This is a genomic window from Bradyrhizobium liaoningense, assembly GCF_018130825.1.
Lineage (GTDB): Bacteria > Pseudomonadota > Alphaproteobacteria > Rhizobiales > Xanthobacteraceae > Bradyrhizobium > Bradyrhizobium liaoningense_B.
Map to the genome: position 1 here is coordinate 761,561 of NZ_JAFCJS010000003.1, position 224,200 is coordinate 985,760.

A 224,200-nucleotide genomic window follows, 5' to 3' on the forward strand; every position below is an offset into this window, starting at 1 on the left:
CGACCTCGACCAGGTCTATCACTTCGGGGCCCTCTTGAAGATGCAGATGGAGGCCGCCGGCGGCACGACCGGCTTCATGCCCTGGACCTATCCGCCGCAATACGGTCTCCTGCTCGCGCCGTTCGCGTTGCTGCCGGTCGGCGTCGCCTATCTCCTGTTCACGACCGCAACACTCGCGCTCTATCTCGCAGTGTTGCGCACGATCTCCGGCGCGAATTTCGCGCTAGCGCTGGTGATCCTGTTTCCGGCACTGGTGATCACCATCGGCTCCGGGCAGAACGGCTTTCTCACCGGCGCGCTGATCGCGCTCGTCTGCCTCAACCTCGAACGGCGGCCGCTTCTTGCGGGCCTTGCGCTCGGCGCCATGGTGATCAAGCCTCACCTTGCCATTGTCGTCGGCGTCTATTTGCTGGCGACGCGGCGCTGGGTCGCGCTTGCGACCGCAGCAGTCGTCGTGCTGGCGAGCTCGCTGCTCTGCACGCTCCTGTTCGGCTGGCAGATCTGGGCGGCCTGGCTGGGCGCGATCAGGGAATCGGCGAGCTATCTCGAGCAGGGCTCCTATCCGCTCTATCGCATGATCTCGGCCTATGCGGCGCTCTGCAAAGCCGGTCTTCCGGCAAGTATCGCCTTCTGGGGACAGGTGACCGTTGCGGGGTTGGCCTTGCTCGCCGTCCTCGTCGGCACGGCACGTGGTACGTCGTCCAGATTCGCACTTGGCATCACGGTGATGCTGTCGGTGATGATCAGCCCTTACGCCTATGATTACGACCTGCCGATGCTGGGGATCGGTCTTGCCTTGATCCTGCCCGATCTCGCCGGGCTGGCGAGCCCGCGCGAGCGCAGCTGGATGTACGGGTTGATCCTGCTCGCCGGCGCCTATGGATTGCTACAATCGGCCCGGCTAGCCGCACAAGTCGATCCCAGTCAGCATTTCACACCCGCCATTGGCGGTTTCGCGTTGATGGCACTGCTGCTTCTCCTGCTAAAACTGTTGTGGAGCCGGGCACAACCTGCGCCGGCCCGGCCGCAGGCCGCACAACACCACGTCTAGGTGCGCTGCAATGCCAGCGTCACGCCGCCGAGCGTGAGCGCCATCGCCGTCCATTCGCGCAGACCCAGCGGCTCGCCGAGGATGATTGCGGCCGAAATCACGCCGATCACGGGCACGATCAGCATGCCGGTCGACGCCGCGGTCGGCGGCAGGCGGCGCAGCGTCTCGAACCAGGCGACGTAGCAGAGGCCCATCGGCACCAGCGTCATGTAGACGAAGCAGCCGAGACCCAGCGGGGTGATCGCCGAGACATCCGGATGCTCGAAGAGCACGCCGAGAAGCAGCATGGTGGCGCAGCCGAGCCCCACCTGCCAGGCGACGACGACCAGCGGCGGCATCGGCAGCGGCTTGCGGTTGAGCACATTGCCGAGCGCGAATAGGATGGCGCAGAGCACCGCCAGGACGATGCCCAGCAGCTTGTCGGCGCCGAACGCGAAGCCATTGCCGCTCAGCAGCAGCGCAACGCCGGCGACGCCGAGGACGAGCCCGAAGACATCCCGCAACGTGGGCCGCGTGTGCAGCACCGGCCAGGCGAACAGCATGGCCCAGATCGGCATGGTGTAGGCGAGCAACGCCCCCTCGCTCACGGTCACGTATTTCATCGCGACCGTGCCGAGCCCCATCCAGGCAAAGACGTTGGTGAGGGTCGCAAACAGCAGCCGCGGGATCGCCTCGCGCGGTACGGCAAACGCCTCCTTCCGGCTCAGTGCCAGGGCCCCGAGAATGACCGCGGCGCAGACACCGGCGAGCCCGCGGGCAAACAAGGGCGGCCATTGCTGGAGCAGCAGCTTCATCAGCGGCCAGTTCAGCGCCCAGCCGATCGCGGCCACGCAGAGGCAGAGAGCACCGATCGTCCTGTCGTGCCGGGCCGAATCCATGGCTAGCGCTTAGCAGGCGGGTGCTGGCCGCTCCACCTCGGCTGGTGCATGCTGGCCATCGCCGGGCACGGAACCCGACGCGCGGGTGCCCGTTCACAGGGGAGGCCCGACGCTCCAAACCGCGGGAGCGGTATCCGGGCCCGCCACAGCACAAGGGGAGACGTCTCATGCCCACAGCCGAGAAGGACCACGTCTACAAGATCCTGGAACTGGTCGGATCATCCGAGACCTCGATCGAGGATGCGATCAAGAACGCGATCGGCCGCGCCGCCAAGACCGTCCGCGAGATGAAATGGTTCGAGGTGGTGCAGACGCGCGGCCATATCGAGAACAATGCCGTGCGCCACTACCAGGTGACGTTGCGCGTTGGCTTCACGCTGGAGGGATGACGCGGCCGATGCCGGGCAAGACCGTCACACCGCGGCGGCGTGGTTAACATCTGCCGACGAGAGTCGATCAAGATCTATCGACCCTCGCCCGGTTGAATACGGACCGCGCACAATCATCGCGGATATTGCAACAGGCCGTTAAGTCCAAAGTGAGAGGTTTGCGCCGATCTGGAGCAAGCCTCATGGTCACGAGCCGCGAACTCGGCAAGACGCGCCTTCCGCTCTGGGCGGCGGGTTTCGTCGCGCTGATTTGCGTCGCAATCCTCGGCTTGAGCGCCTGGCGCGAATGGGAGGCGCGGAATGCCGATCTCAGGAACGCCGAGATCGACGTCGCCAACCTGGCGCATTCGCTGGTCCAGCACGCGGACGATACGTTCGAGCTCGCCGACACGATCCTGGTCGGGCTGGTCCACCGTCTCGAACTCGACGGCATGGGTCCCGATACGATCGCGAAGCTCCAGACCTATCTGCCGACCCGCAAGTCATCGGACCGCATCCGCGGCATCTTCGTCTATGACGATACCGGCCGCTGGCTCGCCACGACCGAGCAAATCGATTTCTCCAGACTCAACAACAGCGACCGCGAATATTTCCGGCAGCACCGCAGCTCGCCGGAAAAGGGCACGCTGATCGGACGGCCGATCAAGAGCCGCTCCGGCGGCCAGTGGATCATCACCGCGTCGCGCCGGATCGACCATCCCGACGGCAGCTTCGCCGGCGTCGCCCTGCTCACGATCGACGTCGCCTATTTCGTCAAATTCTACGAGCGCTTCGACGTCGGGCCGAACGGCTCGGCGTCGCTGCTGAACAATGACGGCATCATGCTGGCGCGCAGCCGCGACGAGAGCGGCGCCTTCGTCGGACGCGACTTGTCCAATGCGCCCTTGTTCAAAACCTGGAAAAGCCGCCCCGCCGCGGCGGTCTACTATTTCAAGTCGCCGCTCGATGGCGTACAGCGGCTGAGTTACTATCAGCGCAGCAGCCGCTATCCCCTGATGGTGCTGGCGAGCAAGTCCCAGGACGACGTGCTTGCCCCCTGGCGCCGCGCGGCAGTCGCGCGCATGACCTTCGTCCTCGGTCTCGTCCTGCTGATCGCGCTGATCGGCTCCTACCTGGTCCGTCAGTTGGTGCAGCGCCAGCGCATGGCGCAGGCCCTGGTCGCCAAGGAAGCGAATTTCCGCCTGCTGGCCGAGCAGTCCAGCGACATGGTGACCAGGATCGGCCTGGACAACCGGCTGCTCTACGTCTCTCCCGCATGCGCGCGCATCACCGGCTGGTCCGCCGACGAATTGCTGGCGACCTCGGCCCTCGCAGGCATTCACCCGGAGGACCTGGAACGCGTCGAGCAAGCCATTGCCGCGCTGAAGAATGGCGAGGCCGAGGAAGCGCGGTTCGTCTATCGCCAGCGTCATCGGGACAAGGGCGAGATCTGGGCGGAGGCGGCGCTGCACGTGACCCTGGCCTCCGACAGCGGCGAGATCGACGGCGTCGTCGCAGTCGTGCGCGACATGACCGAGCAGAAGGACCTTCAGGACAAGCTCGCCTCGCTGGCAACGACCGATGGCCTCACCGGCCTTGCCAACCGGCGCGCGTTCGACGAACGCCTTACTGATGAATGGGCGCGTGCGCGGCGCGACGGCACGCAGCTTTCGCTCCTGCTGATCGATGTCGATCACTTCAAGAAGTTCAACGACCATTACGGGCATCTGGCGGGCGACGGGTGCCTTCGCGCGCTGAGCCGGATTCTGTCCGCTCACGCCAGGCGCCCCGCCGATCTTGCCGCCCGCTACGGCGGCGAGGAGTTTGCCCTGTTGTTGCCGAACACCGGCCCGGACGGCTGCGCCGAGGTCGCCGAAGCGATTCGCCGGGCGCTGCTCGACCTCGCCATGCTGCATGCGCAAAACCCGCCCTCTCGCCTGGTGACCGTCAGCGTGGGCGCCGCGGCAAGCCTCCCATCGGAAACCACGGCGGACTCCAGCACGCTGGTGGCGGCTGCTGATCGCGCGCTCTACGCTGCCAAGGACAGCGGCCGTGACCGCTTGGTGATGTCGGGACAGGTCGTGCCCTGGCCCGCGAGGACCGCATGACGGGATCGACCTCTCACCAGATGCGGCGGACGCCGCGCCGCCCACCACAACCGTAGAGACATCCCGGGTTTGTCCTCAGTATTCGGGCAGGATATGACTGCAGTCGCGGCCGGATGTTCGGCCGATCCGAGAGTGTTGCCGTGACTAACCCTATCAAGCTCGTCCTGTTCGACATGGACAATGTGCTCTGCGACTACGACAGGGCAAAGCGCGTCGCCTGCCTGGCAGAGCTGGCGGGGACGACCAGCGCGTTCATCCACGAGGCGATCTGGGACAGCGGCTTCGAGCTGCTCGGCGATTCCGGCGCACTCGATGCTGCGGACTATCTGCGAGGCTTCGGCGAACGCATGGACTACCCGCTGTCGCTCGACGAGTGGGTGGAGGCGCGGCGCCGTTCGATGCAGGCGAATGCCGCGATGCTGGGGATTGTCCGCCGCCTGCGCGAGACCGTCGATGTTGCCGTCCTGACCAACAATACCACGCTGGTCGCCGACCATATCGATACGCTGCTGCCCGATCTGCGTCCGCTGTTCGGCTCGAAGATCTACGCTTCCGCCCGGTTCAAGACGGCGAAACCGGACCCGCGCTGCTATCATCGCTGCCTGTCCGAGCTCAACGTGATGCCGCAGGCCGTCCTGTTCGTCGACGATCTCATGGCCAATGTTGCCGGCGCGCGCGAGGCGGGGCTGTTCGCGCATCACCATACGTCGGTGGAGACTTTCAGGCAGGCCCTCTCGGAATATGGCCTGCTGCATGGATGAATATGCGTAACATCGTAACGCCGGTGAAGGCGTCCAGGCAGGCTCGGCCCCGGCGCGATCACCTGTCGTGATTGGGGACCCATTCCTCTGCGGTCGCGTCCCAATGATGGGTATCGTCGAAGTGCCGCCATGGGGGCCGCTGTGGTTTGGGCTCGGCGGGCTTTTGCCGCGGTTGGGGCAGGAGCGCGCCAAGCCTCATCGTCCAGTCACGGGCGCTCTGTTCCCAGTACGGCCTGTTGAAGGGTGTCAGCATCGGGGCCTCCTTCAAGCAAGTAGCGTGGCCATTCTAGCACCATCGGAGCCATGTGGTGTAAGATGCTTCACAGTCCGAAATGAATTTTTCCGCCGACTCCTTCGCCCAAGAAGCGGCCGGGAGATGCATGCCGCCCACGGATTCCAGGCCGGCGAAGCCCTGAGACGTTCGATGCTCAGCCTCCGTACAGATAGTTCGGCAGCCACAGCGTCAGGCCGGGCCAGATGTACATGAACACCATGCAGACGATCACGATCAGCATGTAGGGCATCATGCCGGAGAAGATCTGGTTGAGCGTGACGTGCTTTGGCGCCACGCCCTTCAGATAGAACGCCGACATCGCCACGGGCGGCGACAGGAATGCGGCCTGGAGGTTGACGAAGACCAGCACGCCCCACAGGACCGGATCGATGTTGAAATGCTTCAGCATCGGCAGGAAGATCGGCACGAAGATCACGATGATCTCGGTCCATTCCAGCGGCCAGCCGAGCAGGAAGATGATCGCCTGCGACAGGATCATGAACTGCACCGGCGACATGTTGAGCGAGAGCACCCAGCTTTCGAGCAGCGCCTGGCCGCCGAGGATCGCGAACACCGCCGAGAACAGCGCCGAGCCCACGAAAAGCCAGCACACCATCGAGGTGGTCTTGGCGGTCAGGAACACCGCCTCCTTGGTGCGCTTCCAGTCCAGCGTCCTGGCCTGGAACGCGAGCAGGAAGGCGCCGGCCGCCCCCACTGCCGCCGATTCCGTCGCGGTGGTGATGCCGAACAGGATCACGGCGAGCACGACCACCGTCAGGATGCCGAGCGGCATCACGGACATGACCAGAAGCCGCAACACCTCGAACTGCTCGGCCTCCATGGTCCAGTAATAATAGAGCAGCATGAGCGCGCAGATGCCGACGACGACGGCAAAGTAAGTATAGAACTCAGGCGGCGGTCCGGACTCCACGGGCGCGGCCGTGGTCTTGCCCCGCAGCTCGGCACTGCCCATCTGCTGGAGCACCTCGGGCCCGTTGGTCGTGGCCCTCTCCGACCGGCTGGCGGCGCCGCCGAGCTCCTCGAGCTTTTCTTCGGCGCTCTCCTGCTGCTGGGCGCCCGCGCCGAGCGGCTGGAGCGTCTCCTCCGCGCGCGGCTGTTGCTGCGTCGCGGCCGCGACCGGCGTTTGAATGTCGGCCTGCTGGTGGATCACGACGTACCACCAGGCGGCCCAGAGCGTTGCGAGCGTGAGCACCAGCGGCACCAGCGCGTAGCCGAGGCTCTGCACCAGCGTCGAATAGGTGACGCGGGCGCCATCGACGCCGGCATTGACGATCCTGCGGGGCGCCAGCAGCGCCGCAACGAGTGCCGGCAGCACCTTGCGTGAATAGGCTTGCTGCAGCGTGACGATCCATGGACGGACCGGAACCCTGATTTCGCTTTCGGGAAGCTTCGGCGCAATCTTCGGATTGAGTAGCGCCCAGCCGACGATGTAGACGAGATAGAGGAAGGCCAGGAAGAAGCCCGGAAACATCGCCGCCGCGTAGAGCTTCACCACCGACTGTCCGGCCACGGCCGCGTAGACGATGATCATCACAGAGGGCGGAATCAGGATGCCCAGCGTGCCTCCGGCGGTGATGACGCCGGAGGCGAGCTTGACGTCATAGCCGGCCTTCAGCATCGGATTGAAGGCGATGACGCCCATCAACACCACGACCGCGCCGACGAGCCCGCTTGCGATGCCCCAGAACGTGCAGACGATCAGCGTCGCCACCGCGAGCGAGGCAGGCACGCGGCGGAAGGCGAGCTGGATCGAGTAGAACATCTTGTCGACCAGCGCGCCGCGCTCCATGACGTAGCCCATCAGCACGAACAGAGGGATCGAGATCAGGACGTCGTTGGTCATCGCACCATAGGTGCGCTGAACCATCAGGTCGAAGATGTGGTTGTCGCCCCATGCTTCGCCCGCCCGGTGATAGGCGAAGAAGCCGAAGAACATGCCGAGCCCCATCAGGGTGAAGGCGGTCGGAAAGCCCATCATGATCACGACCACGATGAGGAAGAGCATCAAGAGTCCGAGTGCCGGATCGCTGATCATCCCTGCAGGTCCCCGCCCATGCCGCGCTGCCGCGCGCTTTCCTCGATGTCCTGCGCGCGTGCGATCGCGGCCTTCCGCGCCTCTTCGTCGACATGTTCGCTGTGCGCAAGCTGCTCCTCGATGACGTCGATTTCGGAGACATCGGCGAGCCGGCTCGGCCAGGTGCCCGTCTTGAGACAGATCACGCAGCGGGCGATTTCGGCCGCCCCCTGCAGCAGCACCAGAGCGCCCGCGAGCGGAATCATGAACTTGAAGTGGTAGACCGGCGGCCCCTCGGCGGTGACGTTGGAATGCTCGTTGATGCGCCAGGAATCCAGCGCATAGTCCCATCCCGCATAGACCAGCGCGGCAATTCCGGGCAGGAAGAATGCGAGGTACAGCACGAGGTCGAGGCTCGCCTGGGTGCGCGGCCGCATCGAGGAGTAGAGGAAGTCGCCGCGAACATGCGCGTTCTGGGCCAGCGTATAGGCGCCCGCGATCATGAACAGGGTGCCATACAGCATGTTCGAGGCGTCGAAGATCCAGGCGGTCGGCATGTTGAGGATGTAACGCTTGAAGACCTCGGCGCAGACCAGCGCCATCAGGCCCACGACCAGCCAGGCCGCGACCTTGCCGGTCCACGTGCTGATCCCGTCAATGGTGTACAGAAGGCGCTGCGGACTCATGTGCGTTGCCACCGCCAATCCTGCGTTACTGCTGCCTAGAGACAAGACAAGCGCCATCCGGGTTGTGGTCCCGGATGACGCTTCGATCGTGCGATGAGCCTGCTAGCTCTTCTTCTTGGCGTTGGGACCAAAATAGTGGGCGTAGGCCATGCGGCGGCTGACCACCGTATCCTGCTCCCACTGCGTCGCCCGCTTGGCGAAGGCCAGTTGCGATTCGACGATCTCCTTGAACAGCGGGTTCTCTGCCGACTTCTTCTCGGCCACTTGGTCGAACACCTCCAACTGCTTCTGGAGGATCGAGTCCGGCGTCTTGTAGAACTTGACCTTGTCCTTGGTCTGCAGCTCCTCGTAGTCCCTGGAGTAGCGGTCGATCGCCTTCCAGGCCATGTCCTGGCCGGCCGCGTCGACGGCATTGGCGATGATCGCCCTCATCTTCTCCGGCAGTGCGTCGAACTTGGTCTTGTTGAACATGATCTCGAACTGCTCGGCGTTCTGGTGGTAGCTCTGGAGCATGCAGATCTTGGAAACATCCGGGAAGCCGAGGACGCGATCGGATGTAGCGTTATTGAATTCGGCCGCATCCAGGAGGCCACGGTCCATCGCCGAAACGATTTCACCACCCGGCAACGCGTTGACCGCTGCGCCGAGGCCAGTGAACACGTCGATGGAGATGCCGACGGTGCGGAATTTCAGGCCCTGGAAATCCTCCACCTTGGTCATCGGCTTCTTGTACCAGCCAAGCGGCTGGGTCGGCATCGGTCCGTATGGGAACGAGACGACGTTGGCGCCGATCGAGGCGTAGAGCTTCTCGAGGAGCTCCTTGCCGCCGCCATAGCGGTGCCAGGCGAGCAGCATGTTGGCATCCATGGCATAGCCCGGACCCGAGCCCCACAGCGCCAGCGCGTTCTGCTTGCCATAGTGATAGGCGAGCACGCCGTGCCCGCCGTCGAGCGTGCCCTTCGACACCGCATCCAGCAGGCCGAAGGCCGGCACCACGGCGCCGGCGGGAAGCACCTCGATTTTGAGGTCGCCGCCGGTCATGTCGTTGACCTTCTTGGCGTAGTCGAGCGCATATTCGTGGAAGATGTCCTTGGCCGGCCAGGTGCTCTGCCAACGCATGCTGATCGGCCCCTGCGCCAGGGCGATGGTTGGCGCGGCGACGGTGGCGGCCGCTCCGGCTGCGGCCGTCCTGAGAAAACGGCGGCGCGTCGACGCGCCGTCCTTGCTCGTCTTCGTCATGATGTCCTCCCTCAGCGCGATCCGTGACGGATCGCCCTTTTTTTTGTAAGGAGAAGACAAGGACTTGCGCCGGACTTTGGCAAGAAAGTTCCTGACGATGCGACGCTACGACGCGGAGGGCGTGCAGGACGCCGCCAACTCGCCCGTTCGAATTATTCCCCGCCTGTCGGATCAAATTAAGCGGCAGCGTAAAGGCGCCTGCTGCGCATGGCGCGCTGCACCATTACGCCAGATGACACGCCACGAAGTGCCCGCCCGCCCCTTCCTTCAGCTCAGGAGCGCTTTCGGCGCAGCGCGGCTGGGCGATCGGACAGCGGGTGTGGAAGTGGCAGCCCGACGGCGGCTTCATCGGGCTCGGCACATCGCCCTTGAGGCGGATGCGCTCGCGCTTGAGCTTTGGATCGGGCACCGGCACCGCTGACAGCAGCGCCTTGGTGTAGGGATGCTGCGGATTGCGGTAGAGGTCGCTGGCCTTGGCGAGCTCGACGATGCGGCCGAGATACATCACGGCGACGCGATCGGAGATGTGCTCGACCACCGAGAGATCGTGCGCGACGAAGAGATAGGTGAGGTTCAGCTCGGCCTGGAGGTCTTCCAGGAGGTTGATGACCTGGGCCTGGATCGACACGTCGAGCGCCGAGACCGGCTCGTCGCAGACGATCAGCTTCGGCTCGACCGCAAGCGCGCGCGCGATCACGATGCGCTGGCGCTGGCCGCCGGAGAATTCGTGCGGATAGCGGCGCATGTGCTCGGCCTTCAGCCCGACCTTGACCAAGAGGCCCGCGACGCGCTCCTCGCGCTCCTTGGCGGAGGACGCGAGATTGTGGATGGTGAAGGCCTCGCCGAGGATGGCGCCGACCGTCATGCGCGGATTGAGCGAGGCGAACGGATCCTGGAACACCAGCTGCATGTTCCGCCGCATCGCGCGCAGATCGTTGCCGCCGAGCTTGCGCACGTCCTGGCCGTCGAAGGTGACCTCGCCGTCGGTCGGTTCGATCAAGCGCAGCACGCAGCGGCCCGTGGTGGACTTGCCGCAGCCGGATTCGCCGACGAGGCCGAGCGTCTCGCCGCGATTGACCGAGAACGACACGCCGTCGACCGCATAGACGCTGCCGACCTGGCGCGACAACAGGCCGCCGAGCACGGGGAAATGTTTCTTCAGGCCGCTGACGCGGAGCAAGGGTTCGCTCATGACGCGGCTCCCAACTGTGTATCGCCGAGGTGACAGGCCATGCGATGGCCGGGCGAGACCTCGCGCAGCAGCGGCTCCTTCTCGATGCAGACGTTCATGGCGAACTTGCAGCGCGGCGCGAAGCGGCAGCCGACCGGCGGATTGATCAGGATCGGCACCGAGCCGCCGATCGCCTCCAGCCGGGTCTTGTGCTCGCTGTCGAGGTCGATGCGCGGGATCGAGCGGATCAGGCCTTGCGTATAGGGGTGATGGGGATCGCCGAAGAGATCGTCGACGGGCGCCTCCTCCACCACCTTGCCGGCATACATCACGACGACGCGCTGCGCGGTCTCGGCGACGACGCCCATGGCATGGGTGATCAGCATCACCGCCATGCCGAAGCGCTCCTTCATGTCCTGCAGGAGGTCGAGGATCTGCGCCTGGATGGTGACGTCGAGCGCCGTGGTGGGCTCGTCGGCGATGATCAGCTTCGGCTTGCAGGCGAGCGCCATCGCGATCATCACGCGCTGGCGCATGCCGCCGGAGAACTGATGCGGATAATTGTGCACGCGGCCTTCGGCGTTGGGGATCTGCACCAGCTTCAGCATCTCGATGGTGCGCTCGAGCGCCTGCTTCTTCGTCACCGCTTCATGCCGGCGCAGGCTCTCGGCGATCTGCTCGCCGATCGTGAGCACCGGATTGAGCGAGGTCATCGGCTCCTGGAAGATGAAGCCGATCTCCTTGGCCCTGATCTCGTCGAGCTGATTGCTGGTCAGCGGCACGAGATCGCGGCCCTCGAAGATGATCTGGCCGGCCGCGATGCGGCCCGGCGGCATCGCGATCAGCTTCAGGATCGACATCGCGGTCACGGTCTTGCCGCAACCGGACTCGCCGACGACGCAGAGCGTCTCGCCCTTGTTGATGGAGATGTCGACGCCGTCGACGGCCTGCAGGATGCCGTCATCGGTGGAGAAGTGGGTTTTCAGGCCCTTGATCTCGAGCAGCGGCGCCATCAGATCACCCGCCGCGCATCGAGCGCGTCACGCAGACCGTCGCCGATGAAGTTGATGGCGACCACAGCGATGAAGATCGCGCCGCCCGGGAACAGCGCCCAGTGCGGACCGATGTCGAGAAAGTCCTTGGCGTCATACAGCAGTCGTCCCCAGGTCGGAGTGTCGGGTGGAAAGCCGAGACCGAGGAAGGACAGCGTCGATTCCGCGATGATGGCGGCGGCGACGTCGATGGTGCCGGCAATGATCACCGGGCCGACCGCATTGGGCAGGATATGCCGCACCACCTGCCGCACCGGGCTGGCGCCGAGCGCGCGGGCCGCCTCGACGAACTCCTTCTCGCGGATCGACAGGAACTGCGCGCGCACGAGCCGCGCCACCGGCATCCAGCGCAACCCCCCGATCACGAGCACGATCAGGATGAAGATGCCGCCTTCGGGTCCGAACACCTGCTTCAGCCCGTCGCGGAAGAGATAGATCAGCAGGAGCAGCAGCGGCAGTTGCGGCAGCGACAGGAAAAGGTCGGTGAGCCACATCAATCCGTGCCCGAGCGCGCCGCGCGACATGCCGGCGAGCGCGCCGATCAGCGTGCCGATGAAGACCGAGACCAGCATCGCGGCGAGCCCCACCGCGAGCGAGATGCGGCCGCCATAGATCATGCGCGCCAGAATGTCCTGGCCGAGATCGTCGGTGCCGAAGGGATGGGCGAGCGAGGGGCCCTGCATGCCCGCGACGATGTCGATCTCGTTGATCTTCACGCGCCACACGAAGGGCCCGACCACGACGGCGAGCACCAGGACGAGGAGCAGGAAGGCGCTGACGACGGCGAGCTTGTGGCGGCTGTAGCGCCGCCACGTCTCGCGCCAGGGCGAGTAGACGCCCCGCTCAGCGGAGGGAGATGCGAGGGTCAAGCCAGCCATAAAGGACGTCCGCGATGAGGTTGAACAGCACCACGAGGCACGCGAAGACGAAGGTGACGGCCATCACCACCGGCGTGTCGTTGGAAAGGATGGAGGAGATCAGCAGCGAGCCGATGCCGGGGATGCGGAAGATCTGCTCGGTGACGATGGCGCCGCCGAACACCGCAGGCATCTGCAACGCGATCAGCGTGACCACGGGAATCATGGCGTTGCGCATCACGTGCTTGACGATCACCGTGGCCTGGCCGAGGCCCTTGGCCCGCGCCGTGGTGACGTAGTCGAGCCTGATGACGTCGAGCATCGCCGAGCGCACGAAGCGCGTCATCGACGCCGCCTGGAACAGGCCGAGCACAGCCACCGGCATGATGGCCTGACGGATCATCTCCAGCACCCAGTGGATGCCGGTGGCCTTGATGTCGGTGGTGTAGACGAAGGGCAGCCAGTCCAGCGTGACCGAGAAGATCAGGATGAAAAGGATGCCGGTGAAGAAGGTCGGCAGCGAGAAGCCGACGAAGGCGAGCGTGTTGGCGATCTGGTCGAACAGCGAATAGGGCTTGGTCGCGGCATAGACGCCGACCGGAATCGCGATCAGCAGCGCCAGGATCTGCGCCGACCCGATCACGTAGAGCGTGGCCGGCAGGCGCTGGAGGATCAGCGTGTCGACGTCCATCCGGCTGACGAAGGAAAAGCCCCAGTCGCCGTGCAGCATGGCGTTGAGCCAGTGCAGGTAACGAAGGTGGATCGGATCATCGAGACCGAACTTGGCCCGCAGTGCAGCTTGCACTTCGGGCGGCACGTTCGGGTTCGTCGCCAGTTCAGAGAACGGGTCGCCGGGGGCGAGCGCAAGCACGACGAACAGCACGACCGAGATTCCGAGCAGGCTCGGAATCGCGATCAGGAGGCGACGCAGGACGTATTGACTCATGAGGGAAGGCCCCGTCTAGAGCTGGGGGATCATTCCTCGCGGTACCAGTCGAACAGATTGTCGGTCTCGTTGGCCCAGCCCGAGATCACCGGGCGCAGCGTGTTGGAGGCCGCCTCCACCTTGAGCCGGTGCTGTGCCGGAACGAACACGGTCTCCTGGAACAGGATGTCGTTGGCCTTGATGTAGAGCGCCGCACGCTTGACCGGATCCATCTCGCCATCGGCGGCATCGATCGCGGCGTCATAGTCCTTGTTGACGAAGCGCGGGAAGTTGGTGCCCTGCCACTTGTTCTCCTTCGTCGCCACGTTGCTCGAATGATAGCGGCGCATGTGCTGGGCCGGATCCGGCTGGCTCATCGGGATCTGGAACATCTCGATGTCGGCGTAGAATTTCGCGTAGGTGTCGGGATTGGCGACGTCCGACGAGAAGAACACCGAGGCCACGACCGACTTCAGCTCGACGTCGATACCCGCCTTCTGGCAGGCCTGCTTGACGATCGCCTGCGTCTTCTGGCGCGGGCCGTTGATCGAGGTCTGGTACAGCAGTTTCAGCTTCTTGCCGTCCTTCTCGCGGATGCCGTCCGCGCCGGGCTTCCAGCCGGCATCGTCCAGAATCTTCGAGGCCTTCTCGATGCTGAACTCCCAGGAGGTGTTCTTGGAGACGAACTTTTCCGGACCGTTGAGGAAGTTCGCGGTGGTGCGGCCGGCGCGGCCGTAGATCGCCTTCTTGATGGAATCACGATCGACCAGCAGCGACAGCGCCTTGCGCACGGCAGGGTCCGAGAACAGCGGATGCTTGGTCTTCATCGACGACTTCTCGCCGTCGACCTCGGTGTTGGGATCGGTGAAGTTGAGCGCGATGAATTCGGTGTCGCCGCCGACGGCGTAGATGGTCTTGCCCTTGCCGCCCTTCTCCAGGCGCAGCAGCACGTCGTCCTCGACCTGGATGTTCCAGCCGAAATCATACTCGCCGGTCTGGATCACCGCGCGCGCGGCCGAGACGGCATCGCCGCCGCCCTTCATCTCGAGCGTGTCGAAATAGGGCCGGTTCGGCATGTGATAGTCTTTGTTGATCTCGCCGCGGATGAGATCGCCGGGCTTGAACTCGATGAATTTGTAGGGGCCGGTGCCGACGGGCGCGAGGTTGTTCGGCGCCTCGCGCGACTTGGAGCCCTTGTACTCGGCGAACAGGTGCTTGGGCAGAACCTGTCCGGTTGCGCCGACGAAGGCATCCGCCCAGAACGGCGTCGGCTTCTTGAAGGTGAGACGCACCGTCAGATCGTCCACCTTCTCGACCGTGATGTCGCGATAGGTCGCCACGGTGACGGCGGCGGTCGCGGGATCGATGATGTATTCCCAGGTGAAGACGACATCGTCGGCGGAGAACGGCTTGCCGTCATGCCACTTCACGCCGGGCTTCAGCTTCCACGTCACCGACTTGCCGTCGGCGGCGAGCAGGCCGTTCTGGGTCGAGGGAATTTCGGACGCCAGCACCAGCTTCATGTTGCCGTCCGGATCCCAACAGGCCAGCGGCTCATAGAACAGGCGCGAGCCGTCCTGGTCCTTGGTGCCGGTGGCGAAGTGCGGATTGAGCAGGGTCGGGCCCTGCCACCACAGCAGCTTCAGCGCACCGCCGCCGCCGCGCTTGGTCGGCTTGTAGGTGGAAGCACCCTCGGCCATGGCGACGCCGCCAAGCGCGAGGATCTGGTTGGCCAGGGGAGCCGTGAGACCGACCGCGGCGAGGCGCTTGATGAAGCCGCGGCGATCCATCCGCCCGTCCTTCACCTGACCGATCATCGAACGCAGTTCTTTATCCAGCATGGTTGTCCCCCGTCTGGTTCCCGTATGGATGCAGGCGGCCGCAAAACGCGGCCGCCGAGTTTGGCTGGCGGTAGATGGCACACCGATTAGGGGGCACGTCAACTGGGACTGTGTGTATGCAAACGGTCTTCTGGCTGTCCGTTGGGCAAAACCGTGTTCCGCAGCCCAAGCGTTCGGCAATCCGGCGCCGAAACACGCCGGAAACCGCGCTGCACTGCGGAAAATTTGTTCGCCGGATCAGACGAAGTATCGAGACGGAATTCTACGCCACGGACATAGTCAGCGGCGGCGCGACGTGGTCGGGCAGCGGGCAGACATAAGGTGTCTTGGTCGTCCGCCTCACCAGGTCCGCCTTCGCGGCCTCGATCAGCTTCGGCTCAGTGAGGGCCTTGATGCCGAGCCCGGCCATCGCCTTGGCCGCCTGCACCATGGCCTTGTGCGCGTGCGGGCTCTTGCCCTGCGCCACCACCTGCCAGGTGTGGAAGGGCGTTCCGATTGCAACCGTGGGTGCGTGAACCTGCACGGTCGGCACCACCCAGCTGACGTCGCCGACGTCGGTCGAGCCGACAAGCGGGTTGCGCTTGGCATCGAGCGGCACCAGGAAGTCGGCCAGCGGCCGATCGGTCGGCTCCATGCCGATCGCGTAGTAGACCGAGGAGATGTCCTTGTCGCTCAGCGTCGCGCGGATCTCTGTGGCAAAGCTCTTGTCGGCGTCATCGAAATGCGGCGGCCCGAGCTCTTCCATGACCCGGTGCAGCGCCTGCTCCAGCGGCGCGTTCGGCAGGATGTTGGAGACCGCGGAGATGATCTTCATCTCGACCTTGGTCTCGGTCATCAGCGCAGCACCCTGCGCGATCTTGGACACGCGTTCGACCAGTTCGTTCATGCCGGGCAGATCGCGGGCACGGATCGAGTAGCGCACGCGCGCATGCGCCTGCACCACGTTGGGCGCGATGCCGCCGGTGTCGAGCAGCGCGTAGTGCACGCGCGCATCGCTCGGCATGTGCTCGCGCATGTAGTTCACGCCGACATTCATCAGTTCCACGGCGTCGAGCGCGGAACGGCCGAGATGCGGCGAGGCCGCCGCATGCGAGGTGCGGCCGGTGAAGATGAAGTCGGCGCGCGTGTTCGCGAGCGACGGCGTCACCGCCACTTCCCAGAAACTGTGCGGATGCCAGGTGATGGCGATGTCGGCGTCCTCGAACGCGCCGGAGCGCACCATGAAGGCCTTTGCCGCGCCGCCTTCTTCGGCCGGGCAGCCGTAATAGCGCACGCGGCCCGGCACCTTGTTCTCGGCGAGCCAGTCCTTCACTGCGGTCGCAGCGAGCAGCGCGGCGGAGCCGAGCAGGTTGTGACCGCAGCCATGTCCATGGCCGCCGGTCTCAACCGGACGGTGTTCCGCAACGCCCGCCTCCTGGCTGAGGCCCGGCAGCGCATCATATTCACCCATGAAGGCGATGACCGGTCCGCCCTCGCCCCACTCCCCCATCAGCGCGGTCGGGATGCCGGCGACGTTCTCGGTGATGCGGAAGCCCTGATGACGCAACTCGGCGAGATGTTCGGCGGCGGACCGCGCCTCGGTGTAGCACACCTCGGGCATGCCCCAGACCTTGTCGCTGAGGTCGATGAAACGCGCCTTGATCGTGTCGACGCCACGCCAGATGTCGCTGCGGTTATCCATGCTTCGGTCCGTGATCCCTTGGTCAAACGAAGCGGCAATGGTTAGCAGCTTCATTGCAGCCCGCCTAGCACCTCGCCGGACAGCAGCCATGCGGCCGGTGCCGGATCGTGCGGTTGCCCGCCCCCTGTGCACGAGGCGTTTCCGAGCGTTTCGAAGATTTCCTGCGGCGTTCGCCGGAATTGTTGAGGAGCGAGGCTTTCAAGACGGCCCTCTCCGGCCTAAATTGTGCGTGCTTCGCGCGTCGTCCCGCGCCAATGGCGGCGCGATGCACTCAGCAGGAGAACTCCATGCCCGCCCTGACCGAATGGAGAGTGCCGCCGGCCAATCAGCCGCGTGCGAGCGATTACGCTTTCGATCTCGACCGCGCGCTCGCGTCCGTCGTCGGCCTGCACGCCATCGTCCCGCCGGACGCATTCAGCGCCGAGACGCTGGGCACCGAACGCGCCGGCAACGGCGTCGTGATCGACGACGGGCTGGTGCTGACCATCGGCTATCTCATCACCGAGGCGGAATCGGTGTGGCTGCACCTCGCAGACGGACGCGTCGTCGAGGGGCATGCTCTCGGTTTCGATTCCGTCACCGGCTTCGGCCTCGTGCAAGCCCTCGGTCATCTCGACGTCGAACCCTTGCCGCTCGGCAATTCGGCGGATACCCGCATCGGCGACCGCGTCGTGGTCGGCGGCGCCGGCGGCCGCACGCGATCGGTTGCAAGCCAGATCGTGGCCAAGCAGGAGTTCGCCGGCTACTGGGAATATCTGCTGGATGAGGCCGTCTTCACCTATCCGGCGCACCCGAACTGGGGCGGCACTGGCTTGCTCAACGAGCGCGGCGAGTTGATCGGCATCGGCTCGCTCCAGCTCGAGCGTGAACGCGACGGCAAGGCCGAGCACGTCAACATGATCGTGCCGATCGACCTGCTGAAGCCGATCCTGGAGGACTTGCGCAAATACGGTCGCGTCAACAAGCCGGCGCGCCCCTGGCTCGGGCTCTACTCGACCGAAATCGACAACCGCGTGGTGGTGATCGGCATCTCCGCCAACGGCCCGGCCGCACTCGCCGAACTCAAGACCGGCGACGTCATCCTCGCCGTCAACGGCGACAAGGTCACGAGCCAGACTGCCTTCTACAGGAAGATGTGGGCTCTCGGCGCCGCCGGCGTCGACGTGCCGCTGACCGTGCACCATGAGGGCGTCACCTTCGACGTCACGGTGACCTCGACCGACCGCTTCAGGCTTTTGAAGGCACCGAAGCTGCATTGACCCCAAGCCAGGGACGCCGCGATGAGCGAGGCCGTGATCGACGACATCGTGGCCGTGCTGCCGCCGCTGCTCAATGCACTTGAAGCGCTCGGCTTCTTCCAGCGGCACCTGCACCCGCCGGCCTTCGCCTCGGTGATGAATGCGATCGGCACACCCGACGAGGCGCTGCAGGCATCCCACACGGCGATCGGAGAATGGCCGGAGCAATTCGCCGGCCTGCGCGAACGGCTCGACCGCGCCTGCAACGAGGCACTCGCCGCCTTTGCCGGCATCCGCGAGGTCGAGCGCGGCAATGGCGATCTCGTCGCCGTGTTTCGCGCACTGCGCCCCGCGCCCCGCGCGCTGGAGGCACTCTACCCGCTGGCGGTGCAGTTTCCGCCGGTGAGCAGCTTCTTTCTCAACGCCGCCAATCGCGAGAATGGCGATCTGCTCTCACGGCTGGAAATGGGGGCGAGCGAGCACACCGGCATCTTCCACGACCACAACGAGCCCGGCAGCCGCGGCGGCTTCTCGGTCTATGTCCCAGAATATTACAGGCTCGACCGCGCCATGCCGCTGGTGATGGCGCTGCATGGCGGCAGCGGCAACGGCCGCGGCTTTCTGTGGAGCTGGCTGCGCGACGCGCGCAGTCTCGGCGCGATCCTGGTGGCGCCAACCGCGACCGGTCCGACCTGGGCGCTGATGGGCGACGACGCCGACACGCCCAATCTCATGCGCATCCTCGAGACCGTCCGCGACCGCTGGAATATCGACGCCTCGCGCATGCTACTGACCGGCATGAGCGACGGTGGCACCTTCTGCTACGTCACCGGTCTCGAGAGTGCTTCGCCTTTCACCCATCTTGCGCCGGTCTCGGCCACCTTCCACCCGCTGATGGCGGAGATGGCGGACGCCGAGCGCATGCGGGGCCTGCCGGTTTTCATCACCCACGGCAAGCTCGACTGGATGTTTCCGGTGCAAACCGCGCGACAGACCCAGGCCGCGCTTTCAGCGGCCGGCGTCAATGTCACTTATCGCGAGATCGACGACCTCAGCCACACCTATCCGCGCGAGATCAATGCGGAGCTGCTGGCATGGCTGAACGGAGAATGAACAACCTCTCCTTAGATGCGCCGCATGGCCGCGGAACCATCGCGCGGTGCCGACGTTATCGGCGCGACACCGGAGGCTTGCTATGAGAACCTTTGTTGGAATGATCTTGGGCGCGCTGCTGCTTGCGGGCGGCGTCTACGTCTACGACTCCATGCAGACCTCGTCGGTCGCCAATGGCGAGGTCGCGACCACCAATCGCACCATCGTGAACTGGGATGTCGCCAAGGCCGATTGGGAAGCGCTGCGCGATCGCGCGCACAAGGACTGGGTCCGGATCTCGTCCAAATAATTTCGTTCGAGCGACATGAACAAGGCGCCGTCGCGGGTTCGCGGCGGCGCCTTTGTGTTGGCTGCGATCAACGATGCGCGTCAGTTCATCTTGGCCTTGCGGGCGTCGGCGATGACCTGCTCGAATTCGGTCATGCTGAGCACGCCGGGCACGCGGTACTTGCCGACGATGAAGGACGGGGTGCCGCGAAAACCAAAAGCCTCTGCCTGCTCGTTGTTGCGCTTGAGGATGGCGTCGATGTCCTTGGCATGGCCGGTGAGATCGCGCTTCAGCCGGTCCATGTCGACGCCGGCGGCCGCGAGCAGCTCGTTGATGCGCGGCTCGGTCAGACGCGAAGAGACGCCCATCATGGCGTCATGGGCCTGGTGGTACTTGTCCTGGAATTTGGCCGCGAGCGCGGTCCGCGCTGCGGTGACCGAGACCGGCCCGAGGATCGGCCAGTCCTTCATCACCAGCCTCACCTTGCCGTCGTCCTGAACGACCTGGCGCAGCTCGGGCTCGAGCTTGCGGCAATAAGGGCAATTGTAGTCGGACCATTCGACGATCGTGATGTTGCCGTCGGCATTGCCGGCGACCGGCGTGTCGGGATCGCGCAGCACCTTGGTTTCGGTCAGCACCTCGTCATCGCCGGCGGCTGCCAGCGCAGAAGTGATGCCGCCCGCCGCAAGCGCGCCCGCCCCGATCAGCGTCAGCGCCGCACGCCTGGTCGGCACCCTATTCCCAAATCCAGTCATATCTCGCCCCGTTTCGGTCCCATCTTCGGCAAATACGGCTGAGGACCGGGAATTGTTACCGAACATATAGAGTGTCGCGGCGGCGATGTCATCGCACCAGCAGTGTAATCGCCAGCGGTACCAGGAATGAGGTCACCAAGACGTTCAGGTAAGCAGCGCAAAGCGGGCGCACGCCGGCAACAGGATCAGGAGCAGTCCGGAGCGGCCAGGCTCGTCAATCGCCGCTATGCGCGCGACGCGCGCGGTTCATGCGAAGCGGCAAGGCGAGGCAGCATCGCCATCAGCGTCCCGGTCATCGTGGCGATCAGCGTGGTCTTGCCGTCATGCTCGGCGAAGGCCTTTGCCTCGCAGAAAGTGAGGGTGCGGCCGGGCTTGACCACTTCGGCCTTGAAGACGAAGCGCTCGCCGCGGGCGGGTGCCAGCAGCGTGGTCTTGAACTCGACCGTGAGGATGTCGGCCCCCTGCGGCATCAGGGTGAAGGCGGCAACGCCGCAGGCGTTGTCGAGCCCAGCCGTGATGATGCCGGCATGGATGAAACCGTTCTGCTGTGTGAGAGCCGGCGCGTGCAGCATCGCCAGCTCGACCTCGCCCGGCGCGAGACGGACGATCACGATGCCGAGCGTGCGCATCGCCGGCTGGGCGTCGAACATGGCGACAGTCGCCGCGCGATAGCCCGGATTTTTCGGCTCGAAGGCGGCCATGGTTCAGGCCTCGGCTGGTTCGGCAAGATGCTTCGAGGCCGCTTCGCGAATCGCATCGGCGAACGACGCGGACTTGCGGAGCTGACGGTCCATATGCACGCCCGTGATCTCGCACGTCGCGGCAATCTCCCCGGTCTCGGCATTCCTCATGTCGTGCCGGAAACGGATCGACTTGTCGCGGAGCTCGAGCAGGTGGCTGTGGATCTCGACGATGTCGCCGGCGAGCAGCTCGCGCTTATAGGCGATGTTCTGCTGGACCGCGGCCATGCCGCGCCCTGAGTTGCGCAGGTAACTCGGCGTCAGGCCGAGGCGGGCGAACAGATTCCAGTTGGCCTCGTCGAATTTGCCGACATACCACATGATGTTCATGTGGCCGACATGGTCGCACTGCCACGGATAGACCGTGCCGCGATAGGTCGCCTCCCGCTCCATCGCCAATCCTCCTGCCCTTTGATTTTTGATACGGTAGCGTATCAGGGCCGTCCTGCGTTAGCAATACGGCACCGTATCAAGAACCGGTGAGGCTTCCTTCATGAGCGACGGCAAGGGCGATGTCTGGGTCGAGGCGGGGTTCGCCGAGCTCGCCCGCTCTGGGGTCGAGGGTGTCAGGGTCGAGGTGCTCGCCAAGAATCTCGGCGTCACCAAGGGTGGCTTCTACCGCCGCTTCGCCGACCGCGCCGCGCTGCTCCAGGTCATGCTGGAACGCTGGCGCGAGGGGCGCGCGGCGTCCATCGCGCAGCAGACGAGCCTCGATGGCGAGGCGCCCCGCGAACGGCTGAAGGCGGTGATCCAGCTCTATTCCGAGCGGCTCAATCCGGAAGGCATGGCGATCGAGCTTGCGATCCGGCAATGGGCCCGCTCGGACGAGAACGCAGCAGCAGCAGTGGCGAGCGTGGATGCAGCGCGGCTCAAGCACGTCGCCGAACTCTATCGCGCGACCGGCTTAGAGGCCGAAGCGGCCGAGGCGCAGGCCTTCCTGTTCTACTGCTTCATCTTCGGCCAGAGCCTGCTGTTCGTCGAGCGCGGCCCGCGCAAGCGTTCGCAGCTCGTGGCGAAGTCGGCCGAGAAGCTCCTGGACTAGGACCAAACGAAAATGGCCGGAGCTGTGCTCCGGCCATCGTACCCCGTTGTCGAAGCTTAGGCGGCACCCTTCAGCTTCTTGGTGCATTCGCTGTAATAGCCGCCGCCCTTCTGGATCCACTTCAGGCCGCCATTGCCATTGGTGGTCTTGTTGGCATTGTACTGGTCGACGCAGGTGTGCAGGCGCGCCTTGCCGGCGGGCTCCTTGGCGTATTTCGGATCGACCGCGTTCGGATAGATCGCCGGTCCGGCCGGCAGCGTCGGCGCGGCAGCAGGAGCCGCCTCTTTCTTCGCCTGCTTCGGCTCGGCGGGAGCGGCAGGCGCAGCCGGAGCAGCCGCGCTCGGCGCAGCGGCGGGCGTCGCATCGGCACCGCACTGGGCCTTGCGGAAGTCGTTCCACTTCATCGTGCCCAGCGAGCCGTCCTTCTTGGCGGCCTGATATTTCGCGCTGCACTCCTGCGAGGTCAGCGCCTGCGCCGGTGCGGCGGCCATCAATGCCACGATACCTGACGCCACAATCGCACACAGCAATTTTGTCTGATTGGTCATCCCTGATCTCCTCCTTGGTCTTCCCTTGCGCTTCCCTTGGGGGAAGTGAAACGAGGATTGCTATCCTAGCGTGCCACCGGCTCGCGACAAGGAAACGATGGCTCTCGCCGCAAAAATATAGTGATCGCGCCGTTCAAATCATTCATGTCGCGTTCAGCATCGCAAGCCGACGTTCCAGCCCTTCGCAATTCTCGCAAGATAGAGTGCAACATCATGACCCTCGCCTCTCGCCTCGCCGCCGCCGCCCTCGTCTCCCTGCTCGCCTCCGGCGCTGCCTTCGCGCAGGCCACAGCGCCGGCTGCCAAGACCGATGCCGCTGCCACCACCGACAAGAAGGCAGCGCCGAAGGAGCGCTCGGCCGAGTCGCTCGAATGCTCCAAGCAGGCGGACGCCAAGGGACTGAAGGGCAAGGAGCGCAAGAAGTTTCGCCGCGAGTGCATGAAGGAAGCGAAGGCCGGCACCGCCGCCCCCGCCGCCGACAAGAAGTAAATCCGGCACAATACGGTTCGCCGGCATCCGTGAGAGGCGTGCGCATTGCGCGCATGACCTGGCCGCAATTGTGCGCCTCTCGCTGATTTGCGATAAGGCGGCGTGAAGCAAATCACCGCCTCCCTGCCGTTCGAATGGCCGAGCCGTGCCAAGATCCTGAGCACGGTGGAAACGCTCGTCATCGGCACAGCCGGTGGTCTGGTGTTTCTCCTCGCCAATCTTCCCGGCGGCCTGATCTCGGGCTCGATGATCGCGGTCGGCGTCGCCGCGATTGCCGGCCGCCAGCTGACGCTGCCGCCGATCCTGACCCAGACCGTGCTCGTGCTGCTCGGCATCTCGCTGGGCTCGGTCGTCTCGCGCCATCTGATCCAGCAGGTCAGCGCCTATCCCCTCACGATCGGCCTGCTCGCGCTCGCCACGTTCTGCTCGACCTTCGGCTCGAGCTATTACCTCCAGCGCATCCATGGCTGGGACCGCACCTCGGCCTTCCTCGCCGGCAGCCCCGGCGCACTGTCGCAGATCACGATCTTGGCAGTCGAGCGGGGCGCCGACCTGCCGGGCATCGCGGTGGTGCAGACCATGCGCGTCATCATCCTCACCGCCGCGCTGCCGATGGTGCTGGCACTCGCGGGCGTGGCCCCTTCGGCCGCGCCGTCGCTGACGACGACGATTGCCTCGCCGCTCGGCCTCGTGGAGCTGGTCGCAGCCTCCCTGGCCGCGGCGCTCTTCCTGCGGCTGGTCAAGTTTCCGGCAAGCTGGATGTTCGGCGCGATGATCGCCTCCAGCGTGCTCCATGGCACGGGCTGGGTCGAGGGCGGCCTGCCGGACTGGGTGCGCGGCGTGGCGCTGGTCGGCATCGGCGCGCTGATCGGCAGCCGTTTCGCGCGGATGCGGATCAAGACGCTCGCCGGCCACATCAACGCGGCGCTGGGCTCGTTCACCGTAGCCATCGCCGTCTCCGCGATCTTCGTCGGCATCGTCGCACTCACCACGCAGGTGAAGTTCTCCGACGTGGTCGTCGCCTTCGCGCCGGGGGCCATGGACGCGATGCTGGCGCTGGCGCTGACGCTGCACATCGACCCGATCTTCGTCGGGGCCCATCATCTGTCGCGTTTCGTGTTCGTCACGATCGCAACGCCGGGCATCGTGCACCTGTTCGGGCGCACGCAAGACGATGTGGATGATTGACGAGATGCAGCTCCTGCGGCGAGCTCCGCTCTCGTAGGGTGGGCAAAGGCGCGCAGCGCCGTGCCCACGTTTTCTGACGGGATCCTCGCCATGAGGAGATGGTGGGCACGCTTCGCTTTGCCCACCCTACGGCAGCTAGGTACTACGGCAGCTACGCGCGCTTCGCCGTCCGCACAAATCCCCACGCGGCGATCGCGGCCATCAGGAGCGAGATCAGCACGTTGTAGCCGGCGAGCGAGAGGCCGAGGAAGCGCCACTGCACCTCGTCGCAGCGGACCACCTTCACCGTGTCGAGCTTTGACAGCAGATCAGCGGCGCTGCCGAGATTGACGACGGGGCCGGAGCAATCGGTCGGGCCCTTCCAGAAACCCCATTCGACGCCGGAGTGGTAGGTGCCGAGGCCGGCATTGGCGAGGGTCGCCAGCGCGAGGATCGCGAGCCCCGCGAGCAACAGCGGCCGCGGTGCGCCGGCGCGTGCCGCGAGCGCCGTCAGCGCACCGAGCGGGATCGCGAGGTAATAGGCGTAGCGCTGCTCCAGACACAGCGGGCAGGGCAGGATTTCCAGCACGAGCTGGAAGAACCAGGCGCCTGCGATCGTGGCGGCCGCGATCAGGGTGACCGCCAGCGAGGCGGCCAGCGCAGGGTTTGCCGCCGCCGGCTTGAACGCAGGTATTGCGGCACTCTGGGTGGTCACGGCGGCCTCGTAGCATGTCTCGCGCTTCTCAAGCCTCTAACTCCAGCCCATGCGGCTGTCGAGAACGGCCGGGATCACTTTGGCGCGGGTTGACCCCGCCTTGTCCATGGCTATAGTCCGCCGGCTTCGCGACGCCTCCTGGGCCGACCGAGGGCCCCTGTGGCGGAACTGGTAGACGCGCTCGACTCAAAATCGAGTTCCGCAAGGAGTGCTGGTTCGATTCCGGCCAGGGGCACCAGCCTTCGCTGCTTCGCAGCTACGGCTGGGCGAGCCAAGCTCTGCAGCATCGCTGTCCCGCCGAAGTCTTGGCGAAGGCGGACTGTCTCGGCAAAGCTGATCTCCCCCTCCACTAGCAATCGTCACATCCCCACTGTATAAACCGGTAGCTTCTTCCGTAATTCGAAGGAGCTCACATGAACGACCTGCACGCGTGGCTTTCCGAACAGCACCACGGCCTGCGCACCTTCCGGACATTCCAGCAGAAGCTCGAGACGCTCGGCCGGGACGATCCCGCCCAGCGCGGCCTGTGCCGTCTGCTGAGCAGCCTCGTCGGCAGCTATGTCGAGGCCTATGACGAGACCCCGCTGCCGGTCGAGGTCGCCGACAGCGCCTATCACCGCCTGCTGACGCTGGTCGCGAGCATCGATCTGAATGCCGATGCCGACCGCAGGCTCGCCGACATCAACCGCGTGGCCGAGAGCCAGCTCTGGCAGTGAGGCGAGGCTGCCGCGCGCTTGATCACGACAGGCGGGTGTAGGTCGTGTTTATCGTGTAGTCCTTGCTTGGACCCGATGCCACATGACGAACGACGAACGTTCCATCCGGCAGGAACATGTAGGCCGACCGATACTCGTCGCGCCTGCAGAGATGGCGCGCATGTCCGCTCAACTCTCCCCCGGGGGACGCGGACAGTGAAATTTCGTGAAACAGCCGCGGTGGATCTTCCCGAAAGAAGACCTTGAATCCTCCGTCGCTGTTGCTGAAGACGTATTCGCGTTCGGCCTGCACCGCGGTGCCGTTCGCGAGCTTCAGTTGTCCCCGCTCGCGATAGGCCAACCGCTCCCCGTCGAGTGGCGTGAAGGTCGCGATACCCTGCATCGTGGCCTGGCCTTCGATGACCCGATTGAAGGACCACGAGCCGACCAGCTTTTTCGTGACTTTAGAGGCCTCACCCCAGCGACCGATCGTGGCTTCGTTCATATCTTCAGGCCCGCGCGTTAACCAACCGGTCTAGACTTGCAAGAGCCTCAGCCGGGAGTTCGACTTCAGCGAACCGATACCTATATCCTATCGCAACGGATGGTGATGCAGCGAGCAGCTTTGATGGCCAGAAGACGCACGACGGAAGCGGAGGCCGACGACCTCCCCCGCTATTTCGTCTGGGTCCGGGGCCTCGAAGGCCCCGAGCCGCAGAAATGGATGACGATGGATTTCGGCATCGGCGACTGGAAGCGGCCGCAGGTGCTGGCGTATCTGGAGTTGCCGGAAGGCGAACGGCACCTGCCGCTGTCGACCCTGGCGCGGCGTTATCCGCCGCCGCGGGTGGACGTTCTGTAGAGCAGGTTGGGCCCGGCGGTGCCCACCGCTTCCCTGTTCGCTGAAACTGAAGAGCTGGCCGCGACGACATTCCGTGAGCCCGACCGCGGCGCGTCGAAACCTCCCCGCTTGCTACCTCAGCGGGATTGTGTGCAGAATACATCTGATTTCATGACGCAACCATTGATTGAATCAAGGGAATGCAACCCGGCCCGGGCCTGAGGTGCTTTCCCACGAAATCGCCGGAGAAGCCCCATGTCACATGGCGCGCCGAACATTGATACTGCCCGACCGGAACACCCACATCGCGACATCAATGCCGGCGGGACGGCCGACGCTGCCCCGGCAAAGCGCAAGCTGGTGCTGTTCGCCGACGGTACGGGCAACGCGTTCACGACCCAGGAATCCAGTGTCTGGCGTCTCTACGAGGCGCTCGATCACACCCAGCCGGACCAGATCTCCCACTACATCAAGGGCGTAGGCACCGCCGGCTGGGCGCCGCTCGCAGCCCTCGACGGCGCCACCGGCTTCGGCGTGCCCTCCAACGTCCGCAAGCTCTATCGCTTCCTGTGCTGGAATTGGCGCGAGGGCGACGAGATCTACATATTCGGCTTCAGCCGCGGCGCCTTCACCGCGCGCACGCTGGCGTCACTGATTGCAAGCCAAGGCCTGGTGCCGGCGGAGATCAAAGGCGAGCCGGTCTCGCATGCCGAGATGGAGCGCAACGCCATGTCCGCATGGCGGGAATACCGCAAGGAATCGGTGGGCTATTGGAGCCTGCCGACGATCTGGATCACGCGCTGGATTCGCGACTTGCTGCTCATCATCTACCATTTCGTCTGTCGGCACCGCTCCTATCGCACGGTCCGCAACGCCATGGCCGGTCGCAAGAACGTCACGATCGAATTTCTTGGCCTGTTCGACACGGTCGAGGCTTTCGGCGTCCCGATCGAGGAGCTGCGCGTCGCGATCGACTGGGCAATCTGGCCGATTTCGTTCCGCAATCACCGGCCCTCCCATAAGGCGAAGCACATCTGTCACGCGCTCGCGCTCGACGACGAGCGCACCACCTTTCATCCGCTGCGGATCGACCAGAGCCGTCTCGCGACTGACCAGACCGTCAAGGAGGTGTGGTTCGCGGGCGTCCATTCCGACATTGGCGGCGGTTATCCAGAATCCACCCTCTCCTTCGTTCCGCTGGTCTGGATGACCGAGCAGCTCGGTGGCCAATTGCGCTTCCAGGAGGGCACGATCGAGCGTTTCCGCGAGTATCAATCGGCGATCGGGCCAAAGCACGATTCACGCAGCGGCGCCGCCGTGCTTTACCGCTATGGTCCGCGGCCGATCCTCGAAGGCGATGTGAACGGCGGCACACCGGTGGTTCACTTCGCCGTGGTCGAACGAATGCTGTTCGGATGCGACGATTATGCGCCGATCATGCTACCCGCAAACGCGCGGGTGCTGATGCCCGACGGAAGCATCAGGGAGCTCACCAATGGCGGCTCGCATCAGGCCATGCATGACGCCTATGTGAAGAAGGCGAAGGGCCCGATAAGCAAGGAGGAATCCGACGCCTTCACCGGGATGAAAGCACCAGACGCGGACATGGCGAATCTCGCGCGCGGCGCGGTGTGGTGGCGACGCGTGGCCTATTTCGCGCTCCTGATCATGACGGGCGTCATCGCCGTCTGGCCGTGGATCGCCCACATGATCATAGATACATTCAGCAAGAGCCTGCGCGATTCCGTCAGCGACATCGACTGGGGTTTCAGCGCTGTGCTCGGCTCCGTCGCGAACCTGCTCAAGAACGTGTTGCCCTCTTATGCAGGGCCATGGCTCAATATCGCACTCTATTATCCTCTCGCGACCTCACTCGTCGTGCTCGTCACGTGGTGGGTCTGGAAGATCAACGCCTCGCTGCGTGACGGCATCCAGGAGCGCGCGCGGCTCGCCTGGTACCGGCCCGAGCGCAAGGCGAGCGCAAAAAACCTCAGCCGGATGAGTCCGTTGTTCAGGTTCGGCGGCTTGATGCAGCGAAATGCACAATGGATGAGCTTTCCGTTCACCAAGATCATCTTTCCCATCGTCTCCATCGTCGCCATCTACGGCGCGGCCCTGCTGATCGCCTCGAGCAGCTTCTTCACCTGGCGCGTCGCGACCGGGCAGGTTTGCGAGAGCCCGGAAACAAAAGCCGCAGAGGCGAAGAAAAAGGGAGTGAACGTCGCGACGAACATTCCGCCGGCGAGGCCGGTGGGCGACGACGCGCTTCCCGCGACCGAGCTGTTCAACGTCAACCAGTTCTGCTGGGCAAGCAGGCTCGCCGTGGAGAAGGGCCGCAAATACCGGGTCTGGATCGATATCGACCAACGCTGGTTCGACCGCACGATCACGACCGGGGTCAACGGATTCCAGACCTACGAAAACCACCACTACGTCGCCCTCCCGGCCCGGCGACTGCTCGGCGCGGACTGGTTCCGGCCGGTCGTACGCGTCGGCGAGAAGGGCCTGAACGATCAGCCGCTGCAGGCCGTGAACGTGATGTCGGCAGATGAGCTGCCGCGCCGCATTGACCCGACCCTTCCCGCGGAAAAGGCGGAGGATGAGCCGAAGAACAGATATCCCGTCCGCCTCGAAAACGCTGAGGAATCGAGCACGGACGATGCGACGAAGCTGACGAAACTCAAGGCCGATATCGCCAAGATGGGCACATTCGATGCGCTTCCCCCAGACGAGACGGCGCGCAAGGTCTGGGACACGCAGAAACTTGCAGACCGGATGGTGGCCGAATTCACCGCACCTGATTCCGGCGAGCTGTTCTTCTACGTCAACGACGCCGTGCAGATCGTCCCGGGCTTCCTGAGATGGCTGGCTCCGTCAAAATATGCCGACTATTTCGGGCCGGACGAACAATACTACAAGAACAACAGCGGCACGGCGCGGATCACGGTACAGCGCCTGCCCGCGCCGCCGACACCATCGACTGCGGCAAAGCAGTAGGCGCCGTCCACGACGGAGCGGAAGGAAGACATCGCGCCCCCATGATTATGGGTGTCGCGCCCCCCACGCTGCGGCTAAGCTTGGCCTCGCGCCGCGGGGGACACGTGGTGCGGGACCATGAACATGAGCGAACAGGGCGAGACGGGTGCAGCCATCACCATCCTCCTCGTCGAGGACGATGCGCCGACCTGCTGGCGGCTCCAGGACGCGCTGGTCAAGGCCGGCTACGAGGTGCGCAGCGCCGGCACGCTGGCGGAGGCGCGCTCGGCGCTGGCCGAAGCGGCCCCGCGAGTGCTGCTCACCGATCTCAGGCTTCCCGACGGCCATGGGGTCGAACTGATCCGCGAGATCCGGCGGCGCTTTCCCGACACCGAGATCATGGTGATCTCGGCGCTCGGCGACGAGGAGAGCGTGATCTCGGCGATCACGGTCGGCGCCACCGGCTACCTGCTCAAGGACGCCTTCCCCACTGATATCGCCACCACCGTGCGCGATCTGGTCGCCGGCCATTCCCCGATCTCGGCCTCGATCGCCCGTTTCATCGTGCGCCGGACGCAAGGCGCCGCGCAGAGCTCGGCCGAACCGTCGCCGGGTCCCGTGCTCAACACGGCAAAGCTGACCCCGCGCGAGATCGACATCCTCTGGGGCATCGCAAAAGGCTTCAGCTACGCCGAGATCGCGAGCCATCTCGGCCTGTCCAGGCAGACCGTGCCCGGGCACATCAAGAACATCTATCGCAAGCTCGAGGTGCACACGCGGAGCGAAGCGGTGTTCGAGGCGGTGCAGCAGGGCCTGATCAAGCTGTGAGCGAGATCGCGGCGAAGGCACCGACACGCCCGCGGCGCCGGCTGATCGTGTCGCGTCTCGTGCCCTATCTGCTGCTCCAGGCGCTGATCGTGATCGCCACCATCCTCGGGCTGCGGCTGCTCCAGCCCAGCGACCCCGATGATTTCGCGATCAGCGGGTTTTCGCTGCGCGAGGACGGCGCGAGCCGCCCGGTCATCTTGCCGCATTTCACATCGTCGCGCTATTCGCTGGCCGATCCGCCGCTCTATACCGGTGCCTTCACGTTCCGACGTGACGACGCCGCGGCGGGATGGTCGGTGTTCCTGCCACGCTTCAGCAACGCGGTGGAGGTCGCCGTCAACGGCGTCGTCGTGCTCGACTCCCGCCGCGACGCCAACGCCAACCGGCCGGACCGCAACACGCCGCAGATCGCGCTGATCCCGGCTTCCTTGCTGCGCGACGGCAGCAATGAGATCACGGTGCGGCTGTTCGTATGGGGTCCGTTGAAGGGTTTCCTCGACACCGTCTATGTCGGGCCCGACGCGGCCCTGCGCCCGGCCTTTGAAACCCGCACGCTGCTGTTCGTGACGTTGCAGGTGGTGTTCTCCGCGTGGCAGTCGATCCTCGCCGTTATCCTCGCGATCATGTGGCTGATGCGGCGGCACGAGCCGGTTTACGGCGTGCTGGCCGTGGCGATGGTGCTCGGCGTCGTGCAGGCCTTCGTGCCGCCGCCGGTCCCTCCGGCGCTCACGCCACGCCTGGCCGCGGTCCTGCTGGCATCGGCGCCGACCGAGAGCGCGCTGATCGTCATGTTCGGCGTGCTGTTCTTCGGCTGGCGCTGGCCGCGTTACGGCACGTTGCTGTTCGCGCCGGGCCTCATCATCTTCGTGGTCGGGCTGATCGCCGGCCCGCCGCTGCCGCGCATTCTCTTTCTCGTGCTCGGCATCCCCACCGTGGGGATCTCGCTATTCCTCATGGCCTGCGTGACCGCGACCGCGGTGGTGCGGCGGCAGGACGCGGCGAGCTTCACGATCGGCTGCGCGGTGACCATCGTGCTGACCTGCTGGGTCCACGACATGCTGTCGGTGTTCGAGATCGTGACCAACGAGCGCATCTTCGTCTCGCGCCTGTCCTATTCGGCGATGCTGGTCGCGATCGGCGCCGGGCTAACCTGGCGCTTCGCCCGCGCGCTGAACCAGGTCGACAGCTTTGCCGGGCAGCTCGTGACGCGCGTGCGCGAGGCCGAGGAGCGGCTGAAGGCGAGCTTTGCCCGCGAGGAGGAGCGCGCCCGCGCGGCCGCGCTCGCCAACGAGCGCACAAGGCTGATGCGCGACCTCCATGACGGCCTCGGCGGCCAGCTCGTCAGCATCGTCGCGCTCTCCGAGCGCGGCCAGGAGGGCGCGACCATCACGGACGCCGCGCGCGCAGCGCTGAAGGATCTGCGCCTCGTCATCGACTCCATGGACGACATCGGCGGCGATCTCATGCTTGCGCTCGGCTCCTGGCGCGAGCGCGCGACGGCGCAGTTGCGGCCGCACGACATTGCGCTCGACTGGCGCGTGGCGACGCCACAGGGGCTGCCGCTGCATCCGGAACTGCGGCCATGGCACGTGATCCAGATCGTGCGCATCCTCGACGAGGCCGTGACCAATGCCGTCAAACATGCTCACGCCCGCAACATCGCGGTGACCATCGAGACGCTCGACGGCAGCCAGGGACCGTATGGCGTGATCAGCGTGACCGACGACGGTTGTGGATTTGCGCAGACCGGCGGCGAGACCGCCGGCGCGAGCCAGACCGCACGGGGCTTACGCAACATGAGAAGCCGCGCCGCGCGCTGTGGCGCGGTGCTCGATCTCGGCTCGGACGCCTCGGGCACACGGGTGCGGCTGCAATTGCCGCAAATCTTTCCCGACAGCGACGCCGCCGGTGGCTGAAAAGCCCCCTCCCCGAACGTGTGGGACGCGCGGAGAGAGGGAACGGGCCGGAGTTTTTTGCCTGCGGAGGACGGGGGGTTCGTCCGCTGGGCTCCTTTGCCCGAAACTCTTCTCCCTCTCCCCGCTTGCGGGGAGAGGGTTGGGGTGAGGGGGAGTCTCCACAAAGACGGTGACAGTTTGACTCGTGGAGAGTCCCCCTCACCCGAATTCGAGCGACGCTCGAATTCGACCTCTCCCCGCAAGCGGGGCGAGGTGAAGAAAAGCTCAGCGGACGCCGACGCGATTGACCGGACCGCCGCGATTCATCGGCGTGCCGGCACGGACACCAACGCCGGGCGCACCGACGCCGGGTGTCGCGACCGCAGCCGCCGCAACCGGGGCGACCGGTGCAACCACAACCGCCGCCGTCGGCCGCACCACGCAGCCCTTGGGCACGCCGACGGTCTTGCAATAGACCACGGCCTGCGCCGGGCTCGTGCCCAGCGACACCATCGCCGCACCCGCCAGCACCATGACCGTCAGCCCGGCGCTCAGCGCTCCCGCTCTTTTCGACATCTTGCTCTCCTGCTTCCCGTTCGGCGCCCGATGCAATTCACCGGGTCTCGCAGCCGACGTGCAGCCTGAATGGCAAAAGACGGCGCGCCGATACATGCCATGAAGATGGGGGTGCGGCGGCGGAGGCGACGCGCCGATGCCATGAACATGGCATGGACCGCGACCCGCCCTTCGCGAGATGGTCCGGCCCGCTTGATCCCGAACGGGACCACCGACAATCCCAAAGAGGTGCTTTATGAAGATTTCAGCTCTTGCCGCGCTGCTGCTCGCCGCCACCGCCTTGCCCGCCGCAGCGCAATCCGGCCCGACGCCACAGGAGCAGATGGCCTGCCGTAGCGATGCCAGCAAGTTCTGCGCCGAGCACATCGGCAAGCCGCCGCAGATGAACGCCTGCCTGCGCGAGAACAAGTCGAAGCTTTCCGACGGCTGCCGCAAGGTCGTCGAGTCGCACGGAGGCTAGACGCGGCGTTTCTTACCCTCCCCTGGAGGGGAGGGTCGGCTCACATGGAGCGCAGCGCAATGTGAGACGGGGTGGGGTGATCCATCCACTCGGGCACTGTTCGCTGCGGAGAGACCGTCACCCCACCCCGCTCGCGCTGCGCGCGGTCGACCCTCCCCCTCCAGGGGAGGGTGAGCAAACTACGACCTCTCCCAAAGCACAAATCTTGCAAGCACTCCGCGACGTGAATGTCTTCGGAGTGCGCTTCAATGTACGACACCATCATCGTAGGCGCCGGCTCGGCCGGCTGTGTGCTGGCCAACCGGCTGTCGGCCGATCCGCATCGCAAGGTTCTGGTGCTGGAAGCCGGCCGGGCGGCGCCGCTCGCTTCCGACATTCCCTCGGACTGGCCGACGATGTTCAATACATCGGTCGACTGGGGCTATTACACCGAGCCGCAAGCGGGCTGCCGCGGACGGCGCATCTTCTGGCCGCGCGGCAAGATGATCGGCGGCTCCGGCGCGATGAATGCGATGATCTATATCCGTGGCCTGCCGTCCGACTACGACGGCTGGGAAAAGGCGGGCTGCGCAGGCTGGGCCTGGCGCCACGTGCTGCCGAAATTCATCGCCTTCGAGAGCAATGCGCGCTTCGCCGACAATCCCTTCCACGGCACGCGCGGCCCGCTGCACGTCGCCGACGTTCCCCATGTCGACCCGAACGAGCTGAAATGGCTGGAGGCAGCGCTAGGTGCGGGGCTTCCGCACAATCCCGACTTCAACGGCGCCACCCAGGAAGGGGCAGGCTTCTTCCAGTTCGTCATCAAGGACGGCGAACGTTTCGGCACCGGCAAGGCCTATTTGCGCCCGGCGCTGGGGCGCGCCAATCTCACGCTGAAGACAGGCGTGCGGGTCACCCGCATCATCATCGAGCGCTCCCGCGCGATCGGCGTCGAATATCTCGAGAATGGACAGCCCAAGAGCGCCTTCGCCACCAGCGAAGTGGTGCTCGCCTCCGGCGCCATCGGGTCGGCGCAGCAACTGCTGCTCTCGGGCGTCGGCCCGGCCGACGAATTGAAGGCGGCCGGCGTGAACGTGCTGCATGATCTGCCCGGCGTCGGCCGTGATCTCCAGGATCACATCAACATTCCCATCACCTTCTATGCGAAAGAGAAGATCGGCGTCGGCGCCTGGAGAGGAGAGTCTCGCCGCAAGCCTTGCCGAGTGGGAAACCCGCCGCAGCGGCCCGCGCACGTCGCCCTGGGTCGCCGCCGGCGCGCATGTGCGAAGCCGCCCCGACGTCGAGCCCGACCTGCAGCTTTATGGTGCGATCAGCCCGCACCGCGACTATGTCCGCTTCCTGTCGTCGAAATCCGGCATCACCCTGCATGCGACGTTGCAGCGGCCGAATAGCCGCGGCCGGATCACGCTGCGCTCGGCCGATCCGATCGAACATCCCGCGATCGACCCCGGCTATTTCGCATCGGATGCGAGCGGCAGCGACATCGCGACCATGATCGAAGGCGTGCGCATCAACCGCCGCATCGCGGCGCAATCGCCGCTGAAGGAGATGATCGAGGGGGAGATCACGCCGAGCGCGGAAGCGGTCAGCGACGCCGAAATCGCAGACTACATCCGCGGCCATTGCACGACGCTCTATCATGCCGCCTCGACCTGCCGCATGGGCACGGACGATCTGGCCGTCGTCGATCCGAAACGGTTGCAGGTGCGCGGTCTCGACGGCCTGCATGTGGCCGATGCCTCGGTGATCCCGATCATGATCTCAGGCAACATCCAGACGCCGACGATCCTGATTGCCGAATGCGCGGCGGCCGCGATCCTCGGCTAAAGCATGATCCGGAAAAGTGCGAAGCGGTTTTCCGGAAAGATCATGCGCAAACAGCAACCTAAAGCGCGATGACGCTTCATCCAAATCTCATCGCGCTTTAGGCGCTAATCGTCGTCAGGCCCGAACAGCCTGATCTGCGGAACACCGCTGCGCGGCCGGCTTGCATAGTCGTGCGCATCGGAATCTTCGCGGATGTTGCGTGCCACGTCGTCCCAATCGGTGCGGTCGCGCATGCCGCGCGGATCGCGAGAGTCGTAGCGGTGACGTTCGGCCCAGCGCTCGCGACGTTCGGCTCGGCGCCGTTCGGACGCGGCGCGCCTCAGGTCGGAATCCCTGGCCTTGGCATAGGCATTGTCAGGTGAGGAGGATTGGTTCGTCGAAGCCTGCTGCTCGGCAGGCTTCGCAGACGTCGCCGGTGCCGGCTTCGGCGGCTCAACGACGGCCGCTTGCGAAGGCTGCGGCGCTGCTGGTTCAGCGTTCGCCTGAGTGGTCTGCGTGTCGGGCCTTACGGTTTCAGGCTTTGCTTCGGCCCGCACCGGCGCAGCGATGATCGTGCCGAAGGCCTGCGATCCCGTGAGATATTGCACGCGCTCCGACGGCGCATTGGTCTGGGCTGAGGCGCTGGCGGTTTCCGAGCGCTGCGCCATCTTGCTGGTATCCGGCCCTTGCTTGGGCGCGATCGGATTCATGATGTTGCCGGCGACGATGCCGCCGCCGAGGCCTATGGCAATAGCGACAACAATTGTTCCGGCACCGACGAAATAGGCTGTCGAGGCGCGCATTGATCCACTCCCTCTTTGGGGCGGGCAACGCGTGGGGATTGCCAGATGTTCCTGATGGCTACGGTTCCCCAAAGAGGAAACCGCGCGTATCAGATCTGCTGCGCGACCTTCTCGAGCCCGATGAGGCGGGCGAGCTTGCGCACTTCTTCCTTTTGGTCGTCGCGCAACTGGAACAGCAGCGGCATCGCGGCCGACTTCAACTGCTGCACCTCGTCGCAATTCGGATCGATCTGCGCGCTGGGCGGCGCATTCGGATTCGACAGCTTGTTCGCCTGGATCCTGCGCGCGACGTTGCGCAGCGCGGTCTCGACCGAAGGCCAGTAATATTCCTGCGACGACGACAGCTTCAGGCGATCCTTGATGCCCGAAATCTGAACGTCGGAGAGCAGCGAATAGGATTTCTGCGGCTGCGGCTTGGCGACGACTTTCGGCTTGGCCGGAACCTCGACGGCGGGAACGTCCGCCGCAGCAGGCGCCTCATGCGCATTTGCTTTCGGCATCGGGAAATCGGACGGCGTCGCGGCGGCAAAGGCCTGGCGCAGCGGCTCGGTGAGAACAGGCGCCTGCGCGAGCTTGTCGGCGGGCACCTGAACCGGCTCGATCGCGGCCGAGGCCAAAGCGAGCATCGGAACCAGTCGATCGGCCTTGGCGGCGCGGTTGGTCGTGAGCGGCTTCGCGGGCGGGGCTTCGGTGATCATCTCGGCACTGACGCTGGGCACGCTGTCCCGGCCGAGGATGGCGGTGGTGGCGGCGCCAAGGACCAGGAAACAGGTCAGCACAACGATGGTGATGGCTTTGGACAAACGTCCCTCCGCGCCCACAACTTCAAGTCCACGTGATCACTGCCCGAAAACTGGGCGATAATTAAGGCCTAACCGTGCCATCGCGGCGGCAATCGCGCGGACTGCGGCGACATCGCCGAAAAACCCAAGAAAATCAGGCAGCTGCCGCCAGATCATAGGCGTCCTGGATGTCGGCGACGATCTCGGAGGCCTCCCACACGGCGCGCGGCTCGACCGATTGCAGCGTGACCGTCCAGTTGCCGCCACGGCGGGTGCGGGGGACGCTGACGATGTCGAAGCGCACGTTGCGGCACAGCGGGTGACGGGCCAGCGCATGGGCGACGCGGACGCGGATCTCGTCCAGCGATGCCGCCGTCTTGGTGTTGAGATAATCGAAGTCCATCGCCTGTCCCTCTCGGTCCTGATTGGCGGCCTTGAGAGGGATTCTTGGCGGGGCTTGGTTAATCCGCAGTTAAGTGGGCCGGCCCGGAGGTATGCGGGATTAACTGTGACCGATGCGTCTCTGTTCTTGCGGGGAGAGAGAGGATCGCCTACCGCCCGCCTGCCTCGCGATATTCCGCGATGGTCCGCGCGACAAGATCATCGACGGCGAGCACGTCAGTCACGCCCGACGTCGAGTGCCCGCCGCTCCATATGTCGCGCCAGCGCTTGGGCCGGTTCTCGCGCGCAGTGACGTCGATATCCTCAGCGATGTCGATTGCGCCGCGCGCCGGCAGGTCGTGAGGATCGAGACCCGCGGCGACGATCGACGGCTTCAGCATGCTGGTCTGAAGCCCCGTGAACGCGGTGGTGAGCAGGACGTCGTCGGCACTGCTCTCGACCAGCATTCGCTTGTAACGATCATCCGCCATGCTCTCGCGCGTCGCGATGAACTTCGTGCCCATATAGCCGAGATCACAGCCGAGCACCTCGGCGGCACGCAGCGCGCGCCCATCGCTGATGCCACCCGCCAGCACGATGATGCCGTCATAGAATGCGCGCACCGCGCGGACGAAGGCGAACGGGTTGAGCCAGCCGGTCTGTCCGCCCGCGCCCGCGGTGAGCAGCACGAGCCCATCGGCGCCCGCTTCCGCTGCGCGCTCGGCGTGGCGGATCGAGGCAACGTCCGCGAACACCAGCGCGCCGGCGTCGTGCAGCGGCCTCAACACCGGCGACGGCGAGCCGACCGAGGTGATGACGATCTCAGGCTTGTGCCGCAGCAGCACCGCGAGATCCTGCTCCAGCCGAACATTGGAGCGGTGCACGATCAGGTTCGGGCACAGCGGCGCTGCCTTGCGGCCGGTCTGTTGTTCATGCTGCAGCAGCCGCGCTTCGATCTCAGTAAGCCATGCGTCGAGCTGTTCCGTGCTGCGGCAATTCGCAGTCGGGAAGCTGCCGATCACGCCGCTCCGGCAGGCCGCGACCATGAGCTCGACGCCCGACACCAGAAACATCGGCGCCGCGATCAGCGGCAGGGCGAGACGATCGCCGAAACGTTGCAGTCGATCTGACGTCACGCATGCCTCCCTCACGCGGGCTTTGTCGTTTCCTCCCGCATTCCCTGTGCTAGCGTTGCGGCCAACATTGGCACGCTAGAGGCCGATGACAAAGCAACGAGGAAACATATGCCCGATCCGCTCCACGCATCGTCCCCGACTTGTGCGCAGACGCTACGGGCACTGTCACGCTATCCCGACCGCACTGCTTTCGCCTGGCCCGGCGGATCGCTGAGCTACCGTGGCACGATCGACCTGATCGGACGCATCCAGGGCGTGTTCATGCGGCTTGGCTTGCAGCCCGGCGCGCGCGTCGCCTTCCTCACCGCGAACCGCGCCGACACCTGGTGCGCCGGCGTCGCCGCGCAATTGTCGCGGCTCTGCATCACCTGGCTGCATCCTTTGGGATCGCGAGGAGACCAGCTGTTCCAGCTGGAGGATTCCGAGGCCGAGGTGCTCGTGGTCGATGCGGCCGCCTTCCGCGATCGCGGCGGCGAGCTCGCCGCGAGCGCGGGCCGGCTCAAGGCGGTCTTCACCATGGGGCCGGCCGACTATGGCGTCGACCTGTTGCAGGCGATCGAGATCGAAGGCCACAGCAGCGCGCATTGCCTCGCCGGCCCCGACGACCTTTCCACGCTGAACTACACCGGCGGCACGACCGGTAAATCCAAGGGCGCGCTGCGCTACCACCGCGAAAATGCCGGAGCGGCCGCCGCGATCCTCGCCGACTTCGAAATTCCGGAGGGTGCGCGCTATCTGACGGTCGCGCCGATCAGCCATGTCGCCGGCACGAAGGTGCTGCCGACCCTGATGCGCGGCGGCACCGTGCACATGCTGAAAGGTTTCGATCCCGAGGCCGTGCTGGCGACGATCGCGCGCGAGCGCATCAACTTCACGCTGTTCGTGCCCACCATGATCTATGTGCTGCTCGACCATCCTGCGCTGGGCAGGACCGATTTGTCCTCGCTCGAGCTCGTGCTGTACGGCGCCTCGGCGATGTCGCCGAGCCGGCTGGTCGAAGGCATCGAGCGCATCGGCCCGGTATTCTCGCAGCTCTACGGGCAGACCGAATGCTATCCGATCTCGGTGCTGCGTAAGGCCGATCACGATCCGAGGACGCCCGAGCTGTTCCTGTCCTGCGGCTTCCCGATCGCGGCCTGCGAGGTCAAGCTCCTCGACGACGACGACCAGGAGGTGGCGACGGGCGACGCCGGCGAAATCTGCGTGCGCGCCCCGCATGCGATGGCGGAATACTGGAAGCGCCCCGACATCACCGCCGAGACGCTGAAGAACGGCTGGGTCCACACCGGCGACATCGCGCGCAAGGATGAGCGCGGCTACATGTTCATCCTCGACCGCAAGAAGGACATGATCGTGTCCGGCGGCTTCAACATCTTCCCGCGCGAGGTCGAGGATGTGCTGTCGCAGCATGCCGACGTCGCGATGGTCGCGGTCGTCGGTATCCCCGACGAGAAATGGGGCGAAGCCGTTACCGCCGTCGTCGTGCCGCGCGAGGGCGCAAAGCCCGATCCGGACGAGCTGATCAACCTCGTGAAGACGCGAAAAGGCTCGGCGCATGCGCCCAAGCAGATTCAGTTCGTCAAGCAGCTGCCGATGACCGGCGTCGGCAAGGTCGACAAGAAGGTATTGCGTGCGGGGTTCTGGAGCGGACGGGACCGTATGGTGGGGTAAATACCCCGGACTTCTACGGTGTCGTTGTGGCCCCGGCACCACAGCGCGCAACGGAATATGCGGCGGCGATGCCCGCACAATTGCCGACGAATCAGGGAATCACCTAGACCGCTGATGGGGCTGGGAAGCGGAGAGTAGAATGAGAGTCGCTTCCCTGGAAAGTGCAGTCGCCGCGGTCACGTTGATCACGGCTATCATCGTGGTGCTGTGGGAGATCAAGATCTTCTACGGTTTGTGAACTGGCAGGATGCCGAGCATCCCTTCCGCGGCGGCGGAAGTCTGCCGTTCAATCGGCTCCTGGCGTGGCCATGTCGCCTGCCATCACCCTCACCGCTTCTCGATCACAAGGCTCTGCACAGCGCGGCCGAAATAACCCTGCCGGTCGGCAAGACGCGACATCGCAAGGCCCGCGCCATCAGGACCGATCCAGGAGTCGCCGTCGAGCAAAATCCATTCGCCGACCGGCTGGCGCGCAAGGCTCACGGTGAGATCGGCGTTGATGTAGGTCCACGCGCGGAAATCGAGCGTCGAGGCAGTGCCGTTGGAGAAGTCGGCGGCGACCACGGCGCGCATGGCCTGCGAGATCGCTTGGCCCTCGATCAGCGGATGGTCGACGCGAAACCAGATCGCACCGGCACCGGCCTGGCCGAAGCGGCCGCGCGCGGCCCGCATCGAGACCGACCGCACGAACGGGCTGGTGGCGGCATGACCGTCCTCCACCAGCGAGTCCTCCGGCGAGGGTAGTGTGACCGGCAGCTCCTTGACCTCATCCGGCAGCGGCTGCGCCTGGCGCCTGATCTTGAGCACGGTGGCGCCGACCACCTGCACGCCGTCGGCGAGCAGCTTGATCTCGCAGAGCTGGATCTTGCGGCCCTCGCGCAGCACTTCGGTCGCAATCGTGAGCGGCGCCACCGGGACCGGCCGCATCAGATCGATGGTGACGCGCGCGATGTCCATCGCAACAGGCGTCGGGATGCGCTCGGCCGCCCATGTCACCAGCGATGCCGGCGCCGAACCGTGCTGCATGCGCCGGTCCCACGGACCGGCGGCGTCCGGGCTGGTGACGACGCTGTTGCCGTCGACGCGGTAGATGGGGGGCATGCTTTCACCGTGGCGCACAGTCGCGGTTCAGAAGACGGTGTCGTCCCGGCGAAGGCCGGGACGACAAAGAAGATCACAGCGGCGGATCGATCGCTTCGTCGTATTCCTTCTTGAAGCGCGCGATCAGCTCGGCGGCGGGCACGATGCCCTCGACGCTGCCGATGCCCTGGCCCGAGCCCCAGATCTCCTTCCAGGCCTTCGGCTTGGCGCGCTCGCCGGAAGCGTCGGTGCCGAAATTCATCTTGGAGGGATCGGATGTCGGCAGATTCTCCGGATCCATGCCGGCGGCGAGGATCGAGGGCTTCAGATAATTGCCGTGCACGCCGGTGAAGAGGTTGGAGTAGACGATGTCGTCAGCCGTCGAGCCCGCGATCATCTCCTTGTACTTCTCGACCGCGTTGGCTTCCTTGGTCGCGATGAAGGCCGAGCCGATATAGGCGAAGTCGGCGCCCAGGATACGCGCGGCGCGGATCGCCTTGCCGTTGCCGATGGCGCCCGACAGCGCGATCGGGCCGTCGAACCACTTGCGCGTCTCGGCGACGAAGGCCAGCGGCGAGATCGTGCCGGCATGACCGCCGGCGCCGGCCGCGACCAGGATCAGGCCGTCCGCGCCCTTCTCGATCGCCTTGTGGGCGAATTTCTGGTTGATCACGTCGTGGAAGACGATGCCGCCCCAGCCGTGCACGGCCTGGTTCAGTTCCTCGCGCGCGCCGAGCGAAGAGATGATCATCGGCACCTTGTACTTGGCGCAGAGCTGCATGTCGTGATCGAGCCGGTTGTTCGACTTGTGCACGATCTGGTTGACCGCGAACGGCGCCGACGGCTTGTCGGGATGCGCGCGGTCATAGGCCGCGAGCTCTTCGGTGATCCGCGCCAGCCATTCGTCGAGCAGCTCCGGCGGCCGCGCGTTCAGCGCCGGAAAGGAGCCGACCACACCCGCCTTGCACTGCGCGATCACGAGATCGGGCACCGAGATGATGAAGAGCGGCGAGCCGATCACGGGGATCGACAGGCGTCCCTTGAACAAGGCAGGCATGGACATTGCGGAACGATCCTCTTCTAGCGGTCAAACGAAGGTTGGGAGCCATACCAACAAGGCAATCTTTCCACTGTCAAGTATTGCGTTTTGACGCCGCAGCGGATGCCGTTACCGCAATTCCAAGCAGCGGAATTCCTCTTTCGTCATTCCGGGGCGCGCGAAAGCGCGAGCCCGGAATCCATTTCGCTATTTGCGCCGAGGCCCGATGGGATTCCGGGCTCGACGCTGCGCGGCGCCCCGGAATGACGAGGGAGAGACCGGCGTCTACCCAATCAAATCCGGGTTGATCAGCCGCTCGAACGAGAACATCTCGTCCCACTTCTCCTGTGTCAGCAGCTTGCGCTCGGTGACGACGATCTGGTGCAGCGACTTGCCGCTCTTGTAGCCCTCGCGCGCGATCTCGGCACATTGCTTGTAGCCGAGTAGCGGCTTCAGCACCGTGACGATGCCGAGCGAGTTCAGCACCATGTTGCGGGTGTGGTCCTCGTTGGCGGTGATGCCGACAACGCAGTTCTCGCGCAGGCTGTTGACCGCGCGCTCCATGGTGCGGATCGAGAAGAACAGCGCGAACGAGATCACCGGCTCCATCACGTTGAGCTGGAGCTGGCCGGCGCTCGCGGCCAGCGTCACCGTGGTGTCGAGGCCGATGACGAGGAAGCTGGTCTGGTTGACGACTTCAGGAATGACCGGATTGACCTTGCCCGGCATGATCGAGGAGCCGGGCTGCAGCTGCGGCAGGTTGATCTCGTTGAAGCCGGCGCGCGGGCCGGAGGCGAGCAGGCGGATGTCGTTGCAGATTTTGGTCAGCTTGCTCGCGGTGCGCTTCAGCACGCCCGAGAGCTGCACATAGGCGCCGGTGTCCGAGGTCGCCTCGACGAGGTCGCCGGCAAGGATGAAGTCGACGCCGGTGAGCGCGCTCAGGTGCCGGACTGCGAGCTTGGGATAGCCGACCGCTGCGGTCACGGAGGTGCCGATCGCGGTGGCGCCGAGATTGATCTCGCGCAGCAGCGCGCGTGCTTCCGAGATGCGATCGACTTCCTCGCCGATCGTGGTGCCCCAACCGCGGAATTCGGCGCCGAGCGACATCGGCACCGCGTCCTGGAGGTGCGTGCGGCCCATCTTCAGCACGCGGTCGAACTCGCGGCCCTTGGCGAAGAAGGCCTCCTGGAGCTGCCGCAGCGCCGTCATGTAGCTCTCGAGCCGCAGGATCAGCGCGAGGCGAAAGGCGGTCGGATAGGTGTCGTTGGTCGACTGGCCGTAATTGACGTGGTCGTTGGGGCTGACGTGCTGATAGTCGCCCTTGCTGAAACCGAGCGATTCCAGCGCGAGGTTGGCGATCACCTCGTTGGCGTTCATGTTGGTCGATGTGCCGGCGCCGCCCTGGATGAAGTCGGTGACGAACTGGTCCATCATGTCGCCGGCGATGACGCGGTCGCAGCCGAGGATAATCGCATCCGCCACCTTGGCGTCGATCGCGCCGAGGTCGCGGTTGGCCATCGCGGCGGCCTTCTTCACGTAACCAAGCGCCTTCACGAAGTAAGGCTCCTGGTTCATGGGAATGCCGGTGATGTGGAAGTTCTCCTTCCCGCGGATGGTCTGGACGCCGTAGTAGATGTCGTCGGCGATCTCACGCTGTCCGAGGAAATCCTGCTCCGTACGACTCATAGGCGCTCCTTGTTGCATGCGCGCGGGGCCATCACGTCAGTTCTGGCACAGCGCGCTGGTCACGAAAGTGTCGGTGCGGCAGTCGTCCGGCTTGCGTTGCCTGCCCGGGATGAGAACCTTGGCCGAGCATTTCTCGGCGGAGTCGGCGTTGAGGCTCTTGCCTTCCCTGTAACCCTTGCCCTGGCAGAGCTGGTCGGCGGCCTGCTTGCAGTCGGGCGCGCCGTTCGACGAGACCGGGCAGACCACGCGCCCCGACACCATGGTCGAGGGCTGGGCCAGCCGCGACAGGTCATTCATGGTTTCGCCGGGGCTTTTGATCGGCGGCAGGATCGAGGGCAGCTTGTCGAACAGCTTGCCCATTTCGTTGATCAGCCCGGGATTCTCCTCGCCCGCCGGCGGCGCCGATGGAGCCGGTGTCGACGGCGGCGGCCCGGCCTGCGGCCCCTGCTCCTGGAGGCCGAGCGAGGGCGGCCGAGATTGCGGCCATCCCGCCCCGCCGGCACCAAGCAGGATCAACACCATTGTTGCCATCAGCGTCCCGAACCGCACGGCCGGATTGCCGGATCGAACCATCATGACGGCAACCGTAGCCGAAGCCGGCACGGCGGCAAAGGTTAGATCAGCTTGACCGCCACCACGAAGCCGAGCACCAGCACGACGGCGCCGATCGTCACCCACAATCCGAGATGCTCCTCGAGCTTGTGCCGGATCCAGTCGCCGTAGCGGTTGAGCAGGATCGCCACGATGAAGAAGCGTCCGCCGCGCGCGACGATCGAGCACAGGGTGAAGAGAATGAGATTATAGCCGGCAAAGCCCGAGGTGATGGTGACGAGCTTGTAGGGGATCGGCGTCAGCCCCTTGAGCAGGATGATCACCGCGCCCCATTCCGCATAGGAGGCGCGGAAGGCATCGACCTTGTCGCCGAGGCCGTAGACCTGGATCAGCCAGTGGCCGACGGAGTCGAACAGCAGCGCCCCGATGGCGTAGCCAAGGAGGCCGCCGAGCACCGATGTGATCGTACAGACCATGGCATAGAGCCAGGCGCGCTGCGGGCGCGCCAGCGACATCGGGATCAGCATCACATCCGGCGGGACCGGAAAGAAGGAGCTTTCTGCAAAACTCACGGCTCCCATGATCCAGAGCGCGTAGGGCTTGTGGGCGGCGTCGATGCACCAGTCGTAGATACGTTTCAGCATGGCGCCGCGATGAAGCACCATGGGACGGATTTGTCCATCGCGAGTTTTGTGAAGCTTTTAATGGCGCTTGCGCGCGCTGCGGCCTTCGAGCGCGGCAATTGGCCGCCGTGCAGAGATGCGCGGTGACGCAACTTTGGGCAGCTTCATTGTCGATTTCGGCAATTTCTCGGCGATGCCGAGCATGTCTTCCCGCCGCGTCATCTCGCGCCAGACATCCTCGGGGCGCACGCCGGCCGAGGCCCACAGCACGGTCAGATTGTAGAGCAGGTCGGCGCTTTCCCGGATCACGGCGTCGGTGTCGCCATTGACGGCATCGATGACGACTTCGATGGCCTCCTCGGCCAGTTTCTTCGCCATTTTGGAGGGGCCGCGCTGAAACAACCGGGCCGTACGCGATGTTGCCGGATCGAGATCCTTGGCCGCGAGCACAGCCAGATATAGCCGCTCAAGCGAATCACTCATGGTACTCAAAACTACTCTAAACCAATGGCGAGCGCGTTAACGCCCGACAATAAAAGCAAAAAACAGGCCGGCGCGACAAGCGCGACGGCCTGTTTTGGTCAACCTTTGGTAGCCAACGGGGCCGGCAAGCCTAGTAGCAATTCGTGAAGTAGCCCTGGCCGCAGAGCTCCGAGGGCGCGGTGCCGCCGTAGCGCTGATACTGGTAGTTCGGGCCCGGGCCGTAATAGGGGCCGTAGGCCGGGGCACTGTAATAGACGGGACCGCCGTAATAGCCGTAGCCCGGACCGTAGTCATAGGCGTACGCATCGCGGGTCGCGGCGATGGCGAGACCGGTGCCAATGGCTGCGAAAGCCGCGGCGGCCGCAGCACCGCCACCACCGCCATGCCAGTGGCGGCCGCCTGCGTAAGAGGCCGTCGGAGCGACCGCGGTCAGCGCCAGCACCGCAGCTGTCGCGAGGACGGCTTTGCGGCCGGTAAGGCTCGAAAATCTGTCAAACATGTGCTGGACCCTCCTTGGGACCTTGAATGGTGCCTTGAGACTGGCTCATGTCTCTCAAACACCCGCATCCCATGTTGGGTTCCCCAGCCCCAACACAAGCTGAACGGGGTTGCGTGATCGTGACGCAACCGCCGCTCATCCGCCGTTCATGTTGGCGCGCGCACGGTCGTCGCCGGCCGGCGCTGCGAGCGTCACAAACCACAACAATGCGGGACCGGCGCAATTGATGTCAGGATTCAAGACGATCGTCCTTCGCGGCCTGCTGGCCCTTGCTATCTCGCTCGCCGCGTTGACGGCACGCGATGCCACGGCGGCCGAGAGTGCCGCTCCCTCCACAGCGATCCACTTCACCTTCGACCGTCCCGTCGATGCCAGCATGGCGCCATTCTTCCTCGCCGCGAAAGACGGCAAGTTCGGCGCCGAGCATCTCAACGTGTCCTTCAACACCGCATCCGGATCGCCGGAAGCGCTCACGCGCGTCGCCAAGGGCGACAGCGAGCTCGCGCTGGTCGACATCAACGAGCTGATCCGCTTTCGCGACAAGGAGGATGCGGCGCCGATCAAGGCGGTGTTCGTTCTGTTCAACCGCGCACCCTACGCGATCGTCGCGCGCAGGAGCCGCGGCATCCACCTCCTGCCCGACCTCGACGGCAAGACCGTCGGCGTCGCCGACGGCGACCTGTCGATGCGGCTGTGGCCGGCGCTGGCGCAGCAGAACAACATCAACGCTTCGCGCGTGAAATTCCACAAGATCAGCGCCGCGGTGCGCGAGCCGATCCTGTCCGCGGGACAGGTCGATGCCGTCGCCGGCTTCAGCCATCTGTCGGCGGTGAACCTGCGCGACCGCGGCGTACCCGGCGGCGATCTCGTCGTGCTGCGTTATGCCGACTATGGCTGCGAAGCCTATGGTTTTGCCGTGGTGGCCAATCCCGCCTTCGCCGCGGCGAAACCCGACGCCGTGAAGGGTTTCGTCCGCGCGCTGATCGGCGGCATCAACGCAATGGTCAAGGAGCCGGCGCGCGCGGCGGACGAGGCAGCAAGCCGCATCGACGATGGCGACCACGAGCTCGAGCTGGAGCGCCTGCGCACCGTGCTCGTCGACAACATCCTGACCGAAGAGGTCAGGCGCAACGGCCTCGGCGGCATCGATCCGGCGCGGCTGGAGCGCTCGATCGACCAGATCGCCAAGGATTTCAAATTCCGCAAACGGCCGACGGCAGGCGATATCTTCGATGACCGGTTCCTGCCGCCCGTCGAGAGCCGCCTCATCAATTGAGCAAAACCGAAAGCTTCCGCTGTATCTCGCGGGTGATCCCGGCTTAGAATACGGGCTCCATCAGCTGCCCGAGTTGCCAGTCCGCATGTCCATGCTCCGCCTCTACTCCCGCGTTCTCGAGCTGCTCGGCAAGGAGGCGCGGCTCGGCTGGCTGCTGGCGGTCGCCAATCTCCTGCTCGCCGCCTCGCAATTCGCCGAGCCCGTGCTGTTCGGCCGGATCGTCGACGTGCTCTCGGGCAAGACCGTGGCCGGGTCGAGCTCGGCCTGGCCGTTCCTCGCCGCGTGGGTGGCATTCGGGCTCTTCACCATCGCATGCAGCGCGCTCGTGGCCTTGCAGGCCGACCGGCTCTCGCACCGCCAGCGCCAGGCGGTGCTGACCGACTATTTCGAGCACATCCTGCAGCTGCCGCTGACCTTCCACTCCGGCACCCATTCGGGCCGGCTGATGAAGGTGATGCTCAACGGAACGGACGCGCTGTGGCGGCTGTGGCTCGGCTTCTTCCGCGAGCACTTCGCCGCGATCCTCTCGGTCGTGGTGCTGCTGCCGCTGTCGCTGTACCTGAACTGGCGGCTCGCGATCCTGCTGTTCGTGCTCTGCGTCGTCTTCACCGCGCTGACGACCTTCGTGGTGCGCAAGACCTTCGGCATGCAGATGGAGGTCGAGGAGCACTACAGCGAGCTCTCCGCGCGCGCCTCCGACGCGCTCGGCAACGTCGCGCTGGTGCAGAGCTTCGTCCGCGTCGAATCCGAGGTGAAGGGGCTGCGCTCCGTCGCCGACGATCTGCTGGCCGCGCAGATGCCGGTGCTGTCCTGGTGGGCGCTCGTCACCGTCATCACGCGGGCCTCGACCACCATCACGGTGCTCGCGATCTTCACCCTCGGTATCGCGCTGCACGACCAGGGGCTGACCTCGGTCGGCGAAATCGTGATGTTCGTGAGCTTTGCGACGATGCTGATCCAGAAGCTCGAGCAGGTCGTGAGCTTCATCAACAACGTCTTCATGGAAGCCCCGCGCCTGCGCGAGTTCTTCAACGTGCTCGATGCCGTGCCCGCGGTGCACGACCGACCCGACGCGATCGATGCCGGCAGGCTCTCCGGCCTCGTCGAGTTCCACGACGTCACCTTCTCCTATGACGGCAAGCGCCCGGCGATCGACGACCTCACCTTCACCGCGCTGCCCGGCGAGACCATCGCGCTGGTCGGTCCGACCGGCGCCGGCAAATCCACCGCGATCGCGCTGCTGCATCGCGCCTTCGATCCGCAATCCGGCTTCATCAAGATCGACGGCATGGACGTCCGCGGCGTGACGCTGACCTCGCTGCGGCGGAACATCGGCGTCGTGTTCCAGGAGGCGCTGCTGTTCAACCGCTCGATCGAGGAAAACTTGCGCGTCGGCAAGCCGGATGCGACCGAAGCCGAGATGCGCAAGGCTGCCGAGCGCGCGCAGGCGCTCGACTTCATCGAGCGCAGCGGCGGTTTCGAGACCAATGCCGGCGAGCGCGGCCGCATGCTCTCCGGCGGCGAGCGGCAGCGGCTCTCGATCGCCCGCGCCCTGCTGAAGGACCCGCCGATCCTGATCCTGGATGAGGCGACCTCCGCCCTCGACGCCGTCACCGAGGTCAAGGTGAACGCCGCTCTCGACGAAGTGATGAAGGGCCGCACCACCTTCGTGATTGCCCATCGCCTCTCCACCATTCGCAACGCCACGCGGATCCTGGTGTTCGAGAATGGACGCGTGATCGAAACCGGAACTTTCGATGAACTCGTGGCCAAAGGCGGCCATTTTGCCGAGATGGCCAAGGCCCAGTTCATGGTCCAGGAGAACGCACGGGCCAGCGTGACGGCCGCCGAGGCTGCCGCGACAGCTGCCAAATCCCCCTAGCAAGTCCCGAGAGGACCGTCGAAATTCGGCCTACTTCGTTGCGGAATACCCGCGGGAGGCCCCTATTCTCGACGCACGAGCCGGTATAGGTTTGCGACGCCGCAAGCGGCGGCGCCGGATTTCAGAACCCGAAACTCAGATCACGAGGACCGCCCGTATCAGGCGGATCTCCAAGGACCGGAATCGGATAGTGCACGCTTTTCGCCCGCTGCTTCGCAAATCCCTGTTCAACCTGTTCGCTGCGGCCTTCGCATGCGCCGCGCTGCTCGCGCCGCGCACGGCAAGTGCCGAGGCGCTGCTGCTGATCGAAGCGGACAGCGGCAAGGTGCTGCAGGCTGATAACGCGACCATTCCCTGGTATCCGGCCTCCGTCACCAAGATTATGACAGCCTATGTGACGCTGAAGGCGGTGAAGGACGGCAGGCTCACGCTCGACACGCTGCTCACGGTGTCGCTGACGGCCGCCTCGCAATCGCCGTCGAAGATGGGGTTCCGTCCGGGAACGCAGCTCACCGTCGACAACGCGCTGAAGATGATGATGGTGAAGTCGGCCAACGACATGGCCGTCGTGCTCGCCGAAGGCGTCGGCGGTTCGATCGACGGCTTCTCGGCGATGATGAACGACACCGCGCAGAAGCTCGGCATGACGCAGACGAGCTACGTCAATCCGAACGGCCTGCCCGCTGACGGCCAGATCACCTCGGCCCGCGACCTCGGCATCCTCGCGCGCTCGTTCCTGCGCGATCTGCCCGAATACGAATACTTCGTGCACATCCCGGCGATCCGCTTCGGCAAGCGCGTTACCGGCAATTTCAACAAGCTGATCGGCCGCTATCCCGGCGCCGACGGTTTCAAGACCGGCTTCATCTGCGCCTCCGGCTATAATCTCGTGGCCTCGGCAACGCGCAACGGCCGCCGCCTGATCGCGGTGGTGCTGGGTGCGAACTCCGGCACCGCGCGCGCGGTGAAGGCCGCGCAGCTGCTCGAGCGCGGCTTCAGCCAGGACGGTCTCACCTGGCTCCGCCCCTCGCTCGGCACCGTCGACAAGCTGATGCCGGTCGACGCCTCGCCGCCGAACCTGCGCGACGAGATGTGCGGCGGTCATCGCAAGCGGCCGGCGAGCGACGACGATGACGCGTTGATCGCAGCCAATGGCGGTACATCGGGATCGGCGTCCGCGACCGGCGGCGAAGCCCAGGTGACCTTCTTCACCGCCGGCCTCCAGCCGCCTTTGATGAAGGCCTCCGAGCTGATGGCCTCGGCGCCGGCGGCGACCGAGCCCGTGCTGGTCTATACCGGGCCGACCCGTACCGGCACCGCCCTGATCGCGGCGGTCGCGGCCGATGCCGATCAGCAGGCGACGCCAAAGCCGCGTGGCAAGAAGTCGCGCGTCGCCAAGAAGCCTGACGCAGCCGACAAGCCCGCCGATAAGCCGAAGGATGCCAAGACGGCAGCGGCAAAGCCGGCTGACGCCAAGAAAGACGCCAAGAGCGACGGCAAGACCGCAGCCAAGTCGGCTGGGGCCAAGCATGCCGCAGCCAAGTCCGATGCGGCGGCAAAGCCCGCGGCAAGCGGCGACCAGACCGCAAAGCCCGCCAAGCCCAAGGCCGCGACCAAGCCTCCCGCCAAGCCGGCCAATAACAGTTAACACCCCTCGGAAATGATCCGCCGCCCGCGCTTCGCACCTGCGGCAAGCGCGGTTTGCGACGATTCCAGTAGCCACTCTCCGACCTTTGCCCTAAGCCTCGACGGCTTGCCACCCGTTCCGGCAGGCTCGATACTGGCGGCAATGAGGCAAGCCCGAGACACAACGGGCTCCGGTAAATTGAGGGGAGTTTTCCATGGAGCGCATCTGGCTCAAGCAATATCCGCCCGGCGTGCCCGCCGACATCGAGCCGACGCAATACGCATCGCTGGTTGACCTGCTGGAGGAGAGCTTCACCAAGTTCGCCGACCGCAAGGCGTTCATCTGCATGGACAAGTCGATCAGCTATCGCGACCTCGACCAGATGTCGGTCGCGCTCGCCGCTTACTTGCAGGGCCGCGGGCTCCAGCGCGGTGCGCGCGTCGCGATCATGATGCCGAACGTGCTGCAATATCCGGTGGCGACCGCCGCGGTGCTGCGCGCCGGCTTCGCCGTCGTCAACGTCAACCCGCTCTACACCCCGCGCGAGCTCGAGCATCAGCTCAAGGATTCCGGCGCCGAAGCCATCATCGTGCTGGAGAACTTTGCCCACACCGTCGAGCAGGTGATCGCCAGGACGGGCGTGAAGCACGTCATCGTCGGCAGCATGGGCGATTTGCTCGGCTTCAAGGGCGTGATCGTCAATCTCGTCGTCCGCCGCGTCAAGAAGATGGTGCCGGCCTGGTCATTGCCGGGCGCGGTGTCCTTTAACGACGCGATCTCGGCCGGTCGCTCTCTGACCTTCAACAAGCCAAAGCTGTCGCCGGGCGACGTCGCGTTCCTGCAATATACGGGCGGCACAACCGGCGTCTCCAAGGGCGCGACCCTGCTCCACCGCAACATCGTCGCCAACGTGCTGCAGAACGACGCCTGGCTCCAGCCGGCGCTGGCGCAGCCGCCGCATGTCGAGCAGCTGATGATCGTCTGCGCGCTGCCGCTCTACCACATCTTCGCGCTGACGGCCTGCTACCTGCTCGCGGTGCGCGCCGGCGGCTGCAATCTGCTGATCCCGAATCCGCGCGACATCGCCGGCTTCGTCAAGGAGCTTGCAAAATACCAAGTCAACAGCTTCCCGGCCGTCAACACGCTCTACAACGGCCTGATGCATCATCCCGACTTCAAGAAGCTCGACTTCTCCAAGCTGAAGATCTCCAACGGCGGCGGCATGGCGGTGCAGCGCCCGGTGGCCGAGCAGTGGAAGGCGGTGACAGGCTGCTTCATCGCCGAAGGCTACGGCCTGTCCGAGACCTCGCCGACGCTCACCTGCAACCCCGCGACCACGACCGAGTTCTCGGGATCGATCGGCATTCCCGTGCCCTCGACCTGGATCTCGATCCGCGATGACGACGGCAACGAAGTGCCGCTCGGCCAGGCGGGCGAGATCTGCGCCAAGGGCCCGCAGGTGATGTCGGGCTACTGGAACAGGCCGGAAGAGACCGCCAAGGTGATGACCGCAGACGGCTATTTCCGCACCGGCGACATCGGCGTCATGGACGAGAAGGGCTACACCAAGATCGTCGACCGCAAGAAGGACATGATCCTGGTGTCCGGCTTCAACGTCTATCCCAACGAGATCGAGGAAGTGATCGCGAGCCATCCGGGCGTGCTCGAATGCGCCGTGATCGGCATCCCCGATTCCAAGTCCGGCGAGGCGGTGAAGGCGTTCGTCGTGAAGAAGGATCCGAACCTCACGGCGGAAGCCGTGATCAAGTTCTGTCACGAGCAGCTCACCGGCTACAAGGTGCCCAAGCACATCGAATTCCGCACCGACCTGCCGAAGACCAATGTCGGCAAGATCCTGCGCCGGCAGCTTCGCGACGAGAAGAAGGCGGAGGCGGCGTAACGCGCGCTTCCTGTTCATGACTGACGCCCGCGACATGACGCCATCAGGCGTTCTCGCCTTCTGGCGCGAGGCCGGCGGCGAGCGCTGGTACGAGCGCGATGATGCGTTTGACGCCGAGATCGAGCGCCGCTTTCTCCCGTTGTGGCAGAAGGCGGCCGCGGGCACGCTCGCGTCTTGGGAAGACAATGACGAGGGCGCGCTCGCGCTGGTCATCGTGTTCGACCAGTTTCCCCGCAACATGTTTCGCGGCACTCGGCAAGCCTTTGCCAGCGACGCCTTGGCGCGCGACGTCGCCCGCCGCGCCATCGAGCGGGGCGTCGACCGCAGGATCGATCCCATCCTGCTCGAATTCCTCTATTTGCCGTTCATGCATTCCGAGCATCTGCCCGACCAGTTGCACTGCATCGCGCTGTTTGCGAACACCGATAATACCGAGAACCAGAAATACGCGCGGGTGCACGCCGACATCATCCAGCGGTTCGGCCGCTTCCCCCACCGCAACCGCATCCTCGGCCGCGATACCACCGAGGAAGAGCAGGCCTTTCTCGACGGCGGCGGTTTTGCCGGCTGATGACATCACGGTGAAGGGCCATCGGCCCTGTCACTTCCCCTCCCGGCAATATTGTGCAGGCCTGCGCCACGGTCTAAAAAGCCCTACCGATTTTCAGGGAGACTGACGATGGCGATCCAGACTGGCGACAAGCTGCCCGAGGCGAAATTCCGCGTGATGACCGCGGAAGGCCCGCAGGTGAAGACCACCGACGATATCTTCAAGGGCAAGAAGGTGGCGCTGTTCGCCGTCCCCGGCGCCTACACCGGCACCTGCCACAAGATGCATCTGCCGAGCATCTTCCTCAACGCCTATGCCATGAAGGACAAGGGCGTCGACACCATCGCGATCGTCTCCGTCAACGACGCCTTCGTCATGAACGCCTGGAAGCGCGACACCGACCAGCGCGACGAGGCGATCTTCCTCGCCGACGGCAATGCCGAGTTCGCCAAGGCGATCGGCATGGAGCTCGATGCCTCCGCCAACGGCCTCGGCATCCGCTCCAAGCGCTATTCGATGCTGGTCGAGGACGGCGTGGTCAAGAAGCTGAACCTCGAGGCCATGCCCGGCAAGGTCGAGGTCTCCGGCGGCGATACGCTGCTCGGGCAGCTGTAAGGCTTAGGCCTGGGCTCCTTCCAAGCGGGAGGTGCCGTAGGGTGGGCAAAGGCGCGTCAGCGCCGTGCCCACCATCTTTCCCAGATTGAAAAAAGTCGTGGGCACGCTTCGCTTTGCCCACCCTACGAAACCGGGCGACGCGGGCAGCGCGTCGCCTACTCCCCCACCCGCTGCTGCAACCGCGCCTTCGCGATCCCGTCGCGCGCGAGCTGATCGGCGCGCTCGTTCTCGGGATGGCCGGCGTGGCCCTTGACCCAATGCCAGCGGACCTCGTGCTGCTTCAAGGCGGCGTCGAGGCGCTGCCATAGCTCGACATTCTTCACCGGCTTCTTGTCGGCGGTGCGCCAGCCGTTGCGCTTCCAGCCGAAGATCCAGCCCGTGATGCCCTGCCGGACATACTGGCTGTCGGTGTAGAGATCGACGGTGCACGGCTTCTTCAGCGCCTCGAGCGCGGAGATCGCCGCCATCAATTCCATCTGGTTGTTGGTGGTGTGACGCTCGCCGCCGTTCAGCTCCTTCTCCTTGTCGCCGAACTTCAGGATCGCGCCCCAGCCGCCGGGCCCGGGATTTCCCGAGCAGGCGCCGTCGGTATAGATCGTCACATTGGGGAGCTCGCTCACGCCACCAGCCCCGACGGCATCAGCCCGTAGTCACGCACGCTCGATACACTCTGGTGGAAGCGCAGCTTGCGAACATATTCCATGGGATCCTTCGGCTTGACCAGCGCGCCGGGCGGCACGTTGAGCCAGTCCACCAGCCGCGTCAGCAGGAAGCGGATTGCGGCGCCGCGCGCCAGCAGCGGCAGTGCGGCCTCTTCCGCCTCGGACAGCTTGCGCACCCGGCCATAGGCATTGAGGAAGGCGCGCGCCTTGGTGACGTTGAAGGAGTGATCCGGCTCGAAGCACCAGGCGTTGAGGCAGATCGCGACGTCATAGGCCAGCATGTCGTTGCAGGCGAAGGTGAAGTCGATGATGCCCGACAGCTTGTCGCCGAGGAAGAAGACGTTGTCGTTGAAGAGGTCGGCGTGGATCACGCCCTCGGGCAGGCTGGTCGGCCAGATCCCACTCGAGAGATGATCGAGCTCGGCGGCGAGAAACGCGCGCAGGCCCGGCTGTACCTCGTCGGCACGGTTCGCAGCCGCGTCGAACAGCGGCCGCCAGCCCGCAACCGACAGCGCATTGGCGCGCTTGATCGCGAAGTTCGCACCGGCCAGATGCATCCTGGCCAGCCCCTCGCCGACTCCGGCGCAATGGGCCGCGTTCGGCTTGCGCGGCCAGACGCCTTCGAGAAAGGTGATGATCGCGGCCGGCCGCCCCGCCAACTCGCGCAGCGCCTCGCCGTCGCGTCCCTTCACTGGCAGCGGGCAATTGACGCCGTGCTCGGCCAGATGCGTCATCAGTGCGAGGAAGAACGGCAGATCGTTCTTCGCCACGCGCTTCTCATAGAGCGTGAGGATGAACGACCCCTGGCTGGTGTGCAGCAGGAAGTTGGAGTTTTCGACGCCCTCGGCGATGCCCTTGTAGGAGAGCAGTTCGCCGAGATCGTATTGCTTCAGGAAATCCGCAAGTTCGTCGGCGGCAACGTCGGTGTAGACCGCCATAAAGGTCTACTCGGCGGCAGCTTCGGGGCGCACCTGACGCGGCAGCGGGAAGAACTCGTTCTCCTCCGCGGCCGAGACCGTCTCCACGTGCAGCGTATAGCGCTCGGCGAAGGCGTCCATGATCTCCTCGACGATCACTTCCGGCGCGGAGGCGCCCGCGGTGATGCCGAGGCTGCTGATGTTGCCGAACTTGCTCCAGTCGATGTCGGTGGCGCGCTGCGCCAGCACCGCGATCCTGCAGCCCTCGCGTTCGGCGACCTCGCGCAGGCGCTGCGAGTTCGACGAGTTCGGCGCGCCGACCACGATGAGCGCGTCGACCACCGGCGCCACCTTCTTCACCGCGAGCTGGCGGTTGGTGGTGGCGTAGCAGATGTCTTCCTTGTGCGGGCCGTTGATGTTGGGGAAGCGCTCCTTGAGCAGCGCAACGATCTCCGCGGTGTCGTCGATCGACAGCGTGGTCTGGGTCACGAAGGCGAGGTTGTTAGGGTCCTTCGGATTGATGGTCTTGGCGTCCTCGGCGGTCTCGATCAGGGTCACGGCGCCGGTCGGAAGCTGGCCGAGCGTGCCGACCACCTCGGGGTGATGGGAATGGCCGATCAGGAAGATCTCGCGGCCGCGCTTGAAGTGGATCGCGGCCTCGCGGTGCACCTTGGTCACCAGCGGGCAGGTGGCGTCCAGCGAGAACAGATTGCGGGACTGGGCGTCGGCCGGAACCGATTTCGGCACGCCATGGGCCGAGAACACCACCGGAGCGGTGGTATTTTCCGGGATTTCGGCCAGTTCCTCGACGAAAATGGCGCCCTTCTTCTTCAACCCATCGACGACGTACTTATTGTGCACAATCTCGTGGCGAACATAGACGGGGGCGCCGTACTTATCGAGCGCCCGTTCCACGGTGTCGATCGCCCGGACCACCCCGGCACAGAAGCCGCGGGGAGAACAAAGCACGATCTTGAGGTCTGGTTTGGCTGACATTGAGCGATCTCGGGACCGAATCACCTCGCCAAATGGGGCGGGAAGCGGTCGGATGGATGAATAGGGCTTAGGTACGGGCTTACGGGACTGCAGAGGGAATTGGGCCCCCTTTCGGGCGCTGTCAAGGCACTATCTATAGCAGAACCATTGCGTGGCTAGCCCCTCCGGGCTTATATAGCGCGAATTCCCTGTCATCGCTGATGACCACCGGTTTCGCCTCCAGAGGGGTGGGCGAAGCACAAAGGAGATTTGCCATGAGCAACGCACCTCTGATGCCCAAGGCGACCGCCGTCTGGCTGCTCGACAACACCGCGCTGACCTTCGACCAGGTCGCCGATTTCACCAAGATGCACCCCCTCGAGGTGCGCGCCATCGCCGACGGCGACGCCGCCCAGGGCATCAAGGGCATGGACCCCCTCTCCAACGGCCAGCTCACCCGCGAGGAGATCGAGAAGGGCGAGAAGAACCCGGATTACCGCCTCCGCCTGCAGGAGAGCAAGGTGGTGCTGCCGCCGCAGCCCAAGCGCAAGGGCCCGCGCTACACCCCGGTCTCGCGCCGCCATGAGCGCCCGAGCGCCATCCTCTGGCTGCTGCGCAACCATGCCGAGCTCAAGGACGCACAGATCATGCGCCTCGTCGGCACCACCAAGAGCACGATCGCCAGCGTGCGCGACCGCACCCATTGGAACACCTCGTCGCTGACCCCAATCGACCCGGTCACCCTCGGCCTCTGCTCGCAGATCGAGCTGGATTTCGAGGTCCAGCGCGCGGCCAAGGAAAAGCCGATCGACGCGGCCTATGGCGGCGCCACCCTGCTGCCGGCCTCCGAGACCACCAAGAAGGACGAGTTCGAGCCGGCCGAGCGATCGAGCGACGACCTCAACGTCGACGCCGTGTTCGCCAAGCTGAAGACGCTCGGCGGCAAGAAGCAGGACGAGGAGGAGTAAGGCTCCGCTCTTCGTTCGCGATCGAATCCAAAGCAAAACGCGGCAGGAAAACCTGCCGCGTTTTTGTTTTGTGCGTACACAGTGATTGCCCGCGCACGTCGCCACGCGCACGCTGCGTTCCCTCCCCCCTTGCGGGCGAGGGTTAGGGAGAGGGGTACCACACGGGGACGCCCTCCATCGCCTCAAAGCGACTCGCGACTCACCCACACCGTTTCCTGGGCCACCCCTCTCCCCCGCCCTCCCCCGCAAGGGGGGAGGGAGCGCAGGGGCGTTCGCGGCAACAGCGCGCAAGCAAGCAACGTCCTCAAAACTTGTACGTCACACCGGCGCCGACCAGCCATGGATCGATATGCGCAGTGCCCGTGACGGGGAGGCCGCTGACGGTCGCGCTATAGTCCGGCCGCAGCCAGAGCTTCTTGACGTCGACGTTGAGACCCCAGTGCCGGTCGAGCATGTAGTCGAAGCCGAATTGCACGGCACCGCCCCATGCGTTGCTGACGTGCAGGTTCGTGGTGGTGGCGACGATCGCGGGCGGTCCGACGATGGCGGCCGGCACGTTGGCGGCGGAATTGTTGAAGAACACGGTGTAGTTCACGCCGGCACCGACATACGGCTTGAACGCGCCGAAATTGTCGAAGTGATATTGCAGCGTCAGCGTCGGCGGCAGCAGCGTGGATTTGCCGATCGGCAGGCTTGCGAGCGAGCCGGTGCCGCTGATCGAGTGTCTGGTGACGCCGAGGATCAATTCGGCCGCGATGTTCTTCGTGAAGAAATAGCTGATGTCGAGCTCGGGCACGACCTGGTCGCTGATCGAGAGGCCGGAATTCGGCGACGACAGCGAGGGAACGCCCGCGACATTGACGGTGGAACCGCCGGCATCCGGCAACACGCCAAGCACCCGCAGACGCACCATCCAGGGATTGAACGCTTCCACGGGCGGCGGCGCCTTCTTGTAAACCGGCAGATCCGCGGCCTGCGCCGCGACAAAAGTCCCCGCGAGCATCACGCCAATCGTCGCGAGCCGCGCCAGGTTTCTTATCGTTCCGTCCATTTCAATCCCCTTCAGCCATGTCCGCGCCTCGTTGCGCGACATGAGCCTCAGAGCAGAAAGGGGACGGTAAAGGATTTGACGCCGATCAAATCAGGATAAACGCGACACGATTTGGCCGCAGCGTTGCCGATGTGTCACGAGATATGCGAGTGCGAGCGAATGGCGCGGCAGGATAGTTCCTGCGCTCCGCACTTACGGCCGCACGGGATTGTTCAACATGTACTCGCCGAGATCGCGCTGGCGGCGATCGGCGCGCGCGGTGGCGGCGTTGCGCTGGACGTCGCGGTCCTTGCGGCAGGCTACGTATTCCGGCGAGCCCTGGGCGTAGCCGCGGCTCTGGCACACCGCGTCGTCATCGTCGCCGCCCACGGCCACCGGCGTCTGGTAGCGCGCCGAGCAGGCGGAGAGAGCGATGGCGAGAGTTACGGCTGCGAGCAGGCGCGGCGCGGTGGAGAGTGGCATCGAGGGTCCCTTGTTGGCCGGCCCCTGTTTAGCGCGGAATGAGGAGATTGTAAGTCGGTGACACCGTCATTCCGGGATGGTGCGTCAGCACCAGACCCGGAATCTCGAGATCCTCAGGTGCGCAATTGCGCACCATAGTTCGGTCCGGCGGACCGCCCCGGGATGACGCTTCGCGTCACACCCTTCCCTTCAGCGCCTCGCCAATCTCATCCAGCACCTTGGGATCCTCGATCGTGGCCGGCATGGTCCAGGATTCGCCGTCGGCGATCTTCTTGATGGTGCCGCGCAGGATCTTGCCGGAACGCGTCTTGGGCAGCCGGCCGACGGTGATGGCGAGCTTGAAGGCGGCGACCGGGCCGAGCTTGTCGCGCACCAGCGCGACGATCTCCTTCTCGATCTCGGCGGGCGGGCGCTTGACGCCGGCCTTGAGCACCAGGAAGCCGCAGGGTACCTCGCCCTTGATCGCGTCCTTGACGCCGAGCACGGCGCATTCGGCGACATCGGGATGCGAGGCCAGGATCTCCTCCATGCCGCCGGTCGACAGGCGATGGCCGGCGACATTGATGATGTCGTCAGTGCGGCCCATGACGAAGACGTAGCCGTCCTCGTCCTTGTAGCCGGCGTCCGAGGTTTTGTAATAGCCGGGGAATTCGCTGAGGTAAGCTTCCCTGAAGCGCGCGTCCTGGTTCCACAGCGTCGGCAGGCAGCCAGGCGGCATCGGCAGCTTGATGACGATCGAGCCCATGGTGTTGGGGCCGACGGGCTTGGCCGCTTCATCCACCACGTCGACCTGATAGCCCGGCATCGGCACCGTCGGCGAGCCGTGCTTCACCGGAAGTGCGCCGAGACCAACCGGATTGCCGGCGATGCACCAGCCGGTCTCGGTCTGCCACCAATGGTCGATGACAGGCACCTTGAGCTGCTGCTCCGCCCATTCCACCGTCGGCGGATCGGCGCGTTCGCCGGCGAGGAACAGCGTGCGGAATGTCGACAGGTCGTATTGCCGGATGAACTTCCCATCCGGATCCTCTTTCCGGATCGCGCGGAACGCGGTCGGCGCGGTGAACAAGGCGACCGCCTTGTGCTCCGAGATGACGCGCCAGAACGCGCCGGCGTCAGGCGTGCCGACCGGCTTGCCTTCGTACATGATCGAGGTCGCGCCATGCAGCAGCGGGCCGTAGATGATGTAGCTGTGGCCGACCACCCAGCCGATGTCGGAGCCGCACCACCAGACCTCGCCCGGCTTGACGCCATAGAGGTTGAACATCGACCATTTCACCGCGACCAGATGGCCGCCATTGTCGCGCACGACGCCCTTGGGAATGCCTGTCGTGCCCGAGGTGTAGAGGATGTAGAGCGGATCGGTGGCGGCGACGGGAACGCAAGGTGCCTTCTTGCCGTCGTTGATCGCCTTGCGGCGCAGGCTCGCCCAATCGTAATCGCGGCCCGGCGTGAGGTCACAGGTGAGCTGCGGACGCTGCAGCACGATACAGGCCTTCGGCTTGCTGCCGGCAAGCCTGATCGCCTCGTCGAGCAGCGGCTTGTACTGCACGATCCGGCCGGGCTCGATGCCGCAGCTCGCCGACAAGATGAGCTTCGGCTGCGCATCGTCGATCCGGGTGGCGAGTTCCTTTGCGGCAAAGCCGCCGAACACCACCGAATGCACCGCGCCGATGCGCGCGCAGGCGAGCATCGCGACCACCGCCTCCGTCACCATCGGCATGTAGAGGATGACTCGGTCGCCCTTGGCGACGCCGAAATCCTGCATGATGGCGCCAAGCGCCTGCACCTCGCTCAGGAGCTCGGCATAGGTGAGCTTGGTGATCGAGTTCGTGAGCGGCGAATCGTGGATCAGCGCGACCTGGTCGGCGCGGCCGCGTTCGACATGGCGGTCGAGCGCGTTGTAGCAGGTGTTGACCACGCCGCCGGTGAACCAGCGGCCATAGGGTCCCTGCGAGGGGTCGAAGATCTTTTTGGGCGGTTCGATCCAGTCGATCTCCCTGGCCGCCTCGGCCCAGAAGCCCTCGGGATCGGCCAGCGAGCGCGCATGGACCTCGTGATAGAGACTCTTCCCTTCGGCGTTTCCCCGGACATTCATTCCCGCGCTCCCGTTCCCTTTATGGCCTGGCCCCGAACCCTTGTGGCAGGACAGGTGTCCCGCCATGACCAGGATCAATTGCCGGCCTTGTTTGAGGGCTATTTTCCCGGGAACGGGCCGCGGTTCAAGCCGAAAAGGATGATGTCCTTCCCCCTCTCCCCGCTTGCGGGGAGAGGGGCGGGGAGAATAGCGCCTAGCTCTCCATCGCGTTCAGCTTCTGCAACCGCTCCTGCATGACCTTTTTCAGATCGTAGCCGGGGCGACGGAAGCTTGCATCGCGCGTGACGAGGAAATCGCGCTGGGACCTGCGCAGGCCGTCCGCCGAGCGCTTGCTCGCGGATTTCAACACGCGCTCGTAAGCCTCGGCGATCTGGCGGTCGAGCACGCCGAGCTGCGGATCGGCGCAGATCACCTTCTCGACCTCGCGCTTGGCGGAGGCGCAGTCGAACGACGGATCGCTGGCGGCGGCGTTCAGCACACGGGCCGGCTCGCCGCCAAATTTTGCGATCTCGGCGATCATCGCGCGGCGGCCGTTGAGCGCGTTCTCATTGGCGGGATCGAGCCGCAACGTCGCCTCGTAGTCGGCTAGCGCCTTCTTGCGATCGCCCATCTTCTTGTAGAGCACGGCACGGTTGTTGTAGGTCTTGGCAAAATTCGGATCGAGCTTCAGCGCGTCATTGTAGTCGGAGAGCGCGGCACCGAGTTCGCCCTTGAACTGGTAGGAGTCGCCGCGGTTGGTCAGGAAGTTCACCCGCTGCTCGAGACGGATCGCCTGATCGTAATCGGCGATCGCCTTGTCGTACTCCTTCATGGCGGCATAGGTGAGACCGCGGTTATCGAAATACTCCGGCACCTTTGGATCGAGCCGGATCGCCTCGCTGTCGTCTGCGATCGCCTTGTCGAGCTCGCCGAGCTTCTTGTAGGCGGCGCCGCGGTTGGTGTAGCTGCGCGCCCGGTTCGGATCGAGCCGCAGCGCCTCGCTGAGGTCAGCGACGGCCTTGTCGTAGTCGCCGCGCAGATAGAAGGTCGCCCCGCGGTCGGACCAGGCCTGGGCGGAATCCGCCTTCAGCTTGATGGCTTGGTCGTAGTCTGCAATGGCGCGGTCGAAGCGATGCTGGTTGGTGTAGACGACGCCGCGCAGCTCGTAAGCTTCCGCATCCTGTGGATCGAGCTCGATCGCCTTGGTCAGATCCGCCGCGGCCCGATTGAGGTCGCCGCCGGCCTCGCGCAAGAGGTCGCCGCGCAGGCGCCAGGCTTTTGCGTTCTTGCCGTCGAGTGCGATGGCGCGGTCGATATCGCGCAGGGCCTGGGTGAGGCCGCCCGAGGTGTGCGCATTGGCATTGGCACGGACCAGCAGCGCCGCGGCGCGATCGGAACTCGAATTGGCGGTTTGGTCGACGATGGCGCTGCACGACGTGATCAGCTCGGCGGGAGCCGCCTTGCTGCCGGCGACACAATCGGCTGCAGCCGAGGCCGGGACGACGAGTGCGAGGCTCATTGCCGTGCCGAGGAGGAGCGCGCATAGCGACGTTTTGGTGAACGAGGACGTTTGCGCGGAAAGATGCATGCCGCACATGACTTTGGGCTCCGTGACATCGGGTTCTTACCGTTGTCGCGGCGGGCTGGGACCGGGTTCAAACCGGACCCGTCAGCAGCGCACCGGCGTCCGCGCCCGCTCGCCCCGCACGCGGGGAGAGGCGAAGACGCTCAATACCCGTCCACCCCGTTGATCTGTTGCAGCCTGTCCTGCATCGCCTTCTTCAGATCATAGCCCGGCCGGCCGTATCCGGCGTTCCTGCGCGCGATGAAATCGTCCTGCTCGCGCTGGATCTTGCGAGCCTCCGCCGGGCTCCGGGCCTCGCGGACGGCGCGCAGATGGGACCCATAGATCTCCCGGTCGAGATCGGCGAGCTCGCGATTGCCGCAGATCGCCTTCTCCACGGCCCGGGCCGCGCGGGCGCAGTTGAAGCTGGGCTTGCCGGCGACCGCCATCTGCGCGCCGATGCGCTCGATCTCGCGCGCCATCGCCTTGTGATTGGCCTTGGCCTTCTCGTGATTCGGATCGATCTTGAGCGCGGCACCGAAATCCTGCACCGCCTTGGGCTTGTCGCCCTTCTTCAGCCAGAGCTCGCCGCGGGCGTTGAAGATGTCGGCGAGCGTGGGATCGAGCAAAAGAGCGCGGCTGTCGTCAGCAATCGCGCGGTCCACCTGGTCGTGTCGCGCGAAAAGCGCGCCACGCGCAATCAGCGCCTTGACCAGGTCCGCCTTCGCCGTCTTCTCGTTGTCGATCACGGCCGCGCAGGCGGAATTCGCCTTGTCCATGTCGTCGGCCGCGGCGGCCGCAAGGCACGGCGCGATATCGACCTGCGTGACGGCCACCGGCTCGCCCCCGGTCGCAGCATGGGCCGCGCCGATCGGAAGCGCCGAGAGCGCTGCGGCAGCTGACCATTGGATGAGCTTTTGAAAACGCATGCTTGTTGCAGTCGGAAGGTCTTGCTTCACTCTTGCCTTGAGGCCGCATTATCCATCATACGGCCGGATTGGTGCTAGCTTGTGGCACCGCTCAAATCGGTCTCGGGGACTATCGTGTCGACATTCGAATGGATCATCGTGCTGCTGCTCGGCGCCGTTGCCTTATCGGCGCTGGCGCGGCGGATCAAGGTCCCCTACCCGACCTTTCTCGCCATCGGCGGCGCCCTGATCGCCTTCGTGCCCTCGAGCCCGACCTGGACGCTCGAGCCGGACCTGGCATTGGCGCTTTTTGTCGCACCGGTCCTGCTCGATGCCGCCTTCGACACCTCGCTGCGCGATCTGCGCAACAACTGGGTTCCGGTCTCCACCCTGGTCGTCGCCGCGGTCGGCCTGACCACGGCCGGCGTCGCCTTCGTCGCGCACCGGTTGATGCCCGACATGCCCTGGGCCGCTGCGGTTGCGCTCGGCGCTATCGTGGCACCGCCGGATGCAGCCGCCGCGGTCGCCATCCTGAGCCAGGTGAAGCTGCCCCACCGCATGGTGAAGGTGCTGGAGGGCGAAAGCCTGCTCAACGACGCGAGCGCACTGCTGATCTATCGCATCGCTGTCGGCGCGGTTGCCACCGAGCATCTGACCTGGAGCCAGGTCGCGCCGACCATGGCGCTGGCGCTGGTCGGCAGCGTCATCGCCGGCCTCGTCGCAGCACGCATCATCGCGCCCATGATGGAGCGCGTGACGGAAGCCCCGAGCGCGATCATCGTTCAGTTCGCCACCACCTTCATGATCTGGATCGGTGCCGAGCATCTCGGCCTGTCCGGCATCCTCACCATCGTGATCTACGCCATCGCCCTCGCGCGCACCGCGCCGGCGCGCATGCCGGCACGGCTGCGGGTGCCGTCCTATGCGGTGTGGGAGACGACCGTGTTCGTGCTCAACGTGCTCGCCTTCATGCTGATCGGCATGCAGATGCGGCCGATCTGGACGCGGCTCGACGCCGACGTGCGCTGGGAATATTGCGTGGCCGCCGCCTGGATCCTGCTCACAGTGGTCCTGGTGCGCCTGTTCTGGGTGACGTTCTACCGGACGACGTTGCGCGTGCTGATCGCGCATAACCTCTACCATCCCAAGGATCCGAAACAGGTGGCCTCGCCGAAAGGCGGGCTCATCATCTCCTGGTGCGGCATGCGCGGCCTCGTCACGCTCGCCACCGCCTTTGCGCTGCCGGAGAATTTTCCCTATCGCGACTTCATCGTCTTCATCGCCTTTGCCGTGGTGCTGGGATCGCTCATCATCCAGGGTCTGACGCTGCGGCCGCTGATCCTCGCCTTCGACCTCAAGGACGACGACCCCGTCGGCATCGAGGTCGCGCGCGGCCGCGCCGTCGCCTATCGCGCGGCGCTCGATGCGATCGAAAGCGATCCGTCGGAGGAGGCGGAAATCCTGCGGCTAGAATATCGCGCCATCCTGATGCAGACCGAGACCGATCCGAACGGCGGCATCGCCAACGGCGAACTGCCCGCCGATCCGCTGCGCCGTCGCGCCATCGAGGCCGCGCGCAAATCCATCTTCGACCTGCGTGCCACCGAGGTGATCGGCGACGACGCGTTTCACCGGCTCGAGGAAGAGCTCGATCGCGCAGAATTGAGCGCGGGCGGTTAACCTCCGCTGTCAAGCGCGCGCCGATCCGAGACCCATCACCACGACATTGTGTTTGGCGAAGATTCGGAGTTGCCAGCGAGCGATACCACTACGTCTTGTGGTTATGGGTCCCGGATCTGCGCTTACGCTTGTCCGGGACAACGGCGAGTTTGAACCAAACCCTGCCCCTCCAGACTCATTCTTGATGACAACCCTGATCGACGACCGTCGTGTACGCGCGCGTGATGCGTCGCCTGCACGATATTTTTATTTCCACATGGCCCTAGCCTGCGCGGCGACGGCCTTTCTCGGTTTCGCGCCGACCTATTGGGTGCCGCTCGCCCACCGGACATTCTCCGCAAGCCCGGTGATCCACTTTCACGGACTGTTGTTCTTCACCTGGTCGCTCTATTTCGTGATCCAGACCTGGCTCGCGGCCTCGGGCCGCGTGGTCAATCACCGCTCGTTCGGCATTGTCGGCGTGTCGCTTGCGACGGCAATGACGATCTTCGGCTTCCTCGCCTCAGTGCACGTGATGAAGCATTCGGCCGCGCTCGGGCAGACCGAGGCGGGCATCTCGTTCTCGATCGTTCCGATGAGCGGGATTGCGTTCTTCGCAATTGTCTTCGTGCTTGCCATCATGAACACGCGCAGGCCCGAGATTCACAAGCGCCTGATGCTGCTCGCCGCGGTCTCGATCCTCGACGCCGCGATCGCGCGCTGGTTCCTGACCTTTCTCGCACCTCCTGGACCACCCGGCCCGCCGCCGGTGCCCGTAACGATCGCGCCGGCCGTGGTCGCCGCACTGCTGCTCGTCGTCGCCATGGTGCGCGACTGGCGCGCCGAGGGCAGGGTTCATCCGGTCTACATCACCGGCACACTCGCGCTGCTGGCGGTGAAGGTGTTGAACTGGCCGATCAGCGAGACGGCGGTGTGGCACGCGTTTGCCGGCGGGATCCTGGCGATGGCGCAGTAGCTCTCGGTGCCATCGCGAAGCACCAATGCCAATCCGTCACCCTGAGGTGGCCGCTTCTTCAGCGGCCCGCGAAGGGCGACGGCCCGGCTGCGGGGGGCCGTCCATCCTTCGAGGCTCCCGGCGCGATGCAACGCATCGCGCCACTCGCGCCTCAGGATGACGGGTTTAACAGCTGCGTATCAAGCCCCCGCCTTGCAGGTGATCCCGCCGTCCACCACCAGCTCGATTCCCGTCACATATTTCGACTCGTCCGATGCCAGGAACAGCGCGGCATTGGCGACATCCCAAGCCTCGCCCATGTGCCCCATCGGCACCTGCGCATCGCGGGCGCGCCACATCGCTTCGACATCGCCCTTGGCATAGCTGTTCGCGAGACCCGCGGAATGCTCGACCATCGGCGTCTTCATCAGGCCGGGCAGGATTGCATTCACCCGCACATGGTTCTTCGCGAACTCGATCGCGGTGGAGCGGGTGAGCTGGTTCATCGCCGCTTTGCTGGCGTTGTAGCTGACATAGGAGATCCCGACATGGCGGATCGAGGCGATCGAGGAGATGTTGATGATCGAGCCGCCGCCCTGCTTCACCATCACGGGGATGACGTGCTTCATGGCGAAATAGGCGCTCTTGAGGTTGACGCTGAAGACGCGGTCCCAGCTCTCCTCGGTCACCTCGACCACGCTGCCCATCTCGGCGATGCCGACATTGTTGTCGAGCACGTCGATGCGGCCATAGGCCTTCAGGCACGCCGCGACCATCGCTTCGATCTCGGCGGAACGCGAGACGTCGGCCGTGAACGCCGTCGCCTTGCCGCCTTCGCCGGTGATGATCTTGGCGGTCTCCTCGGCCGCGGCACCGTTGCGGTCGACGCAAAACACCTGCGCGCCCCCGCGCGCAAAGGTCACCGCGGTCGCCTTGCCGTTGCCCCAGCCCGGTCCGATCGAGCCGGCCCCCACCACCATCGCAACCTTGCCCTTGAGCCGATCCATCATGATCTCCCTTACTTCTCTTGTTGTTCACAGATGCTCATTTTGGTGACGTTAGCACCAATGGGATGCCCGACAATCTCCGACAACGTCTGGCAGCTTCCGTCGTGGCACAGCCGCCATTCCCCAGCCGCACCGGAATTGCCCAGCACCACCTCCGGCATCGGCGCACGCTGCGGCCGCCATTGAAACCAGCCATCGACGAGGCGCGCCTCGGGCGGCGGCTCCATGCCGGGGCCGGTGCCCTTGACGCGGGCCTGTACCAGTTCGAGGCCGGCAGGCGTCACGCGCCAGTCCTCCTGCCACTCGACCTTCGCGATCGAATGCGTCCATGCGAGCGTGAACGCGGACAGCGCCAGCGCCTTCACGCCGCCGGCTGTTGCGAAGCAGAGGCTCACACCGCCTCGACCGGCGCCGGCGGCCGCTGCCGCCATTGCCACAGCAGAAGCGCAGCGGAGAGCGTGAAGCCGGCGGTGTCGCTGAACAGGAAGTCGCCGAGCAGGCAGAACGCGGCGCCGAGCGCCACCAGGCGCTCGACGATCGTCAGCCGCGTGAACAGGAAGCCGATCGCGACCATGCCGAACAGGCCGATTGCCACCAGCGCCTTGACGGTCGCGAGCGCCACCGCGCCGTAGAAACCGAGCTTGGCCGCCATGGGATCGCCGGCTTGCAGCATCAACGCGGGCGAATAGACGAAAATGAAGGGAATGACGTAACCGGCGAGCGCGATGCGCATCGCCTCCCAGCCGATCTTGTCCGGATTCTCCTTGGCGATCGGCGCCGCCGCGAGCGCTGCCAGCGCCACCGGCGGCGAGAGGTCGGCCATGATGCCGTAGTAGAACGCGAACATGTGGCTCGCGATCAAGGGCACGCCGAGCTTCGCCAACGCCGGCGCGGCGAGTGCAGCGGTGATGATGTAGGTCGGGATGGTCGGGATGCCGGTGCCGAGCAGGATCGACAGCAGCATGGTCATGACCAGCGCCAGAAACAGGCTCTTCTCGCCGAGCCCGATCACCCAGCTACCGAAGATGGTGCCGACACCGGTCTGCGACATCATGCCGATGATGACGCCGACGATCGCGCAGGCCATGCCCACGGTGATGGCGGACTTTGCGCTCTCGGCGAGCGCATCGCGGCACTCGCGCAAGGCCTTGAACCCGCCACGCACGAACGCCGTGATCACGACGAGCCCGACCACGACGGTCGCGACCGGCACGATCTGGAGACCGTCGCGCGACAGCGCCGCGACGACCAGCGCGAGCCCGACCCAGAAGATGGTGCGGATCACCATCGAGGAGGCGCCCGTCGTGATGGCGGTGCCGAGGATCAGCGTCACGGTGAGCGCGAGGCCCATGCTGCCGGCATAGAGCGGCGTAAAGCCTTCGAACAGCATGTAGACGAGGGCAGCGAGCGGCAGCACGAGATACCAGCGCGTCACCAGCGCCTTCCAGGCGCTCGGGATCTCCGAGCGCTTCATGCCGACGAGACCGTGCTTGCCGGCTTCGAGGTGCACCATCCAGAACGCGGAGGCGAAATAGAGAATCGCAGGGATCGCGGCCGCCTTGACGATCTCCGAATATTGGACGCCGAGCGTCTCAGCCATGATGAAGGCGACCGCGCCCATCACCGGCGGCATGATCTGGCCGCCCATCGAGGCCGTGGCCTCGACGCCGGCGGCGAAGGCGCGGCGGTAGCCGAACTTGATCATCAGGGGAATCGTGAACTGCCCGACGGTGACGACATTGGCGACGCCCGAGCCGGAGATCGTGCCCATCATGCCCGAGGCGAACACCGCGACCTTGGCCGGTCCGCCGCGGGTCCTGCCGAATAACCCGAGAGAAACGTCGGTGAACAGCTGGATCATGCCGGCGCGCTCCAGGAACGAGCCGAACAGGATGAACAGGAAGATGTAGGTCGCCGAGACGTAGATCGGCACGCCGTAAAAGCCTTCGGTGCCGAACGACAGATGCGTGACGATCTGGTCGAAGTCGTAGCCACGATGGTTGAGCGGCGACGGCAGATACTGGCCGAAGAACCAGTAGAGCAGGCAGGCGCCGCACATCAGCGGCAGCGCCGCGCCCATCAGGCGCCGCGTGCCCTCGAAGATCAGCACAGCGAGCACCGTGCCGACGGCGAGGTCGAGCCTGGTCGGATCGCCGTCGCGCGCGATCAGATCGGCATAGAAGATCCACTGATAGAGGCCGCAGAAGAATCCGGCGGCGCCGATCACCCAGCCGAGCGCGCGGCCAGCATTGCTCTTCGCGGTGAAGTTGGCGATGAGGCCGAAGGTGAGCAGGACGAGGAAGCCGACATGGACGCCGCGGACCACCTGGCTCGGCAGATAGTTGAAGGCGGCGACATAGAGCTGGAAGGTCGCAAACGCGATGCCGATCCAGTAGGCGAGCTGGCCCCACCAGCCCGGACCAAAACCTTCCGGAAAACCATGCTCGAAATTGTCGAACTCGACCTTGATCGGCTCTGCCGTGCCCTCAGCCTTTTCCAGCATTTAACTCGTCCCCAGCCTGTCCATGCCGCTGAGCGTTGGCACAGCGCTCTAAAAACGTCATGCCCGGGATTGTCCCGGGCATTTGCACTCCTCTCCGTCATTCCGGGGCGATGCAAAGCATCGAACCTGGAATCTCGAGATTCCGGGTTCGGCTCTAACGAGCCGCCCCGGAATGACAAGGAAGAGAGTATTACTTGATCAGCCCTTTTTCCTTGTAATAGCGGATCGCGCCGGGGTGCAGCGGAACCGGGCTGCCGGTCGCTGCCGTCTCGAGCTTGATCTCCTTGCCGGCCGCGTGCGCATTCTGCAATTCCGGCAGCGACTCGTAGACCAGTTTTGTCATCTGATAGGCGAGATCCTCCGACACCGCCGAGCTGGTCACGAGATAGTTGACCACGGCCGCGGTCGGCACGTCCTTGTCCTGGCCGGTATAGGTGTTGGCCGGAATGGTCGCCGAGATGAAGGGCGGGCCGATCTTGTCGACGGTCTCCTTCGGCACCGACACCACCGTGATCGGGCTCGAGGTCGAGAGATCCTTCAGCGAGGCAACGCCGAGGCCGGCCGATTGCAGCGTCGCACCCAGCTGGCGGTTCTTCATGAGGTCGACGGATTCGGCGAACGGCAGATATTCGACCTTGCCGAGATCCTTGTAGCTCATGCCGGCGGCGCTAAGGATCGCGCGGGAGTTCAGCTCGGTGCCCGACTTCGGCGCACCGACCGACAGGCTCTTGCCCTTGAGGTCCGCCAGCGTCTTGATGCCGCTCTCGGCGGTCGCGACGATCTGGATGTAGTTCGGATAGATCGCGCCGATGGTCCGGAGCTTGTCGAGCTTGCTCTTGAAGCCCGCCTCCTCCTCGCCATCCCAGGCCGCTTTCAGCGAGTCACCCAGCGTGAACGCCAGCTCGCCGCGGCCCTGCTGCAGCAGGATCAAATTCTCGACCGACGCCTTGGTGGCCTGCACCTGCGTCTTCACGTTCGGAATCTTGTCGCCGTAGATCTTCCCGATCGCGACCCCGAGCGGATAGTAGACCCCGGAGGTGCCGCCGGTCAGCACGTTGATGAAGGATTGCGCATGCGCGCAAGGTGTCGACGCCGCCAGAGCCAGAGCCGCGGCCACGCCGAAGAACGTCCGTTTCATGATTTTTGTACTCCCCAAACCGGCGGCGAAATTGGCCGGACAGGGGATGCGGGTCAACCCATCCAAAAGGCAAAACAGGACTGCAGTAAACAGCCGTTCCGGCTCGGCTTTTGGGAACCCGGCGGGTGCGGCGAGGTGGCGCAGGAGCGCACCTCGCCATAGCTGGCAAGTCCTATTGGAACGTCATGTCCAGGCACTTGGAGATGTCGGAGCCGAGGCCGGAGGAGATGATGATGCAGCCGCGCACCTTCTGCGTGGTGACGTCGGCGGCCCAGACCGAGTAGCCGCCGGGACCGAAGAACGAGTTGGTGTTCGGCGGCTCGGTCTCGGTCGCATCGAAGTCATACTTGCCGTCGGTCTCGAAGATGCGCGGCTTCTTGGTGCAGCCGCCGTCGGTCTGGACGTTGATGACCTCCTTGTTGTCCCGCGTCAGCGCCAGAGAGACCTGGCAGCGGAAATATTCCGAGGTCTTGGTGTTGAAGAGGTAGGTGTAGGACTTGCAGGTCGCCGTGTTCAGCTTGCCCGGGGCAAGGCCGCGGCTGCAGGAAATCCGCTGGTTGTGGCTGAGCTGGTAATCGTCCGCCCGGGCGGCCGGCGCCAGCGCCGTGAGCAGCAGCGCGGCAGCCGAGCAGGCTTTAATGACATGGTTCATTCGAATCATCCCCACCAATATTTTTGTCGAATTGCGTTCTAGACGGAAAGCGGAACATAGTCGCGAGGGGACGAAGGGAAAATCACAAACTGCTGGGCGAGACGTGATGCGCCGCGGCGCTCTCGCGAATTGACCTGACAATACCGTTCGTGATTTGTTCAAGCCGGGCACCCCGAGGATGGGGAGGATGGAAACATGGCATTTTCAACGAAGACATTTGCAATCGCAGCCGCGCTCGCGGCATTGGCCGCACCCGCATTGGCGCAAACCGGGGCGACGCCCTGGGAGCTCAAGCCCGACACGGGCTATGCCTATGACAAGGACGGCAAGACCTATTCCTACAAGATGGGGACCAGCAATGCGGGCGAGCTCTTGAAGGGCGCCAAGAAGGTGCCGAAGGGCACGCTGTTCTTCATCGGCCACAACGGCCAGCTCTACATGCGCAGCGGCCCGTATCTGGAAGGCGACGGCAAGTTCAAGTTCGGGCCGGACCAGTAGGGGGCGGCTCTCGCCACAAAGGAAGCTGTCGTAGGGTGGGCAAAGGCGCGTCAGCGCCGTGCCCACCATCTGTCAGCAAACTCTGGTCGAAAGCGGTGGGCACGCTTCGCTTTGCCCACCCTACGGCAGCTTCGCCGGGACGACGCCGTTCAAAACGCCGCCGCCAGCTCCCTTGCGCCGGGTTTGCCGCTGTTCGAGTCCATCCGCTCGTCCGTCACCGCGAGCAGCTTCGCCACCGTGTTGTGGCGGATCGCGACCGGGTTGCGCTCGTAGCCGCCGCGCTGGAAGAAGTTCGAGGTCGGCACCTGCTCGCGCATCGCCTGCGGCATCGTCACCATGTCGAGGCCGGTGCCGTCGCCGGTGAGGTTCATCATTTCGAGCTCGGCCGCGGTGAGCGGACGCGTGTAGCCCTTGGCGCGGGCGAACAGCACTGACGTCAGCAGCTTGTGGGTCTGCAGCATCGGCCCGATGTCGATGTCCAGCACCATCGCATGCATGGCCCAGCCCTGCGCGGTGTTGCCGATCTTCTCATGCTCCGACCAGGTGTCGGGCACCGATTTCGCATGCGCCACCATCTTCTTGAGAATGGCGAGCTTGTGCTCGAGCGCCTGGCGCCCCGGACCTGAGGCCCGCGCCACCTTGTCGGAGAGCGCGCGGATGAATTCATGGCCCTGCTCGGCGAGCAGCTCGACGCTGTTGGTGGTGAGCAGCTGGTTGTAGCCCATCGCGGTCGAGATCGCACGCCTGCCGCCATGCTCGATGCCCGCCTGCACGTCGTAGCTACCGGTGCCCCCGGTCTCGAACGAGTAGACCCGCACCGCCTGCTCGCGCGTCAGCCCCGAAGCAACCGCGTAGCGCGCATAGGCGCGCTTGAACTCGACCTCGCTGGAGGGGCGCTGCGGCGTGAACTGGTAGAGCTCCTGCGCCGCGCGCAGCAGATCGGCGACCACGGGAATCGGCTTCTTGGCGGGGCGTTCCGGCGTTTCCTCCGGCTCCGGATTCACCGGACGCTTCGGTCCGGTATAGACCGGCGGATGCTCCAGCACGTAATCGTCGAGCGCGATCTGCTGCCCGCTGCGCCGCTTGGCGTTGCGGCCTTTCCGCTTCTCGGAGATCTGGCTCCAATAGGCGCCCGCTTCCTCGTCGAAGGCTCCGCGCGCCGCCTGATATTCCTGCAGCTTGCGGCGATATTCGAGCACGGCGGGCGAGGCACCACCTTGCGCGAAGAACTGCGACAGTAGCTGAGCCCTGGCATTGGCGACGGACGGCGGCAGCGCGTCGGCCTCGCCGCCACGCGCAGCGGGCACGAGCAGGAGAAACGCGAGTGGAACCGCAACCAGACTTTTTCGAATCGATTGATGCATGCTGCCCTCTTAGCAGGCATCCGGTAACCGTCACGTTAACGTGCCGTTTACCATCGTCACTTCCAGGCGAACACCGGCTGTTCCAGCTCGGCCACGCGGGTCTGCCGCCCCGCCAGCACCTCACGGAACTGATAGATCAAGGCCGCCGTCGGCGCATGGATCAGGCTCATCTGGTGATGGAAGCGGATCACACGGCGGCTGCTTTCGGGGATGACGGTGAAATCGAAGGCGTCCTCGCGCTCGATCGTCGTGAGCGCGATGCGATGGACCGAGGCGACCTCATCTGGGTTCGGATGGATCGCAGCGCTGTCCGCGGCCCAGACCACGACCGGGGTGATCAGATAGCCGGAGCGGGTCGGATAATCATCGAGCGTGCCGAGCACGTCAGTGCCGGTGAGGCGAAGGCCGAGCTCCTCGTCGAGCTCGCGCAGCGCGGCCTCGACCGGCGTCTCGCCGGCATCGCAGCGTCCACCCGGCAGCGCCCATTGGCCGCGATGGGCGCGCAAATGCGATGCGCGCAGCGTGAGCAGGAATGCGGTGTCGTCGCCCTCGCCCGCGTCAGTCAGTGCGACCGCCACCGCGGCGCGCTTCAGCGCCGGCGCCGCATCGTCTTCCGGCAGCCGCGTGAAGGCCGCGCAGGCAGCCGCGATATTCCGCCGTGTGGCATCGTCGAACGGTCTCATCATGCTTGACTACACCACGTCCGGCCCCGATGAAATGAGATCGAAGGCCCGCAAAGGAATGGACGACGAGATGACCAACAAGGCCGCCGCAAGGCTCAAATCAGAGGGCTGGAGCATCCTGGAGACCACGGGCTTCATGCACCTGATCGGCCCGTTGTGGGAGCGCGAGGTCGACGGGCAATATGAATTCGCACTCGCGACCGAAGACAAGCACCACAACCGCCGCGGCATGGTCCAGGGCGGCGTGATGATGACCTTCGCCGACCGCACCTGCGGCATGACCGCCCGCTACACCTCCGGCAAGGAATTCATGGCGACGGTGCAGCTCGACACCCATTTCGTCGAGGCCGGCCAGATCGGCGACATCCTGATCTCCCGCCCCCGCGTGGTGCGCTCGACCCGCAGCCTGATCTTCATGAGCACCGAGGTCACGGTGGATGATCGCTGCATCGTGATGGCCAATGGCGTGTTCAAGATCCTGAAGGGGCCGGCGTAGGGACACGTTAGGCAGCCCCGCTGCCAACCACACCCACCACTGTCGTCGCCCGGCTTGACCGGGCGACCCAGTACGCTGCGGCCTCTCGGCTCAATCACAGCCGTCTCTGGAATACTGGATCGCCCGATCAAGTCGGGCGATGACACCGAATATTCGGCATGAGTGCATGGCCACCCGTCATTGCGAGCGCAGCGAGACAATCCAGAACTCTCCCCGCAGGCGCATCTCTGGATTGCTTCGCTGCGCTCGCAATGACGGGGCTGGATAGCTATGCTGTCGCCTCCGAAAGCTTCGAGGACCACTCATGCAATACCGCCAGCTCGGCCGCACCGGCCTGAAAGTCTCGCCGATCTGTCTCGGCACCATGATGTTCGGCGGGCCGACCGATGAAGCCGCATCGAAACGGATCATCGAGAAGGCGCACGGCGCGGGCATCAACTTCATCGACACCGCTGACGCCTATTCGAAAGGCGCTTCCGAAGAGGTCGTGGGCCGCGCCATCGCCGGCAACCGCCACGCCTGGGTGCTCGCGACGAAACTCGCCAATCCCATGGGTGATGATCCCAACCGCGTCGGCCTGTCGCGGCGCTGGGTCATGCAGGCCGCCGACGAAAGCCTGAAGCGGCTCGGCACCGACCACATCGACATCTACTATCTGCACAAGGAAGACCATGCGACGCCGCTGGAGGAGACGGTGCGCGCGATGGGCGATCTGATCCGATCAGGCAAGGTGCGCTATTTCGGCGTCTCCAACTATCGCGCCTGGCGCGTCGCCGAGATCTGCAACATCTGCGACCGGCTCGGCATCGACCGACCGGCGGTGAGCCAGCCCTATTACAACGCGATGAACCGCATGCCCGAGGTCGAGCATTTTCCGGCCTGCGCCTATTACGGCCTCGGCATCGTGCCCTACAGCCCCTTGGCGCGCGGCGTGCTCACGGGCAAGTACAAGCCGGATGCCGCCCCGGACAAGGAGACGCGCGCCGGCCGCAACGACACCCGCATGATGCAGACGGAGTGGCGACCGGAGTCGCTCCAGCTCGCGCAGGAGATCAAGACTCACGCCGAGAAGAAGGGCATCACCGCCGGCCAGTTCGCGGTCGCCTGGGTGCTGAACTCGGCGTTCGTGACCTCCATCATCGCCGGCCCCCGCACCGAACAACAATGGGACGACTACATCCGCGCACTCGACTATCGCTTCACCGCGGAGGACGAAGCGCTGATCGATCGACTGGTCGTGCCGGGCCATCCCTCGACGCCGGGCTACAACGACCCGGCCTATCCGATCGAAGGCCGCCGCGCGCGGACGAGTTAGCAGCGGGAGACGACGATGCCGCATGAGGACCGCTACGGCCTGCCGCTTTCAACCGCATCCGATGCGGCGGCATCCGCCTATCGTGAGGGTGTCGACCTCATGCTCGCAGGCTGGACCGGCACGGCGGAGGCGCTGGAGCGCGCGATTGCGACCGATCCGGATTTCGCACTTGCCCATATCGCCCGCGGCCGCGTGCACGCCTTCTATCAACAGGGCGATCTCGCGCGGCAGAAGGCGGCGGCCGCGCGCGAGCTCGTTGCCAGACGCGGCACGGAGCGCGAGCGCTCGCATGTCGAGACGCTGGCGCTCGCGATCGAGGGCCGGCTGCCGGAAGCGATCGCAGCGATGCTGCAGCATGTCGAGAGCTGGCCCCGCGATGCCGTCGTGCTGTCGCTGCCGCTCGGTGCCTTCGGCCTGTTCGCCTTCTCCGGCATGGCCGATCACGACCGCGCCCGGCATGAGCTGTGCGAGCGCGTCGCACAGCATTATGGCGAGGACTGGTGGTTCCTCACGCTGTATGGCTGGGCGATGACGGAGAACGGCGACGTCGCGCGCGGCCGGCCCGTCACCGAGCGTGGCTTCAACCTCCGCCGCGCCAACGCCCACGCCGCGCATGCCGTGCTGCATGCGATGTTCGAGGACGGCTCCATCGAGGAGGCCGATCGTCTCGTCGACGACTGGATTCCCTCCTACGACCGCGCCGGTATTTTGCACGGCCACATCCGCTGGCACCAGGCGCTCGGCGCGCTCGAGCATGGCGATGCCGCACGGGCGCTCAAGATCTATGCCGACGTGCTCCAGCCCTCGGCCACGCAGGCGCCGCCGCTCAACATCATCACCGACGGCGCCTCGCTGCTCTGGCGCCTGTCGACGTACGGCCATGCGGTGCCGAAGGCATTGTGGGTGGAGGCCGACGCGACCGCGCAAAAACTGTTTCCGAAATCGGGCCTGCCGTTCGCCGACGTCCACATGGCGCTGTTCGCCGCCGCAACGCAAAATCAGGAGTCGCTCGTCGCCCGCCTTGCCGTGATCGAGCAGCGTCTGGCCGACGGCAAGCTGGCGGCCGGCCCCGTGGTGCCGGCGATCTGCCGCGCACTGGCGGCCTTTGCTGACGAGAATCATGAAGCTTGCGTACGCTTGCTCGCGCCTGTGCTGAGCGAGGTCGTGCGCATCGGCGGCAGCCATGCCCAGCGCGAGTTGATCGAGGACACCTTCATCGTCGCCCTCATGCGCAGCGGCGAGCTCTCTCGCGCGCGCACCCTGCTCGACGCCCGCCTGCACCGCCGCCCCTCCTTCCGCGATACGCGCTGGCAGGCGACGATGGGTTAGCTCTGCCACGAAAAAAACACCGGCCTGACGGCTAGTGCCCGCCGGGACGGTGGGGCGATTTGGACGAATCGCCAGGGATGGTGCGGTGGTATTCCAGACGGACTCGGCAATGCGAACGGGACGCAACCAATTGGCGATTCGACGGTTATGAAGCGGACCCTCGCCGCGTCCCGTTTTCCATGGTCCCGATGTCCAGCGTCCCCCGGCATGCGAGCCTGACGATGCGCCTCCGCCGACCGGTCCTCGCAGCAACCTTCGTCGCCTCCCTCGCCACCTCCCTTGCAGCTTCGGCAAGCCCTTGTTTCGCCGAAGATTCCAAGCCCATTCCGGTCAACAACCCGCCGGCGCAGCAGAACGCCCTGATCGACCTGCTGGCGCTGATGTCCGGCCAGTGCAAGACGCTGAAGGTCGCGGGCCGCACCTTCGCCTGCAAGACGGTCGCCTATGCCCATGGCGACACGGGCCGGGTCAATTTCGCGGTCGCCGTCGACGATCCCACCGATGCGAACCACGTCGTGTCGTTCTCCGGCGAGAACGGCAAGCGCGCCGACGACAATTCCTACGAGCTGCCGATCGACCGCATGCTGCTCAACTCCAAGGACCGGCCCAAGGTCGACGGACTGCCGGTACCCGCCGAGCAGGCCTCCACCGGCGTTTGCCGCCAGACCGGTAACTTCGCTGCCAGGAAGGTGAACGACGTGACCTGCTCGGCGACCGACAGCGAGGGACGTCGATATGAACTGCTGTTCGTCTCCGACGGTACGCCGGTGAGCGTGCGCCGCATCCGGCAATCGTCGCCGTCGATCCAGGACCCGTTCAAGTAGCGGCACTTCGTCTCGTCCCGCTCGTCAGCGGAGCGGATGCGCATCCTTCCATTTGAAACTCCCGGTCAGGCGGGTATGCTCGCGCGCGCGTCCTCATCGAGGAGGTCCGATTGCAACTGGAGCCGGGGGGCCGAGAGTCCAGCAATGCTTGTGATCACCGGGCTCGTGCGCATCCTGATCGTCTGCCTGCTCGCCAGCCTGTCGCGTGAATGCATCGCAGCCGACGGCCCACGGCAGCGTTCGATCCTCGTGCTGGAAGAAGCCGATTTTCGCTCGCCCTTCTATTCCGAGATCTTTGCCGGCATCCGCGCCGCCGCAAAGCAGAACGGCAAGGGACACACAGTGATCTTCGGCGAGAGCCTCGATCTCGCCCGCTTCCCGGGACCGGACTACGAAGAGAGTCTGGTCGGTCATCTCAAGACCAAATATGCGCATCGGCCGATCGACGTCATCGTCTCGATCGGCGTGACATCGGCGAAATTCCTTCAGGCGCGCAAGCAGGACATCTGGCCCGCCGCGCCCGTCGTGTACGGCTTCGTGCCGGACATGCCCGAGACGCGCGCGCTGTTCCTGCCCAACACGACGGCCGTCTTCGCAAGGGTCAGACCGGCGCAGCTGCTGATCGCGGCGCGCGCCGTCGTCCCCGACCTGACCCATGTCGTCCTCGTGGGCGAAGCCTGGAAGAATCCACTGACATACGGACACTGGAAGCAGGACTTCGCGGCCGCCATGCCCGATCTCGAAGTCACCGATCTGTCCAGCACCGTGCTGCGTGAGGTGCGCAGTCACGTCGCCTCCCTGCCCGCCCGCTCTGCGATCCTGACCTCGGCGATGTATTCCGACGGCGAAGGCACCTATTATTCCCCCGCCGCGGCGCTCGCACGCGTCGCCGAGAATGCGAACCGCCCGATCATCATCACGTCGGATACGTTCCTCGGACGGTCGGGCGTGGGCGGCTTCCTGCTGCTGCCCGAGATCATCGGCCGGGAAGCCGGCGAGGTCGCGATGCGCATCCTCGACGGCGAAGCGCCGTCGAGCATCGCACCCGTCAGCGGGAACAACGTGAAGCCGATCTTCGACTGGCGGCAGCTGAAACGCTGGAATGTGGACGAAGCCAATCTGCCCCCCGGCAGCGAGGTGCGTTTCCGCCAACCGAGCTTCTGGGAGCAGTATTACTGGCACTCCATCATGATCGCGGGCGTGGTGCTGGTGCAGGCGCTGATGATCACCATTCTGCTGCGCGAGCGCCGGCTGCGCTTCGTGGCCGAGGTCGAGGCGCGCCAGCGCATGTCGGAGCTCGCCCACATGAACCGCCGCGCGACCGCCGGAGAGATGTCCGTCTCGCTCGCACACGAGCTGAACCAGCCGCTCGCCGCCATTCTGATCAATGCCGAGACCGCCCAGCAGATTTTGCGGAATCCGGCGCCCGACCTCGGCGAAGTCAGGGACATACTGGACCACATCCGGCGCGACGATCAGCGGGCGGCCGAAGTCATCGGCCGGCTGCGCTCGTTTCTGAGGCGAGACCCGACCGAACGGCGCGAGCTCGACCTCAATGCCACGGTCGGCGAGGTGTTTCGATTCCTCTCCGTGCAGGCCCTGACCCACGATGTCGAGCTCGTGACTCAGCCGTCCCCCGCGGACATCCGCGTGAAAGGCGACAAGGTGCAGCTGCAGCAGGCCATCCTGAACATCGTCGTGAACGGCATGGAGGCCGTGGCCCATCTTCCGAACGAGCGGCGCCGCGTCGTCGGACGAACCAGTCTCGCTGAGGGCAACCTCGCCCTTGTCTCCATCGCCGACGCAGGTCACGGCATCCTCGCGGAGAAAGTGACCGAGATCTTCAAGCCGTTCTTCACGACCAAGACGCAAGGCATGGGCATAGGCCTCTCGATCGCGTACACCATCGTCGAGGCGCATGGCGGCCGCATCTGGGCCGAAAACGCCCCGTCAGGCGGCGCCGTCTTTCACGTCAGCCTGCCGCTGGCCGCGCCACGGTAGCGACCAATCTCCGGAGCGACCCATGACGCGCGACCGCCTGTTCCTGCTGCGCCCCGGTTTCGAGGACCCCGCCTATCCGGGCCAACGCTTCTACTGCTGGCATTGCGCGCTGATGGAGGGCGTGCTCGCCTCGTTTCCAGCATTGGCCGCAAAGCTCGACGTCGAGCGCATCGCCTGGCCGCGGCCGCGGCAATCCGTGATCGCGCTGGTCGGCGAACAGAATCAGTCGCTGCCGCTGCTCGTGCTGGCGGATGGCGCGACGTCGCGGCACCAGACCGGCAGCCATCAGGGCCGCGCCTTCATCGCCGACAAGGACGCCATCCTCGCCGCGCTGTCAGAGCGGCACGGCTTTCCCGATCCGCATCCGTGAGGACCGTGCGTAGGGTGGGTTAGCGCAGCGTAACCCACCTCTTTGGGTCGCCGCAGAGATAGCAGTGGTGGGTTACGCCTTCGACTAACCCACCCTACGAGACTGTCCGTCGCGAAACGAGGGAAGATTGGCATTGCACCCTCCCGATCGCTGCGCATAGTCGGCGCAACAAACCAGCCGAGCCCGCCCCGCCATGCCCACTCCCCTCCCCGCCCTCATCGTCGTCGACGTCCAGCGCGCCTTCGACGAATGGGAGGCGGCGGGCAAGCGGCGCAACAATCCCGAGGCCGTGGCGCGCATCGCCGACCTGCTCGCGGTGTTCCGGACCAATCGCGCATCGATCTTCCACATCCGCCACGAGGGCACGAGGCCGAACTCGTCGTTTCTGCCGTCGCGCTCGGGCTATGCGGTCAAGGACGAGGCGCGCGAGCAGGACGGCGAGCCCGTGATCGTCAAGCGCGTCAACAGCGCCTTCATCGGTACGGACCTCGAGACGCGCCTGCGCGAAGCCGGTATCACCACACTCGTCATCTGCGGCGCCACCACCAATCACTGCGTCGAAACGACGACGCGGATGGCCGGCAATCTCGGCTTCGATGCGCGCCTGGTGCGCGATGCGACCTGGACGTTCGACCGGGTCGGCCCCGACGGCGATGCGCATTCGGCCGAGGACATCCACGCGATGACGTTGTCGAATCTCAACGGCGAATTCGCACGCATCGTCACGGCGAGCGACGTGGTCGCGTCATTCGCGGCGAAGTGATGGCACCGATGCGGCACGCGTGGTGATGCGACAATAAATCCCACGACATGCGATGATTCGCTGACCTCGAACATCGCGCGCTGCGTCGTTTCGACGCCCGCACTGGCCGGAACGCAGCGAGCACCCATGTGTTGTCACACGACATTCAACTGGAGTGACGACATGAAGTATCTCATTGCCGTGATGGCCATCGGTGCCGCGGCGCTTGCCGGCGGATCGGCGGCGAACGCGGCCAACACCACGAGCGCGAAGCAGAACGCGCCGACCGACATCAGCGCGCAGCACCGGCACCATTATCACGGCCATCGCCATCATCACTGGCGCCATCACAACCACGGCTATTATCGTCCGCACTACCGGAACTACGGCTACTACCCGCGGCACCACGGCTATTATGGCGGCGGACCGTACGGTTATTACGGCGGCGGCCCCAGCGTAAGCTTCGGCTTTGGCGGCAGCCGCTGGTAAACTGGCCGGCACGGACGAACGAAAGGCCCGCGCATGCGCGGGCCTTTTTCATCCCCGCAACATCGTCTCCGCCGTCGCCAGCCCGCTCGACAGCGCGGCCTCGACCGTGCCCATGTCGCGCCCCCGGTAGAGCGCTTCGCCGGAGAACAGCACGGCACCGTCGGCGCGCGCGAGGACCGCCTGCGCATCGCGTGTGCGCGGCGTCGCCCAGGAATAGGCGCCGCGGGCGAACGGGTCATGCGTCCAATTGGTCGCCGCGGCCGCGACGAGCTCACGCGCGACAGCCTCGCGGGGCAAGCCGAAGATCGTGGCGAGCGAGTCCAGTCCGGTGTCGACCAGTCCTTGCGAATCGAGATGCGACAGCTCCGCCGTCCGCGGGCCGCCGAACCAGCCGGTCAGCACCGGACGCTCGTCCGGATAGCGCGTCCACCACACCGGAATGGCCTGGTCCGACAGCAGGAAGGTCATGTCGGCAAGGTCAGGCTTGTGCTCGCGCCACCATGGCCGCGTAAAGTGCAGCAGGATTTTGATCACGCTGCCGAAGCCGATATCGTCGGCGGCAGCAGCCTTCGTCCGCGCAGCCACGGGCAGAGCGATGTCTGGCAATAACGGCAGCGGAACGGTGACGATCACGCGATCGCAGCCGTGCACGTCGCCATTGGCGCAACGGACGACGAGCGCGCCGCCCGCCTCTTCGATGGCCGATACCACGCAGCCGAAGCGGATCGCGGCGCCATGCCCGCGACACTCGGCCGCCAGGAATTCGATCAGCGCGCCATAGCCGCCGACGATGCGCGCCTGAGCGTGGTGCCCGCCGTCCATCCATTCCTCGCGCAGCGCCAGGATCGAGGCGCGCGCCGGATCGGCCGCGTCGTAGCCCTCGACCATGCGCTCGATGGAATAGCGCAGCCGCTCGTATTTTGGTCCGGAAAAATGGCGGTGCAGGAAATCGGTGACGGTGAGATCATCCTTCAACTCCGCGAGCACGGCTTGCAGCTCCGCCTCATGCGGATCGTGGCGCTCTTCGCGCGAGAGCCCTGTGCCGTCAAAGCTCCATTGCGTGCCCTCGATCTCCTGAAGCGACAACCCCGCCTCGCGCAGCAAAGCGCGCGTGACCGGCGCCTCGCCATGGATGAATTCGGCGCCGCCATCGGCGGGATAGCCGAACTCCGATGCCGGCAGCGGATGGATGCGGCCGCCGCAGCGCTCGCGTGCTTCGAGAATGGTCACCCTCTTGCCGCCGCGCGCGAGCGCACGCGCCGCCATCAGGCCGGCCGCCCCCGCGCCGACGATGACAATGTGCTCTGGCATATCAGGCATGGCGGCGCTTTACCCGGCCACGCCTTGCGGATCGTTCTTGATCAGATAGCGCAGCAGCAGCACACCGCCGCCAAGCTCCCGCACGCTCTCCAGCGTCATCGCGGTGAGGGGCGCGCGCTTGTTGCTGTCCGCTGCGATGGAATCGAACACGAAGGGCGCGCCGCTGGCCCCATCGATCGCCGGACTGAGGATCAAATTGAATTCGTCGATCAGACCGGCGCGCAAGAAGGCGCCATTGGCGACGCCGCCGCCCTCCACCAGCAGCCGCTTCACCCCCAACTCATGATTGAGGATGTCGAGCGCCAGCGCCAGGTCGATCTCGGAGTCGATCTCGGACTTGCCGGCGAAGATGTAGGACACGCCTTCGCCGCGCAGCCCCGCCAGATGCGAATCCGGCACGCTCTCGGTAAGCACCACCACGATCGGATCACCGCCGATGTCGGAACGGCCCCAGCCGATCTTGCCCTGCGCGTCGAGCACGACGCCGTAGGTCTTTGCATCGCGCCGCGCGAACCAATTTTCGCGCGGAAGCTTTTCGCCCGGCCGTGCGGGATAGGGCTTGCCCTTGGCGAACTCCGAGCCGGTGACCCGGCCTATCACCCAGGCATCACCGCCGAGCTCCTCGTGGATCTTCTCGAACCAGTCCGTGCCCGCACCCTTCGGACGCCAGCGGCTGGGATGCGTCCGGCCGTCCAGGCTCGAATGCATCAGACAGATGACATAGGGCTTCATGCAAATCTCCGGATGACGCTCAAGCCGGCGTTCCGCTGCCGCCGTCGGCTTTGGCGCGATCGTTGACGATCACCGCGAGCGGATTGAGCTTTGGCGGTGCGACGAGCTGGAGCGTGTTGGTGTCGTGATGATTGAACGGCGCGCCGCGGACGAACAACTCGGTCTGGATCAGATAGGTCCAGCTGCCGTCGTCGTTGAAGGTGATGTCGCAGCGGTAGGAATCAGTGCGGAAGGCCTGTTCCAGGAAATCGGTCGAGCAGATCCCGTAAGCGGTGTCGCCACGCTTCGCGGTGACCGAGATATTCCGGTCATCCGGCCCGGCCTTGCCCGAGGCCAGCAGCACCTGCCCGCGCGGGATCGCCAGCGTCTGCATGATCAGCCCGGTCGCGGGCTCCCACAGCCAGTAGCCGACCTGGTCATGGAAGGTGATGTCTTCTTCCGGCGTGTTGATGTGGATGTGATAGCGCAAGCCATAGAACAGCTGCGGGCCGTTGGCCTGCGGATCGATCGGGTCCATCCTGATACGCTCGATGAAGGTGCGCCGCTCCGGACCATCCGCCTTCGGATTGATGTCGATGCCCTTGTCCGCCTGCCACGTGCCGGCAAGTCGGCGAAGCGGGCCGAGATTGGCGAGGGCGTCGGGCGAGACGTCCTCAGGCTCGGTGAAGATGTCGGCGGGAATGGGCAGCATGGGAACCTCGCGTCGTTGCGGGAGGCAGCAATAGCACAAGGCCGGCGCAAAACTACTGCGACGGAACCAGAAGCCGTGCCGGACGTTGTCGGCCGTCGAGTCCTTGAAATCCGGGCCTCGGTTGGGCAAGGACGCCCATGTCACGCGTCGCGGGGAGTCCGGTGCTGTCTGAGAAAGCCGCTCGGCAGTCGACTGATGTATCCTTCCTCGCCGATGGCGGCGAGCTGGGCGCGATGATGCGCGCCTTCGACTGGTCGGACTCGCCGCTCGGCCCTCCCTATCATTGGTCCCAGGCCCTCAAGACGACAGTCGGCATGCTGCTGGCGGCGCAGGCCCAGATCGTTCTGTTCTGGGGCCCCGATTTTGTCGCGCTCTACAATGACGCCTATGCGCCGGGCATCGGCGCCAATCATCCCCGCGCCCTCGGTCGCCCGGCGATCGAGAATTGGGGCGAGCTGTGGGACGATCTCGAACCGTTGCTGGCCGGCGTTCGCCGCACGAGGACAACATTCGCCGCAAAGGACCGGCCCTTCTACGTCGAGCGTCACGGCTACGGCGAGACGAGTTACTGGGACGTCTCCTATTCGGCCATACCCGATGACGACGGCTCGGTCGGCGGCGTCCTCTGCATCGTCTCCGAGACGTCCGAGCGTGTTCGCGGCGAGACCCAGCTGCGGGCCAGCGAAGCGCGCTACAGGGAGCTGAATGCCACGCTCGAACAGCGCGTGGCCGAACGCACCGCCGAGCGACACCTGCTTGCCACGATCGTGGAGACCACCGACGGGCAGATTCAGGCCCTCGATCTCGACTATCGCTGGCTCGCCATCAACGCGTCCTGCGCCGATGCCTATGGGCGCATCTTCGGCAAGTGGCCGAAGGTCGGCGATTCCCTGCACGAATTCCTGGCCGACCGGCCGGAGCATCTCGCTGCGGCCACGGCGATCTGGAGCCGCGCGCTGGGCGGCGAAGCCTTCACCACGATCGAGGAATTCGGCGATCCCCGCTTCGACCGCCGCGTCTACGAGATGAGGTTCGAGGCGCTGCGCGCGCCGGATGGCACGCGGATCGGTGCGTTCCTGACCGGGACGGACGTGACCGATCGCCTGGAGGAGCAGGCGCGTCTCGCACAGGCGGAGGAGGCGCTGCGTCACGCCCAGAAGATGGAGGCCATGGGCCAGCTCACCGGCGGCGTCGCGCACGACTTCAACAATCTTCTCACGCCGATCGTCGGCCTGCTCGACATGTTCCAGCGCAAGGGCATCGGCGGCGAGCGCGAGCACCGCCTGATCGCCGGCGCAGCGCAGGCGGCCGAGCGGGCCAAGACGCTGGTGCAGCGTCTTCTCGCCTTTGCGCGCCGGCAACCGCTTCAGGCCGTTCCGGTCAATATCAGCCGGCTCGTCGCCGAGATGGGCGACCTGATCTCGAGCACGACCGGACCGCAGATCCAGGTGACGGTGGACACGCCGGAAGGGCTTCCCGAGGCGATGGCCGATCCCAACCAGGTCGAGATGGCGATCCTGAACCTCAGCGTGAATGCAAGGGATGCCATGCCCGACGGCGGCAAGTTGTGCATCTCGGCCAAGGCCCGCAGGGTTGAGCGCGCACACGAATCGGGACTGATGCCGGGCACCTATGTCTGCATCTCGGTCGCCGATACCGGCATCGGCATGGACGAGGACACGCTGGCTCACGCCGTCGAGCCGTTCTTCTCGACCAAGGGTGTCGGACAAGGCACCGGTCTCGGCCTTTCGATGGTCCACGGCCTGGCGTCCCAACTCGGCGGCGCACTCACGATCAGGAGTGCCGTGGGGGCCGGGACGACGGTGGAGCTATGGCTGCCGGTGAGCCAGGTGACCGCGGGCGCGATCGCCACCGTCTCTCAGCCGAAACTGCAGCCGCTTCCCGCCGGCACGGCGCTGCTGGTGGACGACGAACCGCTGGTGCGCATGAGCACCGCCGAAATGCTGAGCGAGCTCGGCTACAGGGTCGTCGAGGCGGCGTCGGCGGAAGACGCCCTTCAGCGCGTCAGGGAAGGCCTTCGGCCGAACCTGCTCATCACCGACCATCTCATGCCGGGCATGAGCGGCACGGACCTCGGCCGCATCCTGCGCAATCAATATCCCGAACTCCAGATCCTCGTGGTCTCAGGCTACGCCAACAGCGAAGGCATCACGCCGGATTTGTCGCGGCTGACAAAGCCATTCCGGAGCGATGAGCTGGCGGCGAGCTTGGCGAACCTCACCAAGGTGACGCATTAGGCCGCCAAGCACCATTCACGCGCCGCTTCAGCCAGCCTTCGTCCCCGTGATGGCCGCAAGCGCGTCGACGAGGCGGTCGAGATCGGCCTCATCGGTGTAGAGCGCCGGCGTCACGCGGATGCACTGGCCCTTGGCGACGCCCGCCCGGCGAACCGTCAGGACCTTATGCGTGTCCCTGAGCTTCGCCACGATGGCGTCGTTGTCGGCCTTGCTCGTCTTGCCGGCGAGGCGGAACGACGTGATCGCACCATAGAGGCCCGCCTCATCCGGCGTCAGGATCTCGATGTCCCTGAAGCCCCGGCTACGACTGACCCAGTAGTCGCGCAAGTAACGCAGGCGCGCCTGTTTCGCCGCAGCACCGATCTGCTGATGGAGCTCGACGGCCGTGGGCACCGTCAGCACCGTCGCGAAGTTGACCGTGCCGGTGTGCACGCGCGAGCGGATGTCGGTTTCCGGAAAGTCCTCGTCACCGAGGTCGCGATCGATGGCGGCGAGGCGGTCCTTCTTGATGTAGAGGAAGCCCACGCCGACCGGCGCGCCGATCCATTTGTGCAGGTTGAAGCCGACGAAATCGACCTCGAGCTCGCCCACCCTGAAGTCCATCTGTCCCCAGGAATGAGCGGCGTCGAGGATGACGTCGACGCCCTTCGCCCTGGCCATGCGCGCGATCTCGGCGACCGGCATGACGAGGCCGGTGCGATGGCTGACATGGGTGAGGAGCAGAAGCCTGGTCTTCGGATTCGCTTCGAGCGCACGGGCATAGGCGTCGAGCACGCCCTGACGCGTGGCCGGCTCCGGCACATCGAACTTGACCACGTCGACACCGCGGCGCGCCTTCAGCGCGTTCATCGCATACTGCATCGAATCATAGTCGAGGTCGGCGTAGAGCACGCTGTCGCCGGGCTTCAGCCTGTTGTAGCCGCTGATGAGCAGCTGCAGCGCTTCGGTCGCGCCGCGGGTGAGCGCGATCTCCTCGGGCGCAGCTCCAACCGCCGCCGCCACCTTGGCCCGCACGGCCTCGAAATCCGCGCCCGCGCGCTGCCGCGCGTAATAGGTGTTCTGATAGTTGACCATGTCGGACAGGCGGATGAACTCGCGCCGCACCGGCTCGGCCATGATGCCCCAGAAGCCGTTTTCCAGATTGACGACGTCAGGCGTCACGGCATAGAGCCGCTTCACGGCCGTCCAATAGGCCTTGTCGGTGGCGATTGCGGCCGCAGATCCGGTCGGCTGCGCCGGCAGTCCCTCGGCGGCAAGCGCCGGCGCCGAAAGCGGCGCGACGGCTGCGGCCGCGAGGCCCTTCAGGATCGACCGACGGTCGGAAGAAATTGTCTTGATCAGATGCATGTCCACTCTCCGCGAAGCGCGGCGAAAGGAGCAGCATTCATTGACCGGGCGATGACAATCCGATGATGCCGGCGACCCGGCCGCAGGGAATGTGCGTGCATCGCGCGGGCGGTCGCGGGAATGAGGGCCGCTGATCGCCGCCCTCAACCGAAGACCGCTCTCAAGCCGCTTCCGACATCGATTTCGCACGCTGCTCGAGCACGCCGATCGTCGACACCAGATTGTCGCGTCGCGCGCGAAGATTGGCCGCGAGCAGCGGATAGGTCGGCTGATTCACGTCGAACACCCCGGTTTTCGCTTCTTCCTCGATAATGTCGGTGTTCAGCAGCCGAACACGCCACCACAAATCGGCGATCAACGCATCGAGCTGGAGTTCACCAGTCGCACCAGAACGGGACACTTCCTGCATGACTTGCCTCAACCTGAAACGGCCACCTCTGCTGGGGCCTGGATTGGTCCTGACTGAGCAAGCAGGGTGCCAGGAATGGGCAAGCGGGATGGGGTTCAGGAGCGAGCAGCGCGGCGCTTCGGTTGAACACAGCGGAGCTCGCGGCCGTCGTTCAGCTTCTATGAGGATCGGAGAAGTTCAGCGAATAAGCTGGATGGTGCCCAGGGGCGGAATCGAACCACCGACACTGCGATTTTCAGTCGCATGCTCTACCAACTGAGCTACCTGGGCGTGCTCCTAGAGAGGGGCCAAAGCCCATCGAGCGGGCGGTTTATAGTGGGCCGAGAGCTGCCTGTCCACCCGGCTTTGCCAAGTGGCTTCGCCGGGCACGGCCCGGCTGTGCACAAGGTGGGGCGGGCTTGCCGCGGCTGGCGCGCGGCGCGTCGATGAAGCATCTAAGCTATTGATATAACTTACTATTCGACATCATCCACTTCATCGTCGCGGCCGGGGATGACGTAGGAACCCTTCAGCCAGCGGTTCAGGTCGACGTCGCGGCAGCGCGAGGAGCAGAACGGGCGGGTGGCCTGCGCCTGCGGCTTGCCGCAGATCGGGCAGGTTTTGAGCGGCCCGGCGGGCTTTTTGACCTGGTCGTCCATGAGGTGCGCAGCTTAACTGGGGTGAGGGAGTTCAAGCGCCTGTCGGCGAAGGGGTTCCTGGCGCGGCGGCACATGCACCGCAGCCCGGATCCGGCCGAGCCATTCTACTGTGCATGGGGTTGTTTTCGAGGTTTTTGTCGGCGCGGCCTTTTTGTCAGCGTGGCCTTGGCGCTCACACCGCGGTGGAGTTGAGCCAGCCGAAGCGGATCGGAAAGCCCTCGCCGCCGAGCAGCGTCGTGGTCTCGTAGAGCGGCAGGCCGACGACGTTGCTGTAGGACCCCACCATCTTCACCACGAACGAGCCGGCGATGCCCTGCACGGCGTAGCCGCCGGCTTTGCCGCGCCATTCGCCGGAGCCGATATAGGCCTGGATGTCGTCCTCCGAGAGGCGCTTGAAGCGGACGCGGGTCTCGACCAGGCGCTGGCGGAAGGCCTCGCGCGGGGTCACCAGGCAGATCGCGGTGTAGACGCGATGGTTGCGGCCCGACAGCAGCCGCAGGCATTGCGCGGCCTCGTCGACGAGGTTGGCCTTGGGCAGGATGCGGCGGCCGACCGCCACCACGGTGTCGGCGGAGAGGATGAAGGAGCCGCGCAGCTCGTCGTCGAGCTGCACCGATTTGAGTGCCGCATCAGCCTTGGCGCGCGCGAGCCGATTGGCGCAGGCGCGCGGCAGCTCGCCCCGCTTCGGCGTCTCGTCGACGTCGGCCGGCCGGAGCGCATCCGGCTCGATGCCGGCCTGGTTGAGCAGCGACAGGCGTCGCGGCGAACCGGAGGCAAGTACGAATTTGGGGCGGCCGAGCATCAGGTGATTTGGGGGATGAGGCAGGGGTGAATTGCGCGCGGAACCTATCGGAAGGGGGCTGATTTCACAACCCGGGAACCCGGACTTTGCTGATTCGAGGTGTCCGACATCGCTGTGCCCTCAGTCTGTGACGCAGGTGTTACGCCCGCCCAATGCTACCCGCTCGCGGCGCCGACCTTGGCGAACCGCCGGCGGATGCGCAGCAGGAGCTGGTCGCAGACCTCGCGATAGGCGGCGAGCTTCTGATCGCGGCTGCCCTCGATGGTGGTGGGATCCTGGGTCGGCCAGTATTCGACATCGGCGGCGAGCGTGCGGGTCAGCTCCAGCGCCTTGTGGTGCGCTTCCGGCGAGAGCGTGATGATGAGGTCGAAATTCAGCCCCTCCCAATCCTCGAGCTCCTCGAAGGTCTGCGGCTTGTGGGTGGAGATATCCTGGCCGAGCTCGGCCATCACGGCGATCGCGAACGGATCGAGCTCGCCCTTCCTGGCGCCGGCCGACTTCACGTAGAGGCCTTGCGGAAACATGTGCTGCAGCAGGCTCTCGGCCATCGGCGAGCGCACGCTGTTCATCGCGCAGGCGAACAGCACCGATTGCGGATCGCGTGCGCGTGGGGGCGCAGCCATCCGCGTTTAGCCTCTTTTGATAGAGGGCATGGCCTTGTCGGAAAACCGCTGCACACTTTTCCGGGCCATGCCCTAGCCCTTCCAATGCAGGACGGTAATGAGCGTGAACAACCGGCGCGAGGTCTCGAAATCGACCCGCACCTTGCCCTTCAGCCGCTCCTGCAGCGTGCGCGATCCCTCGTCATGGATGCCGCGGCGGCCCATGTCGATGGCCTCGATCTTGTCCGGCGTCGCGGTGCGGATCGCCTGGTAGTAGCTGTCGCAGATCATGAAATAGTCCTTCACGATCCGCCGGAACGGCGTCAGCGACAGCAGATGCGCGACCACGGGCGATCCGTCCCCGCGGCGGATGTCGAACATCAGGCGGTTGCCGGTGATGCCGATATGCAGCGTGAACGGGCCCTGCCCGTCGGCGCCGTCGGGCGCGAACAGGTTCTGCTCGATCAGATCGTAGATCGCGATCGCGCGCTCGTGCTCGATGTCCGGCCCGGAGCGGCCGATCGAGTCCTCGTCGAGGGTGACCGCGACGATGCGATTGTTGGAGTCGTCCTGTTCGGGCGGCTTTGTCATGACAGATTGAGGCGCAATCCAATCGAGCGCGAATGAGCGTCCAGCCCCTCCGCCTTGCCGAGCGTCATCGCGGCAGGTCCCAGCGCGCGGAGCTGATCCGGGCCGCATTTCAGGATCGAGGTGCGCTTCATGAAATCGTGCACCGACAGGCCCGAGGAGAATCGCGCCGAGCGCGCCGTCGGCAGCACGTGGTTGGAGCCGCCGACATAGTCGCCGATCGCCTCCGGCGTATGGGCCCCAAGGAACACCGCGCCGGCGTTGCGGATCTTGGCGGCGAGCCCGTCGGGATCGGTGGTCATGATCTCGAGATGCTCGGCTGCGATCGCGTCCGCAAGCGGAATGGCATCGTTGAGGTTCTTCACCATGATGATGGCGCCGAAATCGGCCCAGGAGGCGCTGGCGATCGCAGTGCGTGGCAGCGTCTTCAGTTGCGCTTCGACGGCCTTCTCGACATCGGCAGCAAGCCGCGCGGAATCGGTGATCAGGATCGACTGCGCGCTGGCATCGTGCTCGGCCTGCGCCAGGAGGTCGGCGGCGATCCAGTCGGCATTGCCGGTGTCGTCGGCAATGACAAGCACCTCGGAAGGACCGGCGATCATGTCGATGCCGACCTTGCCGAACACCAGCCGCTTGGCGGCGGCGACATAGGCGTTTCCGGGGCCAACGATCTTTGCGACCGGCGCGATGGTCGCCGTTCCGTGCGCGAGCGCGGCCACGGCCTGCGCGCCGCCGACGCGGTAGATCTCGGTGACGCCGCCAAGATGCGCGGCTGCCAGCACCAGCGGATTGAGCCTCCCGTCGGGCGAGGGCACCACCATCACGAGGCGGGACACGCCGGCGACCTTTGCGGGTACAGCGTTCATCAGCACCGAGGACGGATAGGCCGCAGTGCCGCCTGGGACATAGAGGCCGGCGGATTCGATTGCGGTGTAGCGCCAGCCAAGCTCGACGCCGAGTGGATCGGTGAAGCGCTCATCCTTCGGCAGCTGGCGGCTGTGGTAGGTCTCGATGCGGTCGCGCGCGAGCTTGAGCGCATCCAGTGTCGCTGCATCGCAGGCCTTCACGGCCGTCTCGATCTCGGCAGCAGTGACGCGCAGGCCGGATGCATCCAGCTTCAACCGATCGAATTTTGCGGTGGCCTCGAGCAGGGCCGCATCGCCCCGCCTTGCCACGTCGTCGACGATGGCGCGCGCGGCGGCCTCGACGTCGGCCGAGACCTCGCGCTTGGCGGCGAGGAAGGCCGCGAATCGCTGGTCAAAATCGGCGCTGCTGCGGTCGAGACGAACGGGCATTTTTGGCTTGGCTTCCGGCTGGTCTTTGGGGCGGATTGGCTCACCCGGGCCCCTGCTCAATGGCGCGGCGGCCCCCCGCCGTCAACCCTTGGAAGGTGTCGTCGTCATCGGTCGTCATCCCGCTTCGATGTCGTCCTGGCGAAAGCCAGGACCCATTACCACCGGTGGTCGTGAGAGAGTGGGTTGGGGCCACATCCTGCTTCAATTACAACAAGTTGGGGTAATGGGTCCTGGCTTTCGCCAGGACGACGGCCGGGGTGGGGTACGACATTCCATCCCTCACCCCTCCCCCTCGACCTCCACGCCCGTCCCCAGGTCGTCCGTACCCAGATCCGTCAGCTCGCATTCCAGGCATTCGACGTCGAGGCGGATGGCGCCACCCTGGGCGAACAGCAGGAGGGCGCTGCCGCCGGGCTCCTCGGCGCGGCCGTCCTGGGGGTGAAACTCGATGCCGACGAGGTCCAGCACCTTGTCCAGCGCGCCCAGGTCGATATTGCGCGATTTGCAGGCGAGCACGCGGTCGAAGCGGAGCGCGGCGACCAGCCGGCGCGGCTCGGTCGCGCCGTCCAGGGTCTGCTCCCAGTCCAGCCGGCTCATGCCGACCACCAGGCGCTTCTCGCTCTGCCGCCAGATGATGTCCGAGGCCTGCACGCGGGCGTCCTGGACATGTGTCGAGATCACGGCGAGGTCGTCGGCATCGAGCGCGATCATCTTGAGCTGGGGAGACATCGCCGGCGCTTCTCCTTCAGGGCGGACGGGGCTCAACGCGCGCAGGCGCCGAAATTTCCTCACAACTAACCGGCTGGCCGGCTAGAGGCTATTGATATCCTCCATTTCCAGCACCTTCCGCGGATACCCTTCCCGGGCGACATGGATCATGGCGCGGCCTATCTGCTCGGTCGAGGTGACGAGCGAAGGCGAGATCCGGCGCAGCACCGACCAGAGCGGCCAGGTTGCGGTATAGGTGGCCTGCACCCAGGCGGTCTTGGAACGGGCGCCGTGCAGCGGCTGGATTGCGCCGGGCCGGAACATGTAGGCGCCCTTGAACGGCAGCTTGAGCAGATCGTTCTCGGTCTTGCCCTTGACCCGGGCCCACATCCGCGAGCCCTGCTCGGTGGAATCGGTGCCGGCGCCGGTGACATAGGTGAAAGTCATCTGCGGATTGAGCCGCGCCAGCGTCGTAGCAGCCGCGAGCGTGAGGTCGTAGGTGAGATGGCGGTAGCGCTCCTCGCTCATGCCGATCGAGGAGACGCCGAGGCAGAAAAAGCAGGCCTCGTAGCCGGTGAGCTGGGCTTCGATCGCCGAATAATTCAGGAAATCATCGTGGATGATCTCGGCGAGCTTGGCGTGGTGCACGCCGGTCGGGCTGCGCCCGACCACGAGCACGCGCGCGATGCCGGGGTCGATCAGGCACTCGCGCAAGACGCCCTGCCCGACCATGCCGGTCGCGCCGAAGATGATCACTCGCATCGGGGCGCCCCCAATTGCGATGCGGCTCATGCAGCGACCGCGATATCGTCGAACGACACACCGGTCAGCGTTGCCGAGGCATCCCACAGCATGGCCGCCGCAGCAAAATCCTTCGCCTGGTTCAGGATCCTCGCAGGCGCCGGCGCTCCCTTCAACTCGTAAAATCCGTTCGGGCCGTAATAGCCGCCGGGCTCGACGGAGGGAGATGTCGCCGCGAACAGCGTCGGCAACGCGCCTGCGGCGGCGGACTGGCTGATGAAGGGCTGCAGCAAGCCGCCGATCTGCCACGACAGGTTGTTGGTGCCCGGTCCGTTCGGAATGAGATCGGTCCGCGCGTAACCGGGATGGGCGGCAAGGCTCATCACACCCCAGCCTGCGGCGAGGCTGCGGCGCTGCAACTCCAGCGCAAACATCAGCATCGCCAGCTTGGACTGGCAATAGGCGCGCCAGGGACGATAGGAATGCTTGGCTTGCAGATCGTCGAAGTTGATCGCGCCGGAGCGGTGCGCAAGGCTGGAGAGATTGACGACACGCGGTGCCTTGGCACGGCGAAGCTGCGGCAGCAGGCGCGCCGTCAGCGCATAATGGCCGAAATAGTTGGTGCCGAGCTGCATCTCGAAACCGTCCTCGGTCTGCTGCCGCTTCGGCAGCGCCATCACGCCGGCATTGTTGATGAGGAGATCGAGCTGCTCGTTGCCGGCGGCAAAGCGCCTGGCGAAATCGGCGACCGACGACAGGCTGGCGAGATCGAGATGCTCATAGGCGATCAACGCATTGGGAAACCGCTCGCAAATGCCCTCGATGGCCCGCAGGCCCTTTGCGTCGTTGCGCCCGGTGAGTATGACAATGGCACCGGCGCCCGCCAGCGCCATCGCCGTCTCGTAACCGAGCCCGCCGGTGGCACCGGTCACGACCGCGGTCTTGCCGCTGAGGGAGGGAATGTCTGCCGTGGTCCAGTCGGCCATGCCGTAACTCCGGGGCTGTCAGGGGTGGAAAAGGCCTGCGACCGGTCTAAATGTGCACTAAGTGCAATTTTGCAAGAGGTGAAATAATTTGAAGGTTTCGAAGTCTGCCAGGAAAGGCGCCAAGCCATTGTCAGCGGCCGCAAAATCGCCGCCGGCCGCCGGCCTGCGCCAGCGCAAGCAGCAAGAGACTCGCGAGCGGCTGACCCGCGCGGCGATGGCGCTGTTCCTGGAGCGCGGCTTCGAGGCCACGACCATCGACGACATCGCGGCGGCGGCCGATGTCTCGCGCCGCAGCTTCTTCCACTACTTCGCCTCGAAAGAGGACGTCGTCGCCGCCTGGCAGGAGGATGCCGCGGCCGCGCTGGTCACCGAGATCCTGGCACGGCCTGCGGACGAATCGATGCTGACGGCGGCGGAGAACGCGATCGCAGCGGCGGTCAAGCGGATCGATCCCGCGGAAGCGGCGGCCATGTCGCGGCTCAAGCGCGATAATCCTGCGCTACAGGCGCGCGACCAGCTCAAATACGAGAAACTCGAGCGCGCGCTCGCCGAGGGGCTGGCACGGCGCGCGAGAAACAAATCGGACCAGTTGAAGGCGCGCCTCGTCGCCATGATCGCCACCGGCGCGATGCGCGTCGGCGGCGAGAGCTGGATCGGCGAGGGTGTGCGCGAAAAGCCGGAAGCTTTCGTGAAGCGCACGTTCGATGCGATCCGGGCGATATTGAAGTGAGTGTTCTCTTCCTTCTCCCCTTGTGAGAGGGGGGGCGATCCGCGAATTCAATCGCGAGTGTCGTAGGGTGGGCAAAGCGAAGCGTGCCCACCGCCTCTGTTGCAGGGCTGGATCGATGGTGAGCACGGCGCAAGTGCGCCTTTGCCCACCCTACGATTCCGGGCTCGCGGAGAGAGCCGCTCACCTGTCTCGCCGCTTCACTCCTTGAAAAACGCCAGCAGGTCGGCGTTGATCGTTTCGGCGTGGGTGGTCGGCATGCCGTGTGGAAAACCCTTGTAGGTTTTCAGGATGCCCTTCTTGAGCAGCTTGGCCGAGAGTGGGGCAGAATCGGCGTAAGGAACGATCTGGTCGTCGTCGCCGTGCATCACCAGCACCGGGACGTTGATCTTCGTCAGGTCCTCGGTGAAATCGGTCTGCGAGAACGCGACGATGCCGTCGTAATGCGCTTTCGCGCCGCCCATCATGCCCTGGCGCCACCAGTTCTCGATCACCGCTTCCAACGGCTTCGCGCCGGGACGGTTGTACCCGTAGAACGGACCCGCCGCGATGTCGCGATAAAATGCCGAGCGGCCTGCGGCGAGCTGGGCCTGGAAATCGTCGAACACGCTTCTGGGCAGGCCGCCGGGATTGGCCGCGGTCTGCACCATCAGCGGCGGCACCGCCGACAGGATCGCAGCCTTCGCGACGCGGCTCTCGCCGTGACGGGCGATGTAGTGCACGACCTCGCCGCCGCCGGTGGAGTGGCCGACATGGATGGCGTTCTTGAGGTCGAGATGCGCGGTGAGCGCAGCGAGATCGTCGGCATAATGATCCATGTCGTGACCGTCGGCGACCTGCGCCGAGCGGCCGTGACCGCGGCGGTCATGGGCGATGACGCGATAGCCGCGCGTGACGAAGTACATCATCTGCGCGTCCCAGTCGTCGGACGACAGCGGCCAACCGTGGCTGAACACGATCGGCTGCCCCGCGCCCCAGTCCTTGTAAAAGATCTCGACGCCGTCCTTGGTGGTGATGGTGGGCATGAATGGCTCCTTCAGTGAGAATCAATCCGGGGCTCGCAAAAATGCGAGCCGGCAAACCGGAGATGGTTGTGCGATATCACGAGGTCGATGCCGCGCACCGACCGGGACCGTGCGTTCAAGCAAACGTCATCGGCTTGTAGCGCCGCCAGGCACCGATCGTGAGCACGACGAAAAACACCAGCACGATGCCCTGCACCACGGCGAACACGGGGCCGGACGGCGGCGCCGGCGGCACGGCGGGAGCGAGCGCGGCGAGCGCCGGCACCTTCAGGAACGACTGGATCACCAGCACGAAGACGTTGAAATAGAGCGAGATCATCGCGGTCACGATGTAGACCGGACGCCAGACGCCTGCGAGCTTCATGCCGTAGAGCGCGAAGCAGGCGATCGCGAGCAGCACCAGCGAGATGATGCCGATGATGTGCGAGGGCAGCAGCTCCTTGAACGGAAACAGGAAGCCGGTGGCGCTGGTGAGAATGGTGAACAGCAGAAAGATCGCGGTGAGGCCCGGCATCGGCTTCGAGCCGAGCAGCCCGAACATCACGACGAAGCCGGCAGCGATGGCGATCAGGCTGATGATGACATGGATCAGCGTAATGGCGGACAGGCTCAACCCGAGAACCATGACATCTCTCCTACTCTCTGCATCGAGACAACCAGAGTAGTATTACGGTCCTCATGGGATTGCCACATGCGTTGTCGTCACATGCGTGAACGCAGCCATGCGTCATCGTGCGAATCGACAAACGCATGGCTGAATTTTTGGCGGCGCTGTCACAAACGACAGCAGGCTTTCGACGAAAGTTGAATCGATCCCTCACACGTCCTTGGTGTCGAAGATCAGGAGATCGGCGCCGCCGCTGGCGAATTTCGGCACGTCGGCGCCGGTCGCCTTCCCTTCCGGACTGGCGAATGCCGCCTGGATGTCGGCCACGCTGTCGAAGGTGAGAATGGCGACGAGATGGATTCCGGAAGGACCTGCGGGAGATGCGACCGGTCCCTTGCTGACGGCGTATTTCTTCAGGCCGGGAAGTTTTTTTGCGAGCGGAATGTGCGTCTCGGCATAGTACTTGTCGAAGGCCGCAGCATCCTTGGGTGTTTTGTACAGCACGACGATTTCAGCCATTGAGTCCTCCCTTGGGAATCCTTGTTTTTCCACGCGCGATTGGGCCTCGCGACGAGGGGATAGTCTGTAGTTGTCGGCAAGATGGCAAGCCGGATTCGGCTTGCCATTCCCTTGCCTTCTCCTTGACTAAAGCGCCGGTTTTGCGGCGTCGCCGAGATAGCCGTGCAGGGAAGCGACGACCTGGGCGCCCTCGCCGATGGCTCCGCCGACGCGCTTGACGGAGCCGGAGCGGACGTCGCCGACGGCGTAGACGCCGGGCACGGACGTTTCGAGCGGCGCCACCAGCTTGCCCTGGTTCAGCTCGGACTGCGCGCCTGTTACGACGAAGCCGCCGCGATCGAGCGTGACGCCGCAGCCGGCGAGCCAGCTCGTGGCGGGATCGGCGCCGACGAACAAAAAGAGATTGCGGATGTCGGCTTCATCCTCATCCGCCGACAGGCGGCTCTTCCAGCGGACGCGCCGCAGCAGCGAGGCCTCGTCGCCTTCGAGCGCGGTGATCTCGGTGTTGAACATCAGTTCGATGTTCGGCGTCGCTTCGATGCGCTCGATGAGATAGCGCGACATGCTGGCGCCGAGGCCGCCGCCGCGGATGATCATCAGCACGCGCTTGGCGTGACCCGACAGGAACACCGCGGCCTGGCCTGCCGAATTGCCGGCACCGACGAGGGCCACCTCCTCGCCGGCGCAGAGCCGCGCCTCCACGGGCGATGCCCAATACCAGACGCCGCGGCCCTCGAACTTGTCGAGATTCGCGATCTCGGGGCGGCGATAGCGCGCGCCGCTGGCCACCACCACCGCGCGCGAGCGCAAGGTATCGCCGCAATCCAGCGCCAGTGCGAAGGTGCCGTTGGCGCGCGAGCAATCCAGCGAGCTCACCGACATCGGAATCATGATGTCGGCGCCGAACTTCTGCGCCTGGGTGAAGGCGCGGCCCGCCAGCGCCTGACCGGAGATGCCGGTCGGGAAGCCCAGATAATTCTCGATGCGCGCACTGGCGCCGGCCTGGCCGCCGAAGGCGCGGGTGTCGACGACCGCGACCGAAAGGCCCTCGGAGGCCGCGTAGACCGCGGTTGCCAGCCCTGCCGGTCCGCAGCCGACGATCGCGACGTCGTAGATGCGGTTGTCCTTGGCGCCGCCGATCATGCCGATGGCGCGGCCGAGCTCGGTCTCGCTGGGATTGCGCAGCACCGTGCCGCCGGCGGTGACGACGAGCGGCCAATCCTCCGGCTTCGGCGAATAGCGCGCGATCAGCTCGGCGGCGTCGTGCTCGCTGTCGGGATCGAGCAGATGATGCGGCTGGCCGTTGCGGGTGAGAAAGCCCTGCAGGCGCACCACGCCGGCGGAGTTCGAGGGTCCGATGAGCACGGGGCCGCCGATGCCGCCCTGGATCAGATTGACCCGGCGCAGGATCAGCGCGCGCATGATGCGCTCGCCAAGCTCGGCTTCGGCCACCAGCAGCGCGCGCAGCCGGTCCGGCGGGACCAGGAGCACCTCGACATCGCCCTCGGCGCGGCCGTCGACCAGCGCCGGCCTGCCCGAGAGCTGGCCGAGCTCGGCCAGAAACTGCCCCGGCCCCTGATCGATCACCGGGGTGACGTGGCCGAGACCGTCGCGCTGGGTGATGGCGACGTGGCCCGCCAGCACCACGAACATGCCTGGCCCGGGCTTGCCGGTCTCGAACAGGAGCTCGCCGTCCTCATAGTGCCGGAGCTCGCCGAAATGGCGCAGGCGCTCGATCTCGACTTGTGTCAGCGTCGGAAAGGTCTGCTCGGGACGCGTGAACTGCGCCATCTGCGCCTCCCGGTCGGTTCGTTGCACCTCGTCCTGCGCCATCGTCATTCCCGCTCATTCCAAAAATCTAGCTGCCGGTCTTCACTCGCCGGTCTTGCCGGCGGTCCCCTCATTTAGGGAGCCATCGTCGTTCTGCGAGGGCTCGGTGATTGCCGCGCGCTCGCGCGCCTGCACCTTCCGCCGCTTCAGGTTTTCGCGCAGCGCCGATTTCAGGCGGTCGTCCCGGGACGCCCGGTCCGGTCTCGAGTTCTTGTCGTTTGGGTCGGTCATCAAAGGTCCATCGCAGCGATCGGCCATAACATGCCCAACGAACATGGCAGCTCAAGAGGCGAGCCCGATCCGATCGTGCGAAACTCGAAATGGATCGAATCCGGGCCCTGGGCCAACTGGCCAGTTGGGCGGGGATATCGGAGGCCGAATCGGCGGAAAGTCGATGGTTTCGAGCGAAAACGGGCATTTTGACCCCGATATCGGCCCGATTTTCTCGTTTTGGCGTGGCTTGCAAGCTTGCACAGGAGGGGGGCTTGTGGCAGATATCGGCCCGCTTGGTAGGCCCCCGTGGCGGCCGATTCTGATCCCAGCACATGCTGCCGTAGCTCAGTGGTAGAGCACTCCATTGGTAATGGAGAGGTCGACAGTTCAATCCTGTCTGGCAGCACCATTCTCTTCCTTCAATCAGACATGAATCAGCGTTCTCGCGGCACCTGACGCCCGAGCTTTGCTCGTTTCCTTGACCCTCCTCTGGGAAGAGGGCGCAGGGAAGACCGGGTGCCGGCTGGCACCCATGATCCGCTTGCGCGAAGATTTGCACACGCAAATGCGCAGGCGGGACGACAGGTGGGCCGGAAAACACCCGGCCTTCCCGGCGCGATGGTTTGACGGCTTATGCCTGCTCTCCCCGGAGCCGAGTTCCTTCTGGCCTCCGTCACCTCGCGAATTGGCGATGTCTCCAGGCCCGGTTGAGCCCCGATCCACCTCCGCAAGGCTTGACCGTAGCAACGACGGTCAGGACCACACGGTTTTGCCGTACGCAGCTGCGCCGTCCGTCCGCACCGAGCAAGACCTCACGAGGTTCATCTCGCCCTGGTCCCGCCTTCACGTGCCCGACGCAGCCGCGTCCACCGCACCCCGATCCACGTTCGTTACGACGTACGATCGCCCCTCTCCGGGGACCGAGATGGCGGGATAGTGCCGCAAATCCGAATTTCGGTAAAGTGGAATATTTTTGCGGCGGGGGATTGACGGTTTTGCGCGGGAGGCGGGTGTTTTGCCCGACGGGCAAATTTGAGGCTCCGATAGAGTTTGCGTTTTGCCTGATCGGGACTGGGACTGTGCTGTCCGGCTTGGTTGCCTTCGGCCTTCATAGAAACTCGCTGCACTCAATACTCAATGGCGTTGCTCTAGCCGTACCGGCCTTTGTAGAGCGAAGCGAAACCCATCCTAGGGGGCTTGGCGGGGGATGGGTGTCGTACCCCGACGGATCGAACGGGCGTGGCAGCGAGTAGTCACCTCGCGCCGTTTTCCACAACACCGGGGTGTTAACAGACCACGACGGATTGACCGGGCAGCGTCCGCTGCCGACAATTCCCGACCGATAAGCTGGGAGGAAAAATGAGACTTTGTTTTGCAATTTGGGCCGGCACCATTCTCGCTACGCTTCTGGTGGCAGCACCAGCCTCTGCAGATAGTTGCAGCCAATGGAGGAACACCTGCATTTCCAGCGGTCCGGCCGCAGACGGTGACAAGAACTTAAAGAAGTGTACCGCGGCAGCCGACGAATGCCGCGTGCAATGCAAGAAGGGACAGAAGGTGTTCGTCGGCCCCTTCAATGGCCAACATCACCCGGTGACGTCTTGCAACTAGACGCGATGGATGCAGTGGCCTAGCCCGCAAGCTGGGCAAAGCGAAGCGAAACCCATCAAGACTTTGCTCGATGGCGAACTGATGGGTTTCGCAAGTGCTCCACCCATCCTACGCGGGCACAATAGACGTTGCGCTTTTGCGAGTGACGCAATCATTCCGTGCGGGACGCCAACAAGGCCGGAAGATCGCTCATTCGATGAAAGACGCGGTCGCAGATGGCTGCCAGCTCCGGCTCAACTTCCGGATCACCTCCGGTAAAACCCAAGACTTTCATTCCCGCGGCCTTTGCCGCGCGAGTTCCGGACAACGAATCCTCAACAACGACGCAACGCGAGGGGGGCACGCCCAACGTTTGCGCAGCATGCAGAAATAGACCGGGCTCAGGCTTCCACGAACCGACCTCGTACGCACTGAAGATGCGTCCTTCGAAGCGCGCCAGCAGTTTCGTCAGTCCGAGTGCGTGCGTGAGCTTCGACATGGGCCCGTTAGACGCTACGCAAACCGGGACGGTAATTTCGGCAAGTGCCGCATGGATTCCTTCGACCGGCTTCAGTTCTGCATCGAAGGCCAGCGCGGTTGCGCGTCGGATGTCTGCGACGAAAGTATCGCGAACGCTGCGGCCTAACCGGCGCTCGATTTCGCGCACGCAATCCGCCATCTTGACCCCTCGAAAGGAACGTACGGCGTCTTCCACGCTGATCGTCACGCCTTCCTCGGCTGCGGTTCGCGCGAACACGGTCAGCTGGATGATCTCACTGTCGACCAGAACGCCGTCCGAATCGAAGATAACGAGCTCGGGATTTGCAGACGTCATCCTTGCGATGCTCCAGCCGCGCAGTTGTTCGGAGCTTCGCTATATCCGGGACCGTGGACGGGCACCATACCGGGCCGCCTAATTGTCCCGGATTGCGCTTCGCTCCATCCGGGCTACGAGCTCTCGCCGCGCAGCTTCCTTCTTTCCAGTCGAGACGAATGGCGCAGCAGGTTGCAATAGCGGCGTCCAGCGCACCCCGATCCACGTTCGTTACGACGGACGATCGCCCCTCCGGTGACCGGGATGGCGGGACAGTGTCGTAAATCCGAATTTCGGTAACGTCGAATGTTTTCGCGGGAGGGGGTTGACGGATTTTGGGGCGGCGGGGCGTTTTGCCCGACGGGCAAATTGGCATGCATGAAGAACACAAGCGCGAAGACCTGATTGCCGAGGTTTCTGCCTGCTGGACCACGCAGGTAAGGTTAATTCTTCCTTTCGATTGTCGGTAAAATTTTATCTATTATCGTCTTCTCATTCATGACGAACCAGAGGCTCCGATAGTGTTTGCGTTTTGCCTGATCGTGACTGGGACTGTGCTGCTTCTGTCCGGCTTGGTTGCCTTCGGCTTTCACAGAAACTCGCTGCACTCGATGGCATTGCTGTAGCCGTACCAGCGTTACCCTGAACGTCCGGATCTCTCTGGCCAAGACCTGAGCATACGCGGCAGGATTACGAGAGATCACGCCCAGCTTCAGCGGACTCGCAGACCTTTTGTAAAGAGTGCGCCAAAGGCCAGCGTGCAGGATGGGTAGAGCGAAGCGAAACCCATCAGAGCCTTGATGGGTGACGAAACACGATGGGTTTCGCAAGTGCTCTACCCATACGCGCTACGAACCTTGATCATCCGCTAAGGTAAGCCACGGCCACGCGCAAGCAAGACCAACATCACAAACAGCGGAACGAACAGCACGATTGTAAGCGGGAGCAGCAACGCCAAGGCTTCAAAGCCGCGAATGAAGAAACGAATGATGCCATATGCTCCCGTCGCGGCCAGCGCAAAGGCGACTATCGCTGCGACCGAATAGCGGACCAGTCGCTCCATCCGGGCTACGAATCCTGATGTCCCGCAAACCGATCGTCCGATCGGCGCAGCCGTCGGCAGAGCTCGCGATTGATGTTCTGCAGGACGATCACGTAGGCGTGGATATCGGACTTGTAGCAGGCGTAGAGCTTTCGGGCCGTCAGCTCGTACAGCACGGTCGGGCTTTCCGTGACCACTGTGGCCGAGCGATTTTGCATTTCGATCAGCGTCATCTCGCCGAAGAAGTCACCAGGCTCCAGACGGGAAATCGGGACGATGCTCCCCGCATTCGTCCGCTTGCTCACCGCCAGCCGGCCGGACTTGACGATGAACATCGAACGTCCCGGCTCGCCTTCGGCCACGACGGTTGCTCCGGCATCGAAGCGGCACTCGACCAGCATCGAGATCAGGAGGTCGAGGCTTGGATCCGGGAGACCGCCGAAGAACGGCGTCGCCAGCAGGAACGCTTTCAAATCGGGGGCCGTGACGGTCATCGCGCAAGGATACGCCCCACCGCTACTTGCGGCAAGCAGAGCACGTATCGGCGCCGACGGCGGCTACACTTGCGCTCCTGCTTTCGTATCCGGCCCGCTTCGACCGAGGCGCGGCTCCGTTCCCGTCAGCAGCCGCTGAATGTTGGCGCGATGGCGAAAGATCACGTAGATGCCGCCCCCGATCACCAGCAACCGATAGGGCAGCGGTTGCGCGAAGGCGCAGACCAGAACGATTGCGGTCAATGAAGCGAGCATCGAGCTCAGGGAGACGATCCTGGCAATCGCCAGCACGAGGCCGAAGACCGCGGCAGTTCCCAATCCCACGGGCCACGACATCGCCAGCAACACGCCGAGCCCGGTCGCCGCGGACTTGCCGCCTGTGAAGCTCAACCAGATCGAGCGGCTATGCCCGAGCAGCACGGCAATTCCGGCCAGGCAAACGGTCCATGGCACCCAGGTTTGCAGGTCGGACGCCGTCGGCGGCATCGGGGACAGTGCGGCATAGAGCCAGGGACAGAACGCGCGGGCAACGATGATCGCCGCCACGCCCTTCAGCACGTCGGCGACCAGCACCACCAGTGCGGGCCATGTTCCAAGGGTCCGCAAGACATTCGTGGCGCCGGTGGATCTGGAGCCATGCTGACGAATATCGATGCCTCGAAGGAGTTTCCCCGCCAGATAGCCCGTGGGGATCGAACCCAGGAGATAGGCGATCACCAATGCGAACGAGCCTGCTGTCCAGAAAGCCATGGGGATGAGTTGCCTTCGAAGAATGTCGAGGGCAACACCTTAGCGCGTGGGATGGGTCGAGCGAAGCGAAACCCGTCAGACTCGCGCGGTGGCGAGGATGATGGGTTTCGCAAGTGCCCGGCCCATCCTCCGTGCTGCAAGCTATTTGGGCCGGCGTCCCCTGATCGCATGCGCGCGCGCACTGCAGGTGATGCGACCATCGGCATCCGCCGGCAGGCGCGCACGCGCCCGCGCGATGAGCGTCTCGACGTCTGCGGGTTTCATCGCTGCAATGGCAGGCCGAAGCGAAGGAGACTTCAGATTGATGGCCCAGAACTCGTCGAAACTTGAATAAGTCCGTTGCACCGTAATCTCGCGCGTTTGCACGTCCTCGAGGCCTGCTCCGGCCCACAGCTCGCGCAACGCTTCCATGCGAGATGCGTCCAGCCGTGGCGGGCGGGTTGCCGCAAGGCCCATTGCCTTCATCTCGTCGTAGATTGGATCGAGCGGAAAGCCGCCGAACATGTCCCACATATACGTCACGACCGCACCGCCGGGGACAACGACCCGCACCATTTCGCTGACGCCCTTGGCGGGATCCGGAACGAACACGAGAACCAACGCCATCACGGCCGCATCGAAGCTGCCGTCGGCGAAAGGCAGTGCCATGGCATCACCCTGACGAAACTTTGCCACGCGCGCTGCAGGTCGCGTGCGCGCAAAAGCGAGCTGCTCGGCCGAGGGATCAATGCCCTGGACCTCGAGGGGGCTGCAGCGCTCGACCAGGAGTTCAGTGAAGGCCCCGTTGCCGCAGCCGATGTCGATCCACCGCAAGCCGGCAGGAGGTGCCAGCCAATCAAGGAATATCTCGCCGGCGAACCGGCTCCAGATTCCCATCATCTGCTCGTAGGCGGCACCGTCGTCGAAGTGAATTGTTTGCTCTGCCATTCCGAGATCCTCCCGGCCCGATGACGCTCCTTCGCGCGCCATTCTGCGCACAAAGGAGGGAAGTGGGAAAGTCTCGGACGTGACCCGGTCGGCGCGGCTCACTGCCGCGCAATGCTCTCGCCGCGCAGCGCCCGTCGTTTCCGCCACACCTGCAGGTCAATCATGACTTTCACGGTTGCCGCGAGGACGAGCGCGCACAGCGCCGCCTTCGAGATCGTCTCCATCGTCCCCTCGATCAGCAGGCAATGGACCACGCTTGCTGCGACGATGACGATCGCGAGCGGCATATGAACGAAGCGCCAGGTTCGCGGTCGCAGTCCCAATCGCCGGCGCAGTGCCGCCAGAAGCGCGACGATGAAGATGGCCCACATGGCAATGACGCCAAAGGGGGAGAACGGCGTCGGCGACGAGAAGGTCAGCGCGTCGATCATGTCGGGCGGGCTGGTGATCCAGAGGCCGGCGACATGGATCACGATCGCCAACGCGAGCGCGCCGCCGATCCAGTGATGGGCGCGCCGTCCGCGATAGGCCGTCAGCGGCGGCAAGTAACCGCCGATCAGCAGCGGCTGAACCAGCACGAGGCCCAGCGCAATGATGCCGGCAAATCCGGCGAGGATGTAGACCGGACCGCGCCATGCCAGCTGCTCGCTTGCCGCAGCAAGCGCGATCGGCACGCCGATGGCAACGGCAAGGGCGGCCCAGATCAGGATCATCCGGGTCGATTTCCACCCCGTCATTCGTACGTCCGATCAGGCCGGCTGCAGGACGAAGTGCGCCTCGAGGCTAGTCTCCTTTGCGCTGCGCATCACCGGGCGCAGGAAGACGGTCTTGAATTCACCGCTGTCATAGGCGAGGTGACCATGCGGCTGGCCGAAGATCGGAACGATCTGCGGCATCTCGAGCCGGAACTTGCCGTCCTTGTCGGTGAGCGTGGCGCCGTGGCTCTGCGGCTCGTGCTCCTGCCCTTCGACCGTGTGCGCCCAGATCTGGATGCGCTGTCCGGCCAGCGGCGCCCCGTCGCCGGCACGGCGCACGGTGCCGCTCATCCAGAAGCCGCCCTTGCCGATCCGCTCCACGATCGCCGCGCCCTTGCGGTAATTGTTCGCTCCGCCCGACATCGACTCGGTCGGCGCGAGGCCGTCCGCGCGGGCGGGCAACAGGAGCCCGGGTAGGCCGGCGGCCAACATTCCGGTCGCGAGAACGGAGCCGCCAGCGGCGAGGAGGTTGCGGCGATTGAGTACGACAACGGTCATGTCAGTTCCTCCTGGCGACCGTGCAATGGCTTCGCCAAGGGTACAACAACAGGCGCAAAACGCCCAGTTGGGACAAAGGGCGCAACAGGTCGCAATAACAGTGTTGTGAACGGAGGTGCGGGCCGCTCGGACAGCCTCGTAGGATGGGTTGAGCGAAGCGAAACCCATCGAGGCCTTGTTCGATGACGAAACATGATGGGTTTCGCAAGAGCTCTACCCATCCTACGCGCTATTCAGCCGCGCTTGCCCTGCTGTCGTTCAAGGCGGAGCCTTTGTGCCCTCATACGTTTTATCTCTTCATTGAGAGCGTCGGTCTTTTCATCGAGGCGCGAATTCTCTGATTTCGGCTCGTCGCGCTGACGGATCTTTTCGAGCGCTTTCTCAACCGAGAGCTTGGTCGGATCGGCCATCATGTCTCTCCAGGAAGGAAATCGAAGCAAACCAATGCTGCAAGTGAAAATGAAGCCGGGTTCCGGATGTTGACGTAGGTCAAGCCTGCGCTGAAAGTCCGCTCAGCCAAAGACGTTGTCCGGGCAGCTCGCCGGCCACCCACGACAATTCCGAATGGCATCGTTGCGCCCGTGTCCAATCGACACTGCAACGCTAACATTCAGACCGGACGGTATTACATATGGAGCCCCGGCGCGTTGCGCCCCTCACCGGTACTCTCGCATGATCCCCTTCTCCGTGCTCGACCTGGCTCCCATCCGTCAGGGCGGCGATGCGTCGCAGGCGTTTCGCAATTCGCTCGATCTTGCCCAGCATGCGGAGAAATGGGGCTACAAGCGCTTCTGGCTGGCCGAGCATCACAACATGACGGGCATCGCGAGCGCGGCGACGTCGGTGGTAATCGGACATGTCGCAGGGGGCACCAAGACGATCCGCGTCGGGTCCGGCGGCATCATGCTGCCGAACCATTCGCCGCTGGTCATCGCCGAGCAGTTCGGCACGCTGGAGTCGCTCTATCCCGGGCGGATCGATCTCGGGCTCGGGCGGGCGCCGGGCACCGACCAGTTCACGGCGCGGGCGCTGCGGCGCGACCTTGCCACCACGTCCGAGAATTTTCCGCATGACGTGCTGGAGCTGCAGGCGCTGCTCGGCGATTTGCAGCCGAACCAGGCGATCCGCGCCGTGCCCGGCATGGGGACGAAGGTGCCGCTCTGGATCCTGGGCTCGAGCACGTTTGGCGCGCAGCTTGCGGCCATGCTCGGCATGCCCTTCGCGTTTGCCTCGCATTTCGCGCCGCAGATGATGATGCCGGCGCTGCGCGAATATCGCGCGCGCTTCGAACCCTCGGCCCAGCTCGACAAGCCCTATGCGATGGTCGGCGTCAACGTGTTCGCCGCCGACAGCGATGCGGAGGCGCAGCGCATGTTCTCCTCGCTGCAGCAGCAGTTCATCAATCTGCGCCGCGGCACGCCAGGGCCCCTCCCGCCGCCGGTGAACGACATGGACGCACTGTGGTCGCCGGCCGAGAAGGCGGGCGTCGGCCAGTCGCTGTCCTGCTCCGCGGTCGGCTCGCCTGAAGTGGTCGAAGAGAAGCTGAAGGCACTGATCCTTGAGACCGGCGCAGACGAATTGATGACGACGGGGCAGATCTACGACCACGCCGCGCGGCTGCGCTCGTTCGAGATCGCGGCCGCGGTGCGCGACCGGCTGGCGACGCGGCCGGTGGGGTGAGCGCGGGGACCACGCCCGTCATTGCGAGCGATGCGAAGCAATCCAGAATCTTTCCGCGACGGCAGTCTGGATTGCTTCGTCGCTTCGCTCCTCGCAATGACGCCGGACCATTTTGCTAGTCCGCGAATCCAAACAGCTTCGCCGGATTGCTCACCAAAATCCTCTCCAGCTCGGTCTGGTCCGCGACATAGCGGTACATCAGCTCGAGCAGGTCGGCATCGTTCGGCGGCTGCTTGACGGAGACCGGGTGCGGCCAATCGCTGGCCCAGACGCAGCGGTCGGGGGCCGCTTCGATATAGGCACGGGCGATCGGGATCACGTCGTCATAGGGCGGGCCGGCCTTCGAGGTCTTCTCGCCGAGCGACAGCATGACCCAGAAATTGCCCTTGGCCAGCAGCTCCAACATCTTGACCAGATTCGGATCGTTCTTGCCGGCTTGCGGATCGGGACGCGCCATGTGATCGATCAGCACGGGGACGTCGAGGTTCTCGTACTTGGCGACGCTGGAGACGATGCCGTCCTTCTCCGGCTGGATTTTCACGTACCAGCCAAGCTCGCGGATGCGGGCGATGGCGCGGGCGAAATCGGCATCCGACAGCACGGCACCCAGCTCCTGGCGGAAGCTGAAGCGCGCGCCGCGGACGCCGGCATCATGCAGCTTGGAGAGATAGGAGTCGCTCGCTTCCGCGAACACCAGCGCGTTGGCGCAGCCGCGATAGTTCGGGCCCATCGCGGCGAGACCGTCGAGCACGACGGCATGATCGGCGCCGTAGGTTGTGGTCTGCACGATGATGCCGCGCTCGATGCCGAGCGTCTTGTGCATGCGCAGCGCCGCTTCCCAGGTCGCGGTCGGCATCCGATAGGCCGCGCCGGGACGCTCCGGATATTTGTCGATCGGCCCCAGCACGTGGAACTGGCTGTCGATGGTCTTGGGCGGCGGCGCCTTGACCGGGCGGCGCGGATTGGGATCGAACGGCAGATAGGTCGGCATGCGCAAAGCTCCTTCAGTCGATCACGGCGGTGAAGTCGCACTGCACCAGCGCGCCGCCATCCATGTTGTCCATCGGCAGCGCGTGGCGGGCCGGGCGCGAATGCTCGTCCGGAAACATCTTGAGCCATTCGACATTGACCGGGCCGCGCTGCGAGCGGTCCTTCAGCCACACCGTCATCTTGATGATGTCGTCGGTGGTGCCGCCGGCAGCCTCCACCGTCGCCTTCATATGCGCGAACATGTTGGCGCATTGGGCGTCGAGGCTTTCGGGCATCGCATTGGTCGCGGGATCGCGGCCGAGGATGACGCCGGACATCACGAGATTGCCGATGCGGCAGGCGTTCGGAATCGGATTGACGTGCTTGAAGCCGCCGATATGGATGCTCTTGCGCCGCGATTGACCCGTCATGATGCGCTCCCTGTTTGTTGTTGCTTTAGACGAACTGGCACGACACCGAGCCGAAGGGGCCATAGTCCGCGTGGAAGGTGTCGCCGCGGCGGATGTCGACCGGACGCGTGAACGATCCCGCCAGCACCACCTCGCCGGCGGCAAGATATTCGTCATGCGGCGCGAGGCGGTTGGCGAGCCAGGCGATGCCGTTGGCGGGGTGATTGAGCACCCCGGCGGCAAGGCCGGTCTCCTCGACCTCGCCGTTGCGGAACAGGAGCGCGCCGATCCAGCGCAGATCCGCATCCATCGGGCGGATCGGCCGGCCGCCGAGCACCAGCGCGGCATTGGCCGCGTTGTCCGAGATCGTGTCCATCACCTTGCGCGTCTTGCCCGTCCCGGGGTCGACGCGATGCATGCGCGTCTCCAGAATCTCCAGCGCGGGCATGACGTAGTCGGTGGCGTTGAGCACGTCGAAGATGGTGCAGTCGGGCCCGCGCAGCGGCGCTTTCAGCACGAAGGCGAGCTCGACTTCGATCCGCGGCGCGTGGAAGCGATCGAACGGGATCGGCGTGGCGTCGGCATAGAACATGTCGGCGAACAGCACGCCGTAATCGGGCTCGTTGATGCCGACCGCGTTCTGCATCGCCTTCGAGGTTAGCCCGATCTTGTGCCCCTTGATGACGCGGCCGCGGCCGAGCTGAAGCTTTGTCCAGGTGCGCTGGACCGCGTAGGCATCCTCGATGCTGAAGTCCGGATACTCTTTCGAGAACATCGGGATTAACGTCTTGGTGCGCTCGGCCTCGTCCAGCCGCGCGGCAAGGCGTTCGATCGTGGCACTATCCAGCATGATTTATCGCTCCGCGGCGACGGTGTTGCGCAGCACGCCGATGCGGCTGGACTCGACCTCGACGACGTCGCCGACCTTCAGCCAGCGCGGCGGATCGAAGCGCGCGCCCGCGCCGGTCGGCGTGCCCGTGACGATCATGTCGCCGGGCTTCAGCGTGGCGAAGGTCGAGAGATAGGAGATGATGAAATCGAACGGGAACATCAGCCGCTCGGTCGTGTCCTGCTGCCGCACCTCGCCATTGACGCGCGTGACGATGTCATGCGGCCCGCGCGGGTCGAGCTCGTCCGCCGTGACGATCCACGGACCGATGCTACCGGACCGATCGAAGTTCTTTCCTTGCGTGACGTTGAACTTGCCGTGGCGCAGCCAGTCGCGGATCGTGCCCTCGTTGCACAAGGTCATACCGAAGATGTGCGACCAAGCCTGTTCGCGCGGGATGTGGCGGCCGCCCTGCCCGATCACGATGACGAGCTCGCCTTCATAGTCGAGCTGCTCCGAAACCTTCGGCTTCTCCAGCGACTGGCCGGAGCCGGTCATCGACGACATGCTGCGCACGAACAGGCTGGGATACTTGGGCAGGTCCGAATTGTCTTTATATTCCGCGTTCCGCTCGGCGTAGTTGACGCCGATGCACCAGAGCTTTTCAGGCGCCAGCACCGGCGGCAGCAGGACGAGCTTGTCCAGCGCATGGTCCGGCTTTTGTCCGGCGACAGCTTCCTTCGCATCGGCAAGCGCATTCGCCGCGATCAGCGCCTTCACGTCCGAATAGTCGCGGCCGATCCGGCTGGTCAGATCGACCACGCCGCCTTCCACGGCCGCGCCATAGCGCGGCGCTCCATCCAGGAGATAGCTCAGGAGTCGCATCGTCAATTCCTCCAATGATCTTGAGGCGGCTGGGCGGGATGACCGGCCCGCGCACTCAGTCTTTCGATTTGGGAGTCTGGAAAACGGTGTTGAGCGTCACGATCTCGCCGAGGGTGGCGTAGCGCGGCCCGCCGATGCGGGCGATCGGGTCGAGCGCCTTGGTCTCGACCTTGCCGTCGTTGACGAGACCGTCGCGCAAGTGGAACATCACGACCTCGCCGACGATGAGCCGGCTCTTGGCGTCGCCGAATTCGAGGCACTGCCGAAAGCGGCACTCCATCGCGACCGGCGCCGCGCTAAGCCGCGGCACCTTGATGCGCTCACTTGCGATCGTCTCCAAGCCCAGCTCTGCGACCTCGCTGACTTCAGGCGGATGCTCAATCGAGCTGTAATGCACCGCCTTCATCAGCGGGGTATCAGCGATGTGGATCACATATTCCTCGGTGTCGAGGATGTTGTGCGCGGTGTCCTTATAGTCGGCGCCCTTGCGGCCGACGCTGATGGCGAGCATCGGCGGCTTCTGCGAGACGAAGGTGAAAGCGCTGAACGGGGCGAGATTGAGCACGCCCTTGCTCGACAGGCTCGTGACCCACGCGATCGGGCGCGGCACCACGATGCCGGTCATCAGGCGGTAGATGCGCTCGGCGCCGAGCTCAGTGGGGTCGATCCGCATCGATCATTCAGCCCTGATGTTGGCCTTGCGCACGACCGGAATCCACTTGGCGTCCTCGCGCTCGAGATAGGCCCTGAACTCGTCCGGCGTCATCACTGTTGCTTCGCCGCCGAGTTTTTCGAACTTGTCGACCACGCCGGGGTCCTTCAGGATCGCGACCAGCGTTTCGTGCAGCTTGTCCACGACCGGCGCCGGCGTGCCAGCGGGGGTGAACAGGCCGGTAAAGGTCTGGCCATCAAAGTCCTTGTAACCGAGCTCGACGAAGGTCGGCACGTCAGGCAGCGACTTCAGGCGATGCGGTGAGGTGACGGCCAGCGCGCGGAACAGGCCGGCCTTGATGTGCTGGAGGCTGACCGTGAGCTGGTCGAACGCGAACTGCACCTGGCCGCCGAGCAGATCGTTGACCGCCGGCGCATTGCCGCGGTAGTGCGCGGTAACCCATTGCAGCTCGAGGTTCGACTGCATCAGCTCGCTGAGCAGATGGTTGGTGGTGCCCGGGCCGGGCGAGGCCATGGTCAGCTTGCCGGGCTCGCGCTTGGCGAGGTCGATGAATTCCTTGAAGTTGCTGGCCTGCACCGACGGATGCACCTCGAGCACCAGCGGCGTCATCGAGATGGTCGAGATCGGCAGGAAGTCCTTCTTCCAGTTGTAGGCGTCGCGCTTGTTGATCTCGGTCGCAAACAGCACCGGGCCGTTGGCACCGACGAACAGCGTGTAGCCGTCGGGCGCCGACTTCGCGAAGGCTTCGCCCGCGATCATGCCGCCGGCGCCGGCCTTGTTCTCGATGATGAAGGGCTGGCCGAGCTTTTCCTGGAGCTTGTCGGCGATGATGCGCGCGGCGCTGTCGACATTGCCGCCGGCCGGATAGGGCACGATGAGCTTGACGCTGCGGGCGGGCCATTGCTGACCTGAGGCGGGTCCTGCCAGCATCGCGGCCACAGCAGCGATGGCAATCCAGATTAATCTCATGTTAACCTCCCAGCAGCGCTTCCAATTCCAGTATCGAGTGCCGATGACGTCGCGCACGGCATCCCGATCGCGGCGCAATCTCCAGATGCGCACTTTACCTGTCGAGTGAATTGTGGCGTTCTTGTCCATATTATGGACAGAACCAGAATAGCCCGCAACGCCATGGAACCGCGGCAGGGCGCGCAGGCGATCCGGCGCGCGCTCGCGGTGCTGCGCATTCTTGCCGCAGGCCGCGAGGACGGTGTGCCATTGGCCGAGGTGGTGCGGACCACCGGTCTCACCCGTCCGACCGTGCACCGCATCATTCACGTGCTGATCGAGGAAGGCATCGTCGAGCGGCACGAGCGCACCAGCCGCTACGCGATCGGCAACCAGGTGCCGGAGCTCGCGCTGGCGCGTCCCCGGCCGTCGCGGCTGCTGATCGCCGCCAATCCCTCGCTGCAACGCGCATCCGCCGCGATCGGCGACACGCTGTTCCTGACGGTGCGCACCGGCAACGACACGCTGTGCGTCGACCGCCGGATCGGAATCTATCCGATCCAGGTGCTGTCGATCGAGGTCGGCGCGCGCCGGCCGCTCGGCGTCTCCAGCGCGGGCGTCGCCATCCTCGCCGCGATGCCGGCGCAGGAGGCGCGAAAAATCGTCGCGGCCAACGAGAAGCGGTTCGAGGCCTACCGGACCGATGTCGCAACGGTGCTCGGCGAGGTCACCGCCGCGCGACGGCTGGGATACGGCATGAGAGAGATCGGCCTCGTGCAGGGCACCAAATCGATCTCGACCTGGATCAAGACCCCGGACGGGCAGCCCGCCGCGGCGATGACCGTCTCCGCCGTTCGCACGAGGCTCGGGCCAAGGCGCGAGCAGGAGGTTGCGGAGATTTTGCTGCGAGAGGCGCGGATCATCGAGCAGGCGATCGGGGGTTAGCTTCACCTCTCCCGCGTGCAGCGCGAGCCCGCATACGGCCATCCTTCGAGACGCCCGCTTTGCGGGCTCCTCAGGATGAGGACTGAGTGCGTGGCAGCAATTTTCACAGGCAAAGCTGCCGCTCAGCCTCATCCTGAGGAGACCGCGGAGCGGTCGTCTCGAAGGACGAGGCGCTCGCTCAGGCCCCGCCAAGCTCACATGCGATAGCTCTGCCGCAAGCAAGCAGCGCACTGTCATCGCACTGTCAATGGCTGACTTCGCACACGTTTTTATGGCACAACGGCCACCCTTACCGACCGACCAACGAGGCCACGCATGCCCGCGCCAAAACCGCCTGCCTTCGAGACCCTGAGCCTGCATGCGGGCCAGCATCCGGATCCCACGACCGGCGCCCGGGCGGTGCCGATCTACCAGACCACGTCCTACGTGTTCCAGGATTCCGACCACGCCGCCGCGCTGTTCAACCTGGAGCGCGCCGGCCACATCTATACGCGCATCTCCAATCCGACCACCGGCGTGCTGGAGGAGCGGCTCGCGGCGCTGGAGGGCGGCGTCGGCGCGATCTGCACGGCGAGCGGCCAGGCCGCAATGCATCTGGCCATCGCAACGCTGCTCAGTGCCGGCGACCATATCGTGGCGTCGAGCTCGCTCTACGGCGGCACCATCAACCTCTTGGCACACACGCTGCCGCGCTTCGGCATCACCACGACGTTCGTCAAGCCGCGCGACCTCGACGCGTTCCGCGCCGCGATCAAGCCGAACACGAAACTGGTGATCGGCGAGACCATCGGCAATCCCGGCCTCGAGGTGCTCGACATTCCCAAGGTCGCGGCGATCGCGCATAAGGCAAAGATTCCGCTGCTGATCGACAACACTTTTGCCACGCCCTATCTCAGCCGCCCGATCGAGCTGGGCGCCGACATCGTGATGCATTCGGCGACCAAATGGATTGGCGGCCATGGCATCGCGATTGGCGGCGCCATCGTCGACGGCGGGCGGTTCGACTGGCGCGCCTCCGGCAAATTCGGCGTGCTGACCGAGCCCTATGGCGGCTATCACGGCATCGTCTTCGACGAGCAGTTCGGCACCGCCGCCTTCATCATGCGCGCACGCACCGAGGGCTTGCGCGATTTCGGCGCCTGCCTGTCGCCGACCAATGCGTTCCAGCTTCTGCAAGGCGTCGAGACGCTGGGCGTGCGCATGGACCGCCACATGCAGAACACGTACGCCGTGCTGGAGGCGCTGAAGGCCAACAAGGCCGTCGACTGGGTGCTGCATCCCTCGCTCGAGGACCACACGGACTATCAGCTCGTCAAGACGCTGCTGCCGCGTGGTGCGGGCTCGATCATCTCCTTTGGCATCAAGGGCGGCAGGCCCGCCGGGCGCAAGTTCATCGAGACGCTGCGCATGATCAGCCATCTCGCCAATGTCGGCGATGCCAAGACGCTGGTGATCCACCCTGCCTCGACCACGCATCAGCAGATGGACGCCGAACAGCTCAAGGCGGCCGGCATCGGCGAGGAGCTGGTGCGGCTCTCGGTCGGCATCGAGACGGCCACCGACATCATCGACGACCTCAACCAAGCGCTGCGCATCTCGCAAAAGGCCTGACACCATGAAGCTTTCCGTCAACGGCACCGATGTGTTTGTCGCAACCGGCGGCCGCGACTTCGACAAGTCGCTGCCCGCGGTGGTCTTCATCCACGGCGCCGGCTTCGATCATTCGACCTGGGCGCTGCATACGCGCTGGTTCGCCCATCACGGCTTTTCCGTGCTCGCGCCCGACCTGCCCGGCCACGGCCGCTCGGCAGGCCCCTCGCTTGGCAGCATTGCAGAGATGGCCGACTGGACCGCGGCGCTGCTCGATGCGGCCGGAGCTGCGAAGGCGCATCTGATCGGCCACTCCATGGGATCGTTGATCTCGCTGGAGACCGCCGCGCGGCACCCCGACAAGGTGTCCGCGCTCAGCCTGATCGGCACTGCCGCGACCATGACGGTCGGCCCGGATCTGTTGAAGGCTGCCGAGGCCAACTCGCAGGATGCCAACGACATGGTCGCGATCTGGGGCCTCGGCTTCAATGCCGAGCTCGGCGGCAGCCTCGCGCCGGGTCTGTGGATGCATGGCGGCGCGCAGGCGGTGCTGAAGGCCTGCGAGCCTGGCGTGCTGTTTAGGGATCTGTCGGCCTGCAATGCCTACGCGAACGCGCTTGCCGCCGCGGCGAGCGTGAAGGTACCGACGACGCTCATTCTCGGCGAGCGGGACATGATGACACCGGCGAAGGCCGGCAAGGCGCTTGCGGCCGCGATCCCGCATGCGAAGACCGTCGTGGTGCCCGGCGCCGGCCACATGATCATGGCCGAGCGCCCCGACGAGTTGCTGGCGGCGCTGAGGAACTAAGCGGATCGATCTCCTGCCTTGCGCGTTGCGGTCAGACATCCCTCTGTCTCAAGAAGGGGAACTCGACCCATGCCAAGACAGGAAGTCATTCGTAAAGCGAAGCAGGACAAGCGCGCCGGCAAGTCGGCCAGCACGCAGGCCGGCGAATTCGTCAAAGACGAGATCGACAGGATCCGGAAAGGAAAGCACGGCGCGCGCTCGACCAAGCAGGCGATCGCCATCGGTCTCTCCGAGGCGCGTCGCGCCGGCGTCGATCTTCCGCCACCGCGCAAGGGACGCACCAAGAAGGCGACGCGCCGCAGCGCCAAATACGCTTACGAGGTCGGCCAGGGCAAACGCACGCCAAAGCGTCGGCCGAAAGTGTCGCGCGCCGTCGAAGGCGTGTTGAAGAAGGAGCCGCGGTCGACCGCATCGCGCGGCGCGCTGTCGAAGCAGGCCAAGCGGGCCGCACGCCGCCGAACCGCAGCGTCCCGCTCGGCCGCCGCGCGGAAAGCGAGCCAAACCAAGGGATCGAAGGTCCGCTCCGCCGCCGCAACGAAGGCGGCACGCACCCGGGCGCGCCGCCGGAGTTGATCAGTCGCACAGGCTTCAGGAGCCCGGCGTCCACTTCCAGACGATGTCGGAGACATTGACCGGCTTCGGGATCAGACCGAGCTTTGCGAAACGATCGGCGACCGCCTGCTGGCTTGCGATAATTTCTGAATCCAGCGGCACGACGCGGAAATTCGAGCGATCCACGAAACGCCTGACGGCCTCGATGTCGACGCCGGTCGCGTCTGCCTGCGCTTTGGCGACGTCCTCGTGGTGCTGGTTGGCCCAGACGCCTTCGGACGCGAAGGTCGTGTTGAGCTTCGCGACCAGCGCCGGATATTTTTCCACGAAGTCCGTGTTGGCGATGTAGAACGCGTTCGGCTTGTGCACGTCCTTGTCGAAGGCGATGACGCGGGCGCTCTCCTTCAACTCGGCGAGCGCCAGATACGGATCCCAGATCGACCAGGCATCGACCGAGCCCTTGACGAAGGCGGCCGTCGCATCCGCAGGCGCAAGCGGCGCCGGCGTGATGTCGGACCAGGACAGGGCGGCCTTTTCGAGCGCCGCGACCAGGAGATTATGCGCGCTCGATCCCTTGCCGAAGGCGACGCGCTTGCCCTTGAGATCAGCCAGCGTCTTGATGGCTGAGTCCTTCGGCACGATGATCGCCTGGGTGTTGCCGTCGGATTTCACCGCGGCGACGTAGCGGATCTTGGCGTCGCCGGCCTGCGCGAAGATCGGCGGGGAGTCGCCGACATAGCCGAAATCGACGCTGCCGACATTGATGGCCTCCAGCAGCGGCGGACCGAACTGGAAATCGACCCACTTGATCTCGATGCCCAGTGGCTTGAAGGCGTTCTCGAGCGTCTGGCGCTGACGCACCGCCGGGAAGAAACCGCCCTTCTGCGTGCCGATGCGGATTTCCGCCGGCTTGTCCTCGGCGTGCGCGGGTGCAGCCAGGGCCGTAGCGAGCAGGAGCGTCGTTGCAAGGATGTGTCGTCGGCTAATCATATCGCGGTCCTTTCACTGGGGTCAGTTGGCGAAGAGTTGCGAGCTCGCGCGGCGGCTACGCTCGGAGAACACGGCACGGGCGGCGCGCTCGGCCTCGCGGGCCGAACGGAACTGGCGGCCTTCGAGGCTGTCGAACAGGCGCTCGGAGGAGAAGAAGCGGAAGCCGCGCTCATCCCTCGTGATGATGCCGGCGGCGCGATCGTGGATCTCGATGATGTAGGCGTTGGACTGGGTATGGGACATGACTGCTCGTTCGCCGGAATTCGGCGTTCCTGTCTTTGGATTTTCGGTGTGAGATGCTGCTAGGAGACCGTCAGCAACAACAACAGGCGCCCGTTGCCGCCGAGAAACAGCGCCGCGTCATGCATGCCTGCATGTCGTTCTGACTGCGCTGGTGGTCGGTTCTCATGGTGCGGCTTGGGCTCAAGGAGCAGTTTCGATGCTGCGAATATCGAGCGGTTGGCCCGATTGGTCAATGAAATGGCTATCCATATTTGCGACCGCTGCGCTTGGGCGCTTCTCCCGCCGCAAGCACTGACAGACGGATTCATCTCGCGATGAGTTCAACGCGCGCGAGCCGCGGAGCCGTAGGGTGGGCAAAGCGAAGCGTGCCCACCATTTGCGTGTGATTGGTGAGACTTCGTGGGCACGGCGCAAGTGCGCCTTTGCCCACCCTACGATTCCGGACTCGCGCAGATCCCTCACCCGTCTCGCCGCTTTGCGGCGAGCCCTCCCACAAGGAGAGAGGGTAAGAAAGATCACCACATCGTCGCGGCAGCCCGCTCCGGCCAGATGCGGTCGTACTCCGCGCCGCCGACCTTGTTCTGGCTCATCTCGGCGAGGATCTGACCGGGCGTCGGCAGCGTCTTGGGATCGACGCGCTTGTCGGGATTCCAGAGATCGGAGCGGACGATGGCGCGGGCGCACTGGAAATAGATTTCCTCGACGTTCATCACCATCACGCTGCGCGGCGCCTTGCCCTCGACCTTGAACGAGGCCAGCAGTTCCGGATCGACCGAGAGATGCGCGCGGCCGTTGGCGCGGACGGCGTTGCCGGAGCCGGGGATCAGGAACATCAGCGAGACCCTGGGGTCGCGCACGATGTTGCGCAGGGAATCGACCCGGTTGTTGCCGCGGCGGTCCGGCAGCATCAGCGTCTTGGGATCGTGGATACGGACGAAGCCGGGCAGATCGCCGCGCGGCGAGCAGTCGATGCCCTCCGGCCCGATGGTGGCGAGCGCGGCGAACGGCGCCTTCTCGATGAAGATGCGGTAGAGCGGGGTGACGTGGTCGGCGACTTTCACGGTCGAGGCGTCACCAACGGTACCGTAGATGGCTTCGAGCTGTTCGACCGTTTCGATCACCGTCATTCCACTCTCTCCTGGTTGCGCCGGCTATTCGTGCCAGCCTTCATTCCTGATCACGCGCACGAGCTGGCGGCTGTGATAGTCCGCGCTGCCGGCATTGAGGATGGTGACATCGGCCTGCGCCGACGCGTTATCGACACTGCGCGACAGCCGCTCCGCGATATTGCCGTCGCTGTGCCGGGCGCGCGCGGCGAGCCGCTGCGCCAGCACGTCCGGCGGTGCCGTGATCGCAACCACCACGACATTGGCATAGGCCTGGCGCAGCGCGGCAATCACGGTGCGCGAGACATTCGCGACGACCGCACGACCCGCGCGGATGTCATCGTTGATCTCGAGCGGCAACGCATAGGCGTGTCCATGTGCCTCCCAGTGCACGGCGAAATCGCCGTGCTCACGTGCGCGGTGGAAGTCGTCGGGGCTCACCGCGATATTGTCCTCATCGGCGGAGGAGGCGCGCGTCACGATACGGCGCGGGAAGACGATGTCGGAATCGTCGCTGCAGGCCGCCTGCGCCAGCCGCAACAGCGTGTCCTTGCCGGCGCCGCTGGGACCGACCACGAGCACGAGCCGGCCGGGGCCGATCGCACCCGCCTCGCCTTCGGCCGTGGTCACGGTCTCGCTCATGCGACGCGCTGTCCCTCGCGCCAGACGCTGCGGACCACGGGAACGTGGCCGGCAACATGCACGCGGATCAGGTCGGCGCGCTTGCCGGTCGCGACCTCGCCGCGGTCGGTGAGGCCGACCGCCTCGGCGGGCGCCTTCGTGACGGTGCGAACCGCAGCCGGAAGGCTGATCGCCGGCACATGCTCGGGCAATTGCAGTGCCGCCATGAGCAGGCTGGACGGAATGTAGTCCGACGACAGGATGTCGAGCAGGCCTTCGCGGGCGAGGTCGACCGCGGCGATGTTGCCGGAGTGCGAGCCGCCACGCACGACGTTCGGCGCGCCCATCAGGATGTCGATGCCGGCCTGGTGCAGGCCGCGCGCGGCTTCCAGTGTGGTCGGAAACTCAGCGACCGAGACGCGATCGCGTACGGCATCCGCGACGTTCTCCTCGGTGGTGTCGTCGTGGCTCGCCAGCGGGATCTTGTACTCATGCGCCAGCGCCACGATCTCGCGCATGTTGGCCGCTGCATAGAGTCTCTGATATTCGAAGCGCTTTGCGAACAGCTCGTCGAGCTCGGCATCAGTCTTGCCGCCGCCCTTGCCGCGATAATAGTCGCGCAGCTTGACCTCGTCGCGGAACTGGCGCTGGCCGGGCGTGTGGTCCATCAGCGACATCAGCTTGACGTCGGGACGGTCGATCAACTCCTTGGCCTCCTCGACCACGCTCGGCATCGGGATCTCGCAGCGCAGATGCAGGAAGTGGTCGGCGCGCAGCAGGCTGGCCTCGCGCGCGGTGGTGATGGCGGCGGCGAGCACGCCGGCGCGGCCATCGACCTCCTCCGCGCCGTCCTCGCGCCAGACCCGGAGCGAATCGAACACGGTGGTGATGCCTGATGTGGCGAGCTGGCCATCGTAGGAAATGACGGCGGCGACCGGATTCCAGAACACTTTTGGCCGCGGCACGTAATGCGCTTCGAGATGGTCGGTGTGGAGCTCGATCAGGCCGGGCATGATCAAATCGCCGCCGGCATCCTCGGCGCCCGCCGGCGCAGTCCCGTCACCGATCTCGGCGATGCGTCCGTCGGCAAGAGCGAGCCAGCCCTGCTCGATCACCCGGTCAGCCAGCACGATCCTGGCGTTGGCGATCACTGTGTCCTTCGGCTTCATTTCCATGTCCTTCAGGCGGCGGCAAAGCTGGTGACGTCGACGATGCGGTCGGCAATCAGATGACGGATTTCGTCGTCATGGACAATGGCCACCATGGCAACGCCCTGGCGCTTTTTCTCGGCGACCAGGTCGACCACGACGGCGCGGTTGGCTGCATCGAGCGAGGCGGTCGGCTCGTCGAGCAGGAGGATCGGCAGGTCCGAGATGAAGCCGCGCGCGATGTTCACGCGCTGCTGCTCGCCGCCGGAGAAGGTGGCGGGCGGAAGCTGCCAGAGCCGCTCGGGGATGTTGAGACGGTGCAACAGGCTGCCTGCACGCTGCTGCGCATCGGCCCGGCTCATGCCATTGACGATCAGCGGCTCGGCGACGACATCGATGGTCGCAACGCGCGGCACCGCGCGCAGGAACTGGCTGACATAGCCAATGGTGGAACGGCGGATGTTAAGCACCTGCCGCGGCTCGGCGGTGGCGAGATCGACCACCGCGCCGCGATGGCGGATGCCGATGCGGCCGCTATCACAGCGATAATTGCCGAAGATCATCTTCAGGATCGACGATTTGCCGGCACCTGATGGGCCGGAGAGCACGACGCATTCGCCGGGGTTGACGTGGAAGGTCACCCCGCTGACGACGGGCAATTCGATGCCGCCTTGCAGGTGCATCGTAAAGGTCTTTTGCGCATCGGCGACGTCGATCATGGCGGTCATCGGAAAACTCATGGCGGCAGAATCGAGGAGACGAGGAGCTGGGTATAGGGCTCGCGGGGATCGTCGAGCACCTGGTCGGTGAGGCCGGTCTCGATGACGCGGCCGCCTTTCATCACCATGACGCGGTGTGACAACAGGCGCGCGACCGCGAGATCGTGGGTGACGATGATGACGGCGAGGTTCAGCTCGGCGACGAGGCTGCGCAAGAGGTCGAGCAGGCGCGCCTGAACCGATACGTCAAGTCCGCCGGTCGGCTCGTCCATGAACACCAGCCGCGGCTCGGTGACGAGGTTGCGGGCGATCTGAAGACGCTGGCGCATGCCGCCGGAATAGGTGCGCGGCGCATCGTCGATGCGCGCTGTGTCGATCTCGACGCGGGTGAGCCAGTCGGACGCGGTGTCGCGGATGCGGCCGTAGTGATTCCACCCGACCGCCATCAGCCGCTCGCCGACATTGGCGCCGGCGGAGACCGCCATGCGCAGGCCCTGCGCGGGATCCTGATGCACAAAGCCCCAGTCGGTGCGGAACAGGAAGCGTCGCTCGGCCTCGCCCAGCGTCGCGAGATCGCGGGTGACGCCGTCGCGCATCCGGTAGGACACACGCCCCGCGCTCGGCGCGAGCTGGCCCGACAGCATCTGCAGCAGCGTCGACTTGCCCGAGCCGGATTCGCCGACGATCGCCAGCACCTCGCCGGGATAGAGCGAGAACGACACGTCGCGGCAGGCGGCGATGCGGCCGAAAGACTTGCTGAGGGATTTTGCGACCAGCAGCGGCTCGTCGTTGTCGAGCATGTCGGGATCAGCCATTCGAGGCCTCCGCCTTCTCCTTGTAGGGAGCAGCACTGAGGCTGCCGTGATGACCGGCGGCCTGGCGGCCCTCGCAATAGTCGGTGTCCGAGCAGACGAACATGCGCCCGGCCTTGTCGTCGGTGACGATCTCGTCGAGGTAGGAGTTTTCCGCGCCGCACAGCGCGCAGGGCGCGTTGAAGCGGTAGGGTTCGAAGGGGTGATCCTCGAAATCGAGCGACACCACCTGGGTGTAAGGCGGAATCGCATAGATGCGCTTCTCGCGGCCGGCGCCGAACAATTGCAGCGCCGGGCAATTGTCCATCTTGGGATTGTCGAATTTCGGCGTCGGCGACGGATCCATCACGTAGCGCGCGTTGACCTTCACAGGATAGGCGTAGGCTGTGGCGATGTGGCCGAAGCGGGCGATGTCCTCATAGAGCTTCACATGCATCAGGCCGTATTCGGCGAGCGCATGCATGCGCCGCGTCTCGGTCTCGCGCGGCTCCAGGAAGCGCAGCGGCTCCGGGATCGGCACCTGATAGACCAGCACCTGATTCGCGTGCAGCGCCGTCTCCGGGATGCGGTGACGGGTCTGGATCACCGTTGCCTCGTCCGTCGCGGTCGTCGTGGCGACGCCGGCGGTTTTGGCGAAGAATTTGCGGATCGAGATTGCGTTGGTGGTGTCGTCAGAACCCTGGTCGATCACCTTCAGCACGTCCTGGGGCCCCAGGATCGCAGCGGTGACCTGCACGCCGCCGGTGCCCCAGCCATAGGGCATCGGCATCTCGCGGCTGGCGAACGGCACCTGATAGCCGGGGATCGCGATGGCTTTCAGGATCGCTCGGCGGATCATCCGCTTGGTCTGCTCGTCGAGATAGGCAAAGTTGTAGGCGGGCGCGTTCATTCCGCGGCCTCCTTCATGGCATCAGGCGCATTGGCATCGGCGAATTCCTTGCGCAGCTTGCGCAAGAGGCCGAGCTCGGACTGGAAGTCGACATAATGCGGCAACTTCAGGTGCTCGACGAAGCCGGTGGCCTGAACGTTGTCCGAATGCGACATCACGAATTCTTCATCTTGCGCCGGGGCCAGCGCCTCCTCGCCAAGCTCACGGGCGCGCAGCGCGCGATCGACCAGTGCCATCGACATGGTCTTGCGTTCGCTCTGGCCGAAGGCGAGGCCATAGCCGCGGGTGAAGCACGGCGCTTCGGTCGCCGAGCCCTTGAACTGGTTGACCATCTGGCATTCGGTCAGCTCGATCGCGCCGAGCGGCACGGCAAAGCCGACGTCCTCCGCGGAGAACTCGACCTCGACCTCGCCGAAGCGGATCTCTCCGACAAAGGGATGATTGCGACCATAGCCGCGCTGGGTGGAATAGCCCATCGCGAGGAGAAAACCTTCGTCACCGCGCGCAAGGTTTTGCAGGCGCAGGTCGCGGTCGGCCGGAAAATTCAGCGGCTCGCGCGTGAGATCGCCGACGCTGGCACCCTCTTCGGCTTCCGGAGAGGATTCAATCAGCCCGTCACGCCCCAGAATGTCGGTGACGCGCGGGGTCGGCGCGGTCGAGGCTTCGGCCGTCGACGGCGTCTCCGGCACAAAACCTTCCGCGAGCGAGGGATCGAACAGGCGATGGGTGTAGTCGAAGGTCGGCCCAAGGATCTGGCCGCCGGGAATGTCCTTGAAGGTCGCCGACACTCGCCGCTGCACCCGCATAGCGCCGGTGTCGACCGGCTCGCTGGTGCCGAAGCGCGGCAGGGTGGCACGGAAGGCGCGGACCAGGAAAATCGCCTCGATCAAATCGCCGCGCGCCTGCTTGATCGCGAGCGCCGCAAGCTCTCGGTCATAGAGCGAGCCTTCGCTCATGACGCGGTCGACGGCAAGCCCGAGCTGCTCCGAGATCTGGTCGAGCGTAACTTCCGCAACGCTCTGGTCACCGCGCCGCGCATTGGCAAGCAGGCGATGGGCGTTCTCGATGGCGCGTTCGCCGCCTTTGACTGCGACATACATGCTTCTAGCTTCCCTTGCTCACGACGCACGTGGTGCGCGGGATCGCGACCACGGCGTCATCGGCGACCAGCACCACATCGATGCCGCGCGGAAACAGTGCCTCGTTCATACGCAGGCGCTCGGACAGATCGAAAGGCTTGATCGACGCCTGCAGCGTCGCGACGCCGTCGATGCCGGGGCCGCGCAGCTCGAAGCCAGGCCCCGCGTCCAGGCTTTCGACCTGAATGATCACCGTGGTCGAACGGTCCGGATACTCGCTGGTACCGAGCGCGAAGCGCTCGAGCGAAGGCAGTGCACTACCGTCGCTGATGAGCGCGAATGACGCGATCGAGGAGTCCTGCACAACCGGCGCGCCGGTGTGGAACTTCAGCCACTTGGTCACGTCAGAGCTTTCCGCCATCCGCGCATCGAGCCAGAGCGGCGTGTCATGGTCGAACAGCGTCAGTGCGATCGCCGCGGTGCCGCGCATCATCATTCCGGGCGCTCCCGCCATCGGCACGATGCGCTGGACCGAGCCCGGCCGCGCCATCGCGTCCATCACCGAGCGAAAGGTCGATTGCGCCGACAGCACCTTGTCGGCGAAACCCGGCGGCAATTCCGCAATCGTGGTCATGATCTCACCCCTCACCGCGCACCATGGTGTAGAAATCAACCTTCGTCGCGGCGGTCTCTTCCGCCGCCCGCTTCCGCCTGACCATAAGCTGCTCGCGCAACGGCGCGATAACGCTGCGCTCGACCAGCCCGCCGAAATCGCGGGACTGCACCAGCGCATCGCACAGCGCGATCAGCCGCGCCTTCTCGCCGTTGCGCCCGAGCGTGTAGCCGAAACCGACCTCGCCGCTCGCGAGCCTCACCGCCGCACGCGACACCGTGGCTTCGCCGAGATTGAAGGGCGCGCCGTCTCCGCCGACCCGGCCGCGCAGCATCACGAGCCCGTTCTCCGGCGAACGCAGATCCTGATGAGCCGGCAGGGCGAGATCGCGGAGGCGAGCGGCGATCTCGCCCGCCTCCGCGTGCGCCAGCACGGCCATCGCGGCCTTGCGCTGGGCTTGCTGGGTATCGTGCTGGGTCACCTAATCCACCGAGCTTTTGACAGAACTTGTCGAATCCAAGTTGTCTATGATAATAGACAACTTCATACGGACGCGCCATGACTGTTTCGTGACAATGATGTGATTTTCGGGCTAGGCTGACCGACGACATGAGCATGCAGGACACAGCCTCTTCGGGCGTCGCTTTGTGGCGCCTCGTCGCCGACGGCATCGAGCGCGGCATCGCCGACGGCCGCTTTGCCGCCGGCGACAAGCTGCCGGGCGAGATGGAGATCGCCGAAACCTATCGCGTGAACCGCCACACCGTGCGGCGCGCGCTGGCAGCCCTTGCCGAGCGCGGCATCGTGCGCGCCGAACGCGGCAGCGGAACCTATGTCGAGGCGCAGAAGCTCGCTTATCCCTTGCGCTCGCGCACGCGCTTCTCCGAGATCGTCGGCGCCGAGGGTCGCGAGCCGCATGGCCGGTTGATCGAGGCGACCGACGACGTCGCGACGCGCGAGCTCGCCCGCGAGCTGGGATTGAAGACCGGCGCGCCCCTGGCGCGGATCGAGGCGATTCGGCTTGCCGACCGCACGCCGATCTGCGTTTCCACCACGTGGCTGTCGGCGGAACTGTTTCCGGGCGCAGGCGAGGTGTTCGCCGCAACGCGCTCGATGACGAAACTGCTCGAACATTACGGCGTGCGCGACTATCGCCGCGGCGCGACCCGCATCACCGCCGGCATCGTCGATGCCACCGATGCCGCGCGGCTGGATCTTCCGCTCGGACGGCCGATCCTGGTGGTCGATGCCACCGACCACGATCTCGCCGGCAAGCCGCTGGTGACGAAGCATTCGCGGTTTGCCGCGGAGCGGGTGGAGTTTTTGGTGGAGTCGTAGGGGCCTTCTCTCTCCACGAAACCGGAGCCGTAGGATGGGCAAAGGCGCACTTCGCGCCGTGCCCACGATTTTTTTCGATCGTTAAGAGTGGTGGGCACGCTTTCGCTTTGCCCACCCTACCGCACCTGTGATCAGGCCACAGCCCTACGCCCGATAATCGCAAAGCGCAGCTTGCCCGAGATGAAATCGATCGCGGCCACCGCGACCAGGATCATCAGGATCAGGAACGAGACCCTCTGCCATTCCAGCACGCGGATCTGCTCGGCGAGCTGGAGGCCGATGCCGCCGGCGCCGACGATGCCGATGATGGTGGCCGAGCGGGTGTTGGACTCGATGAAATAGAGCACCTGGCCGGCGATAACGGGCAGGACCTGCGGCAACAGGCCGAAGCGGATCTCGTGCAGCGCGCTGCCGCCGGAGGCGCGGATGCCTTCGACCTGCTTCTGGTCGGCGCCCTCGATCGCCTCCGAGAACAGCTTGCCGAAGGCGCCGAAGTCCGACACGGCGATGGCGAGCACGCCGGCGAACGGGCCGAGGCCGACCACGTTGATCCATACCAGCGCCCAAATCAGCGTGTCGACGCCGCGGATCGAATCGAGGAATCGTCGCACGGGAAAGCGCACGATCTGCGAGGGGATGACGTTGCGTGCGGCCAGCAGGCTCACCGGGAGTGCGAACACCGCCGCCAGCGTGGTGCCGAGCAGCGCGATCGAGAGCGTTTCGCCGAGCGCCTTCAGATAGACCGGCAGCGAGGAGCCGGGATCCGGCGGGATCATCATCAGGCTGATCCAACCGAGCTGGCTGAGGCCGGCGAAGAACCGCGACGGCGAGAAGTCGAGATCGACGAGGCCGTAAGTGAGGATCGCGAACGCCGCGACGATCATCGCCGGGGTCGCGAGCCGCGCCGAGGCGGGCCCGTCGAACACGTCGGGGTAGCGCGCGCGCATCTCGCGCGGATCGACCTCCCGTGGCGTCACGTCCGCGCCTCCTTGCCGAACAGGCGGCCACGCAGCCAGCCCGTCGTGATGTCGATGATGAAGACCGTGACGACGATGGTGAGCAGGATGGCGCTGACGTCGGAGTAGTAGAACTTGCGGATGGCGACGACGAGCTCCTGGCCGATGCCGCCGGCGCCGACAAAACCCATGACGGACGCTTCGCGGACATTGATCTCGAAGCGCAACAGGGCGTAGCTGGCATAACCGGCGGTGACCTGCGGCACGATGGCAAAGCGCATGCAGGACAGCCAGCTCGCGCCGGTCGAACGGATGCCTTCGACCGGCTTCATGTCGGCATTCTCGACGATCTCCGAGAACAGCTTGCCAAGCGCGCCGGTGGAGTGGATCGCGATTGCGAGCACGCCGGCCATCGGCCCGAGCCCGAACGCGATCACGAAGATCAGCGCGAAGACGATGCCGGGAACGGTGCGGGCGAATTCGAGCAGGCGCCGTACCGTGAAGCGCAGCCAGGGTGACGGCGAGGTGTTTTCAGCCGCGAAGAAGTTGAGGGCGAAGGCGAAGGTCGCGCCGATCAACGTGCCGACATAGCTGATGAGCAGGGTCTCGCCCAGCATCTTCAGCCATTTCTTCCAGCCCCACAGCCACTCGCCGACATCGGTCCAGACCCGCTGGCCGCTGTCGAGCGTGAGGATGCGGTCGAAATAGCTGATGAAGTTGCCGAAATAGGTGAACAGCGTGCGCAGGTTCACTTCCGCGCCGACGGCCGCGAGCGCCAGCGCTGCGGCAAAGACCGCCATACCCAACAGGAGACGGAGGCGCCTGCGCGCCACCGCCTCGCGATAGGCAGCATTGAGCACGGCGAGCTGCTGCTCGGGGAGGATCGAAACCGCTGTCGTCATCGGTCGAGGAGGGTCCGGTCAAAGAAAGAGCCGGGTCCAGGGACCCGGCTCCAGTGCATCGTCCCTAAAACTCAGGACGCCTTCTTCTTACGCAATGCATCGACGAACTTGATCAGCTCGATCGTGCCATCCCAGTCCTTGGTGGTGGCGGGATGGAAGCCCTTCTTCTGGCCGTCGGAGAGACGGTCGAACGCGGCCTTGTCCTTGGCCGGCGCGTCGAAGAACGCCTTGGCGATGGCGGCCTTGGCGTCTTCCGGCAGGTCCGCGTTGTAGGCATAGGGGCCGTTGATGATCGGCGCCGACTTGTGGATGATCCGGAAATCGTCCTTCTTCATCGCCGAGCCGTCGGCGTTCTTCAACATGCCCTTGGTCAGCATCTGCGCCAGCGTGGAATCGTCGTCGCTGGTCCACTGGTTGGCGGCGACATCGACCGTGCCCTGCGCCAGGGCGAGCATCGCGTTCTCGTGGCTGCCGGTGAACACGACCTTGCTGAAATAGCCGTCGGCATCCGGGATGCCCATCTTGTCGAGCTCGAAGCGCGGCACGTTGTTGCCGGAGGTCGAGTTCGGGTCGACGAGGCCGAGGTTCTTGCCCTTGAGGTCGTCGATCTTCTTGTAGGCGCTGCTCGCCTTGACGAAGAACACCGAGTAGTAGCCGGTCGAGCCGTCGGCGTTGATGTCGTTGGCGAAGGCGTCGGTCTTGACACCGGTCAGGCGGGCGCGGGCGAACGAGGCGGAGCCATAGCTGGCGATCTGGATGTTGCCGGCGCGCTGGCCCTCGATGACGGCGGCATAGTCGTTGGCGATGCGCAGCGTGACCTTCACGCCGAGCTCCTTGGAAAGATAGCTCACGAACGGCGCCCAGCGCTCAGTGACACCCGAGGCGTTTTCGGCCGGAACGACCGCTAAGGTCAGTTCGGGATACTTTGCCTTCCAGTCCTCGGCGGAAGCCGAAGCGGTGAAGGCGAGCGCGGCAGCGCCGGCAAGGATTAATCTGCGAGTGATCATGATACCCTCTTCATCGGTTGGGGTCGGTTGACGCAAAACTGGCAACTGGTGCGACGCGGCTCAGGCGGCCGCGGCGGTTCCGAGCGCCGGCACGCCCTCGGGCGCCGAGACAGGCACGCCACCCATGACGTCGGCGGCTTCGAGGTCGTAGAGCTCACGCGCGACATGATCGGTCAGTGCGGACGGTGCGCCGTCGAACACCACCCGGCCGGCGGCCATGCCGATCAGGCGGTCGCAATAGCTGCGGGCGAGATCGAGCGAGTGCAGGTTGCAGAGCACGGTGATGCCGAAGTGCTTGTTGATGCGCAAAAGCGCATCCATCACGATCTTGGTGTTGCGCGGGTCGAGCGAGGCGATCGGCTCGTCGGCGAGGATGATGTCGGGCTGCTGCACCAGCGCGCGGGCGATCGCGACGCGCTGCTGCTGGCCGCCGGAGAGCTGGTCGGCGCGCTGGGCAGCGAGCGCGGCAATGTCGAACTGCTCGAGCGCGGACATTGCCAGCGCCTTGTCCTGCTCTGGCCATATCTGCGACAGCGAGCGCCAGGCCGGCATGGTGGCAAGGCGCCCCATCAGGACGTTAGTGAGAACGTCGAGCCGGCCGACCAGATTGAACTGCTGGAAGATCATCGCCGAGCGGGCGCGCCACTGCCGCAATTCCTTGCCGCGCAGCGCGGTGACGTCGGTGCCGTCGAACAGGATGCGTCCCTCAGTCGGCGTCACCAGGCGGTTGATGGTCCGGAGCAGCGTCGACTTGCCGGCACCGGATCGTCCGATCACACCGACGAATCCGCCGGGGGAGATTTGAAACGAAGCGTCGTCCACCGCGGCTTTTGCGCCAAAGCGGCACGTCAGACCTTCAACCACCAGCATGCAGGGCTCCAGAGTAGCTGGGACCCACCGCTAACGCCGGCGCTTAACACTTGTGTGACATGCGCATTGCGGTGCGGCGATCCTACACACCTCATCCCCTGTCATCGCCGCGTCATGACATTGTCATCGAGCCGCTCGAAGAGGATTGCCCGCCCTCGAACGTTCGGACGCAACATGGCCGGCAAGGTGCTTTCGGTCCAACCGACCATCGACGCTTCCTCGAAGCTCCATGAGACGAGGCTCGGTGCCTACACCGAGGTCGGCGCGCGCACCATCCTGCACGAGGTCACGATGGGCGATTACTCCTATGTCGTGAACGATTCGCAGATCACCTACACCACGATCGGAAAGTTCTGCTCGATCGCGGCGATGACGCGCATCAACCCCGGCAATCACCCGATGCACCGCGCGACGCAGGCGCATTTCACCTATCGCTCGAACGCCTACTTCCCAGGCGAGAGCGACGACGCCGAGTTCTTCGACTGGCGGCGCCGGCATCATGTTCATATCGGCCACGATGTCTGGATCGGCCATGGTGCGATGGTGCTGCCGGGCCGCAACATCGGCACTGGCGCGGTGATCGCGGCCGGCGCCATCGTCACCAAGGACGTGCCGGCCTACACCATCGTCGCCGGCAATCCGGCGCGGATCGTGCGGCGGCGGTTCTCGGAGGAGATCGCGGGACGGCTTGCAATGCTCGCCTGGTGGGACTGGGATCACGACAAATTGCGTGAAGCCCTGCCCCATTTCCGCAAGCTCGGGATTGAAGATTTCCTCGCCACGTATGAAGCACGGGCAGGCTCCCCTCGCAGCAGCAAGAAAAGCGCAATCGCGTGACAGACATTTTCCTTGAAGGCGGCCGGGCCCTGATCGGCACCGAGATCGTCGAAACTTCGCTTGTTGTCTCTGGTATCGATATTGCCGAGGTTGACGCCTCCCGCGGCTGCGCGCGGCTCGCGATCGATGCGCGCGATCTCCTGGTGCTGCCCGGCATCGTCGACCTGCACGGCGATGCCTTCGAGCGGCAGATGATGCCGCGCGCCGGCGTCGACTTCCCGATCGACGTCGCGCTCGCCGACAGCGACCGTCAGGCGATCGCCAACGGCATCACCACCGTGTTTCACGCCACGACCTGCTCGTGGGAGCCGGGCCTGCGCAGCGCCGACAACGCACGCGGCCTGATGGAGGCGATCGAGCGGCAGCGCCCGCAATTCACCGCCGACACCCGCTTCCATCTGCGCCACGAGACCTACAATCTCGACGCGGAGGCAGAGATCGCACAATGGCTCGGCGAAGGCCGCGTCGACCTGTTCGCCTTCAACGACCACATGGACGGCGTCGTGGCCGACATCTCCAATCCGCGCAAGCGCAACCGCATGGTGGAACGCACGGGACTATCGAGCGAGACGTTCGACCGGCTGGTCGAGCGCGTGGTCGCACGGGCCGCCGAGGTGCCGGCTTCGGTTTCGAGGCTCGCCGCCGCAGCCCGCGGAGCCGAAGTGCGCATGCTCTCGCATGACGATGCGACGCCGGCGATGCGCCAGGAGTTTCGCGAGCTCGGCGCTGACATCGCGGAGTTTCCGATCAACGAGGAAACGGCGCGCGCCGCGGCAAGCCATGGCGACGCCATCGTCTACGGCGCGCCGAACGTCGTGCGCGGCGGCAGCCACACCGGCTGGACCAGGGCGTCCGACATGATCGCAAAAGGGCTCTGCTCGGTGCTGGCGTCGGATTACTACTATCCCGCACAGCTGCTCGCCGCATTCCGCCTCGCCGCCGACGGCGTGCTGCCGCTGACCAAGGCCTGGGATCTGGTCTCGGCCGGCCCCGCACGCGCGACCGGCCTCTCCGATCGCGGCCAACTCGCGCAAGGACGCCGCGCCGACATTCTGCTGGTCGACGACAGCGTGCCGTTGCGGCCGCGAATCATCGCGGTGATCTCGGGCGGAAAGCTCGTGCATCTCACCGATGCGACGCGGCTGCTCGCAGCAATGGCTGCGCCGCGCGAGGCTGTCGCTGCGGCCTAAATTGGTTATGCTGAGGCGATGACAGGTTTTCCCCGCTACGCGATCTATTTTGCCGCAGGCGCCGACAGCGCCCTCTCCCGCTTCGGCGCCGCGCTGCTCGGCTACGACGCCTATACCGGCGACGAGTTGCCGTTTCCGCGAGAGGCGCTGCAAATTGCGTCGGACTGGCGCGAGGTCAGCGCCGATCCCCGCAAATACGGCTTTCACGCCACGCTGAAGGCACCGATGGCGCTGGCGTCTGGCAAGACCGAAGCCGAGCTGATGGCCGCCTGCGCGGCCTTCGCCGGCAAGGCGCGGCCCGTTCCGGTGATCCGCCCCGTCGTCGATGCCATCAGCGGCTTCATCGCCGTCATTCCGGCCGAGCCGATCGAAGCGCTGCAACAGCTCGCCGCCGATAGCGTCCGCGATTTCGACGCCTTCCGTGCGCCGCTCACGGCGGAAGACCGCGCGCGGCGCAAGCCGGAGAAGCTGAGCGAGCGACAGCGCGACTATCTCGACCGCTGGGGCTATCCTTACGTGATGGAAGAATTCCGCTTCCACATGACGCTGACAGGGCGATTGGAAGTGGAGCGGCGCGGGCCGATTCTGCAGATGCTGCGAGAGCGGTTTGCGGGGCTTCAGCTCGATGCGCTGACGGTCGACCGCATCGCGCTGTTCAGGCAGGATGATGCCAGGGCGCGCTTTCGCAGCATCGGCGAGTGGGCTTTGGCGCGGTAGATTTCAGCGCCAGCTCGCAAGATTGAAGGCGAGCGCCACCGCACCGACCAGAACGAGGCTGGCCGCCCAGACTGCATCGAGATTGAACCAGCTTCGCGAGACGAACTTCAATCCCAGATGGCGGTAAACCAGCCACGCCAGACCCCCGCCGGCGCCGACCATGGCGGTCACGTGCACCAGGGCCACCAGCACCGCCATCCCAAGACTTGCCTTCATCAGCGCGCCCGCGGCCTGATGGCCGGCATCGAGCTCGAAGGCCTGGCAGAGCCCGAGATAGATCGGCACGAGCATCAGGGCGGCGCCGTGAGCAATGGCGACGGCAAACGACCAGAGCGCCAATTGCGTCGGCGGAATTCGCGCCAGCGCGCGCGGATGGCGCCGGTCGATCAGCCGATAGACACCAAAGCCGATGACGAGAAGGCTCGCGACGATCTGGATCGGACGCTGCCACTCGGCCAGCACGAGCAGGAAAGCGAATGGCAGCAGCACGAGAAGCGTTGCCAGGAGATGCCCGGCCGCCAGAGCCCACAACGCGCGGAAGAGCGCGTGCGGGCTCTTGTCCAGAAGCCCGGCGGAAACGGCGAGCGGCCATCCCATTCCCGGATTGACGCCGTGATAGAGACCGCTCGCAACAAGCGCGAGCCAGAGCCAGCCAAGCGCCGGGCTCGCATGCGTCCCATCTAGACCGACGGGTAGCAAAAGGAGTCCGTCGAACAGTCGCCGCCCTCGAGCCTGATCTGGTGCGCACGATATCCGTCGGGGAAGCTCACGAAATAGTTCTTGTCGAGCTCGAGGCCGCCGTTGCGACCGACATTGGCCATGACTTCCACGCCCGGAACCCCGTCGGGATAGAACTGGTCGTCCCAGGTGGAATAGAGCGAATTGGTCCAGTACACGCGCCTGCCGTCGCGGCTGATCTCGACCATCTGCGGACCCGCCGCAAAGGCCTTGCCGTTCGGATGGGGCGTGCGGCGCGCGATGCCGCCGATATGGACGGAGCCCGCAAGCTTAGGCTTTCTGGGATCACTGACGTCGTACTGGCGCATTTCACCCGTGCCCCAGCACGAGACATAGAGAAACCGGTCATCCATCGACAGGTCGATGTCCGTCACCAGCGGCGGCACGGCGCCAAATCCCTGCAGCAGCGGCGGCAGCTTCTCCTTGGGCGCGGGTTCGGGAGGGATCGTCGCCGTCTTCTCGGCATGGAATTTTCCACCCTCGCGCCACCAGGTCCAGATCGATGCTTCGAGGTTGGTGGTGTCGACCACGACGCCGACGAAGCCGTACTCGCGAACCGGATCGTGCGCCGGCCGTACCTCCAGCGCCATCTGATGATTGGCGCCGAGGTCGATGGTCTGGACGTTGCGACGGGCGCGAAGGTCCCAGAAGTGGAGACGATGGCCATATTTGTTCGACAGCAGATCTTCCGGGACGATCCCGTTCTCGAACTGCGGCGGCAACGCCCATTCGCTGGTCACCATGTAGTCGCGCGGCAGATTCCACCAGAAATCATAATGCAGTGTCTGCGGGCCACGGTCGATCTCCCATCGTCCAAGGACCTCGAACGTCTCGCAATCCATGATGAAGACGCCCGGAGGTCCATTGGTGCCGTCCTTGCCGGCGCCGCCCAGCGTGCTCACATAGATGCCGTCCGGCCCACAATGGATGGTATGCGGCCGCGAGTAACCGGTCTTCTTGAAGACCTCCTCCGGTTCGATGATCTTGTGGATCTTGGCCTTGGTCGGATCCGGCTTGGTATCGATGATGTAGATCCGCGACGAGCGCAGCCCGGGGATGATGAGATAGCGCCGCTCGATGAAGGCGTGTCCGGCGAGCGGCGACAGGGCGGAGGAGCAGGCATTCCAGCCGAAATGATGAAACTCGTCGCCCTTGTTGGGCATCGTCACGGTGTGAACGATCTGGCTATAGGTCGGCGATCCCGGCTTGACGTCGATGACCGCGAGAGCATCCGGCTTCGAGAAATCCGGACTGAGCAGCAACGTGTAGGCGAAGTTCTCCGCAGGTGCTTCCATCGCAAGCTTGGGCGATGCGTGAAAGGTGGGATCCGGCCTCATCGTCATGGCACTGCCTCCCTGTTCTGTCGGTTCGCGCCAACCTGGCTCGGGATAACGGCATAATGAAGAGGTGTTACGCGATGTCTTGAAATGCTCCGTGGGCCTGGTCGGCAAGCGTACAATATGCCATCGCGGAGCTGCGGGAAACGGCCCGGGCCGCGCTAATTCGACGCCTTCAGCCGATATGGGCTGATGAGATGAGGCGAGCGCGCACCTCCTCCACAGTGTCGTCCCGGCCTGGTGCGCAATTGCTCACAGGGGGACGGGACGGCAGTAGCGCATTAGCCGAGGCGGGGCATCGCATTCAGCATTCGTAGGGTGGGCAAAGGCGCGGAGCGCTGTGCCCACCACTTTTCGCGATGACAACAGGTGGTGGGCACGCTTCGCTTTGCCCACCCTACGGCTGCGGGGTATGTGGCTCTACTTCCCCCACCTCAACGCCAGTGCATCGCGCTCCTTGGCGAGCTCCAACAGCCCGGCGCGTGTCGCCGGATGCAACGGCTGCAGCGGATGCCGCACCGCGTCCGACTTGATCACGCCGCCGGCCTGCATCATCACCTTGCAGGCGATCAGGCCGCATTGGCGGTTCTCGTAGTTGATCAGCGGCAGCCAGCGCTCATAGGCCGCCTTCGCCTCCTCGCGCTTGCCGGCGAAATAGGGATCGATGATCTGGCGGATGCCGTCGGGATAGCCGCCGCCGGTCATGGCGCCGGTGGCGCCGGCGTCGAGATCGGCCAGCAGCGTGATCGCCTCCTCGCCGTCCCAGGGGCCCTCGATGTCCTTGCCACCCGCTTCGATCAGGCTGCGGAGCTTTGAAGCGGCGCCGGGAACCTCGATCTTGAAGTAGCGGATGTTGGAGAATTCGCGCGACAGCCGCGCCAGCAGCTCGACCGACAGCGGCGTGCCGGCGACCGGCGCATCCTGGATCATGATGGGAATGTTGATCGCGCCCGAGAGCACCTTGAAGAACTCGACGATGCCCTTCTCCGGGACGCGGAAGGTCGCGCCATGATAGGGCGGCATCACCATCACCATGGCGGCGCCGGCGGCTTCGGCCTGCTTGCTGCGCGCGGCGCAGACGGCGGAGCTGAAATGGGTGGTGGTGACGATGACGGGAACCCGGCCCGCAACTTGTTCCAGCACCGCATGCATCACGGTTTCGCGCTCGGCATCGGTGAGCACGAACTGCTCGGAGAAGTTGGCGAGGATGCAGAGGCCGTTCGAGCCGGCGTCGATCATGAAGTCGATGCAGCGACGCTGGCCCTCGAGGTCGAGCTCGCCGCGCTCGTCGAAGATGGTGGGCGCGACCGGGAACACGCCGCGATAGGGGCGCTGGGCCTTGTGTGGGTTGACCGGCATCGAACTCTCCATCCCTGATGTGTCTTGCGTCTGTCGCCGCATACGGGCGCGGCGGCACAGATGTACCCGCCGCGCGGACCGGCGGCAATGCCCGCGCGACGTCAGGATGGAGGATGAACGAAGTTACGCGGTCTTCACCGCGCCGAGGAAGCCTTCGACCGCGACGCGGAGACGATCGGCATCGGCCGACATCTTCTTCACGGATTCCGACAGCACCGTGCCGGCGTTGCCGGTCTCCTGGTTGAGCCTGGCGACACTGCCGATGGTGTCGGTGACCTCGCGGGTGCCTTGCGCGGCCTGCTGGAAGTTGCGCGAGATCTCGGTGGTGGCCGCGCGCTGCTGCTCGACGGCGGCGGCGATCGCCGTCATCTTCTCGTCGATGCCGCTGATGGCGCCGCCGATCGAGCGGATCGCGGTCACCGCTTGGCCGGTCGCGCCCTGGATCTCCTCGACCTGGCGGGAGATCTCTTCGGTCGCCGTCGCCGTCTGCGCGGCGAGGCTCTTGACCTCGCCGGCAACCACGGCGAAGCCGCGGCCGGCCTCGCCCGCGCGCGCGGCCTCGATGGTGGCGTTCAGGGCCAACAGGTTGGTCTGGCCGGCGATGGCGTGGATCATCTTCACGACTTCGCTGATGCGGCTCGCGGTCTGGTCGAGGATCTCGACCGTCGCATTGGTCTGCTCGGCCTGCGCCACGGCCTCGCGGGCCTCGCGCGCGCTCGACTGTACCTGCGCGGAAATCTCGCCGACGGACGCCGAGAGCTCCTCGGTCGCGGCGGCGATGGTCTCGAGATTGTTGGTGGCCTGCTCGGCGGCGGAGGACACCGCCGCGGTCTGGCTGCTCGATTCCGCAACCAGCGAGCGCACGCCGGTTGCCGTCGTATCAAGCTCCTTGGCCGAGGCCGCAACGCTGTGAATGACGGCCTGCACGGTGTCGTCGAAGCTGCGGCACGCTGCATCCACCGAGCCGGAGCGGGCGAGTTGCAGCGTCTGCTGCGATTCGCGTTCCTGGCCGAGACGCTCGGCGGTCGCCGCGCTTTCGCGCAGGCTTTCGAGCGCGGCCGCCATGGTGCCGAACTCGTCGGGATAGCGGGATTGCGGAACCGGCGTCGCATAGTCGCGCGCACCGATCCGTGCGATGGCATCGAGGATGGCACGCACCGGCCGCATCAGGCGGCTGCGCACCACATAGACGCCGGCCAGGGTCACCACGAGCGCCAGCAGGAACGCGAGCGATTGCACCACGAGATTGGTGAGGGCCTTGGCCTGGATCGTCTCCGCGCGCGCGATCGACTGGTCCAGGGCCTTGTTCGCGATGGCGACGATGGAGGCGAACGGAGACTGGCACAGCGCATTCCATTCCGAGGCAGGCATCGCGGGCTTGCCGCTGCCGTCGAAATTCCTGGTGAGCTCACCGATCTGCTTGAGCACACCATCGGTCTTGGCCTTCGCGTCCGATGCTGCCGTCACCAGCTCCGCCGTGACATCGGGCGCAGCGAGCAACTCGGCCATGCCTGCCCAGCCGGAGGTGATCGTGCCATCCCATTGCGCCACCGACCGCTTCTGGGCGTCGTCGAGCGGCTTGCTGCTGTTGACGTTGGAGCGAAGCGACGAGCAGTGAATTCCATAGCGGTCGCGCACCTGCCAGGCGAAGCGGCGGACCTGGATCATGCGGGCGATGTAGGGATCGTTCATCCAGGCGCGGTTCGACACCGCGGTGGAGGCGAGGTTCGCGGCGTCGATGACCTTGGTGACCGCATCGTACCAGGAATTGGTCCGCTCGATCTTGCGCTCGGCGCGCGGACGCTTGGCTTCGTCGTAGAACAGCTGGAACTGTGGCGCGGCGTCGTTCCAGCGCTGCTTCAGCGTGCTGGCAAGCTCATCGCGGCGCGCGAAATCGACGGTCGCAAGCGCGGCGCTGATGCCGTCATAGCCGGCCTGCTCGGCCTTCTCGGCCTCGGCGAGTTTTGCCTTGGGATCGTCCTCGCCAAGGATGGCGCTCTGGGCATCGCCGCGATTGTTGCGCAATGCGAGCACGCCATGGAAGATCGCCTTGTCGGCGGCGGCAAGGCGGGCCGTCTCCAGGCTGTCGCTGTAGCGGCCGAAAGCGCCGACCATCTGGATCGCGGTGCTGGTCAGCGCACCGGCAGCCAAGAGCGCCATCAGCACCAGGAGCAGCGTGCTTACCGATTTCTTAAAAATTGCCATGAGCCAGGGGCCTATTCTTCAATAGCGGCCACCTTGCATCGCGAATGCCAATGTTTCGTTAAGGTTGTAGTCAAATGCCGGCTTTCCGGCCTGCCGCCCCCGCGCCAGGCCGGGGGCTCGTCATGCGACTTTCGTGAAGTCCGGCGGACGGCGCTCGGCGAACGCCGTGAACGCCTCGCGCGCCTCGGCGGTACGCAGGCGCAGCGCAAACTGCTCGCCTTCGGCCTGCATCTGCGCGACCAGCGCTTCGCCGTTGCGCATCAGCTTCTTGGTGGCGGTGAGCGCGCCGGCGGGCTGGCGGGCGAGCCGCTGCGCCAGTGCCAGCGCCTCCGCATCGAGCCTGTCGAGCGGCACGACGCGGTTGGCGAGCCCCCATTCCAGCGCGGCCTTGGCCGGCACGGTCTCGCCGAGCGCGAACATCTCATAGGCGCGTGCATAGCCGATGCGCGCAGGCATCAGCAGGCTGGAGGCGGCTTCCGGCACCAGCGCGAGACTGACGAAGGGCGTCGACAATTGCGCGTTGTCGGCGAGCACCACGAGGTCGCAATGCAGCAGCATCGTGGTGCCGACGCCGACGGCGCGGCCCTGCACGGCGGCGACCAGCGGCCGGGTGCAGCGCGCCAGCGACTGGATGAAGCGGATGACGTTGCGGCTGCCTTCCGACTTGCCGGATGCGACGGCCGCGAATTCGCCGACGTCGTTGCCGGCGGTGAACATGTCACCCTCACCGCGGATCAGGATCACGCGCGCGGACGGATCGAACTCGGCGGATTCGATGGTGTCGGCGAGCGTGCCGTACATCGCATCGGTCAGCGCGTTCTTCTTGTCGGGACGCGACAGCGTGAGGGTGAGAATTCCGCCGTTGTTCTCGATCCGGACATGCTCGGTCATTGCACTCTCCTTATTCCTCTTGGTCTCTTGGAAACTTGTCCTGAACGCTGGTCAGCCAGCGCGCGACGATGCCGATCTCCGCAGCTGTAAATCCGTCCGTCAGCGCCGCGTTGATCCTGGCCGCATCGGTCTTCGCCTGCGTCAGCACGGTCCGTCCCTTCGGCGTCAGCCAGACGCGAAAAGCGCGCCCGTCCTCGCGGTCGGTCCGGCGCTCGACCAGCCTCGCCGCGGCGCTGCGATCGACCAGCCCGGAAATGCCGGCCGGCCCCATGTCGAGCGCCGCGCCGGCCTCGCCCATGAGGATGCCGTCCTGCTTGCCGAGGATGAACAATAGCCCCGCCTGCGCCGGCGTCACCTCGCTCGAGGGCTGCGCTGCCATCCAGCGTTGCAACCGGCGTTGCGCGACGTTCAGCAGGTAGATCAGCCGATGGTGCCTCGCCTCGGGCGATTTATTTCGCATGCGAAACATATAGCCGGACGCCGGCCGATTGTCAAAACCTGCCGAAGCTAACTGCCCAACGGCCCGCGACAGCCGTCGAGCAGAATTGCGGCGCATACTTTCGCCCGCCTCTCGATCTCCTTGCGCGAGGGCAGTGTCACGCTGGCGTAGATCGCCGCGCGCTGCGGCGCTGACACCATCATGCCGATCATCATCCCGGCGGCTTCATCGACGTTATCGAGTGCGATGCGCTTCTTCTTGACTTGATCGCGGAGCCAGCCCGCGAGCGCCGCCGCGGTACGCGAGATGCCATCCCTGTAAAAGTTCGCGGCAAGATCGGGAAACGTGGCCGACTGCTGCAGCACCATACGCTGCAACGCCACGACCTCTGGATCGAGCGCGAGATCGGCACAGGCGACAAGCACGGCAGCCAGGCTCGTTTCGATGTCGGCCTGATTGTTGGCCTGAAGATTGACGTCGGAGAGCAACCGGTCGAGCCGGTCCGCGCACATCGCTTCGAACAGTGCCGCCTTGCCCGGAAACAGCCGATAGAGAGTCTTGGTTGAGATGCCGGCGCCGCGCGCCAGCTCTTCGGTGCTGGTTGCTGCGTAGCCATCGACGGCGAAGGCGTGCCGCGCCGCCTCGATGACGATCCGCTTCGTCTCGTCGTCGCTGCGCACCGGCGGCCGCCCGCGCGGGCGGCCTTCTGATGACGGTTTTGCCTGAGCCATGTTTTTAGATGATGCCTGTCATTCCATTGACTCTCCCCAAGCTAGTCCTATTTTGGAAATCGTCAAGTTTCCTAATTCAGGGAGCCGGCCATGACCGTGCACACCAACCCGCCCAAGAGTGAAACCATAGCGGTGCCGACGAGCGCGCCCGAAGGCATCCTGCCCGCCGCGCCGGTCCCCGCCCCGCGCCGAAAGCTGAACCTTCGCAAGCTGTTGCTGGCGGGCGTCGCCGCCCTCGCGCTCGCCGGCGCGAGCTGGTACGGCTACGATTACTGGACCGTCGGCCGCTTCCTCGTCTCCACCGATGACGCCTATGTGAAGGCCGACAACACCACCATCGCGCCGAAGGTCAGCGGCTATCTCGACCGCGTCCTGGTCGCCGATAACGAGCATGTGAAGGCCGGCCAGATGCTGGCGCGGATCGACGACCGCGACTTCCGCGTCGCGCTCGACCAGGCCAAGGCCGACGTCGCCGCCGCGAACGCGACGGTGACGAGCAAGCAAGCCCAGCTCGAGGTTCAGGAGGCGGTGATCGCCGCGGCGAAAGCCACCATCGATGTCGACACCGCCGCGAAGACCTTCGCGCAGCAGGAGAACAAGCGCTACACCGATCTCGCCAGGACCGGCTATGGCAGCGTGCAGAACGCGCAACAGGCGCAGGCGCGTGATGCCGGCGCCGACGCCGCGATCGCGCGCGACAACGCCAACCTCATCTCCGCACAGAAGCAGGTCGATCTCCTCAGGGCCGAGATCGTGCAAGCCAGGGCCGCCGCCGCGCGCGCAGCCGCGGTCCAGCAGCAGGCGGAGCTCAATCTCGGCTACACCACGATCGTCTCGCCGATCGACGGCGTCGTCGGCAACCGCACCTTGCGCGTCGGCCAGTACGTGCAGGCGGGCACGCAGTTGATGGCGATCGTGCCGGCTCAGGGTGCCTACGTGGTCGCCAATTTCAAGGAGACCCAGCTCACCCATGTCCGTGCCGGACAGAGCGTCGAGATCGAGATCGACACGTTCCCGGGCCAGCTCGTGCACGGTCACGTCGATTCCATCGCGCCGGCCAGCGGCCAGGAATTCGCGCTGCTGCCGCCCGACAACGCCACCGGCAATTTCACCAAGATCGTGCAGCGGATTCCCGTGAAGATCGCGCTGGACGCCGAGACCGCGCCTGCGATCGCGCTGCGGCCCGGCATGTCCGTGATCCCGACGATCGCAACACGCTCAGCGCCGACCGCCCAGGCCGCAGCGACGCCCAAAGCAAAACCCGTTTCCGGAGGGTCGTGCCATGTCAAACAGCCTCTCAATATCGACGCCAGCACCCGCAATACCGGCCGCGACGCCTGAGCGCATCGCTGCCGACCCCAATCGGGCCAGCGCCACGATCTGGATCGCCGTGTTCGCGGCGATGATCGGCGCCTTCATGGCGATCCTGAACATCCAGATCACCAACGCCTCGCTGCTCAACATAGAAGGCGGCATCGGCACCGGCGCCGACAACGGCTCCTGGATCTCGACGTCCTACCTGATCGGCGAGATCATCGTGATTCCGCTGACCGACTATCTGTCGCGGGTGTTCTCGTTCCGCAACATCATCCTGAGCTTCGCGAGCCTGTTCGCGGCCTTCTCGGTCGCCTGCGCCTTCACTCACGACCTGCCGTCGATGATCGCGATGCGCGGCTTGCAGGGCTTCTTCGGCGGCGTGCTGATCCCGATGGCTTTCACGCTGGTCTTCACCAGGCTGCCGAAGGGCCAGCAGCCGATCGGCCTTGCCATGTTCTCGCTCGCCGTGACGTTCGCGCCGGCGATCGGGCCGACCATCGGCGGCTATCTCACCGAGAATTACGGCTGGCAGACCATCTTCTTCGTCAACGTGCTGCCGACCGCGGTGATGGTGACCACGCTGTTCTTCACGCTGGAGCGCCAACCGATGAACCTCGCTTTGCTGCGCGAGGGTGACTGGTTCGGCATCGCGACCATGGCCGTCGGCCTCGCCTCGCTGCAAGCCGTGCTGGAGGAAGGCAACAAGGACGACTGGTTCGGCTCGCCCTTCATCGTTCGCCTCGCGGTCATCGCCGCGGTCAGCCTGTCGCTGTTCATCGCCAACGAGCTCGTGGCGGAGAAGCCGCTGCTGCGCCTGCGCCTGTTGACGCAATGGAATTTCGGCATCGGCACGATCGCGGCGGTCTTCCTCGGCTTCGCGCTGTTCGGCTCGGTCTATCTCCTGCCCGCCTATCTCGGCCAGGTGCAGGGCTACAATGCCGAGCAGATCGGCAACGTGCTGGCCTGGACCGGGCTGCCGCAGCTTTTGCTGATTCCGCTGGTGCCGAAGCTGATGCAGCGGTTCGACGGCCGCTATGTCGCAACCGTCGGCCTGCTCCTGTTCGCCGCGAGCTCCTTCATGAATATCCAGATGTCGCTCGACTATTCCGGCGATCAGTTCCTGATGCCCAACATCGTGCGCGCAGTCGGCCAGGCCCTGACGCTCGCGCCGCTCTCGGCACTCAGCCTCGGCAGCGTCGCACCGCAGGATGCGGCGGCAGCCTCCGGCATCTCCAACATGATGCGCAATCTCGGCGGCGCCATCGGCACCGCGGTGCTCGCCACCATCGTCACCAAGCGCGAGCAGTTCCACTCCAACATCATCGGCCATTCCGTCACCCTCGGCCGTGAGGAGGTCCGCAGCCGCATCGCCCAGATGACGGACTATTTCATGGCCCACGGCGTGCCCGACCCCAACGCCGCGCGCGAGCAGGCCATCATCGCGCTCGGCAAGACGGTGAAGCGCCAGGCGCTGGTGATGGGCTATTCCGACACCTTCGCCGTGATCGGCGTGGTGCTGGTGCTCGCCGCGATCGCCGTGCTGCTGACGCGGCGGGTGAAGGCGGCGGGCGGAGGTGGTGCGCACTAGGCGCGCTTCTTCACCTCTCCCCGCAAGCGGGGAGAGGCGAAGGCCAGATCTCACTGAGCGCAAAAATAGCTCGACGCCTCCGTCACCGACCCCGCCTTGTAGTGTGGCCAGGCCGGCCAGCGGCACAGTGGCAGCGCGCGGACGACAGGGAACGCGGGCGCTTCGACCTTCTGCTCGGTGACCTCGAGGTCGCCGGGCGCCTTGTCCTTCTCGACCCAGTCGACCAGCACGCTGAGCATGTCGACATTGGCGGGCGCCCCCGAACCGACATGATCGACGCCGGGCGCAGTGTAGAGCCGCGCGAACTGCGCCGTCGTCGCCGTTCCCATCAGGCGCTCGACGTTCTCGAAATAGCGGATGCCGGCGTAGGGGCTCTGGGCATAGTCGGCCATGTGCTCGAGGATGATCAGCTTGCCCTTGCGCTCCCGAAAGCGGCTGAGATCGGGATTTGTCGAATCCATCAGGCTGGAGACCTCGAGCAGCCGCGCCTTGTGGTCCTCCACCTTGTAGGTGGTGACGTCGAGCTTGGGATCGCGCGCGAATACATATTGGATGCCGCCGGCGCCGTAGATCCAGGCGATGCCGTTGTTCGGCGCGGGCGGCTGCGCCGGCGGCGCGGTGCCGAGCCACCACGCCACCCAGCCGCCGGTCGGACCGATTGCCGGCGTGTCCTCGCCCGACACGCCCCAGCCCGGATAATCGTCGAGGCCGTTGGCGAGCACGAACGGGAATTTGTAGGTCGCATGCAGCGTGTTGATCGCCTTGATCTGCGGATCGGTCAGGCACTGATCGCCGCTCTTGCCGGCCGCGCAGCGCAGCGTCTCGACCTTGAATGCCGCCTTGCAGGTGACGGGGTCCTGCACCAGCGCATCGTCGGAGCCGTCAGCCTTGTCACACGCCGCGCGCACGGCCTCGCCGACGAGCTTGACCTGCGCCGGATTGATCCAGCCCTCGCCCATGGTCGCGAGACCCGAGCGCGTGCCGGCATGCTGCAGACCGACCCAGTTGATGACAGGCACGCGTGAAAAGATGCCGTCGAAATCGTCGGGATAACGCTGCGCCATGGTGAGACCTTCGCGGCCGCCCTCGGACGAGCCCATGAAGTACATCTTCTCGGGCTTCCTGCCATAGGCGCGCTCCATCAGCGCGACGGCCGCATCGCGCACCTTCTTGTAGGCGCGGTGGGCAAAGTTCTCGAACGCCTCGTCGTTGAGCGCAAACACTTGCGGCGGCTCGCCTGGTTTGGTCTCGTGGCCGGAATCGGTGCCATAGGTAACAAAGCCGCGCGCGAGCGGCGACGGCTTGTCGAAAGGATAGGCCGGCGGCAGCGCAAGGCCGGTGATCAGCACGCCGTTGAAGCCGCCGCCACCATATTGCACCGAGCGCCCGTTCCATTCGATCGGAAGGTTGACCTGGAATTTGATCGGTGGGGCCTTGGGATCGACCGGGTCGATATGGCCGAGCACCTTGCAGAATCCGGGATTGGCGGGCGTGATCCGCCCCGATGGCGTCGGGCCGCGCTCGGCAACGGCGAGAGGCGAAGGCGACTGAAACGTCGCTGCGTCGATCTTCACGGCATCGGTGCCGCCGACCAACCCCTTGCAGACCGTCTCGGCATCCTCCGCCAGCGTCAGCGCCGACGCGCCGCTCGCGCTCATTGCGGCCGCGGTGCCCACGAGCCATCCACACAGCTTCGCTCTGTTTCGCTTCATCGTTTCCACCCGGCTTGTTCTGTTGCGTTCGGAAGTTGGCCGCATTCAATGCAACCTTGGTCCGTCCGTCAATCGCCGACGCCGGCTTTCCGTCAGAACGATCCCAGCACGCTACCCAGGGCAATCACAACCACCAGCGCCAGGAGCGAGGTCACGATGCCCACCATGACGATGTCGAAATAGCTGTCGCGGTGCGTCAGGCCGCAGATCGCGAGCAGGCTGACCACGGCACCGTTGTGCGGCAGGATGTCCAGGGTCCCCGAGCCGATCACCGCCACGCGATGCATTAGCGCAAGGTCGATACCGGTCCGCGCCGCAAGCTCGACATAGGTCGGGCCGAGCGCATCGAGGGCGATGGTCAGGCCGCCCGAGGCCGACCCGGTCAGCGCGGCCAGGATGTTGGTCGCAACCGCAAGCGAGACCAGCGGTCCGCCTTCGATCGCCAGCACCCAGTCGCGCACGATCGTGAACGCCGGCAGCGAGGCGACGACGGCGCCGAATCCGACGAGGCTGGCGACGCTGAACGCAGGCAGGACCGACGCATTGGCCCCGGCGTCCATGGTCCGGCGGAGCGCCGGCAGGCGCGCCCAGTTCAGCACGATGGTCGTGACGATGGCCGCCGCCAGCGCCACCGCGACCGACCACACGCCCGCGACGGCCGCGAGCGACGTTTCGCCAAAACGCTGCTCGGCGAGATAGCTGACATCGAGCCGCGGCAGCAGCACGAGCGACATCACCAGATTCACGGCCACCACGACGACCAGCGGCACGATGGCGTTCAGCACCGGCGATGGCCGCTCGCTGCGATGACCGTGCTGCAGCTCAGCCGGATCGAACTCGCGGGCGGTCGTCGCGCGCTCGCGCACGAGCTCGTCAGCAGCCGCCTGCTCGGCCGAATCCTCGACATCGTCGCCATAGCCCTCTCCTGCGCGGCGCGACGCAGCTTCAGCACGGTGCAGCCACCACAATCCTGTGCCGAGCATGATGAGGGAGGCGATGATGCCGAGGCCCGGCGCGGCAAACGGCGTCGTGCCGAAGAACGGCATCGGGATCGCATTCTGGATCGACGGCGTGCCCGGCAGCGCCGACATCGTGAAGGTCGACGTTCCCAGCACGATCGCCGCCGGGATCAGGCGGCGCGGGATCGAAGCGGCGCGAAACAGCGAACGGGCCATGGGAACGATGACGAAGAACGCAACAAACAGGCTGACGCCGCCATAGGTGACCAGCGCGCCGGCGAGCACGACCGCCAGGATCACGCGCCGCTCGCCGAGGCGCTCCGCCATGAAACCGGCGACCGACGTCACCGCGCCACTGTCATCCATCAACTTGCCGAAGACGGCGCCAAGCAGAAAGATCGGGAAGAACTGCGCCAGAAATCCTGCTGCGTTCACCATGAACACCTGGGTCAGGTTCGCGAGCAGCGGCTCGCCGCCGAACAAGGCAGCAACGAGTGCGGCGAATGGCGCGAGCAGCAGGACGCTCCAGCCGCGGAAGGCGAACAGGACGAGCAGACCGAGCCCGACGAGGAGGCCGAGCAGACCCATGCCTCAGCACTCCGACAGGAGGACGTCGAGATCGGCGGTCGAACGACGGCCGATATCCGCGCCGTGCTCGGTGAGGAAGTCGTCCGCGGCCATGCGTCCCTCCGCGCGCAGCATCGAGACGAACTCCCACTCCGCGTTGAGCTTCGAGGACGCTCCGAATTTCGCCAGCATGTCGCTCTTGACCCGGTGTGTCCGCATCTTCGCCCAGCGCGCACCTTCGCCGCTGCCGGGGTCGGCCGCCTGGCGCAGCAGCGCGATCATGCGCAGCTCCTTCATCAGCGGCGAGTTGAAGGAGATTTCGTTGAGCCGATTGAGGATCTCTGCGGCCGTCCGCGGCTCCTCCAGCCGCTCGGTCGGATTGATCTGGACGAGGATGGTGTCGTGCGCGTCGCTTTCGCGGACCAGCGGCGTGATCGTCGGGTTGCCGGCGAAGCCGCCGTCCCAATAGGGCTCGCCGTCGATCTCGATGGCGCGGAACATGGTCGGCAGGCAGGCCGATGCCAGCAGCACGTCGGCCGTGATCTCCGCATTGCGGAAGATCCGGCCACGCCCGGTGCGCACCCGCGTTGCGGTGATGAACAGCTGGATCGGCGAGCGCACGAGGCGTTCGAAATCGATGCTCTCCGCCAGCACCGCGCGCAGCGGATTGTAACCGGTCGGATTGAGATCGTAGGGCGACAGCACGCGCGACATCAGGTCGGTGAGGACGTAGAAGGGCGACGTATCGAGGGTCCAGCGCCCCATCAAGCGGTCGAGCGGGGAGCGCTGGAGCAGACTGAAGGCCGCGGCCTTCGAAACACGGCGCCAGTATCGGTCGAGCGCCTCACGCGCGCCCTCGGCGCCGCCGGCCGTCCAGCCGTCCGCCAGGACCGCCGCATTCATCGCGCCTGCGGAGGTTCCGGAGATTGCGGCGATCGTCAGCCATCTCTCTTCCAGGAGGCGGTCGAGCACGCCCCAGGAGAAGGCGCCGTGCGAACCGCCGCCCTGAAGTGCGAGATCAATCAGTACGGCGTCGCGTTCCATGGCGGACACTCACGCAACTGAAGCTCAAATTCGACGTGATTTTTGACCACGTCGAATTCGACCGCAGTGTGAGAGCAGTTGCCGCAAGATGCAACCGGAACGTGGAGCGTTTAGTGCTCGAATACCAGCCTTGCGCCGACCGTGCCTTCGAGGGCGCGGATCTGCTGGAGCAGCTCGCCCGAATCCTGGCCGCCGAGGTCGGCATCGAGCACGACGTAGCCGAGGTCGCCGGCGGTCTCCAGGTATTGCGCGGCGATGTTGATGTCGCGCTGCAGGAAGACCTCGTTCAGCCGCCGCAGCATGCCCGGCACGTTGCGATGGACGTGGCTGAAGCGGGCGCCGGAGGGGCGCAGGTGCAGCTGCACTTCCGGAAAGTTCACCGCACCCATGGTCGATCCCGTGATGAAATAGTCGACCAGTTTTCGCGCGACCTCGCCGCCGATGCGCTCCTGCGCCTCCTCGGTCGAGCCGCCGACATGCGGGGTGAGGATGACGTTGCCGAGGCCCTGCACCGGGCTCTTGAATCGCTCCGAATTCGAGGACGGCTCGATCGGAAACACGTCGATCGCAGCGCCGGCGATGTGGCCGTCGCGCAAGGCGCCGGCCAGCGCATCGAGATCGACCACGGTGCCGCGGCTGTTGTTGATCAGGAACGAGCCCGGCTTCATCGCCCGCAGCTCCTTCTCGCCGATCATACCGGCGGTCTCCGGCGTCTCCGGCACGTGCAGGCTGACGACGTCGCTCTGCGCCAGCAGCTCTTCGAGCTTCTCGACCGGCTCGGTGTTGCCGTGGCGCAGCTTGTCGGTGCGGTCGTAGAAGATCACGCGCATGCCCATGGCTTCGGCGAGCGTCGAGAGCTGCGAGCCGATATTGCCGTAGCCGACGATGCCGAGGGTGCGGCCGCGCACCTCGCGGCTGCCGGCCGCCGACTTATCCCAGCCGCCTTCGTGGGCGGAGACCGAGCGCGGAAAGATCTGCCGCAGCAGCATCACGATCTCGCCGATCACGAGCTCGGCGACGCTGCGGGTGTTCGAGAACGGCGCATTGAACACGGGAATACCGCGCTTGCGCGCGGCCAAGAGATCGACCTGGTTGGTGCCGACGCTGAAGCAGCCGACCGCGAGCAGCTGATCGGCGGCCGCGAGCACCTCGTCGGTGATCTGGGTGCGCGAGCGGATGCCGAGCAGCGACACACCTTTGAGCGCCCGGCGCAGCGCCTCGCCGTCCAGCGCCTTGGTGAGCCGCTCGACATTGGTGAAACCCGCGCTCCTGAACAGGTCCACGGCGCTGTCATTGACGCCTTCGAGCAGAAGCGCCTTCGCGCTCCGCTCAGGGCTTTGGCCTGGGGCTGGCATAGTATCTCCTGAAATGGCGGCTTTGCCGCAGCTCATAGACCGCGGACGGTGCACAGCACAATAGGGTTCGGATACGGGGAGAAGATGGCGGGGCGGGAGGTGTGCTGGTGTACCAGACCCGTTATCCGCGCGCCCGCAACGCTGCCCGTCATCCCTGCGCAGCGGCGAAGCCGCTGTCGCTGGAGGTGCGAGTGGCGCGATGCCTAGCATCGCGCCGGGAGCCTCGAAGGATGAACGGCCCCGATGCAGCCGGGCCGTCGCCCTTCGAGGGCCGCGGAAGAAGCGGCCACCTCAGGGTGACGGTCATGGAGTATTGACGCGGAGCGCGCGGACCACGCGCGTCAAATCACATAGAACCCGTGCGTCCCATCGAGCCGCAGCTGCTCGACGAGGCCGTACTCCCAATCGAGATAGGCCTGCATCGCGGCTTGCGCGACGTCGGTCCCCTCATAGGGTCTGCGGTAGCGATGGGCCGGATCGGGCTTCGGCAGCACCAGCGGCGGACCGACTTCCAGCGCGCCGTCATAGCCGCCCTCGAGTACATAGACCTCCCAGCCCATCTGCGCGAGCCAGGACGCCGTCATGTCGGCGCGCATGCCTTTGTCGTCGGTCAGCACGATGCGCGCGCCGCGCACCGGCGCGGCCATGTCGGTTTCCTGGACGAGCTGGCCGCCTGGATAATGACGGAAGCCCGGGAGATGGCCGGCCGCATATTCCTCGGCGTCGCGCACGTCGAAACGATAGAGCGTGCGATTGGTCTCTGCGAGCAGCGCCGACATCTCGCCCGCTCCAATGTGGCGGACACCGGCTCGATAGGCGACGTCGCGGGCGTTGGCGGGCCCGCCTTCGAACGATCCGATCGCGCCGCGCCTGTCAGCACCGTGATTGAGTGCATGCCGCGCCAGCGTCCAGCCGATCGTGCCGTTGCGCAACGCCCGCACCTTGTTCGGCACGCCGGCATTGATCAGCGACTGCGTGCCGATGATCGAGCGGGTGCGGCCGGCGCAATTGACGATGATGGTGGTTTCAGGGTCGGGCGCGGCCTGGCCTGCCCGCAGCACCAGCTCCGCGCCGGGCACGCTGACCGAGCCCGGAATGTTCATGGTCGCATATTCGTCGAAGCGGCGAACGTCGAGGATGGCGATATTGGCCTTGTCGGCGATGAGCTTTGCCACCTCGTCGGCGCTGAGCGAGGGCGTATGGCGGCGCGCCTCGACCAGCTCGCCGAACGCCTTGGAATAGGAGTTGACGTCCTCGAACACCTGATAGCCCGCATCGCGCCAGGCCTTCAGCCCGCCCTCGAGCGCACGGATGTTGGTGTAGCCGAGCGCGGCAAGGCGTTCGGCGCCGGTCGCAACCAGCCCCTCGCCGTCATCATAGAGCACGATCGCCACGTCCTTGCGTGGCAGCCGCACCTCGGCTTCGACCGCGATCCGATCCGCGGCCATGTTGGCGGCGAACAGCGGATGGCCGGTGGCAAAGCCGGCCTCATATCTGAGATCGAGCAGCGCGATTTCCTCGCGCAACAGCAGCGCGCGGCGGATATCGGCGGGGGTGACGATCGGAAGCGTCATCGGACAGGCAGCCTTCGAAGTTTGAACAGGGCGCTTTTGGCCGATTGCGGACCGCTTGACCAGCCCGACGAGGACATGCCCTCCCGCCCTGCGGCGTCCAATCCCGCCGAGCCGCGCAAAGAAGGATGTTGTCCGCGGGCGCAGGGCGGGTAAAGTTCCGACTCGTGCGTGGGGGGGCAGCATGCGAATCATAAAATTCCTGGTGGTGTTTCTGGTGCTTCCGGGTGCGGCCATGGCCGCGCTGACCAATGCGGAGCGCAAGTCCCAATTCGAGCGGGCGATGGCGTCGATCGTAGCCGCGACGACGCCGACCGTGTTCGGCTTTGTCCGCGACACGCTGATCAAGGACTACGTCGCCTGCAAGCCCAACAAGGGGCAGGCCGTGGAGCTCGTCAGCGCGAGCTATTTTCGGTCCTGTGAGCACGAGGACGCGTCGGTGACAGGTGACCGCTCGCTGGAATCGTGCCAGCTGCGCTACGGCAAACCGTGCGCTCTGCTGGCGGTGAACGAAGAGATCGTCGTGGAAGGCGAGCTGACAGCACGGGACATGCCGCGTCTGCATTATGCGGGCAAGTATGACCTGTCCCAGATCCCGATCATCCGACGGGTGACCAGGCAGCGACCCGACGTGCAGAATTACGACAAGGCCATGGAGCCAAAGGCCATGGCGATACACCCCTGGGGCAAGTTGTTCATTTCGGCCGGGGATCCAAGTCTGCAGGACGCACAGACCTCCGCACTGGCAAAATGCAACAGCGATCCCACGCGGAATGGCAGGGACGGCGGCTGCTTCGTCTACGCCGTCAACAACGACGTCGTCATTGGTGAACGTCGCATGCAGCCGAAGTGACGTGTCGCGCAAATATCGCGACGCGATCCAGGCGGATCTGAACTGCGGCTTGTCGGATCACTCGCCCGGAACGAGCCGTCCGAGCGGCGGCTGCGCGGGGCGCCGCAGCTTGCGGCGCGACAGATAGAGCAGGATGCCGGTGACCGAGAACAGCGGCATCAAGGCCGCGGCAATCATGAACGCGAGCTTGCCGGGCCAGCCCAGGACCGCGCCGCGATGGATGTCGAGCACATTCGCAATGATCTTCTCGCCGAACGTCTTGTCGGCGTAACGCTCTGCCGAGACCAGCTGGCCGGTCGCGGCATCGATGCGGAATTCATCGCGCGTGGTGTCGAGCGTCGAATTCTTGCCCCACGACCGAATCCTTATCACCGTGCCGGGACTGGGCGGCAGCGTCAGCAGAGCCTTGGCGAAGCGGTCGGCCTCCTCACGCCGGAACGTCGCCCATGCCTGGTCGAACCCGATCGGCTGGGCCGGCTCGGAGCGGGCGGAGGCGCGCGGAGTCTTCGCGGACATCTTGGGCTGCATCTTCGCAGCACTGACCTCCGGACGCGCCAGCAGCCAGACGACGCCGTCCTTGTACCAGTCGAACGAGTACCACAGGCCGGTGAGCGTCATCACCAGATAGACTGGAAGAACCCAGGTACCGATGACCGCATGCAGCGAGCGATGCAGCCCGCGCCCGCTGAGACCGAGATTGGGCCTGAGCCACATCTTCACGCTGCGCGCGCGGCGTGGCCAGCGCAGCACGAGACCGGAGATCAGCATGACGATCAGGCCGAGCGCGGCGACGCCCGTAACCTGACGTCCCCAGCCCTTGGCATCGCCGGGCACCAGCAGCCAGCGATGCAGCCTGCGAACGGTCGCGAAGAATTCTTCGCCGCGCGGTGGCCCCAACACGCGCGCGTCATAGGGATCGACATAGAGCGACGCCGGTCGCGCGCCCTGCTCGTCGCGCGCAAAGCGGACACGCACGGCGGCGGCCGGATCGCTCGACAGCATCACGGCCGAGACCTGGCCGAAATCCTGCCCCGCCTTCAGCCGGGCGACCAACTCGTCGGGCATCAGCGCCGGCATATCGCGCGGCGAGACTCGCATGATGCCGGCGTTGAGATGATCGACGATCTCGTCCTCAAAACTCATGACCGCGCCGGTCAGCGCGATCAGGGCAAGCAGCAGCGCGAGCACCAGGCCCGCGATGGAATGGACCTGGAGCAGAGCAGCCTTGATGGTGTGCCCCAACCGCGCAGCCATCGCTAGAACTTCACCGTCGCCGACAGCGAGAAGCGTCGGGCATCACCCATGGCGACACCCAGATTGTTCTGTGCGGACGTGTAGTAGACGGTGTCGAACAGGTTCTTGACATTGAGCTGGTAGGTCACCGGCAAGGTCTGGTACTTCGTTTCGTAGGTCGCGAAGACGTCCGCAACCACGTAGGACGGAAGCATGAACGTATTGAGCGCATCGCCCGGCCGGTCGCCGACATAGCGGGCGCCGCCCCCGACCCTGAGCTGGCCGGGAAGCACCGTGCCGAAGTCGTAGACGAGATAGAGCGATGCCGTGTTCATGGCGGCGTTCTGCAGCCGTTTGCCGGCGTAGGTCGGGTCTTCCGTCACCCGCGCATCGGTGTAGCCATAGCTGCCGATCATGCTCCAATTGTCGGAGAGCCGGCCGGTGACGTCGACCTCGACGCCGCGCGAGCGAACCTTGCCGGCCGCCGTGTAGACATTGAAGCCTGTTGCGGTGTTGAGCTGGCTGACCAGCACGTTCTGCTTCTCGATATCATAGATCGCGACAGTTCCCGACAGCCGCTTGTTGAGATCGAATTTGACGCCGGTCTCGTACTGCGTGCCTTCCTCGGGGGCGATGTTCGACCCCAGCACGACGCCGCCGCCATTGCTCAGCGGGGCAATCGTCGAGTTCGGCTTCAGCGACTGCGAGTAGCTCGCATAGAGCGAGATCTGGTCGGTGAGCTTGAAGATCGCGCCACCGAGCGGGAGCACCGCGTCTGCCGACACGTTGGTGTTGGTGATGAACGGCTTGCCGCGCCCGGCGATCTGGTCGTAGTCCATGTAGCGCACGCCGCCGACCAGCGCGAACCGCTCGGTCAGATGCAGCGTATCCTGGAAGAACAGCGACCATTGGCCGAGCTTATCGGTCTGGGCACTATCGCTCTTCGACACCGTCGTACCCGGCCCGATCAGACCGTAGACCGGATTGTAGACATTGAAGGACGCCGTCGTTTGCCGGATCAGATTGTCGCGGTAGATGGTGCGGTACTGACCGTCGCCGCCGAACAGCACCTCGTTGCGCATGTCGCCGAGCCAGAACCCGCCCGAGATGTAGGACGTGCCGTAGCTCGAATTGCTGAGCGAGCCCTGCGTGCCGTCATTGCTGCGCGTCTCGACGCCGGTGGTGGCGTTGACGCCGGTGATGCGGAGCTGGTTGGCGCTGAAAGTCTCGGTGTTGTAGCTATAAGCAGCCGTGACCTTCCAGTCCTGGTTGAGGCGATGCTCGACAGAGGCCTGGATCAGGTCGGACGTCCCCCACATATCGTTGTAGGGCTCGTCGAGACGGCGTGTTGCCGGGATCGCCAGCGGTGCACCGTTGATGAACGCCGTGCCGCGATCGAACGGATAGATGAACTCGCGGTGCTCGTAGTTGAGCTGCACCGTGGTGTCCTGACCGTACCAGGCCAGTGACGGCGCAACGAGCATTTCCCTGTGGCGGCCGAAGTTGCGCCAATAGTCCTCGCTCACACCATAGCCGATGAAGCGGTAGGCAAGGCCCTGGTCACCGATCGGACCGGTGATGTCGAGCAGGCCGTCGGCGCCGGTCTTGGAGGCGCTGAAGGCCGAGCCGAGCAGCGTGACCGAACCGTGCTGGTAGAGCTCGGGACGCTTGCTGATGGTGTTGACGATGCCGCCAGGGTCCATGATGCCGTAGAGCAGCGAAGCCGGCCCTTTCAGCACCTCGACACTTTCGACCGCGGGATTGAGGCTGCGGCCCTGCACCAGCGGCATGCCGTTGCGCATGATCGAGCCGTCGCGATTGTCGCCGAAGCCGCGGCGAATGACGGCGTCCTGGGTGCCGGCGAGCGTATTGGTCTGGGTGATGCCGCTGATGTTGATCAACGCATCGTCGATGTTGCGCGGGAGCTGGTCCTTCAACACCTGCTCTGGCACGATGTTGACGGACTGCGAGGTGTCGAGCGGCGAGGAGCCGCTGCGCAGCGTGGTCGAACTCGGCATCGCGCGGTAACCGAGCTTTGCGGCCTGTTGCGCGGCGGCTTCCGCGGCGGCGCGCTCCGAAAGCGTCGGCGCCGCGGGTGCGGGATTGCGACTGGACTGGCGGCGAGCGGCGGCTTGCGTGCGGCGTGGAGACCCTTCCGATGCACGTGCCGGTTTCGGCCGCGGCGCCGGGGCTTCCACCGTCACCGGCGGCAGTGCCGATTGCGCCTGCGCGCTCGTCGTGTTGGAGGGAGTTTCGATGAGCAGCACGGCCGCTCCGATGAGAAGACCTGCACGGCTCTTGCCGGCACGAGTTCGATGGCCGCTGTCGCGTTGGCCATCCACGAAGGCACGCACTTTCATTCCACTTCAAGTCAGGAGCATTGAAGTGTGCGCGTGTAACAGCCGTCGAGATCGAGGAGAACCGTAGACGAGCTTGAATCGCTCTAGTGTTGAATCGTTCTAAGCGTAGGCGACGCCGGACATCAATCAGCGATTGATCCCGCGTGGAACGCAACACGCCGCACGCGAATTCGCGGCGGCGTGTTCCGATATTTCACGATCACGCGATGGCAGGCGCCATCAACTCGTCGAGCTTGCGCTTGAACGCCGAGCCGTCGGACAAGGCGCGAAGCGGCGGGCGCACGCGCAGCCAGGCTGCATCGCCCGTCTGCGCCGCGAGGATCGCCTTCAATGTCGCGGTGAACGAGGGTGTCTTCAGCACGATGTCGATCGCGGCCTGCATGCGCGCTTCGACGTCCTTGCCGTCAACCATGCCTTTGACCAGCTCGGGCACCACATTGGCCATGCCGCAGATGGTGCCAGCGCCGCCGGCCGCGATGGCGCGGGTGATGTCGGCTTCGTTGCCGACGGTGATGGCGAGCTCGGGCGCGGCGGCACGGAACGCCTGGAACTGCTTGAAGTCGCCGCTGGAGTCTTTCAGGCCCGCAACAACCTTGCCGTAGCGCTTGCGCAGGCTTGCGGCGACCGTCGTCGGGATCGCGACGCCCGAGGCCTGCGGGATATGATAGAGATAGGCGCGCAGGCGGTCGTCGGCGACACCGTCGAAGATCGCAGCGAACGCATCTTCAATGCCCTCGGGCGAGACGCCGCGATCGAAATACGGCGGCAGCATCAGCACGTGGCGCAGACCGAGGCCGAGCACGGCACGCGTCAGGGCAATGCTGTCGGTGATGGCGGGAAAGCCGCCGCCGATGCCGATGCGCTCTGCAGCAACGCCATTCTTGAGCAGGGCTTCGATGGTCGCAATGCGCTCGGCGGCATTGAACGAGGTGCCCTCGCCGGTGGTGCCGAACAGCACGACGCCGTCGACGCCCTTGCTGAACAGCTGCTTGGCGTGAGCGGCGAGCTTGGCTGAGTCCACGCTGCCGTCCGCTGCCAGCGGCGTCGCCGACGCCACCCAGAACCCGCGAATCGCCTCCGTCATTCCACCACCCTTTGCTACGGCCGTCGACTAAGCCACTGATCCCTAACGATCTTCTCTGCCGGTCGGCGCCTTGTTTTTACTTTACTTTTCATGTTGTACCTTACATACAAGAGGCGCGCAAACCCTTTCCACCGTCAAGGCGCGCATGAGGCGCAGCCGAATCCTAAAGGAGGTCTCGCATGAACATGGTGACCCCCGTTGAACGACCCGATCAGTTGCTCGGCGCGTTGCGCGACAGGCTCGGCTCGGCCGCCGTGCTTGTTGGCACCGATGTGCCGGCGCGCAATTGCAATGACTGGAGCGCGAGCCTGCCGCAGACGCCGCTGGCGGTGATCCGTCCGACCGATGCGCAAGGCGTTGCCGATGCGATTGCCACCTGCCGGCAGGCGCGCCTGCCCTTCGTGCCGCAGGGCGGATTGACCGGGCTGTGCCGCGGCGCATCGCCCGAAGCGGGCTGGGTCGCGATCTCGCTCGAGCGCATGACCGGCATCGAGGAGATCGATCGCGCCTCGATGACGATGACGGTGAAAGCGGGCACACCGCTGGAGACGATCCAGAAGGCCGCCGACGAAGCCGGCTTCTTCTTTCCGCTCGATCTCGGCTCGCGCGGCTCCTGCGCCATCGGCGGCAATCTCTCGACCAATGCAGGCGGCAACCGCGTGATCCGCTACGGCATGACGCGCGAGCTGGTGCTCGGTCTCGAAGTGGTGCTGCCCGACGGCACCATCATCACCAATCTCAACAAGCTGATGAAGAACAATGCCGGCTACGATCTGAAGCATCTCTTCATCGGCTCGGAAGGCACGCTCGGCATCATCACCCGCGTGGTGCTGAAGCTGTTCCCGAAGCCGCGCTCGACCATGGCCGCGCTCTGCGCGCTGAAGGATTATGCGGCGGTGATCGCGCTGCTCGGCGCGGCGCGCAGCGGGCTCGGCCCGTTGCTATCGGCGTTCGAAGTGATGTGGCCGGACTATTGGGACGTCATCACGAATCGCGCCGGCGTGAAGCCGCCGGTCGCCGCAGGCCACGGTCTCTACGTGCTGGTGGAGGCGCAAGGCACCGACGAGAGCATCGATGCGCCGCGCTTCCAGAGCTGGCTCGAGGAACTGATGGAGGGCGGACTGCTCGCCGACGCCGCCGTGGCGCAGTCGCTGGCGCAGACGCAAGCGTTCTGGCGCGTGCGCGACATCTGTGCCGAGTTCGGCCAGGTGCTGGGCCCGCACATCTCCTACGACATCGGCCTTGCCGTGGCACGGATGGACGAGTTCGCCACCCGCTGCAAGGCGGCGCTGGCTTCCGGCATCAAGGGCTGCGAGAGCGTCTATTACGGCCATATCGGCGACGGCAACCTGCATCTCGTCTCCTGGGTCACCGGCCTCACGGTCGAGCAGCAGCCCAAGGAAGAGATGGACGCGATCATCTATGGTCTCGTCCGCGAGATGGGCGGCAGCGTCTCGGCCGAGCACGGCATCGGCACGCTGAAGAAGAAGTGGCTGGGTCACGCCAGGAGCGAGGCCGAGATCGCGCTGATGCGGACGCTGAAGGCCGCGCTCGATCCCGATCATCTGCTCAACCCCGGCAAGGTGATCTGAGCGGGAGCGCGCATGCGATCGCTCAAGCTCGATACGCCGAAATCGCTGTCGCAGCGCGTGATGCAGCGGCTGCGCCAGGCGATCATCGACGGCGAGTTCGCGCTGGGCGCCGCCATCTCCGAGGAGATGGTGGCGAATTCCTTCGGCGTCAGCCGCACGCCGGTGCGCGAGGCCATGGGCCAGTTGCAGGCGCAGGGCCTCGTGGTGATCCGGCCGCAGGTCGGCAGCTTCGTGTTCACCCCGAGCGCGGACGACATCACCGCGCTCTGCACCTTCCGCATCGCGCTCGAGCCCAAGGCGGCCGAGCTCGCCTTCCGCCAGGATCGCGACAGTGCGATCGCCGCGATGAGCGATGCGATCGCGGCGATGGAGCCTGCCGTCGCGGCCAGGGACAATATCGCCTATGGCCGCGCGGACGCCGCATTCCACGAGGCGCTGTTCGCCCATTGCGGCAACCGCTATCTCCTCGAATCCTACCAGCTCGTCTCCGGCCGCGTCGCCGCGCTCCGCACCAACTTGACCTCGCCGATCGACGTCAGGACCCGCACCTCCTTCGACGAGCACCGCAAGCTGCTCGACCTGTTCGCACGCGGCGAGCTTGCCGCGTTCGAACGGCTGATGACGATGCACATCACCAATTCGGGCGTGGTCTATGCCAAGGCGTTGAAGGTGGAAGCAGCGCAGGCGGAGTGAGCAGGCCTACCGCGCGTCCCTGGATCCGGGCCTGTCGAGAAAATCCAGTGCGGTGTTGATCTGCTCGAGCTGATGCTCGATCCTGTCCCGGTCCTCGACGGCTCGCGCCTTCTCGAGTTCCTCCACGAGCTTCTGCTTTCGCGCCAGCAAGTTCTCTATGACCGTACTCACAAGTCCCCCATCGCCCCGAAGCGAGCATCGGGGCAGAAATCCGACCAGCGGCGCTGGCGCCAGGATTGTCGAGGCGCGCGCGAGCGGGGGCTCGCGCGGATGCCTAGGTCAGAATGTTCGCGAAGGCGGTTGGTTCCTGCGAATGAACCATAACACGGGACACATGTGATGAGGCCGGCCCTCACCGCGCCGTGACGATGCCTGCGAGCTGCACCGGCGCAACATTGGTGCTGATGACCGAGACCGAGAGCAGCGCCAATAGCGCGCACAGCGCGCCGAGCCTCATCCGCACGGTCCTGCAATCGGAGATCGGCAGAAACAGGAAAAACAGCATCACCGGGATCATCGGCGCATTGACCAGGACCATGGTTAATCTCCCTCGAAACGGCAGGGAGGGTGACGCGACGTCGCCCGGCGGTATGTGGACGATGTCACAGTCGCGGACCGCATGCCCGGCCGACCTGCCCAATTGCGCGTCACCCGGGGGAACCGCAACCGGCGATGACGGCAGGGATCCGGTTGTATTCGCGGGCCCGGAGTCCTATGCGTAGGCGCCATGGACACCCAGATCATCACCGCCGAAAAGCCCCTGATGGCCCAGGCCCGGCCGCGCAAGCCCGCGCCGTTCCTCCCGATGAGCCGCGCCGAGATGGATGCGCTCGGCTGGGATGAATGCGACATCGTGCTGGTGACGGGCGATGCCTATGTCGACCATCCCAGCTTCGGCATGGCGATCATCGGCCGGCTCCTGGAGGCGCAAGGTTTCCGGGTCGGCATCATCGCCCAGCCCGACTGGCATTCGGCCGAGCCGTTCAAGGCACTCGGCAAGCCGAAGGTGTTCTTCGGCGTCACCGGCGGCAACATGGACTCCATGGTGAACCGCTACACCGCGGACCGCCGCATCCGTAGCGACGACGCCTACACCGCCGGCGGCGAAGGCGGCAAGCGGCCGGACCGCTGCACCATCGTCTACGCCCAGCGCTGCCGCGAAGCATTCAAGGATGTGCCGATCGTGCTCGGCGGCATCGAGGCCTCGCTGCGCCGGATCGCGCATTACGATTACTGGTCCGACAAGGTGCGCCGCTCGGTGCTGGCCGATGCCAAGGCCGACCTCTTGCTCTACGGCAACGCCGAGCGCGCCGTGGTCGAGGTGGCGCAGCGGCTCGCGGCCGGCGAAGCGCCGCGCGAGCTCGACGACATCAGGGGCGTCGCGCTGTTCCGGCGCGTGCCCGAAGATTACACCGAGCTGCACGCCGACGATCTCGATTCCGCCGACGAGGGCGCAACGCGCCAGAAGGGCGCCACCGTGATCCGGCTGCCGGCACTGGAGCAGGTCGAGCAGGACAAGGAAGCCTATGCCCGCGCCTCACGCGTGCTGCACCGGGAGAGCAATCCCGGCAATGCGCGGCCGCTGGTGCAGCGTCACGGCGATCGCGATCTCTGGCTCAACCCGCCGCCGATCCCGCTGACCTCCGACGAGATGGACGCGGTCTACGATCTTCCTTACGCGCGCGCGCCGCATCCGTCCTACGGCGATGCCAAGATCCCCGCCTGGGACATGATCAAGTTCTCGGTGACGATCATGCGCGGCTGCTTTGGCGGCTGCACCTTCTGCTCGATCACCGAGCATGAGGGGCGCATCATCCAGAACCGTTCGGAAGGCTCGATCCTGCGCGAGATCGAACGCATCCGCGACAAGACACCGGGCTTCACCGGCGTGATCTCCGACATCGGTGGCCCCACCGCCAACATGTACCGGATGGCGTGCAAGGACCCGAAGGTCGAGGCCGCGTGCCGCAGGCCGTCCTGCGTCTTCCCGGAGATCTGCCCGAACCTCAACACCTCGCATGACGATCTGATCCGGCTCTATCGCAAGGTGCGCGAGACGAAGGGCATCAAGAAGGTGATGGTCGCCTCGGGCGTGCGCTACGACCTTGCGGTCGAGAGCCCGGAATACATCAGGGAGCTCGTCACCCATCACGTCGGCGGGTATCTGAAGATCGCGCCCGAGCATACCGAGCGCGGGCCGCTCGACAAGATGATGAAGCCGGGCATCGGCGCCTACAACAAGTTCAAGCGGATGTTCGATGAAGCGGCCGAGCGGGCCGGCAAGAAATATTACCTGATCCCCTATTTCATCGCGGCGCATCCGGGCACGACCGACGAGGACATGATGAACCTCGCGCTGTGGCTGAAGAAGAACCGCTATCGCGCCGACCAAGTGCAGACCTTCCTGCCCTCGCCGATGGCGACCGCGACCGCGATGTACCACACCGGCGTCAATCCCTTGCGCGGCGTGCGCCACGGCGGCAGCGACAAGGTCGACGCGATCAAGGGCCTGCGCCAGCGCCGCCTGCACAAGGCGTTCCTGCGCTACCACGACCCCGACAATTGGCCTGTGCTGCGCGAAGCGCTGATCGAGATGGGCCGCCGCGACCTGATCGGCTCGCAGCCCCATCAGCTCGTGCCGGCACACCAGCCGCCCGGCACCGGCAAGGCGGCCGGCACCAAGCGTCCCGTCCGCCCCGGCGGCAAGACGCAGCGGTTCACGACCAAGGGCCTGCGGGTGATGAAGTAGCGCGCGCATCTGCGTGGCGCTTTCGCACCTCCAAAACAAGAATGTCGAAAACAACCCCATGCACAGTAGCCGGGGGCAGTAAAATCAACGGCTTGAAGCGCAACGCGATGGGATGGATCGTCACCGCGCATGAGTTCGTTGATCGAGCATGATCTTTTCAAAGAACCACTGCGCAGTTTGCTGATTTTACGAAATCGTTGACCCGTCGGGCAAAACAGGGGCAGGATGGTAGTGTCGCAAGACGTGGGAGAGGGCGAGGCCCTCCGCTCCGGATGCAACGTGGCCGTCAGCCGTCTTCCGCGGGATCGACGCTCGTCACCCAGAACGGATATCCAAGCTGACATCGGCCCAGCTCAAGCCACCATGGCTTCCACAACGCTTGCAGCTGAATTCGTCGGCACCACCTGAGTCAAGCGAAAGCCGGCCTTGCCGAGAAGAAGCCCGTATTCGGCGCCCGTACGTTCCTGGCCACCCAATTGCACGAGCATCGCCATATCGAGCATTTTTCCCGGATGCGGCGTGTCACCGGGCGGTATCAACATTTCGACGATCAGCAGACGGCCCACCGTGTTCATGGCCTGGCGTACATGGCCCAGGATCGAAAGGCATCGATCGTCGTTCCAGTCGTGGAGGACGTGCGAAAGGATATAGGCGTCCGCTCCGGCTGGAACGCTTTCGAAGAAATTGCCGGGCTCAATCGTGACCCGATGGCTCACGCCTCTTGCGTCGAGCAACGCCGGCGCGTCTCGCACGACATGCGGCCTGTCGAACAATATACCGCGCGGCCCGGGATGATTGGCGAGGATGGTTGCGAGCATATTTCCGGTCGCCCCGCCAACGTCCACAATGGTCTCGAAGGCAGAGAAGTCGTAGGCGGCGGCGACGGCCGACGGCTCCTGACTATGGAAGCCGATCATCGTCTCACTGAATAGCGACGCGTCATCCGGATGTTGCGCGAGGTAGTCGAAGAACGACACGCCGTGCACCTTTTCAAAGCCGGTTTTACCGGTCTGAACAGCGTAAACCAGGTTATCCCAACCCCTCTGAGACCAGGGGCTGCCGGAAATCAGCAGACTCGATCTCGCCAAACCGGGGGCGCCGGTCCTCAGCGCCTCGCCCAGATCGGTCAGTGCAAAACGCTGCTCCGGTCGCTCGGTCAGGATGCCGAGGCTCGCCAGCGTGCGCATCAGCCTGTGCAACGAAGGCGCATGCACCTGCATCGGGCCGGCGAGCTCCTCAGCGCTCTTCGGTCCGGAGGCGAGTTGATCGGCCAGCCCGAGCTTGGCCGCTGCGTACACTGTCCTCGAAACCACGAAGGCGCGCCCCATCTGGATCAACTGGATGTGTGGCGCAGGCGAAGTTGACGCTGCGGGCTGATTGTCTGGCATGACCCATCCTCCAGCGAGGTCGGAGGTATACCAAAAGTCCGAACATCCAGCCACTTCCGCTGCTGGCCCAAGCTGAACACCACGAAAGCCGTCGCGACGTCTGCTGTCTGAGGGAAGCCGGACGCCGCCCGACCGATGGGCTGAGCCCGCTTTTGTCCCGTAGCGGTCATAGGCGGGTGGCTGAAGTCACGCCATGAGAACGCTGCACTCGTGCAGCTGTTGATCTACGTCAATGTTGAACAACTGCTGGCATTCAGGTTGGCTTCAGCCGCACTGTGAGGCGGCTCCAGTCACGAGGATCACCATGCATCGGCGAAAGGGTCTTTCGACCAAATCGGTGACAGTTACGGGAATTGCTGCCAGCATTAGATGAGCGCTCAAGGCGGCAGTTTGAATGATGACGCACAGCAGAACGCGCGTTGGCGGAGTCGTCCAAGCGCCGGGTCCGGACAACCACACTATCGCGTTCTGATCGCGGGGCGTGGGATGCGGCGACGGGATTTCCTCGGGTTGATCGGCGGCGCGGCGTGGTCGTGCGCGGCTCGCGCGCAACAGCCAATGCTCCCTCGGCTGGGTGCAATCAAGTTGACCGAACCCAGCGGAAAATCGGTTTATATCAACGTCGCGCTAATCACCTTCGTTAAGCCCGACTCACACGTTTCCGGCGCCAGCGTTGAGCTTGGTCTGGCGAGCGGGAGGGTTCAGGGAGTACAGGAGAACATCGAAGAGATCATACAATTGGTTAGGGCGTCACACCGTGGTGAGATGACTTGGATCAAATTGACCGAACCCAACGCTAAGCCAATCTACGTCAACGTATCACAAGTGACCTCACTCAGGGCGGACAGCCAAATTCCCGGCGCGAACGCTGAACTCGGATTTGCGAGCGGAAAACTTCAAGGTGTTCGAGAGAATGCCGATGATGTCATGCAGCTGATCGCAGCTATTGCAGGGCAACAAGGAAGGCCGCCATGAGAATTGCCGCACTTAGCGGACTTGCCGATATCGAACCCCAATTGTGCGACTTCCGCTCCTGGCCCATCGGTTGCGAAGATGAACCTTGAAACGACAATTCCGGCGGCGACTGACCCGACCATTACCGCTATCGCCTCGGATGGCGTCCGGAGCGTGGCGACCGAGTTTGATCTGCGTGCGTTAGTCGGTGGTGGCAAATTCCTCTGGTAGACATGGTCGGAGGCAGCGAAGTCGGCCGCGCGAAGTTTCTTGGCGAACTTGGATTCGATCCTGCAGATGTCGTATGGGGGCAGCGCTTCGGACAAGCTGGAAGCTTGGTGATCGATCGGCAACGGCTGCTTGCGGTGTCATGGCTGGCCGAGCGCTCCGGCAGAAACTTCATAGAAATCCACATCATGGGTTCGAAAAAGTGCATTTTGACCCTATGGAATGGCGACCCTTCGGCGCTCGACGAAATTCACAAACATTTTGCCGAGCGCGCAGCGAAACTGGAAAAGAGTCCTCTAGCTGCGGCGGCAATTCTGCTCCAATTCTTATTAGGCACGCTTGATGCTGCGATCAGTGAGATCGACGGCCGAATCGAGGAGCTGCGGACGCAAATTCAGCACGAACCCCAGTCGATCGAGTTTTCAGGTCTTGCAGAAAGATTGCAGCGCCTTCAGACAGTTTGGTTGGACGTTGATCGCTACAGCAGCGCTGTCCGTACGGGTATTATCGGCATAGAGGCACTGCCAGGTATTGACCAGCACGCGGCGACCGAGCTGAACGATTATGCTGAGCAGGTCGAACATCTGGAACAGCGGCTTCAGGAACGTACGCGCTGGGGCGCTGATATTGTGAATGGTTATGCGACCGCGATCGTCCAGCGACAGGCCGAGCAGATCAACCGCCTCACTGTTGTCTCTATAATTTTCTTGCCTATTACCTTTTTGACTGGCTTTTTTGGAATGAACTTTGGATGGCTAGTCGGATCGGAAGGAAGCAAGACAGCATTTGTTGGGTTGGGGCTTGTGCTCCCGATCCTGAGCGTGGTGGGCACGGTACTATGGCTGAAGCGCCGGAGGTTGATGTGAGTTGACCTCTGCGTGGAACGAGCTTCCTCGTTTGACAGACGCGGAACCCGAGCGGCTTGGTGCTGGAACCGATCTTCGCTGATCTTCCCACCCGAGCAGCGCTCCTACCGCCTCAAGGCGCAATTCTCGTGATGCCGACCACTCGCCGACGAGGGTCATCGAGTAAATACTGGCTGTTTTGCTGCCTTGCCGTGATGAACGCTCTTGGTGCTAGCGCGGACCCAGCGTGCACAGATGAGCCCGATGACTTCCGCCTTCAGCGGCATATCGGACTGGCCGGAGGTGCGACTGACTCGACCCAGTTGCGAATGACCCAGAGCGCTCATTTGGTCTCGCCTGCGACGGGCGATCGTGCATTGACAGGTCAAGCAATTTGAAGCGCTTGATCTGGATCAAGCGCGAAGATCTGGAAGTCTCGCATACAGAGTCCGCAACTATCAACTATTGGCCGAGGACAATCTCATGAAAAAGATGAGCATGCTTGGAGCAATATTGGTGGGAGCCACCATTTTGTGTGCCGCCCCGATTTCGGTTCAGTGGTCGCAAGAGAAGGGCTTGTCCGTATCGTCGGACAAGGCTTATGCCCGAGTAGGAAGACCGGCAACTGCAACGAGCGTCGCTGGCGTTGCGCGGAGAGCGGATCGCCGGGCGGTGCGCCGCTGCGCAGCGGGAGTTACCTGCTAGGGTTCAGACCCTCGTGGATGTCGAGCAAGCGATTCGGGCGAAGCCCGGCTTTGCATTCGCAGGGCGCTACAATAACCCTGCGGCTTTTCGCGTTGGCCGGTTGCGATGTCGGCTTGGCCCTTAGCGGACGAGCCTAGCCGCGACTCCCGATGCCTGCTTCCAACCCGGACCTCTAACGAGGTCCGCTGTTGTGCCGCCGTTGGGGTGAGGTGGCCCAGGGGGCCGCCTCTACCCAGCGGAAGGGAGGATCAGAATGATCAGGTCAATCGCTGCTGCTGCGTTAGCGTTGTCCGTCGCAACGTTTGCACATGCCATGACGCCCGCGCCGATCTCTCAGCCGGACGGCATGATTTCGCAGATTGCCGCCGGCTGCGGACCGGGCAGGACGATGGTGAACGGTGTGTGCGTGGCACGAACCACCATTCGCCAGACCCGCCGCGAGGTCCGCAGGTGTTTGCGATGGCAGGGAGGCGCTTGCGCCCTGTACCAGTGAACGCCATCGGACTCGTTTGATCCATGGCAGATAGGCTCGGCTGCACCTATCATCGTTTGGGACGATACCACTCAAACGCCCGAGCGCAGCGACCCGCCGACCCTGGCGCTCGCCTTCTCGCCCCTTGCATTCCCGACCATTGTGACCCCGTACGGCATCGCCGCGGTTATCATCCTCATGGCGTTTGCGCCCGATACCAAGACCAACCTGTTGGTGGCCTGCGTCGCCTACTTCATTCTGTTCCTTGATTGGCTCGCCATGCTGGCGGCGCATGTCCTTGTTCGTTGGCTCGGCCCACTGCTGCTCCTTCTCGGCGTGATCCTCGGCGTCACGCAGGTAGCGCTCGGGCTGGAGCTCATGATCGCCGGTATCTCGGGCCCGATCGCGCAGGGCGCCTTCACTGGTTCGGGAAATTGATCGAGCCTTTTGTGCGCCAGGCTTGATCTGCATCAAGCGAGGCCCGTAATTGGTGCGCCAATCTGCAGCGTCCCGGGCGCCGCCCGCAGGTGTCGCGATGCCTCATTGCATCGGGCGGCAAGGAGGACTGCAAAGGCCAGGAAGCGCAAACATGACGTGCGCAAGCGCATGTACTAAGCGCAGGCTTGATGCGTCGATGATTCCTGATCTTCAAACCGTTGATGACGTTGTCGATGCTCAAGGCACGTGATTCTCAGGCTGGATGAGGACGTGCATGGAAGATCCGTTCCTGAACTACTTCGCACTTGGCTTGCTGTTTTTCGTGGTGATCGTTCTGGTGTACGGCATGATCGCGATCCACGACATTCCGGCTCGGATCGCGCACGCGCGCCATCATCCGCACGCGGACGCGATCCACGCCGCCGGTTGGATCAGCCTCTTCTTGCTGCATGTGCTGTGGCCGTTCCTTTGGATTTGGGCAATGATGTATCAGCCGGATCGAGGCTGGGGTTTCGCTCACGAGCCGGGCGAGCCGACCTCGCCGGAGGAGGCGATGGCTGAGTTGCAGGAACTTAGGCATCGCATGGCAGCGATAGAAGCCAAGCTCGAGATCGGAGATCGAGCAGCTCAATTCAGCAAAGGGAAGCCACGGGCTGCAGTCGAGTCGCCTGGACCATCGGGTTCAGCGGCCGGGGCGAGCACTCCTGCGACGGAAGAGGCAGATGCAAAGAGCCGAGGTGCTCGGCGATAGCTGAACGCACGCTCAAAGCCTCGGAGTGGGAGGTCGCAGATGGAACTGTTGCTCGTATTGACCTACGCCGCACTCTGCTATGCCATCTTCAAGATCTTCAGGATTCCGGTCAATCAATGGACGCTGGTGACAGCAGTACTCGGCGGCGCCGTTGGCCTTTCGCTGCTGTTCATAACGATGGCCTACAATCACCCGTTTTCAACCAACGCACGCATCTATTTCGCGGTCACCCCGGTGCTCCCCGCGGTGAAGGGGCGCGTGATCGAGGTGCCGGTTGAGGACCGCACCAACCAGCACCTCGAAGCCGGAGAAGTTCTCTTCAAGATCGATCCCAAGCCTTACGAATATATCGTCGCGGAAAAGCGGGCGGGGCTGGCAGACGCCGAGGCCAACGTCGCCCAGCTCAAGGCGTCAGTTGATCAGGCCTCGGCGACGACCGCAAAGGCGAAGGCCCAACTGCTGCTCGCGCAGGAAAACTACGACAGCCAGTCGACGCTGTTCCAGAAAAACGTTGTGGCGAAGGCAACACTCGACACCGCAACGCGCAATCTAGATACGTCAAAACAGACGGTCGCCGAAGCCGTCGCTGCCGAAGATCGTACCCGGCAAGCATATGGCGCGATGGTTGATGGTGAACACTCGGCCATCGTGCGTCTGCGCAACGAGCTTGCGGATGCTCAATACGATCTGGACCAGACTATTGTTCGAGCTCCCACAGGTGGCTTTGTCACCGAACTGGCCCTGCGGCCGGGCGTGTATGTGGTCCCGGCGCCCTTCCGTCCAGCCATGGTTTTCGTCAACGACAGCCAAAGGGACCGGGCTTTGGTAGCGGCGTTCCAGCAGAACGCCCTGCAGCGCGTTCGGCCCGGCAATGAAGCCGAAGTTCTATTCAAGGGCATACCGGGTCGCGTCTTCAAGGCCAAGGTTCGCCTCTTGATTGATGCGATTGCTTCAGGCCAGCTTCAAACCACGGGCACGCTGGTGAATGTCGAGGGGCCGCCGACCGGAGACCGGGCTCTGGCCGTCCTTGACCTCGTCGATGACGTGTCTGGTTATCAGGTGCCGCTCGGTTCGGAAGGCGAAGCCGCCATTTACACCGAGCATTTTCACGAGCTTTCGTTGCTGCGGAAAATTCTCCTGCGCATGCGGAGCTGGCAAAACTATGTCTTCCTCGAGGGCCACCATGGGGGCGGGGGTGGCCACCACTAACGAGGAGATCAAGCCTTAGGTTCGCGCCCAGCAATGAAGCGTTTCCAGCGCAGCCGCGGCCCTAGCCTCGCAGTGATTGTGACGAGTTCGGGATTCACCCCTATGAGGATCGAATAAGAGACTCTTCGCTGCGGCGCATGAGTCTGCAATTGGACCCAAAGGCGACAAACCCCGATTGCGGCCTGCTCGTGTACAGCTCGCCATTTGTGGGTTAGGTTCCGAAGCTGTCATGTGCCGCATCGTAGCTGATCCGTCAGCCGGTCTGGAGCTGGTCATGCAGCCGATGAACGAGGTCCCATTCGAGACGACCCTGGCTGAATATGTCGAAGAAATGCTCGACGCCTGTACGCGATGCGGGAAATGCGTCGAGGCTTGTCCGAGTGTCGAGCCGGCCGGCATCTTGGGGACAAAGTCCGAAGACATCATCGGCGGCATCCTCGAACTGGTACGTACCGGCAACGGCCCGGAAGCGTCGCGCAAATGGGCGCAGTCCTGCATGCGGAGCGGGGCATGCATCAAGGCGTGTGACCATGGCGTCAATCCGCGTTTCTTGCTGAGCATGGCGCGGCTTGGCATCGCGAAGTCGGACAATGAGCTTGCCGAAAGACGCCGGCGGGGTGTGGAGAAGTACCGCGACGGCAGTCGTGGAGTGAGCGTGCTTTCGCGCCTGCAACTCGATACGGACGTGCTCGAACGACTGGGGCAGAAATCAGCATCGGTCTCCACGCCCGTTGAGGCGCCGGATTTCGTGTTTTACACCGGCTGCAATGTGCTCAAGACGCCGCACATCGCCTTGCTTGCCCTCGATATCATGGATGCGCTCGGCGTCACTTACCAGGTGATGGGCGGACCAAGCCATTGTTGCGGCATCCTCCAACTCAAGTCTGGGGACGCAGAGATGGCCGGTCGTATGGGCTCGAGCACCATGGAAAAGCTGTCGCACTCCAACTCGGGGCAGGTGATCTCCTGGTGTCCGTCGTGCTACGTCCAGTACACGGAAACCATCCTGCCAACGGTGGAGCGGCAGCGCGGCTCCCGCCCGTTCGAGATGAGCCCGTTCATGCGCTTTCTCGGTGACCGGCTGGCGCAGCTAAAGCCGCACCTTCAGCGCAGGGTCGAAATGCGGGTCGCGCTGCACAAGCATCCCGGCGTGGCCGGCGTCGTGGAAGCCGCCGCTGAAATCCTGACGACGGTCCCCGGTATCGAACTCGTCGATCTGAACCAGCCGGCGGTGGGTTTGCAGAGCGTGGATGTCGGCGTCCTTCCAAAGTTCAAGCGCGAATTGCAACTTATGGAACTTGAGGCGGCGCGCGATGCAGGTGTCGATGCACTGGTCGCGATCTATCATTCCGATCATCGCGAACTGTGCGCGCACGAGCGCGACTGGCCATTCCGCATCATAAATATCCTTGAAGTGGTTGGCGAAAGCATGGGCCTGCATCGGCACGATCGCTACAAAGAGCTCAAGATCATGCAGGACGCCAACCAGATCGTCACCGACTGTAGCGACCTGATCGCAAAGCACTCGCTTGATCCTAACACTGCGCGTGACGTCGTGGTGAAGGTGCTGCTTGGCGATCAGCCGCTTCCCCTGAGGGGCGCGCTCCCAGAGTCGCGCGCGGGGGGTGTGGCGCCGTCGTAGCAGCTTGACGTCGCCTATTGGCTCATCAGCGAAGTGACGGGACACTCATTGAGGTCCGCGTCCGCCCAAGAGTTTCACTAACTCGGCGGGTTGCTGGTAGCAGCGCTGACGAGGGTCTTTGTTCCATTGGATGGAACCATCGCACTCTTCGAAGGTGCGCGAAACATTTCCCATCCCTGTAACTTAAGTTAATCGTGGGGCCCAATCGAAAAGGTCGCGATATGGAACCGACCAATCGAATATCGGACCACATCGACCATAAGACTGCCCGGTCGATCTGTGACGAGGTGGGTGAGAGATTGCAACAGAACTTATCTCGCGAAGTCTCGCCTCTGCCGCCCTACCTCGAACGTCTAGTCGATGAATTGCGCAAACAGGAGCGTCATCCAATTGATGGCGTCTCAGCGCCCGCTAACCGTTTCCTTCATGCGACGCGGCGGGTAGTCGCGGCCGTCTGAGCGCATAAAGAAGAAAGCTCGCCGTTCCAAACCGAGCGGCGGCTTTTCCGCTAATCTTGTCGCTGAGGCATTCCAGGCTTGAGCCGCGCCGGACGCCACGAGGGCGTGCCCGCTCGCCGGGGCTGACCGGAAGTCATGGCGGGAGGACTGAACCGACGCGATTGACCCAAAGCGGTCCTCATCCACGGCGGTGCATCACCGCGCGCGGATGCAGACCAATAGACTGTTTCCGCACTCGGCTGATCCGATTGCGATAAGCGCTCACTCGAAATGGACGGCGAGCCAGACCGTTGGCTGTTGCGGCTCCGTCCACTCGACGCGATGGCGTTTCCTTGCAGGGATGAAGACGTAATCCCCCACGCCCAGCGATCGCGCGGCAAGCTCATCTTCGAACTGCAATGTGGCGCGCCCGCTGTTTGGCAGCGTCGGTAACGGGAGTATACAAGCTAACCAGCGTGCCCTCGGGGTCACGGAATTGAACTGCTCGATTGCCCCACGGCAAATTCTTCGGTTCGTGAACGACTTCGACCTGGCCCTTCAATCGTGCAAACTCGGCATCAACGTCCGTCACTTGAAATTCGATGATTGCCGTACGGTTGGCGGCGGGTTCGGCGCTTCCTTCCTTGAAGAGGACGACAGTCTCCGCGCTTCCGACGGCGACGGCGGCTGTCGGAGTCACGATCTCAGCGAAGACCGGCGCGAGCCAATCGGCCCTCTTGCCTGTTACCTCTTCGTAGAAGCCCACCACGGCTTTGATGTCGCGAGCGATCAGACGTATTGAGGCGAACTTCATAAACCCAGCTCCTTCTGAATGTTTCAGTGCTTCCGTGGAGCAGTATCGCCCCACTGCTGACAGCATGCTGTCAGCAGCCTCCTGCTTCACGGCAGTGGCGTTTTTGCCCCCGGCCTTTGGAGGGGCCTTTCGTCCGGAAGCGCGGTCGCTGTGCTGTTGCCACAGGTCGCGCCTGCGGCTTCGAGACCTATTTCTTCGCGAGAATGCGTAGCCGCGCAGTCGCGTCGGCGACGGTCACCTCGGCGGCATCGACGAGGTCGGCTTGCACGACGATGTCTCGATCGGTTCGCTCGATGACACGTGCCCGTGCGGTGATCGGCCCGACCGCCGCGGGTTTCAGGAAACGAGTGTCGAGGCTCTTGGTGACCACGGTCTGATCGGGACCTAGCGCAGCCAGCGCGCAAATCCCGGTGGCGGAGTCCAGCATCGCCGCCAGAAATCCGCCCTGGATCGTGCCATGCCTGTTGGTGAACGCGGGCTGCGCCTGGAAGCGGATCAGCGCATGACCGCTCTCGTCAAAGCCAAGCCATTCGCGCCCCAACAGTTGGGCGCCAGGTGGAAGATTTTCCGCCGCATCTGTCACGTCGGTCACCGCGCTTGATGTGTCGGCGACGAGCCTATCAGCCGGTCCATGTCGTGCAAGCGAGACGGCGCGTCAAAAGCAAGGTCACAGACCGCTCACCGTCTTCGTGACGCGCTCAATTGCCTTTTGACCATCCGGATCGGATGGGGCCAATTCGGAGAACCGTTTGAGATCCGCCAACGCGCGTTGCAGATCGTTCTTCCGTTCCCATGATATGCCGCGGTTATAGAATGCGATTGCGTAGTTTGGATTGAGCCGGATCACCTGGTTCAAATCCTCGATGGCGCGGTCGAATTCGCCTTTGGCGTTATAGGCGGCGCCGCGGTTGTTGAACGATTCGAAGTGGTCCGGATCAAGCCGGATCGCCTGGTTGAAATCTTCGATGGCGCGGTCGAATTCGCATTTGGCGCCATAGGCGTTGCCGCGGTTGTTGAACGCGTTTACGTAATTCGGATTAAGGCGGATCGCCTGGCTGTAATCCTCGATGGCGTGGTCGTATTGGCCTTTGCTTTTGTAGGCGATGCCGCGGTTATAGAACACATTAGCGCGGTTCGGATTGAGCCGGATCGCCTGGTCGAAATCCTCGATGGCGCGGTCGTGTTCGCCTGCGGCGTCATAGACGGTGCCGCGGTTGTAGAACGCGTCTGCCTGTTTCGGATTGAGCCGGATCGCCTGGCTGTAGTCCTCGATGGCGTGATCCCGTTGGCCTATGTTGTCATAGGTGTTGCCGCGGTTGTTGAACGCGTGTGCGTAGTTCGGATTGAGCCGGATCGATTGGTCATAATCCTCGATGGCGCGGTCGTATTGGCCCCTATTAAAATAGGCGTTGCCGTGGTTGAAGAACGCCAATGCGTAGTTCGGGTCGAGCCCGATGGCCTGGTTGCAATCTGCAATGGCCCTGTCGCTTTGGTGCTTTCCGTTCCACTCGGAGCAACGATTGTTGTATAGGGCAGCAAGCCGGTGATCGCTATATTGACCGGAATCGATCGCTCGCGTGCACGCGGCGATGGCCTCGTCGCCAGATGCCTTCCCACATGTGTAGACATCGTCGGCTGCGGCGGGCGTCGTCGCCAACCAAAAGGCGAGAGCTGCCAGCGCGGACAAGGCGACAGCCAGAGTCAGCAGCAACACCCTCAATTTCGACATCGGGAACTCCGGACAATTTGCCTGTTTGTCGCCATTCCCGAGTATGAGGTTCAGGCCGGCTGACGCCCCCGCTCACCCCTTCGGTCCGCGCAGCTGCGTCGTAGGTGGATTGATCCGACCCGATCGCCCCGATGATGCCATCATGCCCCTGTTTTGCCCGACGGGTCAAGTTGACTTCGAAAAATACGAAATCGTGTCAGGCCCCTGGCTACTGTGCATGGGGTTGTTTTCGACTTTTTTGTCGCGGACCTCCAGTCCATCCCCGCAAGCCGATCTCGCGGTGGTGGCAAAGTGGCCGCGCTCAGCCCTTCGGCCCGCGCAATTGCGCCGTCAGCTTCTCCATCGCCTCCGCCACCTCGCGCCATTGCGACAGCCAACTGCGTGGAAAGCGGAAGGTGAGGTCGGCGCCGCCGACGCGGCGCTCGGAGAGGCACATGCCGGGGGTCGCCGCATCGCGCGTGCAGCGCGCGGTCAGCGCGGGGCTTGCGGCGGAATAGAGGTCCTCGCTGCCGTAGGGCGTGTCGGCGCGGAACATCCGCATCGTCAGCCCGTCCTCGGGCTGGGTCGCGGCCTGCTCGAGATAGCGCGGATAGATCGTGGTCGTTCGCTGCTCGGGCGAGAGCGCATCGTGATGGGCGGCGATCGACAGGAAGATGCGGTCGATCGATTGCACCGCCGTCTCCACCGTGTCGGCGGTGACGTGCCTGGGTGCGCCGGGCACCTCCAGCGAGGGATAGAGGAAATCGAGATCGATGCGCTCTTGCGGCCCGGTGTGCCGCTGGATCTTCATCCGGATCGCAGTCGTCGGCAGGTTGAACAGCGTGCCGCCGATGCTCACCGGCAGCTTGTCCGGGGCGTTGGCGCCGCCGGCTCCCCAGGTCGGCCACAGCAGATAGGCGACCAGCGCCACCGCGCCCAGCGCGGCAGCGCCGCCGAGCACGATCGGAACGACATGCGCCCGGGTGCGCGTCCTGGAGGACCTGAGGGGAACTGCCGAAAACATCGTCATGAGATGAGCGCGCGTAAAGACCCGAAGTCGGCCGGTGGCCGACGAATCAGCGGCGAATATGCCATGCGGCGGCGAATTCGCTTAGGCCTTGCCGGCCGCGGGGAAGGGGGAGGGCTCTGCGCGGGCTGGCCGGCGCCGTTAACCTTCTCTTAAGGATAATGTAGCGTTAACCAGCACGATTTGTCACAGGAAGGCTCCGGCGTTGCGTAAGTGCGGACAGTTTCCGATGACACCTGAAGCTCTCAATTCCTTCTTCTCGATCTGCATCGGTTTCGCGCTCGCCGGCGCCCTCGTGAACGGATACCAGGCGGTCGCGCATCGGCCGGCCGGCTTCGGCCTGCTGCAGGACGGCGTGGCGCCGAAGACCTTCGCGGCGGTGCCGTTCCTGGTGTTCGCTGCGCCCTTCATCATCATGCGCAACACGCTGCGCGGCATGCGGATGGAAAGCCGCCGCGTCGAATTCGTGATGATGGCGACCGTCATCGCCGGCTTCTGGAGCATGATGAGCGGCACCTTCTTCCTGATGACGCTGCGCGCGACCGGCGTGCTGGGCTGACGCTCGCCTTGTAGGTCCCCGCGGGGCCCTTTGCGTCGGGGCCGCCGTTTCGCTATGGCTGGGTCAACCCGACAGGAGACCTTGATGGCGATCTACGAGCTCGATGGGCAGGCGCCCGAACTTCCCGCCGACGGCAATTACTTCATCGCGGAGACCGCGACCGTGATCGGCCGGGTGCGCCTGAAGCCGGGCGCGAGCGTCTGGTTCGGCGCGGTGCTTCGCGGCGACAATGAGTGGATCGAGATCGGGGAGGGCGCCAACGTGCAGGACGGCTCGACCTGCCACACCGATCTCGGCTTTCCGCTCGTCATCGGCAGGAACTGCACCGTCGGCCACAACGTCATCCTGCACGGCTGCACCATCGAGGAGGGCGCGCTGATCGGCATGGGCTCGATCGTGATGAACGGCGCGAAGATCGGCCGCAACAGCATCGTCGGCGCCGGTTCCGTCATCACCGAGGGCAAGGAGTTTGCCGAACGCTCGCTGATCATCGGATCGCCCGCGCGCGTGATCCGCACGCTCGACGACGCGCAGGTGCAGAGAATGGGAAGCGCGGCGAAGTTCTACGTCGCCAACGGCCCGCGCTTCAAGAAGGGCTTGAAGCGGATCGGCTGAGCTCAGCCTCCCTCGGATTCGCGCGCTTCGATCGCGCCTGCAACACGCTCGTGACCAGCGGCCCAGAGCGCATGCTCGTCGCTGCCGTCTGAATATGGATTGGCTTCGGCTGGGATGCGTTCGCGCGCGGCGCGCTCGCCTTCTGCAAAGGGATCGCGATCGGTCATCGTGATTTGGCCTCCTCGTTTCTCAAGCCGATGTGACGGCATTGGTTCCGGAACGGCTCCTGGTCGGGACCGTTGACGGATAAAGGAGCATTCCAATGGCCCCACCGTGCGCAAACGCTTCAATGAAGACGTTGGTCCTGATCTTCGCCCTCGCGGCGATGCCGGCCGTATCCTTTGCGCAAGCGACCGGCGGCACTGCCGGATCGACCGGCAGTTCGTCGGGGCCGACCGGAGGTGTCGCCAACGCGCCGGCGCCGCCGCCCGGCACCAACAGCCTGGGTACGGCGCAATCCTCGGGCCCGGGCTCCGGAGTGACCACCGGCTCCGGCGCCGGTGCAGCCGCCGACGCCACCGTCAACAGCGAGAACCGGCAGCTCGACAAGAAGATGAAGAGCATCTGTCGCGGCTGCTGATGCTCGCGCGGAAGTGAGACAGTGTGGCTGTCCGGATTGCCCCGACGCGGCTAGCTTGATCCCGCTTTGAAGCGTGGAGCGTGTCCACGCGGAGGATCGAGTGATGTTACGTAAGACGATGATGGCGGCGCTGGCCGTCGCGGCGGTCGGGCTGTCGGCGCCGCAGGCCGCCCAGGCGGGTGGTCATGGCGGTCACGGTGGTGGCGGTTGGGGCCACGGCGGCGGTGGCTGGGGCCATGGCGGCCATTGGCATGGCGGCGGCTTCTGGCCAGGCGTCGCGATCGGGGCAGGTCTCGCCGGCGCCGGCTATTACGGCGCCTATTACGGCTATGGCTCCCCCTATTACGGCAATCCCTACTATTATGGTACCGGCTATGACGATGGTGGTTACGGCGGCTGCTACGTCGTCCGCAAGCGCGTGATGACACCTTCGGGATGGCGATACCGTCGCGTCGACGTTTGTGAATAGGCGGGAAGACGAATGAGGCGGGAAGACCTGCCGGCCCGCTAAAAAACAAGGCCGTTGACGCAGTATACCGTCAACGACCTTGCCAGCCCCGGATATTGAAATCGGCTCACGCCATCCGGTGACGGCCAGCATCGCGCGGAATCATACGGGCGAATGTGATCCAGTTCACAAGTCGAGAAATTAAAGCCGCCGGCGAAAGGCCAGCTCAGCCGCGCGAGCGCTTGCGCGAGCTGGCATGGACGCGGTAGCGAGCCGGTTTCCTGCGGGTAACCGAGGGCGTCTCGGCCTCGGTGGCGCGGGCGCTGGCGAAGGACTGGCGCAAGCCGTCGATGGATTCATTCAGGCCCGCCACCTGCTCCGACAGGCGCTTGGTATCGGCCTGTTGGGCTGCGAGCAGCCGCTTCACGGTCTGGAGCTGGTCCTGCACGACCTGGAGCTGGTCGATCGATTCCTGCTGGGTCGCCTCCAGCCCCTTGGTCTTCTCGACCAGCTGCTCGGAGGCCTGGGCAGTGCGGGCCTGCAGCTGCCGCGACGCCGCCACCCGGTCGGTCTCCGGCGCAGAGCCGTTATAGGCGCGCCAGATCGCGATCGAAGTGACGCCGGCGATCAGCAAGAAAAGGACGGCGGCGGTCAGCGCGATGGGCTGGGCGCCGAGGCGAAACAGGGGGGTGGACCGTGTGTCCTCCACGAGATCGATCATCGCTGACAAAACCCAAATTGAAACTTGGTGAGTGGCGAAGACCGGCAGCCTGAGGCGGCGACCGGGATGTCCCGAAAGTGTTACTATTCGGCAACAATTGGGACCAAAAAGAGGCTGGCGGCCAAAAAAGCAGCCGGCGCTTGGCTTTACCCCCTGGAGGCAGGGCCAGATGGCCAGCTTCAGGGCTGAAACGGCGAAAGCGGCCCGGAATAGGTCTTTGGCCGCGGTGCCGCATAGGGGCCGAGCCGCGACGTCTTCAGCCCCAGCCGCACCAGCGACTCCGCCAAGGTCACCGCGGCGGCGACGCCGTCGACCACGGGCAGGCCGTGGATGGCGGCAAGTTCAGTGGCGAGATCGGCCATGCCGGCGCAGCCGAGCACGATGGCCTCGGCGCGATCGTCGCGGATGGCGGCGGTGATCTCCGCCGAGATCTTGCCGAGCGCATCAGTGTTGCGCTCCTCGAGCGCGAGCACCGGGACCTCGGCGGCGCGCACGCGGGCGCAGCGCTCGGCGAGGCCGTACTTCTTCAGATTGTGCTCGATCGGCACGATGGAGACACCGAGCGTCGTCACCACGGCAAAGCGCGCGGCGATCAGGCTCGCCATGTGGAAGCCGGCCTCACCGATGCCGATCACCGGCGCTTTCGCAGCGGCGCGCGCGGCATCCAAGCCGGTGTCGTCGAAGCAGGCGATGATGTGCGCATCGGCGCCGTCGCGGTCGGCCTCGCGGATGCAGCCGAGCATGCCGGGGACCGCAAAAGCCTCGTCGTAAAAACCCTCGATCGAGACCGGGCCCATCGCGGGCTGGCGCGCATCGATCACGGTGTCGGGCAGGGCAGCGCTGCGCGCAGCGGCGGCGATCTTCGCCGTCATGGACGCCGTGGTGTTGGGATTGACGACGTGAAGCCGCATCGCGATCAGACAAGCCCTTTGCCGGCGTCCGAGCCTTTGGCCGCCTGCCGCTTGTTGAGCACGTGGATGGTGCCGAGCGCAAGCGCGATCACCGTGAACGAGACCGCCGAGATCACGGTGCCGAGCGCGTAGATGTCGGGGTTGGTTACGGTGGTGGTGAGGCCCTGGAGATCCAGCGGCAACGTGTTCACCGCACCGATCGCCTGGCTGGAGCGGGCCAGTTCGTCCCAGGACAGCGTGAAGCCGAACAGGCCGATACCAATCACTGAGGGCAGGATGATCGGCAGCACGACGTGACGGAAGGTCTGCCACGGCGTCGCGCCGAGATCGCGCGCGGCTTCTTCCAGCCGCGGGTCGAAGCGGTTGAAGATCGCGAACATGATCAAGAGTCCGAACGGCAGCGTCCAGGTCAGGTGCGCGCCGAGCCCGGAGGTGAGCAGGCCCATCGAGGTCTCGAAATTCTCGTTCCAGTGCGCCTTGATCAGATCGTCGATGATACGGAATTCCAGGGAGATGCCGAGCGAGGTGATGATCGAGGGCACGATCAGGCTCGCGATCGCCGAATAGAACAGGATGCTCTGCGCCTTGAATTTTCGGCGGAAGGCCATGCCGGCGGCGACCGACAGCACGACCGTGACGATCATCACGATGATGCCGAGCAGCAGCGAGCGGCGGAAGGCTGCGCCGAGATCGACGATGCCGGTGCCCTGGAACAGTTTTGCGATCCAGAAGGTCGACACGCCGTTCATCGGGAAGGTGAGGCCGCCTTGCGGGCCCTGGAACGACAACACGTAGATCGCGATCATCGGGCCGTAGAGGAACAGCGTGTAGGCCGCGAAGAAGACCGCGAGCACGTAGAAAGAGCGCGGGCGTCCTTCCTTCATGCTCAGAGCTCCTTCTTGATGTCGACGATGCGCGACATCATGGTGATGATCAGGAAGGTGATGACGAGCAGGATCACGGCGTTCGCTGCCGCTGCCGGGAATTGCAGCGCGTTGACCCGCGTCTCGATGATCTTGCCGGCAGCTGCGATCTGCTGGCCGCCCATCACGCCGATGGTGATGAAGTCGCCCATCACGATGGTGATGACGAAGATCGAGCCGATCACGATGCCGGGTTTGGCCAGCGGAATGATGACGTTGACGAGGGTCTGGAAGCCCGTGGCGCCCGCGTCATAGGCGGCCTCGATCAGCGACTTGTCGATGCGCACCATCGAGTTGAAGATCGGCACCACCATGAAGAAGGTGAAGAGGTGGACCAGCGCCAGCACCACGGAGAATTCGGAGAACAGCAGCCATTCCAGAGGATGGTTGATCAGCCCTGTCTTGACCAGGCCGGAATTGACGAGGCCGTTGCGCCCGAGCAGGGGGATCCAGGCGATCATGCGGATCACGTTGGAGGTCCAGAACGGGATCGTGCAGAGCAGCGACAGTCCCATCTGCCAGGTCTTGGACTTGACGTGGAAGGCGAGGAAGTAGGCGACCCAGAAGCCGATGAACAGCGTGATGACCCAGACCAGGAAGCACAGCTTCAGCGTCTTCAGATAGGTCTTGGCGATGGTGCAGAGGTCGGGGAGCTGCGCTATGCAGCCTTCGAACGTGTCGGTGTAGCCGCGGCCGGAGAAGGCCGGCAGCAGCTGGTATTCGTTGTAGTCCCAGAAGGACACGATGACGACGAAGACGAGCGGGATCAGGAAGAAGGCGAGAAACACCAGCATCATCGGCCCGGCCTGGAGCCAGGAGATGAAGGAGGGCGACAGGCGCGCCGCTTTCGCGGCGCGCTTCGTCTCCGATCCCTGGACAAGGTCCGGGGATGCCTGATGCAGGATGTCCTCTGACGCGTCCATCAACTTACGCCGCGATGAACTCGTTCCACTTGCGGACCATGTAGTCGTTCTCGTCCATCACGGCGTTCCAGCAGGCGACGCCGCCCATGCGGTCCTCGTAGGAGCCGCCGTCGCGCACTGCGCCGGCCTTCTCCAGCAGCGAGCCGTCGGGCGCCTTGATGTCCTTCTCGGCCGGCTTGCCTTCCATCCAGTAGGCCCACTCATAGGGCTCCATGTGCGCCTTCGCGGTGGAGAGCACGGCGGAGTAGTAGCCCTGGCGGTTGAGATAGGCGCCGGCATAGCCGGACAGGAACCAGTTCACGAACTCATAGGCCCATTCGAGCTTGGCACCCGACACGCCCTTGGAGACGCAGAAGCCCGACGCCCAGGAGCGGTAGCCTTCCTTGAGCGGCTGGAAGGTGCAGGGGATGCCCATCGAGCGCACCTTCGTCACCGCAGGCGACCACATCGACTGGATCACGGTTTCACCCGAGGCCATCAGGTTGACGCTCTCGTTGAAGTCTTTCCAGAAGGCGCGGAACTGGCCGGCCTTCTTGGCTTCCGTCATCACCTTCATGGTGAGATCGATCTCTTCCTTGGTCATGTTGCCCTTGTCGGCATATTTGTACTTGCCGGTGGCTTCCACGACCATCGCGGCATCCATGATGCCGATCGAGGGGATGTTGAGGATCGAGGCCTTGCCCTTGAATTCGGGGTTGAGCAGCTCCGCCCAGGAGCTGATCGGGCGCTTGATGATGTCGGGGCGGATGCCGAGCGTGTCGGCGTTGTAGACGGTCGGGATCAGCGTGACGAATTCGGTCGCCGAGGTCGCGAACTTCTTGGAGTCCTTGCCTTCGAGATAGAGCACCTTCCAGGGGGCGGTGCCCTGGTTGCCGATCTTCTTGCCGCCGGGCGTCTCGCCCTTGGTGAAGACCGGCGTGATGTTGTCGAATTCCTTGATCTTCTTGGCGTCGAGGGCAAGGATGTTGCCCGACGGCACCAGCTTCTTCAGCGAGAAATATTCGGTGTCCAGCACGTCGAAGGAGTTCGGCTGGGTCATCACGCGCTTGGTGACGTCGTCGGTGGTCGCGGTGATGTATTCGATCTTGATGCCGGTGTCCTTCAGGCACTGCTTGGAGATGTCGTCGCCCTCGTTCACGGCGGTGCCGAGATAGCGCAGCACCTTCGCATCGGCCGACTTCACATAGGGAAAGCCGGTGATGGCGCCGGAGCCGGCGGCAAGGCCGGTAAGACCCGCGGTGCCCTTGAGCAGCGTGCGGCGGCTGACGCCTTTCGTCCTGGTGGTCTCGGTCATATCAGTCACTCCTCTGTTGCGCATTCCAGTGATCGATCGGCGCTATTGCAGGCGCTGCGCCTTGGCGGGATCCCAGGTCGCCAGCACGCGGTCGCCCGGACGGAACGGGTGAACGTCGAAGGTGGCTTCCGGAACATGGGAGAAAAGGGCGGTGCCGTCGTCGAGCGTGAGCGAGACGGCGATGTAGGAGCCCTGGTACTCGGTCTGGGTCAGCAGCGCCGGCGCGCCGAACGCGCCGTCGGCGAACGGCACGATGCCGAGCTGATCGGCGCGCACGGCGATGAGGTTGCCGGCGTCGCTGAGGACGTTGTGGCCGCCGATGAAGCGCGCCACGAATTCGGTGCGGGGATGATGGAAGATGTCGCGGGCCGAGCCCTGCTGCTCGATCTTGCCGTGGTTCATCACCACGATGTGGTCGGCGAGCGCCATCGCCTCTTCCTGGCCGTGGGTGACCTGGATGAAGCTGATGCCGAGCTCGCGCTGCAGCCGCTTCAATTCGCCGCGCATCTTCACTCGCAGGAACGGATCGAGCGCCGAGAGCGGCTCGTCGAGCAGCAGGATCTGCGGCTCGGTGATCAGCGCGCGTGCCAGCGCGACGCGCTGCTGCTGGCCGCCCGAGAGCTGCGCCGGCAGGCGGCTCGCATACGGGCTCATGGCGACGAGCTCGAGCAGTTCGCCGGCGCGCTTGTGGCGGGTCGGCTTGTCGATGCCGCGCATCTTCAGGGCAAAGGCGACATTGTCGATCACGCTGAGATGCGGAAACAGGGCGTAGGACTGGAACATCATCGCGGTGCCGCGCTCGGCCGGCGGCAGATCGGTGACGTTCTGCGCGCCGAGGACGATGTCACCCTCGCTGACAGCCTCGTGGCCGGCGATCATGCGCAGGGTCGAGGTCTTGCCGCAGCCGGAGGGGCCGAGCAGGCAGCAATAGGTCCCGGCCGGGATCTTCAGGTTGACGGTGTCGACCGCCAACGTCGTGTCGTAGCGCTTGGTGACGGCGACCAGTTCGAGAGCGGCGGGAGTGGCCATGGCGTGTCCGAGGAGGGGCGATGCTTCCGCCTCTCTCCGCAAGGTCCGTGCCAACAGCCGTCGCTCGGCAAAATCTCAAAACTGTGCAGCGGAGTCAGATCGTTAGATCGAATCCGGCGTATTCGGGCTGTCCGCCGCCTGTGCAGTCACCTGCACACAAAACGGGCGAAGATTGTATAAAGTTTCGCCTGTGATTGGATACAGCTCGTCGACTAACATTCGAGGCCGAACGTTCGCCGATCGAGCCTCACACCCATGGCCGCCAAGACCCGCCAAAAACCCGATGCGCCAGACGCGAGCGATCGCGTCAGCCGTATCAGGGAGGGCGTGACAGCTGCGATCCTCGAGCATCGTCTGCTGCCGGGCACCAAGCTCGGCGAGGACGAGATCGGCGAGATCTATGGTGCGAGCCGTACGCTGGTGCGTACCGCGCTGCAGCAGCTCGCGCATGAGGGCATCGTCAATATCGAGAAGAATCGCGGCGCCTTCGTCGCGCGCCCGACGCCCGCCGATGCTCGCGAGGTGTTCGAGGCGCGCCGCCTGATCGAGCCCACCATCGTCGACCATGCGATCGACGCGGTCTCACCGACCTGGCTCGATCGCCTCGGCCAGCATCTTGCCGAGGAGCGCGAAGCGGAATTGCGCGGCGACGCGCGCGCCTCGGTCCGGCTCTCCGGCGAGTTTCATCGGCTCGTTGCCGAGATGAGCGGCCACAGCATCTATCTCGGTTTCCTCAAGGAGCTGATTGCGCGCTCCTCTCTCATCATCCTGCTCTATCGCCGCCACGACACGCCGGCCTGCGGCACCGACCACCACGCCGGCATCGTCACCGCGATCCGCAAGCGCGACAGAGAGGTCGCCCGTGCGCAGATGCTGTCGCATCTGAACGAGATCGAGGCTGAGCTGTTCCTGAAGGACCCCGCCGCCGACGAGTTGCGGCTGGCGGACGTGCTGGGCGCCTGAGCGCCCGCGGCCTGACGTCACGGCGACCTCCTTGATTTCATTTGCTTTGATACAATTGCCGTCGGACGAGCCGATCCCTCATCAAGGGAGATGGCAGAGCTGCATATTGCCGCCATGGTTGTAAGTTGACGGGAGCTAAACGTCGGCGTCAACTGGGGCCCGACGTTGCGTGCCTGCCATCACCCCTCGCGTAGCCTGAACCGTACGGAAGGCTGATATGTCGGGTTTGAGGATGTCGGCCAAAGTCTTCGCGGTCGCTGCATTGCTTGGCGGCATTGCAATGGTGCTCGCAAGCCTGTCATCCGCGCGGGCCCAGGAGGCCGCGGTCCTGTTCCGCAATGTGCGGATCTTCGACGGCAAGGGCAGCGCGCTCTCGGCGCCATCCAGCGTCCTCGTCAGAAACGGCGTCATCGAGAAGATTTCAACGGCAGACGTCACGGCCACCGCCGAGGTTATCGACGGCGGCGGGCGCGTGCTGATGCCGGGGCTGATCGATGCGCATTGGCACGCGATGCTGGTCCGTCCTACGCCGGCCGCAGCTCTTGGCGACGTCGGCTACAACAATCTGCTCGCCGGCAGTGAGGCGACGGCGACGCTGATGCGCGGCTTCACCACGGTGCGGGACATGGGCGGGCCCAGTTTCGGCCTCAAGCGGGCCATTGACGAGGACCTCGTCGCCGGTCCGCGCATCTATCCCTCCGGTGCCATCATCACCATCACCAGCGGCCATGGCGACTTCCGGCAGCTCACCGATCTGCCGCGAACGATCGGCGGCATGCTCAGCCGCATGGAACTGGTCGGAGGCAGCATGGTCGCCGACAGTCCGGACGAGGTGCGCGTTCGCGCGCGCGAGCAGCTCATGCAGGGTGCCTCGCAGGTCAAGCTCACGGCGGGCGGCGGCGTCGCCTCGCCCTTCAGCCCGCTCGATGTCTCCACCTTCACCGAGCCCGAGCTGCGCGCGGCAGTCGAAGCCGCCGACAATTGGGGGACTTACGTTGTCACGCACGCCTATACGCCGGTGGCAATCCAGCGGTCGATCGCGGCCGGTGTGAGGTGCATCGAGCATGGCCACCTCATGGACGAGGCGAGTGCGAAGCTGATCGCGGAGAAGGGCGTCTGGCTCAGCACACAGCCGTTCCTCGATCTCTCAGGTGCCGCTGCTCTGGGACCGTCGGAGCAGGACAAGATGCGGCAGGTGGTTGCCGGTACGGATCGCGTCTACGCGCTGGCGAAGAAGTACAAGATCAAGACTGCGTTCGGAACCGACGTGCTGTTCTCGAAGGCGCTGGCGGACAGGCAAGGCTCGATGCTGGCCGCGCTGACGCGCTGGTACACGCCGGCCGAAGCGCTGGCGATGGCAACGTCGGCGAATGCCGAGTTGCTGAGCCTGTCGGGCCTGCGCAATCCCTATCCCGGCAAGCTCGGCGTGGTGGAGGAGGGCGCGCTGGCCGATCTCTTGCTCGTCGACGGTAATCCGCTTGAGAACATCGCCCTCGTCGAAGATCCCGCGAAGAATTTCGTCGTGATCATGAAGGCCGGCAAGATCTACAAGAACAGGTTCGCGCGCTGACGCGCATTGGTCCGATCTGCGAAATTGGACCGCTTCTAGTCCCGATCGTCGGGAACCAGCCCTTTGCGCAGCGTATCCTTTGCGATTTCCTGGACGGTGGAAGACCGCGCAGGGCTTGTCGCAACAGGGCTTGTCACAATCCCGGGGCCGTCATCGGCGGCGTGACTTCTAAGCGTCTCCAGAACCAGAAAGAATTTCTCGGCTAGCATGAGTCAATCTCGCTGACGCGTTCATCTCGCTTTCGAGAGCCGAAAGATTCGCTATCAATTCGATCACTCACTACGCGTCGCGGCAATTTAATTCGTCGCGCTCGGCGAATTATGACAATCCTCGTCGATATCTGCCGTGCGGCATGTGCATGTGGATCATGATGGGCCGCGACGTAACGTGACTATTCCTCGCGAGCCGCACCGGTTATATGCTGGCGCTCTGTCATAGAACTGTCATGTCACCGGAAATGTTAAAATCAGACGCTACGCCGGCTCGCAAAACCATGAGCGTGCCGGACGGGAATCCTGTCCCAAAGGACGGTAAGCGAACGCAAGTCATCGCTGGCTTCCTCAGGCAACGTGACGCAGCCGAGTCCGGCGCGGAACCTGCGATTGTCGAGGGCGCTGTGATTGATCAGACGCCATCGCAAGACGCAACGCCTGCACCGGAGCCGACCCAGTCGAACGTTGCGGCGCGTCCGGCCGGCGAAATCGAGCTCAAGCTTCTCGTCGATGCCGATCGCATGGCGCATTTCAGCGCTGCGCCCGTCATCGCGGCGAACGCACGCAACAAGGGCGCGCGCAAACGTCTCAAGTCCGTCTATTACGACACGCCCGAGTGGGGACTTCGGCGCGCCGGGCTGAGCTTGCGCATACGCCAGAGCGGCGCGCGCTTCGTCCAGACCGTGAAGACCGATGCCGCCGACGATCCGCTGCGACGCGGCGAATGGGAGGCGAGCGTGCCATCGCTTGCGCCCGATCCCGCTCTGGCGATGCCCTTCATTCCGGAGAAGCTTCGCGAGCAGCTCGAAACGCAGCCGCTCGAAGCGGTCTTCACGGCCGATATCCATCGGCACACGCGCATCGTCGAGCTGCCATCCGGCACGATCGAGATCGCCTTCGACCAGGGCGAGCTGACGGCCGGCGACCGGTCGCTGCCGGTGAGCGAGATTGAACTGGAGCTCAAGAGCGGCAGCGCGAGCGCGATCTACGAGATCGCGCTGCGGCTTGCGGAGCATGGCGCGGTGAAGCCGTCGATCCGCAGCAAGTCCGCGTGCGGCTTCGACCTTGCCGCCGACAAGGCGCCGTCGGCGCGCCGGCCGGGCAAGCTTCGGCTCGATCCCTCCGTCACGCTCGACGAGGCCTTCGCGACGATCCTGCGTTCCTGCTTCCTCCATCTGTTGCAATCGCTGCCGGCGGCGGAAGACGGCCGCAATCCCGAAGGCGTGCATCAGCTGCGCGTCTCGCTGCGCCGGCTGCGATCGGCGCTCGACCTGATGCGATCGGCCGGCGCGCTCAGCAATCTCGACGCGCTGCGGTCGGAAGCCAAATGGCTGGCGCAAGGACTGTCCGCCGCGCGCGACTGGGACGTGTTCCAGCTCGACACCTTGCCGGCGATCGCAAAGGCCTGTCCTTCGGTCGCGGGCTTCGATGCGCTCGGGCGGGTCGCAGCGCAGCGTCAGTCGGAGGCCTATCGCAAGGCGCACCTTGCGCTCGATGATCGCCGCTGCGCCGTCTTCCTGATCGGTCTCGGCGGCTGGATCGAGACGCGCGGCTGGCGCAACGACGTCGCGCCCGAAGATCTCGGCCGGCTCGCCGAGCCCGCGGTCAGTTTCGCCCAGCACGTCCTGTCGGAGCAGCACGCCAAGCTGCTCAAGCGCGGCCGCCGCTTCAAGTCGCTCGGGGTCGACGAGGTGCATCGGGTGCGGCTCGCGGCCAAGCGTCTGCGCTATCTCGGCGAGTTTCTGTTGCCGCTGTTCTCCGATCGCAAGTCCGCGCGAAAATTCGCCCGCAGGCTCGCCGGCCTGCAGGAGGAGCTCGGCGCCTTCAACGACATGGCGGTGACGGCCTCATTGCTCGACGGGCTCGGCGCCGAAGATCGCGACAGTGCCATCGCCGCGGCCGCGATCGCCGGCTGGCAGGCGCGTGCATCGATCGGCGTGCAGCAGTCCTTGCAGGACAGCTGGCGGGATTTCACCGCCGCGCGCGTGCCCTGGTCGTCGCACGGCTGATCGCGTGCCCTCAAAAAAGTTGCGGCCAGCCATTGGGGGATGGCTGGCCGCGCGCGAACCGGTCTGGGACGGGGAGGGGTGGGGATGTGACCGGGTCGCGTAACTCGTTGTCTCGTTCCTACTGATCCTTCGCGCTGGCGGTGGAGACCGCCGGCCTGGTATCGCCGAGCGAGACCCAGACGTTGGGATCGCTCTGCGACTGGCGCTTGACGAAGCGGTAGCCGGTCTCCGTCCAGGCAACGACGTTCTCGTTCTGATTGTCGAGAACGAACTCGCCCTTGTCGGTCTTCACCGTCAGCACCGCGTGCCCTTCGCCCTTCTTGTCGCGCACGACGGTGATGAGCAGGGCCTCGCGGGGCCAGCCGGCATCCATCAGCATCTTGCGCTTCAACAGCACATAATCTTCACAGTCGCCGTAACCGTCCGACGGCAGCGACCACTTCTCGATCACGCCCCAGTGCTCCTGGTCGGTCAAAGGCTTGACGGTCTCGTTGACCCAGCGATTGACCTTGACGAGGTCGCGCCACGCGGTCTGCGACATCACGATGTCGCGCGGCTGCGTCGGCCCGCCCTGGCACTGCGCGGCATTGTCCGCACAGAACTCGACCCAGCCGATCGGCGCACGCGTGGTGTCGCCGAGGCTCGCGTAGAGCAGACGGCCTTCGCCGGCCTGCACTGTCGCGCTGATCCCGAAGAGCATGGCGGCGATCGCCAAACCCTTCCCCTGTCCCCTGAAATCAAACATTGCGGCCCCCGTTTCTTGTTGGGACCACATTTCGCACGGAGCTTTTGAGTTGCCGCTAAGTCGACCAAGTCAAGTCGAGACGAATGCAAGTAAAACGCGCGGCGAATTCGATCTATACTTGAATAGAATTCGCGTAAAATTTGAGATTACTGCAATTGATTCAAACTTTATCGATTAACCCGGAAACGCTGGCGGAACCGCCGTTTCGGCGCGCAGGCGGCCTCGCGTTAACCCGCGCCAGGGCGGTCACAACGCATGAAAAAGGCGGCGTCCGGGTCGCGGAGGCCGCCTTCAGGGCTGGAAAACCAGTGGTTTTGGCGGGCTTTCGCTTTACCGCGCGGTAACGCTCTCTTCGAGAGTCTCCGCCGGCTGCTCGTGCATGAACTCCAGCGCGAAGCCGTCTTCGAGGTTTCGGACCACGCGGCCCTGGACTCGGCCGAGCAGCACGACCGACTTCAGCGGCGGCCGGTTCTCGGCGGCGATGGCGGCGCCCGACAGCGAGAGGTCGATGATGCGGCAGGTCATCTTGGTGCCGTCCTCGAGCGTCAGCACCGCGATCGGGTTGCGCGGCACGATACGGTCATGGCGGCGATCCTCCGGCAGATTGAGGATGTCGCGGTTGGCGAGCCAGGTGAGCTGTGCCGCGAGCTTGTCGCGTTTCCTGGGCGTCGCCCCGATCGTCATGGCAAAGCCATTGTCGATGATGCGGGTGATCTTGCCCTCGACGCGGCCGATATGGTCGAGATAGGCGACCACGCGGTCGCCGACATTGCCGATGCCGGGGGCGAGCAGAGCGAGGCCGCCCGGCGACATGTTGATCACCTGGCAGGGGAATTCACGGCGGTCCGGCAGCATGTAGCGGCCGAGCAGGTGCACCTTGACCCGCTGGAAACGCCGACGTTCCTCGGCGGCCGGAAGAAATTTTTTGTTCGCCAACGCCATTTTCAACACCCGACCCCCGCCCGGGCGGAGTCCGGGACGACCCTAAGGTGCATAGGGTTAATGCCGCGTTAGGATCGGGCGCGCTGGTTACGGACAGACACAATGCGTTCGAACAGCCACATCAGGGGCGGGCAGGCCAGCACGGCAACCGCGCCGAGGTCGAGCGCGACCGCCGCGGTCCCGGCCGATTTGGCGAGCCGCCCGGCCAGCGCCGGCCCCAGCATCATCGCGGCATAGAACAGCGTGTAGAATACGCCCATCCCGACCGCTCGCGTTTCCGGGGCGAGCACGCGGGCGGCAAGGCTCATGATCGGGCCGGCCGGATGGCCGCCGATCAGGCCGATCAGGACCAGGATCGTGATCACCCAGTCCGATCGCGGCAGCCAGGCCAGCAGCAGGGCCACCAGGAGGCTGGCCGCGATCACCAATATAAAGGGTCGCTTGAAGCGATCGGCGAGAAAGCCGCCTGCCGGAACCGAGATCACCGACAGCCACATCACGACGCTGATCGCCGAGCCTGCCGCGGCGATGCTCCAGCCGCGCTCGGCCAATAGCGTCGGGCCGAACGAGAAGATCATGGCGAAGCCGACATTATAAAGGCCCCAGATCACGCCGGCGACGATCACCGCCAGCAGGGCGAGGGGATCGAGCCGGCCCGAGCCGGCCGCGCCGACGCTGGCTCCCGGCGGCGGCTGGTAGAACGTGATCAGCACAATGCCGATCGCAGTCAGTGCGCCCACGGACAGGAACACGGCGCCCGCGCCGTAGGCGGTGCCGATCGCCGGCAGCACCAGCAGCGAGATCGCAACGCCGGCCGGCCAGGAATTGACGAAGATCGCCATCGCGGTCGCGATCTCCTTCCCCGCGAACCAGTCGGCGGCCATCTTGGTGAGCTGCACCGTCAGCAGCACGCCGCCGGCGCCGGACGCGAGCCGGCCCGCCATCTGCCAGCCCCAGACGTCGGTGACGGCCATGACGAGGCTGCCCGCCGTCATCAGCAGCAGCGCGGCGATGGTCGTCGGCTTGTCGCCGAGGGTACGGCCGATCGCGCCGCCCGGCAGCGCCAGCACGACGCCCGGCGTGAAATAGAGCCCGATCAGGATGCCGATATCGGCGAGCCCGACGCCGAAGGTCTGCTGCAGCAGCGGCGCGACCGCCGCAACGCTCTGGAACTGAAACGCAATGGTGAGGCGCACGACGAACAGGATCGCAAGAATGCCCCAGCGATTGCGCAATGCCTCAACTCCCCCAGGCGCTCAATCGAGGGTGCGGTGGGGAGGGACCAGAGTCAACCGGCCGCCTTCCTCGTCGCGCGCCCATAGAGCAGGCACAGCAGCGCCAGCAGCACCGCGGCCGACAGCCCGAGCGACCAGTGGATGCCGATCGCCGCGCCGAACACGCCGACCGTGATACCGCTGAACGCCCGCATGCCGAGGCCGGCCATGTTGTAGAGACCGACGACGCGGCCGCGGATGTCATGCGGTGCGTTCAGCTGCACCAGGGCCTGCGCCATGGTGTTGAACGACAGCTCGAAGAAGCCCGCGAAGAACAGCAGCACGATCGCGACCGGATAGATCCGCATTGCGGCGAAGCCGAGCAGTGCAACGCTCCAGAGCATCGCGAGCATGATCGCGGTGCGCGGCGTGCCTTTCAGCCGCCCCCAGGATTCCAGCGCGATGCCGGCGAGCAGCGCGCCGGCGGCATCCGCCGCGAGCAGCACGCTGTAGGAGACGCCGGGATCGCCATGGCCGAGATCGCCGGCAAAGCCCGGCATCTGGGCGTGATAGGCGTTGCCGATCATGAAGGAGGTGAGGCCGGCGAGCCACGTCATCGCCGTCAGCACCGGCTGCGTGCCGATGGCGCGGATGGTGAGCACGATGTCGGCAAGGCCGCGCACGGCGAAGCGTCGCGCAGCCAGGCTCTTGTCCCGCACCGGCGCCCAGAACAGCCAGAGCAGCATCGGCAGATAGAACAGCGTGTTGAAGATGATGCCGTGCGAGGGGCCGAGCGTCAGCATGATGACGCCGCCCACTGCAGGTCCGACCAGAATGCCCAGATAGCGGGCCATCGCGTTCAGCCGCACCGCGCTCGGAAGGTCCGCGGGGCCGACGAGGTCGTAGAGCAGCAGCTGGTTCGGCGTCTGCCACAGCACGCCGGCGCAGCCATGGATCACCAGCAGCAGCATCGCGTGCCACATCTGGATGGTGTCGGTGAGGAAGAAGAAGCCCCATCCGGCGGAAGCGACGATGAACAGCAGCATGCCGCACTGGATGATCCGGCGCGGATCGAACCGGTCGGCGAGCCCGCCGACGGCGACCGAGAACAGCAGGAACGGCAGCCAGTGCGACAGCACGGCAAACCCGCCCAGCGTCGGCGAATGGAATTTCTGGAACACCACCCAATAGCTGATCACATGCTCGATATTGTCCGCCATCATCGCCAGCACGTAGGCCGTGAACTGGAGACGATACGGCACGGACCTCATCGCCGCGAACGAGCCGGACGCGACCATGGGATTTTGGGGAAGGGGGTTCAAGCGGGCACCTGGAAAGGACTCTTGGGGAGTTACACGTTCGCTGGCCCGTGCTCAAGACACTTGGGTGTGCTTGGACACCAGCCATGCAGTGCTGCCACAAGCTCCACCGTCATCCTGAGGTGCGCGCTCTTGCGCGCCTCGAAGGATGGGCCGCAAGCGCCGTTGCCCATCCTTCGAGGCTCCCCTTGCGATGCTAAGCATCGCAAGGGGAGCACCTCAGGATGACGGCGGTGGTTGTCGCAGGCAGGTTACGTAGCCCGGATGAGCGCTAGCGATATCCGGGACAGTGTTCCCGCATGTCGCTTCGCTCATGCGGGCTACGAACCTGCTCTTACGCCAGCGACTTCACGTAGACCGCATACGGCACGCCCAAAATATCCGGCGCCTCGCCAATCCTCACAAATCCCATCCGCAGATACATCGGCAACGCGACCGTCATGATCGGCGTCGTGTGGAGGGCGATGGCCGGCGATTGGTCGCGCTCGGCGCGGCGCAGGCATTCTTCGGTCAATTGTCGGCCGATGCCCTTGCCGCGCGCGGAAGGATCGACCACCAGCATGCGAATGACCGGCCAGGCCGGGTCGAAGAACGCCGGCTTCGGCGCTTGCGCGCCGACATACACGACGGCGCCAACGACCTGGTCGCCGTCTTCGGCAACGATGATCTCGCCGGTCTTGGCAAGCTCCGGCATCTTCGCGACGTGGGTCATGAACAGCGGCCAGTCGGAATAATGCTGCTCGAACTCTGCGAACGCCGCCAACGCGACACGCACGATCGCCTCCGCATCGTCAGCTCGATAGTCGCGCAGCATCAGCGTAGCGCTCCCTTGTAGCCCGGATGAGCCAACGGGTCGGCGCAAGGCGCCGCCCGATGACAGGCTCCGCAATATCCGGGACCGCCGCCCCCGCATATCGCATCGCTCTTGCGGGCTACGAGACTGCCCGCTTGGCACGATCGCGCATCTCACATACGCTTGTCTTCAGCCCGCACCCATCAATCATAACAGACGGGCACCGAGGAAACAGCCATGCAACAGATCCGCGTCTGCACCCACGCAGGACCGGGCTCGGAGCCCGTCATCCGCACCGTGCCGTGGCCGAAGGTCGGCCGCAAGGCCGCGCTGATCAAGGTCGGCGCCTGCGGGGTCTGTGGCACCGATCTGCACATCCTCAAAGGACACTGGCCGAAGCCGCTGCCCTGGCCATTCACGCTCGGCCACGAGCTCGGCGGTGTCATCGTCGAATGCGGCGAGGAGTTTTCCGAGGATTTTATGAGCAAGCCGCTGACCGTCGGCTCCAAGGTGATGATCCCGCCGCTGATGCCGTGCGGGCGCTGCTACTACTGCATTCACTATCCGCAGACGGCGAACAAGTGCCTGACGCCGGTCTATTACGGCCGCTATCTCGGCTTCGACAAGGCGCCGCACATGTGGGGCGGCTGGGCCGAATATGTCTATGTCGATCTCGAGATGCTGCCGGGCACCAAGATCTACAAGCTGCCCGACGACATGTCGCTGCGGCTGGGGGCACTGTCCGAGCCGCTGACCTCCTGCATCCGCGCCTTCAACCGTGCGACCCGTGCCGGTGGTTTTTCCTGGGGCGACACGGTCGTGATCCAGGGCTCGGGCCCGATCGGCATTCTCGCGGTCGCGGCCGCAAAGGAGATGGGGGCCGCGCGCGTCATCTGTGTCGGCGCGCCGGAGGAGCCGCGGCTCAAGCTCGCGCGCGAGTTCGGTGCGGAGGCGACCGTCAACATCGAGGAGCTGAAGTCGCCTCGGGAGCGCATCGATCGCGTGCGGAAAATCGTCGGCGGCTTCGGCGCCGACCTCGTGATGGATTGCTCGGGTCATCCCACGGCCGGCCCCGAAGGCATCGAGATGCTGCGCGACGGCGGCACCTATGTCGAGATGGGCCAGTTCACCGACGCCGGCTCGATCGATACGTCCTGGCACCGCATCTGCACCAAGGATCTCAACGTGCTGGGATCCTGGGGCTTTACCGGCAACGATCTGCCGCTCGGCGTCGACATGCTCTACCGCACGCGTGACAAATATCCCTGGCTGAAGATGCAGACGATCTATCCTTTCACGGAAGAGGGCGTCGCGCAGGCGGTGAAGGATGCGATGGCGATGAAGACGGTGAAGTCGACGATCGTGCCGTGGCCGGAGCTGGTGGACTAGCCGTGATGGACGAGAAGCCAAGCAGTCCCCGCTCACCCTTCCACGCCATCCGCGCGATCGACTACACCGTCATCTTCGTGCGCGACATGGCCGCGATGCGGCGCTTCTATGAGGACGTGCTCGCCTTTCCGCTCTCGCGCGAGCTCTCGCCGAACTGGATCGAATACGGCTTGGGCAACAACACGCTGGCTCTGGCAAAACCGAGCCGGACCGCTTCCGATGCGCCGACACCGGCGGGCAGCGCCTCGCTTCAACTGGCCTTCAAGGTCTCCGCGGCCGTGGTCGATCAATGTGCCGACGAGCTCGTGCGGCAGGGCGTGGCGTTGCTCTCGCCGCCGACGGACCAGCCCTTCGGACATCGCACGCTGTTCTTTCGCGACCCTGACGGCAATCTTCTGGAGGTCTATGCCGAGATCTGAACCGCGGCAGAGGCGGGCGATGGCCCAAAAAGTTCCACCAGGAATCCGCAAGTTATTCACGTCGAGGTGAAACTTAAGTCCCAGTTCCGGCTTTCAGTTCGCGGGAGAGGTATCGTGAAGCGAATCCTGAAACCCGTCACTTACATCCTGGCTGCGATCTACTTCCTGGTGGATGCGGTCTTCATGGCCGTGGCAAGGCCGATCGCCCGCTGGATCGGGCGGTATTTCGAGTTCAGGCGGTTGCGCGCCTGGATCAGGGCGCTTCCGCCTTATCCATCGCTCGCCCTGTTTTCCGTGCCCGTCATCATTTTGGAGCCGATCAAGCCGGTCGCAGCCTACCTCGCTGCAACCGGTCAGGTCGTGAGCGGTGCGGTGACTTTCATCGTCGGCGAGCTGCTCAAGCTTGTGCTGGTGGAGCGCCTTTTCCATCTCACGCGGGACAAGCTGATGCGGATTCCGGCGTTTGCCTGGACCTATGGTAAGTTCGCCGAGATGAAAGCGTGGCTGCAGGCAACCGAAGCCTGGCGGGCCATTCGGGCCCTGGCCCACGCGGCCAAGGACACTGTTGCGCGGGCAAGAGCCAAGCTGATCGGTAGGTTCAGCAGGCTGGCGACCTCGAGGGACTAGGCCAGAGCCAACCGCGTTGCCCTCTATGCGAGCTTACGCGCAGCGGCGGTCGCCTTATCGCCCGTGTTCGGCGTGCCGGTCGGCTCGATCAGCATGAGATGGACCTCCTCGCGCGCCACCGGGCGATGCTCGACACCCCGGGGAACGACGTAGAGTTCGCCCGGGCCGAGCGTCACCGTGCGATCCCGCAGTTCGATGTCGAGACTGCCCTTCAGGACCAGAAAGAAATCGTCGGTGTCATCGTGCTTGTGCCAGGTGAACTCGCCCTTCACCTTCACCACCATCACGTCGCAATCGTTGAAGGTCGTGATCGTGCGCGGCGACCAATAATCCCCAAAGGTCGCGAGCTTGTCGGCAAGCGATATGCTGTCGGCCATGTTTTTCCCCGTTGCTCTCTCGTGGGGTACGATTTGGGGGCGAGTGCAGGGCGCGACAAGGCCGCATTCGTTCAGCAGAGCAGCCAGCTTCTATTTGACGTATCCGGACAACATGGCCTGTGCCCATTCAGGGCGGTTGTTGGCGAGCGCGCGCGCCGAGGCGGCCTCCCAGTCGTATTCGAGTGCCAGGAGTTCGACCTGCCAGCCCCTTTTTCCCTTGGTGAGGATCGCGTAGCGGGCGTGAGGCGAGCGGTGTTCCAGTTTTGCGGCAAAGGGAATGTCCGCGAAGACCGGGCATCCGACGCTCCCCGGATTAAGGACCAAGCACTCGCGCGGCCCGTGAATGACGGCCTGGCGGTGGCTATGGCCACACAGCACCACGCGCGCCGCCGGCTCGCTCGCCAGGCGTGCCTCCAGCACGTCGCGGCGTGCCGGCACAAAGCGGCCGTCGTCGAGCGATTCCTCCAGCAAGCACGTCGTATCGCTCTCGGGCGTGCCATGGCAGGCCAGGATGCCATCGTCCAGTCGCAGTTGGGAGGGCAGGCTGTGGAGGGTGCGCCGCTGCTCCGCAGTCAACGCGTTGCGCGCAAACAGACCTGCCGGCGAGAGCTTGTCGTCCGGAAATTCCTCGATCCAGCGATCATGGTTTCCGCGCACGGTCGGCAACGACAGCGACTGCAGGGCTTCGAAAGTCTCTTTCGGCCACAACGGGCTGGTGACGCAATCCCCGAGGTTGACTGTGCGATCGACGCCCCGTGCCTTGATGTCGGCCAGCACCGCCTCCAGCGCGACAAGGTTGCCGTGGATGTCGGAAATGACTGCCAATCGCATCGTTGTGCTCCCTTTTATTTCGCCTGAACTTAAGCTGCCAGGTCGCTGGACATATCTAGCATCAGCCAATGGCACGTTCACCAACTAGCCATCGCTAATCTGGCTATCTTTCACCACTCTCGCGCCAACCACCTTGGTGCCCTCGACCTCCCGCACGATCCGTTCGTCCGGCCCCACGATCCCGAGATCGAACTCGCGATCCGGCGTGACGAGGATCAGGCGCTGACCAGCGATCACGACCACCGTCATGTCGTTGCGCTCGCCCTCCGCCGCCCATGCGCGGATGTCGCCGGCGTAGGGCTCCCTGCGCCAGGCGTTGGGAGAGCCCGGGTCGCAGCGGACTTCGATGCCGTCCTCCGAGGTGGTCAGGACGAGTTTTGACCGGTTGGGCTTCCATCGTTCGTCGAGGAGATCGCTCGCCAGCCATAGGCAGGCGAAGTCCTCGCATTCACCCGGCCGCGCAGAGTAGATCGCGCAGCCGCGGCCCGGTTTGCAATGCCGGCACCAGCTGTTCGCGGGCTTGGCCAGCGCCTCGATGGCCATCACCTTGCAGCAGAGTGTGCAGTCGCCACACCTGCGTTTGACGGAGGACGTCACGCGGTCATTCCCATCACATCCGGTGGGGCTCAGGTTAATGGAGGTGGCTGCAAAAATCCGCTGCAACCTTCAGGCGCGGCTCTCTCCGGAAAGCCATGCATCAAAGGCATGGTGATTTGGCGGTACTTGGCGTAAAGAGCCTCCAATCACATCGCCAGCGTGCGGCCAGGCCCGTTGCCGCGCCCGCCAGCTCAGGTCCGCCGGTTTCATCGTTCCGCGCCTGAATTAACCAAGGTTCTCCATCCCGTGTCTCTTCCGGCCCTGACCCCGCCGCTCGCCCGAGCTTTGGCCGAGCGGAACTATGATTCACTGACGCCCGTCCAGCTCGCCGTGCTCGCCCATGAAGCCACCAGCCGCGACCTGCTGGTGTCGGCCCAGACCGGTTCCGGCAAGACCGTTGCTTATGGATTGGCCATCGCCAAGAATCTGCTTGATGACGCCGAGCACTTCGGGCCCGCGGCCGCCCCGCTCGCCTTGATCGTCGCGCCGACCCGCGAGCTCGCACTTCAGGTTCAGCGCGAGCTGGCCTGGCTGTACGGGCATGCAGGCGGGCGCGTCGTCTCCTGTGTCGGCGGCATGGATCCGCGGCGCGAGCAGCGCGAGCTGGCCGCCGGCGCGCACATCGTCGTCGGCACGCCCGGACGGCTGTGCGATCATCTGCGGCGCGGCCGTCTCGATATCTCCGAACTCGCCGCCGTGGTGCTCGACGAGGCCGACGAGATGCTCAATCTGGGCTTTCGCGAGGACATGGAATTCATCCTCGAGACCACGCCGGAGACGCGCCGCACGTTGCTATTCTCGGCAACGTTTCCGCGCGGGATCGTCGCGCTGGCGCGGCAGTATCAGCGCGATGCCTTCCGGATCGAGGTCGCCGGCGACGAGGGCGGTCATGCCGATATCGAGTATCGCGCCATCCGCATCGCGCCCGCCGACGTCGAGCATGCCGTCGTCAACGTGCTCCGCTTCTACGAAGCGCCGAGCGCGCTGGTGTTCTGTAGCACGCGCGATGCCGTCAGGCATTTGCAGGCAGCGCTTCTGGAGCGCGGCTTTGCCGTGGTCGCCCTGTCGGGCGAACTGACGCAGAACGAGCGGACCCTGGCGCTGCAGTCGCTGCGCGACGGGCGTGCCCGCGTCTGTGTCGCGACCGACGTCGCCGCCCGCGGCATCGATCTGCCGAGCCTCGACCTCGTCATCCATGCTGACCTGCCCAACGACGCCGAGGTCATGCAGCATCGCTCGGGCCGCACCGGGCGTGCGGGCCGGAAGGGAACGAGCGTGCTGCTGGTGCCGCCGGCGCGGCGGCGGCGTGCGGAACTGCTGCTGAACCTCTCGGGCATCGATGCGGACTGGGGCACGGCGCCGCAGGCGGATGAAATCCGCAAGCTCGATCACGAGCGCATGAAGGACGTGCTGTTCACCGAGGAGACGACGTCCGACGACCTGGCCTTGGCGCAAGCCTTGTTGGCCGAGCGGTCGGCCGAGGACATCGCCGCCGCGCTCGCGCGGCTCTATCGCGCGCGGCTGCCGTCACCCGAAGACATCATCGATCCCGGCGAGCGGACCGGCCGGCCGCGCGACGATCGCGGCCGTGACAGGTTTGAAGGCGGCGACGATCGTCCCGCCAAGCCTCGATCGAAGTCCGGAAAAACGTCCTCGAAGCACGTCATGGCGGAGGGCAGCGTCTGGTTCCGCGCCGCGATCGGGCGGCGCAAGAATGCGGAAGCGCGCTGGCTGCTGCCGATGATCTGCCGCCGTGGCGGCATCGACAAGCGCGACATCGGTGCCATCAAGATCATGGACACCACCACCGAGTTCGAGATTTCCGAGCGGGTCGCGGAGACCTTTGCCGCGAAGATCAAGCGTCCGGACAAGGAGGACAGCATCCGCATCGAGCCGATGGCGGAGCCGCCGCAGCGGCACGAGCCCTCGGAGGAGCGGCACCACGCACCTCGGCGTGAGAGCGGTAACAGCGAACATCGTGAACGTCGCGACGATCGACCGCGCGACAATGCATTCAAGCCGCGGGACAAGGGGCACGGCGAACGCAGGCCGAAATTCGACGATCCTCCGTCCTTCGGAAAGAAGAAGCGGCACAAGAGCAAGCCGGGCCATGCGGAGCCGTCGGTCACGCCGTGGCCGGTCAAGGGTGCGCCAGGAAAGAAATCAAAGAAGAAGCGTCGCGGCTGAGCGACGCCAGACAATTAGACAGCAATGATGCCGCCGGATTGCGCCGGCGGCATCATCTGAAAAGCCTGTGTGAGTTCAGCGGCCGCCGCCACCGCCACCACCACCACCACCGCCGCCGCCACCGCCAGCATCACGCATCGACGAGCTGTAGCGCGGATCGGTCTGCTTCATGTAGGTCGGCGAGGTATCGTGGGTCAGGGGAACGGTGCGTCGTGCGCCGCCGGGGGTCGGCGTCTCGATCAGGATGCCGCAGCCTTCGAAGAAGGCGGTGTCGCAGCCATAGGTGCGATACTGCGCCGCGTTGGCGCTGGTCGAGGTGAACGCAGCCGTTGCAGCGAATGCAATCAAGGCAACTTTCGTCAATGTGAGTTTCATGGACATTCTCCAGTCTCGGTTCGGCGAGACCGGAACGGCCCGCGCAGTTCTTCGACGGGACCTGGCCGAAAGCGGTTCGAGCGCGCGGCTTCACGCCCGCGTGAGCCGGGATTGACCGGCTGGGACGTTACGTCGCGGCGAGGTCGCGGAGCATGTAGGTCGCGCCATTGCCGTAGGATGCGAGCTTGGCACGCAATTGCGCATCCGCAGGTACTGGTCGAAAGCCGGACCGCTCCCACAGCGGCCGCGTGGCATAGACCGAGACCAGCGCGAGCGACGTGATGCCTGACGCATGCGCCAGCTTCTCGATATCGGCAACATAAGCGCGCGACGCGCCGCCGCGGAAATCGGGCAGCACCGCGACGTCGTGCACATAGATGCAATCCGCATCGTCGGGGAGACGTTCGAGGAAAACATCAAGCGGCGGGATCCGGTGCTGCTTCCAGGGATGCGCGAGGCCGTAACCAACGATCTCGTCGTCCGCAATGAGCGCGCGGCAGCCATCGGGATAGAGCCGCATCTTTTCCGCGAACACCTCGGGTCGTTCGGGAAGGTCGGGATGGATACGCGCCGCGATCGCGCTGATCGCGGGCAGGTCGGAGGCGCGCGCGGGACGCCAGTGCGGCTTGCTCATGTCGGACTATTCCGTCTCACTCACTCCGGTCTATGCCGCCCGCAGGAATACGACGCCTCGCGCAACCGCCCTAGCCAAGTGCGCTGATCTCAAGTTGGCGCATGCGATTGCGGCAACTTCAGAGATGCGGAACTCGGTCTGGGCCGCTTCGTCGCAGGAAATTGAATTAATTTCGGCTGAGAGTCTGAAAGCGAACCGAACTGGCCACTCTCCTCGTTCATATTTGGCTCTGCAAGGGGGACGGGGCCGGTTATCCGCAGCAACAATCCCACCGCGTTGAAAGTAGCAGTATCGGTGTCCTGGTGCGGCATGCACCGCGACGCCCGGGGAGTCTTCAATCCGTGATCTAGTTTCGCTTGAAAGGATGAAAGCCCGTGAGTGATGCCAATGTGAAAGTCGAGACGAATGCAGCCCCGCAAGACGTGGGGGCCAACGGAAGCGCAAAGCTCCAGTTCGACGTACCGTTCTTCAACATGCAGACGATGTTCGGCAGTTTCGCCGAGCAGGGCGCCACGCGGGCCCAGGCGAATTTTGCGAAAGTGAGGGCGACTTCGGAGGAAGTCACCGCAGCCCTTTGCGATGCCTATTCGACCAATGCCAAGCGTGCCGCCGACTATGGCATCAAGCTCATCGAACTATCCCACGCCAACACGACCTCCACGCTGGACTTCATTTCCCAGCTTGTCGATGCGAGGTCATTTACCGATCTCGTCAACCTCTCCACCGCCCACAGCCGCAAGACCTTTGAAGCGACTTCGGCTCAGAACCGCGAACTCTGGGATCTCGCCCAGAAGGCCGCGACCGAAACGGCCGAGCCGATCAAGCAGAGCTTGAACCGGGTATTGCGTAGCGCTGCTTGACTCGAAGCGTTTGGCCGCGCGGATCGGCTGGACGAGCGTCTCCGCAAGAAGAGAAGCCGTCCAGCCGATTGCGGCCGCCCTCACTGTTGAGGTGACGCCAAGCTGGAGGAAATCACGATGGGTATGGTGATGATCAAGTGCCCGGAAACGGGAAACGCTATTCCGACGGGCATCGAGATGGATGGCGAGAGGTTTCGGTGCAGCGCGGTGTTCTTTTCGCGCACCTATTGCCGGATGTGCGCCGCGACGCATGAATGGTTCGCCAAAGAGGCGTGGGTCTACGAGTCGGTCTTGGCGAAGGGCGGATCCGGGGGCAGGCAGCCAATCCGCGCCGGCGCGGCGTGAAGGAGCCTCGGCGCATCCTGCGAAACGATCCGATCGATCCTGCGGCTCATCACCTTGTAGCACTCACAGGCGATGACCTCGAGCCGGTGCCTGTCAATCTCGAGCTGGCCGCGCCGGTTGGACTTGATCGCCCGTGACGCGCGCAACGCGCTCACCACGTGCGTGACCGTGGTGCGCCGGACGCCGAGCAATTCCGACAGCGTCTCCTGCGTCAAGGGCAGCAGGTCACCGCCGTCCGTCCGGTCGTGGATGTGCAGCAGCCAGCGGGCGAGGCGCGCCTCGACCGAATGCAGGGCGTTGCAGGCTGCGACGTGCTGGAATTGCGTCAGCAGCGTCCTGGTGAGCAGCTGAACCGAGTTTGCAATGGCGGGACTGCGTTCGAGCGCAATGTGAAATCGTGCGGGCGAGATCTGCAGCGCCGTTCCGGCCACGCGGACGACCGCGGTCATGGGTGATCGGATCGGGCCGAGCGCCGTCATGAGTCCGACAGCGCCGTCGTTGCCGATCACGGCAGTTGCCGCCGTCTGTCCGTTCGGCAACTCCATGATGAGGGCGACCGCGCCGCTGCAGGGAAAGGAGAGGTGATCGATCTTGTCGCCCGATCGAACCAGGACTGCGTCGTGCTGGAGCTCTACTTTTCGCAGATGAGGTGCAAGCAACGCGAAATCGGCCGGCGGTAACGCAGCTAACAACCGATTGCCAACTCTAGTCGCGTGCTCCATCACGGGAATTGTCCCTGGACGGACGCCCGGCAGACGCATCTTCACCAATCGAACGGCGCTGCCGCTTGCCACGGCAAACGAATAAACTCGTCTTAAAAGCTAAGGTTCCTCTGACGTATTGGCAAGCCGGTGCGCGAATGCGTTTGATCTCGATCAAGCCTTCGAAGATCGGGCCGGCTGTATGCAAAGCTGCGCGTCTGACGCGAGAGCAGGTCCTAGCGCAGCCCCTCATAGACCATCAGCCCGCGTGCGATCTGAAGTTTGCGGATCGCGCGCGGCAGCAGCTTCTCCGGCTGGTGCAGGTAGCGCCAGGAGGTGAGGGTGAAGGCTGAAAGCGTGCCGCATTCGTCGTCGAAGGGCGCGAGCACGCCGGTGACGCTCACCGGCGTATGCGGGCGCGCGTTGAAGGGCAGCAGCAGGAGCTCGAGATGCGCCTTGCTGCCGTCCTCGCGCGCGGCGGTAACGCCGGCGATCGCACCGAGCGTCTCGTCGGCGACGATCGTCGCGATCTCCTCGATCTCGCTGCGGCTCGCCGCCGTGAACAGCGCCGCGAAACTCTTGTCCTTGAGGTCGATCCCGGCCAGTGCGCAGACGCGGGTGCCGGCAACGCGGAAGGGGAAGCCGAGACTGGGCTCGCAGGACAGCACGAAGATGTCGCCGAGCAGGCCGCGGACCGCGGCCGGATCGATGTCGGCCCGGTCAGGGGCCCGCGCAGTACCGCGCTTCTTGTCCCAATATGCGAAGAACGCGCGGCTCGACGGATGTTTCATGACTGACGCTAACCCCGGGGGCGCAACCTCGCGGGACAGATCTGTCCCGCTTCAGTGCACCCACGATCCCTTCTGTTGTTGTGCAGGAGGGGATTTGCAGCGTCCATGCCGCAGGGGCGTTTTCAGGCCCGTTGAAGCGGTCTTTGCGTTGTTAACGTTAAATTAACTATGCACTTCGCGCCGCGCGCGGCCCTGCTATGGTGACCGCGGTCGCAAGCCTCGCCGCTTTTCTCCAGGTTCTCGGCGGGGCCTGTACACAGGGCGTCAAACAGTTTGGCCACGGGCCGGGGAGGGGTGGGGATACACCTTCATTCCCCAGGGCATCGGAAGGCCGACACGGACAGGCAGGGCTTTCCCAGGGCCCTGCCTTTTCCTTTTGCGCACTTGCGCAAGGCCGGCAAAGGCGACTATCTCCAAGCCTGTCGCTCCGATCGCGCCTGAAAGCGAAGCTGCCTTGGATTCCCCGCAAGATTCGTCGCCGGACGTGCCGGCCGTCCACGAGGAGGCTCCGCGCGAGCCGATCCTGACGCTGCCGGTGGCGCTGACCGCCTATATCGCCCTGCTGGCGCTGATCCATCTGCGGGTGCTGCTGCCGCCGGAGCTCGAAAACTGGACCATCGACGTCTTCGGCTTCATCCCGAAGCGCTACGATGCCTCGCTGCTCAATCTGCAGATCCCCGGTGGCGCCGGCGCCAAAGTCTGGAGCTTCGTCACCTATTCGCTGCTGCACGCCAATCTGACCCATCTCGGCTTCAATGTACTATGGCTGCTGCCGTTCGGCAGCGCGCTGGCGCGGCGCTTCGGCGCGATCAGGTTCTTCGTCTTCATGGCGGTGACGGCGGCGGCCGGCGCGCTCGCCCATCTCGTCACCCATGAGCATGCGGTGGCGCCGATGATCGGCGCCTCGGCGTCGGTGTCGGGCGCGATGGCAGCCGCGATCCGCTTTGCTTTCGCCCGCGGCAGCTTCCTGTCGTTCAGCCGATCGGATGCCGATACCGCCGCAAAAGTTCCTGCGCTGCCGCTGTCGCGTGCGCTGCGCGACGGGCGGGTGGTCGCCTTCCTCGCAGTGTGGTTCGGCGTCAACATCATCTTCGGCGTCGGCGCGATCGGCATCGATGCCGAGACCACCAGCGTTGCCTGGCAGGCACATATCGGCGGCTTCTTCGCCGGCCTGTTGCTGTTCGCGCTGTTCGATCCCGTGCCGCGCGTGCGAAGCGATGCTGCGGATGCGTCATCGCAGGACGTTTCCGACCGTATTTGAAGCTGTGCTTGCGGCCCGGCCCGAATTCATCCATCATTCGCTGGAAGAATGTTCCGAAGCGACAAGCCCCTAGAGGCAACGCTTCGACAAGCGCGCGAGCGTGAAACCCGCGCCGAAACTGTTAGTTGAAGACTCGCGAACAAGTCCGGACCGCCAAAGGCGGACGGCTTCGATTCAGGGAGGCGGCAATGACGGTACGTTCCATTCTCAACACCAAGGGCCACCAGATCATGAGCGTCGAGCCCGACGTCAAGCTGTCGGCCGCGATCAAGCTGCTCGGTGAGAAGAAGATCGGCGCGGTGCTGGTGATGAACCAGAGCCGGCTGGAAGGCATCCTGTCCGAGCGCGACATCGTGCGCGTGCTCGGCGATCGCGGCGCCGGCGTGCTGGAGGAGCCGGTCTCGGAGGTCATGACCCGCAAGGTCGTCACCTGCAAGGAGACCGACACGGTCGCCGAGCTCATGGAGACGATGACGACCGGCAAGTTCCGCCATCTGCCCGTGCTCGACAACGGCAAGGTGGTCGGCCTGATCTCGATCGGCGACATCGTCAAATGGCGTGTCCGCGAATACGAGACCGAGCAGGAAGCCCTGCGCGACTACATCAAGACGGCCTGACGGACCTTACGCGGGTCCGCCTTATTCGTCTGCTTTGGGCGCGTGGCCCGCGGGCGCCGGCGCGAGCACTTCGATCGCCTCCTGGATCGATTGCAGCGCGCGCTCGGCGGCGCGCGTGCCATGCGCGATCAGGTCCTCGGAGCGGTGGAAGTCGAACCAGCCGAAGTGGCCGACCCGCGGCGTGATCAACATGTCGGGCGGATCGCCGGCAAGGCGCGCGCGGGTGATGCGGTCCTGCATGATGTTGAAGGCATCGACCATCACCGAGGAGATGCCGGGCCGTCCGCCGCCGCCGAAGAACTCGCGCTTCACGGTCTTCTCGGGCGAGAACAGGCGCGGAAAGCGCCGCTTGGTCGTCGTCGCCTCGGCCTCGGAGGCGACCGGGGCGGGCGCCGCGCCGTGCGCATGGATCGTCGTGGAATGGGTGAAGATGTCGCTGGAAAGATTTGCGGCGATGACGATTTCGGCGCCGAGCGCGCGGGCGGCCGAGACCGGCACCGGATTGACCAGCGTGCCGTCGACCAGCCAGCGGTCGCCGATCAGGACCGGTGAGAAGATGCCGGGCAGGGCGTAGGACGCCCGCATCGCGTCGACCATGCGGCCGCGCGTCAGCCAGATCTCGTGGCCGGTGCGGACCTCGGTCGCAACAGCGGCGAACTTGACGGGCAGGTCCTCGATCAGGGTCTGGCCGACCGCCTTCTCGAGCCGGGTTGCCAGCTTATCGCCGCCGATCAGGCCGGAGCCGTTGAGGCGGATGTCGAGATAGCCGAGGATGTTGCGCATGCCCTGCAGGCTGCGCCCCCACTCTTCGAACGTATCGAGCCGGCCGGCCGCATGGAGGCCGCCGACCACGGCGCCGATCGAGGTGCCGACCACGACGTCGGGGACGATGCCGTTGGCAATCAGGGTCCTCAGGATCCCGATATGGGCAAAGCCGCGCGCCGCGCCGCCGCCGAGTGCGAGGCCAATGACTGGCCGGCGGATGCTGCCCAAGCCGACTTTCTCGCCGACTTTTTCGCCGGCCTTCTCGCCGTTGGAGCCGTTCGAGCTGCGGCCCTTCAAGATCTCCAGCACTAAAATTCTCCTACGCTGGGGCCACCCACCGCCAGACTAGGCACCCCACTTGCGCTCCGCCATATCAGGGGCAAAGCATGGTTTATGCCGCTTTGGTAAAGGCGCTGGGCAGGAGTATGGCGAGGGGCGGTTGCCTTAAGTCTAATCACGCAGGCGTCAGTCGGGTTCCATAGATCGCATGAAGCCGTATTTCCTGGGATATCCGAGGCTTGAATTTGCCGCGTTTTCGGTGAAAAGCAGGGAACATGACACGCGGGGGTGACGGCATCGTTGGATGGCGGCGCAGCGGCAGCCTGCTGCCGGCGCTGATCCTTGCCGTCTGCCTCGTGGCAGCAGGCCAAAACGCTGCGCAGGCGCAGCTTTTCTCCGATCGCCCGCCGCCGGTGCCCCCGGCCTCCGTGCCCGATCCCGGCGGTGCCGTCAGCCTGGCGCCGCCCTCCGGCCCGGGCATCGGTCCTCCGAGCCTGCCGCCGACCCTGACCCAGCCGGTGACGCCCAGCATGCCGCCGCCCGCGGTCACGACCGTGCCGTCGGCCGCGCCGCTCAATGCGGCGGTACCCGGACAGGGCGTGCTGTCGCTGACCGCGAAATATGGCAAGGATTCTCCTGCGATCACCAGCGGCCTGGTCTGGCGCGTGTTTGCCGATCGTCCCGACGAGAACGGCACCTTCAAGCTGATCCGCGAGGACCGCAGTGCCACGCCGAACATCGTGCTGCCGCCCGGCAATTACGTCGTCCACGTCGCCTTCGGCCTCGTCAGCGCGGTGCGCACCGTCAGCCTCAAGGCCGAGACCGACCGCGAATCCTTCGTGCTGCCGGCCGGGGGCTTACGCATCGAAGGCCGCGTCGGCACCAGCCGCATTCCGCAGAACCAGATCTCGTTCGCGATCTACAAGGGCAGCCAGTTCGAATCCGGCGAGCGCGCCTCGCTGGTGCCCAACGTCGCCGCCGGCGACGTCGTGCTGATCCCGGAGGGCACCTACTACATCGTCTCCAATTATGGCGATGCCAATTCGGTGGTGCGCTCGGACATCCGCGTCCAGGCCGGCAAGCTCACCGACGTCACCATCACCCATCGCGCCGCCGTCATCACGCTCAAGCTCGTCAGCGACCGGGGCGGCGAGGCGCTCGCCAACACCGCCTGGTCGGTGCTGACCCCCGGCGGCGACGTCATCAAGGAATCGATCGGCGCCTTCCCGCGCGTCGTGCTGTCCGAAGGTGAATACCGCGCCATCGCCAAGAACGAGGGCAAGGTCTACGAGCGCGGCTTCAACGTCGTGAACGGCGTCGACGGCGAAGTGGAAGTGGTGGCGCGGTAGTCTCGTGTCCCGGACGCGGTGCAGCACGGAGTGATGCACCGCTGAGCCGGGACCCAGAAGGCCGCAGCGTATATCTCGATGGATGGGCCCCGGCTCTGCAGCGCACCGCCGAAGAGGCGCTGCGCTGCGTCCGGGGCACGAGACCTTCTCACTTCCGATACCTCAACGCCTCCACCAGCACCGCGAAGGCCGGCGTCGGCTGCCGCCGGCTCGGGTAATAGAGGTGGTAGCCGGCGAACGGCGCGCACCAGTCGGCGAGCACGCGGATCAATCGTCCGTCGGCGATCTCGCGCTTCACGATGTCCTCCGGGACATAGGCAAGACCGAGCCCCGCCAGCACGGCGTTCATCCGCAAGAGGCCGGTGTTGAACACGAGCTGGCCGTCGACGCGCACCTTCATGGCTCGGCCGCGCTTCTCGAACTCCCAGGCGTAGATCCCGCCATAGGTGGGCAGGCGAAGGTTGATGCAACTATGCTCGGTCAGATCCTGCGGCTGCTTCGGCTTGGCCCGTGCGGCGAAATAGGCCGGCGAGCCTACCACCGCCATGCGCATCTCCGGGCCGATCCGCACCGCGATCATGTCCTTGGCGACCTGCTCGCCGAGCCGCACGCCGGCATCGTAACGCTCGGCGACGATGTCGGTGAGGCCATAGTCGACGACGAGCTCGACCTTGATGTCAGGATAGCGCGGCAGCAGCTTCGCCAGCGCCGGCCACAGGATGGCCTGCGCCGCATGCTCGCCGGTGGTGATGCGCACGGTGCCGGCCGGCGTCTCGCGCAGCGCGGTCAGCGCCGACAGCTCCGCATCGATCTCGGCGAAGCGCGGCCCGATATTGCGCAGCAGGCGTTCGCCGGCCTCTGTCGGCGCGACGCTGCGGGTGGTGCGGGTGAGGAGCCTTAAGCCCAGCCGCTCCTCAAGGCCGCGCACGGTGTGGCTGAGCGCCGATTGCGACAACCCGAGCTGGGCTGCGGCGCGGGTGAAGCTGCGCTCGCGCGCGACGGCGAGGAAGGCGAGGAGGTCGTTGACGTTGGTGCGGGCCATTCATGAATCCGGATCATGAGTACATGCCGCTTTTATCACCTAATCGCAGGCTCGCGCGCGGCCTAAATTCGGAGGCCGAAGACGATGAAGGAGAGCTGACGATGCAAACGCGCAAACTGGGCAAGAGTGGTCTCGAAGTCTCGGCCCTCGGCCTCGGCTGCATGGGATTGAGCTACGGCTATGGTCCGGCGACCGAGACGTCTCAGGCGATCACACTGATCAGGACTGCCTTCGAGCGCGGCGTGACCTTCTTCGACACCGCCGAGGCCTACGGTCCTTTCGCCAACGAGGAATTGCTCGGCGAGGCGCTGGCGCCGTTCCGCGACAAGGTCGTCATCGCCACCAAGTTCGGCTTCAGCGGCGGCAAGGTCGAGGCCGGGCTCGACAGCCGGCCCGCCAACGTCAAGGCGGTGGCCGAGGCTGCCTTGAAGCGGCTCAGGACCGACCGCATCGATCTGTTCTATCAGCACCGCGTCGATCCCGACGTGCCGGTCGAGGACACCGCCGGCGCGGTGAAGGATTTGATTCGCGAGGGTAAGGTCCTGCACTTCGGCATGTCGGAGGCGGGCGCGCAAACCATCCGCCGCGCCCATGCGGTGCAGCCCGTCACCGCACTGCAAAGCGAATATTCGCTGTGGTGGCGCGAGCCGGAGCAGGAAATCCTGCCTGTTCTGGAAGAGCTCGGCATCGGCTTCGTTCCTTTCAGTCCGCTCGGCAAAGGCTTTCTGACCGGCGCGATCAGCGAAAGCACGACCTTCGACAAGAGCGACTTCCGCAATATCGTACCGCGCTTCTCATCCAGCGCACGAAAGGCCAACCAGACGCTGGTCGAACTGCTCGGCGAGATCGCCGCGGCGAAGCAGGCGACGCCGGCACAGATCGCGCTCGCCTGGCTGCTGGCGCAAAAGCGGTGGATCGTGCCGATTCCCGGCACCACCAAGCTGCACCGGCTCGAGGAGAACCTTGGCGCGGCGGTGGTAACGTTGTCCGAGACCGATCTCGCCGCGATTGCAGGAGTGCTGGCCAGGGTGGCGGTGCAAGGTGATCGCTATCCCGCCCATCTCCAGGCGCGGGTTGGCCGCTGACACATGTTGCATGCGGGCCCGGTGAGCGTTTGCTTACCGGACCTTGCGTCTTGTGTTCCGGTTTGAATACGCGTGCGAGCGCTACCAAGCTGCATTGGAAGGTCGATTAACACCGGTCGCGTTGGCTTATTCCACGGATGTTGCGACGTCGTCATCGCCGGTGGAAGATACGTTATTCCGATAATCAATTTTATTCTCTTTCCATCCTGCTGCGTTATATGTCGGGCATCCGTCCAATGGGGGACGCCGGAAGCAGGCTCATGCGCCTGCGAGACCGGAGGAGCAGGGACCAAGCCCGTCGGCATGTTCGAAGTGATCCTTACCAGGCGCAAACGGTTCGGTTGGCGGTGGCAGGTGTGCGACCAGTCCGGCAAGATCTTTGCCGACGGGTTCGAGCGCACCCGGCCTGCCGCCAAATATCATGGCGAGCGCGCGTTGTTTTTCCTCTTGTCGCAGGCTCACTTGCGCAAGCGCTCCGCGGCGTCAAGCGAGGACTAGCCGCCCGCGCAGCTTCGTAGCCCGGGTGAGCGCAGCGATACCCGGGACCGCAGTATCTGCACGGATAGAACCCCGGATGCCGCTTTCGCTCATCCGGGCTATAGGCTCCATCTCAGACATCCACCACCAGCTTGCCCTTCGCCGCATGATCCCTGATCAGCGCATAGGCATCGCCAACACTCTCCAGCGTGAACCGCCTTGCATCGAGCATCGGCACGAGCTTGCCGGTCTCGACCAGACGCGTCGCCTCGTTCATGATCTCTCCGTGATGCGCGCGGCCTGCGCCGGTCAGCAACGGCAGCAGCGTGAACACGCCGGAATAGCTGGCGGCACGGAAGGACAGCGGCGCGAGCGCATGCGTGCCCCAGCCGAGCGCGCTCACGACATGGCCGAAGCGGCACACCGCCGCGAAGGATGCATCGAGCACCTTGCCGCCGACGGTGTCGTAGACGATGTCGAAGCCGCGGCCACCTGTATGCTCTGACACGTAAGTCTCGATTGCAGTGTCGCGGTCGATGAAGACGGCACCGAGCGCCTCGACCGTCGCGCGCTGCGCCACTGACCCCGTTGCGAACACGTTTGCGCCGAAGGCACGCGCGATCTGGATCGCGACATGGCCGACGCCGCCGGCCCCGCCATGGATTAGCACGTTCTGGCCGGCTTCCAGCGACGCGCGGTCGATCAGGCCTTCCCAGGCGGTGATGAAGATCAGGGGCAGGGCAGCGGCCTCGCGCATGCTGAGATTGGCAGGCTTGAGCGCCAGCAAATCGGCATCGACCGCGGCGAATTCGGCCAGCGATCCCGGCACGCCGCCGACGCCGCCTGTCATGCCATAGACCTCGTCGCCCTCCTTGAATCGCGTCACCGCGCATCCGGTCTGCTCGACCACGCCGCTGAGATCGAGGCCGAGGATCCCAGGGAGCGGATGGCGGGCGTGCGCGGCTGCGCCGGCGTGAATCTTGGTATCGAGCGGATTGACGCCGCTCGCGCGGACCCGCACCAGCACCTCACCGGGGCCGATATCCGGCACGGAGATCTGCGAGATGCGTAGCGTCGCGTTGTGGGTCTCGAGGATCGCTGCGCGCATGGTCGACTGTTCGGTCATGATAGTTCTGCTCCGTTGTCGCCCTCCAATATGCCCATGAATTTTTGCATGGAAAGAAACGACAATGTACGATGATCGTGCATTTTTGTATGAGGGCGTCCGATGGACTGGAGCGATCTGCGCATCTTCCTGGCGATTGCGCGCGAGGGCACGCTTGGGGCTGCCGCGCGCAAGATTGGCCAGACCCAGCCGACCATGGGCCGGCGGCTTCGCGCGCTCGAACAGGCTTTGGGACAGACGCTGTTCCAGCGCACCGCCGACGGTTTCGTCCTCACCGACGAGGGCACCGCCGTGCTGCGCCACGCCGAGCGGATCGAGGAAGAGGCGCTCGCGCTGGAGCGTCACGCCTCCGGCGCGGAGACGCAACTGGACGGCCTGCTGCGCCTGTCGTCGTCGGACTGGTTCGGGACAGTGATGCTGTCGCCGGTGATTGCCGCCTTCGGCAAACGCCACCCCAAAGTGACCGTCGAACTCCTGACCGATGCGCGCCTCTACAGCCTGCCGCGCCGCGAGGCCGATCTCGTCTTCCGCATCAAGCCATTCAGCGAGCCCGAGGTGATCTCGCGAAAGCTGCTCCATATTTCCTACGCGCTCTATGGCAGGAAGGGCGGCAAGCCGCCACGCGCCGGCGACGGGCGCGGCGTTCGCGTCGTTACCATGAATGCCGAATTCGCCGACATGCCGGACGCGGTCTGGCTGAAGCGCACCCTGCCCAACGCGGAGGTCGCCTCGCGCAGCAACAACAGGCAGGCGCAGGCCGAGCTCTGCGCGAGCGGCGGCGGATTGGCCGTGCTGCCGCGCCCGCTCGGCGACCGCGACCGAAGGCTGGTCGCGCTCGACATCGGCACGTCGCCGCCGGGCCGCGACACCTATGTCGGCTATCACCGCGACCTCAAGCGCCTGGCCCGCCTGCGCGCGCTGCTGGACCTAGTGATTGAGAAGCTGGCGGGGTGAAGCTTCGTAGGGTGGATTAGCGAAGCGTAATCCACCTCTTTGGTCTCCGCGGCGAGAGAATTGGTGGGTTACGCCTTCGGCTAACCCACCCTACGCATCGATCCCTTGCGTTGCCTGTCGGGCAAAACACCCAAGCCATCGGTCAATCCGCCATCGCGAAAATATTCCGCTTTACCGAAATTCGGAATTGACGGATAGTGCGCGCACTCCGGCCCAAGGAAGAGGGGCGTATCGCGATCGTCACGAACGCGGGCCGGGCGGCGGTGGACGCAGATGGCGTTGGCGCGAACGGGTTTGCAGGGCGGGAGACCGTGAGCAAAGACCTCGCGCACACGACCGGTGCCATCAGCGTACGGCAAAATCGTGTGGTCCTGACGCCCGGGGTCTGTGCGTCAAGTCTTGCGGTGATGTTGCGGCCCGACCGGGCCCGCGCATCGATCATCCGCACGGCGACGGGGGCAATAGTGCATCGCTCCCCGGGGAGATCACGACATAAGCCGTAAAACCACTGCGCAGGGAAGGCCGGGATGTCCTGGCTTCACCTGTATGCCGCTGTGCAGATTTTTTTACTGCAACTTCGCACAGTGGACCGCGGGTGCCAGCCGGCTCCCGGCCTTCCCTGCGCCCTCTTTCATGTGGGGGTGAGACGACGGAAGCAAAGCTCGGGCGAAAAATGCCGCGAGGATGCGAAGGTGTGTCTGTGAATGACAATGCGAATTGAAAGAGTCCGCTCTCGCTCACACTCCGTCATTGCGAGAGGTGAGCACACCGCCTCCCCAACGTCGTCCTGGCGAAAGCCAGGACCCATTACCCCGGTCAGCGTTGTCAAAGTTCAGCGTGGCCACCAGCGTTCGCAATAACGAAGTTCGGTGGCTATGGGTCCTGGCTTCCGCCAGGACGACAGTGAGAGTGCGGTCACCGCCTGTGCGCAAAACACAACCGTCATAGTCTCTAACGGCTACTAACCAACACCCGACTTAAAACTGTCATAATCGCCGAATGGAACCCGCGCCCGCGCGCTCTTTACACGCCATTAAGTGCATCTGCATTGGATGCGCCGGGAAAGTGCGTTGGGGACTGCGATGACTGCCGCGAAGAAGATGCCGGGAAAACCGGCCGCCGAAATGTTCGACGACATCCCGGTGCTTCAGCGCAAATGGCGTGCGGCGTTGAAGCCGGGTGAGCGGCTGCCGCGCTACGAGGACGTGATGCTCGGCAGCCTCGGGCGGCTCGCCGATCACATCGCGCTGTTGAAGAACGACGGCGCGCTCGAACTGTCACGCAGCGGCCGTTACGTGCAGAAGTGGCTCGGCGAGGAGCGCTGGGACATCCCGGTCGCCGAGCTCTCGCCGGATTGCGCCACGGCCTTGTCCGAAGCGGCGGCGAGCGCGCTGGCAAACGGACGGCCGCACCAGGCAAGCGCGCATTGCGTGCGCGACGGCATGGTCAGGACCTATGATGTGCTGGCGCTGCCGACCGCCTCGCGCTGGGGCGCCACGCTGGTCGGCGCCTATGTCAACGAGCGCGGCGCGCAATACAATCTGCTCGATGCGATCTTCTCCGCGACCGACGATGCCGTGATCTCGCTGGCGACGCTGCGCGATGCCGGCGGCAAGCCGTTCGATCTCCAGATCGTGCACCATAACAAGAGCGCGGGCGTGCTGCTGGAGGCCGCGGGCGCGAGCCAGTTGTGGCGCCGGATCGGCGCGGGCGGCACCTTGCTCGCATCGTCCGACATCATGGGATTCCTGCTCAGGACCGTCTCCGGCGGCCGCGGCGAACAGCTCGAGATCGAGCATGATGACCGCCATCTCCGCCTCAGCGCGACGGCCTTCGCCGATGTGGTCTCGCTGACGATCTCCGACGTCACCGCCTTGAAGCGACGCGACGCCTCGTTCCGCCTGCTGTTCGACAACAACCCGATGCCGATGTGGGTGTTCGACGCCGGGAGCAAGGAGTTTCTCAGCGTCAACGACGCCGCGGTCCAGCATTACGGCTACAGCCGCGCGACTTTCCTGCGCATGAAGCTGCACGAGATCTGGCCGCAGGACGAGTGGGACAGTCACGCCGAAGCCCTCGAACGCGTCGGCGACACCTATCACTCCTCGCGCAACTGGCGACATCTGCGCGCCGACGGCAGCGAGATCGAGGTGCTCACCTTCGGCCGCCGCGTCGCGTTCGACGATCGCGACGGCTATCTGGTCGCGGTGGTCGACATCACCGAGCGGCGCAAGGCCGAGGCACGCATCGCCCACATGGCGCACCATGACGGGCTCACCGATCTGCCGAACCGCGAATATTTCCAGGAGCGCTTGAGGCAGGCGCTCGAGCAGGCCGGCGGAAAACGGGTCGGCGTGCTCTACATCGACCTCGACCTGTTCAAGAACATCAACGATTCCTTCGGGCATCCCTCGGGTGATCGCCTGTTGAAAGAGGTCGCCGAGCGCCTGACCACCGCGGTCCGCGGCGCCAATCTCGCGGCCCGGCTCGGCGGCGACGAGTTCGCCGTCATCCTGGCCGCGGACGTGTCGCCGAACGAAGCCAGTGCCTGCGCGAGCCTGCTGATCGACATGCTGAAGTCGCCCTATGAGATCGACGGGCAGGAGATGGTGATCGGCGCCAGCATCGGCATCGCGCTGTCGCCCGGTGATGGCGTCACGTCGGAGCAGTTGATGCGCAACGCCGACATGGCGCTGTACCGGGCGAAGTCCGACGGCGGCGGCGTGCATCATTTCTTCGAGCGCGAGATGGACCTGCAGGCGCAGAAGCGCCGCGACATGGAGCTCGATCTGCGCCGGGCGTTCGCCAATGGCGAGTTCGAGCTGCATTATCAGCCGCTGGTGTCGATCGCCTCCGACCGCATCTCCGGCTTCGAGTCGCTGTTGCGCTGGCGTCATCCCGACAAGGGCATGATCTCGCCGGCGGAATTCATTCCGGTCGCCGAAGACATCGGCCTGATCACCCAGCTCGGCGAATGGGTGCTGCGCGAGGCCTGCGCCGAAGCGGTGAAATGGCCTGTCGACGTCAAGGTCGCCGTCAACCTGTCGCCGGCGCAATTCCGCAGCCGCAACCTGGTCCAGGTCGTGATCTCGGCGCTGGCGCAGTCCGGCCTGTCGCCGAAGCGGCTCGAGCTGGAGATCACCGAGTCGATCTTTCTGGCCGAGACCGATGCCAATCTCGCCATCCTGCACCAGCTGCGCGAGCTCGGCGTCGGCATCTCCATGGATGATTTCGGCACCGGCTATTCCAGCCTCAGCTATCTCCGCAGCTTCCCGTTCGACAAGATCAAGATCGACCGCTCCTTCGTGAAGGATTTGGCGCAGCGGCCCGATTGCGGCGCGATCGTGCGCGCGATCTCCGGGCTCGGCCGCAGCCTCAACATCACCACGACCGCGGAGGGCGTCGAGACCGAGGATCAGCTCGACTGGCTGCGCGCCGAAGGCTGCAACGAGGTGCAGGGCTTTCTGTTCAGCGCGGCGCGGCCCGCCGCCGAGATCGCGACACTGCTGGCCGAGTTCGGCCAGCGCGCCTCACGGGCGGCGTAGCGCCTCGGGGAAGCAGTCGTAGACCAGCGCCTTGAACGCGGGCGTGATGCGGCTGCGCTCGTTCTGGGTCTGCTGCATCATGAGGTAGACCATGTCGAGCTTGGGATCGACGCCGAAATAGGTGCCGCTGCCGCTGTCCCATTTCAACTCGCCGATCGAGCCGGGCGGGGGTGGCTTCGCATTGCCGGGATCGGTGCGCACGCCGATGCCATAGCCATAGCCGAAGCCGTCGCCCGGAAAGTAGAAATAGTCGCGTCCGACGCCGGAGCCGGGACCGACGTGATCGGTCGTCATGGCCTTGAAGGCCGCCGGGCTCAGATAGCGCTTGCCCTCGAACTCGCCGCCATTGAGCAGCATCTGCGAGAAGCGCTGATAGTCGGTGATGGTCGAGAGCAGCCCACCGCCGCCGGATTCCCATTCGGGATGGGCGAGGCGGTCGCGTTCGCCGGCGAGCAGGATCGGGTCGTTCGGCAGTGGCCGCGCCATCCGCGCGCGCTCCTCCGGACCCGTGAGCACGAATTTGGTGCTGGTCATGCCGAGCGGATCGAGAATGCGCTGCTTGAGGAATTGGTACAGCGTCTGGCCGGAGATGATCTCGACGATGGCGCCGAGCACGTCGGTCGAATGACCGTAGCGCCACAGCGTCCCGGGCTGGCGCGTCAGCGGCAGCCTGGCGATACGGTCGGCGAACTGTCTGTTGTTGAAGGGGCCCTCGAAAATATTGGCAGCCTGGTAAACCTGCATCACCCAGGGGGCGCCGATATAGTCGTAGCTGATGCCCGATGTGTGCCGCAGCAGATCTTCGATGTTGACGGGACGGATCGGCGGCTCGAGTTCGACCGTCGATGTGCCCTCCGGCTCTATTCCGACCTTGGTGTCGGCAAAGAGCGGGACGTATTTCGACGCGGGGTCGGTGAGCGCGAGCTTGCCCTCGTCGATCAGCATCATCGCGCCGAGGCACGTGATTGGCTTGGTCATCGAGTGGATGGCGAAGATCGTGTCCGGCGTCATGGCGAGGCCGGTCCTGGTGTCGCGCACGCCGAAGGTCTTGAGGTAGACCGGCTTGCCGTGCTGCTGCACCAAGACCACGGCGCCCGGCAGCCGGCCGCTTCGCACCTCGTTGTCGAAATAGGCGGTGATGCGCTCGAGCCCGTCGGGCGACGGGGCAGGGATGTCCGCGGCGCGGCTCCGCGCCATCGTGCCGGCGAGCAATGCGGCCCCGACCAGAAATTCACGACGCTTCATCCCGGGCTTCCTCCCTGGCGGGATCAAAGCCGCAAGATGCCGAAGGCGTCAACAAGCCATCGATTAAAATCGCGTCACGATTTCCGAAAGGAACGGTCGCGGACGGTCCTCGCTAGGTCTGGTCCGCAGGCCTGATCTCGGCGTCAACGGCGCAGTTGAGAGGGTGCGTCTACATGGCACGAACGCTCGCGAGGAATTTATCGACCTGGACTTCCAGCTCGGATGGACTGCGGCAACTCAGTTGACGAGCACCGCACCGTCGCATCGCACCCCGGAAACCCATACGTCCGCTTGCCCAATTCCGACACCGAGTGCGGCAAGCGTGGCTGCGAGGATCTGATCGATCGAGCCGGTGGCGCCGGAGAGGATATTGGCGACCGTTGAGCCGGCGCCGGGCAGCGGCAGCGCGAGCGGACCGGCGGTGACCGTCAGGCTCATGTCCCTGAGCAGGTTCGACATCAACGACGAGGTGAAATTTGTCGTGGTGACTGTCTTGATTGTCTGAGCCTGAATGTCGGCGTAGCTGAAGTCGACCTGCCTTGCCGAGGTGTTGCTGATTTCGGCATGAGCGCGGCCGGTGATGGTTACGCCAGCTACGTTGACCAATGTGGCGGGCGGAGGATTGGGCTTGGTCCTGAAATTGGTCATGTCGGCCATCGAAACGTTGCCGACCCAGGCATCGACGACGCCCGGGGTGACGCCGAGCGTTACGGTCGAACTGCTGATGTCTGGCCGGCCGCAGGAGATGCCGGACAGCGTCGCCGTACCCGGTGCGACCTCGACATAAATCGGCAGATTGACAGAGGGAATGCCGCCGTTGCCGGCGAGCTGGATCGTGATCAGGACGCGCGTCTGAGCCGTGTGGACGCTCGCGCCCTGCGCGCCGACGGCGAACCAGCCCGAGCCCACGGGACGTTCGCCGACCGTGGCGACCACTGAAACCTGCGTAATTCCCGGCAGGTTGAGGTTCACGCTGGTTGCGATCTGATTGGTTCCATTTGCGACGGCTGCGGTGCCGGCCAGCAAGCTCAAAAGCGAAAGGCTGGCTCCGACCCTCGGCTTCTGGCCAATTGCGAGGCTGCCGTAAGGCCCAAGATCCAGCAGCGATCCCGGAGCAATCCGGGTTGACTGCGCGGATGTGGCCTGGGCGATGCTCGACAGGGTGATCGTGGCCGCGTTGTTGCCATTGGCGTTCTGTTGCGTCGTCAGCATTGCCGCAATGAGGTCGGCCATCTTGACGTTGCTGGTCAGGACATTGTCGTAAGTCGGGCCGGTCACATTGGCCCGCGTGGCGACCGCAGAGAGGAAATCGAGCGCGTCGATGCGCGCGTTGGCGAGGGCCTGATAGTCCATGGCCGTCAGTGAAAGGCTTGTGCCCAGCATCGATCCAAGCACGGCGTTGATCAGCCCGCCGTTGACCGCAAGGAGGCGTGAGCCGATCGCGAATGAAGCGAGGGCCGTGCTCGATGCCGTTGCCGATGTCTTGATCGTGTATTGGCTCGAACCGGTGATGTAACGGGCGAAATAGAGCGGTGTCTTTGTTTCGAGGGTGACTCGTGCGGCCGTCGGCGTTCCGGTTGCGGGCGTGACAAAGCGCTTGTCCGGCGCGACGGCAGCGTTGGCCGTGTAATTGCCAAGCTCGACGCCGACCAGCGCGTTCGCCGGATAGTTGTTGCGCACGACAGTTGCTGAGGCGGCATTGGTCGCGTTGTTCAGGTTGCCGGTGGCGACGATCGCTGCAAGGTCCGCTGCGCTCTGGGCCTTGCGCCTGTCGGCGAAGATCGCGCCGACATCCACGCCAAGCGCGGCGAAGCCGATGACCAGGGTCATCACGATCGCACCCATGATCGCAACGTTGCCACGATCGTCGGAGGCAAACCGGCGCACGAGGTGCCGTGCCAATTTCATCCTAGAACCCTCCATAGGGAATCGCGGCGGAGCGAATGATCGTGGAGGAGGGAGCCGGTGCGAGTGGAAGCGCGAAGATGATGCTGCCGGAGGCATCATATGTCACGGTCACCACGTACACGTTCGCGGAGTTGCTCGATGGAGCGGCGCTGACGACAATTTTGCCCGGATCCAGCAGCGGGTAGGTCGAGGCGTTTGCGGAGACGTAGCCGGTCGCAATCGTGTTGCGCTCGCCGTCGGAGATGCCGGCGACCGAAGAGCGGGCAGCTTCCGCGGCGAGCTGCTGGACCCCGTGAATCATCGTCAGATAACCGCCGAAGATCACGATCCCAAACAGCATCAATAGAAAGAGAGGTGTGATCAGCGCGAATTCGACGGCGGAAGCACCGCGCAGGCAGAGCACGAATCTGAGCATATCGACCTCAACCCTTTGTTGTGGCCGAGGATGGGGGCATGCTCGTTACAGCTTATTGTATGGATCGTTCCGTAAATATGCGGGTGCCATTGCGAGCTCTAGGGCCCAAAAAATTTATAGGGCCATAAAAAGATTGTTTTAGATCGACACTTCAGAGTTGTAGTGTGTCCTGACGAAAACAACTTCTAGTTAATCACTTTAAAGGGGAATTAATTAGATGAATCAACGCAGGGGGTACGTAAATATTCCTACGGAAATCGTGCGCACTGCCATTGCGATCTCCGAGACCGGAAGCCTGTCGAAGGCCGGTGAACTGTTGGGCCTGAGCCAGCCGGCGATCAGTTCACAGATGAAGAGGCTTCAGAATCTGGTGGGTGGACCGCTGTTTGAGCGGACCTCGACCGGGACGGTCCTCAGCGACCTCGGCAGGCTTGCCCTGCAACAAGCCAGGCGCATGATCGAGGCGAATGACCAGTTACTGAGATTGTCCGGCAATACTGATCGCTCGCAGCCGGTCAGGCTGGGGCTCAATTCGCTCTTCGCGACCAATTTCTTCAAGGCGCAACAAGGTGCCGGCAATCTTTCAGGCATTTTCGTCCAGGTCGATCAGTCCGGCACCCTCGCCAAAGCCTTGATCGAGGGATATCTCGACATTGCCTGCATGTTTGATCATCAGCGCATGGATGGCGATGTCCGCCAAATGATCGTGGCGGGAATTGAAGAGCCGCTCGTCTGGGTCAGGTCTAAGCAGTTCGTGGTAAGTCCGGGGTCTCCCATTCCGATCCTGACATGGCCTGGCGACGATTGGATGGTGCGAACGCTCGAGCGTCACGAGATCTCATACAAGATCGTCTTCAACAGTCCCGATTTCGAGGTCAAGCTGCGAGCGGTCGAAGCCGGCATGGGATTCACCGCCGTGCCTGCCAGCAAGGTGCCCGACACGGTGGTCGTCGCCAGGGACTATTATCTTCCTGAATTGCCGACCATACGCCGGATTATGTGCGTAAGAGCTAGTCTCGGCAACGCGCGTGCGGCCGAACTCACGAAGCAGCTGGCATCCTTGTTCTTCGAGCCGAGATGAGATCTTCAGCTCAAAAGGCGCAAGCTTTCCGGGCCTAAAATCTGGTCACGATATCGGACAGAGCGGGGCGCGGACGGTCCTCGCTGGGCTTGGTCGGCGTGCCGATATGGACGAAGCCGGCGAGCTTTTCGTCCGGCTTGAGGCCGAGACCGTCAAGCACGTCGCGATCGAAGGCGAACCAGCCGGTCAGCCAGCAGGCGCCATAGCCGAGCGCGACCGCGGCCGTGACGATGTTCATGGCGCTGGCGCCGGCCGACAATTCCTGCTCGAACGCCGGCACCTTCGGATGCGGCCTGGTGAAGCTGACGATGCCGATCACCAGCGGCGCGTCCAGGAGGCGCTTGCGCTCGGTCTCGACGTCGGCGGCGGGTGCGCCGGGATTCTTGCGGGCAAAGACCTTCGCGATCACCTCGCCGGCGCGCTGGCGGGCGTCGCCCTCGAAGATGATGAAGCGCCAGGGCGCGAGCTTGCCGTGATCCGGTACACGCGCGCCGATGGTGAGGATCGTCTCGAGCTCGGCCGCCGACGGGCCGGGTCCGGTCATTTCGCGCGGCTTGACCGAGCGGCGGGTCTTCAGGAGTTCGATGGCGTCGGGCACGGGGAGGTCCTCTTCAGCTGGTCGTCGGGCGTGCCATGCTGAGATAAGCATGCACGCCCGCAACCGGAAGCGAATTTAGATCGATTTCAGGGATCAGATGGTGCCCCGCGCCCGCTTCACATCCGGCGGCGTGGCCTCGTCCACCAGCGCGGCGATCGCCTCTTCCGTCGTCATCACCTTCTGGCCGTCGCTGCCGAGGCGGCGGACGGAAACCGAATGCGTCTCGGCCTCCTTCTTGCCGACCACGAGCAGCGCCGGGATCTTGGCCAGCGAGTGCTCGCGGACCTTGTAGTTGATCTTCTCGTTGCGCAGGTCGATCTCGACCCGGAGGCCTGCGCGCCGTGCCTGCTCAAGGACCTGCTTGGCGTACTCGTCGCCTTCCGAGGTGATGGTCGTGACCACCGCCTGCACCGGCGAGAGCCAGAGCGGGAAGTTGCCGGCATAATGCTCGATCAGGATGCCGATGTAGCGCTCCATCGAGCCGCAGATCGCACGGTGCACCATGACAGGCGGCTTCTTGCCGCCGTCATGGTCGATGTAGAACGCACCGAACCGTTCCGGCAGGTTGAAGTCGACCTGCGTGGTGCCGCACTGCCAGTCGCGGCCGATGGCGTCACGCAGCACATATTCGAACTTCGGCCCGTAGAACGCGCCTTCGCCCGGGTTGATCTCGGTCTTGATGTGATTGTTCTGCGTCTGGATCTCGCGCAGCACCGTGGCCATCACGCGCTCGGCGTGATCCCACATCGCATCGGTACCGACGCGCTTGTCGGGGCGGGTCGACAGCTTCACCGTGAGGTCGCCGGTGAAGCCGAAATCGGCGTAGGTCGACAAGATGAGATCGTTGATCTTCAGGCACTCTTCGGCGAGCTGGTCCTCAGTGCAGAAGATGTGCGCGTCGTCCTGGGTGAAGCCGCGCACGCGCATCAGGCCGTGCATGGCGCCGGACGGCTCGTAGCGATGCACCACGCCGAACTCGGCGAGGCGCAGCGGCAGGTCGCGGTAGCTCTTCAGGCCGTGCTTGAAGATCTGGACGTGGCCGGGGCAGTTCATCGGCTTGAGCGCAAACCAGCGCTTGTCCTCGGCCTCATCGCCAGCCGACTGCGCCGCGAACATGTTCTCGCGGTACCAGCCCCAATGGCCCGAGGTCTCCCACAGGACCTTGTCGAGGATCTGCGGCGCGTTGACCTCGCTGTAGTCGCCGGTCAGGCGCCGGCGCATATAGGCGATCAGCTGCTGGAAGATGGTCCAGCCCTTCGGGTGCCAGAACACGACGCCCGGACCTTCCTCCTGGAAGTGGAAGAGGTCGAGCTCGCGCCCGAGCTTGCGATGGTCGCGCTTCTCGGCTTCCTCGATCTGCTTCAGATAAGCGTCGAGGTCCTCCTGCTTGGCGAAGGCCGTGCCGTAGATGCGGGTCAGCATCGGGTTGTTGCTGTCGCCACGCCAATAGGCGCCGGCCACCTTCATCAGCTTGAAGGCATTGCCGACCTTGCCGGTCGAGGTCATGTGCGGGCCGCGGCACAGGTCGAACCAGTCGCCCTGGTAGTAGATCTTGATCGGCTCGGTGCCGGGAATGGCGTCGACCAACTCGACCTTGAAGGCCTCGCCCTTGTCGCGGAACACCTGCTTGGTCTTCTCGCGATCCCAGACTTCCTTGGTGAAGGGTTTGTCGCGCGCGATGATCTCGCGCATCTTCTTCTCGATCGCGGCAAAGTCTTCCGGCGTGAACGGCTCGTTGCGGAAGAAGTCGTAGTAGAATCCGTTCTCGATGACGGGGCCGATGGTGACCTGGGTGCCCGGCCAAAGCGTCTGCACGGCTTCCGCCAGCACGTGCGCGCAGTCGTGGCGGATCAATTCGAGCGCGCGCGGATCGTCGCGATTGACGAGCTCGATCTTGGCGTCGGCCTCGATGGGATCGTTGAGGTCGGCGAGCGCGCCGTCGAGCGCCATCGCAACCGTGCGCTTGGCCAGCGACGGCGAGATACCCTTGGCGATATCGAGGCCGGTGATGCCCTTGTCGTATTCGCGCCGGGCGCCGTCGGGGAAGGTGAGGGTGACTTTGGGAGCGGGGGTCACGGGCTTTAGGTTGGAGAGGCTGTACTGGAAGCCGGACTCGGATTTGGGCTGGTCGGTCATTGCTTTTCTCCTGAGGCTCACTCCTGCGAACGAGCGCAGGTAAGCGGGAACGAGCGATATATCAGGCGATTCGGCCTGTGCAATCCGGCATTTCCAAGAAAGTGGCGCGCAAAACCCGCGGCGCAGCCCCAACTATTTGGCGTTGTGCCCTTTAACTCGTCACACGCCGCCGCTACATGCGTTTGCATGGAAAATACCCCCGCCGCCGGCCGTTTCGCGCCGACCGCCCTGATGCTCGGCAATCTCGTCACCGGCTGTTCGGTGCTGGCGCCGGCGGGCATGCTGCCGGAATTGTCGGCGGGGCTCGGGATCAGCATCCATGCGGCCGGGCTCCTGATCACCTTCGGCGCGGTGACGCTGTGCATCGGCTCGCCGCTGACGGCGTGGCTGACCAGCCGGATCGAGCGAAGGACTCTGCTCACCACGACGCTGGCGGTACTCGCGCTCGGCAATCTCGCCTCGGCGTTTGCGCCCGACTATGCGAGCCTGCTCGTCATCCGCCTGGTCATGCTCGCGGTCGGCGCGCTCTACACGCCGCAGGCGGCCGGTACGGCAGCGCTGATCGTGCCGGCGGAGCGGCGCGGCAGCACGATCGCCTATATCTTTCTCGGCTGGTCGCTGGCGGCCGCCGTCGGTCTGCCGTTGATCACCTTCATCGCCAGCCGCTATGGCTGGCGCGCCGCATATGCTGGGATCGGCGCGCTCGGCTGGATCAGCTTTCTGTTGCTGCTGTTGCGCTTGCCGGCAGGCTTGAAGGGCACGCCGGTGGATCTGAAGACCTGGAGCGCAGTCGGCCGCAGCAGGGCGATCTTGCTGCTGCTGGCGATCACGATGCTGCAAATGTCCGGGCAGTTCGTGGTGTTCACCTTCATGGGCCCGCTGCTGAAGAAGCTGACCGGGGCGAGCCCCGATGCGGTCGGCATGGTGTTCGCCATCTACGGCATTTGCGGCTTCCTTGGCGTCGCCATCGCGTCACGCATCGTCGACACCTGGGGACCCTACCGGACCTCGCTGCTGTTCACCTGCCTCGTGCTCGCGGGCATCACCGCGTGGGCGCTGAGTGCGGGCACCATCGCGTTGATGGCGATCGCGGTCGCGATCTGGGGGCTCGGCTTTGCCTCGACCAATTCGATGCAGCAGGTGCGGCTGGTCGCGGCCGCGCCGCCGCTGGCGCCGGCGACCGTCGCGCTCAACACCTCCGTCCTCTATATCGGCCAGGCCGTCGGGTCTGCCACCGGCGGACTGCTGTTCGCCCGCGAGCTCCTGCATGCGATCGGCTTCGTGGCGGTCGGCTTCGTCGTGCTGGCGCTGGTCCTGGTGATCCTGACCCGGCCCCGGCCGGCTGCGGCTGCGACGGCCTGAAATCCCGCGCGTTCGTGTGCGCAAGGTGCTTGGCAAACGGCGCACTACAGCGCTAGAAGGCCGGTCATGGGGACCAGAGAGAGTTGACAGAGATGAGGATGATTCTGGCGGTTGCCGCGGTGCTCTATTCCACCTCCGCGTTCGCGCAAGCCGACAAGCCACCGATGATCGGGGACAAGCCGCTGGTGCAGGTCAAGCCCAAGGGGACCAAGGCGGCGGCCGCAACTGCCGCGCCCGCGCCGAAGGGCAAGCCGCAATCGATCGCGGCGCGGCTCCAGGCCTGCCTCGAGATCGACGACGGCACCAAGGACCGTCTCAACTGCTACGACGCCGTCATCCCGCCGGCGCCGAAGCCGAAGCCGGCGAAGGCCAAGGGCTACGCCGATTGCCGTTTCTTCAAGGAAGAGGACGAGCGGCTGGCCTGCTTCAACGGCTTTGCCGAGAGCATTCCGAAGCTGCCAAAGACCTGAGACGTTTGGAGCCGGGCGGCTAATCGCTGATCCGGCTCAGCACGGCCCTGAAGACAACGCCCGGCACTTGCAGCGCGCTGCCTTCGAACTCCGCCGTGTCGCCGTCCTCGCGACCGGTGAGCGTCAGCGTGATCCGGTCGATGCCGAACAGGGCCTTGAAGGACGGATCATCATTGTAGCGCTGGGTCGAGATCTTGACCTTGATGCTGTCGCCTTCGCCCGTGTAGGTGCCGATGAAGGCGAAAGCGGAATTGCCGCCGCGCATCTTGCCGTCCATCACATAGACGACGCCGCACCCGGTCCCGTGCACCGTGTGGAAGTCGGCCTTGTATAGTCCCTGACGCACCGCCGATCTCCGCAGAATTCCAACTGCAATTCGGCTGGCAAATTATGATCGTTGGTAGCGGGCGCAATCCGTTGGCTCCCGGGGACGAAAGCCCATCAACATCACATTTTGATCAGCGGCTGAGACAATTGCAGGCAAACGCGGGCAAATACCGGCTGGCGCAATATCCTAACGGCTTGACGCAACCCGGGTGAGCGCCAGCGCCGGCGTCGCCAACATCTTCACCAATACGTCCTTGAGCGGATCCCGCGTCCAGGCGCGGGTCACGTAGTCGCGATGGGTGATGCCGTCGCCGGTTTCGACGAACACCACGCTGCCGGGACGCAACGGCCCATCCATGTCCTCGGAGACGCTGATGCCCTTCTGCCTGAGCATGCTCATCAGCTCGCGGTCGCGTCGTGCGGTGTAACGGGTGTAGGAGCTGACGAAGAAGCCCGAGCGGTGGCTCTCGATCCAAGAGGCGAACTTGTCCATTTCGCCATAGACGGCGTCGAGCAGGACGACGCCGCGGACGCGGTCGCTGATGCCGCCGACCTCTAAGCTCCAGGCCGTCGGCAGGAAGCCGCCGCTATAGCCGACGATGACGATCGGCATGTTGGCGAAGGCGCGCGCGCTGTTGGGATCGCCGGTGAGGCGGGCGAGATGGCTGGCCGATTCCTCCATGAAGCGCTTGAAGCCGCCCGGCTGCCAGAATTTTCCGGCGCTGGAATCGGCGGCATCGACCGCCATCTGCG

Annotated in this window: 223 protein-coding genes and 3 tRNA genes (2 of these 226 cut by a window edge); 84 read left to right on the plus strand and 142 right to left on the minus strand. The window is 64.9% G+C overall.

Going from position 1 to position 224,200, the window contains the following annotated elements; all coding sequences use genetic code 11:
* A protein-coding gene (locus JQ603_RS17030) for a glycosyltransferase family 87 protein (RefSeq protein WP_212341105.1) crosses the window boundary here: on the plus strand, positions 1–1,051 show its 3' portion. 194 nt of this gene lie to the left of the window's left edge; the window shows 1,051 of its 1,245 coding nt (coding positions 195–1,245); its start codon lies off the left edge, out of view; it ends in the stop codon at positions 1,049–1,051.
* On the opposite strand, the gene JQ603_RS17035 is transcribed toward JQ603_RS17030, so the two are convergent.
* A complete protein-coding gene (locus tag JQ603_RS17035; RefSeq protein ID WP_212341107.1) occupies positions 1,048–1,929 on the minus strand; it encodes a DMT family transporter in 882 nt (293 codons plus the stop codon). The two genes, JQ603_RS17030 and JQ603_RS17035, sit on opposite strands and share 4 nt — an antisense overlap.
* 167 nt (positions 1,930–2,096) lie before the next feature.
* Between JQ603_RS17035 and JQ603_RS17040 the strand changes: the two genes are divergently transcribed.
* The 3 genes from JQ603_RS17040 (at position 2,097) to JQ603_RS17050 (ending at position 5,166) form a co-directional block, all read left to right on the plus strand.
* Entirely contained in the window at positions 2,097–2,318 is a 222-nt protein-coding gene (locus JQ603_RS17040) for a dodecin (protein ID WP_080135072.1), read from the plus strand.
* A gap of 182 nt (positions 2,319–2,500) precedes the next feature.
* A complete protein-coding gene (locus JQ603_RS17045; RefSeq protein ID WP_212341109.1) occupies positions 2,501–4,405 on the plus strand; it encodes a sensor domain-containing diguanylate cyclase in 1,905 nt (634 codons plus the stop codon).
* A 113-nt stretch (positions 4,406–4,518) separates the two neighbouring features.
* Positions 4,519–5,166 carry an HAD family hydrolase gene (locus tag JQ603_RS17050; protein WP_212341111.1) on the plus strand — a complete coding sequence of 216 codons (648 nt, stop codon included), beginning with the start codon at positions 4,519–4,521 and terminating at the stop codon, positions 5,164–5,166.
* Between the two features lie 428 nt (positions 5,167–5,594).
* Here the strand turns inward: JQ603_RS17050 and JQ603_RS17055 are convergent, their stop codons facing one another.
* The 9 genes from JQ603_RS17055 to JQ603_RS17095 form a co-directional block, all read right to left on the minus strand.
* Positions 5,595–7,493: a TRAP transporter large permease gene (locus JQ603_RS17055; RefSeq protein WP_212341540.1), complete on the minus strand. Its 1,899-nt coding sequence runs from the start codon at positions 7,491–7,493 to the stop codon at positions 5,595–5,597.
* Positions 7,493–8,161 (minus strand): TRAP transporter small permease subunit, encoded by a 669-nt coding sequence (locus JQ603_RS17060; protein WP_212341113.1) that lies wholly within the window; start codon positions 8,159–8,161, stop codon positions 7,493–7,495. Before JQ603_RS17060 ends, JQ603_RS17055 begins: the two co-directional genes overlap by 1 nt.
* A 102-nt stretch (positions 8,162–8,263) precedes the next feature.
* A complete protein-coding gene (locus JQ603_RS17065; RefSeq protein ID WP_212341115.1) occupies positions 8,264–9,400 on the minus strand; it encodes a TRAP transporter substrate-binding protein in 1,137 nt (378 codons plus the stop codon).
* 223 nt (positions 9,401–9,623) lie between these two features.
* A complete protein-coding gene (locus JQ603_RS17070) occupies positions 9,624–10,592 on the minus strand; it encodes an ABC transporter ATP-binding protein (RefSeq protein ID WP_212341117.1) in 969 nt (322 codons plus the stop codon).
* Positions 10,589–11,584, minus strand: coding sequence for an ABC transporter ATP-binding protein (locus JQ603_RS17075; RefSeq protein ID WP_212341119.1), 996 nt, complete (start codon positions 11,582–11,584; stop codon positions 10,589–10,591). Before JQ603_RS17075 ends, JQ603_RS17070 begins: the two co-directional genes overlap by 4 nt.
* On the minus strand, positions 11,584–12,501 hold the full coding sequence (locus JQ603_RS17080; protein ID WP_212341121.1) for an ABC transporter permease: 918 nt from the start codon (positions 12,499–12,501) through the stop codon (positions 11,584–11,586). The genes JQ603_RS17075 and JQ603_RS17080 overlap by 1 nt, the downstream gene beginning before the upstream one ends.
* Complete coding sequence (locus JQ603_RS17085) at positions 12,467–13,426, minus strand: ABC transporter permease (RefSeq protein ID WP_212341123.1); 960 nt, start codon at positions 13,424–13,426, stop codon at positions 12,467–12,469. Before JQ603_RS17085 ends, JQ603_RS17080 begins: the two co-directional genes overlap by 35 nt.
* Before the next feature lie 29 nt (positions 13,427–13,455).
* A complete protein-coding gene (locus tag JQ603_RS17090) occupies positions 13,456–15,246 on the minus strand; it encodes a peptide ABC transporter substrate-binding protein (RefSeq protein WP_212341125.1) in 1,791 nt (596 codons plus the stop codon).
* Between the two features lie 262 nt (positions 15,247–15,508).
* The gene (locus JQ603_RS17095) at positions 15,509–16,927 is read right to left on the minus strand and encodes a M20 family metallopeptidase (RefSeq protein WP_212341127.1); all 1,419 of its coding nucleotides are present in this window, start codon (positions 16,925–16,927) and stop codon (positions 15,509–15,511) included.
* Between the two features lie 287 nt (positions 16,928–17,214).
* Here JQ603_RS17095 and JQ603_RS17100 point away from each other — a divergent pair, with 287 nt between their 5' ends.
* The 3 genes from JQ603_RS17100 to JQ603_RS17110 all read left to right on the plus strand — a co-directional run bounded on the left by JQ603_RS17100 (position 17,215) and on the right by JQ603_RS17110 (position 19,567).
* On the plus strand, positions 17,215–18,186 hold the full coding sequence (locus JQ603_RS17100; protein ID WP_212341129.1) for a S1C family serine protease: 972 nt from the start codon (positions 17,215–17,217) through the stop codon (positions 18,184–18,186).
* Positions 18,187–18,207: 21 nt separating this feature from the next.
* Positions 18,208–19,278, plus strand: coding sequence for a phospholipase (locus tag JQ603_RS17105; protein WP_212341131.1), 1,071 nt, complete (start codon positions 18,208–18,210; stop codon positions 19,276–19,278).
* Between the two features lie 82 nt (positions 19,279–19,360).
* Positions 19,361–19,567, plus strand: a complete 207-nt coding sequence (locus JQ603_RS17110; protein WP_212341133.1) for a hypothetical protein — start codon at positions 19,361–19,363, stop codon at positions 19,565–19,567.
* An 80-nt stretch (positions 19,568–19,647) separates the two neighbouring features.
* Here JQ603_RS17110 and JQ603_RS17115 read toward each other — a convergent pair whose 3' ends face one another.
* The 3 genes from JQ603_RS17115 to JQ603_RS17125 all read right to left on the minus strand — a co-directional run bounded on the left by JQ603_RS17115 (position 19,648) and on the right by JQ603_RS17125 (position 21,434).
* Positions 19,648–20,301, minus strand: a complete 654-nt coding sequence (locus tag JQ603_RS17115) for a DsbA family protein (protein WP_212341135.1) — start codon at positions 20,299–20,301, stop codon at positions 19,648–19,650.
* Positions 20,302–20,525: 224 nt separating this feature from the next.
* The gene (locus JQ603_RS17120; RefSeq protein WP_212341136.1) at positions 20,526–21,002 is read right to left on the minus strand and encodes a PaaI family thioesterase; all 477 of its coding nucleotides are present in this window, start codon (positions 21,000–21,002) and stop codon (positions 20,526–20,528) included.
* Between the two features lie 3 nt (positions 21,003–21,005).
* Positions 21,006–21,434, minus strand: a complete 429-nt coding sequence (locus JQ603_RS17125; RefSeq protein ID WP_212341137.1) for an acyl-CoA thioesterase — start codon at positions 21,432–21,434, stop codon at positions 21,006–21,008.
* 100 nt (positions 21,435–21,534) lie between these two features.
* Between JQ603_RS17125 and JQ603_RS17130 the strand changes: the two genes are divergently transcribed.
* Entirely contained in the window at positions 21,535–22,083 is a 549-nt protein-coding gene (locus JQ603_RS17130) for a TetR/AcrR family transcriptional regulator (RefSeq protein ID WP_212341138.1), read from the plus strand.
* Positions 22,084–22,139: 56 nt separating this feature from the next.
* Here the strand turns inward: JQ603_RS17130 and JQ603_RS17135 are convergent, their stop codons facing one another.
* Complete coding sequence (locus JQ603_RS17135; protein WP_212341139.1) at positions 22,140–22,631, minus strand: hypothetical protein; 492 nt, start codon at positions 22,629–22,631, stop codon at positions 22,140–22,142.
* A 213-nt stretch (positions 22,632–22,844) separates the two neighbouring features.
* Here JQ603_RS17135 and JQ603_RS17140 point away from each other — a divergent pair, with 213 nt between their 5' ends.
* Both JQ603_RS17140 and JQ603_RS17145 read left to right on the plus strand, forming a co-directional pair.
* Positions 22,845–23,120, plus strand: a complete 276-nt coding sequence (locus JQ603_RS17140; RefSeq protein WP_212341140.1) for a PsiF family protein — start codon at positions 22,845–22,847, stop codon at positions 23,118–23,120.
* 102 nt (positions 23,121–23,222) lie between these two features.
* Positions 23,223–24,308 (plus strand): AbrB family transcriptional regulator, encoded by a 1,086-nt coding sequence (locus JQ603_RS17145; RefSeq protein ID WP_212341141.1) that lies wholly within the window; start codon positions 23,223–23,225, stop codon positions 24,306–24,308.
* Between the two features lie 151 nt (positions 24,309–24,459).
* Here JQ603_RS17145 and JQ603_RS17150 read toward each other — a convergent pair whose 3' ends face one another.
* Positions 24,460–25,002, minus strand: coding sequence for a disulfide bond formation protein B (locus tag JQ603_RS17150; RefSeq protein WP_212341142.1), 543 nt, complete (start codon positions 25,000–25,002; stop codon positions 24,460–24,462).
* A gap of 153 nt (positions 25,003–25,155) precedes the next feature.
* Between JQ603_RS17150 and JQ603_RS17155 the strand changes: the two genes are divergently transcribed.
* Together JQ603_RS17155 and JQ603_RS17160 are read left to right on the plus strand one after the other, a co-directional pair.
* Positions 25,156–25,240 (plus strand) — tRNA-Leu (locus JQ603_RS17155).
* Positions 25,241–25,415: 175 nt separating this feature from the next.
* Complete coding sequence (locus JQ603_RS17160; RefSeq protein ID WP_212341143.1) at positions 25,416–25,718, plus strand: hypothetical protein; 303 nt, start codon at positions 25,416–25,418, stop codon at positions 25,716–25,718.
* Between the two features lie 22 nt (positions 25,719–25,740).
* On the opposite strand, the gene JQ603_RS17165 is transcribed toward JQ603_RS17160, so the two are convergent.
* The gene (locus JQ603_RS17165; protein ID WP_212341144.1) at positions 25,741–26,202 is read right to left on the minus strand and encodes a DUF6314 family protein; all 462 of its coding nucleotides are present in this window, start codon (positions 26,200–26,202) and stop codon (positions 25,741–25,743) included.
* A gap of 123 nt (positions 26,203–26,325) precedes the next feature.
* Between JQ603_RS17165 and JQ603_RS17170 the strand changes: the two genes are divergently transcribed.
* The 4 genes from JQ603_RS17170 to JQ603_RS17185 all read left to right on the plus strand — a co-directional run bounded on the left by JQ603_RS17170 (position 26,326) and on the right by JQ603_RS17185 (position 32,258).
* Positions 26,326–26,559, plus strand: coding sequence for a hypothetical protein (locus tag JQ603_RS17170; RefSeq protein WP_212341146.1), 234 nt, complete (start codon positions 26,326–26,328; stop codon positions 26,557–26,559).
* 234 nt (positions 26,560–26,793) lie between these two features.
* Positions 26,794–29,535 (plus strand): DUF2235 domain-containing protein, encoded by a 2,742-nt coding sequence (locus JQ603_RS17175; protein ID WP_212341148.1) that lies wholly within the window; start codon positions 26,794–26,796, stop codon positions 29,533–29,535.
* Positions 29,536–29,658: 123 nt separating this feature from the next.
* Complete coding sequence (locus JQ603_RS17180; protein WP_212341150.1) at positions 29,659–30,342, plus strand: response regulator transcription factor; 684 nt, start codon at positions 29,659–29,661, stop codon at positions 30,340–30,342.
* Positions 30,339–32,258, plus strand: a complete 1,920-nt coding sequence (locus JQ603_RS17185) for a sensor histidine kinase (protein ID WP_212341152.1) — start codon at positions 30,339–30,341, stop codon at positions 32,256–32,258. Before JQ603_RS17180 ends, JQ603_RS17185 begins: the two co-directional genes overlap by 4 nt.
* Before the next feature lie 264 nt (positions 32,259–32,522).
* Here JQ603_RS17185 and JQ603_RS17190 read toward each other — a convergent pair whose 3' ends face one another.
* The gene (locus tag JQ603_RS17190) at positions 32,523–32,813 is read right to left on the minus strand and encodes a hypothetical protein (RefSeq protein WP_212341154.1); all 291 of its coding nucleotides are present in this window, start codon (positions 32,811–32,813) and stop codon (positions 32,523–32,525) included.
* A 235-nt stretch (positions 32,814–33,048) separates the two neighbouring features.
* On the opposite strand from JQ603_RS17190, the gene JQ603_RS17195 reads away from it, so the two are divergent.
* The 3 genes from JQ603_RS17195 (at position 33,049) to JQ603_RS38040 (ending at position 35,100) form a co-directional block, all read left to right on the plus strand.
* Positions 33,049–33,273 carry a cysteine rich repeat-containing protein gene (locus tag JQ603_RS17195; RefSeq protein ID WP_212341155.1) on the plus strand — a complete coding sequence of 75 codons (225 nt, stop codon included), beginning with the start codon at positions 33,049–33,051 and terminating at the stop codon, positions 33,271–33,273.
* A gap of 248 nt (positions 33,274–33,521) precedes the next feature.
* Complete coding sequence (locus tag JQ603_RS17200) at positions 33,522–34,664, plus strand: GMC family oxidoreductase (protein ID WP_245003645.1); 1,143 nt, start codon at positions 33,522–33,524, stop codon at positions 34,662–34,664.
* The gene (locus JQ603_RS38040) at positions 34,648–35,100 is read left to right on the plus strand and encodes a GMC oxidoreductase (protein WP_245003646.1); all 453 of its coding nucleotides are present in this window, start codon (positions 34,648–34,650) and stop codon (positions 35,098–35,100) included. The genes JQ603_RS17200 and JQ603_RS38040 overlap by 17 nt, the downstream gene beginning before the upstream one ends.
* A gap of 104 nt (positions 35,101–35,204) precedes the next feature.
* On the opposite strand, the gene JQ603_RS17205 is transcribed toward JQ603_RS38040, so the two are convergent.
* From JQ603_RS17205 to JQ603_RS17220, 4 genes are all read right to left on the minus strand, one after another.
* Entirely contained in the window at positions 35,205–35,882 is a 678-nt protein-coding gene (locus tag JQ603_RS17205; RefSeq protein ID WP_212341157.1) for a hypothetical protein, read from the minus strand.
* A gap of 89 nt (positions 35,883–35,971) precedes the next feature.
* Positions 35,972–36,685: a hypothetical protein gene (locus JQ603_RS17210; protein WP_212341159.1), complete on the minus strand. Its 714-nt coding sequence runs from the start codon at positions 36,683–36,685 to the stop codon at positions 35,972–35,974.
* 133 nt (positions 36,686–36,818) lie between these two features.
* Entirely contained in the window at positions 36,819–37,067 is a 249-nt protein-coding gene (locus JQ603_RS17215) for a hypothetical protein (RefSeq protein WP_130363391.1), read from the minus strand.
* Positions 37,068–37,215: 148 nt separating this feature from the next.
* Positions 37,216–38,181, minus strand: a complete 966-nt coding sequence (locus JQ603_RS17220; RefSeq protein ID WP_212341161.1) for an NAD(P)H-dependent flavin oxidoreductase — start codon at positions 38,179–38,181, stop codon at positions 37,216–37,218.
* A gap of 108 nt (positions 38,182–38,289) precedes the next feature.
* Here JQ603_RS17220 and JQ603_RS17225 point away from each other — a divergent pair, with 108 nt between their 5' ends.
* The gene (locus tag JQ603_RS17225) at positions 38,290–39,852 is read left to right on the plus strand and encodes an AMP-binding protein (protein WP_212341162.1); all 1,563 of its coding nucleotides are present in this window, start codon (positions 38,290–38,292) and stop codon (positions 39,850–39,852) included.
* A gap of 327 nt (positions 39,853–40,179) precedes the next feature.
* Here JQ603_RS17225 and JQ603_RS17230 read toward each other — a convergent pair whose 3' ends face one another.
* The 7 genes from JQ603_RS17230 to JQ603_RS17260 all read right to left on the minus strand — a co-directional run bounded on the left by JQ603_RS17230 (position 40,180) and on the right by JQ603_RS17260 (position 45,814).
* Positions 40,180–40,953, minus strand: a complete 774-nt coding sequence (locus JQ603_RS17230) for a thioesterase family protein (RefSeq protein ID WP_212341163.1) — start codon at positions 40,951–40,953, stop codon at positions 40,180–40,182.
* A 73-nt stretch (positions 40,954–41,026) separates the two neighbouring features.
* A complete protein-coding gene (locus JQ603_RS17235) occupies positions 41,027–41,995 on the minus strand; it encodes an NAD(P)H-dependent flavin oxidoreductase (RefSeq protein ID WP_212341164.1) in 969 nt (322 codons plus the stop codon).
* A 261-nt stretch (positions 41,996–42,256) separates the two neighbouring features.
* Positions 42,257–43,657 carry an aspartate ammonia-lyase gene (locus JQ603_RS17240; protein WP_212341165.1) on the minus strand — a complete coding sequence of 467 codons (1,401 nt, stop codon included), beginning with the start codon at positions 43,655–43,657 and terminating at the stop codon, positions 42,257–42,259.
* A gap of 36 nt (positions 43,658–43,693) precedes the next feature.
* Positions 43,694–44,233, minus strand: coding sequence for a hypothetical protein (locus JQ603_RS17245; protein WP_212341166.1), 540 nt, complete (start codon positions 44,231–44,233; stop codon positions 43,694–43,696).
* A 38-nt stretch (positions 44,234–44,271) separates the two neighbouring features.
* The gene (locus tag JQ603_RS17250; protein WP_212341167.1) at positions 44,272–44,874 is read right to left on the minus strand and encodes a YqaA family protein; all 603 of its coding nucleotides are present in this window, start codon (positions 44,872–44,874) and stop codon (positions 44,272–44,274) included.
* A 36-nt stretch (positions 44,875–44,910) separates the two neighbouring features.
* Positions 44,911–45,315: a phosphoribosyl-ATP diphosphatase gene (gene hisE, locus JQ603_RS17255; RefSeq protein ID WP_212341169.1), complete on the minus strand. Its 405-nt coding sequence runs from the start codon at positions 45,313–45,315 to the stop codon at positions 44,911–44,913.
* Between the two features lie 130 nt (positions 45,316–45,445).
* Positions 45,446–45,814, minus strand: coding sequence for a hypothetical protein (locus JQ603_RS17260; protein ID WP_211411694.1), 369 nt, complete (start codon positions 45,812–45,814; stop codon positions 45,446–45,448).
* Between the two features lie 226 nt (positions 45,815–46,040).
* Here JQ603_RS17260 and JQ603_RS17265 point away from each other — a divergent pair, with 226 nt between their 5' ends.
* The 6 genes from JQ603_RS17265 (at position 46,041) to JQ603_RS17290 (ending at position 53,664) form a co-directional block, all read left to right on the plus strand.
* Positions 46,041–47,090, plus strand: coding sequence for an ABC transporter substrate-binding protein (locus JQ603_RS17265; RefSeq protein WP_212341171.1), 1,050 nt, complete (start codon positions 46,041–46,043; stop codon positions 47,088–47,090).
* 85 nt (positions 47,091–47,175) lie between these two features.
* A complete protein-coding gene (locus JQ603_RS17270; RefSeq protein ID WP_212341173.1) occupies positions 47,176–48,972 on the plus strand; it encodes a glucan ABC transporter ATP-binding protein/ permease in 1,797 nt (598 codons plus the stop codon).
* Between the two features lie 190 nt (positions 48,973–49,162).
* The gene (locus JQ603_RS17275) at positions 49,163–50,620 is read left to right on the plus strand and encodes a D-alanyl-D-alanine carboxypeptidase family protein (RefSeq protein WP_212341175.1); all 1,458 of its coding nucleotides are present in this window, start codon (positions 49,163–49,165) and stop codon (positions 50,618–50,620) included.
* Between the two features lie 193 nt (positions 50,621–50,813).
* Complete coding sequence (locus JQ603_RS17280) at positions 50,814–52,499, plus strand: long-chain fatty acid--CoA ligase (protein WP_212341176.1); 1,686 nt, start codon at positions 50,814–50,816, stop codon at positions 52,497–52,499.
* A gap of 16 nt (positions 52,500–52,515) precedes the next feature.
* Positions 52,516–53,070 (plus strand): DUF924 family protein, encoded by a 555-nt coding sequence (locus JQ603_RS17285; RefSeq protein ID WP_212341177.1) that lies wholly within the window; start codon positions 52,516–52,518, stop codon positions 53,068–53,070.
* Positions 53,071–53,178: 108 nt separating this feature from the next.
* On the plus strand, positions 53,179–53,664 hold the full coding sequence (locus JQ603_RS17290; protein ID WP_008543132.1) for a peroxiredoxin: 486 nt from the start codon (positions 53,179–53,181) through the stop codon (positions 53,662–53,664).
* Between the two features lie 155 nt (positions 53,665–53,819).
* On the opposite strand, the gene rnhA is transcribed toward JQ603_RS17290, so the two are convergent.
* Genes rnhA through ispH form a run of 3 tightly spaced genes read right to left on the minus strand, consistent with a single transcriptional unit; the run spans position 53,820 to position 56,239 of the window.
* Entirely contained in the window at positions 53,820–54,284 is a 465-nt protein-coding gene (rnhA, locus tag JQ603_RS17295; protein WP_035706683.1) for a ribonuclease HI, read from the minus strand.
* Positions 54,281–55,264: a homoserine kinase gene (locus JQ603_RS17300; RefSeq protein WP_212341178.1), complete on the minus strand. Its 984-nt coding sequence runs from the start codon at positions 55,262–55,264 to the stop codon at positions 54,281–54,283. The genes rnhA and JQ603_RS17300 overlap by 4 nt, the downstream gene beginning before the upstream one ends.
* A 6-nt stretch (positions 55,265–55,270) precedes the next feature.
* Complete coding sequence (gene ispH / locus JQ603_RS17305) at positions 55,271–56,239, minus strand: 4-hydroxy-3-methylbut-2-enyl diphosphate reductase (RefSeq protein ID WP_212341179.1); 969 nt, start codon at positions 56,237–56,239, stop codon at positions 55,271–55,273.
* Positions 56,240–56,493: 254 nt separating this feature from the next.
* Here ispH and JQ603_RS17310 point away from each other — a divergent pair, with 254 nt between their 5' ends.
* Positions 56,494–57,186 carry a DUF1013 domain-containing protein gene (locus JQ603_RS17310; protein WP_165424570.1) on the plus strand — a complete coding sequence of 231 codons (693 nt, stop codon included), beginning with the start codon at positions 56,494–56,496 and terminating at the stop codon, positions 57,184–57,186.
* A gap of 304 nt (positions 57,187–57,490) precedes the next feature.
* Here the strand turns inward: JQ603_RS17310 and JQ603_RS17315 are convergent, their stop codons facing one another.
* From JQ603_RS17315 to JQ603_RS17335, 5 genes are all read right to left on the minus strand, one after another.
* Complete coding sequence (locus JQ603_RS17315; RefSeq protein ID WP_212341180.1) at positions 57,491–58,237, minus strand: OmpW/AlkL family protein; 747 nt, start codon at positions 58,235–58,237, stop codon at positions 57,491–57,493.
* Between the two features lie 192 nt (positions 58,238–58,429).
* A complete protein-coding gene (locus JQ603_RS17320; RefSeq protein ID WP_212341181.1) occupies positions 58,430–58,699 on the minus strand; it encodes a hypothetical protein in 270 nt (89 codons plus the stop codon).
* A 175-nt stretch (positions 58,700–58,874) separates the two neighbouring features.
* The gene (locus tag JQ603_RS17325; protein WP_212341183.1) at positions 58,875–60,797 is read right to left on the minus strand and encodes a propionyl-CoA synthetase; all 1,923 of its coding nucleotides are present in this window, start codon (positions 60,795–60,797) and stop codon (positions 58,875–58,877) included.
* Positions 60,798–60,990: 193 nt separating this feature from the next.
* Positions 60,991–62,373: a tetratricopeptide repeat protein gene (locus JQ603_RS17330; RefSeq protein ID WP_212341185.1), complete on the minus strand. Its 1,383-nt coding sequence runs from the start codon at positions 62,371–62,373 to the stop codon at positions 60,991–60,993.
* A gap of 131 nt (positions 62,374–62,504) precedes the next feature.
* Complete coding sequence (locus JQ603_RS17335) at positions 62,505–63,269, minus strand: tetratricopeptide repeat protein (RefSeq protein WP_212341186.1); 765 nt, start codon at positions 63,267–63,269, stop codon at positions 62,505–62,507.
* 81 nt (positions 63,270–63,350) lie between these two features.
* Here JQ603_RS17335 and JQ603_RS17340 point away from each other — a divergent pair, with 81 nt between their 5' ends.
* Positions 63,351–64,928 carry a cation:proton antiporter gene (locus tag JQ603_RS17340; RefSeq protein WP_212341187.1) on the plus strand — a complete coding sequence of 526 codons (1,578 nt, stop codon included), beginning with the start codon at positions 63,351–63,353 and terminating at the stop codon, positions 64,926–64,928.
* A gap of 184 nt (positions 64,929–65,112) precedes the next feature.
* Positions 65,113–65,883 (plus strand): hypothetical protein, encoded by a 771-nt coding sequence (locus JQ603_RS17345; protein WP_212341188.1) that lies wholly within the window; start codon positions 65,113–65,115, stop codon positions 65,881–65,883.
* Between the two features lie 179 nt (positions 65,884–66,062).
* Here the strand turns inward: JQ603_RS17345 and JQ603_RS17350 are convergent, their stop codons facing one another.
* The 5 genes from JQ603_RS17350 to JQ603_RS17370 all read right to left on the minus strand — a co-directional run bounded on the left by JQ603_RS17350 (position 66,063) and on the right by JQ603_RS17370 (position 71,162).
* A complete protein-coding gene (locus JQ603_RS17350) occupies positions 66,063–66,869 on the minus strand; it encodes an SDR family NAD(P)-dependent oxidoreductase (protein ID WP_212341189.1) in 807 nt (268 codons plus the stop codon).
* A gap of 11 nt (positions 66,870–66,880) precedes the next feature.
* Positions 66,881–67,300, minus strand: a complete 420-nt coding sequence (locus tag JQ603_RS17355) for a DUF1850 domain-containing protein (RefSeq protein ID WP_212341190.1) — start codon at positions 67,298–67,300, stop codon at positions 66,881–66,883.
* Positions 67,261–69,372, minus strand: a complete 2,112-nt coding sequence (locus JQ603_RS17360; protein ID WP_212341191.1) for a TRAP transporter permease — start codon at positions 69,370–69,372, stop codon at positions 67,261–67,263. The genes JQ603_RS17355 and JQ603_RS17360 overlap by 40 nt, the downstream gene beginning before the upstream one ends.
* A 190-nt stretch (positions 69,373–69,562) precedes the next feature.
* Entirely contained in the window at positions 69,563–70,510 is a 948-nt protein-coding gene (locus JQ603_RS17365; protein ID WP_212341193.1) for a TAXI family TRAP transporter solute-binding subunit, read from the minus strand.
* 172 nt (positions 70,511–70,682) lie between these two features.
* Positions 70,683–71,162, minus strand: a complete 480-nt coding sequence (locus tag JQ603_RS17370; RefSeq protein WP_026312531.1) for a hypothetical protein — start codon at positions 71,160–71,162, stop codon at positions 70,683–70,685.
* Between the two features lie 195 nt (positions 71,163–71,357).
* On the opposite strand from JQ603_RS17370, the gene JQ603_RS17375 reads away from it, so the two are divergent.
* Positions 71,358–71,660, plus strand: a complete 303-nt coding sequence (locus JQ603_RS17375; RefSeq protein WP_212341194.1) for a hypothetical protein — start codon at positions 71,358–71,360, stop codon at positions 71,658–71,660.
* A 149-nt stretch (positions 71,661–71,809) separates the two neighbouring features.
* On the opposite strand, the gene JQ603_RS17380 is transcribed toward JQ603_RS17375, so the two are convergent.
* Together JQ603_RS17380 and JQ603_RS17385 are read right to left on the minus strand one after the other, a co-directional pair.
* Entirely contained in the window at positions 71,810–73,024 is a 1,215-nt protein-coding gene (locus JQ603_RS17380; RefSeq protein WP_212341195.1) for a hypothetical protein, read from the minus strand.
* 56 nt (positions 73,025–73,080) lie between these two features.
* A complete protein-coding gene (locus JQ603_RS17385; RefSeq protein ID WP_212341197.1) occupies positions 73,081–73,710 on the minus strand; it encodes an NUDIX hydrolase in 630 nt (209 codons plus the stop codon).
* A gap of 67 nt (positions 73,711–73,777) precedes the next feature.
* Between JQ603_RS17385 and JQ603_RS17390 the strand changes: the two genes are divergently transcribed.
* The 8 genes from JQ603_RS17390 to JQ603_RS17425 all read left to right on the plus strand — a co-directional run bounded on the left by JQ603_RS17390 (position 73,778) and on the right by JQ603_RS17425 (position 81,273).
* A complete protein-coding gene (locus JQ603_RS17390; protein WP_212341542.1) occupies positions 73,778–74,203 on the plus strand; it encodes a PaaI family thioesterase in 426 nt (141 codons plus the stop codon).
* A gap of 304 nt (positions 74,204–74,507) precedes the next feature.
* Complete coding sequence (locus tag JQ603_RS17395) at positions 74,508–75,518, plus strand: aldo/keto reductase (RefSeq protein WP_212341199.1); 1,011 nt, start codon at positions 74,508–74,510, stop codon at positions 75,516–75,518.
* Between the two features lie 15 nt (positions 75,519–75,533).
* Positions 75,534–76,847 (plus strand): tetratricopeptide repeat protein, encoded by a 1,314-nt coding sequence (locus JQ603_RS17400; RefSeq protein WP_212341201.1) that lies wholly within the window; start codon positions 75,534–75,536, stop codon positions 76,845–76,847.
* 221 nt (positions 76,848–77,068) lie between these two features.
* Positions 77,069–77,671 carry a hypothetical protein gene (locus JQ603_RS17405; protein WP_212341203.1) on the plus strand — a complete coding sequence of 201 codons (603 nt, stop codon included), beginning with the start codon at positions 77,069–77,071 and terminating at the stop codon, positions 77,669–77,671.
* A gap of 144 nt (positions 77,672–77,815) precedes the next feature.
* Positions 77,816–79,672, plus strand: a complete 1,857-nt coding sequence (locus JQ603_RS17410; protein ID WP_212341205.1) for a sensor histidine kinase — start codon at positions 77,816–77,818, stop codon at positions 79,670–79,672.
* A 22-nt stretch (positions 79,673–79,694) separates the two neighbouring features.
* Positions 79,695–80,042, plus strand: coding sequence for a DUF3088 domain-containing protein (locus JQ603_RS17415; protein WP_212341207.1), 348 nt, complete (start codon positions 79,695–79,697; stop codon positions 80,040–80,042).
* Between the two features lie 193 nt (positions 80,043–80,235).
* The gene (locus tag JQ603_RS17420) at positions 80,236–80,805 is read left to right on the plus strand and encodes a cysteine hydrolase family protein (protein WP_212341209.1); all 570 of its coding nucleotides are present in this window, start codon (positions 80,236–80,238) and stop codon (positions 80,803–80,805) included.
* Positions 80,806–80,967: 162 nt separating this feature from the next.
* Positions 80,968–81,273 carry a hypothetical protein gene (locus JQ603_RS17425; RefSeq protein ID WP_212341210.1) on the plus strand — a complete coding sequence of 102 codons (306 nt, stop codon included), beginning with the start codon at positions 80,968–80,970 and terminating at the stop codon, positions 81,271–81,273.
* Between the two features lie 48 nt (positions 81,274–81,321).
* Here JQ603_RS17425 and JQ603_RS17430 read toward each other — a convergent pair whose 3' ends face one another.
* From JQ603_RS17430 to JQ603_RS17440, 3 genes are read right to left on the minus strand one after another with little or no spacing between them, the layout of a single operon-like run.
* Positions 81,322–82,593, minus strand: a complete 1,272-nt coding sequence (locus tag JQ603_RS17430; protein ID WP_212341211.1) for a flavin monoamine oxidase family protein — start codon at positions 82,591–82,593, stop codon at positions 81,322–81,324.
* Positions 82,594–82,602: 9 nt separating this feature from the next.
* Positions 82,603–83,325 carry a RibD family protein gene (locus JQ603_RS17435; RefSeq protein WP_212341212.1) on the minus strand — a complete coding sequence of 241 codons (723 nt, stop codon included), beginning with the start codon at positions 83,323–83,325 and terminating at the stop codon, positions 82,603–82,605.
* 19 nt (positions 83,326–83,344) lie between these two features.
* Positions 83,345–84,016, minus strand: coding sequence for an FABP family protein (locus JQ603_RS17440; protein ID WP_212341213.1), 672 nt, complete (start codon positions 84,014–84,016; stop codon positions 83,345–83,347).
* A 137-nt stretch (positions 84,017–84,153) separates the two neighbouring features.
* Here JQ603_RS17440 and JQ603_RS17445 point away from each other — a divergent pair, with 137 nt between their 5' ends.
* Positions 84,154–86,274 carry a hybrid sensor histidine kinase/response regulator gene (locus tag JQ603_RS17445; protein WP_212341214.1) on the plus strand — a complete coding sequence of 707 codons (2,121 nt, stop codon included), beginning with the start codon at positions 84,154–84,156 and terminating at the stop codon, positions 86,272–86,274.
* Positions 86,275–86,301: 27 nt separating this feature from the next.
* On the opposite strand, the gene JQ603_RS17450 is transcribed toward JQ603_RS17445, so the two are convergent.
* From JQ603_RS17450 to JQ603_RS17500, 11 genes are all read right to left on the minus strand, one after another.
* Entirely contained in the window at positions 86,302–87,621 is a 1,320-nt protein-coding gene (locus JQ603_RS17450; RefSeq protein WP_212341215.1) for an aminotransferase class V-fold PLP-dependent enzyme, read from the minus strand.
* Positions 87,622–87,781: 160 nt separating this feature from the next.
* Entirely contained in the window at positions 87,782–88,030 is a 249-nt protein-coding gene (locus JQ603_RS17455; RefSeq protein ID WP_212341217.1) for a hypothetical protein, read from the minus strand.
* 194 nt (positions 88,031–88,224) lie between these two features.
* Positions 88,225–88,300, minus strand: a tRNA-Phe gene (locus tag JQ603_RS17460).
* Positions 88,301–88,485: 185 nt separating this feature from the next.
* Positions 88,486–88,668 carry a DNA gyrase inhibitor YacG gene (gene yacG, locus JQ603_RS17465; protein ID WP_080135149.1) on the minus strand — a complete coding sequence of 61 codons (183 nt, stop codon included), beginning with the start codon at positions 88,666–88,668 and terminating at the stop codon, positions 88,486–88,488.
* Between the two features lie 172 nt (positions 88,669–88,840).
* Positions 88,841–89,470, minus strand: a complete 630-nt coding sequence (locus tag JQ603_RS17470) for a Maf-like protein (RefSeq protein ID WP_212341219.1) — start codon at positions 89,468–89,470, stop codon at positions 88,841–88,843.
* A 155-nt stretch (positions 89,471–89,625) separates the two neighbouring features.
* Positions 89,626–90,093, minus strand: coding sequence for a low molecular weight phosphatase family protein (locus JQ603_RS17475; protein WP_212341221.1), 468 nt, complete (start codon positions 90,091–90,093; stop codon positions 89,626–89,628).
* 72 nt (positions 90,094–90,165) lie between these two features.
* The gene (locus JQ603_RS17480) at positions 90,166–90,663 is read right to left on the minus strand and encodes a UPF0262 family protein (protein WP_212341223.1); all 498 of its coding nucleotides are present in this window, start codon (positions 90,661–90,663) and stop codon (positions 90,166–90,168) included.
* Positions 90,660–91,955, minus strand: a complete 1,296-nt coding sequence (gene hisD / locus JQ603_RS17485) for a histidinol dehydrogenase (RefSeq protein ID WP_212341225.1) — start codon at positions 91,953–91,955, stop codon at positions 90,660–90,662. The genes JQ603_RS17480 and hisD overlap by 4 nt, the downstream gene beginning before the upstream one ends.
* Before the next feature lie 279 nt (positions 91,956–92,234).
* Positions 92,235–92,684: a DUF2948 family protein gene (locus JQ603_RS17490; protein WP_212341227.1), complete on the minus strand. Its 450-nt coding sequence runs from the start codon at positions 92,682–92,684 to the stop codon at positions 92,235–92,237.
* Between the two features lie 81 nt (positions 92,685–92,765).
* A complete protein-coding gene (locus JQ603_RS17495; protein WP_212341229.1) occupies positions 92,766–93,425 on the minus strand; it encodes an epimerase in 660 nt (219 codons plus the stop codon).
* 26 nt (positions 93,426–93,451) lie between these two features.
* The gene (locus JQ603_RS17500; protein WP_212341231.1) at positions 93,452–94,390 is read right to left on the minus strand and encodes an SDR family oxidoreductase; all 939 of its coding nucleotides are present in this window, start codon (positions 94,388–94,390) and stop codon (positions 93,452–93,454) included.
* Positions 94,391–94,478: 88 nt separating this feature from the next.
* Between JQ603_RS17500 and JQ603_RS17505 the strand changes: the two genes are divergently transcribed.
* Complete coding sequence (locus JQ603_RS17505; protein ID WP_212341232.1) at positions 94,479–95,120, plus strand: TetR/AcrR family transcriptional regulator; 642 nt, start codon at positions 94,479–94,481, stop codon at positions 95,118–95,120.
* 197 nt (positions 95,121–95,317) lie between these two features.
* Here JQ603_RS17505 and JQ603_RS17510 read toward each other — a convergent pair whose 3' ends face one another.
* From JQ603_RS17510 to JQ603_RS17530, 5 genes are all read right to left on the minus strand, one after another.
* Positions 95,318–96,142 (minus strand): alpha/beta fold hydrolase, encoded by an 825-nt coding sequence (locus JQ603_RS17510; protein ID WP_212341233.1) that lies wholly within the window; start codon positions 96,140–96,142, stop codon positions 95,318–95,320.
* Between the two features lie 115 nt (positions 96,143–96,257).
* The gene (locus JQ603_RS17515; RefSeq protein WP_212341234.1) at positions 96,258–96,767 is read right to left on the minus strand and encodes a hypothetical protein; all 510 of its coding nucleotides are present in this window, start codon (positions 96,765–96,767) and stop codon (positions 96,258–96,260) included.
* Positions 96,768–96,959: 192 nt separating this feature from the next.
* Entirely contained in the window at positions 96,960–97,268 is a 309-nt protein-coding gene (locus JQ603_RS17520; protein WP_035706504.1) for an EthD family reductase, read from the minus strand.
* 126 nt (positions 97,269–97,394) lie between these two features.
* Entirely contained in the window at positions 97,395–99,101 is a 1,707-nt protein-coding gene (locus JQ603_RS17525) for an FAD-dependent oxidoreductase (protein ID WP_212341544.1), read from the minus strand.
* Positions 99,102–99,140: 39 nt separating this feature from the next.
* Positions 99,141–99,329, minus strand: coding sequence for a hypothetical protein (locus JQ603_RS17530; protein ID WP_212341235.1), 189 nt, complete (start codon positions 99,327–99,329; stop codon positions 99,141–99,143).
* A gap of 316 nt (positions 99,330–99,645) precedes the next feature.
* Here JQ603_RS17530 and JQ603_RS17535 point away from each other — a divergent pair.
* A tRNA-Thr gene (locus JQ603_RS17535) sits at positions 99,646–99,720 on the plus strand.
* 1,353 nt (positions 99,721–101,073) lie between these two features.
* Here the strand turns inward: JQ603_RS17535 and JQ603_RS17540 are convergent.
* From JQ603_RS17540 to JQ603_RS17575, 8 genes are all read right to left on the minus strand, one after another.
* A complete protein-coding gene (locus JQ603_RS17540; protein ID WP_212341237.1) occupies positions 101,074–101,736 on the minus strand; it encodes an HAD family hydrolase in 663 nt (220 codons plus the stop codon).
* A gap of 847 nt (positions 101,737–102,583) precedes the next feature.
* On the minus strand, positions 102,584–102,778 hold the full coding sequence (locus tag JQ603_RS17545) for a hypothetical protein (protein WP_212341239.1): 195 nt from the start codon (positions 102,776–102,778) through the stop codon (positions 102,584–102,586).
* 5 nt (positions 102,779–102,783) lie between these two features.
* Positions 102,784–103,251 carry a Crp/Fnr family transcriptional regulator gene (locus JQ603_RS17550; RefSeq protein ID WP_212341240.1) on the minus strand — a complete coding sequence of 156 codons (468 nt, stop codon included), beginning with the start codon at positions 103,249–103,251 and terminating at the stop codon, positions 102,784–102,786.
* A gap of 63 nt (positions 103,252–103,314) precedes the next feature.
* Positions 103,315–104,001 (minus strand): glycerol-3-phosphate 1-O-acyltransferase PlsY, encoded by a 687-nt coding sequence (gene plsY / locus JQ603_RS17555; protein ID WP_212341241.1) that lies wholly within the window; start codon positions 103,999–104,001, stop codon positions 103,315–103,317.
* Positions 104,002–104,142: 141 nt separating this feature from the next.
* Positions 104,143–105,030 carry a class I SAM-dependent methyltransferase gene (locus tag JQ603_RS17560; RefSeq protein WP_349630747.1) on the minus strand — a complete coding sequence of 296 codons (888 nt, stop codon included), beginning with the start codon at positions 105,028–105,030 and terminating at the stop codon, positions 104,143–104,145.
* A complete protein-coding gene (locus JQ603_RS17565) occupies positions 105,027–105,665 on the minus strand; it encodes a ferric reductase-like transmembrane domain-containing protein (RefSeq protein ID WP_212341242.1) in 639 nt (212 codons plus the stop codon). The genes JQ603_RS17560 and JQ603_RS17565 overlap by 4 nt, the downstream gene beginning before the upstream one ends.
* A 12-nt stretch (positions 105,666–105,677) precedes the next feature.
* Positions 105,678–106,181, minus strand: coding sequence for a Twin-arginine translocation pathway signal (locus JQ603_RS17570; protein ID WP_212341243.1), 504 nt, complete (start codon positions 106,179–106,181; stop codon positions 105,678–105,680).
* A gap of 233 nt (positions 106,182–106,414) precedes the next feature.
* Positions 106,415–106,591, minus strand: a complete 177-nt coding sequence (locus JQ603_RS17575) for a hypothetical protein (protein WP_192859540.1) — start codon at positions 106,589–106,591, stop codon at positions 106,415–106,417.
* A 262-nt stretch (positions 106,592–106,853) separates the two neighbouring features.
* Between JQ603_RS17575 and JQ603_RS17580 the strand changes: the two genes are divergently transcribed.
* Positions 106,854–107,861, plus strand: coding sequence for an LLM class flavin-dependent oxidoreductase (locus JQ603_RS17580; RefSeq protein ID WP_212341244.1), 1,008 nt, complete (start codon positions 106,854–106,856; stop codon positions 107,859–107,861).
* A gap of 115 nt (positions 107,862–107,976) precedes the next feature.
* On the opposite strand, the gene JQ603_RS17585 is transcribed toward JQ603_RS17580, so the two are convergent.
* The 6 genes from JQ603_RS17585 to JQ603_RS17610 are packed head-to-tail and all read right to left on the minus strand — an operon-like array spanning position 107,977 to position 112,596.
* A complete protein-coding gene (locus tag JQ603_RS17585) occupies positions 107,977–108,852 on the minus strand; it encodes an amidohydrolase family protein (RefSeq protein WP_212341245.1) in 876 nt (291 codons plus the stop codon).
* Positions 108,853–108,865: 13 nt separating this feature from the next.
* Positions 108,866–109,261: a RidA family protein gene (locus JQ603_RS17590; protein WP_212341246.1), complete on the minus strand. Its 396-nt coding sequence runs from the start codon at positions 109,259–109,261 to the stop codon at positions 108,866–108,868.
* A 25-nt stretch (positions 109,262–109,286) separates the two neighbouring features.
* Positions 109,287–110,090: a 2-oxo-hept-4-ene-1,7-dioate hydratase gene (hpaH, locus tag JQ603_RS17595; RefSeq protein ID WP_212341248.1), complete on the minus strand. Its 804-nt coding sequence runs from the start codon at positions 110,088–110,090 to the stop codon at positions 109,287–109,289.
* Between the two features lie 3 nt (positions 110,091–110,093).
* A complete protein-coding gene (locus tag JQ603_RS17600) occupies positions 110,094–110,954 on the minus strand; it encodes a fumarylacetoacetate hydrolase family protein (protein ID WP_212341249.1) in 861 nt (286 codons plus the stop codon).
* Between the two features lie 55 nt (positions 110,955–111,009).
* Positions 111,010–111,627: a flavin reductase family protein gene (locus tag JQ603_RS17605; RefSeq protein WP_212341250.1), complete on the minus strand. Its 618-nt coding sequence runs from the start codon at positions 111,625–111,627 to the stop codon at positions 111,010–111,012.
* A 3-nt stretch (positions 111,628–111,630) separates the two neighbouring features.
* The gene (locus JQ603_RS17610; protein WP_212341251.1) at positions 111,631–112,596 is read right to left on the minus strand and encodes a Bug family tripartite tricarboxylate transporter substrate binding protein; all 966 of its coding nucleotides are present in this window, start codon (positions 112,594–112,596) and stop codon (positions 111,631–111,633) included.
* A 132-nt stretch (positions 112,597–112,728) separates the two neighbouring features.
* On the opposite strand from JQ603_RS17610, the gene JQ603_RS17615 reads away from it, so the two are divergent.
* From JQ603_RS17615 to JQ603_RS17630, 4 genes are all read left to right on the plus strand, one after another.
* Entirely contained in the window at positions 112,729–113,520 is a 792-nt protein-coding gene (locus JQ603_RS17615; RefSeq protein ID WP_212341252.1) for an IclR family transcriptional regulator, read from the plus strand.
* Between the two features lie 315 nt (positions 113,521–113,835).
* On the plus strand, positions 113,836–115,131 hold the full coding sequence (locus JQ603_RS17620; RefSeq protein WP_212341253.1) for an O-acetylhomoserine aminocarboxypropyltransferase: 1,296 nt from the start codon (positions 113,836–113,838) through the stop codon (positions 115,129–115,131).
* A gap of 4 nt (positions 115,132–115,135) precedes the next feature.
* Positions 115,136–115,918, plus strand: a complete 783-nt coding sequence (locus tag JQ603_RS17625; RefSeq protein ID WP_212341254.1) for an alpha/beta fold hydrolase — start codon at positions 115,136–115,138, stop codon at positions 115,916–115,918.
* A 69-nt stretch (positions 115,919–115,987) separates the two neighbouring features.
* A complete protein-coding gene (locus tag JQ603_RS17630; protein WP_212341255.1) occupies positions 115,988–116,491 on the plus strand; it encodes a DUF6496 domain-containing protein in 504 nt (167 codons plus the stop codon).
* 15 nt (positions 116,492–116,506) lie between these two features.
* On the opposite strand, the gene JQ603_RS17635 is transcribed toward JQ603_RS17630, so the two are convergent.
* The 11 genes from JQ603_RS17635 to phnG form a co-directional block, all read right to left on the minus strand.
* On the minus strand, positions 116,507–117,460 hold the full coding sequence (locus JQ603_RS17635) for an aliphatic sulfonate ABC transporter substrate-binding protein (protein ID WP_212341256.1): 954 nt from the start codon (positions 117,458–117,460) through the stop codon (positions 116,507–116,509).
* Positions 117,461–117,481: 21 nt separating this feature from the next.
* Positions 117,482–117,703 carry a hypothetical protein gene (locus tag JQ603_RS17640; protein WP_212341258.1) on the minus strand — a complete coding sequence of 74 codons (222 nt, stop codon included), beginning with the start codon at positions 117,701–117,703 and terminating at the stop codon, positions 117,482–117,484.
* A 515-nt stretch (positions 117,704–118,218) separates the two neighbouring features.
* Positions 118,219–118,830: a pyridoxamine 5'-phosphate oxidase family protein gene (locus JQ603_RS17645; protein ID WP_212341260.1), complete on the minus strand. Its 612-nt coding sequence runs from the start codon at positions 118,828–118,830 to the stop codon at positions 118,219–118,221.
* 24 nt (positions 118,831–118,854) lie between these two features.
* The gene (gene phnN / locus JQ603_RS17650; RefSeq protein WP_212341262.1) at positions 118,855–119,451 is read right to left on the minus strand and encodes a phosphonate metabolism protein/1,5-bisphosphokinase (PRPP-forming) PhnN; all 597 of its coding nucleotides are present in this window, start codon (positions 119,449–119,451) and stop codon (positions 118,855–118,857) included.
* Positions 119,448–120,605 carry an alpha-D-ribose 1-methylphosphonate 5-triphosphate diphosphatase gene (locus JQ603_RS17655; RefSeq protein ID WP_212341264.1) on the minus strand — a complete coding sequence of 386 codons (1,158 nt, stop codon included), beginning with the start codon at positions 120,603–120,605 and terminating at the stop codon, positions 119,448–119,450. The genes phnN and JQ603_RS17655 overlap by 4 nt, the downstream gene beginning before the upstream one ends.
* A gap of 5 nt (positions 120,606–120,610) precedes the next feature.
* Positions 120,611–121,306, minus strand: a complete 696-nt coding sequence (phnL, locus tag JQ603_RS17660) for a phosphonate C-P lyase system protein PhnL (protein ID WP_212341266.1) — start codon at positions 121,304–121,306, stop codon at positions 120,611–120,613.
* Between the two features lie 8 nt (positions 121,307–121,314).
* Positions 121,315–122,112 (minus strand): phosphonate C-P lyase system protein PhnK, encoded by a 798-nt coding sequence (phnK, locus tag JQ603_RS17665; protein WP_212341268.1) that lies wholly within the window; start codon positions 122,110–122,112, stop codon positions 121,315–121,317.
* Entirely contained in the window at positions 122,105–122,998 is an 894-nt protein-coding gene (locus JQ603_RS17670) for an alpha-D-ribose 1-methylphosphonate 5-phosphate C-P-lyase PhnJ (protein WP_212341270.1), read from the minus strand. The genes phnK and JQ603_RS17670 overlap by 8 nt, the downstream gene beginning before the upstream one ends.
* Positions 122,995–124,098 (minus strand): carbon-phosphorus lyase complex subunit PhnI, encoded by a 1,104-nt coding sequence (locus JQ603_RS17675; RefSeq protein ID WP_212341272.1) that lies wholly within the window; start codon positions 124,096–124,098, stop codon positions 122,995–122,997. Before JQ603_RS17675 ends, JQ603_RS17670 begins: the two co-directional genes overlap by 4 nt.
* A 4-nt stretch (positions 124,099–124,102) precedes the next feature.
* Positions 124,103–124,711, minus strand: coding sequence for a phosphonate C-P lyase system protein PhnH (gene phnH, locus JQ603_RS17680; RefSeq protein ID WP_212341274.1), 609 nt, complete (start codon positions 124,709–124,711; stop codon positions 124,103–124,105).
* Between the two features lie 4 nt (positions 124,712–124,715).
* A complete protein-coding gene (gene phnG / locus JQ603_RS17685; protein WP_245003695.1) occupies positions 124,716–125,129 on the minus strand; it encodes a phosphonate C-P lyase system protein PhnG in 414 nt (137 codons plus the stop codon).
* Positions 125,130–125,299: 170 nt separating this feature from the next.
* On the opposite strand from phnG, the gene phnF reads away from it, so the two are divergent.
* The gene (phnF, locus tag JQ603_RS17690) at positions 125,300–126,028 is read left to right on the plus strand and encodes a phosphonate metabolism transcriptional regulator PhnF (protein ID WP_212341276.1); all 729 of its coding nucleotides are present in this window, start codon (positions 125,300–125,302) and stop codon (positions 126,026–126,028) included.
* 131 nt (positions 126,029–126,159) lie between these two features.
* Here the strand turns inward: phnF and phnE (JQ603_RS17695) are convergent, their stop codons facing one another.
* The 4 genes from phnE (JQ603_RS17695) to phnC all read right to left on the minus strand — a co-directional run bounded on the left by phnE (JQ603_RS17695) (position 126,160) and on the right by phnC (position 129,763).
* A complete protein-coding gene (gene phnE, locus JQ603_RS17695; RefSeq protein WP_245003696.1) occupies positions 126,160–126,975 on the minus strand; it encodes a phosphonate ABC transporter, permease protein PhnE in 816 nt (271 codons plus the stop codon).
* Between the two features lie 26 nt (positions 126,976–127,001).
* Positions 127,002–127,886 (minus strand): phosphonate ABC transporter, permease protein PhnE, encoded by an 885-nt coding sequence (gene phnE / locus JQ603_RS17700; RefSeq protein ID WP_212341280.1) that lies wholly within the window; start codon positions 127,884–127,886, stop codon positions 127,002–127,004.
* A 71-nt stretch (positions 127,887–127,957) separates the two neighbouring features.
* The gene (gene phnD, locus JQ603_RS17705) at positions 127,958–128,893 is read right to left on the minus strand and encodes a phosphonate ABC transporter substrate-binding protein (RefSeq protein WP_212341282.1); all 936 of its coding nucleotides are present in this window, start codon (positions 128,891–128,893) and stop codon (positions 127,958–127,960) included.
* A 60-nt stretch (positions 128,894–128,953) separates the two neighbouring features.
* Entirely contained in the window at positions 128,954–129,763 is an 810-nt protein-coding gene (gene phnC, locus JQ603_RS17710) for a phosphonate ABC transporter ATP-binding protein (protein WP_212341284.1), read from the minus strand.
* Positions 129,764–129,937: 174 nt separating this feature from the next.
* Between phnC and JQ603_RS17715 the strand changes: the two genes are divergently transcribed.
* Genes JQ603_RS17715 through JQ603_RS17725 form a run of 3 tightly spaced genes read left to right on the plus strand, consistent with a single transcriptional unit; the run spans position 129,938 to position 132,507 of the window.
* Positions 129,938–130,600 carry a chloramphenicol acetyltransferase gene (locus tag JQ603_RS17715; RefSeq protein WP_212341286.1) on the plus strand — a complete coding sequence of 221 codons (663 nt, stop codon included), beginning with the start codon at positions 129,938–129,940 and terminating at the stop codon, positions 130,598–130,600.
* Positions 130,597–131,790, plus strand: a complete 1,194-nt coding sequence (locus tag JQ603_RS17720; RefSeq protein WP_212341287.1) for an alpha-D-ribose 1-methylphosphonate 5-triphosphate diphosphatase — start codon at positions 130,597–130,599, stop codon at positions 131,788–131,790. The genes JQ603_RS17715 and JQ603_RS17720 overlap by 4 nt, the downstream gene beginning before the upstream one ends.
* Before the next feature lie 18 nt (positions 131,791–131,808).
* Positions 131,809–132,507, plus strand: coding sequence for a DUF1045 domain-containing protein (locus JQ603_RS17725; RefSeq protein WP_212341288.1), 699 nt, complete (start codon positions 131,809–131,811; stop codon positions 132,505–132,507).
* Positions 132,508–132,510: 3 nt separating this feature from the next.
* On the opposite strand, the gene JQ603_RS17730 is transcribed toward JQ603_RS17725, so the two are convergent.
* The 7 genes from JQ603_RS17730 to JQ603_RS17760 form a co-directional block, all read right to left on the minus strand.
* Positions 132,511–133,104 (minus strand): hypothetical protein, encoded by a 594-nt coding sequence (locus JQ603_RS17730; protein WP_212341548.1) that lies wholly within the window; start codon positions 133,102–133,104, stop codon positions 132,511–132,513.
* Between the two features lie 83 nt (positions 133,105–133,187).
* Positions 133,188–134,588: a selenium-binding family protein gene (locus tag JQ603_RS17735; RefSeq protein WP_212341289.1), complete on the minus strand. Its 1,401-nt coding sequence runs from the start codon at positions 134,586–134,588 to the stop codon at positions 133,188–133,190.
* Positions 134,589–135,002: 414 nt separating this feature from the next.
* The gene (locus JQ603_RS17740) at positions 135,003–135,941 is read right to left on the minus strand and encodes a dihydrodipicolinate synthase family protein (protein ID WP_212341290.1); all 939 of its coding nucleotides are present in this window, start codon (positions 135,939–135,941) and stop codon (positions 135,003–135,005) included.
* A gap of 123 nt (positions 135,942–136,064) precedes the next feature.
* Positions 136,065–138,146: a methyl-accepting chemotaxis protein gene (locus JQ603_RS17745; RefSeq protein ID WP_212341291.1), complete on the minus strand. Its 2,082-nt coding sequence runs from the start codon at positions 138,144–138,146 to the stop codon at positions 136,065–136,067.
* A 120-nt stretch (positions 138,147–138,266) separates the two neighbouring features.
* Entirely contained in the window at positions 138,267–139,037 is a 771-nt protein-coding gene (locus JQ603_RS17750) for an enoyl-CoA hydratase (RefSeq protein WP_212341292.1), read from the minus strand.
* 10 nt (positions 139,038–139,047) lie between these two features.
* A complete protein-coding gene (locus tag JQ603_RS17755) occupies positions 139,048–139,497 on the minus strand; it encodes a MarR family winged helix-turn-helix transcriptional regulator (RefSeq protein ID WP_212341294.1) in 450 nt (149 codons plus the stop codon).
* A gap of 47 nt (positions 139,498–139,544) precedes the next feature.
* The gene (locus tag JQ603_RS17760) at positions 139,545–140,207 is read right to left on the minus strand and encodes a TetR/AcrR family transcriptional regulator (RefSeq protein ID WP_212341297.1); all 663 of its coding nucleotides are present in this window, start codon (positions 140,205–140,207) and stop codon (positions 139,545–139,547) included.
* Positions 140,208–140,297: 90 nt separating this feature from the next.
* Between JQ603_RS17760 and JQ603_RS17765 the strand changes: the two genes are divergently transcribed.
* Together JQ603_RS17765 and JQ603_RS17770 are read left to right on the plus strand one after the other, a co-directional pair.
* Positions 140,298–141,548 (plus strand): HlyD family secretion protein, encoded by a 1,251-nt coding sequence (locus tag JQ603_RS17765; RefSeq protein WP_212341298.1) that lies wholly within the window; start codon positions 140,298–140,300, stop codon positions 141,546–141,548.
* A complete protein-coding gene (locus JQ603_RS17770) occupies positions 141,490–143,112 on the plus strand; it encodes a DHA2 family efflux MFS transporter permease subunit (RefSeq protein WP_212341299.1) in 1,623 nt (540 codons plus the stop codon). The genes JQ603_RS17765 and JQ603_RS17770 overlap by 59 nt, the downstream gene beginning before the upstream one ends.
* Positions 143,113–143,162: 50 nt before the next feature.
* On the opposite strand, the gene JQ603_RS17775 is transcribed toward JQ603_RS17770, so the two are convergent.
* The 5 genes from JQ603_RS17775 to JQ603_RS17795 form a co-directional block, all read right to left on the minus strand.
* Positions 143,163–144,824 (minus strand): tannase/feruloyl esterase family alpha/beta hydrolase, encoded by a 1,662-nt coding sequence (locus tag JQ603_RS17775; RefSeq protein ID WP_212341300.1) that lies wholly within the window; start codon positions 144,822–144,824, stop codon positions 143,163–143,165.
* A 92-nt stretch (positions 144,825–144,916) separates the two neighbouring features.
* Complete coding sequence (locus tag JQ603_RS17780) at positions 144,917–146,371, minus strand: GntP family permease (RefSeq protein ID WP_212341301.1); 1,455 nt, start codon at positions 146,369–146,371, stop codon at positions 144,917–144,919.
* 3 nt (positions 146,372–146,374) lie between these two features.
* Complete coding sequence (locus JQ603_RS17785; protein WP_212341302.1) at positions 146,375–147,394, minus strand: patatin-like phospholipase family protein; 1,020 nt, start codon at positions 147,392–147,394, stop codon at positions 146,375–146,377.
* A gap of 110 nt (positions 147,395–147,504) precedes the next feature.
* Positions 147,505–148,749, minus strand: a complete 1,245-nt coding sequence (serA, locus tag JQ603_RS17790) for a phosphoglycerate dehydrogenase (protein WP_212341303.1) — start codon at positions 148,747–148,749, stop codon at positions 147,505–147,507.
* 341 nt (positions 148,750–149,090) lie between these two features.
* Positions 149,091–150,323, minus strand: a complete 1,233-nt coding sequence (locus tag JQ603_RS17795; RefSeq protein ID WP_212341305.1) for a rhodanese-like domain-containing protein — start codon at positions 150,321–150,323, stop codon at positions 149,091–149,093.
* Positions 150,324–150,555: 232 nt separating this feature from the next.
* Here JQ603_RS17795 and JQ603_RS17800 point away from each other — a divergent pair, with 232 nt between their 5' ends.
* Positions 150,556–151,173: a hypothetical protein gene (locus JQ603_RS17800; RefSeq protein ID WP_212341307.1), complete on the plus strand. Its 618-nt coding sequence runs from the start codon at positions 150,556–150,558 to the stop codon at positions 151,171–151,173.
* A 57-nt stretch (positions 151,174–151,230) separates the two neighbouring features.
* Here the strand turns inward: JQ603_RS17800 and JQ603_RS17805 are convergent, their stop codons facing one another.
* The 3 genes from JQ603_RS17805 to JQ603_RS17815 all read right to left on the minus strand — a co-directional run bounded on the left by JQ603_RS17805 (position 151,231) and on the right by JQ603_RS17815 (position 155,850).
* Positions 151,231–152,427, minus strand: a complete 1,197-nt coding sequence (locus JQ603_RS17805; RefSeq protein ID WP_212341309.1) for a PepSY-associated TM helix domain-containing protein — start codon at positions 152,425–152,427, stop codon at positions 151,231–151,233.
* 2 nt (positions 152,428–152,429) lie between these two features.
* Positions 152,430–154,766: a TonB-dependent siderophore receptor gene (locus JQ603_RS17810; protein WP_212341311.1), complete on the minus strand. Its 2,337-nt coding sequence runs from the start codon at positions 154,764–154,766 to the stop codon at positions 152,430–152,432.
* 199 nt (positions 154,767–154,965) lie between these two features.
* Positions 154,966–155,850 carry a dihydrodipicolinate synthase family protein gene (locus JQ603_RS17815; RefSeq protein WP_212341313.1) on the minus strand — a complete coding sequence of 295 codons (885 nt, stop codon included), beginning with the start codon at positions 155,848–155,850 and terminating at the stop codon, positions 154,966–154,968.
* 179 nt (positions 155,851–156,029) lie between these two features.
* Between JQ603_RS17815 and JQ603_RS17820 the strand changes: the two genes are divergently transcribed.
* Together JQ603_RS17820 and JQ603_RS17825 are read left to right on the plus strand one after the other, a co-directional pair.
* Complete coding sequence (locus JQ603_RS17820; RefSeq protein WP_212341315.1) at positions 156,030–157,442, plus strand: FAD-binding oxidoreductase; 1,413 nt, start codon at positions 156,030–156,032, stop codon at positions 157,440–157,442.
* A 12-nt stretch (positions 157,443–157,454) separates the two neighbouring features.
* On the plus strand, positions 157,455–158,135 hold the full coding sequence (locus tag JQ603_RS17825; protein ID WP_212341317.1) for a GntR family transcriptional regulator: 681 nt from the start codon (positions 157,455–157,457) through the stop codon (positions 158,133–158,135).
* Positions 158,136–158,141: 6 nt separating this feature from the next.
* Here JQ603_RS17825 and JQ603_RS17830 read toward each other — a convergent pair whose 3' ends face one another.
* A complete protein-coding gene (locus JQ603_RS17830) occupies positions 158,142–158,306 on the minus strand; it encodes a hypothetical protein (RefSeq protein ID WP_212341319.1) in 165 nt (54 codons plus the stop codon).
* Positions 158,307–158,487: 181 nt separating this feature from the next.
* Positions 158,488–158,673, minus strand: a complete 186-nt coding sequence (locus tag JQ603_RS17835; RefSeq protein ID WP_212341321.1) for a hypothetical protein — start codon at positions 158,671–158,673, stop codon at positions 158,488–158,490.
* A gap of 189 nt (positions 158,674–158,862) precedes the next feature.
* Here JQ603_RS17835 and JQ603_RS17840 point away from each other — a divergent pair, with 189 nt between their 5' ends.
* Positions 158,863–160,884, plus strand: coding sequence for a YgiQ family radical SAM protein (locus JQ603_RS17840; RefSeq protein ID WP_212341322.1), 2,022 nt, complete (start codon positions 158,863–158,865; stop codon positions 160,882–160,884).
* Between the two features lie 353 nt (positions 160,885–161,237).
* Here the strand turns inward: JQ603_RS17840 and JQ603_RS17845 are convergent, their stop codons facing one another.
* Positions 161,238–162,272 carry a methyltransferase gene (locus JQ603_RS17845; RefSeq protein WP_212341323.1) on the minus strand — a complete coding sequence of 345 codons (1,035 nt, stop codon included), beginning with the start codon at positions 162,270–162,272 and terminating at the stop codon, positions 161,238–161,240.
* A 585-nt stretch (positions 162,273–162,857) separates the two neighbouring features.
* Here JQ603_RS17845 and JQ603_RS17850 point away from each other — a divergent pair.
* From JQ603_RS17850 to JQ603_RS17875, 6 genes are all read left to right on the plus strand, one after another.
* Entirely contained in the window at positions 162,858–163,247 is a 390-nt protein-coding gene (locus JQ603_RS17850; RefSeq protein WP_212341324.1) for a hypothetical protein, read from the plus strand.
* Between the two features lie 212 nt (positions 163,248–163,459).
* The gene (locus tag JQ603_RS17855) at positions 163,460–164,320 is read left to right on the plus strand and encodes a CorA family divalent cation transporter (RefSeq protein ID WP_212341325.1); all 861 of its coding nucleotides are present in this window, start codon (positions 163,460–163,462) and stop codon (positions 164,318–164,320) included.
* Between the two features lie 1,279 nt (positions 164,321–165,599).
* Positions 165,600–165,914, plus strand: coding sequence for a MarC family protein (locus JQ603_RS17860; protein WP_245003698.1), 315 nt, complete (start codon positions 165,600–165,602; stop codon positions 165,912–165,914).
* Positions 165,915–166,188: 274 nt separating this feature from the next.
* Positions 166,189–166,665 carry a DUF3302 domain-containing protein gene (locus JQ603_RS17865; protein ID WP_212341327.1) on the plus strand — a complete coding sequence of 159 codons (477 nt, stop codon included), beginning with the start codon at positions 166,189–166,191 and terminating at the stop codon, positions 166,663–166,665.
* A 39-nt stretch (positions 166,666–166,704) separates the two neighbouring features.
* The gene (locus tag JQ603_RS17870; RefSeq protein ID WP_212341328.1) at positions 166,705–167,874 is read left to right on the plus strand and encodes an HlyD family secretion protein; all 1,170 of its coding nucleotides are present in this window, start codon (positions 166,705–166,707) and stop codon (positions 167,872–167,874) included.
* 274 nt (positions 167,875–168,148) lie between these two features.
* On the plus strand, positions 168,149–169,516 hold the full coding sequence (locus JQ603_RS17875) for a (Fe-S)-binding protein (RefSeq protein ID WP_212341330.1): 1,368 nt from the start codon (positions 168,149–168,151) through the stop codon (positions 169,514–169,516).
* Between the two features lie 840 nt (positions 169,517–170,356).
* On the opposite strand, the gene JQ603_RS17880 is transcribed toward JQ603_RS17875, so the two are convergent.
* From JQ603_RS17880 to JQ603_RS17895, 4 genes are all read right to left on the minus strand, one after another.
* Positions 170,357–170,767 (minus strand): VOC family protein, encoded by a 411-nt coding sequence (locus tag JQ603_RS17880; RefSeq protein ID WP_212341331.1) that lies wholly within the window; start codon positions 170,765–170,767, stop codon positions 170,357–170,359.
* A 187-nt stretch (positions 170,768–170,954) separates the two neighbouring features.
* Positions 170,955–171,350 carry a PaaI family thioesterase gene (locus tag JQ603_RS17885; protein WP_349630748.1) on the minus strand — a complete coding sequence of 132 codons (396 nt, stop codon included), beginning with the start codon at positions 171,348–171,350 and terminating at the stop codon, positions 170,955–170,957.
* Between the two features lie 84 nt (positions 171,351–171,434).
* Positions 171,435–172,496: a tetratricopeptide repeat protein gene (locus JQ603_RS17890; RefSeq protein ID WP_212341334.1), complete on the minus strand. Its 1,062-nt coding sequence runs from the start codon at positions 172,494–172,496 to the stop codon at positions 171,435–171,437.
* Between the two features lie 301 nt (positions 172,497–172,797).
* Complete coding sequence (locus tag JQ603_RS17895) at positions 172,798–173,505, minus strand: hypothetical protein (RefSeq protein WP_212341335.1); 708 nt, start codon at positions 173,503–173,505, stop codon at positions 172,798–172,800.
* 226 nt (positions 173,506–173,731) lie between these two features.
* On the opposite strand from JQ603_RS17895, the gene JQ603_RS17900 reads away from it, so the two are divergent.
* Both JQ603_RS17900 and JQ603_RS17905 read left to right on the plus strand, forming a co-directional pair.
* The gene (locus JQ603_RS17900; RefSeq protein ID WP_212341336.1) at positions 173,732–174,061 is read left to right on the plus strand and encodes a DUF6949 family protein; all 330 of its coding nucleotides are present in this window, start codon (positions 173,732–173,734) and stop codon (positions 174,059–174,061) included.
* A gap of 84 nt (positions 174,062–174,145) precedes the next feature.
* Positions 174,146–174,676 (plus strand): gamma carbonic anhydrase family protein, encoded by a 531-nt coding sequence (locus JQ603_RS17905; RefSeq protein WP_018647061.1) that lies wholly within the window; start codon positions 174,146–174,148, stop codon positions 174,674–174,676.
* A 2-nt stretch (positions 174,677–174,678) separates the two neighbouring features.
* Here JQ603_RS17905 and JQ603_RS17910 read toward each other — a convergent pair whose 3' ends face one another.
* The gene (locus JQ603_RS17910) at positions 174,679–174,843 is read right to left on the minus strand and encodes a hypothetical protein (protein WP_212341337.1); all 165 of its coding nucleotides are present in this window, start codon (positions 174,841–174,843) and stop codon (positions 174,679–174,681) included.
* 95 nt (positions 174,844–174,938) lie between these two features.
* Here JQ603_RS17910 and JQ603_RS17915 point away from each other — a divergent pair, with 95 nt between their 5' ends.
* Both JQ603_RS17915 and JQ603_RS17920 read left to right on the plus strand, forming a co-directional pair.
* A complete protein-coding gene (locus JQ603_RS17915) occupies positions 174,939–175,256 on the plus strand; it encodes a hypothetical protein (protein ID WP_212341338.1) in 318 nt (105 codons plus the stop codon).
* Positions 175,257–175,359: 103 nt separating this feature from the next.
* Positions 175,360–175,725 (plus strand): hypothetical protein, encoded by a 366-nt coding sequence (locus tag JQ603_RS17920; RefSeq protein ID WP_212341339.1) that lies wholly within the window; start codon positions 175,360–175,362, stop codon positions 175,723–175,725.
* Between the two features lie 205 nt (positions 175,726–175,930).
* Here JQ603_RS17920 and JQ603_RS17925 read toward each other — a convergent pair whose 3' ends face one another.
* The 6 genes from JQ603_RS17925 to JQ603_RS17950 all read right to left on the minus strand — a co-directional run bounded on the left by JQ603_RS17925 (position 175,931) and on the right by JQ603_RS17950 (position 181,505).
* Positions 175,931–176,425, minus strand: a complete 495-nt coding sequence (locus JQ603_RS17925) for a hypothetical protein (protein WP_212341341.1) — start codon at positions 176,423–176,425, stop codon at positions 175,931–175,933.
* A gap of 179 nt (positions 176,426–176,604) precedes the next feature.
* Positions 176,605–177,336, minus strand: coding sequence for an aspartate/glutamate racemase family protein (locus JQ603_RS17930; protein WP_212341343.1), 732 nt, complete (start codon positions 177,334–177,336; stop codon positions 176,605–176,607).
* A gap of 5 nt (positions 177,337–177,341) precedes the next feature.
* Positions 177,342–178,220: an ABC transporter permease gene (locus tag JQ603_RS17935; RefSeq protein ID WP_212341345.1), complete on the minus strand. Its 879-nt coding sequence runs from the start codon at positions 178,218–178,220 to the stop codon at positions 177,342–177,344.
* Positions 178,221–178,222: 2 nt separating this feature from the next.
* Positions 178,223–179,182: an ABC transporter permease gene (locus JQ603_RS17940; RefSeq protein ID WP_212341347.1), complete on the minus strand. Its 960-nt coding sequence runs from the start codon at positions 179,180–179,182 to the stop codon at positions 178,223–178,225.
* A 4-nt stretch (positions 179,183–179,186) separates the two neighbouring features.
* Positions 179,187–180,476 (minus strand): ABC transporter substrate-binding protein, encoded by a 1,290-nt coding sequence (locus JQ603_RS17945; protein WP_212341348.1) that lies wholly within the window; start codon positions 180,474–180,476, stop codon positions 179,187–179,189.
* Between the two features lie 42 nt (positions 180,477–180,518).
* Positions 180,519–181,505, minus strand: coding sequence for an ABC transporter ATP-binding protein (locus tag JQ603_RS17950; protein WP_212341349.1), 987 nt, complete (start codon positions 181,503–181,505; stop codon positions 180,519–180,521).
* Positions 181,506–181,760: 255 nt separating this feature from the next.
* Between JQ603_RS17950 and JQ603_RS17955 the strand changes: the two genes are divergently transcribed.
* From JQ603_RS17955 to JQ603_RS17965, 3 genes are all read left to right on the plus strand, one after another.
* On the plus strand, positions 181,761–182,468 hold the full coding sequence (locus JQ603_RS17955) for a GntR family transcriptional regulator (RefSeq protein WP_212341350.1): 708 nt from the start codon (positions 181,761–181,763) through the stop codon (positions 182,466–182,468).
* A gap of 217 nt (positions 182,469–182,685) precedes the next feature.
* Positions 182,686–184,038, plus strand: a complete 1,353-nt coding sequence (locus tag JQ603_RS17960; protein ID WP_433996643.1) for an amidohydrolase family protein — start codon at positions 182,686–182,688, stop codon at positions 184,036–184,038.
* Between the two features lie 457 nt (positions 184,039–184,495).
* Positions 184,496–186,259, plus strand: coding sequence for a CYTH and CHAD domain-containing protein (locus JQ603_RS17965; RefSeq protein ID WP_212341351.1), 1,764 nt, complete (start codon positions 184,496–184,498; stop codon positions 186,257–186,259).
* Between the two features lie 118 nt (positions 186,260–186,377).
* On the opposite strand, the gene JQ603_RS17970 is transcribed toward JQ603_RS17965, so the two are convergent.
* The 5 genes from JQ603_RS17970 to JQ603_RS17990 form a co-directional block, all read right to left on the minus strand.
* Positions 186,378–187,004: a transglutaminase-like cysteine peptidase gene (locus tag JQ603_RS17970; RefSeq protein WP_212341352.1), complete on the minus strand. Its 627-nt coding sequence runs from the start codon at positions 187,002–187,004 to the stop codon at positions 186,378–186,380.
* Positions 187,005–187,334: 330 nt separating this feature from the next.
* On the minus strand, positions 187,335–187,946 hold the full coding sequence (locus JQ603_RS17975; RefSeq protein ID WP_212341354.1) for a PilZ domain-containing protein: 612 nt from the start codon (positions 187,944–187,946) through the stop codon (positions 187,335–187,337).
* Positions 187,947–188,014: 68 nt separating this feature from the next.
* On the minus strand, positions 188,015–189,181 hold the full coding sequence (locus JQ603_RS17980; RefSeq protein WP_212341356.1) for an MFS transporter: 1,167 nt from the start codon (positions 189,179–189,181) through the stop codon (positions 188,015–188,017).
* 53 nt (positions 189,182–189,234) lie between these two features.
* Complete coding sequence (locus JQ603_RS17985; protein WP_212341552.1) at positions 189,235–190,458, minus strand: MFS transporter; 1,224 nt, start codon at positions 190,456–190,458, stop codon at positions 189,235–189,237.
* Positions 190,459–190,813: 355 nt separating this feature from the next.
* On the minus strand, positions 190,814–191,293 hold the full coding sequence (locus JQ603_RS17990; RefSeq protein WP_212341358.1) for a GNAT family N-acetyltransferase: 480 nt from the start codon (positions 191,291–191,293) through the stop codon (positions 190,814–190,816).
* Positions 191,294–191,509: 216 nt separating this feature from the next.
* On the opposite strand from JQ603_RS17990, the gene JQ603_RS17995 reads away from it, so the two are divergent.
* The 3 genes from JQ603_RS17995 to JQ603_RS18005 all read left to right on the plus strand — a co-directional run bounded on the left by JQ603_RS17995 (position 191,510) and on the right by JQ603_RS18005 (position 193,707).
* Complete coding sequence (locus JQ603_RS17995) at positions 191,510–192,661, plus strand: zinc-binding dehydrogenase (RefSeq protein ID WP_212341360.1); 1,152 nt, start codon at positions 191,510–191,512, stop codon at positions 192,659–192,661.
* A gap of 5 nt (positions 192,662–192,666) precedes the next feature.
* Positions 192,667–193,080, plus strand: coding sequence for a VOC family protein (locus JQ603_RS18000; protein WP_212341361.1), 414 nt, complete (start codon positions 192,667–192,669; stop codon positions 193,078–193,080).
* A 114-nt stretch (positions 193,081–193,194) separates the two neighbouring features.
* Positions 193,195–193,707, plus strand: coding sequence for a hypothetical protein (locus JQ603_RS18005; protein WP_212341362.1), 513 nt, complete (start codon positions 193,195–193,197; stop codon positions 193,705–193,707).
* Positions 193,708–193,730: 23 nt separating this feature from the next.
* On the opposite strand, the gene JQ603_RS18010 is transcribed toward JQ603_RS18005, so the two are convergent.
* The 3 genes from JQ603_RS18010 to JQ603_RS18020 form a co-directional block, all read right to left on the minus strand.
* Entirely contained in the window at positions 193,731–194,084 is a 354-nt protein-coding gene (locus tag JQ603_RS18010) for a cupin domain-containing protein (RefSeq protein ID WP_212341363.1), read from the minus strand.
* A 90-nt stretch (positions 194,085–194,174) separates the two neighbouring features.
* Entirely contained in the window at positions 194,175–194,915 is a 741-nt protein-coding gene (locus tag JQ603_RS18015; protein ID WP_212341364.1) for a metallophosphoesterase family protein, read from the minus strand.
* Between the two features lie 84 nt (positions 194,916–194,999).
* On the minus strand, positions 195,000–195,512 hold the full coding sequence (locus JQ603_RS18020; protein WP_212341365.1) for a hypothetical protein: 513 nt from the start codon (positions 195,510–195,512) through the stop codon (positions 195,000–195,002).
* Positions 195,513–195,758: 246 nt separating this feature from the next.
* On the opposite strand from JQ603_RS18020, the gene JQ603_RS18025 reads away from it, so the two are divergent.
* Positions 195,759–197,699: a DEAD/DEAH box helicase gene (locus tag JQ603_RS18025; RefSeq protein WP_212341366.1), complete on the plus strand. Its 1,941-nt coding sequence runs from the start codon at positions 195,759–195,761 to the stop codon at positions 197,697–197,699.
* A 75-nt stretch (positions 197,700–197,774) separates the two neighbouring features.
* Here the strand turns inward: JQ603_RS18025 and JQ603_RS18030 are convergent, their stop codons facing one another.
* Together JQ603_RS18030 and JQ603_RS18035 are read right to left on the minus strand one after the other, a co-directional pair.
* Complete coding sequence (locus tag JQ603_RS18030) at positions 197,775–198,074, minus strand: hypothetical protein (protein ID WP_212341367.1); 300 nt, start codon at positions 198,072–198,074, stop codon at positions 197,775–197,777.
* Positions 198,075–198,201: 127 nt separating this feature from the next.
* On the minus strand, positions 198,202–198,708 hold the full coding sequence (locus tag JQ603_RS18035) for a GNAT family N-acetyltransferase (RefSeq protein WP_212341368.1): 507 nt from the start codon (positions 198,706–198,708) through the stop codon (positions 198,202–198,204).
* A 374-nt stretch (positions 198,709–199,082) separates the two neighbouring features.
* Between JQ603_RS18035 and JQ603_RS18040 the strand changes: the two genes are divergently transcribed.
* Entirely contained in the window at positions 199,083–199,568 is a 486-nt protein-coding gene (locus tag JQ603_RS18040; RefSeq protein WP_212341369.1) for a phasin, read from the plus strand.
* A gap of 278 nt (positions 199,569–199,846) precedes the next feature.
* Here JQ603_RS18040 and JQ603_RS18045 read toward each other — a convergent pair whose 3' ends face one another.
* Together JQ603_RS18045 and JQ603_RS18050 are read right to left on the minus strand one after the other, a co-directional pair.
* Positions 199,847–200,638 carry a Crp/Fnr family transcriptional regulator gene (locus tag JQ603_RS18045; RefSeq protein ID WP_433996644.1) on the minus strand — a complete coding sequence of 264 codons (792 nt, stop codon included), beginning with the start codon at positions 200,636–200,638 and terminating at the stop codon, positions 199,847–199,849.
* A 212-nt stretch (positions 200,639–200,850) separates the two neighbouring features.
* Positions 200,851–201,405, minus strand: coding sequence for a PAS domain-containing protein (locus tag JQ603_RS18050; RefSeq protein WP_212341371.1), 555 nt, complete (start codon positions 201,403–201,405; stop codon positions 200,851–200,853).
* 454 nt (positions 201,406–201,859) lie between these two features.
* Between JQ603_RS18050 and JQ603_RS18055 the strand changes: the two genes are divergently transcribed.
* Both JQ603_RS18055 and JQ603_RS18060 read left to right on the plus strand, forming a co-directional pair.
* Positions 201,860–202,666 (plus strand): rhomboid family intramembrane serine protease, encoded by an 807-nt coding sequence (locus JQ603_RS18055; protein ID WP_212341372.1) that lies wholly within the window; start codon positions 201,860–201,862, stop codon positions 202,664–202,666.
* 188 nt (positions 202,667–202,854) lie between these two features.
* Positions 202,855–203,283 (plus strand): CBS domain-containing protein, encoded by a 429-nt coding sequence (locus JQ603_RS18060; RefSeq protein WP_018647115.1) that lies wholly within the window; start codon positions 202,855–202,857, stop codon positions 203,281–203,283.
* 21 nt (positions 203,284–203,304) lie between these two features.
* Here the strand turns inward: JQ603_RS18060 and JQ603_RS18065 are convergent, their stop codons facing one another.
* Positions 203,305–204,357: a patatin-like phospholipase family protein gene (locus JQ603_RS18065; protein WP_212341373.1), complete on the minus strand. Its 1,053-nt coding sequence runs from the start codon at positions 204,355–204,357 to the stop codon at positions 203,305–203,307.
* Positions 204,358–204,602: 245 nt separating this feature from the next.
* Here JQ603_RS18065 and JQ603_RS18070 point away from each other — a divergent pair, with 245 nt between their 5' ends.
* On the plus strand, positions 204,603–205,676 hold the full coding sequence (locus JQ603_RS18070; RefSeq protein WP_212341374.1) for a hypothetical protein: 1,074 nt from the start codon (positions 204,603–204,605) through the stop codon (positions 205,674–205,676).
* Between the two features lie 148 nt (positions 205,677–205,824).
* Here the strand turns inward: JQ603_RS18070 and JQ603_RS18075 are convergent, their stop codons facing one another.
* Positions 205,825–206,718, minus strand: a complete 894-nt coding sequence (locus JQ603_RS18075; protein WP_212341376.1) for a LysR family transcriptional regulator — start codon at positions 206,716–206,718, stop codon at positions 205,825–205,827.
* A gap of 101 nt (positions 206,719–206,819) precedes the next feature.
* On the opposite strand from JQ603_RS18075, the gene JQ603_RS18080 reads away from it, so the two are divergent.
* Both JQ603_RS18080 and JQ603_RS18085 read left to right on the plus strand, forming a co-directional pair.
* On the plus strand, positions 206,820–207,803 hold the full coding sequence (locus tag JQ603_RS18080; RefSeq protein WP_212341378.1) for an aldo/keto reductase: 984 nt from the start codon (positions 206,820–206,822) through the stop codon (positions 207,801–207,803).
* Between the two features lie 303 nt (positions 207,804–208,106).
* Positions 208,107–208,301 carry a hypothetical protein gene (locus JQ603_RS18085; RefSeq protein WP_035667931.1) on the plus strand — a complete coding sequence of 65 codons (195 nt, stop codon included), beginning with the start codon at positions 208,107–208,109 and terminating at the stop codon, positions 208,299–208,301.
* Between the two features lie 112 nt (positions 208,302–208,413).
* On the opposite strand, the gene JQ603_RS18090 is transcribed toward JQ603_RS18085, so the two are convergent.
* The gene (locus JQ603_RS18090; protein ID WP_245003649.1) at positions 208,414–209,406 is read right to left on the minus strand and encodes a zinc-dependent alcohol dehydrogenase family protein; all 993 of its coding nucleotides are present in this window, start codon (positions 209,404–209,406) and stop codon (positions 208,414–208,416) included.
* A gap of 102 nt (positions 209,407–209,508) precedes the next feature.
* Here JQ603_RS18090 and JQ603_RS18095 point away from each other — a divergent pair, with 102 nt between their 5' ends.
* Positions 209,509–210,360 (plus strand): LysR family transcriptional regulator, encoded by an 852-nt coding sequence (locus tag JQ603_RS18095; protein ID WP_212341381.1) that lies wholly within the window; start codon positions 209,509–209,511, stop codon positions 210,358–210,360.
* A gap of 1,082 nt (positions 210,361–211,442) precedes the next feature.
* A complete protein-coding gene (locus tag JQ603_RS18100) occupies positions 211,443–213,905 on the plus strand; it encodes a putative bifunctional diguanylate cyclase/phosphodiesterase (RefSeq protein ID WP_212341383.1) in 2,463 nt (820 codons plus the stop codon).
* On the opposite strand, the gene JQ603_RS18105 is transcribed toward JQ603_RS18100, so the two are convergent.
* From JQ603_RS18105 to JQ603_RS18115, 3 genes are all read right to left on the minus strand, one after another.
* Entirely contained in the window at positions 213,891–215,150 is a 1,260-nt protein-coding gene (locus JQ603_RS18105; protein ID WP_212341385.1) for a serine hydrolase domain-containing protein, read from the minus strand. The two genes, JQ603_RS18100 and JQ603_RS18105, sit on opposite strands and share 15 nt — an antisense overlap.
* Before the next feature lie 237 nt (positions 215,151–215,387).
* Positions 215,388–217,058, minus strand: a complete 1,671-nt coding sequence (locus JQ603_RS18110) for a pilus assembly protein TadG-related protein (RefSeq protein WP_212341387.1) — start codon at positions 217,056–217,058, stop codon at positions 215,388–215,390.
* Position 217,059: 1 nt separating this feature from the next.
* Positions 217,060–217,473 carry a TadE/TadG family type IV pilus assembly protein gene (locus JQ603_RS18115; protein ID WP_212341388.1) on the minus strand — a complete coding sequence of 138 codons (414 nt, stop codon included), beginning with the start codon at positions 217,471–217,473 and terminating at the stop codon, positions 217,060–217,062.
* Positions 217,474–217,690: 217 nt separating this feature from the next.
* Here JQ603_RS18115 and JQ603_RS18120 point away from each other — a divergent pair, with 217 nt between their 5' ends.
* Positions 217,691–218,554, plus strand: coding sequence for a LysR family transcriptional regulator (locus tag JQ603_RS18120; RefSeq protein ID WP_245003650.1), 864 nt, complete (start codon positions 217,691–217,693; stop codon positions 218,552–218,554).
* 34 nt (positions 218,555–218,588) lie between these two features.
* On the opposite strand, the gene JQ603_RS18125 is transcribed toward JQ603_RS18120, so the two are convergent.
* Entirely contained in the window at positions 218,589–219,152 is a 564-nt protein-coding gene (locus JQ603_RS18125) for a nitroreductase family protein (RefSeq protein WP_212341389.1), read from the minus strand.
* 93 nt (positions 219,153–219,245) lie between these two features.
* Complete coding sequence (gene thrS, locus JQ603_RS18130) at positions 219,246–221,288, minus strand: threonine--tRNA ligase (protein WP_212341390.1); 2,043 nt, start codon at positions 221,286–221,288, stop codon at positions 219,246–219,248.
* Positions 221,289–221,474: 186 nt separating this feature from the next.
* On the opposite strand from thrS, the gene JQ603_RS18135 reads away from it, so the two are divergent.
* Both JQ603_RS18135 and JQ603_RS18140 read left to right on the plus strand, forming a co-directional pair.
* Positions 221,475–222,650 carry an MFS transporter gene (locus JQ603_RS18135; RefSeq protein WP_212341391.1) on the plus strand — a complete coding sequence of 392 codons (1,176 nt, stop codon included), beginning with the start codon at positions 221,475–221,477 and terminating at the stop codon, positions 222,648–222,650.
* Between the two features lie 92 nt (positions 222,651–222,742).
* On the plus strand, positions 222,743–223,120 hold the full coding sequence (locus tag JQ603_RS18140; protein WP_212341392.1) for a hypothetical protein: 378 nt from the start codon (positions 222,743–222,745) through the stop codon (positions 223,118–223,120).
* Positions 223,121–223,139: 19 nt separating this feature from the next.
* On the opposite strand, the gene JQ603_RS18145 is transcribed toward JQ603_RS18140, so the two are convergent.
* On the minus strand, positions 223,140–223,466 hold the full coding sequence (locus JQ603_RS18145; RefSeq protein ID WP_212341393.1) for a GrlR family regulatory protein: 327 nt from the start codon (positions 223,464–223,466) through the stop codon (positions 223,140–223,142).
* Positions 223,467–223,634: 168 nt separating this feature from the next.
* Positions 223,635–224,200: the 3' portion of an alpha/beta hydrolase gene (locus JQ603_RS18150; protein WP_212341394.1), read on the minus strand. The gene runs 739 nt beyond the window's last position; the window shows 566 of its 1,305 coding nt (coding positions 740–1,305); the start codon falls outside the window, past its right edge; the stop codon is at positions 223,635–223,637.

Bases quoted from the DNA above. Each gene is read 5' to 3' on its own strand.
- JQ603_RS17035 (WP_212341107.1), bottom strand. From the start codon at position 1,929: ATGGATTCGGCCCGGCACGACAGGACGATCGGTGCTCTCTGCCTCTGC.
- JQ603_RS17040 (WP_080135072.1), top strand. From the start codon at position 2,097: ATGCCCACAGCCGAGAAGGACCACGTCTACAAGATCCTGGAACTGGTC.
- JQ603_RS17045 (WP_212341109.1), top strand. From the start codon at position 2,501: ATGGTCACGAGCCGCGAACTCGGCAAGACGCGCCTTCCGCTCTGGGCG.
- JQ603_RS17050 (WP_212341111.1), top strand. From the start codon at position 4,519: ATGTTCGGCCGATCCGAGAGTGTTGCCGTGACTAACCCTATCAAGCTC.
- JQ603_RS17060 (WP_212341113.1), bottom strand. From the start codon at position 8,161: ATGAGTCCGCAGCGCCTTCTGTACACCATTGACGGGATCAGCACGTGG.
- JQ603_RS17065 (WP_212341115.1), bottom strand. From the start codon at position 9,400: ATGACGAAGACGAGCAAGGACGGCGCGTCGACGCGCCGCCGTTTTCTC.
- JQ603_RS17070 (WP_212341117.1), bottom strand. From the start codon at position 10,592: ATGAGCGAACCCTTGCTCCGCGTCAGCGGCCTGAAGAAACATTTCCCC.
- JQ603_RS17075 (WP_212341119.1), bottom strand. From the start codon at position 11,584: ATGGCGCCGCTGCTCGAGATCAAGGGCCTGAAAACCCACTTCTCCACC.
- JQ603_RS17080 (WP_212341121.1), bottom strand. From the start codon at position 12,501: ATGGCTGGCTTGACCCTCGCATCTCCCTCCGCTGAGCGGGGCGTCTAC.
- JQ603_RS17085 (WP_212341123.1), bottom strand. From the start codon at position 13,426: ATGAGTCAATACGTCCTGCGTCGCCTCCTGATCGCGATTCCGAGCCTG.
- JQ603_RS17090 (WP_212341125.1), bottom strand. From the start codon at position 15,246: ATGCTGGATAAAGAACTGCGTTCGATGATCGGTCAGGTGAAGGACGGG.
- JQ603_RS17095 (WP_212341127.1), bottom strand. From the start codon at position 16,927: ATGGATAACCGCAGCGACATCTGGCGTGGCGTCGACACGATCAAGGCG.
- JQ603_RS17100 (WP_212341129.1), top strand. From the start codon at position 17,215: ATGCCCGCCCTGACCGAATGGAGAGTGCCGCCGGCCAATCAGCCGCGT.
- JQ603_RS17105 (WP_212341131.1), top strand. From the start codon at position 18,208: ATGAGCGAGGCCGTGATCGACGACATCGTGGCCGTGCTGCCGCCGCTG.
- JQ603_RS17110 (WP_212341133.1), top strand. From the start codon at position 19,361: ATGAGAACCTTTGTTGGAATGATCTTGGGCGCGCTGCTGCTTGCGGGC.
- JQ603_RS17115 (WP_212341135.1), bottom strand. From the start codon at position 20,301: ATGACTGGATTTGGGAATAGGGTGCCGACCAGGCGTGCGGCGCTGACG.
- JQ603_RS17120 (WP_212341136.1), bottom strand. From the start codon at position 21,002: ATGGCCGCCTTCGAGCCGAAAAATCCGGGCTATCGCGCGGCGACTGTC.
- JQ603_RS17125 (WP_212341137.1), bottom strand. From the start codon at position 21,434: ATGGAGCGGGAGGCGACCTATCGCGGCACGGTCTATCCGTGGCAGTGC.
- JQ603_RS17130 (WP_212341138.1), top strand. From the start codon at position 21,535: ATGAGCGACGGCAAGGGCGATGTCTGGGTCGAGGCGGGGTTCGCCGAG.
- JQ603_RS17135 (WP_212341139.1), bottom strand. From the start codon at position 22,631: ATGACCAATCAGACAAAATTGCTGTGTGCGATTGTGGCGTCAGGTATC.
- JQ603_RS17140 (WP_212341140.1), top strand. From the start codon at position 22,845: ATGACCCTCGCCTCTCGCCTCGCCGCCGCCGCCCTCGTCTCCCTGCTC.
- JQ603_RS17160 (WP_212341143.1), top strand. From the start codon at position 25,416: ATGAACGACCTGCACGCGTGGCTTTCCGAACAGCACCACGGCCTGCGC.
- JQ603_RS17165 (WP_212341144.1), bottom strand. From the start codon at position 26,202: ATGAACGAAGCCACGATCGGTCGCTGGGGTGAGGCCTCTAAAGTCACG.
- JQ603_RS17170 (WP_212341146.1), top strand. From the start codon at position 26,326: ATGGCCAGAAGACGCACGACGGAAGCGGAGGCCGACGACCTCCCCCGC.
- JQ603_RS17175 (WP_212341148.1), top strand. From the start codon at position 26,794: ATGTCACATGGCGCGCCGAACATTGATACTGCCCGACCGGAACACCCA.
- JQ603_RS17180 (WP_212341150.1), top strand. From the start codon at position 29,659: ATGAGCGAACAGGGCGAGACGGGTGCAGCCATCACCATCCTCCTCGTC.
- JQ603_RS17190 (WP_212341154.1), bottom strand. From the start codon at position 32,813: ATGTCGAAAAGAGCGGGAGCGCTGAGCGCCGGGCTGACGGTCATGGTG.
- JQ603_RS17195 (WP_212341155.1), top strand. From the start codon at position 33,049: ATGAAGATTTCAGCTCTTGCCGCGCTGCTGCTCGCCGCCACCGCCTTG.
- JQ603_RS17200 (WP_245003645.1), top strand. From the start codon at position 33,522: ATGTACGACACCATCATCGTAGGCGCCGGCTCGGCCGGCTGTGTGCTG.
- JQ603_RS17205 (WP_212341157.1), bottom strand. From the start codon at position 35,882: ATGCGCGCCTCGACAGCCTATTTCGTCGGTGCCGGAACAATTGTTGTC.
- JQ603_RS17215 (WP_130363391.1), bottom strand. From the start codon at position 37,067: ATGGACTTCGATTATCTCAACACCAAGACGGCGGCATCGCTGGACGAG.
- JQ603_RS17225 (WP_212341162.1), top strand. From the start codon at position 38,290: ATGCCCGATCCGCTCCACGCATCGTCCCCGACTTGTGCGCAGACGCTA.
- JQ603_RS17230 (WP_212341163.1), bottom strand. From the start codon at position 40,953: ATGCCCCCCATCTACCGCGTCGACGGCAACAGCGTCGTCACCAGCCCG.
- JQ603_RS17235 (WP_212341164.1), bottom strand. From the start codon at position 41,995: ATGTCCATGCCTGCCTTGTTCAAGGGACGCCTGTCGATCCCCGTGATC.
- JQ603_RS17240 (WP_212341165.1), bottom strand. From the start codon at position 43,657: ATGAGTCGTACGGAGCAGGATTTCCTCGGACAGCGTGAGATCGCCGAC.
- JQ603_RS17245 (WP_212341166.1), bottom strand. From the start codon at position 44,233: ATGATGGTTCGATCCGGCAATCCGGCCGTGCGGTTCGGGACGCTGATG.
- JQ603_RS17250 (WP_212341167.1), bottom strand. From the start codon at position 44,874: ATGGTGCTTCATCGCGGCGCCATGCTGAAACGTATCTACGACTGGTGC.
- hisE (WP_212341169.1), bottom strand. From the start codon at position 45,315: ATGAGTGATTCGCTTGAGCGGCTATATCTGGCTGTGCTCGCGGCCAAG.
- JQ603_RS17260 (WP_211411694.1), bottom strand. From the start codon at position 45,814: ATGTTTGACAGATTTTCGAGCCTTACCGGCCGCAAAGCCGTCCTCGCG.
- JQ603_RS17265 (WP_212341171.1), top strand. From the start codon at position 46,041: ATGTCAGGATTCAAGACGATCGTCCTTCGCGGCCTGCTGGCCCTTGCT.
- JQ603_RS17270 (WP_212341173.1), top strand. From the start codon at position 47,176: ATGTCCATGCTCCGCCTCTACTCCCGCGTTCTCGAGCTGCTCGGCAAG.
- JQ603_RS17280 (WP_212341176.1), top strand. From the start codon at position 50,814: ATGGAGCGCATCTGGCTCAAGCAATATCCGCCCGGCGTGCCCGCCGAC.
- JQ603_RS17285 (WP_212341177.1), top strand. From the start codon at position 52,516: ATGACTGACGCCCGCGACATGACGCCATCAGGCGTTCTCGCCTTCTGG.
- JQ603_RS17290 (WP_008543132.1), top strand. From the start codon at position 53,179: ATGGCGATCCAGACTGGCGACAAGCTGCCCGAGGCGAAATTCCGCGTG.
- JQ603_RS17300 (WP_212341178.1), bottom strand. From the start codon at position 55,264: ATGGCGGTCTACACCGACGTTGCCGCCGACGAACTTGCGGATTTCCTG.
- ispH (WP_212341179.1), bottom strand. From the start codon at position 56,239: ATGTCAGCCAAACCAGACCTCAAGATCGTGCTTTGTTCTCCCCGCGGC.
- JQ603_RS17310 (WP_165424570.1), top strand. From the start codon at position 56,494: ATGAGCAACGCACCTCTGATGCCCAAGGCGACCGCCGTCTGGCTGCTC.
- JQ603_RS17315 (WP_212341180.1), bottom strand. From the start codon at position 58,237: ATGGACGGAACGATAAGAAACCTGGCGCGGCTCGCGACGATTGGCGTG.
- JQ603_RS17320 (WP_212341181.1), bottom strand. From the start codon at position 58,699: ATGCCACTCTCCACCGCGCCGCGCCTGCTCGCAGCCGTAACTCTCGCC.
- JQ603_RS17325 (WP_212341183.1), bottom strand. From the start codon at position 60,797: ATGAATGTCCGGGGAAACGCCGAAGGGAAGAGTCTCTATCACGAGGTC.
- JQ603_RS17330 (WP_212341185.1), bottom strand. From the start codon at position 62,373: ATGTGCGGCATGCATCTTTCCGCGCAAACGTCCTCGTTCACCAAAACG.
- JQ603_RS17335 (WP_212341186.1), bottom strand. From the start codon at position 63,269: ATGCGTTTTCAAAAGCTCATCCAATGGTCAGCTGCCGCAGCGCTCTCG.
- JQ603_RS17345 (WP_212341188.1), top strand. From the start codon at position 65,113: ATGACAACCCTGATCGACGACCGTCGTGTACGCGCGCGTGATGCGTCG.
- JQ603_RS17350 (WP_212341189.1), bottom strand. From the start codon at position 66,869: ATGGATCGGCTCAAGGGCAAGGTTGCGATGGTGGTGGGGGCCGGCTCG.
- JQ603_RS17355 (WP_212341190.1), bottom strand. From the start codon at position 67,300: ATGGCGGCAGCGGCCGCCGGCGCCGGTCGAGGCGGTGTGAGCCTCTGC.
- JQ603_RS17360 (WP_212341191.1), bottom strand. From the start codon at position 69,372: ATGCTGGAAAAGGCTGAGGGCACGGCAGAGCCGATCAAGGTCGAGTTC.
- JQ603_RS17365 (WP_212341193.1), bottom strand. From the start codon at position 70,510: ATGAAACGGACGTTCTTCGGCGTGGCCGCGGCTCTGGCTCTGGCGGCG.
- JQ603_RS17370 (WP_026312531.1), bottom strand. From the start codon at position 71,162: ATGAACCATGTCATTAAAGCCTGCTCGGCTGCCGCGCTGCTGCTCACG.
- JQ603_RS17375 (WP_212341194.1), top strand. From the start codon at position 71,358: ATGGCATTTTCAACGAAGACATTTGCAATCGCAGCCGCGCTCGCGGCA.
- JQ603_RS17380 (WP_212341195.1), bottom strand. From the start codon at position 73,024: ATGCATCAATCGATTCGAAAAAGTCTGGTTGCGGTTCCACTCGCGTTT.
- JQ603_RS17385 (WP_212341197.1), bottom strand. From the start codon at position 73,710: ATGATGAGACCGTTCGACGATGCCACACGGCGGAATATCGCGGCTGCC.
- JQ603_RS17390 (WP_212341542.1), top strand. From the start codon at position 73,778: ATGACCAACAAGGCCGCCGCAAGGCTCAAATCAGAGGGCTGGAGCATC.
- JQ603_RS17395 (WP_212341199.1), top strand. From the start codon at position 74,508: ATGCAATACCGCCAGCTCGGCCGCACCGGCCTGAAAGTCTCGCCGATC.
- JQ603_RS17400 (WP_212341201.1), top strand. From the start codon at position 75,534: ATGCCGCATGAGGACCGCTACGGCCTGCCGCTTTCAACCGCATCCGAT.
- JQ603_RS17405 (WP_212341203.1), top strand. From the start codon at position 77,069: ATGCGCCTCCGCCGACCGGTCCTCGCAGCAACCTTCGTCGCCTCCCTC.
- JQ603_RS17410 (WP_212341205.1), top strand. From the start codon at position 77,816: ATGCTTGTGATCACCGGGCTCGTGCGCATCCTGATCGTCTGCCTGCTC.
- JQ603_RS17415 (WP_212341207.1), top strand. From the start codon at position 79,695: ATGACGCGCGACCGCCTGTTCCTGCTGCGCCCCGGTTTCGAGGACCCC.
- JQ603_RS17420 (WP_212341209.1), top strand. From the start codon at position 80,236: ATGCCCACTCCCCTCCCCGCCCTCATCGTCGTCGACGTCCAGCGCGCC.
- JQ603_RS17425 (WP_212341210.1), top strand. From the start codon at position 80,968: ATGAAGTATCTCATTGCCGTGATGGCCATCGGTGCCGCGGCGCTTGCC.
- JQ603_RS17430 (WP_212341211.1), bottom strand. From the start codon at position 82,593: ATGCCTGATATGCCAGAGCACATTGTCATCGTCGGCGCGGGGGCGGCC.
- JQ603_RS17435 (WP_212341212.1), bottom strand. From the start codon at position 83,325: ATGAAGCCCTATGTCATCTGTCTGATGCATTCGAGCCTGGACGGCCGG.
- JQ603_RS17440 (WP_212341213.1), bottom strand. From the start codon at position 84,016: ATGCTGCCCATTCCCGCCGACATCTTCACCGAGCCTGAGGACGTCTCG.
- JQ603_RS17445 (WP_212341214.1), top strand. From the start codon at position 84,154: ATGTCACGCGTCGCGGGGAGTCCGGTGCTGTCTGAGAAAGCCGCTCGG.
- JQ603_RS17450 (WP_212341215.1), bottom strand. From the start codon at position 87,621: ATGCATCTGATCAAGACAATTTCTTCCGACCGTCGGTCGATCCTGAAG.
- JQ603_RS17455 (WP_212341217.1), bottom strand. From the start codon at position 88,030: ATGCAGGAAGTGTCCCGTTCTGGTGCGACTGGTGAACTCCAGCTCGAT.
- yacG (WP_080135149.1), bottom strand. From the start codon at position 88,668: ATGGACGACCAGGTCAAAAAGCCCGCCGGGCCGCTCAAAACCTGCCCG.
- JQ603_RS17470 (WP_212341219.1), bottom strand. From the start codon at position 89,470: ATGCTCGGCCGCCCCAAATTCGTACTTGCCTCCGGTTCGCCGCGACGC.
- JQ603_RS17475 (WP_212341221.1), bottom strand. From the start codon at position 90,093: ATGGCTGCGCCCCCACGCGCACGCGATCCGCAATCGGTGCTGTTCGCC.
- JQ603_RS17480 (WP_212341223.1), bottom strand. From the start codon at position 90,663: ATGACAAAGCCGCCCGAACAGGACGACTCCAACAATCGCATCGTCGCG.
- hisD (WP_212341225.1), bottom strand. From the start codon at position 91,955: ATGCCCGTTCGTCTCGACCGCAGCAGCGCCGATTTTGACCAGCGATTC.
- JQ603_RS17490 (WP_212341227.1), bottom strand. From the start codon at position 92,684: ATGTCTCCCCAGCTCAAGATGATCGCGCTCGATGCCGACGACCTCGCC.
- JQ603_RS17495 (WP_212341229.1), bottom strand. From the start codon at position 93,425: ATGCGAGTGATCATCTTCGGCGCGACCGGCATGGTCGGGCAGGGCGTC.
- JQ603_RS17500 (WP_212341231.1), bottom strand. From the start codon at position 94,390: ATGGCCGACTGGACCACGGCAGACATTCCCTCCCTCAGCGGCAAGACC.
- JQ603_RS17510 (WP_212341233.1), bottom strand. From the start codon at position 96,142: ATGCCCACCATCACCACCAAGGACGGCGTCGAGATCTTTTACAAGGAC.
- JQ603_RS17515 (WP_212341234.1), bottom strand. From the start codon at position 96,767: ATGGTTCTCGGGTTGAGCCTGTCCGCCATTACGCTGATCCATGTCATC.
- JQ603_RS17520 (WP_035706504.1), bottom strand. From the start codon at position 97,268: ATGGCTGAAATCGTCGTGCTGTACAAAACACCCAAGGATGCTGCGGCC.
- JQ603_RS17525 (WP_212341544.1), bottom strand. From the start codon at position 99,101: ATGGCGCAGGACGAGGTGCAACGAACCGACCGGGAGGCGCAGATGGCG.
- JQ603_RS17530 (WP_212341235.1), bottom strand. From the start codon at position 99,329: ATGACCGACCCAAACGACAAGAACTCGAGACCGGACCGGGCGTCCCGG.
- JQ603_RS17540 (WP_212341237.1), bottom strand. From the start codon at position 101,736: ATGACGTCTGCAAATCCCGAGCTCGTTATCTTCGATTCGGACGGCGTT.
- JQ603_RS17545 (WP_212341239.1), bottom strand. From the start codon at position 102,778: ATGGAGCGACTGGTCCGCTATTCGGTCGCAGCGATAGTCGCCTTTGCG.
- JQ603_RS17550 (WP_212341240.1), bottom strand. From the start codon at position 103,251: ATGACCGTCACGGCCCCCGATTTGAAAGCGTTCCTGCTGGCGACGCCG.
- plsY (WP_212341241.1), bottom strand. From the start codon at position 104,001: ATGGCTTTCTGGACAGCAGGCTCGTTCGCATTGGTGATCGCCTATCTC.
- JQ603_RS17565 (WP_212341242.1), bottom strand. From the start codon at position 105,665: ATGACGGGGTGGAAATCGACCCGGATGATCCTGATCTGGGCCGCCCTT.
- JQ603_RS17570 (WP_212341243.1), bottom strand. From the start codon at position 106,181: ATGACCGTTGTCGTACTCAATCGCCGCAACCTCCTCGCCGCTGGCGGC.
- JQ603_RS17575 (WP_192859540.1), bottom strand. From the start codon at position 106,591: ATGGCCGATCCGACCAAGCTCTCGGTTGAGAAAGCGCTCGAAAAGATC.
- JQ603_RS17580 (WP_212341244.1), top strand. From the start codon at position 106,854: ATGATCCCCTTCTCCGTGCTCGACCTGGCTCCCATCCGTCAGGGCGGC.
- JQ603_RS17585 (WP_212341245.1), bottom strand. From the start codon at position 108,852: ATGCCGACCTATCTGCCGTTCGATCCCAATCCGCGCCGCCCGGTCAAG.
- JQ603_RS17590 (WP_212341246.1), bottom strand. From the start codon at position 109,261: ATGACGGGTCAATCGCGGCGCAAGAGCATCCATATCGGCGGCTTCAAG.
- hpaH (WP_212341248.1), bottom strand. From the start codon at position 110,090: ATGCTGGATAGTGCCACGATCGAACGCCTTGCCGCGCGGCTGGACGAG.
- JQ603_RS17600 (WP_212341249.1), bottom strand. From the start codon at position 110,954: ATGCGACTCCTGAGCTATCTCCTGGATGGAGCGCCGCGCTATGGCGCG.
- JQ603_RS17605 (WP_212341250.1), bottom strand. From the start codon at position 111,627: ATGCGGATCGACCCCACTGAGCTCGGCGCCGAGCGCATCTACCGCCTG.
- JQ603_RS17610 (WP_212341251.1), bottom strand. From the start codon at position 112,596: ATGAGATTAATCTGGATTGCCATCGCTGCTGTGGCCGCGATGCTGGCA.
- JQ603_RS17615 (WP_212341252.1), top strand. From the start codon at position 112,729: ATGGACAGAACCAGAATAGCCCGCAACGCCATGGAACCGCGGCAGGGC.
- JQ603_RS17620 (WP_212341253.1), top strand. From the start codon at position 113,836: ATGCCCGCGCCAAAACCGCCTGCCTTCGAGACCCTGAGCCTGCATGCG.
- JQ603_RS17625 (WP_212341254.1), top strand. From the start codon at position 115,136: ATGAAGCTTTCCGTCAACGGCACCGATGTGTTTGTCGCAACCGGCGGC.
- JQ603_RS17630 (WP_212341255.1), top strand. From the start codon at position 115,988: ATGCCAAGACAGGAAGTCATTCGTAAAGCGAAGCAGGACAAGCGCGCC.
- JQ603_RS17635 (WP_212341256.1), bottom strand. From the start codon at position 117,460: ATGATTAGCCGACGACACATCCTTGCAACGACGCTCCTGCTCGCTACG.
- JQ603_RS17640 (WP_212341258.1), bottom strand. From the start codon at position 117,703: ATGTCCCATACCCAGTCCAACGCCTACATCATCGAGATCCACGATCGC.
- JQ603_RS17645 (WP_212341260.1), bottom strand. From the start codon at position 118,830: ATGACGGTGATCGAAACGGTCGAACAGCTCGAAGCCATCTACGGTACC.
- phnN (WP_212341262.1), bottom strand. From the start codon at position 119,451: ATGAGCGAGACCGTGACCACGGCCGAAGGCGAGGCGGGTGCGATCGGC.
- JQ603_RS17655 (WP_212341264.1), bottom strand. From the start codon at position 120,605: ATGGAAATGAAGCCGAAGGACACAGTGATCGCCAACGCCAGGATCGTG.
- phnL (WP_212341266.1), bottom strand. From the start codon at position 121,306: ATGACCGCCATGATCGACGTCGCCGATGCGCAAAAGACCTTTACGATG.
- phnK (WP_212341268.1), bottom strand. From the start codon at position 122,112: ATGGCTGATCCCGACATGCTCGACAACGACGAGCCGCTGCTGGTCGCA.
- JQ603_RS17670 (WP_212341270.1), bottom strand. From the start codon at position 122,998: ATGAACGCGCCCGCCTACAACTTTGCCTATCTCGACGAGCAGACCAAG.
- JQ603_RS17675 (WP_212341272.1), bottom strand. From the start codon at position 124,098: ATGTATGTCGCAGTCAAAGGCGGCGAACGCGCCATCGAGAACGCCCAT.
- phnH (WP_212341274.1), bottom strand. From the start codon at position 124,711: ATGACCACGATTGCGGAATTGCCGCCGGGTTTCGCCGACAAGGTGCTG.
- phnG (WP_245003695.1), bottom strand. From the start codon at position 125,129: ATGGCCGTGCTGGCGCACGCGGAGGCGGGCGAGATCGCCGCTCGCCTC.
- phnF (WP_212341276.1), top strand. From the start codon at position 125,300: ATGAGCATGCAGGACACAGCCTCTTCGGGCGTCGCTTTGTGGCGCCTC.
- phnE (WP_245003696.1), bottom strand. From the start codon at position 126,975: ATGCGCGCGCGCTACCCCGACGTGTTCGACGGGCCCGCCTCGGCGCGG.
- phnE (WP_212341280.1), bottom strand. From the start codon at position 127,886: ATGACGACAGCGGTTTCGATCCTCCCCGAGCAGCAGCTCGCCGTGCTC.
- phnD (WP_212341282.1), bottom strand. From the start codon at position 128,893: ATGATCACTCGCAGATTAATCCTTGCCGGCGCTGCCGCGCTCGCCTTC.
- phnC (WP_212341284.1), bottom strand. From the start codon at position 129,763: ATGCTGGTGGTTGAAGGTCTGACGTGCCGCTTTGGCGCAAAAGCCGCG.
- JQ603_RS17715 (WP_212341286.1), top strand. From the start codon at position 129,938: ATGGCCGGCAAGGTGCTTTCGGTCCAACCGACCATCGACGCTTCCTCG.
- JQ603_RS17725 (WP_212341288.1), top strand. From the start codon at position 131,809: ATGACAGGTTTTCCCCGCTACGCGATCTATTTTGCCGCAGGCGCCGAC.
- JQ603_RS17730 (WP_212341548.1), bottom strand. From the start codon at position 133,104: ATGGGATGGCCGCTCGCCGTTTCCGCCGGGCTTCTGGACAAGAGCCCG.
- JQ603_RS17735 (WP_212341289.1), bottom strand. From the start codon at position 134,588: ATGACGATGAGGCCGGATCCCACCTTTCACGCATCGCCCAAGCTTGCG.
- JQ603_RS17740 (WP_212341290.1), bottom strand. From the start codon at position 135,941: ATGCCGGTCAACCCACACAAGGCCCAGCGCCCCTATCGCGGCGTGTTC.
- JQ603_RS17745 (WP_212341291.1), bottom strand. From the start codon at position 138,146: ATGGCAATTTTTAAGAAATCGGTAAGCACGCTGCTCCTGGTGCTGATG.
- JQ603_RS17750 (WP_212341292.1), bottom strand. From the start codon at position 139,037: ATGACCGAGCATGTCCGGATCGAGAACAACGGCGGAATTCTCACCCTC.
- JQ603_RS17755 (WP_212341294.1), bottom strand. From the start codon at position 139,497: ATGCGAAATAAATCGCCCGAGGCGAGGCACCATCGGCTGATCTACCTG.
- JQ603_RS17760 (WP_212341297.1), bottom strand. From the start codon at position 140,207: ATGGCTCAGGCAAAACCGTCATCAGAAGGCCGCCCGCGCGGGCGGCCG.
- JQ603_RS17765 (WP_212341298.1), top strand. From the start codon at position 140,298: ATGACCGTGCACACCAACCCGCCCAAGAGTGAAACCATAGCGGTGCCG.
- JQ603_RS17770 (WP_212341299.1), top strand. From the start codon at position 141,490: ATGTCAAACAGCCTCTCAATATCGACGCCAGCACCCGCAATACCGGCC.
- JQ603_RS17775 (WP_212341300.1), bottom strand. From the start codon at position 144,824: ATGAAGCGAAACAGAGCGAAGCTGTGTGGATGGCTCGTGGGCACCGCG.
- JQ603_RS17780 (WP_212341301.1), bottom strand. From the start codon at position 146,371: ATGGGTCTGCTCGGCCTCCTCGTCGGGCTCGGTCTGCTCGTCCTGTTC.
- JQ603_RS17785 (WP_212341302.1), bottom strand. From the start codon at position 147,394: ATGGAACGCGACGCCGTACTGATTGATCTCGCACTTCAGGGCGGCGGT.
- serA (WP_212341303.1), bottom strand. From the start codon at position 148,749: ATGCCAGCCCCAGGCCAAAGCCCTGAGCGGAGCGCGAAGGCGCTTCTG.
- JQ603_RS17795 (WP_212341305.1), bottom strand. From the start codon at position 150,323: ATGACGCTTCCGATCGTCACCCCCGCCGATATCCGCCGCGCGCTGCTG.
- JQ603_RS17800 (WP_212341307.1), top strand. From the start codon at position 150,556: ATGGCCGCGCTGACCAATGCGGAGCGCAAGTCCCAATTCGAGCGGGCG.
- JQ603_RS17805 (WP_212341309.1), bottom strand. From the start codon at position 152,427: ATGGCTGCGCGGTTGGGGCACACCATCAAGGCTGCTCTGCTCCAGGTC.
- JQ603_RS17810 (WP_212341311.1), bottom strand. From the start codon at position 154,766: ATGAAAGTGCGTGCCTTCGTGGATGGCCAACGCGACAGCGGCCATCGA.
- JQ603_RS17815 (WP_212341313.1), bottom strand. From the start codon at position 155,850: ATGACGGAGGCGATTCGCGGGTTCTGGGTGGCGTCGGCGACGCCGCTG.
- JQ603_RS17820 (WP_212341315.1), top strand. From the start codon at position 156,030: ATGAACATGGTGACCCCCGTTGAACGACCCGATCAGTTGCTCGGCGCG.
- JQ603_RS17825 (WP_212341317.1), top strand. From the start codon at position 157,455: ATGCGATCGCTCAAGCTCGATACGCCGAAATCGCTGTCGCAGCGCGTG.
- JQ603_RS17835 (WP_212341321.1), bottom strand. From the start codon at position 158,673: ATGGTCCTGGTCAATGCGCCGATGATCCCGGTGATGCTGTTTTTCCTG.
- JQ603_RS17840 (WP_212341322.1), top strand. From the start codon at position 158,863: ATGGACACCCAGATCATCACCGCCGAAAAGCCCCTGATGGCCCAGGCC.
- JQ603_RS17845 (WP_212341323.1), bottom strand. From the start codon at position 162,272: ATGCCAGACAATCAGCCCGCAGCGTCAACTTCGCCTGCGCCACACATC.
- JQ603_RS17855 (WP_212341325.1), top strand. From the start codon at position 163,460: ATGGTCGGAGGCAGCGAAGTCGGCCGCGCGAAGTTTCTTGGCGAACTT.
- JQ603_RS17865 (WP_212341327.1), top strand. From the start codon at position 166,189: ATGGAAGATCCGTTCCTGAACTACTTCGCACTTGGCTTGCTGTTTTTC.
- JQ603_RS17870 (WP_212341328.1), top strand. From the start codon at position 166,705: ATGGAACTGTTGCTCGTATTGACCTACGCCGCACTCTGCTATGCCATC.
- JQ603_RS17875 (WP_212341330.1), top strand. From the start codon at position 168,149: ATGCAGCCGATGAACGAGGTCCCATTCGAGACGACCCTGGCTGAATAT.
- JQ603_RS17880 (WP_212341331.1), bottom strand. From the start codon at position 170,767: ATGAAGTTCGCCTCAATACGTCTGATCGCTCGCGACATCAAAGCCGTG.
- JQ603_RS17890 (WP_212341334.1), bottom strand. From the start codon at position 172,496: ATGTCGAAATTGAGGGTGTTGCTGCTGACTCTGGCTGTCGCCTTGTCC.
- JQ603_RS17895 (WP_212341335.1), bottom strand. From the start codon at position 173,505: ATGACGATGTTTTCGGCAGTTCCCCTCAGGTCCTCCAGGACGCGCACC.
- JQ603_RS17900 (WP_212341336.1), top strand. From the start codon at position 173,732: ATGACACCTGAAGCTCTCAATTCCTTCTTCTCGATCTGCATCGGTTTC.
- JQ603_RS17905 (WP_018647061.1), top strand. From the start codon at position 174,146: ATGGCGATCTACGAGCTCGATGGGCAGGCGCCCGAACTTCCCGCCGAC.
- JQ603_RS17910 (WP_212341337.1), bottom strand. From the start codon at position 174,843: ATGACCGATCGCGATCCCTTTGCAGAAGGCGAGCGCGCCGCGCGCGAA.
- JQ603_RS17915 (WP_212341338.1), top strand. From the start codon at position 174,939: ATGGCCCCACCGTGCGCAAACGCTTCAATGAAGACGTTGGTCCTGATC.
- JQ603_RS17920 (WP_212341339.1), top strand. From the start codon at position 175,360: ATGTTACGTAAGACGATGATGGCGGCGCTGGCCGTCGCGGCGGTCGGG.
- JQ603_RS17925 (WP_212341341.1), bottom strand. From the start codon at position 176,425: ATGATCGATCTCGTGGAGGACACACGGTCCACCCCCCTGTTTCGCCTC.
- JQ603_RS17930 (WP_212341343.1), bottom strand. From the start codon at position 177,336: ATGCGGCTTCACGTCGTCAATCCCAACACCACGGCGTCCATGACGGCG.
- JQ603_RS17935 (WP_212341345.1), bottom strand. From the start codon at position 178,220: ATGAAGGAAGGACGCCCGCGCTCTTTCTACGTGCTCGCGGTCTTCTTC.
- JQ603_RS17940 (WP_212341347.1), bottom strand. From the start codon at position 179,182: ATGGACGCGTCAGAGGACATCCTGCATCAGGCATCCCCGGACCTTGTC.
- JQ603_RS17945 (WP_212341348.1), bottom strand. From the start codon at position 180,476: ATGACCGAGACCACCAGGACGAAAGGCGTCAGCCGCCGCACGCTGCTC.
- JQ603_RS17950 (WP_212341349.1), bottom strand. From the start codon at position 181,505: ATGGCCACTCCCGCCGCTCTCGAACTGGTCGCCGTCACCAAGCGCTAC.
- JQ603_RS17955 (WP_212341350.1), top strand. From the start codon at position 181,761: ATGGCCGCCAAGACCCGCCAAAAACCCGATGCGCCAGACGCGAGCGAT.
- JQ603_RS17960 (WP_433996643.1), top strand. From the start codon at position 182,686: ATGTCGGGTTTGAGGATGTCGGCCAAAGTCTTCGCGGTCGCTGCATTG.
- JQ603_RS17965 (WP_212341351.1), top strand. From the start codon at position 184,496: ATGTTAAAATCAGACGCTACGCCGGCTCGCAAAACCATGAGCGTGCCG.
- JQ603_RS17970 (WP_212341352.1), bottom strand. From the start codon at position 187,004: ATGTTTGATTTCAGGGGACAGGGGAAGGGTTTGGCGATCGCCGCCATG.
- JQ603_RS17975 (WP_212341354.1), bottom strand. From the start codon at position 187,946: ATGGCGTTGGCGAACAAAAAATTTCTTCCGGCCGCCGAGGAACGTCGG.
- JQ603_RS17985 (WP_212341552.1), bottom strand. From the start codon at position 190,458: ATGGTCGCGTCCGGCTCGTTCGCGGCGATGAGGTCCGTGCCGTATCGT.
- JQ603_RS17990 (WP_212341358.1), bottom strand. From the start codon at position 191,293: ATGCTGCGCGACTATCGAGCTGACGATGCGGAGGCGATCGTGCGTGTC.
- JQ603_RS17995 (WP_212341360.1), top strand. From the start codon at position 191,510: ATGCAACAGATCCGCGTCTGCACCCACGCAGGACCGGGCTCGGAGCCC.
- JQ603_RS18000 (WP_212341361.1), top strand. From the start codon at position 192,667: ATGGACGAGAAGCCAAGCAGTCCCCGCTCACCCTTCCACGCCATCCGC.
- JQ603_RS18010 (WP_212341363.1), bottom strand. From the start codon at position 194,084: ATGGCCGACAGCATATCGCTTGCCGACAAGCTCGCGACCTTTGGGGAT.
- JQ603_RS18015 (WP_212341364.1), bottom strand. From the start codon at position 194,915: ATGCGATTGGCAGTCATTTCCGACATCCACGGCAACCTTGTCGCGCTG.
- JQ603_RS18030 (WP_212341367.1), bottom strand. From the start codon at position 198,074: ATGAAACTCACATTGACGAAAGTTGCCTTGATTGCATTCGCTGCAACG.
- JQ603_RS18035 (WP_212341368.1), bottom strand. From the start codon at position 198,708: ATGAGCAAGCCGCACTGGCGTCCCGCGCGCGCCTCCGACCTGCCCGCG.
- JQ603_RS18050 (WP_212341371.1), bottom strand. From the start codon at position 201,405: ATGAAACATCCGTCGAGCCGCGCGTTCTTCGCATATTGGGACAAGAAG.
- JQ603_RS18060 (WP_018647115.1), top strand. From the start codon at position 202,855: ATGACGGTACGTTCCATTCTCAACACCAAGGGCCACCAGATCATGAGC.
- JQ603_RS18070 (WP_212341374.1), top strand. From the start codon at position 204,603: ATGACACGCGGGGGTGACGGCATCGTTGGATGGCGGCGCAGCGGCAGC.
- JQ603_RS18075 (WP_212341376.1), bottom strand. From the start codon at position 206,718: ATGGCCCGCACCAACGTCAACGACCTCCTCGCCTTCCTCGCCGTCGCG.
- JQ603_RS18080 (WP_212341378.1), top strand. From the start codon at position 206,820: ATGCAAACGCGCAAACTGGGCAAGAGTGGTCTCGAAGTCTCGGCCCTC.
- JQ603_RS18085 (WP_035667931.1), top strand. From the start codon at position 208,107: ATGTTCGAAGTGATCCTTACCAGGCGCAAACGGTTCGGTTGGCGGTGG.
- JQ603_RS18090 (WP_245003649.1), bottom strand. From the start codon at position 209,406: ATGACCGAACAGTCGACCATGCGCGCAGCGATCCTCGAGACCCACAAC.
- JQ603_RS18095 (WP_212341381.1), top strand. From the start codon at position 209,509: ATGGACTGGAGCGATCTGCGCATCTTCCTGGCGATTGCGCGCGAGGGC.
- JQ603_RS18100 (WP_212341383.1), top strand. From the start codon at position 211,443: ATGACTGCCGCGAAGAAGATGCCGGGAAAACCGGCCGCCGAAATGTTC.
- JQ603_RS18105 (WP_212341385.1), bottom strand. From the start codon at position 215,150: ATGAAGCGTCGTGAATTTCTGGTCGGGGCCGCATTGCTCGCCGGCACG.
- JQ603_RS18110 (WP_212341387.1), bottom strand. From the start codon at position 217,058: ATGAAATTGGCACGGCACCTCGTGCGCCGGTTTGCCTCCGACGATCGT.
- JQ603_RS18115 (WP_212341388.1), bottom strand. From the start codon at position 217,473: ATGCTCAGATTCGTGCTCTGCCTGCGCGGTGCTTCCGCCGTCGAATTC.
- JQ603_RS18120 (WP_245003650.1), top strand. From the start codon at position 217,691: ATGAATCAACGCAGGGGGTACGTAAATATTCCTACGGAAATCGTGCGC.
- thrS (WP_212341390.1), bottom strand. From the start codon at position 221,288: ATGACCGACCAGCCCAAATCCGAGTCCGGCTTCCAGTACAGCCTCTCC.
- JQ603_RS18135 (WP_212341391.1), top strand. From the start codon at position 221,475: ATGGAAAATACCCCCGCCGCCGGCCGTTTCGCGCCGACCGCCCTGATG.
- JQ603_RS18140 (WP_212341392.1), top strand. From the start codon at position 222,743: ATGAGGATGATTCTGGCGGTTGCCGCGGTGCTCTATTCCACCTCCGCG.